This is a genomic window from Pseudomonas sp. 14P5.3.2, from assembly GCF_057799175.1.
The window spans coordinates 1-202,345 of the sequence record NZ_JBYOKU010000008.1; the positions used below are offsets into that span (position 1 = coordinate 1).

At 60.7% G+C, this 202,345-nt stretch carries 171 protein-coding genes, 1 tRNA gene and 1 riboswitch; of the genes, 83 read left to right on the forward strand and 89 right to left on the reverse strand.

Going from position 1 to position 202,345, the window contains the following annotated elements; translation table 11 throughout:
• Positions 1-19: 19 nt before the first annotated feature.
• Positions 20-1,429, reverse strand: a complete 1,410-nt coding sequence (gene ahcY, locus AC27VU_RS08460) for an adenosylhomocysteinase (RefSeq protein WP_003229045.1) — start codon at positions 1,427-1,429, stop codon at positions 20-22.
• A gap of 23 nt (positions 1,430-1,452) precedes the next feature.
• Positions 1,453-1,551, reverse strand: a riboswitch (S-adenosyl-L-homocysteine riboswitch).
• 196 nt (positions 1,552-1,747) lie between these two features.
• Between ahcY and AC27VU_RS08465 the strand changes: the two genes are divergently transcribed.
• Both AC27VU_RS08465 and AC27VU_RS08470 read left to right on the forward strand, forming a co-directional pair.
• Positions 1,748-2,155, forward strand: a complete 408-nt coding sequence (locus AC27VU_RS08465) for an acyl-CoA thioesterase (RefSeq protein ID WP_003229043.1) — start codon at positions 1,748-1,750, stop codon at positions 2,153-2,155.
• A 174-nt stretch (positions 2,156-2,329) separates the two neighbouring features.
• Complete coding sequence (locus tag AC27VU_RS08470) at positions 2,330-3,229, forward strand: formate/nitrite transporter family protein (RefSeq protein ID WP_488723865.1); 900 nt, start codon at positions 2,330-2,332, stop codon at positions 3,227-3,229.
• Here the strand turns inward: AC27VU_RS08470 and AC27VU_RS08475 are convergent, their stop codons facing one another.
• Entirely contained in the window at positions 3,230-4,495 is a 1,266-nt protein-coding gene (locus AC27VU_RS08475) for a cation:proton antiporter (RefSeq protein ID WP_064589608.1), read from the reverse strand. It abuts the gene before it with no gap.
• A 155-nt stretch (positions 4,496-4,650) separates the two neighbouring features.
• Here AC27VU_RS08475 and AC27VU_RS08480 point away from each other — a divergent pair, with 155 nt between their 5' ends.
• On the forward strand, positions 4,651-5,484 hold the full coding sequence (locus AC27VU_RS08480; RefSeq protein ID WP_262142456.1) for an EamA family transporter: 834 nt from the start codon (positions 4,651-4,653) through the stop codon (positions 5,482-5,484).
• A 39-nt stretch (positions 5,485-5,523) separates the two neighbouring features.
• Positions 5,524-5,907 (forward strand): MAPEG family protein, encoded by a 384-nt coding sequence (locus tag AC27VU_RS08485; protein WP_488723866.1) that lies wholly within the window; start codon positions 5,524-5,526, stop codon positions 5,905-5,907.
• Between the two features lie 140 nt (positions 5,908-6,047).
• Here the strand turns inward: AC27VU_RS08485 and mltA are convergent, their stop codons facing one another.
• On the reverse strand, positions 6,048-7,232 hold the full coding sequence (gene mltA / locus AC27VU_RS08490; RefSeq protein WP_003229032.1) for a murein transglycosylase A: 1,185 nt from the start codon (positions 7,230-7,232) through the stop codon (positions 6,048-6,050).
• 128 nt (positions 7,233-7,360) lie between these two features.
• On the opposite strand from mltA, the gene AC27VU_RS08495 reads away from it, so the two are divergent.
• The gene (locus AC27VU_RS08495; protein WP_003229030.1) at positions 7,361-7,810 is read left to right on the forward strand and encodes a c-type cytochrome; all 450 of its coding nucleotides are present in this window, start codon (positions 7,361-7,363) and stop codon (positions 7,808-7,810) included.
• Between the two features lie 181 nt (positions 7,811-7,991).
• Here the strand turns inward: AC27VU_RS08495 and AC27VU_RS08500 are convergent, their stop codons facing one another.
• From AC27VU_RS08500 to AC27VU_RS08515, 4 genes are all read right to left on the reverse strand, one after another.
• Positions 7,992-8,387 (reverse strand): DUF1090 domain-containing protein, encoded by a 396-nt coding sequence (locus tag AC27VU_RS08500; protein WP_003229029.1) that lies wholly within the window; start codon positions 8,385-8,387, stop codon positions 7,992-7,994.
• Positions 8,388-8,482: 95 nt separating this feature from the next.
• Positions 8,483-10,159, reverse strand: coding sequence for an NAD-dependent DNA ligase LigB (ligB, locus tag AC27VU_RS08505; RefSeq protein WP_488723867.1), 1,677 nt, complete (start codon positions 10,157-10,159; stop codon positions 8,483-8,485).
• Between the two features lie 243 nt (positions 10,160-10,402).
• Positions 10,403-11,593, reverse strand: coding sequence for a methionine adenosyltransferase (gene metK / locus AC27VU_RS08510; protein WP_003229025.1), 1,191 nt, complete (start codon positions 11,591-11,593; stop codon positions 10,403-10,405).
• An 18-nt stretch (positions 11,594-11,611) separates the two neighbouring features.
• The gene (locus AC27VU_RS08515) at positions 11,612-12,607 is read right to left on the reverse strand and encodes an ArsR/SmtB family transcription factor (RefSeq protein ID WP_003229023.1); all 996 of its coding nucleotides are present in this window, start codon (positions 12,605-12,607) and stop codon (positions 11,612-11,614) included.
• Between the two features lie 258 nt (positions 12,608-12,865).
• Between AC27VU_RS08515 and tkt the strand changes: the two genes are divergently transcribed.
• The 7 genes from tkt (at position 12,866) to AC27VU_RS08550 (ending at position 20,848) form a co-directional block, all read left to right on the forward strand.
• Complete coding sequence (gene tkt / locus AC27VU_RS08520) at positions 12,866-14,863, forward strand: transketolase (RefSeq protein ID WP_226500925.1); 1,998 nt, start codon at positions 12,866-12,868, stop codon at positions 14,861-14,863.
• Positions 14,864-15,043: 180 nt separating this feature from the next.
• The gene (gene epd, locus AC27VU_RS08525) at positions 15,044-16,102 is read left to right on the forward strand and encodes an erythrose-4-phosphate dehydrogenase (protein WP_103485200.1); all 1,059 of its coding nucleotides are present in this window, start codon (positions 15,044-15,046) and stop codon (positions 16,100-16,102) included.
• Positions 16,103-16,128: 26 nt separating this feature from the next.
• Complete coding sequence (locus tag AC27VU_RS08530; protein ID WP_003229015.1) at positions 16,129-17,292, forward strand: phosphoglycerate kinase; 1,164 nt, start codon at positions 16,129-16,131, stop codon at positions 17,290-17,292.
• Positions 17,293-17,326: 34 nt separating this feature from the next.
• Positions 17,327-17,548, forward strand: coding sequence for a hypothetical protein (locus AC27VU_RS08535; protein ID WP_003229014.1), 222 nt, complete (start codon positions 17,327-17,329; stop codon positions 17,546-17,548).
• A 57-nt stretch (positions 17,549-17,605) separates the two neighbouring features.
• Positions 17,606-17,938, forward strand: a complete 333-nt coding sequence (locus tag AC27VU_RS08540) for an MliC family protein (protein WP_064589596.1) — start codon at positions 17,606-17,608, stop codon at positions 17,936-17,938.
• 252 nt (positions 17,939-18,190) lie between these two features.
• Complete coding sequence (gene fba, locus AC27VU_RS08545; protein ID WP_003229012.1) at positions 18,191-19,255, forward strand: class II fructose-bisphosphate aldolase; 1,065 nt, start codon at positions 18,191-18,193, stop codon at positions 19,253-19,255.
• Positions 19,256-20,401: 1,146 nt separating this feature from the next.
• Positions 20,402-20,848 carry a hypothetical protein gene (locus tag AC27VU_RS08550; protein WP_488723868.1) on the forward strand — a complete coding sequence of 149 codons (447 nt, stop codon included), beginning with the start codon at positions 20,402-20,404 and terminating at the stop codon, positions 20,846-20,848.
• A gap of 219 nt (positions 20,849-21,067) precedes the next feature.
• Here the strand turns inward: AC27VU_RS08550 and AC27VU_RS08555 are convergent, their stop codons facing one another.
• Entirely contained in the window at positions 21,068-21,736 is a 669-nt protein-coding gene (locus tag AC27VU_RS08555) for a polysaccharide lyase family 7 protein (RefSeq protein WP_201136378.1), read from the reverse strand.
• 335 nt (positions 21,737-22,071) lie between these two features.
• On the opposite strand from AC27VU_RS08555, the gene AC27VU_RS08560 reads away from it, so the two are divergent.
• From AC27VU_RS08560 to AC27VU_RS08570, 3 genes are read left to right on the forward strand one after another with little or no spacing between them, the layout of a single operon-like run.
• Entirely contained in the window at positions 22,072-24,195 is a 2,124-nt protein-coding gene (locus tag AC27VU_RS08560) for a putative bifunctional diguanylate cyclase/phosphodiesterase (protein ID WP_488723869.1), read from the forward strand.
• 43 nt (positions 24,196-24,238) lie between these two features.
• The gene (locus AC27VU_RS08565) at positions 24,239-24,730 is read left to right on the forward strand and encodes a M48 metallopeptidase family protein (protein ID WP_003229006.1); all 492 of its coding nucleotides are present in this window, start codon (positions 24,239-24,241) and stop codon (positions 24,728-24,730) included.
• 21 nt (positions 24,731-24,751) lie between these two features.
• The gene (locus AC27VU_RS08570; RefSeq protein WP_003229005.1) at positions 24,752-25,048 is read left to right on the forward strand and encodes a winged helix-turn-helix domain-containing protein; all 297 of its coding nucleotides are present in this window, start codon (positions 24,752-24,754) and stop codon (positions 25,046-25,048) included.
• Positions 25,049-25,164: 116 nt separating this feature from the next.
• Here AC27VU_RS08570 and AC27VU_RS08575 read toward each other — a convergent pair whose 3' ends face one another.
• Positions 25,165-25,617, reverse strand: a complete 453-nt coding sequence (locus AC27VU_RS08575; protein ID WP_003229004.1) for a GNAT family N-acetyltransferase — start codon at positions 25,615-25,617, stop codon at positions 25,165-25,167.
• 256 nt (positions 25,618-25,873) lie between these two features.
• Between AC27VU_RS08575 and AC27VU_RS08580 the strand changes: the two genes are divergently transcribed.
• Complete coding sequence (locus tag AC27VU_RS08580; RefSeq protein WP_103522145.1) at positions 25,874-26,611, forward strand: substrate-binding periplasmic protein; 738 nt, start codon at positions 25,874-25,876, stop codon at positions 26,609-26,611.
• A 127-nt stretch (positions 26,612-26,738) separates the two neighbouring features.
• Here AC27VU_RS08580 and yccS read toward each other — a convergent pair whose 3' ends face one another.
• The 9 genes from yccS to betI form a co-directional block, all read right to left on the reverse strand.
• Positions 26,739-28,922, reverse strand: coding sequence for a YccS family putative transporter (yccS, locus tag AC27VU_RS08585; protein ID WP_103522146.1), 2,184 nt, complete (start codon positions 28,920-28,922; stop codon positions 26,739-26,741).
• A 227-nt stretch (positions 28,923-29,149) separates the two neighbouring features.
• Complete coding sequence (locus AC27VU_RS08590; RefSeq protein ID WP_003229001.1) at positions 29,150-30,328, reverse strand: BaiN/RdsA family NAD(P)/FAD-dependent oxidoreductase; 1,179 nt, start codon at positions 30,326-30,328, stop codon at positions 29,150-29,152.
• A 152-nt stretch (positions 30,329-30,480) separates the two neighbouring features.
• Positions 30,481-31,866 (reverse strand): ATP-dependent RNA helicase DbpA, encoded by a 1,386-nt coding sequence (gene dbpA, locus AC27VU_RS08595; protein WP_103485210.1) that lies wholly within the window; start codon positions 31,864-31,866, stop codon positions 30,481-30,483.
• Between the two features lie 229 nt (positions 31,867-32,095).
• On the reverse strand, positions 32,096-33,535 hold the full coding sequence (gene mdtD / locus AC27VU_RS08600; RefSeq protein ID WP_400508897.1) for a multidrug transporter subunit MdtD: 1,440 nt from the start codon (positions 33,533-33,535) through the stop codon (positions 32,096-32,098).
• Positions 33,536-33,722: 187 nt separating this feature from the next.
• Positions 33,723-35,060 carry a TldD/PmbA family protein gene (locus AC27VU_RS08605; RefSeq protein ID WP_103485212.1) on the reverse strand — a complete coding sequence of 446 codons (1,338 nt, stop codon included), beginning with the start codon at positions 35,058-35,060 and terminating at the stop codon, positions 33,723-33,725.
• A complete protein-coding gene (locus AC27VU_RS08610; protein WP_103521779.1) occupies positions 35,060-36,502 on the reverse strand; it encodes a TldD/PmbA family protein in 1,443 nt (480 codons plus the stop codon). Before AC27VU_RS08610 ends, AC27VU_RS08605 begins: the two co-directional genes overlap by 1 nt.
• A gap of 271 nt (positions 36,503-36,773) precedes the next feature.
• Positions 36,774-38,477: a choline dehydrogenase gene (gene betA, locus AC27VU_RS08615; protein WP_226500932.1), complete on the reverse strand. Its 1,704-nt coding sequence runs from the start codon at positions 38,475-38,477 to the stop codon at positions 36,774-36,776.
• A 180-nt stretch (positions 38,478-38,657) separates the two neighbouring features.
• The gene (betB, locus tag AC27VU_RS08620; RefSeq protein ID WP_003228997.1) at positions 38,658-40,130 is read right to left on the reverse strand and encodes a betaine-aldehyde dehydrogenase; all 1,473 of its coding nucleotides are present in this window, start codon (positions 40,128-40,130) and stop codon (positions 38,658-38,660) included.
• Positions 40,131-40,192: 62 nt separating this feature from the next.
• Positions 40,193-40,813 carry a transcriptional regulator BetI gene (gene betI / locus AC27VU_RS08625; RefSeq protein ID WP_003228996.1) on the reverse strand — a complete coding sequence of 207 codons (621 nt, stop codon included), beginning with the start codon at positions 40,811-40,813 and terminating at the stop codon, positions 40,193-40,195.
• 428 nt (positions 40,814-41,241) lie between these two features.
• Here betI and betT point away from each other — a divergent pair, with 428 nt between their 5' ends.
• Positions 41,242-43,239, forward strand: coding sequence for a choline BCCT transporter BetT (gene betT / locus AC27VU_RS08630; protein ID WP_003228995.1), 1,998 nt, complete (start codon positions 41,242-41,244; stop codon positions 43,237-43,239).
• Positions 43,240-43,440: 201 nt separating this feature from the next.
• On the opposite strand, the gene choV is transcribed toward betT, so the two are convergent.
• The 3 genes from choV to AC27VU_RS08645 all read right to left on the reverse strand — a co-directional run bounded on the left by choV (position 43,441) and on the right by AC27VU_RS08645 (position 46,475).
• The gene (choV, locus tag AC27VU_RS08635) at positions 43,441-44,619 is read right to left on the reverse strand and encodes a choline ABC transporter ATP-binding protein (protein WP_003228994.1); all 1,179 of its coding nucleotides are present in this window, start codon (positions 44,617-44,619) and stop codon (positions 43,441-43,443) included.
• Complete coding sequence (choW, locus tag AC27VU_RS08640) at positions 44,616-45,461, reverse strand: choline ABC transporter permease subunit (protein WP_007962645.1); 846 nt, start codon at positions 45,459-45,461, stop codon at positions 44,616-44,618. The genes choV and choW overlap by 4 nt, the downstream gene beginning before the upstream one ends.
• Before the next feature lie 66 nt (positions 45,462-45,527).
• A complete protein-coding gene (locus AC27VU_RS08645) occupies positions 45,528-46,475 on the reverse strand; it encodes a choline ABC transporter substrate-binding protein (protein WP_003228992.1) in 948 nt (315 codons plus the stop codon).
• Between the two features lie 436 nt (positions 46,476-46,911).
• Here AC27VU_RS08645 and AC27VU_RS08650 point away from each other — a divergent pair, with 436 nt between their 5' ends.
• Together AC27VU_RS08650 and gbdR are read left to right on the forward strand one after the other, a co-directional pair.
• Entirely contained in the window at positions 46,912-48,288 is a 1,377-nt protein-coding gene (locus tag AC27VU_RS08650; RefSeq protein WP_003228991.1) for an L-serine ammonia-lyase, read from the forward strand.
• A gap of 550 nt (positions 48,289-48,838) precedes the next feature.
• A complete protein-coding gene (gene gbdR, locus AC27VU_RS08655) occupies positions 48,839-49,942 on the forward strand; it encodes a choline metabolism transcriptional regulator GbdR (RefSeq protein WP_201136384.1) in 1,104 nt (367 codons plus the stop codon).
• A 153-nt stretch (positions 49,943-50,095) separates the two neighbouring features.
• Here gbdR and AC27VU_RS08660 read toward each other — a convergent pair whose 3' ends face one another.
• The 5 genes from AC27VU_RS08660 to AC27VU_RS08680 all read right to left on the reverse strand — a co-directional run bounded on the left by AC27VU_RS08660 (position 50,096) and on the right by AC27VU_RS08680 (position 54,254).
• Positions 50,096-50,359, reverse strand: a complete 264-nt coding sequence (locus AC27VU_RS08660) for a hypothetical protein (protein ID WP_103304375.1) — start codon at positions 50,357-50,359, stop codon at positions 50,096-50,098.
• A 262-nt stretch (positions 50,360-50,621) separates the two neighbouring features.
• Positions 50,622-51,098 carry a thioesterase family protein gene (locus AC27VU_RS08665; RefSeq protein WP_488723870.1) on the reverse strand — a complete coding sequence of 159 codons (477 nt, stop codon included), beginning with the start codon at positions 51,096-51,098 and terminating at the stop codon, positions 50,622-50,624.
• 127 nt (positions 51,099-51,225) lie between these two features.
• A complete protein-coding gene (locus AC27VU_RS08670) occupies positions 51,226-52,191 on the reverse strand; it encodes an L-carnitine dehydrogenase (protein ID WP_488723871.1) in 966 nt (321 codons plus the stop codon).
• 155 nt (positions 52,192-52,346) lie between these two features.
• Positions 52,347-53,234: a 3-dehydrocarnitine:acetyl-CoA trimethylamine transferase CdhC gene (cdhC, locus tag AC27VU_RS08675; protein WP_103484867.1), complete on the reverse strand. Its 888-nt coding sequence runs from the start codon at positions 53,232-53,234 to the stop codon at positions 52,347-52,349.
• Between the two features lie 75 nt (positions 53,235-53,309).
• Entirely contained in the window at positions 53,310-54,254 is a 945-nt protein-coding gene (locus AC27VU_RS08680) for a choline ABC transporter substrate-binding protein (protein WP_488723872.1), read from the reverse strand.
• A 190-nt stretch (positions 54,255-54,444) separates the two neighbouring features.
• Here AC27VU_RS08680 and AC27VU_RS08685 point away from each other — a divergent pair, with 190 nt between their 5' ends.
• On the forward strand, positions 54,445-55,389 hold the full coding sequence (locus tag AC27VU_RS08685) for a GlxA family transcriptional regulator (protein ID WP_488723873.1): 945 nt from the start codon (positions 54,445-54,447) through the stop codon (positions 55,387-55,389).
• A gap of 137 nt (positions 55,390-55,526) precedes the next feature.
• Here AC27VU_RS08685 and AC27VU_RS08690 read toward each other — a convergent pair whose 3' ends face one another.
• The 3 genes from AC27VU_RS08690 to AC27VU_RS08700 all read right to left on the reverse strand — a co-directional run bounded on the left by AC27VU_RS08690 (position 55,527) and on the right by AC27VU_RS08700 (position 56,800).
• Complete coding sequence (locus AC27VU_RS08690; RefSeq protein ID WP_064589572.1) at positions 55,527-55,943, reverse strand: DUF3010 family protein; 417 nt, start codon at positions 55,941-55,943, stop codon at positions 55,527-55,529.
• A gap of 28 nt (positions 55,944-55,971) precedes the next feature.
• The gene (locus AC27VU_RS08695; protein WP_488723874.1) at positions 55,972-56,295 is read right to left on the reverse strand and encodes a helix-turn-helix domain-containing protein; all 324 of its coding nucleotides are present in this window, start codon (positions 56,293-56,295) and stop codon (positions 55,972-55,974) included.
• Positions 56,296-56,398: 103 nt separating this feature from the next.
• A complete protein-coding gene (locus AC27VU_RS08700; protein WP_003228981.1) occupies positions 56,399-56,800 on the reverse strand; it encodes a lysozyme inhibitor LprI family protein in 402 nt (133 codons plus the stop codon).
• A 234-nt stretch (positions 56,801-57,034) separates the two neighbouring features.
• Between AC27VU_RS08700 and AC27VU_RS08705 the strand changes: the two genes are divergently transcribed.
• The 9 genes from AC27VU_RS08705 (at position 57,035) to AC27VU_RS08745 (ending at position 72,941) form a co-directional block, all read left to right on the forward strand.
• The gene (locus AC27VU_RS08705) at positions 57,035-58,012 is read left to right on the forward strand and encodes a dipeptidase (RefSeq protein WP_338800190.1); all 978 of its coding nucleotides are present in this window, start codon (positions 57,035-57,037) and stop codon (positions 58,010-58,012) included.
• 214 nt (positions 58,013-58,226) lie between these two features.
• Positions 58,227-58,760, forward strand: coding sequence for a DUF5943 domain-containing protein (locus AC27VU_RS08710; RefSeq protein ID WP_065260203.1), 534 nt, complete (start codon positions 58,227-58,229; stop codon positions 58,758-58,760).
• A gap of 152 nt (positions 58,761-58,912) precedes the next feature.
• Entirely contained in the window at positions 58,913-60,973 is a 2,061-nt protein-coding gene (gene dgcA, locus AC27VU_RS08715; RefSeq protein ID WP_003228979.1) for a dimethylglycine demethylation protein DgcA, read from the forward strand.
• Between the two features lie 154 nt (positions 60,974-61,127).
• On the forward strand, positions 61,128-63,077 hold the full coding sequence (gene dgcB, locus AC27VU_RS08720; protein WP_488723875.1) for a dimethylglycine demethylation protein DgcB: 1,950 nt from the start codon (positions 61,128-61,130) through the stop codon (positions 63,075-63,077).
• On the forward strand, positions 63,077-64,297 hold the full coding sequence (etfA, locus tag AC27VU_RS08725) for an electron transfer flavoprotein subunit alpha (RefSeq protein ID WP_400508876.1): 1,221 nt from the start codon (positions 63,077-63,079) through the stop codon (positions 64,295-64,297). The genes dgcB and etfA overlap by 1 nt, the downstream gene beginning before the upstream one ends.
• A 10-nt stretch (positions 64,298-64,307) precedes the next feature.
• Positions 64,308-65,078, forward strand: coding sequence for an electron transfer flavoprotein subunit beta (gene etfB / locus AC27VU_RS08730; protein ID WP_226500938.1), 771 nt, complete (start codon positions 64,308-64,310; stop codon positions 65,076-65,078).
• A 1,073-nt stretch (positions 65,079-66,151) separates the two neighbouring features.
• A complete protein-coding gene (locus AC27VU_RS08735) occupies positions 66,152-69,604 on the forward strand; it encodes a GMC oxidoreductase (RefSeq protein WP_488723876.1) in 3,453 nt (1,150 codons plus the stop codon).
• Between the two features lie 198 nt (positions 69,605-69,802).
• Positions 69,803-71,671, forward strand: coding sequence for a c-type cytochrome (locus AC27VU_RS08740; protein WP_338800183.1), 1,869 nt, complete (start codon positions 69,803-69,805; stop codon positions 71,669-71,671).
• Positions 71,672-71,696: 25 nt separating this feature from the next.
• Positions 71,697-72,941, forward strand: coding sequence for a metallophosphoesterase family protein (locus AC27VU_RS08745; protein ID WP_488723877.1), 1,245 nt, complete (start codon positions 71,697-71,699; stop codon positions 72,939-72,941).
• Positions 72,942-73,044: 103 nt separating this feature from the next.
• Here the strand turns inward: AC27VU_RS08745 and gbcA are convergent, their stop codons facing one another.
• Entirely contained in the window at positions 73,045-74,340 is a 1,296-nt protein-coding gene (gene gbcA / locus AC27VU_RS08750) for a glycine-betaine demethylase subunit GbcA (protein WP_003228971.1), read from the reverse strand.
• 280 nt (positions 74,341-74,620) lie between these two features.
• Here gbcA and gbcB point away from each other — a divergent pair, with 280 nt between their 5' ends.
• Positions 74,621-75,721, forward strand: a complete 1,101-nt coding sequence (gene gbcB, locus AC27VU_RS08755; RefSeq protein ID WP_103484824.1) for a glycine-betaine demethylase subunit GbcB — start codon at positions 74,621-74,623, stop codon at positions 75,719-75,721.
• Positions 75,722-75,842: 121 nt separating this feature from the next.
• Here the strand turns inward: gbcB and AC27VU_RS08760 are convergent, their stop codons facing one another.
• Both AC27VU_RS08760 and AC27VU_RS08765 read right to left on the reverse strand, forming a co-directional pair.
• Positions 75,843-76,667: an SDR family oxidoreductase gene (locus AC27VU_RS08760; protein ID WP_488723878.1), complete on the reverse strand. Its 825-nt coding sequence runs from the start codon at positions 76,665-76,667 to the stop codon at positions 75,843-75,845.
• 278 nt (positions 76,668-76,945) lie between these two features.
• Positions 76,946-77,986, reverse strand: a complete 1,041-nt coding sequence (locus AC27VU_RS08765) for a threonine aldolase family protein (protein WP_488723879.1) — start codon at positions 77,984-77,986, stop codon at positions 76,946-76,948.
• A 126-nt stretch (positions 77,987-78,112) separates the two neighbouring features.
• Here AC27VU_RS08765 and AC27VU_RS08770 point away from each other — a divergent pair, with 126 nt between their 5' ends.
• From AC27VU_RS08770 to fdhA, 8 genes are all read left to right on the forward strand, one after another.
• On the forward strand, positions 78,113-78,823 hold the full coding sequence (locus AC27VU_RS08770; RefSeq protein WP_488723880.1) for a TraX family protein: 711 nt from the start codon (positions 78,113-78,115) through the stop codon (positions 78,821-78,823).
• Between the two features lie 272 nt (positions 78,824-79,095).
• Complete coding sequence (gene glyA, locus AC27VU_RS08775) at positions 79,096-80,349, forward strand: serine hydroxymethyltransferase (RefSeq protein WP_003228965.1); 1,254 nt, start codon at positions 79,096-79,098, stop codon at positions 80,347-80,349.
• A gap of 20 nt (positions 80,350-80,369) precedes the next feature.
• Positions 80,370-81,620 carry a sarcosine oxidase subunit beta gene (locus tag AC27VU_RS08780; protein ID WP_003206307.1) on the forward strand — a complete coding sequence of 417 codons (1,251 nt, stop codon included), beginning with the start codon at positions 80,370-80,372 and terminating at the stop codon, positions 81,618-81,620.
• Positions 81,621-81,634: 14 nt separating this feature from the next.
• The gene (locus AC27VU_RS08785; protein WP_003228964.1) at positions 81,635-81,964 is read left to right on the forward strand and encodes a sarcosine oxidase subunit delta; all 330 of its coding nucleotides are present in this window, start codon (positions 81,635-81,637) and stop codon (positions 81,962-81,964) included.
• Positions 81,961-84,978, forward strand: a complete 3,018-nt coding sequence (locus tag AC27VU_RS08790; RefSeq protein WP_488723881.1) for a sarcosine oxidase subunit alpha — start codon at positions 81,961-81,963, stop codon at positions 84,976-84,978. The genes AC27VU_RS08785 and AC27VU_RS08790 overlap by 4 nt, the downstream gene beginning before the upstream one ends.
• A gap of 194 nt (positions 84,979-85,172) precedes the next feature.
• Positions 85,173-85,805 (forward strand): sarcosine oxidase subunit gamma, encoded by a 633-nt coding sequence (locus AC27VU_RS08795; protein WP_034155013.1) that lies wholly within the window; start codon positions 85,173-85,175, stop codon positions 85,803-85,805.
• A 223-nt stretch (positions 85,806-86,028) separates the two neighbouring features.
• Entirely contained in the window at positions 86,029-86,886 is an 858-nt protein-coding gene (gene purU, locus AC27VU_RS08800) for a formyltetrahydrofolate deformylase (RefSeq protein WP_488723882.1), read from the forward strand.
• Positions 86,887-87,087: 201 nt separating this feature from the next.
• The gene (fdhA, locus tag AC27VU_RS08805; protein ID WP_007962594.1) at positions 87,088-88,287 is read left to right on the forward strand and encodes a formaldehyde dehydrogenase, glutathione-independent; all 1,200 of its coding nucleotides are present in this window, start codon (positions 87,088-87,090) and stop codon (positions 88,285-88,287) included.
• 215 nt (positions 88,288-88,502) lie between these two features.
• Here the strand turns inward: fdhA and AC27VU_RS08810 are convergent, their stop codons facing one another.
• Together AC27VU_RS08810 and AC27VU_RS08815 are read right to left on the reverse strand one after the other, a co-directional pair.
• On the reverse strand, positions 88,503-89,177 hold the full coding sequence (locus AC27VU_RS08810) for an anti-sigma factor (RefSeq protein ID WP_488723883.1): 675 nt from the start codon (positions 89,175-89,177) through the stop codon (positions 88,503-88,505).
• A complete protein-coding gene (locus AC27VU_RS08815) occupies positions 89,174-89,809 on the reverse strand; it encodes an RNA polymerase sigma factor (protein ID WP_488723884.1) in 636 nt (211 codons plus the stop codon). The genes AC27VU_RS08810 and AC27VU_RS08815 overlap by 4 nt, the downstream gene beginning before the upstream one ends.
• Positions 89,810-89,957: 148 nt before the next feature.
• Here AC27VU_RS08815 and AC27VU_RS08820 point away from each other — a divergent pair, with 148 nt between their 5' ends.
• A complete protein-coding gene (locus AC27VU_RS08820) occupies positions 89,958-90,515 on the forward strand; it encodes a DUF2780 domain-containing protein (RefSeq protein WP_003228952.1) in 558 nt (185 codons plus the stop codon).
• A gap of 1 nt (position 90,516) precedes the next feature.
• Here AC27VU_RS08820 and yihG read toward each other — a convergent pair whose 3' ends face one another.
• Complete coding sequence (yihG, locus tag AC27VU_RS08825; RefSeq protein WP_488723885.1) at positions 90,517-91,404, reverse strand: 1-acylglycerol-3-phosphate O-acyltransferase, YihG family; 888 nt, start codon at positions 91,402-91,404, stop codon at positions 90,517-90,519.
• A 310-nt stretch (positions 91,405-91,714) separates the two neighbouring features.
• Here yihG and rloA2 point away from each other — a divergent pair, with 310 nt between their 5' ends.
• The 4 genes from rloA2 (at position 91,715) to creD (ending at position 95,962) form a co-directional block, all read left to right on the forward strand.
• The gene (gene rloA2 / locus AC27VU_RS08830; protein ID WP_103486433.1) at positions 91,715-92,221 is read left to right on the forward strand and encodes a retropepsin-like aspartic peptidase RloA2; all 507 of its coding nucleotides are present in this window, start codon (positions 91,715-91,717) and stop codon (positions 92,219-92,221) included.
• Positions 92,222-92,289: 68 nt separating this feature from the next.
• A complete protein-coding gene (gene creB / locus AC27VU_RS08835) occupies positions 92,290-92,970 on the forward strand; it encodes a two-component system response regulator CreB (RefSeq protein WP_488723886.1) in 681 nt (226 codons plus the stop codon).
• On the forward strand, positions 92,970-94,388 hold the full coding sequence (gene creC, locus AC27VU_RS08840; protein WP_488723887.1) for a two-component system sensor histidine kinase CreC: 1,419 nt from the start codon (positions 92,970-92,972) through the stop codon (positions 94,386-94,388). The genes creB and creC overlap by 1 nt, the downstream gene beginning before the upstream one ends.
• A gap of 203 nt (positions 94,389-94,591) precedes the next feature.
• Entirely contained in the window at positions 94,592-95,962 is a 1,371-nt protein-coding gene (gene creD / locus AC27VU_RS08845; RefSeq protein WP_201136405.1) for a cell envelope integrity protein CreD, read from the forward strand.
• 172 nt (positions 95,963-96,134) lie between these two features.
• Here creD and AC27VU_RS08850 read toward each other — a convergent pair whose 3' ends face one another.
• The 8 genes from AC27VU_RS08850 to AC27VU_RS08885 form a co-directional block, all read right to left on the reverse strand.
• Positions 96,135-96,764: a glutathione S-transferase gene (locus tag AC27VU_RS08850; RefSeq protein WP_400507966.1), complete on the reverse strand. Its 630-nt coding sequence runs from the start codon at positions 96,762-96,764 to the stop codon at positions 96,135-96,137.
• 193 nt (positions 96,765-96,957) lie between these two features.
• Positions 96,958-97,137, reverse strand: a complete 180-nt coding sequence (locus AC27VU_RS08855; RefSeq protein ID WP_003228937.1) for a hypothetical protein — start codon at positions 97,135-97,137, stop codon at positions 96,958-96,960.
• Positions 97,134-98,258 carry a PepSY-associated TM helix domain-containing protein gene (locus AC27VU_RS08860; RefSeq protein ID WP_201136407.1) on the reverse strand — a complete coding sequence of 375 codons (1,125 nt, stop codon included), beginning with the start codon at positions 98,256-98,258 and terminating at the stop codon, positions 97,134-97,136. Before AC27VU_RS08860 ends, AC27VU_RS08855 begins: the two co-directional genes overlap by 4 nt.
• A 75-nt stretch (positions 98,259-98,333) precedes the next feature.
• Entirely contained in the window at positions 98,334-100,760 is a 2,427-nt protein-coding gene (locus AC27VU_RS08865) for a TonB-dependent siderophore receptor (RefSeq protein ID WP_226500953.1), read from the reverse strand.
• Between the two features lie 234 nt (positions 100,761-100,994).
• Positions 100,995-101,966, reverse strand: coding sequence for a FecR domain-containing protein (locus AC27VU_RS08870; RefSeq protein WP_103486439.1), 972 nt, complete (start codon positions 101,964-101,966; stop codon positions 100,995-100,997).
• Positions 101,963-102,481, reverse strand: a complete 519-nt coding sequence (locus tag AC27VU_RS08875; protein ID WP_262143362.1) for an RNA polymerase sigma factor — start codon at positions 102,479-102,481, stop codon at positions 101,963-101,965. The genes AC27VU_RS08870 and AC27VU_RS08875 overlap by 4 nt, the downstream gene beginning before the upstream one ends.
• Positions 102,482-102,688: 207 nt before the next feature.
• The gene (locus AC27VU_RS08880) at positions 102,689-103,396 is read right to left on the reverse strand and encodes a 3'-5' exonuclease (RefSeq protein ID WP_338800166.1); all 708 of its coding nucleotides are present in this window, start codon (positions 103,394-103,396) and stop codon (positions 102,689-102,691) included.
• A complete protein-coding gene (locus AC27VU_RS08885) occupies positions 103,393-105,327 on the reverse strand; it encodes a DUF294 nucleotidyltransferase-like domain-containing protein (RefSeq protein ID WP_315975171.1) in 1,935 nt (644 codons plus the stop codon). Before AC27VU_RS08885 ends, AC27VU_RS08880 begins: the two co-directional genes overlap by 4 nt.
• Positions 105,328-105,586: 259 nt before the next feature.
• Between AC27VU_RS08885 and AC27VU_RS08890 the strand changes: the two genes are divergently transcribed.
• Entirely contained in the window at positions 105,587-106,033 is a 447-nt protein-coding gene (locus AC27VU_RS08890; protein ID WP_226500956.1) for a response regulator, read from the forward strand.
• A gap of 204 nt (positions 106,034-106,237) precedes the next feature.
• Here AC27VU_RS08890 and AC27VU_RS08895 read toward each other — a convergent pair whose 3' ends face one another.
• Entirely contained in the window at positions 106,238-108,415 is a 2,178-nt protein-coding gene (locus AC27VU_RS08895; RefSeq protein ID WP_488723888.1) for a malate synthase G, read from the reverse strand.
• A gap of 606 nt (positions 108,416-109,021) precedes the next feature.
• Here AC27VU_RS08895 and AC27VU_RS08900 point away from each other — a divergent pair.
• Positions 109,022-109,540 carry a glycine cleavage system transcriptional repressor gene (locus tag AC27VU_RS08900; protein WP_003228919.1) on the forward strand — a complete coding sequence of 173 codons (519 nt, stop codon included), beginning with the start codon at positions 109,022-109,024 and terminating at the stop codon, positions 109,538-109,540.
• 222 nt (positions 109,541-109,762) lie between these two features.
• On the opposite strand, the gene rarD is transcribed toward AC27VU_RS08900, so the two are convergent.
• The 5 genes from rarD to AC27VU_RS08925 form a co-directional block, all read right to left on the reverse strand.
• Positions 109,763-110,650 carry an EamA family transporter RarD gene (rarD, locus tag AC27VU_RS08905; RefSeq protein WP_488723889.1) on the reverse strand — a complete coding sequence of 296 codons (888 nt, stop codon included), beginning with the start codon at positions 110,648-110,650 and terminating at the stop codon, positions 109,763-109,765.
• 193 nt (positions 110,651-110,843) lie between these two features.
• The gene (locus AC27VU_RS08910; RefSeq protein ID WP_488723890.1) at positions 110,844-111,818 is read right to left on the reverse strand and encodes a serine/threonine protein kinase; all 975 of its coding nucleotides are present in this window, start codon (positions 111,816-111,818) and stop codon (positions 110,844-110,846) included.
• Between the two features lie 209 nt (positions 111,819-112,027).
• Positions 112,028-113,929, reverse strand: a complete 1,902-nt coding sequence (locus tag AC27VU_RS08915) for a PhoX family protein (protein ID WP_247839882.1) — start codon at positions 113,927-113,929, stop codon at positions 112,028-112,030.
• Positions 113,930-114,000: 71 nt separating this feature from the next.
• Positions 114,001-114,765 carry a TOBE domain-containing protein gene (locus AC27VU_RS08920; RefSeq protein WP_400507950.1) on the reverse strand — a complete coding sequence of 255 codons (765 nt, stop codon included), beginning with the start codon at positions 114,763-114,765 and terminating at the stop codon, positions 114,001-114,003.
• A gap of 189 nt (positions 114,766-114,954) precedes the next feature.
• The gene (locus AC27VU_RS08925; protein ID WP_488723891.1) at positions 114,955-115,689 is read right to left on the reverse strand and encodes a ComFC family protein; all 735 of its coding nucleotides are present in this window, start codon (positions 115,687-115,689) and stop codon (positions 114,955-114,957) included.
• A 91-nt stretch (positions 115,690-115,780) separates the two neighbouring features.
• On the opposite strand from AC27VU_RS08925, the gene bioB reads away from it, so the two are divergent.
• The 9 genes from bioB to AC27VU_RS08970 all read left to right on the forward strand — a co-directional run bounded on the left by bioB (position 115,781) and on the right by AC27VU_RS08970 (position 126,295).
• On the forward strand, positions 115,781-116,836 hold the full coding sequence (gene bioB, locus AC27VU_RS08930; protein WP_103486447.1) for a biotin synthase BioB: 1,056 nt from the start codon (positions 115,781-115,783) through the stop codon (positions 116,834-116,836).
• Between the two features lie 138 nt (positions 116,837-116,974).
• Complete coding sequence (bioF, locus tag AC27VU_RS08935; protein WP_103486458.1) at positions 116,975-118,153, forward strand: 8-amino-7-oxononanoate synthase; 1,179 nt, start codon at positions 116,975-116,977, stop codon at positions 118,151-118,153.
• Positions 118,146-118,877, forward strand: a complete 732-nt coding sequence (locus tag AC27VU_RS08940; RefSeq protein WP_488723892.1) for an alpha/beta fold hydrolase — start codon at positions 118,146-118,148, stop codon at positions 118,875-118,877. The genes bioF and AC27VU_RS08940 overlap by 8 nt, the downstream gene beginning before the upstream one ends.
• Complete coding sequence (gene bioC / locus AC27VU_RS08945) at positions 118,870-119,682, forward strand: malonyl-ACP O-methyltransferase BioC (RefSeq protein ID WP_488723893.1); 813 nt, start codon at positions 118,870-118,872, stop codon at positions 119,680-119,682. Before AC27VU_RS08940 ends, bioC begins: the two co-directional genes overlap by 8 nt.
• Positions 119,679-120,359 carry a dethiobiotin synthase gene (gene bioD, locus AC27VU_RS08950; RefSeq protein ID WP_003228900.1) on the forward strand — a complete coding sequence of 227 codons (681 nt, stop codon included), beginning with the start codon at positions 119,679-119,681 and terminating at the stop codon, positions 120,357-120,359. The genes bioC and bioD overlap by 4 nt, the downstream gene beginning before the upstream one ends.
• Positions 120,360-120,467: 108 nt before the next feature.
• The gene (locus AC27VU_RS08955; RefSeq protein ID WP_003228898.1) at positions 120,468-120,764 is read left to right on the forward strand and encodes a hypothetical protein; all 297 of its coding nucleotides are present in this window, start codon (positions 120,468-120,470) and stop codon (positions 120,762-120,764) included.
• A gap of 276 nt (positions 120,765-121,040) precedes the next feature.
• Positions 121,041-122,846 carry a phenylacyl-CoA dehydrogenase gene (locus tag AC27VU_RS08960; RefSeq protein ID WP_103486450.1) on the forward strand — a complete coding sequence of 602 codons (1,806 nt, stop codon included), beginning with the start codon at positions 121,041-121,043 and terminating at the stop codon, positions 122,844-122,846.
• A gap of 192 nt (positions 122,847-123,038) precedes the next feature.
• Positions 123,039-124,328 (forward strand): GGDEF domain-containing protein, encoded by a 1,290-nt coding sequence (locus tag AC27VU_RS08965; RefSeq protein ID WP_003228895.1) that lies wholly within the window; start codon positions 123,039-123,041, stop codon positions 124,326-124,328.
• Between the two features lie 188 nt (positions 124,329-124,516).
• Positions 124,517-126,295: an acyl-CoA dehydrogenase C-terminal domain-containing protein gene (locus AC27VU_RS08970; protein WP_027610696.1), complete on the forward strand. Its 1,779-nt coding sequence runs from the start codon at positions 124,517-124,519 to the stop codon at positions 126,293-126,295.
• Positions 126,296-126,521: 226 nt separating this feature from the next.
• Here AC27VU_RS08970 and AC27VU_RS08975 read toward each other — a convergent pair whose 3' ends face one another.
• Positions 126,522-127,451: a LysR family transcriptional regulator gene (locus AC27VU_RS08975; RefSeq protein WP_045122656.1), complete on the reverse strand. Its 930-nt coding sequence runs from the start codon at positions 127,449-127,451 to the stop codon at positions 126,522-126,524.
• 169 nt (positions 127,452-127,620) lie between these two features.
• Here AC27VU_RS08975 and AC27VU_RS08980 point away from each other — a divergent pair, with 169 nt between their 5' ends.
• From AC27VU_RS08980 to AC27VU_RS08995, 4 genes are all read left to right on the forward strand, one after another.
• Positions 127,621-128,904 (forward strand): aspartate aminotransferase family protein, encoded by a 1,284-nt coding sequence (locus tag AC27VU_RS08980; RefSeq protein ID WP_488723894.1) that lies wholly within the window; start codon positions 127,621-127,623, stop codon positions 128,902-128,904.
• 266 nt (positions 128,905-129,170) lie between these two features.
• A complete protein-coding gene (locus tag AC27VU_RS08985) occupies positions 129,171-129,302 on the forward strand; it encodes a type II toxin-antitoxin system RelE/ParE family toxin (RefSeq protein WP_488723895.1) in 132 nt (43 codons plus the stop codon).
• Positions 129,295-129,615, forward strand: coding sequence for a helix-turn-helix domain-containing protein (locus tag AC27VU_RS08990; protein WP_003228888.1), 321 nt, complete (start codon positions 129,295-129,297; stop codon positions 129,613-129,615). The genes AC27VU_RS08985 and AC27VU_RS08990 overlap by 8 nt, the downstream gene beginning before the upstream one ends.
• A gap of 109 nt (positions 129,616-129,724) precedes the next feature.
• Entirely contained in the window at positions 129,725-129,883 is a 159-nt protein-coding gene (locus AC27VU_RS08995) for a YqaE/Pmp3 family membrane protein (protein ID WP_003228885.1), read from the forward strand.
• Between the two features lie 136 nt (positions 129,884-130,019).
• Here the strand turns inward: AC27VU_RS08995 and AC27VU_RS09000 are convergent, their stop codons facing one another.
• The 16 genes from AC27VU_RS09000 to rpsU all read right to left on the reverse strand — a co-directional run bounded on the left by AC27VU_RS09000 (position 130,020) and on the right by rpsU (position 150,562).
• Positions 130,020-131,831, reverse strand: a complete 1,812-nt coding sequence (locus AC27VU_RS09000; protein WP_488723896.1) for a S9 family peptidase — start codon at positions 131,829-131,831, stop codon at positions 130,020-130,022.
• The gene (pqqE, locus tag AC27VU_RS09005) at positions 131,797-132,969 is read right to left on the reverse strand and encodes a pyrroloquinoline quinone biosynthesis protein PqqE (RefSeq protein WP_103486455.1); all 1,173 of its coding nucleotides are present in this window, start codon (positions 132,967-132,969) and stop codon (positions 131,797-131,799) included. The genes AC27VU_RS09000 and pqqE overlap by 35 nt, the downstream gene beginning before the upstream one ends.
• The gene (gene pqqD / locus AC27VU_RS09010) at positions 132,941-133,216 is read right to left on the reverse strand and encodes a pyrroloquinoline quinone biosynthesis peptide chaperone PqqD (RefSeq protein ID WP_003228880.1); all 276 of its coding nucleotides are present in this window, start codon (positions 133,214-133,216) and stop codon (positions 132,941-132,943) included. The genes pqqE and pqqD overlap by 29 nt, the downstream gene beginning before the upstream one ends.
• A complete protein-coding gene (gene pqqC / locus AC27VU_RS09015; RefSeq protein ID WP_003228879.1) occupies positions 133,213-133,965 on the reverse strand; it encodes a pyrroloquinoline-quinone synthase PqqC in 753 nt (250 codons plus the stop codon). The genes pqqD and pqqC overlap by 4 nt, the downstream gene beginning before the upstream one ends.
• A gap of 137 nt (positions 133,966-134,102) precedes the next feature.
• On the reverse strand, positions 134,103-135,014 hold the full coding sequence (pqqB, locus tag AC27VU_RS09020) for a pyrroloquinoline quinone biosynthesis protein PqqB (RefSeq protein ID WP_103520389.1): 912 nt from the start codon (positions 135,012-135,014) through the stop codon (positions 134,103-134,105).
• Positions 135,015-135,095: 81 nt separating this feature from the next.
• Positions 135,096-135,170 (reverse strand): pyrroloquinoline quinone precursor peptide PqqA, encoded by a 75-nt coding sequence (gene pqqA, locus AC27VU_RS09025; RefSeq protein WP_003422658.1) that lies wholly within the window; start codon positions 135,168-135,170, stop codon positions 135,096-135,098.
• 158 nt (positions 135,171-135,328) lie between these two features.
• On the reverse strand, positions 135,329-137,746 hold the full coding sequence (gene pqqF / locus AC27VU_RS09030; RefSeq protein WP_488723897.1) for a pyrroloquinoline quinone biosynthesis protein PqqF: 2,418 nt from the start codon (positions 137,744-137,746) through the stop codon (positions 135,329-135,331).
• A 48-nt stretch (positions 137,747-137,794) separates the two neighbouring features.
• Positions 137,795-138,589 carry a carbon-nitrogen hydrolase family protein gene (locus AC27VU_RS09035; RefSeq protein WP_201136422.1) on the reverse strand — a complete coding sequence of 265 codons (795 nt, stop codon included), beginning with the start codon at positions 138,587-138,589 and terminating at the stop codon, positions 137,795-137,797.
• A gap of 12 nt (positions 138,590-138,601) precedes the next feature.
• Positions 138,602-140,284, reverse strand: a complete 1,683-nt coding sequence (locus AC27VU_RS09040; protein ID WP_003228871.1) for a flavin monoamine oxidase family protein — start codon at positions 140,282-140,284, stop codon at positions 138,602-138,604.
• Positions 140,285-140,491: 207 nt separating this feature from the next.
• Entirely contained in the window at positions 140,492-140,953 is a 462-nt protein-coding gene (locus tag AC27VU_RS09045; protein ID WP_458834085.1) for an Lrp/AsnC family transcriptional regulator, read from the reverse strand.
• A 296-nt stretch (positions 140,954-141,249) separates the two neighbouring features.
• Positions 141,250-141,816, reverse strand: coding sequence for a PBECR2 nuclease fold domain-containing protein (locus AC27VU_RS09050; RefSeq protein WP_488723898.1), 567 nt, complete (start codon positions 141,814-141,816; stop codon positions 141,250-141,252).
• A gap of 202 nt (positions 141,817-142,018) precedes the next feature.
• Positions 142,019-142,095: transfer RNA gene (locus AC27VU_RS09055), tRNA-Ile, on the reverse strand.
• 15 nt (positions 142,096-142,110) lie between these two features.
• Positions 142,111-145,857: a bifunctional diguanylate cyclase/phosphodiesterase gene (locus AC27VU_RS09060; RefSeq protein ID WP_488723899.1), complete on the reverse strand. Its 3,747-nt coding sequence runs from the start codon at positions 145,855-145,857 to the stop codon at positions 142,111-142,113.
• Between the two features lie 126 nt (positions 145,858-145,983).
• Positions 145,984-147,831: an RNA polymerase sigma factor RpoD gene (gene rpoD / locus AC27VU_RS09065; RefSeq protein ID WP_003228865.1), complete on the reverse strand. Its 1,848-nt coding sequence runs from the start codon at positions 147,829-147,831 to the stop codon at positions 145,984-145,986.
• A 67-nt stretch (positions 147,832-147,898) separates the two neighbouring features.
• On the reverse strand, positions 147,899-149,863 hold the full coding sequence (dnaG, locus tag AC27VU_RS09070; RefSeq protein ID WP_003228863.1) for a DNA primase: 1,965 nt from the start codon (positions 149,861-149,863) through the stop codon (positions 147,899-147,901).
• 483 nt (positions 149,864-150,346) lie between these two features.
• Positions 150,347-150,562, reverse strand: a complete 216-nt coding sequence (rpsU, locus tag AC27VU_RS09075; RefSeq protein ID WP_002551877.1) for a 30S ribosomal protein S21 — start codon at positions 150,560-150,562, stop codon at positions 150,347-150,349.
• A 199-nt stretch (positions 150,563-150,761) separates the two neighbouring features.
• Here rpsU and tsaD point away from each other — a divergent pair, with 199 nt between their 5' ends.
• A complete protein-coding gene (gene tsaD, locus AC27VU_RS09080) occupies positions 150,762-151,787 on the forward strand; it encodes a tRNA (adenosine(37)-N6)-threonylcarbamoyltransferase complex transferase subunit TsaD (protein WP_003228861.1) in 1,026 nt (341 codons plus the stop codon).
• A 23-nt stretch (positions 151,788-151,810) separates the two neighbouring features.
• On the opposite strand, the gene plsY is transcribed toward tsaD, so the two are convergent.
• Positions 151,811-152,380, reverse strand: a complete 570-nt coding sequence (gene plsY, locus AC27VU_RS09085) for a glycerol-3-phosphate 1-O-acyltransferase PlsY (protein WP_103485902.1) — start codon at positions 152,378-152,380, stop codon at positions 151,811-151,813.
• Positions 152,381-152,454: 74 nt separating this feature from the next.
• Between plsY and folB the strand changes: the two genes are divergently transcribed.
• Both folB and folK read left to right on the forward strand, forming a co-directional pair.
• Positions 152,455-152,811, forward strand: coding sequence for a dihydroneopterin aldolase (gene folB / locus AC27VU_RS09090; protein WP_003228857.1), 357 nt, complete (start codon positions 152,455-152,457; stop codon positions 152,809-152,811).
• A complete protein-coding gene (gene folK / locus AC27VU_RS09095) occupies positions 152,802-153,320 on the forward strand; it encodes a 2-amino-4-hydroxy-6-hydroxymethyldihydropteridine diphosphokinase (RefSeq protein ID WP_003228855.1) in 519 nt (172 codons plus the stop codon). The genes folB and folK overlap by 10 nt, the downstream gene beginning before the upstream one ends.
• An 84-nt stretch (positions 153,321-153,404) precedes the next feature.
• Here folK and AC27VU_RS09100 read toward each other — a convergent pair whose 3' ends face one another.
• The 11 genes from AC27VU_RS09100 to AC27VU_RS09150 all read right to left on the reverse strand — a co-directional run bounded on the left by AC27VU_RS09100 (position 153,405) and on the right by AC27VU_RS09150 (position 167,502).
• A complete protein-coding gene (locus AC27VU_RS09100; RefSeq protein WP_488723900.1) occupies positions 153,405-154,634 on the reverse strand; it encodes a multifunctional CCA addition/repair protein in 1,230 nt (409 codons plus the stop codon).
• A 64-nt stretch (positions 154,635-154,698) separates the two neighbouring features.
• Positions 154,699-156,261, reverse strand: a complete 1,563-nt coding sequence (locus tag AC27VU_RS09105; protein WP_003228850.1) for a SpoVR family protein — start codon at positions 156,259-156,261, stop codon at positions 154,699-154,701.
• Complete coding sequence (locus AC27VU_RS09110; RefSeq protein ID WP_003228849.1) at positions 156,258-157,529, reverse strand: YeaH/YhbH family protein; 1,272 nt, start codon at positions 157,527-157,529, stop codon at positions 156,258-156,260. Before AC27VU_RS09110 ends, AC27VU_RS09105 begins: the two co-directional genes overlap by 4 nt.
• A gap of 119 nt (positions 157,530-157,648) precedes the next feature.
• Entirely contained in the window at positions 157,649-159,571 is a 1,923-nt protein-coding gene (locus tag AC27VU_RS09115; protein WP_003228848.1) for a PrkA family serine protein kinase, read from the reverse strand.
• Between the two features lie 295 nt (positions 159,572-159,866).
• Entirely contained in the window at positions 159,867-160,196 is a 330-nt protein-coding gene (gene glpE / locus AC27VU_RS09120) for a thiosulfate sulfurtransferase GlpE (RefSeq protein WP_488723901.1), read from the reverse strand.
• A gap of 33 nt (positions 160,197-160,229) precedes the next feature.
• Positions 160,230-161,111 carry a symmetrical bis(5'-nucleosyl)-tetraphosphatase gene (locus AC27VU_RS09125; RefSeq protein ID WP_003228845.1) on the reverse strand — a complete coding sequence of 294 codons (882 nt, stop codon included), beginning with the start codon at positions 161,109-161,111 and terminating at the stop codon, positions 160,230-160,232.
• Complete coding sequence (gene apaG / locus AC27VU_RS09130; RefSeq protein WP_003228843.1) at positions 161,111-161,491, reverse strand: Co2+/Mg2+ efflux protein ApaG; 381 nt, start codon at positions 161,489-161,491, stop codon at positions 161,111-161,113. The genes AC27VU_RS09125 and apaG overlap by 1 nt, the downstream gene beginning before the upstream one ends.
• A gap of 114 nt (positions 161,492-161,605) precedes the next feature.
• Positions 161,606-162,424 (reverse strand): 16S rRNA (adenine(1518)-N(6)/adenine(1519)-N(6))-dimethyltransferase RsmA, encoded by an 819-nt coding sequence (rsmA, locus tag AC27VU_RS09135; RefSeq protein WP_003228841.1) that lies wholly within the window; start codon positions 162,422-162,424, stop codon positions 161,606-161,608.
• Entirely contained in the window at positions 162,421-163,410 is a 990-nt protein-coding gene (pdxA, locus tag AC27VU_RS09140) for a 4-hydroxythreonine-4-phosphate dehydrogenase PdxA (RefSeq protein ID WP_103485898.1), read from the reverse strand. Before pdxA ends, rsmA begins: the two co-directional genes overlap by 4 nt.
• Entirely contained in the window at positions 163,407-164,723 is a 1,317-nt protein-coding gene (gene surA, locus AC27VU_RS09145; RefSeq protein ID WP_003228836.1) for a peptidylprolyl isomerase SurA, read from the reverse strand. The genes pdxA and surA overlap by 4 nt, the downstream gene beginning before the upstream one ends.
• The gene (locus AC27VU_RS09150; protein WP_003228834.1) at positions 164,704-167,502 is read right to left on the reverse strand and encodes an LPS-assembly protein LptD; all 2,799 of its coding nucleotides are present in this window, start codon (positions 167,500-167,502) and stop codon (positions 164,704-164,706) included. The genes surA and AC27VU_RS09150 overlap by 20 nt, the downstream gene beginning before the upstream one ends.
• Before the next feature lie 130 nt (positions 167,503-167,632).
• Between AC27VU_RS09150 and AC27VU_RS09155 the strand changes: the two genes are divergently transcribed.
• Genes AC27VU_RS09155 through AC27VU_RS09165 form a run of 3 tightly spaced genes read left to right on the forward strand, consistent with a single transcriptional unit; the run spans position 167,633 to position 170,089 of the window.
• Positions 167,633-168,652 (forward strand): aminoglycoside phosphotransferase family protein, encoded by a 1,020-nt coding sequence (locus tag AC27VU_RS09155; protein WP_262143352.1) that lies wholly within the window; start codon positions 167,633-167,635, stop codon positions 168,650-168,652.
• Positions 168,649-169,320: an N-acetylmuramate alpha-1-phosphate uridylyltransferase MurU gene (murU, locus tag AC27VU_RS09160; RefSeq protein WP_201136429.1), complete on the forward strand. Its 672-nt coding sequence runs from the start codon at positions 168,649-168,651 to the stop codon at positions 169,318-169,320. The genes AC27VU_RS09155 and murU overlap by 4 nt, the downstream gene beginning before the upstream one ends.
• Position 169,321: 1 nt before the next feature.
• On the forward strand, positions 169,322-170,089 hold the full coding sequence (locus AC27VU_RS09165) for a TerB family tellurite resistance protein (RefSeq protein WP_473018311.1): 768 nt from the start codon (positions 169,322-169,324) through the stop codon (positions 170,087-170,089).
• Between the two features lie 129 nt (positions 170,090-170,218).
• On the opposite strand, the gene AC27VU_RS09170 is transcribed toward AC27VU_RS09165, so the two are convergent.
• Positions 170,219-171,208, reverse strand: coding sequence for an alpha/beta hydrolase family protein (locus AC27VU_RS09170; protein ID WP_003228824.1), 990 nt, complete (start codon positions 171,206-171,208; stop codon positions 170,219-170,221).
• 74 nt (positions 171,209-171,282) lie between these two features.
• Here AC27VU_RS09170 and AC27VU_RS09175 point away from each other — a divergent pair, with 74 nt between their 5' ends.
• The 10 genes from AC27VU_RS09175 (at position 171,283) to trpE (ending at position 183,712) form a co-directional block, all read left to right on the forward strand.
• A complete protein-coding gene (locus AC27VU_RS09175; protein WP_488723902.1) occupies positions 171,283-173,679 on the forward strand; it encodes a PAS domain-containing sensor histidine kinase in 2,397 nt (798 codons plus the stop codon).
• Positions 173,680-173,763: 84 nt separating this feature from the next.
• Positions 173,764-174,393 carry a response regulator gene (locus AC27VU_RS09180; protein ID WP_003228820.1) on the forward strand — a complete coding sequence of 210 codons (630 nt, stop codon included), beginning with the start codon at positions 173,764-173,766 and terminating at the stop codon, positions 174,391-174,393.
• A 349-nt stretch (positions 174,394-174,742) separates the two neighbouring features.
• Positions 174,743-175,867: an ABC transporter ATP-binding protein gene (locus AC27VU_RS09185; protein ID WP_488723903.1), complete on the forward strand. Its 1,125-nt coding sequence runs from the start codon at positions 174,743-174,745 to the stop codon at positions 175,865-175,867.
• A gap of 48 nt (positions 175,868-175,915) precedes the next feature.
• Positions 175,916-176,959, forward strand: a complete 1,044-nt coding sequence (locus AC27VU_RS09190; protein WP_488723904.1) for an ABC transporter substrate-binding protein — start codon at positions 175,916-175,918, stop codon at positions 176,957-176,959.
• 175 nt (positions 176,960-177,134) lie between these two features.
• The gene (locus AC27VU_RS09195) at positions 177,135-178,382 is read left to right on the forward strand and encodes an ABC transporter permease (RefSeq protein WP_003228813.1); all 1,248 of its coding nucleotides are present in this window, start codon (positions 177,135-177,137) and stop codon (positions 178,380-178,382) included.
• Positions 178,383-178,394: 12 nt separating this feature from the next.
• Complete coding sequence (locus tag AC27VU_RS09200) at positions 178,395-179,219, forward strand: ABC transporter permease (protein WP_003228811.1); 825 nt, start codon at positions 178,395-178,397, stop codon at positions 179,217-179,219.
• 222 nt (positions 179,220-179,441) lie between these two features.
• Positions 179,442-180,590, forward strand: a complete 1,149-nt coding sequence (locus AC27VU_RS09205) for an iron-containing alcohol dehydrogenase (RefSeq protein ID WP_488723905.1) — start codon at positions 179,442-179,444, stop codon at positions 180,588-180,590.
• 80 nt (positions 180,591-180,670) lie between these two features.
• A complete protein-coding gene (gene rpe, locus AC27VU_RS09210) occupies positions 180,671-181,345 on the forward strand; it encodes a ribulose-phosphate 3-epimerase (protein WP_003228808.1) in 675 nt (224 codons plus the stop codon).
• Positions 181,342-182,160: a phosphoglycolate phosphatase gene (locus AC27VU_RS09215; protein WP_488723906.1), complete on the forward strand. Its 819-nt coding sequence runs from the start codon at positions 181,342-181,344 to the stop codon at positions 182,158-182,160. The genes rpe and AC27VU_RS09215 overlap by 4 nt, the downstream gene beginning before the upstream one ends.
• Before the next feature lie 70 nt (positions 182,161-182,230).
• Positions 182,231-183,712: an anthranilate synthase component I gene (trpE, locus tag AC27VU_RS09220; RefSeq protein WP_003228804.1), complete on the forward strand. Its 1,482-nt coding sequence runs from the start codon at positions 182,231-182,233 to the stop codon at positions 183,710-183,712.
• 175 nt (positions 183,713-183,887) lie between these two features.
• Here trpE and estP read toward each other — a convergent pair whose 3' ends face one another.
• Positions 183,888-185,798 carry an esterase EstP gene (gene estP, locus AC27VU_RS09225; protein ID WP_473018306.1) on the reverse strand — a complete coding sequence of 637 codons (1,911 nt, stop codon included), beginning with the start codon at positions 185,796-185,798 and terminating at the stop codon, positions 183,888-183,890.
• A gap of 406 nt (positions 185,799-186,204) precedes the next feature.
• Between estP and AC27VU_RS09230 the strand changes: the two genes are divergently transcribed.
• The 4 genes from AC27VU_RS09230 (at position 186,205) to AC27VU_RS09245 (ending at position 189,489) form a co-directional block, all read left to right on the forward strand.
• Entirely contained in the window at positions 186,205-186,798 is a 594-nt protein-coding gene (locus AC27VU_RS09230; protein WP_003228801.1) for an aminodeoxychorismate/anthranilate synthase component II, read from the forward strand.
• Positions 186,799-186,806: 8 nt separating this feature from the next.
• Positions 186,807-187,856 (forward strand): anthranilate phosphoribosyltransferase, encoded by a 1,050-nt coding sequence (gene trpD / locus AC27VU_RS09235; protein WP_003228800.1) that lies wholly within the window; start codon positions 186,807-186,809, stop codon positions 187,854-187,856.
• Positions 187,853-188,689: an indole-3-glycerol phosphate synthase TrpC gene (trpC, locus tag AC27VU_RS09240; RefSeq protein ID WP_103484976.1), complete on the forward strand. Its 837-nt coding sequence runs from the start codon at positions 187,853-187,855 to the stop codon at positions 188,687-188,689. The genes trpD and trpC overlap by 4 nt, the downstream gene beginning before the upstream one ends.
• Before the next feature lie 98 nt (positions 188,690-188,787).
• A complete protein-coding gene (locus tag AC27VU_RS09245) occupies positions 188,788-189,489 on the forward strand; it encodes a lipoate--protein ligase family protein (protein WP_103520813.1) in 702 nt (233 codons plus the stop codon).
• A 9-nt stretch (positions 189,490-189,498) separates the two neighbouring features.
• Here the strand turns inward: AC27VU_RS09245 and crp are convergent, their stop codons facing one another.
• Positions 189,499-190,143, reverse strand: coding sequence for a cAMP-activated global transcriptional regulator CRP (crp, locus tag AC27VU_RS09250; protein WP_003228797.1), 645 nt, complete (start codon positions 190,141-190,143; stop codon positions 189,499-189,501).
• Between the two features lie 238 nt (positions 190,144-190,381).
• On the opposite strand from crp, the gene AC27VU_RS09255 reads away from it, so the two are divergent.
• A complete protein-coding gene (locus AC27VU_RS09255; protein ID WP_003228794.1) occupies positions 190,382-190,804 on the forward strand; it encodes an OsmC family protein in 423 nt (140 codons plus the stop codon).
• Between the two features lie 237 nt (positions 190,805-191,041).
• Positions 191,042-191,836 (forward strand): adenosylmethionine decarboxylase, encoded by a 795-nt coding sequence (speD, locus tag AC27VU_RS09260; RefSeq protein WP_027610737.1) that lies wholly within the window; start codon positions 191,042-191,044, stop codon positions 191,834-191,836.
• A gap of 117 nt (positions 191,837-191,953) precedes the next feature.
• On the opposite strand, the gene coq7 is transcribed toward speD, so the two are convergent.
• From coq7 to hemJ, 6 genes are all read right to left on the reverse strand, one after another.
• Entirely contained in the window at positions 191,954-192,601 is a 648-nt protein-coding gene (gene coq7, locus AC27VU_RS09265) for a 2-polyprenyl-3-methyl-6-methoxy-1,4-benzoquinone monooxygenase (protein ID WP_027610738.1), read from the reverse strand.
• A gap of 205 nt (positions 192,602-192,806) precedes the next feature.
• On the reverse strand, positions 192,807-193,145 hold the full coding sequence (locus AC27VU_RS09270) for a histidine triad nucleotide-binding protein (protein WP_127647765.1): 339 nt from the start codon (positions 193,143-193,145) through the stop codon (positions 192,807-192,809).
• An 80-nt stretch (positions 193,146-193,225) separates the two neighbouring features.
• A complete protein-coding gene (locus AC27VU_RS09275) occupies positions 193,226-194,014 on the reverse strand; it encodes an SDR family NAD(P)-dependent oxidoreductase (RefSeq protein ID WP_045122654.1) in 789 nt (262 codons plus the stop codon).
• Positions 194,015-194,075: 61 nt separating this feature from the next.
• Positions 194,076-195,023 (reverse strand): DUF805 domain-containing protein, encoded by a 948-nt coding sequence (locus AC27VU_RS09280; protein ID WP_201136435.1) that lies wholly within the window; start codon positions 195,021-195,023, stop codon positions 194,076-194,078.
• A gap of 61 nt (positions 195,024-195,084) precedes the next feature.
• Complete coding sequence (locus AC27VU_RS09285) at positions 195,085-196,071, reverse strand: NAD(P)H-dependent flavin oxidoreductase (protein ID WP_488723907.1); 987 nt, start codon at positions 196,069-196,071, stop codon at positions 195,085-195,087.
• 35 nt (positions 196,072-196,106) lie between these two features.
• Complete coding sequence (gene hemJ / locus AC27VU_RS09290) at positions 196,107-196,535, reverse strand: protoporphyrinogen oxidase HemJ (RefSeq protein WP_098965883.1); 429 nt, start codon at positions 196,533-196,535, stop codon at positions 196,107-196,109.
• Positions 196,536-196,670: 135 nt separating this feature from the next.
• On the opposite strand from hemJ, the gene argC reads away from it, so the two are divergent.
• Together argC and erpA are read left to right on the forward strand one after the other, a co-directional pair.
• Entirely contained in the window at positions 196,671-197,705 is a 1,035-nt protein-coding gene (gene argC, locus AC27VU_RS09295) for an N-acetyl-gamma-glutamyl-phosphate reductase (protein WP_047296942.1), read from the forward strand.
• Positions 197,706-197,873: 168 nt separating this feature from the next.
• On the forward strand, positions 197,874-198,224 hold the full coding sequence (erpA, locus tag AC27VU_RS09300; RefSeq protein WP_003228776.1) for an iron-sulfur cluster insertion protein ErpA: 351 nt from the start codon (positions 197,874-197,876) through the stop codon (positions 198,222-198,224).
• Between the two features lie 75 nt (positions 198,225-198,299).
• Here erpA and AC27VU_RS09305 read toward each other — a convergent pair whose 3' ends face one another.
• Both AC27VU_RS09305 and AC27VU_RS09310 read right to left on the reverse strand, forming a co-directional pair.
• Positions 198,300-199,391: an anhydro-N-acetylmuramic acid kinase gene (locus AC27VU_RS09305; RefSeq protein ID WP_488723908.1), complete on the reverse strand. Its 1,092-nt coding sequence runs from the start codon at positions 199,389-199,391 to the stop codon at positions 198,300-198,302.
• Positions 199,392-199,394: 3 nt separating this feature from the next.
• Positions 199,395-200,819, reverse strand: coding sequence for a peptidoglycan DD-metalloendopeptidase family protein (locus tag AC27VU_RS09310; protein WP_488723909.1), 1,425 nt, complete (start codon positions 200,817-200,819; stop codon positions 199,395-199,397).
• A 212-nt stretch (positions 200,820-201,031) separates the two neighbouring features.
• On the opposite strand from AC27VU_RS09310, the gene tyrS reads away from it, so the two are divergent.
• Positions 201,032-202,231, forward strand: coding sequence for a tyrosine--tRNA ligase (gene tyrS / locus AC27VU_RS09315; protein WP_201136440.1), 1,200 nt, complete (start codon positions 201,032-201,034; stop codon positions 202,229-202,231).
• Positions 202,232-202,345: the final 114 nt, after the last annotated feature.

Sequence of the window (202,345 nt, forward strand, 5' to 3'; positions counted from 1 at the left end):
GAGCAGGCCGCCGCGTCAATCAGTAGCGGTAAGCGTGCGGCTTGAACGGGCCTTCGACGGTGACGCCGATGTAGTCAGCCTGTTGCTTGGTCAGTTGAGTAACCACGCCGCCGAAGCCGCGAACCATTTCCAGGGCCACTTCTTCGTCGAGTTTCTTCGGCAGTACTTCAACGGTCAGACGCTTGGCTTTCTCGGCTGGCGACAGGTCGGCGTACTTCTGGCCGAACAGGAAGATCTGCGCCAGTACCTGGTTGGCGAACGAACCGTCCATGATGCGGCTCGGGTGGCCGGTGGCGTTGCCCAGGTTCACCAGACGGCCTTCGGCCAGCAGGATCAGGTAGTCGTCGTTCTGTGCGTCGAAAGCGCCCGGGCCGGTACGGTGGATCTTGTGGACCTGTGGCTTCACTTCTTCCCACGCCCAGTTCTTGCGCATGAAAGCGGTGTCGATTTCGTTGTCGAAGTGACCGATGTTGCAGACAACGGCGCGCTTCTTCAGGGCTTTGAGCATGTTCGCGTCGCAAACATTGACGTTACCGGTGGTGGTCACGATCAGGTCGATCTTGCCCAGCAGCGCTTTGTCGATGCTTGCTTCGGTGCCGTCGTTGATACCGTCGATGAACGGCGAAACCAGTTCGAAACCGTCCATGCAGGCCTGCATGGCGCAGATCGGGTCAACTTCGGAAACCTTGACGATCATGCCTTCCTGACGCAGGGACTGGGCCGAACCCTTGCCCACGTCACCGTAACCGATGACCAGCGCTTGCTTGCCGGACAGCAGGTGGTCGGTGCCGCGCTTGATCGCGTCGTTCAGGCTGTGACGGCAGCCGTACTTGTTGTCGTTCTTGGACTTGGTCACCGAGTCGTTGACGTTGATCGCCGGGATCTTCAGCTCGCCCTTGGCCAGCATGTCCAGCAGGCGGTGAACGCCGGTGGTGGTTTCTTCGGTCACGCCGTGAACGCGGTCCAGCACCTGTGGGTACTTGTCGTGCAGCAGTTGAGTCAGGTCGCCGCCGTCGTCGAGGATCATGTTGGCGTCCCATGGCTGGCCATCCTTCAGGATGGTCTGCTCCAGGCACCACTCGTACTCTTCTTCAGTCTCGCCTTTCCAGGCGAAAACCGGGATGCCGGCGGCAGCGATGGACGCAGCGGCCTGATCTTGAGTCGAGAAAATGTTGCAGGACGACCAGCGTACTTCGGCACCCAGGGCAACCAGGGTTTCGATCAGCACGGCAGTCTGAATGGTCATGTGGATGCAGCCGAGGATTTTCGCGCCCTTGAGCGGCTGCTCGGAGGCGTACTTGCGGCGCAGACCCATCAGGGCCGGCATTTCCGATTCGGCGATGATGGTTTCGCGACGGCCCCAGGCGGCCAGGGACATATCGGCAACTTTGTAATCGTTAAAATCTGCAGGCGTGATAACAGCGCTCATGAAGAGCCTCCATTCGTAATGTATGCGAATGGGCGCCGTTGTGCGTTTAGTGTCCGGCCGTGGCCAGTCAACGCCCCATCCGAGCCTGACAGGTTGATCCTGCTGCAGCGCCCCTCGGACAGGTGGCGGGAAAACGGTAGCAGGTGAACGTTACCGTTTTGAAACGGGGGCGATTATAGCCGTCTAGACTGATCTTCCAAAGGGTTTCTGTCGGCCAAATGAAGATCGCTAATAGTGACCATAGTAGAAGGCTCATGGAGCATGACCGTCCGGTCTGCCAAGATGGCGCCATCTTTCGGCAAACGCTCAGGAGTGAACATGAATTTCCACACCCGCAAATGGGTAAAACCCGAAGACCTCAACCCCAATGGCACCCTGTTCGGCGGCAGCCTGCTGCGCTGGATCGACGAAGAAGCGGCGATCTACGCCATCGTCCAGTTGGGCAATCAGCGCGTGGTGACCAAGTACATTTCCGAGATCAACTTCGTCAGCGCCTCGCGCCAGGGCGACATCATCGAGCTGGGCATCACCGCCACCGAGTTCGGCCGCACCTCGATCACCCTGACCTGCGAAGTGCGTAACAAGATCACCCGCAAGAGCATCCTCACGGTCGAGAAGATGGTGTTCGTCAACCTCGGCGAAGATGGTTTGCCAGCCCCGCACGGACGGACCGAGATCAAGTACGTCAAAGACCAGTTCAAGGAAGATGAGCTCGTTACCAAGTGACATTGGCGGTGGCTTCATCGCGAGCAGGCTCGCTCCCACATGGATTGCGTTGTACCTGTGGGAGCGAGCCTGCTCGCGAATGCGGTTGTTCAGTCAGCGAAGAATCATCTGGCCACTGAACAGCCATGAACCGTCGGGGTCGTAGCTAAAAGCCCCCCACCCGGTTCCCACGCCATGACCATGCCTACAGACGGCAAGACCCCCAACCTCTCGACCGATGAACAACACGAAGTCGAGAAAAACCAGCCGCCCCGCGCGGCGGTTCTGCATGAAATCATCCGCACCCAGGGCGACCAGGAACTGGAGCGCAGCATCGCCGCGTTGTGGTGGTCGGCGTTGGCGGCAGGGCTGACCATGGGCCTGTCGCTGATGGGCATGGGCCTGCTCAATTCGCGTCTGCCCGAAGGCGATGAATTCAAGGTGATCGCCAGTTTCGGCTACTGCGCGGGTTTCCTCGCGGTGATCCTCGCCCGCCAGCAACTGTTCACCGAAAACACCCTGACCGCCGTCCTCCCGGTGATGAGCAAACCGACCCTGGCCAATTTCGGCCGGCTGATCCGCCTGTGGGGCGTGGTCCTGTTCGGCAATTTGTGCGGGACGATTCTGGTGGCGTACGTGATGCTCGAGCTGCCGATCTTCGACGCCAAGACCGATCACGCCTTCCTTGAAATCGGCCGCAAGGTCATGGAGAACCACGCCAGTCAGATGTTCGCCAAAGGCATCGTTTCCGGCTGGATGATCGCCACCATGGTCTGGATGATCCCGTCCATGGAGAGCGCGAAGATGTGGATCATCATCCTCATCACCTACCTGATGGCGCTGGGCGACTTCACCCACATCGTGGTCGGTTCGGCGGAAGTGTCGTATCTGGTGTTTGCCGGCGAGCTGCCGTGGAGTGATTTCTGGATGGTGTTTGCCGGGCCGACGCTGGCGGGGAACATCATCGGCGGCAGTTTCATCTTCGCCCTGATCAGCCATGCGCAGATCCGCAGCGAGAGCGGCGCGCCGAAAGAAACAGGCAAAGGGTCTGCGGATCAGGCCGAAAAGCCTGACCCGCAGCAGATCAGAAAATGATCAGTGGTGCGCGGGCTCGGCCGCTGTGGCCGGCTCGTCACGGGTGGCGTGCTTGACCAGTTTGCCGATGGTCAGACCCTGCAACAGGATCGACGACAGCACCACGATGTAGGTGATGCTCAGCAGCAGATCGCGCTCCGGGCCCAGCGGCAGGGCCAGCGCCAGTGCCACCGAGACACCACCGCGCAAACCGCCCCAGGTCAGGATACGGATGGTGCCGCGCGGCACCGTGCGCCAACGGCGCAGCAGAACGATGGCCGGGGCCACGGTAAGCAGGCGCGACAGCAGAATCGCCAACGCCAGCAGACTGGCCGCCGCCACGTGCGCCCAGTTGAACGGCAGCAGCAACAGCTCCATGCCGATCAGCGCGAACAGCAGGGCGTTGAGCATGTCATCGAGCAGCTCCCAGAAGCCGTCGAGGTACTTGCGGGTCATGTCGTTCATCGCCAGGTTGCGCCCCAGGTTACCGATGATCAGACCGGCGACCACCATCGCAATCGGCGCCGAGACGTGCAGCTCGGTGGCCATCGCCGAACCGCCGATCACCAGCGCGAGGGTCAGCATCACGGTGATCTGATGCTGCTGGACGCTCTTGATCATCCGGTACACCCCATAACCGATCAGCCCGCCGAACAGCACGCCGCCAATGGCTTCGTGCACGAACAGCATGGCGGTGGCGCTGATCGTCGGCGTTTCACCCAATTGGGCGATACCCAGCAGCACGGTGAACACCACCACCGCCGTGCCGTCGTTGAACAGCGACTCGCCGACGATGGTGGTTTTCAGCGGCTTCGAAGCGTTGGCGGTGCGCAGTACGCCGAGCACCGCAATCGGATCGGTCGGCGAAATCAGCGCGCCGAACAACAGGCAGTAGAGGAAGCTCACGTGCCAGCCGAACAGGGCAAAAATGTAATAGGCGAGGCTACCGATCACGACGGTCGCAATCAGCACGCCGAACGTGGCCAGCAGGCCGATCGGCCAGCGATAGCTGCGCAGGTCGTTGAGGTTGACGTGCAGGGCGCCGGCGAACAGCAGAAACGACAGCATCCAGTTCATCAGCAGATCGCCGAAGTCGATCTGGCCGATCAGTTGCTGCACGCGTTCTTCGAGGCCGGGATAGCCGAGCAGGCTCAGGCCTTGCAGCAACAGGGAGAACATCAGCGCGGTGACCATCACGCCGATGGTCGGCGGCAGGCCGATGAAGCGGTAGTTGACGAAGGTGAGAAGGGTGGTGAGGCAGATGAATGCGGCTACGAGTTCAAGCATCCGGGCTCCTTTGGATGGGGGTGGAAAGACAGCGCCCCGATTCTTCGGCGCAAAGGTTGGATGGGCTGATTCGGGGTGGGGACACAACTGTGTCCCCTCGGTTGGTCGGCCGCGCACATTGGTGTAGGGTCAACAATAAAATCAAGGAGTGGAACGTGCTGGCGACAGTTCTGGTGTTGATGGCGGCGCTGTTGCATGCGACGTGGAATACCCTGATCAAGTTCAGCGCCGAGCGGCTGCTGGTGGTGGCGTGCATGGACACGGTGGCGCTGCTGTTTGTCGCCCTCGCATTTCCATTCATCAGCCTGCCGCCGGCGGACATCTGGCCGTGGATTCTGGCTTCGGCAGCGTTCGAGTTGCTGTATCGCTATTTGCTGATTCAAGCCTATCGGGTCGGCGACCTTGGGTTGGTCTATCCGCTGATGCGCGGCTTGTCGCCGCTGGTGGTGCTGGCGTTGACCCTGATCTTCGCCGGCGAAGTGCTTACCGCGCAGCAGATCTTCGGGATCATGCTGATTCCGCTGGGCATGGCCTGTCTGCTCTGGCAGGGCGGCGGCGGGAAGCATTTGCCGTGGTCAATGCTGCCGGTGGTGGCGCTGATCGGGCTGTGCATCGGCTGCTACACCTACATCGATGGCCAGGCCTTGCGGCGCTGGTCGCATCCACTGGATTACCTGGTCTGGGTCACGTTGCTCAGCGCCTGGCCGTTTCCGTTGCTGGCGTGGGTGGCGAAACGCCCGGCATTTCTGGTGTTCTGGCGCGAGCAGTGGAAGCTGGGCCTCGCGGTCGGGTTCTGCGTGTTGTTCAGCTACGCTCTGGTGCTGTGGGCGATGCAGTTGGGCTCGATTGCCGAAGCGGCGGCGTTGCGCGAGATCAGCGTGATTCTGGTGGTGCTGTTCGGCATGCGTTACCTGAAAGAACCTTTCGGCAGACCGCGGCTCTTAGCCTGTGGGCTGGTGCTGATCGGCATGCTGGTGATGAAGTTCTGACCGCCCGCAATTCTCTATCACTCGAAGAAGGACGGCTTTATGACGGTGGCTCTGTGGTGCGTATTGATCGCGATTTTCCTGCCGTATGTGTGCACGATCGTGGCCAAGGCCAGCGGCGGTTTCAGGCTTCAGGACAACCATGATCCCCGGGACTTTCTCGAAAGTCTGAACGGCGTGGCCCGACGGGCGCATGCGGCGCAGTTGAACAGTTTCGAGGTGATGCCGGCGTTTGCGGCAGCGGTGATCGTTGCGCATCTGATGGGCACGGCGCAGTTGGTGACGGTGAATGTGCTGGCGGTGATGTTCATCACCAGTCGCCTGCTGTACATCATCTGCTACCTGGCGGACTGGGCGATTCTGCGATCGCTGGTGTGGTTTGTCGGGATGGGGCTGATTGCTGCGTTCTTCTTTGTGTCTGTCTGAATCTCGGGTGTTGCTGCTGGCCTCTTCGCGAGCAAGCCCGCTCCCACAGGTATCAATGGCGAGCACAAATCCTGTGTACACCAAAGAACCCTGTGGGAGCGGGCTTGCCCGCGAAGGCGATAGATCAGGCGCCGAGGCGCTTAAGGTTTGTCCTTCACCGTATCGGCGACTTGCGGCACTTGCGGCAACGCCGCACCTTTAGGCCAGAGCATCCAGATCTGTCCCTGCTGCTTCATGTCCCCGGCTAACTGCCCGGCCGCGTCGCCCGTGCCCCAGAACAGGTCCGCGCGCACCTCGCCGGCAATCGCGCCGCCAGTGTCCTGCGCCGCGACCGGGCGCACCAGCGCCGTGCCATCCGGGCGGGTGGTCGACAGCCACAGCAGGCTGCCCAGCGGAATCACCTTGCGATCCACCGCTGCGCTGTAGCCGGCGGTCAGCGGCACATTGAGCGAACCGCGCGGACCTTCGTTGCTGTCCGGGTTACGGGTGAAGAACACGTAGCTCGGGTTGCTGCCCAGCAGTTCCGGGATGCGCGACGGGTTGGCCTTGGCCCAGTTGCTGATCGCGCTCATGGTCACGTCTTCTTTCTTCAACTCGCCCTGTTCCACCAGCCAGCGGCCGATCGGTCGGTACGGGTGGCCGTTCTGGTCGGCGTAGGCGATGCGCAGTTGCTTGCCATCCGGTGTCTGAATCCGCCCCGAGCCCTGGATCTGCAAAAACTGCAGGTTCATCGGGTCGGTGAGGTACGCCACCACCGGCGCTTTTACGCCTTTGGATTCAATGGTCGCCGCGTCGTCGTAAGGCTTGAGCACCCGACCTTCAAGGCGGCCGCGCAAGCGCTTGCCCTTGAGTTCCGGATAAATACTGTCCAGCGAGACGATGATCATGTCTTCCGGCACGCCATACACCGGCACGTTGGCTACGTCGGTGGGCGTCAGGCTGCCGGGGTAGACCGGTTCGTAGTAACCGGTGATCAGACCGTTGGGGTTGTCATGCTCGGCGCGCAGGCCGAACACATCGAGGTTCTGCTTGAGGAACGCGCGGATCTCGTTGGCGCTCGGCGGCACGTTGGCCGCTGCGGCGCAGGTGCCGCCCCAGACCGGGTCGGCCTTGAGTCGGGTGCAGGCGCTGCGCCACGAGCCGAAACCGGCCACCAGATCGCTGTCGGATACCGCCGGCAGGGCTTCCCAGGTGGTGCTGGAATAAGTGGCCAAGGCGTGGGTTTTCGGTTTGGCATTGTCGCCGCCCGTACAGCCGGCAAGGATTGCCAGCAGCGGCAGGGTTGCGATCAGTGGGTGACGCCAGGCCTTGAAACGGCTGTTCATGGAGTGATTCCTGTGCCGGTTGCCCAAGTGCTCCATGCGCTCGGGCAACCCGTATTTTTAATAGGGCTATTGGTGTTTGTCGGCGACGCGAGGATACTGGCCGCCGAATTCCGTGACTTGAAGCCACCATGACTCTTAAAAGAATTTCTGTTGTATTGCTGGCCTGTCTGACCTTGTCCGCCTGTGGCGGTGTCGATCCGAATTCTCCGCTGGGGCAACGCAAAGCGATCTTCAAGCAGATGCTCAAGACCGGCGAAGACCTGGGCGGCATGTTGCGCGGACGCATTCCGTTCGACGGGCCGAAATTCACCGAGGGTGCAGTGAAGCTCGACGCGCTGTCCCATGAGCCGTGGAAGCATTTCCCGCAGGTGCGTGAAGAAGATCACACCAGCGCCAAGGACGATGTCTGGTCGCGTCAGGCACGCTTTCAGGAACTGGCCCGCAACCTTGAGGCCGCCACCGGTGAGCTGGTGACCGCCAGCAAGGTTCAGCCGTACAAGGCCAGTAACCTCGGGCCGGCAGTGCAGAAGGTTGAAGATGCCTGCAGCGCTTGCCATAAAGAGTTTCGGGATCATTGATTGTCTGAGACTGCTGGAAACCTGTGGCGAGGGAGCTTGCTCCCGCTGGGCCGCGAAGCGGCCCCAACCCCATTCAATCGCGCTGTAACAGACTCAACTCGATTGAATGGGTTTATTACGACGGCTGCGCCGCCGAGCGGGAGCAAGCTCCCTCGCCACAGGACATCGCCTTCAATACGGGTTACTTGTCGATCTGGTCCAGCGCGTCCTGCAGTTCTTTGCGCGACTCGGCGAGCTTGTTCTTGCGCTTGTCGATCTTCTCCGGATCGCCTTTCTTCATGGCCTTGTCGAGATCGGCCTGGCGCTTGCTCACTTCGTGCTTGGCTTCCAGCACCTTGTTCTCGCGTTCTTTCTTCAGGCCGGCGTCGGTGCAGTTCTTGGTCACTTCATCCAGGGCGGTTTGCAGGCCGGCCTGCTGATCGGTGTTGCCCCGGGACTTGGCCTGTTCGAGCTGATTGATGATGCCCTGCTTCTTGGCGGCGCAACCGGTCAGGCCCGGTGCATCTTCGTCGGCCATCACAGGCGCGGCCAGGACGCCACAGAGAGTCAGCAAGGCGAGCGGTGCAAGAAATTTCATAAAAGCTCCATGTGCAAAGGCAATCGGGTCGGGGGCACTGCGCTGTTTGAGCGTCTGACGGCCCTTGGGTTCCCGGCTGCCGGGGGATTGCGTGATCAGAAACCGTCGATTCCGGCGGCGCGTAATGTTTCACTCAGGGCCAGCACCTGCGGGTCGCGGAAGAATGCGCTCAATTGCGCCGCGCGGCCCGGGCCGATTCCGGCTTGTGCCTGCCATTGTTCGGTGTCGCGTTGCGCCAGCGCCTGCCACGAGTCGGCCAGTCGGGCCTGACCTGTCGGCGGCATGCCCAACGCTTTGAGCCACTGGGCGAACGGCCGTTGCCGGGCGCTGTGAAAGCTGTTGATCAGGCGTGCGCTGCTGCGCTCGCCGAAGCCGGCAATGTTAGCAAGCTCTGGCTCATCAAGGGTCAACCAATCCAGCAGGTTGTTCAGGCGGCCTGTTTCCAGAAGTTTCTCCCAGGTGCCGCGACCGACATTCTGCAGCGCCAGTCCTTGTTTGCCACTGAGCCAGGTCAGTCGAGCGAGAAACTGGCTTTTGCATTCCGGCGTCGGTTGCCAGCAGCTCAGGGCATGAAAGTCGCGGGCGTCGGGGATCTCCAGATCGACGCGTTCGACACTGCGCAGCACCACACTGTCGAGTCGCGGAATGGTCAGTCCGGCCAGGCTGATGGCAACCTGATCGCCGGGGCGGATGTCCAGTTCCTGCCAGCGCTTCAGCGAGCTGACGCTGACACGTTTGATCTGACGGTCATCGAGGGCAACGGGCTTCAGTTCCAAAATGGGGGTGATACGCCCGGTGCGACCGACTTTGAAATTGACTTTGCGCACCTGCGCCAAGGCCTGGGCGAACGGATATTTCCAGGCGATGGCCCAATAGGGCGAGCGCGCCTGCCAGCGTTCGGCGGGAGGCCTCTGGCTTTGGCGCAGAACGATCCCGTCCGTGGCGAACGGCAGGGGTGAGCGATACCAGTGTTCGCGCCATGTCTGAGCCTCGGCGAAATGGCTTATCGGCTGGCTGTAAGGTGCGGTCGTGGCGAAGCCCAATGTCGCCAGCATGGAAATTCGATCCGGCAGTTCGATCGGCCCTTGCGGCCAGTCCCAGACGAACAGGCCGACCCCGGCCGCTTGTTCGGTACTCAAGGTTTTGCGCGCCATCAGGCCGGCAACGGTCGCACGGGCGTTGACGCTGCCGGAACTGGCCTGAATATGCTTGTCCAGGCGCCAATAGAGTTCGCCCTGGACCAGCAGATCCACCGGGCGTGTCAAGCGTTGGGGAATGGCGCTGATCTTCTGCGCGGAAGGAGTCCAATCATGACCGTTGACTCCGTCGCCGCGACTGATCGCCTGCCGCAAGACGCCACCGCTATAGATCAGCGTCACGGCAACGCCATCCACTTTGGGTTGTACCCAGACATCCTTTCGATCCCGCAGCCAGGTTTCAATGGCCGATGCCTCGTGAATCTTGTCCAGGCCAGTGTGGGCGACCGGGTGCGCGACGGAGCCTGCTGCTGTGCGCAAAGGGGCGGGCGCCGAGTGCCGCGCGAAGCACTGGCGCCATTCGTTGAGTCGCAAGCGCGATTGATCGTAGAGCTCGTCGGCAATCAGCGAGCGGCCTTCGCGGTGGTAGGCGTCGTCCCATTGATCGATCTGCTTTTGCAGGGCCGAGACTTCAGTTTGCGCCTTGCTGGCTGACCAGTCCGGGCAGGCTGCGTAAGCGATCAGAGGGGTGAAGCTCAGTAGAAGCGTTGAAAGCAGGCGCAGCGTGACAAGCATTTTGAGCGTCCTTGCTCAGGGGCAATGCTTGAAGGCTAGGTGAGGATTGCGGGTCGGGTAGCCTGGGTGTTTTGCGGGGTGTTGCGCAGCATTAAAGTCAAAAGATCGCAGCCTTCGGCAGCTCCTACATGGGAATGCATTCTGTAGGAGCTGCCGAAGGCTGCGATCTTTTGATCTTGGCAAGCATGAAATAGCCCCGCACGGCGCGAACCGTGCGGGGCTTTTTGTGCAGCCGGGGAGGGCTTACAGACCAGCGGCAGAACGCAGAGCGTCGGCGCGGTCGGTTTTTTCCCAGGTGAAGGTGGTGAAGGTGTCTTCGCCAACCGTCTTGGTCTGCGGAGCACGGCCGAAGTGGCCGTAGGCTGCAGTTTCCTGGTACATCGGGTGCAGCAGATCGAGCATGGTGGTGATCGCGTATGGACGCAGGTCGAACACTTCACGCACCAGTTTGATGATCTTGTCATCGCTGATCTTGCCGGTACCGAAGGTGTTCAGCGAGATCGAAGTCGGTTGAGCGACACCGATGGCGTAGGACACCTGGATCTCGCAACGCTCGGCCAGGCCGGCAGCGACGATGTTCTTGGCCACGTAACGGCCAGCGTAGGCAGCCGAACGGTCAACCTTCGATGGATCTTTACCGGAGAACGCGCCACCGCCGTGACGGGCCATGCCGCCGTAGCTGTCGACGATGATCTTGCGACCGGTCAGACCGCAGTCACCTACCGGGCCGCCAATGATGAACTGGCCGGTCGGGTTGATGTGGAACTGGGTGTCCTTGCTCAGCAGTTCGGCAGGCAGTACGTGCTTGACGATCAGCTCCATCACGCCTTCGCGCAGGTCTTTGTACGACACTTCAGGGTTGTGCTGGGTCGACAGTACAACGGCGTCGATACCGACCACCTTGCCGCCTTCGTAACGGCAGGTCACTTGCGACTTGGCGTCCGGACGCAGCCACGGCAGCAGACCCGATTTGCGGGCTTCGGCCTGACGCTGCACCAGTTGGTGCGAGAAGGTGATCGGAGCCGGCATCAAAACGTCGGTCTCGTTGCTGGCGTAGCCGAACATCAGGCCCTGGTCGCCGGCGCCCTGATCTTCAGGCTTGGCACGGTCAACACCCTGGTTGATGTCTGGGGACTGCTTGCCGATGATGTTCATCACGCCGCAGGTCGCGCCGTCGAAGCCGACTTCGGAGCTGGTGTAGCCGATGTCGCAGATCACGTCACGAACGATCTGCTCCAGGTCGACCCAGGCGCTGGTGGTCACTTCACCGGCGACGATGGCTACGCCGGTCTTGACCAGGGTTTCCACGGCAACGCGTGCGTGTTTGTCCTGGGCGATAATGGCGTCCAGCACCGCATCGGAAATCTGGTCGGCGATTTTGTCCGGATGCCCTTCGGACACGGACTCGGAGGTGAAGAGGGAGTATTCGCTCATCTCGATGTTTTCCTGAATTTACCGATGGTGAGTGTCGCCAGCCGGTCGCTGAAAGTGGCGAACCTGGATCTGGAAACCATTACGTAAGCCTACATAGAGGCTGTCCCCGGGAACGAGTCCCGCAGCGGTGGCCCAACGGGCCAAATCGTCCTGTTCAAACCCCAACCACAGATCACCGCAGGCCTCCCTGGCCCAACTCTGGTTGTGGCTACATAACTCTGTCACGAGCAGGCTACCGCCCGGTTGCAGCAGGCCGGCCATGTGCTTGAGCGCTTCGGCCGGCGCGGCGAAATGGTGCAACACCATGTTCAGTACCACGCAATCGGCCTGAAGGCTGGAGCCATTCAATGCATCGGCCAATTGCAGGCTGACGTTAGCCAGCCGTTCACGTTCACATACCTGACGCGCCAGTTCGAGCATCGCCGGGCTGTTGTCCAGCGCGGTTACGGTACCGAAGCGACGGGCCAGTTCCGGCAGAAAAGCACCATCGCCGGGGCCGACTTCAATGGCCGTGGCAGCACCATTGAAGTTCAGTTTATCGAGCAGGGCCAGCACGCTGTCGCGGTACTGCGGCAGGCCTGCGATCAAGTCTTGCTGGGCGCGAAATTTCTCTGCGACCCGAGCGAAAAATTCCTGGCTGGCCGCTTCACGTTGCCCGTGAACCTGGGCGATACGCGCTTGCACGTCCTCTGGCAGCGCCAGGTTGTCGACTTCTTCTAACAACGCTGCGTGCAGTTTACCGCCCAGCAATTCGGTGTGAGGCAGGGCGCGACGATAGAAAATCGCGTTGCCTTCGCGGCGCGTTGCCACCAGATCGGCCTGGGCCAGCACCTTCAGGTGATGGCTCATGCCGGACTGACCGATACCGAAAATCTGCGCCAGCTCCAGTACACCGAACGAATCGTTGGCCAGCGCGCGCAATACATTCAGGCGCAGCGGGTCGCCACCGGCCTTGCACAGGGCCGCCAGCTCGTCGCAGTCGTCATGGCGAATGGAAGGCACGCGTAAGTTCATAGGGCCAGCAGTCTAGTGACGGCGGGAAATCGCCGCAAGGGCAATATCAAAAAGTTTTGATATTGCACGATAGATGGCACTTCTCACTGGCTGGTTAACTCTACAAACGAACAGCGGAAAGGTTTCACCAGGCGAATCCACTGTTAACCATGGGAAAAACGCCTCCGTATGACTATCTGTCATTGCCCCGAGGCGCTCCGGTGAGGGAAAATGCCCTCCTTTTTTCCGTTTCAATTATTCACACCCAGGAGATCAGCGATGCCTAGCCGTCGTGAGCGTGCCAACGCCATTCGTGCCCTCAGCATGGATGCCGTGCAAAAAGCCAACAGCGGCCATCCCGGTGCCCCCATGGGTATGGCAGATATCGCCGAAGTACTTTGGCGCGACTACCTCAAGCACAACCCGAGCAACCCATCGTTCGCCGACCGTGACCGCTTCGTGCTGTCCAACGGCCACGGCTCGATGTTGATCTACTCGCTGCTGCACCTGACCGGTTACGACCTGTCGATCGATGACCTCAAGCAGTTCCGTCAACTGCACAGCCGCACCCCGGGTCACCCGGAATTCGGCTACACCCCGGGCGTCGAGACCACCACCGGCCCGCTGGGTCAGGGTCTGGCCAACGCCGTGGGCTTTGCCCTGGCAGAAAAAGTGCTGGCCGCGCAGTTCAACCGTCCTGGCCACGACATCGTGGATCACCACACCTACGTGTTCCTGGGTGATGGCTGCATGATGGAAGGCATTTCCCACGAAGTCGCTTCCCTGGCCGGTACCCTGGGCCTGGGCAAGCTGATCGCCTTCTACGATGACAACGGCATCTCCATCGACGGCGAAGTCGAGGGCTGGTTCACTGACGACACCCCGAAGCGTTTCGAAGCCTACAACTGGCAGGTGATCCGCAACGTCGACGGCCACGATCCGGAAGAGATCAAGACCGCCATCGAGACCGCGCGCAAGAGCCCGCTGCCGACCCTGATCTGCTGCAAGACCACCATCGGTTTCGGTTCGCCGAACAAGCAGGGCAAGGAAGATTGCCACGGCGCGCCACTGGGCGACGCCGAAATCGCCCTGACCCGCAAGGCGCTGAACTGGAACTACGGCCCGTTCGAAATCCCGGCCGACATCTATGCCGAGTGGGATGCCAAGGAAAAAGGTCGCGCTGCCGAAGCCGAGTGGGATCAGCGTTTCGCTGCTTACTCCGCGGCGTTCCCGACCGAAGCCAACGAGCTGATCCGTCGTTTGAGCGGCGAACTGCCGGCTGACTTCGCTGAAAAAGCCTCGGCTTACATCGCTGAAGTGGCTGCCAAGGGCGAAACCATCGCCAGCCGTAAAGCCAGCCAGAACACCCTGAACGCGTTCGGCCCGCTGCTGCCGGAACTGCTCGGCGGTTCGGCTGACCTGGCCGGTTCCAACCTGACCCTGTGGAAAGGTTGCAAAGGTGTCAGCGCTGAAGACGCCAGCGGCAACTACATGTACTACGGCGTGCGCGAGTTCGGCATGACCGCGATCATGAACGGCGTGTCCCTGCACGGCGGCCTGGTGCCTTACGGCGCGACCTTCCTGATGTTCATGGAATATGCGCGCAACGCAGTGCGCATGTCGGCGCTGATGAAGAAGCGTGTGATTCACGTCTACACCCACGACTCCATCGGTCTGGGCGAAGACGGCCCGACGCACCAGCCGATCGAGCAACTGACCAGCCTGCGCACCACGCCGAACCTCGACACCTGGCGTCCAGCCGACGCCGTTGAATCGGCCGTGGCCTGGAAAAACGCGCTGGAGCGTAAGGACGGCCCTTCGGCGCTGATCTTCTCGCGTCAGAACCTGCAGCACCAGGAACGCGATGCCGGCCAGATCGCCGACATCAGCCGCGGTGGCTACGTGTTGAAGGACTGCGCAGGCGAGCCTGAGCTGATCCTGATTTCCACCGGTTCGGAAGTCGGCCTGGCCGTTCAGGCCTACGACAAACTGACCGAGCAGGGCCGCAAGGTGCGTGTGGTTTCCATGCCTTGCACCAGCGTGTTCGACGCTCAGGACGCTGGCTACAAGCAATCGGTTCTGCCGCTGCAGGTCAGCGCACGTATTGCGATCGAAGCGGCTCACGCCGACTTCTGGTTCAAGTATGTGGGTCTGGAAGGTCGCGTGATCGGCATGACCACCTACGGCGAATCGGCTCCGGCTTCGGCACTGTTCGAAGAGTTCGGCTTCACCCTGGAAAACATCCTGGGTCAGGCTGAAGAACTGCTGGAAGACTGATCCAGAAGTCGCGTCGTCTGGACTGACGCCTTCGCGAGCAAGCCCGCTCCCACAGGGGGATTTGTTGTGTGACACAAGCAGTGTTCACAACCCTGATCCAGTGTGGGAGCGGGCTTGCTCGCGAAATCGGTGGTTCAGACACCACTGCAATAACCGATTCAAACGGTAATCGAGAACCCCATGCCTCAACCGCGTCCCTACAAAGTTGCACTCAACGGCTACGGCCGGATTGGTCGTTGCGTCTTGCGTGCATTGTTTGAGCGAGGGGCGAAGGCAGGGTTTGAAATTGTCGCGATCAACGATCTGGCGGACATGGCCAGCATCGAGTACCTGACACGCTTCGACTCCACCCACGGCCGCTTTCCCGGCGAAGTGCGAGTAGAAGGCGATTGTCTGCATATTAATGGCGACTGCGTGAAGGTCTTGCGCAGTGCCACCCCCGAAGGCATCGATTGGGCCGCTCTTGGCGTCGATCTGGTGCTGGAGTGCTCTGGCGCCTATCACACCCGTGAAGACGGCCAGCGTTTCCTCGACGCCGGCGCGCCACGCGTGCTGTTCTCGCAGCCGATGGCCAGCGAGGCGGATGTCGACGCCACCATCGTCTACGGCGTCAATCAGGATTGCCTGACCGGCGCCGAACTGCTGGTGTCCAACGCCTCCTGCACCACCAACTGCGGCGTGCCGCTGTTGCGTCTGCTGGACAAGGCGATTGGCCTGGATTACGTGTCGATCACCACGATTCACTCGGCAATGAACGATCAGCCGGTGATCGACGCCTATCACCACGAAGACCTGCGCCGCACCCGTTCGGCGTTCCAGTCGGTGATCCCGGTGTCCACTGGTCTGGCGCGTGGCATCGAGCGCCTGCTGCCGGAACTTGCCGGGCGAATTCAGGCCAAAGCCGTACGCGTGCCGACGGTCAACGTGTCCTGCCTCGACATCACGATGCAGACCGCCACCGCGACCGACGCGAACGAGGTCAACCGGATCCTGCGCGAGGCCGCCACCAATGGCCCGCTCAAAGGTCTGCTGGCCTACACCGAGTTGCCGCATGCCAGCTGTGATTTCAACCATGACCCACATTCGGCCATCGTCGATGCCAGTCAGACCCGTGTTTCCGGCCCGAAGCTGGTGAACATCCTGGCCTGGTTCGACAACGAATGGGGTTTTGCCAACCGAATGCTGGACGTTGCAGAACACTATCTGCAAACAGCGATTTCAAAAAAACCTGCTCTCTAAGAACAGCTACTCAGGAAGTGCGACCCATGACCGTGTTGAAGATGTCCGACCTCGATCTGCAAGGTAAGCGCGTATTGATCCGCGAAGACCTCAACGTCCCAGTTAAGGACGGTGTTGTCACCAGCGATGCGCGTATCCTGGCTTCGCTGCCGACCATCAAGCTGGCCCTGGAAAAAGGCGCGGCGGTGATGGTGTGTTCGCACCTGGGCCGTCCGACCGAAGGCGAGTTCTCCGCCGAGAACAGCCTCAAGCCAGTCGCCGACTACCTGAGCAAGGCCCTGGGTCGCGAAGTGCCGCTGGTGGCCGATTACTTGGGCGGCGTTGACGTCAAGGCCGGCGACATCGTGCTGTTCGAAAACGTACGCTTCAACAAGGGCGAGAAAAAGAACGCCGACGACCTGGCCCAGCAATACGCCGCCCTGTGCGACGTGTTCGTGATGGACGCCTTCGGTACCGCGCACCGCGCCGAGGGTTCGACCCACGGCGTGGCCAAGTTCGCCAAAGTCGCCGCTGCCGGCCCGCTGCTGGCCGCTGAGCTGGACGCACTGGGCAAGGCGCTGGGCGCGCCGGCCAAGCCAATGGCTGCGATTGTTGCCGGCTCCAAGGTGTCGACCAAACTTGACGTACTCAACAGTCTGAGCCAGATCTGCGATCAACTGATCGTCGGTGGCGGCATCGCCAACACCTTCCTGGCTGCTGCCGGTCACCCGGTCGGCAAGTCGCTGTACGAGCCGGACCTGCTGGACACCGCACGCGCCATCGCCGCCAAGGTCAGCGTGCCCCTGCCGGTGGACGTGGTCGTCGCCAAGGAATTCGCGGAAAGCGCCGAAGCCACCGTCAAGCTGATCGCTGACGTGGCTGCTGACGACATGATTCTGGACATTGGCCCGCAGACCGCCGCCAACTTCGCCGAACTGCTGAAATCGTCGAAAACCATCCTGTGGAACGGCCCGGTCGGCGTGTTCGAATTCGACCAGTTCGGCAACGGCACCAAAGTGCTGGCCCAGGCCATCGCTGACAGCGCGGCGTTCTCCATTGCCGGCGGTGGCGACACCCTGGCGGCCATCGATAAATATGGCGTGGCTGAGCAAATCTCCTACATTTCCACCGGTGGTGGCGCGTTCCTCGAATTCGTCGAAGGCAAGGTGCTGCCGGCCGTTGAAGTTCTGGAAAGCCGGGCCAAGGCCTGAGGCCGCCCGTTTGGCCAGGCAAAGGAGTGGTTACATGGTCAAGTCGTTAGTGCTGTTGTTGCTGACCGGTACATTGGCGGCCTGCGGGAGTAACCCTAAGGCCGAGGCGACACCTGCGCCGGATGCGGTGCAGAAAGGCTGCTACCAGGCCGACTGGCAGGCCGAAACCAACCCGGTGCTGAACAAGCGCTCGGGGCCGGACGGCCTGGACAAGTACGAGACGCAAACCCCGGCCAAGGAACATGGTTGTCCTTGACCGGTCTGACTCTTTAACTCAGGGCTGGCGGCGTGCGCCGTCAGTCGAGGAACACGGATGAAAGGCTTGATCGCCATTGCGGCGTTGGCATTGTTGGGCGGTTGCGCGCAGATGAATCTGTTTCAGTCGTCCGCCCCTGCTGACAACTGGACGACATGGACCTGCGACAGCCAGGCCAAAGTGCTGTGGCGCTACACCGATGCCAGCCAGAAGGAAGTCGATGTTCGACTGGGCGGCGGCGATCAGGTCTATCGCCTGAAAGAAGAACCGGGCGCCTCGGGCGTGCTGTACAGCGACGGCATGCTGGCGTTTCACGTCAAGGGTGATGAAGGCCTGGTGTACTGGGTCGCCACCAATGACCTGATCGGTCGCGGCTGCAAGGCGCAGTAATTGACACACCGCAGGCCCATTGTAGGAGTGAGCCTGCTCGCGATAGCGGTATGACAGTCGCTGCAGTACTGGCTGCAGGATTGCTATCGCGAGCAGGCTCACTCCTGCAAGGGCTCTGTGTAGTTCTTGAGAATTTGCTTTATCGAATCACCAGACCGGGCTTCGACCCCCGATCTGCAATCACTTGAATAGCCGCCGCCGCTCCGGCAGGCTGGCACGATTAACGACCCTCAACCGGGAGAGACACACACAATGGCACTTATCAGCATGCGCCAGATGCTGGACCACGCAGCCGAGTTCGGCTACGGCGTTCCAGCCTTCAACGTCAACAACCTTGAGCAGATGCGCGCCATCATGGAAGCCGCTGACAAGACTGACTCCCCGGTGATCGTCCAGGCTTCGGCCGGCGCTCGCAAATATGCCGGCGCGCCATTCCTGCGTCACCTGATCCTGGCCGCGATCGAAGAATTCCCGCACATCCCGGTGTGCATGCACCAGGACCACGGCACCAGCCCTGACGTCTGCCAGCGCTCGATTCAACTGGGCTTCAGCTCGGTGATGATGGACGGCTCCCTCGGCGAAGACGGCAAGACCCCGACCGACTACGAGTACAACGTCCGCGTGACCCAGCAGACCGTGGCCATGGCTCACGCCTGCGGCGTTTCGGTTGAAGGCGAGTTGGGCTGCCTGGGTTCGCTGGAAACCGGCATGGCCGGTGAAGAAGACGGCATCGGCGCTGAAGGCGTTCTGGATCACAGCCAGATGCTGACCGACCCGGAAGAAGCCGCTGACTTCGTCAAGAAGACTCAGGTCGATGCCCTGGCCATCGCCATCGGCACCAGCCACGGCGCCTACAAGTTCACCAAGCCACCTACCGGCGACGTGCTGGCGATCGACCGCATCAAGGAAATCCACAAACGCATCCCGAACACCCACCTGGTGATGCACGGTTCCTCTTCGGTTCCGCAAGAGTGGCTGGCGATCATCAACCAGTACGGCGGCGACATCAAAGAAACCTACGGCGTACCGGTTGAAGAAATCGTCGAAGGCATCAAGTACGGCGTGCGCAAGGTCAACATCGACACCGACCTGCGACTGGCATCCACCGGCGCCATGCGTCGCCTGATGGCCACCAACCCGAGCGAATTCGACCCACGCAAATTCTTCGGCGCGACCGTGACGGCGATGCGTGACGTGTGTATCGCTCGTTATGAAGCGTTCGGCACTGCCGGTAATGCTTCGAAGATCAAGCCGATCTCGCTGGAAGCGATGTTCCAGCGTTATCTGAAGGGTGAGTTGAACGCCAAGGTGAACTAAGCCTGAACGTTGAGCTGCGCTGATAAAAAACCCGCCGAGAGGCGGGTTTTTTTATGGGTGGTGATTTCTTCGTGTAGCGACACTGTTCATGAGGAGTGCCTGATAAATTGATCTAACTGAGTTTTGCTTATTTCCAATAGATCTCAATGACTGTCAGATCTGACAGTAGGCAGCCTCAAGCGATACTCACAAGATAAGGCTCCACCTCGTAATGGAGTACACAGCAATGACTATTAAGGACGTTAAACCCAAAGGCCCGGCCCCGGTTACCCTGCCAGTTGAGCCAAAAACGGAAAACTTCAAAAACTCCAAGGGGCCAGCTCCTGTCACACTCCCTAAGCAACCGGAGTAAGCCCTCTGACATTAGAATCCACAGACATGTGAATTCTTTTTACTTCGTGAAGTATTGAGGCAATAGCTGTCCATGTGAGAAACCCGCCGAGAGGCGGGTTTTTATGGTCGATGATTTTTTGCGTAATCCATCTATCCACAGGTCTGGAAAACGGTACTGCTGATTGCTCAATGGCAATAGCCACATGAGCTGCTTGCCCGGGCATAGGCAATCATCCCGACGGAAAGGGGCCTTTTCCTACGGCAATGACTTGCGGCGAGTCAGGCTCGCGGGTTCGGCAAGATGTGCTTGCGTCAGACCGCGGCTCAGGCGGTTTTCGCGAATCTGGGTGCCTAGTCGACTGGTAACCAAGATTTGATCAATGTTCTATTAACGCAACATTTGTCTTTGAATGTAACGTATACGGGATATTTTATACGTGGGTTAACTGCTGCCGGCACCGAGAGGCGGTTTTTTGTGTGGAATTTTCCAATGTAAACAAATTAACGGCTGCCGGTAAAAATGGTCGTTAAAAAGGTTTTTTAGTGTTTCTATCGATTAATCCGATATTTGTGACGTTTTTCCCTGCGCGGGATTTCGCTGAATGTATAAGTCTGTTTGATAGGAAAGTAGCTTCGTTTATTCAAAGCGTGCGTGTCTTATTTCGAAATCGTATAAAGAACTGTCATTTATTACAGGTGATTTAAAATTCATTGCAGCCTATCGTCTCAATGCAATCAGAGAGGAAGTAACGATAAATATATTTATCCCTCCCTTTACTGATTTTGTTCCTTCTATGTAATGGAGAAATTGATATGTCAAGCATTGATGTCCGTGAGAAATTTAAAAAGCATGAGCTCAGTGGCAAGGTCAGCTGTATCTTGTACGGCAAGGATGGCGAAAGTGGCGAAGACAAAGCTGAGTATAAATCTACCCATCTTTATGGAGATTACTCTGACAACATTTATGTGCATACAAGTAGCCATACTGAACATTATTCAGAAGATATTTGGTTTTTATTCTCCAAGAATCTTATTCCAGGTACATATCACTATTATCCCGACTTCCCCAATGTAATCGATTTTGTATGCGACGCGCGATATGCCCCTGCATGGAGGCCTCAATCTGGATTATTTGTACTGGAAAAAAATAGCTCTGGAGTTATTGAAGGAAAGTTTAGTTTTTATAAGGAGCCAGGCAATAAGGGGTTCGCAGTTTCGGATGGAGTTTTTGATGTAAATTTCCCTACTTCTGCTTTGTAGGAAAGGGCGGGAAAGGAGAACAAGGTGTCTAGTCCTGAAATAGGTTTAAACCGTTTCAAGACTAGACACCCCTTTGATCTCATCACGTAGTTGATCCCCTGTGGGAGCGGGCTTGCTCGCGAATGCGGACCGTCATTCAACATTAATGTTGCTGACCCACCGTATTCGCGAGCAAGCCCGCTCCCACAGGGTTTTGCGTAGGTCTTGAGGCCGCCGATATCACTTGTCGTGATCAATATCCAGCTTGGTAAATGTCACCTGCCCACCCTCACTGGTATACCCGGTGTTGTCCTGCACATACACGCCAGCCTTGAAGTACAGCGGCTTATTCCGCCAGGTTGCGCTGATCTGTGAATCCCACTGATAGCCTGCCGCGCTCACGCCGAGCGCGCCGCCGGGACTGAGGTGGATCAGGTAGTTGAATTCGTTGTCCAGTTTGATACCGGTCGCCAGGGTGATGACACGGCTTTCGTCATCGTCCGGGTGCATGCGGACCTTGATCACCAGGTTGCCGGTCTGGGTCTTCTCCTTGTACTGGTATTCGAGTTTGACCATCGGCTTCTGGCTTTCATAGGCGTGGATCTGGCCGATGACGATCTTGCCGGAGCTGGGCACCTTGTTCACTGCGAGGGTCGCGCGCAGGGTGTTGTCGGCGTCCGGGTAGTACCAGTTGCGCAGGGTGCCGTTGCTGAAGGTTTCGCGCAGTTCGGTGCGCGGGTAGATGGCATTTTCGGTTTTTGACCCGGTGACCGGGGACCAGAAAAACAGCGTGCCGCTGTCGGAATGGAAGTACTGATCCTTGAAGCCATTCACCAGTTTGGAGGTTTCGACGGTGTACGGCGGATTGCCGACGGGAACGCTGAGGTTCCAGGTTGCGAGATCGATCATGTCGGTTCTTCCACTCAATTCATCCTGAACGCGAGTGCCAGAAGCTCTAGCCCGCGCCTTTTCGGGCGGCCTTTATAAGCGTAGAGGACTTTTTTGTTAACGCCCGTTTGGCAGATGATTGGCGTCAACATCCTGTCGAAATGCCATCTGTGCCGGTTTCCGCGGGCTGCAGGGGTGACCGTTAGTCGGTAAATCGTCGCTTTGGCTAAATGATGGCGGCGTGACAGCTTCTGCTTTCACAGTTCCGGGACTAGAGTGATGACTCAGTAACTGTACGGTTTTCACAAGAAACCGACCGATATCCCGACAAGAGATGTCCCGACAAGAGAAGCAGCATGGAATGCGCGCAACCCCAGCCAGGTGAAGGCAGCTCTGTCCTTTTGATCGTTGATGATTACCCTGAAAACCTGATCAGCATGCGCGCGTTGCTGCAGCGTCAGGATTGGCACGTCATGACCGCCGCCTCCGGCTTCGAGGCGCTCAATCTGCTGCTCGAACACGACGTCGACCTGGTGCTGCTGGATGTGCAGATGCCGGGCATGGACGGCTTTGAAGTCGCGCGATTGATGCGCGGCAGCCAGCGCACACGCCTCACGCCGATCATTTTCCTCACCGCCAACGAACAGTCCCAGGACGCTGTGATCAAGGGCTACGCCAGTGGTGCGGTGGATTATCTGTTCAAGCCGTTTGATCCGCAGATCCTCAAACCGAAAGTCCAGGCGTTGCTCGAACACCAGCGCAACCGCCGCGCCTTGCAGCGCCTGAGTCATGATCTGGAGGTCGCGCGGGCCTTCAATGCCTCGGTACTGGATAACGCGGCGGAAGGCATTCTGGTACTCGGCGAGGACGGCTTGATCCGCTTCGCCAACCCGGCGATTTCGCGGCTGCTGAATGCACCGGTGAAGGAGCTGGAGGGCGAGGAATTTCTCGATTATCTGCAGAAACCGCACATCCCGCTGTGGGCCGATTCCGAGTTGTTGGCCGGCTATAAACGCGGAGAGACCCTGCGTCTGCACGATGCGTTGTTGCGCACGGCGCCGGGGCAACAGGTGCCGGTGGCGTTGTCCTGCGCGCCGCTGCCCTCCGAGCAGCGGGCGATGGTGGTGACGGTGCTGGACATGTCGGTGGTGCGTCACCTGCATCAGCAGCTGGAATTTCAAGCGGTCACCGATCCGTTGACCGGTCTGCTCAATCGCCGGGGCTTTTATCAGACGGTGGAAAACCTGCTGCTGCGCGGTGAACGCAGCGACAGCAGTTGGGTGCTGTTGTACCTCGACCTCGATGGTTTCAAGCGGGTCAACGATTCCCTCGGCCACGATGCCGGCGACCGGGTGCTGCGCTGGGTCTCCGAGCAGTTGAAAGCCTGCCTGCGACCGTTCGATATTCTCGCGCGTATGGGCGGTGACGAGTTCACCGCATTGCTCGATCTGGAATTCCCCGAGCAAGCGGCGAAGATTGCCGAGAAACTCATCGAACGGGTGTCGATCTGTCAGCAGATCGAAGGGCTGGACATCGCCCTCGGCGCGAGTATCGGCATTGCCACCTACCCGGACTGCGGTTCTAACCTCGACGGCTTGCTGCGCGCCTCGGACATCGCCATGTATGAGGCGAAGCGCGCCGGGCGTCAGCAGTATCGTTTTTATGATCACGAAATGAACGGTCGCGCCCGCTCGCGGCTGATGCTCGAGGAAAGCGTGCGCAACGCCATCGAGAACCGCGATTTCAATCTGGTGTATCAGCCACAGGTCGCGATCGACAGCGGGCAGATCCGCGGTTTCGAGGCGTTGCTGCGCTGGCAGCATCCGAGCGTCGGCGATGTGCCGCCGGGGTTGTTCCTGCCGTTGCTGGAAGAGGCGCGACTGATCAGTCGGCTCGGCAGCTGGATTTATCATCGCGGCGCCGGCCAGCGCAAAGCCTGGGAAACCCTGTTCGCCGAGGATCTGGTGCTTGGCGTGAGTTTGAGCAACACCCAGTTCGGGCTGCCGAACCTGGTCACCGAGTTACGCCAGGTGCTGGAGCGGCACTCGTTGCAGCCGCGGCAACTGGAGGTGGAAATCACCGAAGACGCGCTGATGCACAACCCCGACGAGACCCGCAAACAGCTGCGCCTGCTGCGTAATCTCGGGGTGCGCGTGGCGCTGGATGATTTTGGTTCGGGACCGTGTTCGCTGGCGCATCTGCGTGATCTGGAACTGGACACGCTCAAGCTCGATCGACACCTGATCGCGCGGCTGCCGGATTCGACGCGCGACGCGGCGCTGGTCAGCAACGTGATCAATCTGTGCAAGCAGTACGGTTTGCTGGTGATCGCCGAAGGCGTGGAAACCATCGAACAGTACCAATGGCTGCAAGCGCATGGCTGCGAATATGTGCAGGGTTTCCTGGTGGCGCGCCCGCTGACCTCCGAAGACGCCGCCAGCTTCGCCGAGCCCTTCGACTGGGGCGCGCTGCCGGTTTGAATTCGCTACACTGGCGCTCTTTTCGAACCGTGTTGCCGTGTCCATGACTGCGTTGAAATACCTCCAGGCCTATCCCGCGCAATTGCAGGATCAGGTGCGCCAACTGATCGCCGAACAGCGTCTGGGTGACTACCTGAGCCAACGCTATCCGGGGCGTCACGACGTGCAGAGCGACAAGGCGCTGTACAGCTACGCGCTGGACCTGAAGCAGGAATACCTGCGCAACGCGCCGGCCATCGACAAGGTGCTGTTCGACAACCGCCTCGACCTGACGCACCGCGCGCTGGGCCTGCACACCACGGTTTCAAGAGTGCAGGGCGGCAAGCTCAAGGCCAAGAAAGAGATTCGCATCGCCTCGTTGTTCAAGGAGGCGGCACCCGAGTTCCTGAAGATGATCGTCGTGCATGAACTGGCGCACTTCAAGGAATCGGACCACAACAAGGCCTTCTATAAATTGTGCGAGCACATGCTGCCGGGGTATCACCAGGTCGAGTTCGATCTGCGGGTGTACCTGACGTGGCGGGATCTGCAATAGCCGTTAACAAGGAGCGTGTGGATGGACGTCAGCAAGACCAAAAGCAGTTTTTACCGGCGCCTGTATGTGGCCTACCTGATCGACAGCGGCCTAGCCCCAAGCGTCCCGGCGCTGACCGAAGTGACCGGCATGCCCCGGCGCACGGCGCAGGACACGATCGCCGCGCTGGCGGATCTGGATATCGTCTGTGAATTCGAGCAGGAAGAGGGCGCGCGCAACCATGCCGGGCGCTATCGGATTCGCGAGTGGGGGGCGATTGATCGCGGGTGGATCGAGCGTAATCTGCGGCAGATCAAGGCTGTGCTGGAGTATCCCTGAGTTTCGCAGTGCCTGAGCTGACGCCTTCGCGAGCAGGCCCGCTCCCACCGTAGACCGAGTTCCTTCAGATGGAATGCGATCAAAATGTGGGAGCGGGCTTGCTCGCGAAGGGGCCCTCAAGGACGACGCATGCCTATGTGCGGAATGTCATCCTCCAGATACTCCTCACCCGCCACGACAAACCCGTACCTGCCGTAATACCCCTGCAAATGCGCCTGCGCCGACAGATAGATCGGCACCTGCGGCCAATGCTTCTCGGCCTGTTTCAGTGCGTGTTCCATCATCACATGCCCCAGCCCTTTGCCACGGCCCTGCGGCGCAATGATCACGCGGCCGATCACCACGTCACCGCCCTGGGATTCGGGATCCAGCAGGCGTAGATAGGCCATCAACTGATCATCTTCCCAACCCATGAGGTGATGGGTGTCGCCGTCCAGATCCTGGCCGTCGAGGTCCGGGTAGGCGCATTTCTGTTCGACCACGAACACCTCCGAGCGCAGCTTCAACAGCGCGTACAGCTGCTCTTTGCCCAGATCGCTGTGATGCTTGCAGATCCACTCGATTGTCATCTTCCACCTCCTTGAACTCCGTCGCCCGATACTAAGCGCACAGGCCCTGGATGTCTGTATGGCGGAAGAGTCTGTGACAAAGGTCAAAATGCCATCATTCCTTTCTCGCGGCGGCTGCTGCTTTGTGTAATCTGCTGGAAAGCGCTGTGCACTGGCTTCAATGAGCTAATGTTAGGGCCTGGGTTTCGCCGGTAAGGGGCCTTGGGGTTTTGACTGAAAACACGCCGGGCAACTCGCCCGCTAAGGATTTTCAAGCATGCCGCGACTGCATCGAGCCTTTGCGTTGGTCGGATTGCTCTTGCTGGCCCAAACCGCCGCAGCGGACAAGTTGCGGCTGGTGTTCGATATCTGGCCACCGTTTACCGACGACACGCTGGTCAACGGCGGCCTGGCCACCGACATCGTCAGCACCGCGCTGGCGCGGGCCGGTTATGCCAGCGACTACGAGCAGGTGCCGTGGGCGCGGGCGCTGCTGGGGGTTGGCGAGGGGCGCTACGACGTTCTGGTCAACGCCTGGTACAACGACGAACGCACCAAACTCGGCCAGTTCTCTGGCGAATACCTGCTCAATCGCATCCGCTTTCTCAAGCGCAAAGATACGCCGCTGGACTACAGCAACCTGGAGCAACTGCACACCTATCCGGTGGCGGTGGTGCGCGGCTATGCCTACTCGCAGGCGTTCGATGCGGATACCGCGCTCGAGAAAGTCCCTGTGCATAACTTCGCCATGGCCGTGCGCATGCTCGCGGCGGATCGAGTCAAACTGACCCTGGAAGATGAATACGTCGCGCGTTATTACCTGGCCCGCGAATCACCGAAAGTGCGCAACGCGGTGGAGTTTTTGCCCAAGCCGTTGAGCGAGAACAGCCTGCACATTCTGGTGAGCCTGAAGAACCCTGAGCATGAACAGATTGTGGCCGGGTTTGATAAGGCGATTGCGGCAATGAAGGCGGATGGGAGTTATGACCGGTTGTTGCGTCAGCATGGGATGTAGGGGCTGATCCGGAAATGGCTGTGTGGCTGATGGTCCTTTCGCGAGCAAGCCCGCTCCCACATTTGGAATGCGTTCTCCTGTGGGAGCGGGCTTGCTCGCGAAGAGGCCCTGACAAACACCGCAAAACTCAGGCTTCGCTGGTGTCCTTGATCAGGTGCGCCGCCAACGTCCGCAACGGCCCCAACTGCCGGCAGATCAACGCCAGTTGGGTCTGCACCAGCCGTTGCCCTTCATCGATCTCGTCGGGCATCTGCTCCAGCTCGTTGGCCAGCGCTTCCTCTTCGTCACTCTGAATCGCCACCGGCTGCTTGTTCGCCAGCCCCTGGGCGATGTCGTCGATGCTCGCGGCCAGTTTCACTCCGGCACCGTCGATCAACTGTTCGCGCACGTCCGCCGGTAGCTGCGTTTCGCGATGCGCGCCCAGTCCGGACAAGTAACTGAGCAGAGTGTGTGACAGCACCAGGAAACGGAAGCCGACATCCGCCTCCTTCCGGAAATGCCCCGGCTCCATCAGCATGTTGGCCAAGGTGGTCGACAACGCCGCATCGGCGTTGTGCGCGTTGCGTCGGGCCAGGCGATAGGCGAGGTCGTCGCTCTTGCCGGCGGCGTATTGCTGCATGATCTGGCGCAGATAGATGCTGTTGCAGGTCAGGGTGTTGGCCAGCACTTTATTCAGGCGTCGACCCTGCCAGTCCGGCAGGAACAGGAACACCGTCAGGCCGGCGATCAGGCTGCCGAGCAGGGTATCGAACAGGCGCGGCAGGAACAGCCCGTAGCCATCGCCGATCTGGTTGAAGCAGAACAGCACCATGATCGTGATCGCGGCGGTCGCCACCGTGTAGCGCGTGGTGCGGTTGGTAAAGAACACCACCCCGGCGGCGATCGCGAAACACGACTGCACCAGCGGGCTGGGGAACAGATCGAACAGTGCCCACGCCACGGTCAGGCCGATGGCGGTGCCGAGAATCCGCTGCCCGAGTTTGCGCCGGGTCGCGCCGTAGTTCGGCTGGCAGACGAACAGGGTGGTCAGGATGATCCAGTAGCCCTGCGACGGGTGAATCAAGTGCACCATGCCGTAGCCGATACTCAGCGCCAGCGGCAGGCGCAGGGCATGGCGGAACAGCAGGGAAGTCGGTGTCAGTTGCGTACGCAGGCGAATCCACACGTCCTTGAGGTTGCGCGGCGAGCGGTCGAGCAGGCTGCTGTCGGTGGCGTCCGCCAAGGCATCCGGGTTGCTCGCGTCGCTGAGCAAACGGTCGAGGGTGCCGAGGTTGGCTGCCAGTGCGCGCAGCGAACGCAGGAGGCCGCGCCACGCCGGATTGCTCTGGATGCGCAGGTGTTCAAGGGAGGCATCGAGGTCAGTCAGCGCTTCGGCAAAACTGGCGTCGTAGACGAACGGCTGGCGCATCTGGATCGATTCGGCCAACGCGCGGCAGGCCTTGCCCTGCTGGCGCAACAAACGCTGGCAGCGGAACAGCACGTCGCTGTGAAAGAACGCATCGGCCAGCGCGTTGTACGGATAGTGCGAAGAGCTGGCGCGTTCGTGGATGTCCTGGGCGAGGAAGTACAGCTTCAGATAACGGCTGACTTTCGAGCCCGGACGGCCATTGCCGACCCGGTGCAGGATGATTTCCTTGGCACTGTTCAGCGCTGCCACCACTCGACCGTTCTGCTGCGCCAGTTCCAGCCGCCGCCCCTCGACGTCCAGTTGGCGGATCGGCTCGAACAGCGAGGCTTTCAGCTTCAGGTAGAAACCGAGTTCACGGAACAGCCGCGCCAGACTCTGCTGCACCGGCTGGTTGGAAAACATCGCCTGCCACAGCACCGAGAGCAGGCCGTACCACGCGGCACCCGCCACTAGCAGCATCGGTTCGTGCCAGAAATCGGTGACCGCGCCGCCGCGCTGATCCACGCCGATCATGGTGTAGACCGACAGAATCAACGTCGCCGAGGCAATCGCCCCGTAACGCTCGCCGAGCGCGCCGAGCATGGTCAGGCCGAAGCTGGCCAGTGCCAGAGCAATGGCAAATACGATGGGGTAGGGGAAGAGCAGTTCCACCGACAGCGCGGCGATACTGAAACACACCAGTGTGACCGCCAGTGCGTTGAGGCGGCCCTGCCAACTGTCGTCGGTCTCGGCCAGGGCGCTGGCGATAATCCCCAGGAACAACGGGATCAGCAGGCCCATTTCATCCTGATACCAACACAGCGCCATGCTGCCGGTCAGGGCGATGAACACCCGCACGCTGTAGCTGAATTTATCCAGCGCCCACAGGCGCCGCAAAGACTGACGAAACGAGGTCGAGGACATGAAGTGCGAAGGCCTTCCGAGGCGATGCCGCTAAATTGAGCCAGTAATGACGCCGACGCAATGGCGCCGATCACATCTGACAGCAAAAAGTGTTCCTTACTGCATCACACATAACAACTGTGGGAGGGGGCTTGCTCCCGAAAGCGGTGTGTCATTCAACATGTATGTCGACTGATCCAGCGCATTCGCGAGCAAGCCCGCTCCCACAGTTTTTGATTTGTGTTGGATCAGACGTACTGCGCAGCCGCGTAACCCGAGGCCCAGGCCCACTGGAAGTTGAAACCGCCCAGATGCCCGGTGACGTCGAGCACTTCGCCGACAAAATACAGGCCCGGGCTTTTCAGCGATTCCATGGTCTTGGACGACACCTCGCGGGTGTCGACGCCACCCAGCGTGACTTCGGCGGTGCGGTAGCCTTCGGTGCCGGCCGGGACGACTTTCCAACTGCCGAGCTTGTCGGCGATCTGCGCCAGTTCGGCGTGGGTGTACTGCTTCATCGGTTTGGAAACGAACCAGTTGTCCGCCAGCAGATTGGCCATCTTCTTGGTGAAGATCTCACCAAGCAAAGTTTTCAGCTCGCTGTTCGGGCGCTCGGCCACTTGCTGCTGCAGCCATGCGGCGGTGTCGTGATCCGGCAGCAGATTGATCTCCACGGTGTCGCCCGGCTCCCAGAACGACGAGATCTGCAGAATCGCCGGGCCGCTGAGGCCACGGTGAGTGAACAGAATGTTCTCGCGAAAGCTCTGCTCGTTGCAGCTGACCAGACAATCCACCGAGGTCCCGGACAGTTCGGTGCACAGTTCCTTGAGCTGATCGGTGATGGTGAACGGCACCAGTCCGGCGCGGGTCGGCAGCAGTTCATGGCCGAACTGTTTGGCCACCTGATAACCGAAGCCTGTAGCGCCCAGCGTCGGGATCGACAGCCCGCCGGTGGCAATCACCAGCGACTGGCACTGAACCTGGCCGAGGGTGGTGTCGAGCAGGTAACCGTTCTCGACTTTCTCGATGGTCTGGATCGAGGTGTCCAGGTGCAGCTCGACGCCGACCTGATCGCACTCGTCGAGCAGCATGCCGAGGATGTCGCTGGATTTGTTATCGCAGAACAACTGACCGAGTTTCTTCTCGTGGTACGGCACGCCGTGCTTGGCGACCATGCCGATGAAATCCCACTGGGTGTAGCGCGCCAGTGCCGATTTGCAGAAATGCGGATTGTGCGAGAGGAAATTGCTCGGCTCGGTGTACATGTTGGTGAAATTGCAGCGGCCACCACCGGACATCAGGATTTTCTTGCCGGCCTTGTTCGCGTGGTCGAGCAGCAACACCTGACGCCCACGCCCGGCGGCGGTCAGTGCACACATCAACCCTGCGGCGCCAGCGCCAATGATCACGACTTCGGTAGAGCGCAAAACGGTGTCCTCTTGGTGGGTCGCTACAAAACAAACTGTGGGAGCGGGCTTGCTCGCGAAAGCGGTGTGTCATTCAACATGATGTCGACTGACAGATTGCATTCGCGAGCAAGCCCGCTCCCACAGGAGATCTTCTTTGGGGCGAAGATCGTTTACAAAACCCGCACGCGCAGCGAGCGGCCCTTGATCTTGCCGTTGTTCAAGCGCTGCAGCGCCTGCATGACCACGGTGCGTTCAACGGCCACGTACGACTGGAAGTCGAAGATCGCGATCTTGCCCACCTGCGCGCCCGGGATGCCGGCGTCGCCGGTCAGTGCGCCGAGGATGTCGCCCGGACGCACTTTGTCTTTACGCCCGCCGGCGATGCACAGCGTGCTCATCGGTGGCTGCAGCGGGGCGCCGCCCTGGGACTTGAGGTTGTCGACCTGATCCCAGTTCAGCGGAGCTTTCTGCAGCTGTTCGATGGCTTGCGCGCGATGCGCTTCGGACGGCGCAACGAGGCTGACCGCAATGCCTTTCTCGCCGGCACGACCGGTACGGCCAACGCGGTGAATGTGGATTTCCGAGTCACGGGCCAACTCGACGTTGATCACCATGTCCAGCGCATCGATGTCCAGACCACGGGCGGCCACGTCGGTGGCGACCAGGACCGACGTACTGCGGTTGGCGAACATCGCCAGCACCTGGTCGCGGTCACGCTGTTCCAGATCGCCATGCAGGCCGACGGCGGAGATGCCTTTGGAGGTCAGGTGATCGACGGTTTCCTGCACCTGCTGCTTGGTGAAGCAGAACGCCACGCAGGAGTCCGGGCGGAAGTGGTGCAGGACTTTGGTCACTGCGCTCATGCGCTCTTCCGGAGAAATTTCGTAGAAGCGCTGTTCGATCTGCGTGTCGTCATGGAACGCTTCGGCTTTCACCGTTTGCGGATCACGCATGAATTTCGACGCCAGTTGCTTGATGCCCACCGGATAAGTGGCGGAGAACAGCAGGGTCTGACGGCGTGCCGGAGTCTTTTCGATGATGTCTTCGATGGCGTCGTAGAAGCCCATGTCGAGCATGCGGTCGGCTTCGTCGAGGATCAGCGTGTTCAGACCGTCGAGCACCAGCGAACCCTTGCGCAGGTGCTGCTGGATACGCCCCGGGGTGCCGACGATGATGTGCGCGCCGTGCTCCAGCGAAGCGATCTGCGGGCCGAACGACACGCCGCCGCACAGGGTCAGGACCTTGATGTTGTCTTCGGCACGGGCCAGACGCCGGACTTCCTTGGCGACCTGGTCGGCCAGCTCACGGGTCGGGCAGATCACCAGCGCCTGGCAACCGAAGTAACGCGGGTTGATCGGGTTCAGCAGGCCGATGCCGAACGCGGCGGTCTTGCCGCTGCCGGTCTTGGCCTGGGCGATCAGGTCCATCCCCTTGAGGATCACCGGCAAGCTCTGCGCCTGGATCGGCGTCATCTGGGCATAACCGAGGGATTCGAGGTTAGCCAGCATGGCGGCGGACAGCGGCAGAGTATTAAAAGCGGTGGCGATGGTGGTCACGGGACTGGCCTGCAAAACAAAATGTCGCGCAGTGTAGCAGCCCCGTGCCACTTTCCTCGAAAGTTCTGGACGAACAGTGCCTGAATCTCATGGAAAGAGATCAACTGTGGCGAGGGAGCTTGCTCCCGCTGGGGCGCGAAGCGCCCCGCTCTTCAACTCAAAAAGCGGGGGCCTGCTGCGCAGTCCAGCGGGAGCAAGCTCCCTCGCCACAAAGGCCTTCACTGTTTGGTCAGTGTTCGATGTGTTCATCCGGATGTTCATCCGGGCGTTTGACCCGGCGGCCGTCCTCTTTCGACAGTTGCGAGAAGATCGTCGCCGCCAGCATCGCCATCACTCCGACCGTGACAAACGTCAGCTGGAACGCACCCAGCACGGTTTCGACGCCGTCGTTGCCGATCTCCGCCGTGAAGCCGCCAAGCAGCGCACCGGCGCAGGCCACCCCCAGACTCAGCGACAATTGCGCCACCACCGACAGCAAGCTGTTGCCGCTGCTGGCGCTGGCGTCGTCGAGGTCGATCAGGGTCACGGTGTTCATCGCGGTGAACTGCAGCGAGTTGATCGCGCCGAGAATCGCCAGCAGGCACAGCAACAGCCAATAAGGCGTCTGCTCACTGACCAGGCCCATGCTCGCCAGCATGATCCCCAGCGCCAGGGTGTTGCCGGTGAGCACGATGCGATAGCCAAGACGTTCGATCAGCGGTCGCGCCACCCACTTGGCGATCATTGCCGCCGCCGCCAGTGGCAGCATGCTCATCCCGGCTTGCGCCGGTGAATAACCCAGCGCCACTTGCAGCAGCAACGGCACCAGAAACGGCAGGGCACCGCTGCCCAGACGGGCGAACAGGTTGCCGATGATCCCGACCGCAAAGGTCCGGGTCTTGAACAGCGATGGCGAGAACAGTGGATTTTCGACACGCCCGGCACGCAACCAGTAAGCCGCCAGACAGGCCAGCCCGCCGAACAGCAGCAACATCACCCGCAGGTGCGGCAAGTGCAGTTCGCCCAGGCCTTCCATGGCGATGGTGATCAGAATCATCGCCGCGCCGAACAGCAGGAAACCGAGGCTATCGAAACGCGTGCGCTCGGTGCCGCGCAGGTCGGGAATGAATTTCCACACCGCGTAGCAACCGATGAGGCCGACCGGCAGGTTGATCAGAAAGATCCAGTGCCACGTCAGGTATTGCACCATCCAGCCGCCCATGGTCGGGCCAATCAGCGGGCCGAGCAGACCGGGAATGGTGATGAACCCCATGATCCGCACCAGTTCCGAACGCGGGTAGGCGCGCAGCACCACCAGCCGCCCGACGGGCAACATCAGCGCACCACCGAGGCCCTGAATGACCCGCGCGCCGACCAGCATGGTCAGGCTGCTGGATAACGCGCAGAGCAGTGAGCCGAAACTGAACAGCAGGATCGCGCCGAAGAAGATTTTCTTGGTGCCAAAGCGGTCGGCGATCCAGCCCGAGGCCGGAATCAGCAAGGCGACGGTGAGCATGTAGGCGATGACCACGCCCTGCATGCGCAACGGGTCTTCGGCCAGATCCTTGGCCATGGCCGGCAGGGCGGTGTTGAGGATGGTCCCGTCGAGGGACTGCATGAAGAACGCAATGGCGACGACCCACGGCAACCAGCGGGCGGTAATGGCGTCGAGAGGCGGGCGTGTGGGCATGGAACCTCTTGTGGGTTATTGATCCGAATGCTTGTCCTGGCTTGAAGCTTTTGTGGCGAGGGAGCTTGCTCCCGCTCGGCTGCGCAGCAGCCGTAAATTCAGCCAACCCGGTATTACAGGAACACCGAGTTGACAGGTTTTGGGGGCGCTTCGCACCCCAGCGGGAGCAAGCTCCCTCGCCACAGTGTTATAGCGTTAGCGTGAGTCGGCTCACCAGCGCCCCCGGCAGCAGTGCCGACGAGGTATTGCGCTGGCTGTACGTGCTCGCCGACAGCAGCAACTCGCGCTCGGCGGTCAACGCTTCCAGCTGCGAACCCAGCAGGTTGTAGGCGCTGTCGTCGAAACGCATGGTGCTGACCGGCGCCTGAATCTCGCCGTTTTCGACCCAGAAAGTTGCGAAGCGGGTCATGCCGGTCAGGCGCGCCGCCGGTTGATCCGAGAAGTTCAGGTACCACAGGTTGCTGATGTACAACCCGGTGCCCAACTGCTTGAGAATCTCTGCCTGTGACAGATCACCGGCCGCCATGTTCAGTGCGCTCGGCGATTCGCCGCCGCTGGCACCGTTGGCGGTCAGGCCGTATTCGGCGGCACTGCGTGAACCGACCAGTTGATCACCGGCCTTGCCTTCGACGATCAGCCGCAGATCGCTGCGCGGATAACCCTCGGCGGAAAACGCCGGACTCAACGATTCGCTGACTTTCTCATCCAGCGATACCAGTGGACTGAACGTCTGATCGCCGACATACAGCTTCTGCAGCGGGCTGCTCTTGCTGGCAATCGACTGCGCCGAGAAACCGCCCCAACTGAGCATGCCCATGATTTCTTCCAGCGCGGCCGGCGCCAGATAAGCCCGGTATTGCCCCGGTGCCAGAGTACGTAGCGGGCGACCGAGGAACGCCAGTTGCTCGCGGGCCTGCTGGAAGCGTCGGGCGAAGCCTTCGCTGCTCCAGTCGTGCCCGGCGTAGCTGGCCTTTACCGCTTCGCCATTTTCGTGGAACAGGCTGAAGTCGAAGTTGAAGCTGTTGGCCTGATGCCAGCCGAACGCTCCCGAGGAACTGGCGAAACCACGACTGATCGGGCCGGCAGCATAGAAACCGACCAGATCCAGACCTTCAGCAGCGGTGCAGATTTCCTCGACCACCTGCTCGGTGTCCGGCAACGGGTGTTCCTGCACGTTGTTGCTCTGCCAGCCGTTGTGATTGAGCAGCAGGTACGGATCCTGCGGCAGCAGCGGCAGGGTTTCGCGCAGTTGCTGCAGGCCTTCGGCGAGGCGTTGCAGATCGGCTTCCTGATCACCGGACAGGGTGATGTGCAGGTCAGCGTGGCGGCCGTCGTTGATCAGCTTCAGCCCGACGTCGGCTTGCTGCACCTGGCCGGCCTGACGCACCTTGGCGTGGTTGAAACGGACGAACGCCGACGATTCGGCGGCATAGCTGAGCGTGAACTGTTCCGGCTCGCGCACACTGTCGCGTAGCCAATTGACGATGACCTTGAAGGCGTCGGACTGACTCTTCGAAATGCTCATCAGGCGTCTCCCCCAAACACATCAACGTTGCTGAATACGCAGGCCGGCGAAGCGTGGCCGACGCGGATCACCTGGTTCGGCTCGCCCTTGCCGCAGTTTGGCGTGCCCAGCACCTTACGGGTGCCGGCGTCGCCGACCGCGCGCAGACTCTTCCAGAAGTGCGCGGATATGCCCCGGTAGTTCGGATTTTTCACCACACCTTTAAGTTCACCGTTCTCGATCAACTGACCCCACTCGCAACCGAACTGGAATTTGTTGCGCGCGTCGTCAATCGACCACGAACGGTTGGTGCTCATCAGAATGCCATGCTCGATGCCGCTGATCAGTTGCGTCAGCGACTGATCGCCCGGCTCGATGTTGAGGTTGGCCATGCGGTCGATCGGCGGCCGGTTCCAGCCGCAGGCGCGGCTGTTGGCAACGCCGTCGAGACCGGCGCGGAACTGCGACAGCGCGCCGCCCAGTGGCCGCAGCAGCAAGCCTTCGCGAATCAGGAATTGTTTGCTGGCCTTGGTGCCGTCGTCATCGTGGCCGTAGCTGGCGAGTTCTTCGGGAATGTCTGGATCGAAGGTCACGTTGAGCAGCTTCGAGCCATATTGCAGGCTGCCGAAGTCACTGGTTTTGACGAAGCTGGTGCCGGCGTAGTTGCGCTCGTCACCGAGGATGCGGTCCAGCTCCAGCGGGTGACCGATGGACTCGTGGATCTGCAGCATCATCTGGTCCGGCATCAGCAACAGATCGCGCGGGCCTTGCGGGGTGTTCGGCGCGAGCAGCAGTTGCAGGGCCTGATCGGCCACTTTCGGGCCGGCGCCGACCAGGCCGCAACGGCTGATCACGTCCGCGCCGCCCTGCTGGCCGAAGTTCTCGCGGCCGAGGGAGCGGGTCTGGCTGTCGTTGCCGTCGTAGGCGGTGACATCCAGGCTCGGATAGACGAAGCGCTGGGCCTGGCGCAATTCGGCACCGGCGCTGCTCAGGTAGATCTGTTCGACATGGGTGATGCCGATGCTCGCTTCCCAGTTCACCAGGCGCTCATCCTTTGGCACCGAGGCGGATTCCGCGCCGAGCAGCTCGAAGCATTCGCTCAGGGACGGGAAGGGTTGCTCGAGATTGGGCGAAAAGTAATCGGCGCGGTCACTCGACACTGGCTGGTCGCGCAGGTCGAGCAGGGCGTGGGGCTTCAGTCGCCGGGCCTGCTGTTCGGCGCGCTCAAGGGCGGCTTGCAGGCCTTGCTGCGACAGGTCGTTGGTCGCCGCATAGGCTTCAACGCCGTTGACGCGCACAGTGAGCATCGCCCCTTCGTCGCGGCCCAGGCTTGGTGGCTCGGCGACGTTCTTGCGCACCGACAGGTATTGGCCGGACTCGCGTACATACCGCAGGGAAAAAAACTCGGCGCCCGTGCGCAAGGCAGCGAAGCGCTGCTTGAGCTGGGGGTGGAAATCGAACATTCGGGAACCTCCTTGTTATGGAGTTGCGGGGTGAAGCGATTCGGCGGGGAGGGGTGAAACGGTTGCGCGAGGTCTAGAGTAGGCCTGCGTGGGGGTAGGATCAAGTGAAGAGGGGGTGTAGGAGGATTTACTGTGCAGCAGGGGAATTTGTGTTGAATGTGAGGGCCCCTTCGCGAGCAAGCTCGCTCCCACATTTGAAATGCATTCCAATGTGGGAGCGAGCTTGTCTCCGGGCGGCGTTCCGACGAAGGTAGCGCCTCGGTATTACGTCTTACTGAGCAACAGGCGTGATATCACGCATCGGCTTGCCTTTCACCGGCGCATTGCCAGCGACGTAGTACGCTGCGGTGCTACGCGGCAGTGGCTTGCGGCCACGGATCTTGTCGGCGATTTTCTCCGCCATCATGATCGTCGGCGCGTTCAGGTTGCCGGTGGTGATGATCGGCATGATCGAAGCATCGACCACACGCAGGCTCTGCATGCCGTGCACGCGACCTTCGCCATCCACTACGGCCATTTCGTCGGTGCCCATCTTGCAAGAGCAGGACGGGTGGAACGCGGTTTCGGCGTGCTCGCGGATGAACTTGTCCAACTGCTCATCGGTTTGCACTTCGATGCCCGGGCTGATTTCGCGGCCACGGAAGGCGTCCAGTGCCGGCTGTTGCATGATTTCGCGGGTCAGGCGGATGCCGTCACGGAATTCCTGCCAGTCCTGCTCGGTGGCCATGTAGTTGAACAGGATGCTCGGGTGCTGGCGCGGATCCTTGGATTTGACCTGGATGCGGCCACGGCTCGGCGAACGCATGGAACCCATGTGCGCCTGGAAACCGTGCTCTTTCACACCGTTGCTGCCGTTGTAGTTAATCGCCACCGGCAGGAAGTGGTACTGGATGTTCGGCCATTCGAACTCTTCGCGAGTACGGATGAAACCGCCGGCTTCGAACTGGTTGCTGGCGCCGATGCCGGTGCCGTTGAACAGCCACTCGGCACCGATGGCCGGCTGGTTGTACCAGAGCAGCGACGGGTACAGCGAGACCGGTTGGGTGCAAGCGTATTGCAGGTACAGCTCAAGGTGGTCCTGCAGGTTTTCACCGACGCCTGGCAGGTCATGGACGACTGGGATGTCGAGGCTTTCCAGCAGTTTTGCCGGGCCGACACCGGAGCGCTGCAGAATCTGTGGCGAAGCGATGGCGCCGGAGCACAGCAGGACTTCTTTGCGCGCTTTGGCTTCAACGCGCTCTTCCGCCGAACCGACCAGGTAACGCACGCCGACCGCACGCTTGCCTTCGAACAGAATCTTGTCGGTCAGGGCGTGGGTGACGATGGTCAGGGTCGAACGCTTTTTGGCGACGTCGAGGTAGCCACGGGCGGTGGATGCACGACGGCCGTTCGGCGTCACGGTGCGGTCCATCGGGCCGAAGCCTTCCTGCTGGTAACCGTTCAAGTCTTCGGTGCGCGGGTAACCGGCCTGCACGCCGGCTTCAACCATGGCGTGGAACAGCGGGTTGTTGCCCGCCTTCGGCGTGGTCACGCTGACCGGACCGTCGCCACCGTGGTAGTCGTTCGGGCCGATGTCGCGGGTTTCCGCTTTACGGAAGTACGGCAGGCAGTCGAGGTAGGTCCAGTCTTCCAGACCTGGCAGTTTCGCCCAGTTGTCATAGTCCATCGCGTTGCCACGGATGTAGCACATGCCGTTGATCAGCGAGGAACCGCCGAGGCCTTTGCCGCGACCGCATTCCATCCGGCGACCGTCCATGTGTGGCTCTGGATCGGTTTCGTACGCCCAGTTGTAGCGACGACCCTGCAGCGGGAACGCCAGCGCGGCCGGCATTTGCGTGCGGAAGTCGAAACGGTAGTCCGGGCCGCCGGCTTCGAGCAGCAGAACGGTGACGCCTTCGTCTTCAGTCAGACGGGTCGCCAGGGTGTTACCGGCCGAGCCGGCACCGATGATGATGTAATCGAATTCTTGGGACATTGAATGCACCCTCTTTAGATGTGGTCAGGTAGGACCTCGGCGAGTGCTGCGCACTCGAATCGCTGGCAAGCCAGCTCCCACAAGGATTGGGAGCTGCCACAGATTTGATGGACGACTCCAGACCTGTGGGAGCGGGCTTGCCCGCGAAGAGGCCCTCGCAGGCAATACAAGACTCGGGGCTTAGAACACCGAAACGTAATCGCCCAGCTCGACCTGTACCGATTTGATGCGTGTGTAGTTGGTCAGCGAGCTGATGCCGTTTTCACGACCCACGCCCGACTGCTTGTAACCGCCCACCGGCATTTTTGCGTCGGACTCGCCCCAGGCGTTGATCCAGCAGATACCGGCTTCCAGTTGATGAATCACGCGGTGTGCGCGGTTCAGGTCTTTGGTGACGATACCGGCGGCCAGGCCGAAGTCGGTGTCGTTGGCGCGGCGGATCACTTCTTCTTCGGTCTCGTAGGAGAGGATCGCCATCACCGGGCCAAAGATTTCTTCACGGACGATGGTCATCTCGTCGGTGCAGTCGGTGAACACGGTCGGTGCAACGAAGGCGCCTTTGGCGAATTCGCCGTCGGTCAGACGCTCGCCGCCGCACAGGACGCGGGCACCTTCTTCTTTACCCTTGGCGATGTAACCCAGCACGCTTTCCATGTGGGCGAAGCTGACCAGTGGGCCGAAGTTGGTGTTTTCGTCTTCCGGGTTGCCGATGCGGATGCGCGCTACGCGCTCGACGATCTTGGCTTCGAAAGCGGCTTTCAGGTGGCTCGGTACGAACACGCGAGTACCGTTGGTGCAAACCTGACCGGAGCTGTAGAAGTTGGCCATCATCGCGGTGTCGGCGGCGCGATCGAGGTCGGCGTCGTCGCAGATGATCAGCGGCGACTTGCCGCCCAGTTCCATGGTCACGTCTTTCAGCGACGAGGCCGAAGCGCTGGCCATGACTTTCTTGCCGGTGTCGGTGCCGCCGGTGAAGGAGACTTTTTCGATACGCGGGTGCTCGGTCAGCCAGGTGCCGACTTCACGGCCGCTGCCGGTCAGGACGTTGAACACGCCGTTTGGCAGGCCGGCTTCGGTGTAGATCTCGGCCAGTTTCAGGGTGGTCAGCGAGGTGACTTCGCTTGGCTTGAAGATCATCGCGTTACCGGCCGCCAGGGCCGGTGCAGATTTCCACAGCGCGATCTGGATCGGGTAGTTCCACGCGCCGATACCGGCGACCACGCCCAGCGGTTCGCGACGGGTGTAGACAAAGGAAGTGTCGCGCAGCGGGATCTGCTCGCCTTCGATCGCTGGTACCAGGCCTGCGTAGTATTCCAGCACGTCGGCGCCGGTGACGATGTCGACGTATTTGGTTTCGGAGTAAGCCTTGCCGGTGTCCAGGGTTTCCAGAGCAGCCAGTTCATCGTTGCGCTCGCGCAGGATGTCGACGGCGCGACGCAGGATGCGCGAACGCTCCATGGCGGTCATTGCGGCCCAGATTTTCTGGCCCTTTTCAGCGCTGACCACAGCGCGCTCGACGTCTTCCTTGGTCGCACGTTGCACTTGGGCGAGGACTTCACCGTTCGCCGGGTTGATGGCTTCGAAGGTGGCATCGCTGCCAGCGTCGGAGTACGCGCCATCGATGTAGAGTTTTTGCAGTTCGAAACGGGCCATAGTGTCCTCGCAAGTGCATTAGTGGTTGGCGTCGACCACCGCGCTGAAACTGCGGTGGCGGTTCAGGTGCCGAGCGTTTTCTGTGTGCTCTGGCTCACCTGCTTGGCCAATTGGAAATCCATGTATTCGTAAGCGATCTGTTGCGCCTGCGCCGTGTCGAAAGCGTCTCCCGACAGCGCGCCGCGCAACCACAAGCCGTCGATCAACGCTGCCAGTCCACGCGCTGCGCTGCGCGCCTCTTCGAGCGGCAACACACGGCGGAACTCGCAGCACAGGTTGGAATACAGACGGTGATCGTTGATCCGCTGCAACCTGTGCAAAGACGGCTGGTGCATGCTGGTGGCCCAGAAGGCCAGCCAGGTTTTCATTGCCGGGCCATTGACCTGGCTGGCGTCGAAGTTGCCTTCGATGATCACCTGCAGATGCGCCCGTGGGCTGCTGTCTGCCAGCGCCTGACGGCGCGCGGTGACGTTCTCGCTGAGGACGTTCATCAGATACCGCATCGTGGCGGCAATCAGGCCGTTCTTGTCCTGAAAATAGTGACTGATGATGCCATTCGAGACACCGGCCAAACGGGCGATCAGCGCAATGCTGGCGTCCCCCATTCCGACCTGATCGACCGCTTGCAACGTGGCTTCGATCAGTTGTTGGCGGCGGATGGGTTGCATACCGACCTTGGGCATCTTGCACATCTCCTTAGGCCTTCCGACGGGCGATAAACGCCTATCGGATTGAGGGCCAGTCTATTTTGTTTTGATTGAACGTTCAATCAACAAAGAATAAGATCTGCGACAAATCGTCGCTGCCTACAGATTTTTTCTGCTTGTAAATGGCGATAAAACGACATCCGAAAATGCTTGAAACCTGCGTGGGGCATGGCGCGGTTCGCTATTCGATGGACGTGTTGAAAGGGCAAGACGCTCGGGGCCAGGTTTCGGATGAACGTCCGCACAGCTTTGGCCACGAAAGCGATTCGCAACGCCATTTCGGCAGGTTCGGGCTTTTTTCGGGGTGTCTTTATATCACCCGCCGGTCGGCTGCCAACTAACCGATTGGTCGGGTTCCGTGTTGCCTTGTGTTCTTCTCTCGCACTGCCTGGAGCATTTGTGCCATGAGTTCTGCCTCTCTTATAAAGACCCCGCCCGAGAAGGTGACGGTCAACGGTTGGGTGTTTTACACCTCTACCGCGTTGATTCTGTTGTTGACCGCCATTCTGATCATCGCCCCGCAAGAGGCCGGCAGATTGTTGGGTATCGCTCAGGCCTGGTTGTCGCGCAGCTTCGGCTGGTACTACATGGTGGTGATCGCCGCCTACCTTGTGTTTGTGGTGGGCCTGGCGTTTTCCTCCTACGGCAAACTCAAACTGGGCAGCAAGGACGACACCCCGGATTTCAGCTACGGCGCCTGGGCGGGGATGCTGTTCTCGTCGGGTATCGGTATTTCGCTGCTGTACTTCGGCGCCTCCGAGCCGCTGGATCATTACTTCAATCCGCCGGAAGGCGCATCGGCCACCAACATGGCTGCGCGTCAAGCTGTACAGCTGACCTTCCTGCACTGGGGCCTGCACGGCTGGGCTATCTATGCACTGGTCGGTCTGGCCGTGGCGTACTTCGCTTACCGTCATAACCAGCCATTGGCCCTGCGTTCGGCGCTGTATCCACTGGTCGGCGAGCGTTGGGTCAAGGGCGCGGCCGGTCATGCGGTGGACGGCTTCGGTATGTTCGTAACCCTGCTGGGTCTGGTGACCAACCTGGGGATCGGTTCGCTGCAAGTGTCCTCCGGCCTGGAAAACCTGTTCGGCATGGAACACAGCAACACCAACCTGCTGATCGTGATCATCGTGATGAGCACCGTGGCGACCATCGCTGCGGTGTCCGGTGTGGAAAACGGCATCCGTCGTCTGTCCAACCTGAACATCGTGCTGTTCAGCGGTCTGCTGATTTTCGTCCTGCTGTTCGGCCCGACCCTGCACCTGCTCAACGGCTTCGTGCAGAACATCGGCGACTACCTCAACGGCGTAGTACTGAAGACCTTCGACCTGTACGTCTATGAAGGTGACAGCGCCAAGTCCGACCGCTGGCTGGGCCTGTGGACCCTGTTCTACTGGGCCTGGTGGATTTCCTGGGCGCCATTCGTCGGCATGTTCATCGCGCGTATTTCCCGTGGTCGTACCGTGCGTGAACTGGTGGCCGGCGTGCTGCTGATCCCGCTGGGCTTCACCTTGGCCTGGTTGTCGATCTTCGGTAACTCGGCGCTGGATCTGGTGATGAACCAGGGGGCGGTGGAACTCGGCAAGACGGCGCTGGAACAGCCGTCGATGGCGATCTACCAGTTGCTGGAACACTACCCGGCGTCGAAAGTCGTTATCGGTGTGTCGATCTTCGTCGGTTTCGTGCTGTTCCTGACCCCGGCCGACTCCGGCGCGGTGATGATGGCCAACCTGTCCTGCAAGGGCGGTAACGTTGACGAAGATGCGCCGCACTGGCTGCGGATCTTCTGGTCGGTGGTGATCACGCTGGTGACCATCGGTCTGCTGTTCGCCGGTAACTTCGAAGCCATGCAAACCATGGTGGTGCTGGCCGGTCTGCCGTTCTCGGTGGTGCTGGTGTTCTTCATGTTCGGCCTGCACAAGGCGATGCGTCAGGACGTGCAGATCGAACAGGAGCAGGCGCAACTGGCCGAGCGCGGTCGTCGTGGCTTCAGCGAGCGTCTGACGCAGCTGGACCTGCAACCGAGCCAATCGGTGGTGCAGCGTTTCATGGACAAGCAGGTCAGCCCGGCGCTGGAAGACGCTGCCGCACAAATGCGTGCGCAGGGTCTGGAAGTGCAGACGCTGCTGGGCAAATCCAAGCGCTGCATGGGCGTGCGCGTCGAGATGGAAGAGGGCAACCCTTTCGTCTACGAAGTGAGCCTGGATGGTTATCTGGCGACCCCGACCGAATCGGCCCAGTCCGATGAAGCGCGCCAGCGTTACTATCGCGCCGAGGTGTACCTGCACAACGGCAGCCAGGATTACGACCTGATGGGCTTCACGCAGGATCAGATCACACGCGATGTGCTCGATCAGTTTGAAAGCCATCGGCAGCTCCTTGGCCGGGTGTATAGCTAAGTTGTAGGTGGTGCGGTGTTTCTGTCTGAAGCACCGTGCCGCATTCTTCGCGAGCAAGCCCGCTCCCACATTGGATTGCATTTCAAATGTGGGAGCGGGCTTGCTCGCGAAGGGGCCATCAGCTCCAACGCTGAACGCCCTGTATTCCGATAAACAAAAACGCCGCGATCCTCTCGCGGCGTTTTTGTGTCTGCGGGGTTCTTACCCCAGGTTCTTGCCCAGCAGCGCGTGATACAGCTCGCTGTCGCCAAGAATCCCCACCACATGGTTGTTGTCGTGCAGCACCAGTTTGTTGCCGGTCTGGTAGCGGATCTGCAATGCATCGCGCATGCCGATATTCGAATCCACCAGTGTCGGCTTGCGCTCCAGCGCTTCCACCGCTTGCCCTGGTGCCCAGTTCTGCAGGTTCAGCACCGAACCGTTCTGCCGCGCGCCTTTGATGGTGTTGCCTTCGGCCAGATCCAGCCACGAATCGCCACCCGGGTCGAGGCACACCGAACCGTTGATGCGTTTGCAGTTGTCCAGCGTGCGCATCAGGCTGCGGCCACACAGGACGTTGAGCGGATTGGTGTGGGCCACGAAGGTGCGCACATAGTCGTCCGCAGGATTGAGCACGATCTCTTCCGGCACGCTGTACTGGATGATCCGGCCATCCTTCATGATCGCGATGCGGCTGCCCAGTTTGAGCGCCTCGTCGAGGTCGTGACTGACAAACACGATGGTCTTGCTCAGCTTGCGTTGCAGCTCCAGCAGTTCGTCCTGCAGGCCCTGACGGATCAGCGGGTCGAGTGCCGAGAACGGTTCGTCCATCAGCAGAATATCGGCGTCCATCGCCAGCGCCCGGGCCAGGCCCACACGCTGCTGCATGCCGCCGGAGAGTTCATCGGGCTTCTTGTTGCGCCATTGAGTCAGGCCGACCAGTTCGAGCTTGTCGTCGACCAGCTTGCGCCGTTCCTTCTCCGGGCGACCCTGCATTTCCAGACCGAAGCTGATGTTCTCGCGCACGGTCAGCCACGGCATCAGGGCGAACTTCTGGAACACCATGGCGATGCGTTTGGTGCGCATCATCTTCAGTTCGGCCGGGGTGCAAGAGGCGATGTCGATCTGCTTGCCTTCGTGCTCGACGAACAGCTTGCCGCGACTCACGGTGTTGAGGCCGTTGATGCAGCGCAGCAGGCTCGACTTGCCGGAGCCGGACAGGCCCATCAGCACGCAGATCTCGCCCTTGTTGATATCCAGCGTGGCTTTTTCCACGCCGACGATCTGTCCGGTCTTTTTCAGGATCTCGTTACGCGTCATGCCCTGATCCAGCAGCTTGAGCGCCTCGCGTGGATCCTTGGAGAAGATTACGTCGACGTCTTCGAAGCGAATTATGCTCATGCGTCACCCCCTACTTTGGCGTCGGGTTGTTTGCAGATACGGTCGAGCATGATCGCCAGCAGTACGATCGCCAGGCCTGCTTCGAAGCCCAGGGCGATATCAGCAGTGTTCAGTGCGTTGACCACCGGTTTGCCGAGTCCGTCGGCGCCCACCAGTGCCGCGATCACCACCATCGACAACGACAGCATGATGCACTGGGTGATGCCGGCAGCGATGCTCGGCATGGCGTGAGGCAGTTCGATCCGTGAGAGCAATTGGCGACGCGAGCAGCCGAAGGCTTTGCCGGCGTCCATCAGTTCTTGCGGGACATCGCGGATGCCCAGGTAGGTCAGGCGGATCGGCGCAGCGATGGCGAACACCACCGTGGAGATCAGGCCCGGCACCACACCCAGCCCGAAGAGGGTCAGGGTAGGAATGAGGTAAACGAAGGTCGGTACGGTCTGCATCAGATCGAGTACCGGACGCATTAGTGTGTAGAACATCGGTTTGTGCGCGGCGACGATGCCCAACGGCACGCCGATGACCACGCAGACCAGGGTCGCGAACATGACCTGGGCGAGGGTTTCCATGGTTTCCTGCCAGTACCCCAGGTTGAGGATCAGCAGGAACGAGGCAATCACAAAAACAGTCAGCCCCCATTTGCGCTGGATGAAATGTGCGAGCAGGGCAATGAGGCCGATCAACACAAAAGGATTGAACCAGGTCAGCGCAAACGTCACGCCGTGGATCATCGTTTCCAGTGTCACGGCGATTGCGTCGAAGGTGCTGGCGCCGTGTTGCGTCAACCATTCAACGAAACCCGCGATGTACTGGCCTAAAGGGATTTTCTGATCAATCAGCATGGTAGTGAACGTCCGCATGCAAGGAATAAACAGCCCGGGCGAGCGAACTCGCCCGGCGTAAGGCAATTACTGTGCGAGCTTGGCTTTCACGGCTTCCAGGCCAGGTTTACCGTCAATGGTGGTCACGCCAGCGAGCCAGGTATCGAGCACCTGTGGATTCTTTTTCAGCCAGGCCTTGGCGGCCGCGTCAGGCTTCATCTTGTCGTCGAGGATGTTGCCCATCAGCTCGCTTTCCATGTCGACGGTGAATTCCAGGTTTTTCAGCAGCTGACCGACGTTGCTGCATTCGGTGCTGTAGCCCTTGCGAGTGTTGGTCGCCACGGTGGCAGCACCGAAATCGGGGCCGAAGAAGTCATCGCCGCCGGTCAGGTATTGAATCTTGAAGCGCTTGTTCATCGGGTGCGGCGCCCAGCCGAGGAAGACCACGGCGGTGTCGCGTTTCTGCGCGCGGTCGACCTGCGAGAGCATGCCCGCTTCGGACGACTCGACGACCTTGAAGCCGGCGGTTTTCAAACCGAAGGCGTCTTTGTCGATCATGCTCTGGATCAGGCGGTTGCCGTCGTTGCCAGGCTCGATGCCGTAGATCTTGCCATCGAGCTCTTTCTTGAATTTGGCGATGTCGGCGAAGTCATGCAGCCCTTTGTCATACAGCGCCTGCGGCACGGCGAGGGTGTACTTGGCGCCCTTGAGGTTGGTGCGCACGGTTTCCACGGTGCCGGCGTCACGGTAGGCCTTGATGTCGTTTTCCATGGTCGGCATCCAGTTACCGAGGAACACGTCCATGTTCTTGCCGTCGGCCAGCGACTTGTAGGTTACGGGCACGGAAATCATGGTGGTCTTGGTCTTGTAGCCGAGCGCATCGAGCACCACCGAGGTGGTGGCGGTGGTGGCGGTGATGTCGGTCCAGCCGACATCGGAGAAGTTCACGGTACTGCACTGAGCGGGTTCTGCAGCTTGAGCCAGTAACGGCAGACTCAGCATGGCGGCCAACAACAACGACGGGGAACCTTTCATGGATGGACTCCTTGGTGTTTTTTTTGGCAGTGTTCCGACTGTGGACCACCGCACTTATAGGTTGCGGTTGGATGGCGTTCTGGAGACAGCTCTACCACGGCGCCTTGCAATCGAGTCATAACGATCATGTACCAGTGAAAATCTGACGCCTACAGGGTGGGTCGTATCCAGTACAGGGATGGTCGCATCCAGTGTCAGTGACGTCGTTTACAGCTTTTTTCTGCCCCGTCTGGCCATCTGAACCGCATAAAAACGGCGAAAACACGGGAGAAAACCGGCACGGCGTTGGTGGGCATGAGTGCGTCGGTGTCAGACGCCGAGCGACCCGGCAAAAGCCTGATGATGCGGGCATTCCGGCGGATCGCAGCTTGAGCGTAGCAGCTCCGCCAGCGGGCGCTTAATGCCCGGGAACGGCATCCTCAGGAGCTCTGCAGCAATGGCTATCAGCGTTTTCGACCTGTTCAAGATCGGCATTGGCCCGTCCAGTTCTCACACCGTCGGGCCGATGCGCGCCGCCGCCCTGTTTGTCGAGTCGTTGCGCGACAAATTCCTGCTGGAGCAGGTACGGCGTATAGAAGTGCAACTGTTCGGTTCGCTGTCGGCCACCGGTATCGGGCACGGCAGCGACAATGCGGTGATCATGGGCCTGATGGGCGAGTGGCCGGACGCAATCGACCCGTCGCAGATCGGCCCGCGGATTCAGGCGCTGCGTGAAACTCACACACTTCTGTTGGATGGGCGCTTGTCGGTGCCGTTTGTCTGGGCTCGCGACATGCGTCTGATCGACGAGAACCTGCCGTTCCACCCCAATGCGATGACCCTGATTGCCGAAGGCGATCATGGAGAGATTCATCGCGACACCTACTATTCGGTCGGTGGCGGTTTTGTCGTGGATCAAGCGCAGGCATCCAGCGGCGTGGTCGATCTGGATCGCACCGAATTGCCTTATGACTTTTCCAGCGCGGTGGAGCTGCTGGAGCTGTGCAAACAGAACAATCTGCGCGTCGCCGAATTGATGATGGCGAACGAAAAGGTCTGGCGCAGCGAAGAAGAAATCCGCGCCGGGCTGATGAAACTGTGGCGGGCGATGCAGGATTGCGTCGAGCAGGGCCTCAAGCACGAAGGCATCCTCCCCGGTGGCCTCAATGTGCGGCGCCGTGCTGCCAAACTGCATCGCAGCCTGCAGGAATTGAACAAACCCAACGTGATCGGCTCGACCCTCAGTGCCATGGAGTGGGTCAACCTGTTTGCCCTCGCGGTCAACGAAGAAAACGCGGCGGGTGGGCGCATGGTCACCGCACCGACCAATGGTGCGGCGGGGATCATCCCGGCGGTGTTGCACTACTTCATGAAGTTCAGCGAAGCGGTCACCGACGCCAACGTGGTCGACTACTTCTTGGGCGCGGCGGCGGTGGGCATTCTGTGCAAAAAGAACGCCTCGATCTCCGGTGCCGAAGTCGGCTGCCAGGGCGAGGTCGGTTCGGCCTGCGCGATGGCGGCGGCGGGGCTGGCGGAGATTTTGGGCGCGACGCCGGAGCAACTGTGCAACGCGGCGGAAATCGGCCTGGAACACAACCTCGGCCTGACCTGTGATCCGGTGGGTGGACTGGTGCAGGTGCCGTGCATCGAGCGCAACGCGATTGCCGCAGTGAAGGCGATCAACGCGGCGCAGATGGCCTTGCGTGGTGATGGTCAGCACTTCATCTCGCTGGACCGGGTGATCCGCACCATGCGTGATACCGGCGCGGATATGCATGACAAATATAAAGAGACGTCACGTGGTGGTCTTGCGGTCAGCGCCGTAGAGTGCTGAATCAGCAATACCGAGTGGAATTCTTCGCGAGCAAGCCCGCTCCCACAGTGGATCTACAGTGAACACAGAATTTGTGAACGCCCGGTTCCAATGTGGGAGCGGGCTTGCTCGCGAAGGGGCCAGACCAGTCAAAACTGCTCACCAAGTGCACACGCTAATCAAATCACGCCACCTTTTGGCGCGTCGCAATCAGATAAGAGTGTTTCCCACCCACAGCGCGCCATTCGCACCCCCTACCGTCCGTCACCCGTGCCTGCGGTGACACTCTGAAACAACCCCGCGCAAGCCTGTTCCCACAAGTGCTACCGATCTGCTCACAGGCAGCGGGGCAGGGCTTTCAACGCCGCTGATGGCACTTCGAAATACCTTTCGTCGGACGTCTTGAATAGACACGTCGCGACGTCGTTTTCAGGAGTTATTGAACAGCCATTCAATTTTAGGCATGGCAATTGCTCTGTCATAACAAAGCCCGTCTCCCACGCGAGAACGCCGGCAATAACAAGAGCCTCCGCCTGAGGCCATCACCCGCTTTGTGTGAGGAGATACCGCGATGACGTCGTTCAACTCCGGGGCCCAACCCCAGAACCGTGCGCCTCAATCCATCGGCTTTCTGCTGCTGGACAATTTCACGCTGATTTCTCTGGCCTCTGCGGTTGAACCGCTACGCATGGCCAACCAATTGTCCGGTCGTGAGCTGTATCGCTGGAGCACCCTGACGGTCGATGGCGGCCAGGTGTGGGCCAGTGACGGTCTGCAAATCACCCCCGATGCCTCCATGCACAAAGCCCCGCCCCTGGACACCGTGATCGTCTGCGGCGGCATTGGCATTCAACGTACCGTGACCCGTGAACACGTCTCTTGGCTGCAAAGCCAGGCCCGTCAATCGAAACGTCTCGGCGCCGTCTGCACCGGCAGTTGGGCCCTAGCCTGTGCTGGTCTGCTCGACGGTTTCGATTGCAGCGTGCACTGGGAATGTCTGGCGGCGATGCAGGAAGCTTTCCCCCGCGTGGCGATGAGCACTCGTCTGTTCACCCTCGACCGTAACCGTTTCACCAGCTCCGGCGGCACCGCGCCGCTGGACATGATGCTGCACCTGATCAGCCGCGATCATGGTCGCGAACTGTCTGCCGCGATCTCGGAAATGTTTGTCTACGAGCGTATCCGCAACGAGCAGGATCACCAGCGTGTGCCGCTCAAGCACATGCTCGGCACCAACCAGCCGAAACTGCAGGAAATCGTCGCGCTGATGGAAGCCAATCTGGAAGAGCCGATCGACCTCGACGAACTGGCGGTGTACGTCGCCGTGTCGCGTCGCCAGCTGGAGCGCCTGTTCCAGAAATACCTGCACTGCTCGCCGTCGCGCTACTACCTCAAGCTGCGCCTGATCCGTGCGCGGCAACTGCTGAAGCAGACGCCGATGTCGATCATCGAAGTGGCGTCGGTGTGTGGTTTCGTCTCGACCCCGCACTTCTCCAAGTGCTATCGCGAATACTTCGGCATTCCACCGCGTGACGAACGCGTAGGCTCCAACACCACCCAGCAAGTGGCGATGCTGCCGCTGCCGCAGGCAATCGTGATGTCGCCGCTGTCGGGTCCGCTGTCGGCGTTGAGTCAGGCGCGTAATGAGTCGACGTTTGCCAGCGTAAGGTTGTAGACCGGAAAGTTTTTGTGGCGAGGGAGCTTGCTCCCGCTCGAGCGCGAAGCGCTCGTAAAACCTGCGAATGCGATTTATCTGGAACAGTGCATCTGCCGGTTCGGGGCCGCTTCGCGGCCCAGCGGGAGCAAGCTCCCTCGCCACAGTTGCTCGTCAGGCGCTGTGGGTCTGTTGGTATTGCGCCAATGCCGGCAACAACTGCTTGTCGATCGCCTGACGCACCGCTGGCTGGATACTGGCTCCGCTGGTGTACATGTCCTTGACCATCTTGCGCAGTTCAAACGCGCGAACATTATCCAGACCGCGCACCGCGCACTCACAGGCCTGCTCGGCGGTTGAGCCGCTCGGCACCTGAAACCCCAATGCCTTGAGCTGGCCCAACAGGTCTTCCTGATCGATCAAATCGGCGTACATCATGGCGCGCATCCTTCTTCGGTAACGGAGGTCGTGGCTCGATTCTGGTAGGCACGGGAAGTGACGGCAAGGGCGATTTGTCGCAGTGGCTGCGACGGCTATGAACAGGTCGTTTTCGGCTAACTCACCGCCCAGGGGAGTGGGCACACTGGCCTCAGCTCGCTACACGACGGTTTGGTCACCCTCGACTGGCAGCTCCTCAACAGTACCCTCTGCCCCGATCCTGTCACGGCTTGTATCGGGGCTTTTTTTGCGTGCTGCATGCTTACCGTGCCGGTGGCAAAGCGATGATGCGACCGACATAGGCGGGGGCGGGTAAATCGGACTGCTCGGCGATGATGGCTTGCAGGCGGCTCAGGGTGTCCGTAGTGAAAGGCGCCGAACGCGGGCCGGCGAGGTCGACGTGCAGCAGCATCTGCTCGTTGCCGGCCAGTTCCTTGTCGTCGCCGGGAAGGTGCAGGCTGTGATAGAGGTGCAGGCGTTTGCTGTCGTGACCGATGATCTGCGTGCGCACTTCGACCTCGGCGTCGAGCTTCACTTCGTGCAGATAATTGAGGTGCAGTTCGAGGGTGAACAGCGAATGACAGCTGGCTTCGCGGTTGTTGCTGTCCATGCCGAGACGGTCCATCAGGGCATCGGTGGCGTAGCTGAAAATCAGCAGGTAGAAGGCATCGCGCAGGTGGCCGTTGTAGTCGACCCAGTCGGGGATGATGCGGGTTTGGTAGGTGGTGAGGGTGGGCATGGTGTCAGATCCAACATTGATGGTGGCTGGGCTGCCGTCTTCGCGAGCAAGCCCGCTCCCACATTGGAATGCGCTCACCTGTGGGAGCGGGCTTGCTCGCGAAGGGGCCGGAACTGCTGAGCAAGGATTACTCGCTGAAACTCATTCCATGCTTCTCCTTGGTGGTCTTCACCGCCTCCAGCACCGCCAGCAGGCAATCATCACGATAGCGCTCCAGCGCGGAAATGCTGTGGCGGCCGAGCTGGTCGCTGGTGCCATCGACCACATCGTCAATCAACTTGTCGGTCAGTTCCGGTGCCGGCAGATAGGTCCACGGCAACTGCAACGCCGGGCCGAACTGCGACATGAAGTGACGCATTCCGGCATCGCCACCGGCGAGGGTGTAGGTCAGGAAAGTGCCCATGAATGACCAGCGCAGCCCGGCGCCAAAGCGGATCGCGTCGTCGATCTCGCCAGTCGTCGCTACGCCGTCGTTGACCAGGTGCAGCGCCTCACGCCACAGCGCTTCGAGCAGACGGTCAGCGATGAATCCCGGTACTTCCTTGCGCACATGCAGCGGGCGCATGCCGAGGGATTCGTAGACTTGCATCGCCGCTTGCACCGCTTCTGGTGCGGTGTGCTTGCCACCGACCACTTCCACCAGCGGCAACAGGTAAACCGGGTTGAACGGATGGCCGACCACGCAGCGTTCCGGGTGGGTCGAGCTCTCGTAGAACTCGCTCGGCAACAGGCCCGAGGTGCTGGAGCCGATCAGCGCATTGGGCTTGGCCGCTGCGCTGATTTTGTTGTGCAGTTGCAGTTTCAGTTCAAGGCGCTCCGGAGCGCTTTCCTGAATGAAGTCCGCGTCGCGCACGCACTCCTCGATGGTCGCGACAAAGCGCAAGCGCTCCTGCGAGGCGCCGGGCGCCAGACCGTTTTTCTCCAGCGCGCCCCAGGCATTCGCCACGCGTTTGCGCAGCGCGCCTTCAGCGCCGGGCGCCGGGTCCCAGGCCACCACGTCGAGGCCATGGGCGAGGGCGCGCGCGACCCAGCCGCTGCCGATGACACCGCTGCCGAGGGCGGCGAAGGTTTTGATGTTGGTGATAAAACTCATAGAAACTCCCTGAAAAAGGTGTTTCCTGTAGGAGCTGCCGAAGGCTGCGATCTTTTGATTTTGATTTTTTGAAGCAAGATCAAAAGATCGCAGCCTTCGGCAGCTCCTACAGGTGAAATCGGGGGGCAGTCAGGGCCCCATTTTTTTGCTGGTGGTTAGCCGCGCTGGGTCAGGCCCATCTTTTTGCGGCCCTCAGCCGGGGTCAGCACCCGAGCGCCGAGGCGGCTGAGGATCTCGCTGGCGCGTTCGACCAGTTGGCCATTGGTTGCCAGCACACCCTTGTCCAGCCACAGGTTGTCTTCCAGGCCGACCCGCACGTTGCCGCCGAGCAGCACCGCTTGCGCGGCCATCGGCATCTGCATGCGGCCAATGCCGAACCCGGCCCAGACCGCGTCGGCCGGCAGGTTGTCGACCATGGCTTTCATGGTGGTGGTGTCAGCCGGCGCGCCCCACGGGATGCCCAGGCACAGTTGGAACAACGGGTTGTCGAGCAAACCTTCCTTGATCAGCTGCTTGGCGAACCACAGGTGACCGGTGTCGAAAATCTCCAGCTCGGCCTTCACCCCCAGCTCGGTAATGCGTCTGGCGCCAGCGCGCAGTTGCGCCGGGGTCGAGACGTAAATGGTGTCGCCGTCGCCGAAGTTCAGCGTGCCGCAATCAAGGGTGCAGATTTCCGGCAGCAGCTCTTCGACGTGGGCCAGGCGGGTCAGCGGGCCGACCAGATCAGTGTTCGGGCCGAACTCCATCGGGTGCTCGCCGGCACCGATTTCCAGGTCGCCGCCCATGCCGGCGGTGAGGTTGACGATGATGTCGACGTCGGCTTCGCGGATGCGCTCCATCACTTCGCGGTACAGCGCCACGTCGCGGCTGAACTTGCCGGTCTGCGGGTCGCGCACATGGCAGTGCACAACCGTGGCACCGGCCTTGGCGGCTTCCACGGCGGCAGCTGCGATCTGTTTCGGGGTGACCGGCACATGCGGGCTCTTGGCGGTCGTGTCGCCAGCACCGGTGAGTGCGCAGGTGATGATGACGTCGTGGTTCATGGTGCGATTTCCTTCAGGCGTGATGGGTCTGTTCGCAGCCCTTTTTCAGGCTGCGAAGGGTTGATTCGGGGTGCGTTATTGGCTGGTCAGTTGCAGGTTTTCAGCCGCCGGTTTGCCGTCGAAGGTGGTCACACCGTCGAGCCAGCGCTGCTTGTCTTCGGGGTGGTCCTTGAGCCATTGCCTGGCCGATTCGAAGGCGTCCTTGTGATCGAGCAGCGGCTGCATCATCCGGCTCTCTTCTTCGGCGGTGAACGTCAGGTTGCTCAGCAGACGACCGACGTTCGGGCATTGCTCGGCGTATTTCGGCGCGGTGACGGTCCACACCGTGGCCATGCCTTCGTTCGGGCCGAGGGCGTCGTCGCTGCCGGTGAGGTAAGTCATTTTCACGTTGACGTTCATCGGGTGCGGCGCCCAGCCGAAAAACACCACGGCCTCCTTGCGGCGTACGGCGCGGTCGACGGCGGCGAGCATCCCGGCTTCGCTGGACTCGACCAGCTGGAACTTGCCGAGGCCGAACTGGTTTTTGGCGATCATTGCCTTGATCTGCGTGTTGGCGCCCGAGCCCGGTTCAATGCCGTAGATCTTGCCGCCCAGTTCCTTCTCGAATTTGGCGATGTCGGCGAAGGTTTTCAGGCCCTTGTCGGCCAGATAAGTCGGCACGGCGAGGGTCGCGCGGGCGTCCTTCAGGCTCGGGGCTTCGAGGACTTTGACCTGGTTGGCGTCGACGAACGGGGTGATGGTCTGGGTCATCAGCGGGTTCCAGTAGCCGAGGAACAGGTCCAGCCGCTGATCGCGAATCCCGGCGAAGATGATTTGCTGGGACGCGCTGGTTTGTTTGGTGTTGTAGCCGAGGCCATCGAGCAGCACCTGGGTCATGGCACTGGTGGCGATCACGTCGGTCCAGTTGACCACGCCCATGCGCACGTTCTGGCATGACGCGGGTTCGGCCGCCATGACGCTGGCGCTCAAGAAAGCGGTACCGCTGAGTGCAAGAACGCAGCTGCTGATCAGTCGTTTCATGTCGGGTTCCTCGGCAGGTCATTATTGTGAGTTCCGGCGTCTGCGCGCCGGTGATGCCAAGTTACGCAGCAACGGCCCCGTGAAAGCGCACTGCGGCGACTGGCATTTGCACTGTAGCGACCTGTGCGCTTGAACGCTGACGACAATCGGCGTATCAACGTTCCACGCTACCCGCTAACCGAGTGCGCCCATGTCCCAGGAGTTCTACTTTCTGTTGATGCCGGGGTTTTCCGCCATCGGCTTCATCTCTGCGATCGAACCGCTGCGGGTGGCCAACCGCTTTCGCGGCGAGTTGTACCGCTGGCATGTGCTCAGCGCCGATGGCGGGGCGGTGTTGGCGAGCAATGGCATGTCGGTCAATGCCGACGCGGCGCTGGAGCCGCTGAAGAAGGGCGCGACGCTGCTGGTGGTCGCCGGGTTCGAACCGCTGAAGTTCGCCACGCCAACCCTTGAGCACTGGCTGCGCCGGCTGGACAACGAAGGCGTGACCCTCGGCGCCATCGACACCGGCAGTTTCGTGCTCGCGGAGGCCGGCCTGCTCGACGGTCATCGCCTGACCCTGCACTGGGAAGCCATCGATGCTTTCAAAGAGTCTTATCCACAGCTCAGCGTCACCCAGGAGCTGTTCGAGATCGATCGGCGGCGTATCACCTCGGCGGGTGGCACCGCCTCCATTGATTTGATGCTCGACCTGATCGCCCAGGCCCATGGCCCGCAATTGGCGATTCAGGTCAGCGAGCAGTTTGTATTGGGGCGGATTCGTCCGCGCAAAGACCACCAGCGCATGGAAGTCGCCACGCGCTACGGCATCAGCAACAAGAAACTGGTGCAAGTGATTGGCGAGATGGAACAGCACAGCGAACCGCCGCTGACCACACTGCAACTGGCGGAATCGATCAAGGTGACGCGGCGACAGCTGGAGCGTTTGTTTCGGCTGCACCTGAACGACACGCCGAGCAATTTCTATCTGCGTCTGCGATTGGAGAAAGCCCGGCAGCTGTTGCGCCAGACCGACATGAGCGTGCTCGAAGTCAGCATCGCCTGCGGCTTTGAATCTCCGTCGTATTTCACCCGCAGCTACCGGGCGAAGTTCGCACGCTGCCCCCGCGAAGACCGGCGTACCGTACAGGCTTGATGGGCGCACCAAAACCCAATGTGGGAGCGGGCTTGCTCGCGAATGCGGAGTGTCAGTCGAAACATGAGTTGACTGATCCACCGCATTCGCGAGCAAGCCCGCTCCCACAGTTGGTTTGTGTCGTCTGGAGGATAGGGTTACTTCTTCACCAACGCCGAACACGCCGCCTTGTAAGCCTCATGCTGATACTTGTTCAGCGTCCCCGGCAGCTCAAAGTTGTGCTTCTTGGCCTGCGCATTGATCGTCTGCGGCGACAACAACGTCACCTCACACCCGTCCAGCAACTGAAACACACCCTCGATCTTGAACGTGGTCGGGCCACCGGCAAACTCGCCCTTCTTGCTGCGCTTCTTGATCGCAATCCGGTCAATCGAATGCTCGCGCACAAACGAAGCGACCTGCGCCGCGAAACGTTTGACGTTGGCCGCCTCGTCATCATCGTCGAGGGCGATTTTCTTGGTGTTGAGCGCCACATGGCTCAGCGTTGCCCCGTCAAGGGAGGCCACGGCGATAATCGCTTCGCTGCCTTTGATTTCGATGCCGCAGATGTTCATGGGAATTCCTTTGAATGAAGAGGGCAGCCTACAACTCAAGCTGATTGGCGGTGATGCCGAACGCTGCGGCAATTTTCTCCCGAGTTGCCTTGCGTGGCTTCGCTACCGTTTCCTGTTGAGCGAACGCCGGCTGGGAAATTCCCAGACGTTTCGCCGCTTCTTCCTGAGTCAGCTTCAGGTGTTCGCGCCAGGCACGGATCGGTGTCGCCCCGTCAACCATGCGGCTCACCACCTCATGCGGGATCAGATCGGGCTGCATTTTCTGCGCGACGTATTGAGCGTAGGGTATGACTACGAAGGCCGGGTTGCCCTCGGCATCTTTGATGATCTGGATGTCGGCAGGTGGATTCATGGCGTTGGAAATATAAGTCTTTTATAAGATTTTCGAATCTTTACTTATATTTCCCAGTCGGCCAATCAACAACGTTTGTCGGCATGTTGCCGAACTTCCAGGATCACTCCTGCCCAATCGACTCCAGAAACTCCGACCGTTCGTCACTCATCCGTGCCACGCAGTCATTCTGCGCAATCTTGAACGCCTTGCTGCCTTCGGTGGCGGGGAACGCTTCTACTGCGCAATCGGCGTCGCGGGTTTTCAGCCATTGTTGCTGGGCGGTTTTCAATTTGGCGGTGATGTCGGCCAGTTGCGCGGCGTTTTTGCCGTAGGTGGCCTGCATGCGTTCGTTGAGGCTGGCGTAGTTGTCCTTGAGCAGGTCTTCGGCGGTGGTGCGGCTGTAGGTCGAGCATTCCAGGGTCTGGACGTCGTTTTCCACCGCGTCACACGGGTTGTTGTCGGTGTCTTCGGCGGCGTGTACGCCGGTCGCAATCAGTGCCAAAGCCAGGAAGATCGATTTCATTGATGTCGCCGCTCTAATCCAGTGGTGTATCCAAGATGCGCCAGATTCTGGCTCAAGCTTGCGGGCTTGAACAGGTGGCTGGTCGGGTCGCCTGATGACGCTTTGTCGCGGATTGACGCTTTCGGCAATTCCCCTGTCGTTTTTGCACCCGGTCGCCCCGGCACCGAGGCATATGCTGGCCCCAAAGCGCCGGCAGACGATTCGGCGCATGAATCGCCAATAAGGGGACGCCTGATGAGCCCAGCCGAATTACACGCCGACAGCATCGTTATCGACGGTCTGATCATTGCCAAATGGAACCGCGAGCTGTTCGAAGACATGCGCAAGGGCGGTCTGACGGCGGCCAACTGCACTGTGTCGGTGTGGGAAGGCTTTCAGGCGACCGTGAACAATATCGCCGCCAGCCAGAAGCTGATCCGCGAAAACAGCGACCTGGTGATGCCGGTGCGCACCACCGCCGACATCCGTCGCGCCAAGGAGCAGGGCAAGACCGGCATCCTCTTCGGCTTCCAGAATGCCCACGCGTTCGAAGACCAGATCGGCTATGTCGAGGTGTTCAAGCAGCTCGGCGTCGGCATCGTGCAGATGTGCTACAACACCCAGAACCTGGTGGGCACCGGTTGCTACGAGCGTGATGGCGGCCTGTCCGGCTTCGGTCGCGAAATCGTCGCCGAGATGAACCGCGTCGGCGTGATGTGCGACCTGTCCCACGTCGGCTCCAAGACGTCCGAAGAAGTCATCCTCGAATCGAAAAAACCGGTCTGCTATTCCCACTGCCTGCCGTCGGGTCTGAAAGAGCACCCGCGCAACAAGTCCGATGCTGAACTGAAGTTCATCGCTGACCACGGCGGTTTTGTCGGCGTGACCATGTTCGCGCCGTTCCTCGCCAAGGGCATCGATTCGACCATCGACGATTACGCCGAAGCCATCGAATACACCATGAACATTGTCGGCGAAGACGCCATCGGCATCGGCACCGACTTCACCCAGGGTCACGGCCAGGACTTCTTCGAATACCTGACCCACGACAAGGGCTACGCCCGTCGTCTGACCAGCTTCGGCAAGATCATCAACCCGCTGGGCATCCGCACCGTCGGCGAGTTCCCGAACCTGACCGAAACCCTGCTCAAGCGCGGCCACTCCGAGCGCGTGGTGCGCAAGATCATGGGCGAAAACTGGGTCGATGTCCTAAAGGACGTCTGGGGCGAATGAATAACTCTGGAGCCTACTCCGCTCGCCGATAGCTGCGTCAGGTCCTCGCGCCAAACTCGCCGTACGTCCCGTACTGTCTCGCTTGTCGCTCCGGTCCTTCCTTGCTCTCGACGTGCTCGCTACGGCTCCAAAGTCATTCATACGGCTTTTTTATAAGAGCAAAGCAAAAGCTTTGCTCTGCACCGACCACGAATTTTTCTGGAGTTAAGTTTCCATGGCCAAGATCGCCCCGCAATTGCCAATCGAAGTCGACAGCGAGACCGGTGTCTGGACCTCCGACGCCCTGCCGATGCTCTATGTGCCACGGCATTTCTTCGTCAACAACCACATGGGTATCGAGGAAGTGCTGGGCGCCGAAGCCTATGCCGAAATCCTCTACAAGGCTGGCTACAAGTCCGCCTGGCACTGGTGTGAAAAAGAAGCCGAATGCCACGGCCTGGAAGGCGTCGCGGTGTTCGAACACTACATGAAACGCCTGTCGCAACGCGGCTGGGGCCTGTTCAAGATTCAGGACATCGACCTCGACAAAGGCACCGCCAGCGTCAAGCTCGAACACTCGGCATTCGTCTATGTGTACGGCAAGGTCGGGCGCAAGGTCGACTACATGTTCACCGGCTGGTTTGCCGGGGCCATGGATCAGATCCTCGCTGCACGTGGCAGCAAGATTCGTACGGTGGCCGAGCAAGTCTACGGTGGCTCCGAAGAAGGCCACGACGACGGCCTGTTCACCGTCAAACCTAAACAATAAGCAAATCGTTGAAAAAACGTAGCGAGCGAAGGCCAGGCAAGGCGAAGTCAGGCGAGAAAGCGGAGTTGACTTTAGTCAATGAGCATTTCGAGTCTGACTTCAACGCAGCATGGTCGAGCGCAGTAGTTTTTTAACGATTTGAGGAGACCGCCATGGCTTTCGAAGCTATGTTCCAGCCGATCCAGATCGGCAAACTGACCATCCGCAACCGCGTGCTCAGCACCGCGCACGCCGAGGTCTACGCGACTGACGGCGGCATGACCACCGACCGTTACGTCAAATACTACGAAGAGAAAGCCAAGGGCGGCATCGGCCTGGCGATCTGTGGCGGTTCTTCCAGTGTGGCCATCGACAGCCCGCAAGGCTGGTGGAAATCGGTGAACCTGGCAGACGACCGGATCATCCCGCACTTCCAGAATCTGGCCGACGCGATGCACAAGCATGGCGCCAAGATCATGATCCAGATTACCCACATGGGCCGTCGCTCGCGCTGGGACGGCGAGCACTGGCCGACCCTGCTGTCGCCGTCGGGCATCCGCGAGCCGGTGCACCGTGCGACCTGCAAGACCATCGAGCCGGAAGAAATCTGGCGGGTGATCGGCAACTACGCCACTGCTGCGGCACGGGCCAAGGCCGGTGGCCTGGACGGCGTCGAATTGTCTGCCGTGCACCAGCACATGATTGACCAGTTCTGGAGCCCGCGCGTCAACAAGCGGACTGACGAGTGGGGCGGCAGCTTCGAGAACCGCATGCGTTTCGGCCTCGAAGTGATCAAGGCTGTGCGCAAGGCAGTCGGCGACGATTTTTGCGTCGGCATCCGTATCTGCGGTGACGAATTCCACCCGGACGGCCTGTCCCACGAGGACATGAAACAGATCGCCAAGTATTACGACGACACCGGCATGATCGATTTTATTGGTGTCGTGGGTTCAGGGTGCGACACCCACAACACCCTGGCCAACGTGATCCCCAACATGAGTTATCCACCGGAGCCGTTCCTGCACCTGGCGGCCGGGATCAAGGAAGTGGTGAAAGCGCCGGTGCTGCACGCGCAGAACATCAAGGACCCGAACCAGGCCACGCGCATCCTTGAAGGTGGTTACGTCGACATGGTCGGCATGACCCGCGCGCACATCGCCGACCCGCACCTGATCGCCAAGATCAAGATGGGCCAGGTCGACCAGATCAAACAATGCGTCGGCGCCAACTACTGCATCGACCGCCAGTACCAGGGTCTGGACGTGCTGTGCATCCAGAACGCCGCGACGTCCCGTGAATACATGGGCGTGCCGCACATCATCGAGAAATCCACCGGGCCGAAACGCAAAGTGGTGGTGGTCGGTGCCGGCCCGGCCGGGATGGAAGCCGCGCGCGTGGCGGCCGAACGGGGCCACGACGTGACCCTGTTCGAGAAGAAAGAATTCATCGGTGGGCAGATCACTACCGCGTCGAAAGCGCCGCAGCGTGACCAGATCGCCGGCATCACCCGCTGGTTCCAGCTGGAGTTGGCGCGGCTGAAAGTCGATCTGCGTCTGGGTACAGCGGCCGATGCAGCAACCATCCTCGATCTGCGTCCGGACGTGGTGGTGCTGGCGGTCGGTGGGCATCCGTTCCTCGAGCAGAACGAGCACTGGGGCGCCGCCGAAGGGTTGGTGGTCAGCAGTTGGGACGTGCTCGACGGCAAGGTGGCGCCGGGCAAGAACGTGCTGGTCTACGACACCATTTGCGAGTTCACCGGCATGTCGGTCGCCGACTTCCTCGCCGACAAGGGCAGCCAGGTCGAAATCGTCACCGACGACATCAAACCGGGTGTGGCCATTGGCGGGACATCGTTCCCGACTTACTACCGCAGCATGTACCCGAAAGAAGTGATCATGACCGGCGACATGATGCTGGAGAAGGTCTACCGCGAAGGCGACAAGCTGGTGGCGGTGCTGGAGAACGAATACACCGGCGCCAAAGAGGAGCGGGTGGTTGATCAGGTGGTGGTGGAAAACGGCGTGCGTCCGGATGAAGAGCTGTATTACGGACTCAAGGACGGTTCGCGCAACAAGGGGCAGATCGACATCGATGCCTTGTTCGCGATCAAGCCGCAGCCATCGCTGAGTACCACCGGCGACGGCTACTTGCTGTTCCGTATCGGCGACTGCGTGGCGCAGCGTAATACCCACGCTGCGATCTACGACGCCCTGCGGTTGTGCAAAGACTTCTAAGGACTTGCACATGACCCCTGTGGGAGCGGGCTTGCTCGCGAATGCATTCTGTCAGTTCTGCATGAGTTGACTGATCCAGCGCTTTCGCGAGCAAGCCCGCTCCCACAGTAATGCAGACAGTGTTTCTCCAGGCTGTACTGGTGGGAGCTTCACCATGTTGAACACCCTTCTTCCAATCCTGTTGTTCGCCGCCCTGGGCCTTGGTGTCCTCGGCGCGTTGCGGCGGGTGGCCATGTGGCGTCGGGGCCGGGCCTCGAAGGTCGATCTGCTCGGCGGCCTGTTCGCCATGCCCAAGCGCTACATGGTCGACTTGCACCACGTGGTGGCGCGGGACAAATACATCGCCAACACTCACGTCGCCACGGCCGGTGGTGCGGTGGCGTCGATCGTGCTGGCGATTCTGGTGCACGGTTTCGGACTGCATAACCGTATTCTCGGCTATGCGCTGCTGCTGATGACGGCAGTGATGTTCGTCGGGGCGATCTTCGTCTACCGGCGCCGGCTCAATCCGCCGGCACGGCTGTCGAAAGGCCCGTGGATGCGCCTGCCGAAAAGCCTGCTGGCGTTCTCCGCGTCGTTCTTCCTGGTAACCCTGCCGGTGGCCGGCATCCTCCCGGAGAACTTCGGCGGCTGGTTGCTCGCGGCGATTCTCGGGCTTGGCGTTTTGTGGGGCGTGTCGGAATTGTTCTTCGGCATGACCTGGGGCGGGCCGATGAAGCACGCGTTCGCCGGCGCGCTGCACCTGGCCTGGCACCGCCGCGCCGAACGCTTTGGCGGCGGTCGCTCCACCGGTTTGAAACCGCTGGACCTCAACGATCGATCCGCACCGCTGGGTGTGGAAAAACCCAAGGATTTCACCTGGAACCAGTTGCTCGGTTTTGACGCCTGCGTGCAGTGCGGCAAGTGCGAAGCGGCGTGCCCGGCGTTCGCTGCCGGCCAGCCGCTGAACCCGAAAAAGCTGATTCAGGACATGGTCGTCGGCCTCGCTGGCGGCACCGATGCCAACTTCGCCGGCAGCCCGTATCCGGGCAAGCCAATTGGCGAACACAGCGGCAATCCGCATCAACCGATCGTCAACGGTCTGGTCGATGCCGAGACCCTGTGGTCGTGCACCACCTGCCGCGCCTGCGTCGAGGAGTGCCCGATGATGATCGAGCACGTCGATGCCATCGTCGACATGCGCCGCCACCTGACGCTGGAAAAAGGTGCGACCCCGAACAAGGGCGCCGAAGTTCTCGAGAACCTGATCGCCACCGACAACCCCGGCGGTTTCGCCCCGGGCGGGCGGATGAACTGGGCAGCGGATCTGAATCTCAATCTGCTCAGCGAAAAGAAATCCACCGACGTGTTGTTCTGGGTCGGCGACGGCGCCTTCGACATGCGCAACCAGCGCACCTTGCGCGCGTTCGTCAAAGTGCTGAAAGCCGCGAAAATCGACTTCGCCGTACTCGGCCTGGAAGAGCGCGACAGCGGCGACGTGGCCCGTCGTCTGGGTGACGAAGCGACCTTTCAGTTGCTCGCCAAACGCAATATCCAGACCCTGGCCAAATACAGTTTCAACCGCATCGTCACCTGCGACCCCCACAGCTTCCATGTGCTGAAAAACGAGTACGGCGCGTTCGACGGCAACTACCTCGTCCAGCACCACAGCAGCTATATGGCGGAGATCATCCAGGCCGGTGCGCTGAATCTCGGTCAGCATAAAGGCAACAGCGTGACCTATCACGACCCGTGCTACCTCGGTCGCTACAACGGCGAGTACGAGGCGCCGCGTGAAGTGCTGCGCGCCCTCGGCATCGAGGTCAAAGAGATGCAACGTTCCGGCTTCCGCTCGCGCTGCTGCGGCGGCGGTGGCGGCGCGCCGATCACCGACATTCCGGGCAAGCAGCGGATTCCCGACATGCGCATGGACGACATCCGCGAGACCGGCGCCGAGCTGGTGGCCGTGGGTTGTCCACAGTGCACGGCGATGCTCGAAGGCGTGGTCGAACCGCGTCCGTTGATCAAGGACATCGCCGAGCTGGTGGCCGATGCGCTGCTCGAAGACGCCGCGCCAGGCAAGCCGACTGCACCGGCCAAACGTGAACCTGCGGAGGCCCACTGATGAGCGACATTATCCGCCGCGACCCACGCGCCGAATGGATTGCGCGTAACCGCCTGCACCCGTTGCACGCGGCGATGCAACCGGCGCAACACAGCTGGATGGGGCCTAACGGCGTCATCCGCAAGAACCTGCACGGCATCGGTTTCATCGGTCCCAACGGCATCAAGCGTATCGACCGCAGCGGCGCGCAACAGGGCGGGGCGGTCAAACGCTCGGCCACGGTTGAAGTGCAATTGCCGCTGCATCAGGTACCGGCGCCGGCGTTCTACATCAGTGTGGTGCCGGACATGGTCGGCGGTCGCTTGAGCAGCCACGACCGCGACTTGCTCGGCCTCGCTCATCAACTGGCCGGCAACGACGGCGCGGTGTTGGCGGTGGTGTTTGGCGAACACAAAGAGAACGCCTTCGCCACGGCCGGCGTTGATCGCTTGCTGGTACTGGAGGGCGACCAATTCAGCGGTTATGCACCGGAGCAACGGGTGCAGGGCCTGCGGGCTGTGGATAACCAGTTCAACCCGCGCCACTGGCTGCTGCCGGACAGCCGCAGCGGTGGCGGCGAGCTCGGCCGACGTTTTGCCGCGGCACTGGGCGAACGCCCGGCGACGCGGGTGTGGCAGGTCAAGGATCAGCAATGCATCGGTCGCGCCGGCGCAGGCCTGCAAGACCTGGCGCGGCCGGTCGCACGCTTGATTCTGGCTTCCGCCGAATGCGCAGAGCCGGTCAGCGAAACCCGTCACGAAGCCCTGCCGGTGGAGTTATCCACAACGATTGCGCGCAGCCTGTCGCGGATCGAGGATCTCGGCGCGGTAGCGGTGGATCCGGCGGCGATTCCGATGGCCGAGGCCGAATTCATTTTCTCCGGCGGCAACGGGGTCAAGGACTGGGCGCTGTTCCACCAGACAGCTGCGGCGCTCGGCGCCACCGAAGGCGCCTCGCGGGTGGCGGTGGACGATGGCTTCATGGCGCGTGATCGGCAGGTCGGTGCGTCCGGTACCTGGGTCACCGCACGGGTTTATGTGGCTGTGGGTATCTCCGGGGCGATCCAGCACCTGCAAGGCATTGGTGCCTGCGACAAGGTGGTGGCGATCAATCTCGACCCCGGTTGCGACATGATCAAACGCGCCGATCTTTCGGTGATTGGCGAAAGCGCAGAAATTCTTCAGGCGTTAATCGCGGCGGTAGCGGCTTACCGCAACGAAGCCAAGCGCGATGCGGCTTAAGGAACGGGTTATGAGCACAAAGATCATCAGTCTGGTTTCCATCGGTGCGCACCCGACGTCGGGCCGGCCACGCCGCGCCGAACAGGATGCCCGCGCCGTGGAACTGGGCCTGCAACTCGCTGGGGATAACCTGCAAGTGCTGCATGCCGGGGACGTCGCGGAACCTGCGCTGCGCGCCTATCTGGGCATGGGCCTGGAACAGCTGCATGTGCTGGAGCAACCCGCTGGCGCCGACGCCTTGCCGGCGCTGACCGCGTATCTGCGCGAGGCTGGCGCTCAGGTGGTGCTGACCGGCAGTCAGGCGGAAACCGGTGAGGGCTCGGGCATGTTGCCGTTCCTGCTCGCCGAAGGGCTGGGCTGGCCGTTGGTGGTGGGGCTGGCGCAGGTCGAGTCGATCACCGACGGCTCGGCGCTGGTGCTGCAAGCCTTGCCCCGTGGGCAGCGGCGGCGGTTGAAGGTGCGCTTGCCGTTTCTGGCGACTGTGGATAACGCCGCGCCCAAGCCGCGGCAGAGTGCGTATGGCCCGGCGCAGCGTGGCGTGTTGAACGCCGAAGACGTGGAGGTGCTGGATGATGAATTGCTGGCGGTTGCCACGTTGCAACCGGCCAAGCCAAGGCCGAAACGCCTGAAGGTGATCAAGGCCAAGAGCGGCGCTGACCGGATGAAAGCTGCCACCGCCAAAGCGAGTGGCGGCGGTGGGCAGGTGCTCAAAGGCGTGACCGCGCAGGCCGGGGCGGACGCGATTCTCAAACTCCTGATCGAAGAAGGCGTCGTCCGCTAGCCACAATCCTCCAGACACTGAACACCCCCTGTGGGAGCGGGCTTGCTCGCGAAAGCGTCGTTTCAGCTGCATCAAAGTTGAATGACCCACCGCTTTCGCGAGCAAGCCCGCTCCCACATTGGTTAAGGGGGCAGCAGATCTCAGTGTGTTTACCCACAATCCCTGTTGGCGGATCTGTGGATAACGTGTTCGCCCATCCCCAGACCCCACGCCAATCAAGCCCTGTAGCCGTCCGGTTAAAAAACGACCAACCTAAGTCACGGTTTTTCCGGGCTTTTTCTCCTGAATAACTTTGCAAGTTGCCCCCAATCTCTGTTGGCGCTTCTGTGGACAAGATGTTCGCTGTCCGCTGCAAGCCATATAGAACGTGGCCTGTAGAGATTTGGTCAATAAGTGATCAATTGGGCTTTTCAGGCTGATAATTCCTGCGCAAACCCCGATTTCACACAGCCCCCAGCGCTTTTCCACAGCATCCGCAAAGTTACCCCCGAAGTCTGTTGGCGCTTCTGTGGATAACGTGTTCGCCATCCTCTACAGGCCAAGTGAAACGTGGCTTGCAGGGTGTTGATTAAAAAACAGCCAATCCGGCGCGCAATCCGTCCTTCTGGATAAGTCACGATTTTTCTTCACAAATCAGTCAGTTATTTTTCCACTCATCCACAGTTACCCCCATTTGCTGTAGGTGGCTATGTGGATAAGTTGTTCGCCAAACCCTGCAGGCCCCGCCAGGCATAGTCCAAACAGCAATTGATCAGATTTCATACAGTTCTAAGGCGTTGCCTTGACTTCGATTCCTGCGCTGTCTTCACTGCAATGGCACAAGGACAGCCGTCACTTATCCACATCAGGTTCTGGGAGAACGCATGATGGATAGCCGCCCACACCGCCATCCCCCCTCGCCACGCAAGCGCACGTTACGTCGTGCGGCCAATCAACACGCTCGCCTGTAGCGTCGATTCCTGTTCATACCGCTGTGCTGTCGCCGGGTTTGCCCCGGAGGCCAGGTGCTCGTTCGCCCATTGATTGCAGGCAACCGCAGAGTTGCCCCATCAGCCTGAGAAAGGATCAGTCTCATGACACGCATCGCAACGCCCATCAGCGAGATCAAGGAACACTACGACGTCATTGTCATCGGCTCCGGTTATGGCGGCGGCATTGCTGCGTCGCGCCTGTCCCGGGCGGGTAAGCAGGTGTGCCTGCTGGAGCGGGGCCGGGAGATCCAGCCCGGCGAATACCCCAACACGATGATTGCCGCGACCGAAGAATTGCAGGTGCACGACCCCGACGGCCATATCGGTTCGCGCACCGGACTGTTCGACCTGCACGTGAATGCGCAGCAGAACGTGGTGGTCGGTTGCGGCCTCGGCGGTACGTCGCTGATCAATGCCAACGTCGCGCTTGAACCCGAGCCCGGGGTATTTGATGACCCACGCTGGCCTCAAGCCGTGCGCGAACACCGAGACACCTTGCTCAAGGACGGTTACGCCCGCGCCCGGGAAATGCTCAAGCCCAATCCGTACCCGAACAACGCGCCGAACCTGCCCAAGCTCGACGCCAACAAAAAGTCTGCGGACTACCTCAAGCAGGGCGCGCATTTCTACAAGCCGCCGATCAACGTGACCTTCGACAAACTGCCGAACAACCTCAACCACGTCGGCGTCGAACAGCTGCCGTGCAATCAGTGCGGCGACTGTGTCTCGGGCTGTAACAACAAGGCCAAGAACACCACGCTGATGAACTATCTGCCAGACGCCTGGAACCACGGCGCGGAGATTTTCTGTCAGGCCGAGGTGCGCTATCTGGAGCGCGATGGCGATGGCTGGATCGTGCACTTCCAGTATCTCGACAGCGGTCGCGAGAAATTCGACGCGCCAACGTTGTTTGTGAAGGCCGATATCGTCGTGGTCTCCGCCGGCACCCTCGGCTCCACCGAGATTCTTCTGCGCTCGCGGGACAAGGGCCTGGTGATGTCCGGCCAGCTCGGCGAGAACATGAGCGGCAACGGCGACATCCTCGGCTTCGGCCACAACTGCGAGCAGACCATCAATGGCATCGGTTTCGGCGCGCACTCGGCCAAGGAGCTGCAGCCGGTTGGCCCGTGCATCACCTCGGTCATCGACATGCGCACCGAAGGTGACTGGCGCAGCCGCATGGTCATCGAGGAGGGTTCGATCCCCGGCGCCCTCGGCCGGCCGATGGTGCCGGCGATGGCCGGTTTTGCCGAGATGATCGGTGTGGCCACTGACGACAGTTTCAGCGGCAAGCTCGGCTACAAGGAACGCGAAGCCGAAAGCTTTCTGCGCGGCCCGTATTACGGCGCGCTGCACAACATGCAGACCTACCTGATCATGAGCCACGACAGCGGCCAGGGCCGGATGCTTCTCGACAACAAGGACCAGTTGCGTATCGACTGGCCGGGCGTCGGCGAACAGGAAAACTTCAAACTCGGCAATGAGCGTCTGTACCAGAGCACCAAGGCGTTGGGCGGGGTCTGGGTCGAGAATCCGATCTGGACCCAACTGCTCAAGCACAGCATCGTCTCGGTGCATCCGCTGGGCGGTTGCGTGATGGGCGAGGACGCCGCGCAAGGCGTGGTCAATCACAAGGGTCAGGTGTTCAGCGGCGCCAACGGCACTGACGTCTACGCCAGCCTCTACGTGACCGACGGCGCGGTGATCCCGACCTCGCTGGCGGTCAATCCGCTGCTGACCATCTCCGCCGTGAGTGAACGCAACATGGGCCTGCTGGCCGCCGACCGTGGCTGGAAGATCGACTACACGCTGCCGTCGGCACCGCGCAAACAGGTGGCACCACCCACTCTCGGCGTGCAGTTCACCGAGACCATGAAAGGCTATTTCTCCCGCGCCTTCACCGCCGCGCAAAGCACCGATCTGAAAGTCTACGAAGCGGCGGCCAAACGCGGTGAGGCAGATAATTCGCCGATCGACTTTACCCTGACCATCACCGCCAACGACCTCAACCGGATGATCAAGGAACCGGAGCACGCCGCGACCATTGTCGGTACGGTCAATGCCCCGGCACTGTCGCCACAGCCGCTGACCGCCAGCAATGGCGTGTTCAACCTGTTCGAGCAATTCGAGCAGCAGGTCGACACACGCCACATGAAATACGACATGAAACTGACCGCCGAGGACGGCAACGACTATTTCTTCAGCGCATTCAAGACTGTGCCGGAAGACAATGGCGTGCTGAATATCTGGCACGACACCAGCACCTTGTACGTGACCCTGTATCGCGGGCCGGACAAGAGCGGCGAGGTGATCGGCTCCGGGGTGATGCACATTCATCCGACCGATTTCGCCAAGCAGATGACCACCATGAAAGTGCTCAACGCGCGCAACGAGCGCGAGCGCATCGAAGGCCTGGCGCGCTTCGGCAAGTTCTTCGCCGGAATTCTCTGGGAGAGTTACGGCGGAGTGTTTGCCGGTGATGTCTACTTCAATCCCGACGCGCCGCCACGGTTGAAACGGCCGCTGGATGCGCCGACCCCGGCGGTGCATTTCTTCCCCACCGAGGACGGCGTCGAACTGCGCCTGACCCGCTATCGGGCCGGCAGCAAAGGCCCGGTGATGCTGGTGCATGGCCTGGGCGTTGGTTCAAATATCTTTTCCACCGACACCATCCAGACCAACCTGTTGGAGTACCTGTGCAAGCACGACTATGACGTGTGGCTGCTGGATTTCCGCGTGAGCATTCTGCTGCCGGCGAGCAAGAAAGAATGGAACGGCGACCAGATTGCCCAGTACGACTTCAAGGCTGCCATCGCGCAGATTCAGCGGGAGACCCAGGCCAAAGACGTGCAATGCGTGGTGCATTGCTACGGCGCGACCACGTTCTTCATGTCGTTGCTGGCGGGGCTGCAGGGCGTGCGTTCGGTGGTCTGCTCGCAGATTGCCGCTGACACCGTGGTCGCCACGGCTACCGGGTTGAAGGCCGGTCTGCACCTGCCGGGGATGCTCGATGCGATCGGCATCAAGTCGATGACGGCGTACGCCGACAGCAAGGAAAACTGGTTCAACCGCCTCTACGACAAGGCCCTCAACGGCTACGCGCGGATCGAGGCGCAGGGCTATTGCACCAATCCGGTGTGCCACCGCATCACCTTCATGTACGCCTCGCTGTATCGCCACGACACCCTCAACGAAACCCTGCACGACAACCTGCACGAACTGTTCGGCGAGTCGAACATCGAGACCTTCGAGCACCTGGCGCTGATCGTGCGCAAAGGGCATCTGGTGGATTTCAAAGGCAACGATGTGTACATGCCGCACTTCGACCGGCTGAGCATGCCGATCTGCTTTATCAGCGGTGCGGAGAACCAGTGTTACCTGCCAGAAAGCACGCTGAAGACTTACCAGCGAGTCTGCGAAGTCCACGGGCCGGAGCGCTACAGCCGGCATGTGGTGCCGGGCTACGGCCACATCGACTGCATGTTCGGCAAGAACGCGGTGGTGGATGTGTATCCGATCATCCTTGAACACCTGGAGAAAACGGCCCTCGGTTGATGAAGTTTTTCTGTGGCGAGGGAGCTTGCTCCCGCTGGGCTGCGAAGCGGCCCCAAAATCTGAGCGTGCGGTTTTCCTGAAACACCGCATCTGCCGGGTTTACGACGGCTGCGCCGCCGAGCGGGAGCAAGCTCCCTCGCCACAAAAGCTCATCACACAGAGGGGCTCTCCTAAGGTCTGCACAAGGAAATGGATGACATGGATACCTGTATCCGCTGGTTTCAACGCTTCATCTGGATCGGCATTGCAATGAACATGGTGTTCGCGATTCCGGCGCTGTTTGCGCCGGGATTGCTGACATCGGTGGTCGGCCTGCCGCCGCAACTCTCCGACCCGTGGCTGGAAAACGCCGGGATGCTGCTGGTGGGCATCAGCGTGTTTTACATGCCGTCGGGCTTCAACGCGCCGCGCTACGTGGTGCATTCCTGGTTGTGCGTACTGACGCGGCTGATCGCCGTGGTGTTCTGGATTTACCTGATCAATACGAGCATTCAGGGTTCGGTGTTCGTGCCGATGCTGATGGGCGATCTGAGCTTCTTTCTGATTCTCGGCATTCTGCTGTACCTGGGCACCACGCCCGAGCACCGACCATGGGCGTTGCTCTGCGATGGCTGGCGCGAGTGGCGCGCGGCCTGGGCGCGGCAATGGCAGAGCCACGCCTTCAAGGTCGGCACCTTGATCGTGGTGGCGCTACTGGGTTTCATCGGTTACGAAACCTGGTACCAGATGCTGCGCGTGGTGCCGGAGCAGGAATACGCCTCCGACGAAGACCACTACAAATACGCCGCCATCGGCTTGGGCATCGAAGCGCGGATCCCGTATTACCTGTTCGCCGTGCTGCCGCAGATGTGCCCGGAAAAGATGCCCAAACCCGGCGGCTGGGAAGTGTTCGGCTTCCTCTATGAAAACGGCAAGGACCTGCCGATCGGCATGGCCAAGCGACAAATCGGTTACCCGACCGTAGAGCCGAACTGCGCGCTGTGCCACACCGGCTCCTACCGGGCCAATGCCAGCGACGTCGCGGTCAACGTGCCGAGCGCACCGGCCAACACCCTGCAACTGCAAGCCTTCCAGTGGTACGCCTACGATTGCGCCAGCGATCCGAAATTCACCACCGACGCGGTGATGGCGGCGATCAACAGCAAATTCCAGCTGGGCTTTTTCGAGAAGCTCTACAACCGCTACCTGATCATCCCGATGGCCAAGAGCGCGCTGCTCAAACAGAAACAGGCCTATGCCTGGCAGAAGTTGCGGCCCGCTCAGGGGCCGGGCCGCACCGACACCTTCAACCCGACGAAAATGGTGGTGTTCGGCTTCCCGGATGACTCGACCATCGGCACCGTCGACCTGCCGCAAGTGTGGAACCAGAAGCCGCGGGAGTCGATGTACCTGCACTGGGACGGCAATAACAACAAGATCCACGAGCGCAACTACGCCGCCGCCATGGCCGTGGGCGCGACCCCGGAATCGGTGCTGCCACCGAGCTTCAACCGGGTGACCAACTGGCTGCTCGGGCACAAGCCGCCGGCGTGGCCGTGGGCGCTGGATCAAGCGAAAGTCGCCCAGGGCAAACCGATCTGGGAAGCCAATTGCGCCGGTTGCCATGACTTCGGGCGTGCCGACACCGGGCAGGTCACCACCAACATCGATCAACTCGGCACCGATCCGCATCGGCTGGACTCGTTCACCACCGGTCTGGTGACGGCGTTCCACACCTTCAAGAAACCGCCGTTCGACTTCGGCGCGTATCGCAAGACCCAGAGCTACAGCAACACGCCGACTGACGGCATCTGGCTGCGCGCGCCGTATCTGCACAACGGTTCGGTACCGACCCTGTGGGATCTGTTGCAACCGCCGGAAAAACGTCCGGTGGTGTTCATCACCGGGTCAGACGTCTACGACCCGGTCAACGTCGGTTTCGTCACCAGCGGCGCCCAGGCCAAGGCCTCGGCGGACTTCAAATACGACACGCGGCTGGAGGGCAACCACAACACCGGTCACTTGTATGGCACGCAGCTTTCGGACGACGACAAGCGTGCGTTGATCGAATTCATGAAAACCCTGTGAGCCCTTACGGATAGAGGATTACGCCATGTCACTGGTCAGTCATTGGGAACACGAGTACGACAAGGTCAAACTGCGCCTTCACGGCTTGTTCACGCGTATGGAAATGGCCTGGATGAAGCTCATCAGCGAACTTGAACCGAAGGAGTTCGAGGCCATTATCAAGTTGCTACAGCGTGGTCACGATCAGGCGCAGTACGTGCTGAAAAACGGCGAGTTGCCGGACGACGAACCGGCGGTGCCGTGGGAATTGTCCCATGGCCTGTCGATCCTGCGTATCGGCAACGCGATGCCGCTGCCGCAATCGTCGGATCAACTGCAAACCCGGGTGTTGAAGGACGGCAGCTTGTTGGGTTGTCGCAAGTGGGAACTGCTCGATCTGCTGTGGAGCGAGGCGCTGCTGAAGTGGATCGAAAACCTGCGTCACCACGCGACCTTCGGCACCGATCCGGCGGTGGTGCAGATGGAGCGCGACGTGACCCTGGCGATTGCCGGCGACTGGGGCACCGGCCCCTTTGACAGTCATGCGCCGGCGGTTTCAGTCGCCAACCAGATGCAACTGGCGCAAGCCGATTTCACCATCCATCTGGGTGACGTGTATTACGCCGGCAGCCATTCGCAGGAAGACGTCGACATGGCCGGTTGGCCGATGGGCAGCCACGGCTCGTTCACCCTCAACTCCAACCACGAGATGTACAGCGGCGCCCATGGCTATTTCAAGGAACTGGCCAAGCGCTTTCCGGGGCAGCAGGGCACCAGTTATTTCGCCTTGATCAACGACGACTGGCTGGTGGTCGGCCTCGATTCGGCCTACGCCTCGGATGCGATGAACCTGTACATGGATGGCACGCTGAATGAGCCGCAGATCGTGTGGATGAAAGGCCTGCCGAAACGCAAAAAGATCATGGTGCTGAGCCATCACCAGGGCTTCGATATTTCCGGGCACAACAAGACCGCGCTGTATCAACCGGTGTGCGATGCACTGGGGCGCGAGCCGGATTATTGGTACTGGGGACATCTGCACAACGGCATCGTCTACGCACAACAGGGCGGTTTGCATGCGCGCTGCGCCGGGCATGGGGCGATTCCATACGGCAACGCCAGCGAGCTGGACGGGCATTCGCGGGTGTTGTGGTCGGAGACGCAGGATGCCAACGACCCGGACTATCCGCAGCGGGTGTTGAATGGCTACGCGAAAATCAGGCTGGTGGGGGAGGATATTTTTGAGGAGTTTATTGGCGAGGATGGCAGTGTGAGGTGGTCATCCAAGTGAGGCGGTGACCGGACCGGCCTCTTCGCGAGCAAGCCCGCTCCCACAGGTGGAATGCATTCCAAATGTGGGAGCGGGCTTGCTCGCGAAGCTTTTGCCTTTGATCTTAGCCCTGAACCGGGACGCCCTTGAGGTACGGCGCCGGCTCGGCCCCAAGGTTGTTGAGCATCCGCTCGCTGTACCAATCCACGAAGTTGACCACGCCAAACTCATAGGTCTTCGAGTACGGCCCAGGCTGATAGGCGGTGGAGTTGATCCCGCGCTGGTTCTCTTCGGCCAGACGCCGGTCCTGATCGTTGGTCGCGTCCCACACCTGGCGCATGCGCTCGACGTCGTAATCCACGCCTTCAACCGCGTCCTTGTGCACCAGCCACTTGGTGGTGACCATGGTTTCCTGGGCGCTGATCGGCCACACGGTGAAGACGATGATGTGGTCGCCCATGCAGTGGTTCCACGAGTGCGGCAGGTGCAGGATGCGCATCGAACCGAGGTCGGGGTTCTTGATCCGGCCCATCAGTTTGGCGCAGCCCTGTTTGCCGTCCAGGGTCATCGACACGGTGCCCTTGAGCAGCGGCATGCGCACGATACGGTTGCGCAGGCCGAAACTGGCGTGGGCGTAAGGGATCTTCTCGGCTTCCCACGCCGCGGCGGAGGCGGCGACGTGATCCTTGAACGCCTGATCGGCGCGCGGGTCGGTGACGTCGTCCCATTCCAGCAGGGTCTTCAGCAGTTCCGGGTGCGACGCGTTGCAGTGGTAGCACTCGCGGTTGTTTTCCAGCACCAGTTTCCAGTTGGCCTTTTCCATCAAGGTGGTGGTGATCGCCACCTTGGTGTTCTCCATGTCGTACGGTTCCATGTAGTGGTTCAGTGTCGACAGGAAGTCATCAATGGCCGGCGGATTCTCCGCCAGGCTGATGAAGATGTAGCCGCCGGCAGTCTTCACGTTCACCGGTTTGAGGCCGTACTGTTTCATGTCGAAGTCGGCACCCATCTCGGTGCCGGCGAACAGCAGACGACCGTCCAGCTCATAGGTCCACTGGTGGTAGTGGCAGACCAGTTTGGCAACCTTGCCCTTGTCGCTGGTGCACAGGCGCGAGCCACGGTGGCGGCAGACGTTGTGGAAGGCGTGGACTACGCCGTCAGCGCCACGAATGACGATGATCGGGTTCTTGCCGACCTGCAGGGTCAGGTAGTTGCCCTTGGCCGGGATCTCGCAGGTCATGCCGGCGATCAACCACTCTTTCTGGAAGATCTCCTGCATGTCGATATCGAACAGGCGCTCATCGCTGTAGAACGGTTGCGGCAGGGAAAAGGTGCGCTCGCGCTCTTGCAGCATCTGTGCGGTGGCCTTGCGTGCGGGTTCCAGCGGATCGCCCAGGCTGATTTTTGCGGTGACGTCCATCGATGTATTCCTCAAGGCCATCTGCGTGGCCGCGAAAGTGGCTGATCAGGGTTGCTACGCAAGGTGTAAAGAATCTGTTTGATGTGAGGCGAGTGTGGGGCCGGCGCTGGGCGGAACCTTATCCATGGGCGACATGGTGCAATCTGTTCCCGACGCGCAACCCCCGGTGGTTGGGGGCTGGTCGCGATAAGCATGCCGATGTCGCGGATAGGTAAACGGGCGGTCTGCGCTATACGCAGAATCGCCACATGAAGGCCGACAGTCGGCCGTGGAGAACAGCATGTCCAACAGCTTCCTGAATCCGGTCACCACCCAGACCTGGGCCAATGGCCGACACATCGTCCGTTGCGTCAAAGTCATCCAGGAAACCTGGGACGTGCGCACCTTCTGTTTCATGGCCGACCAGCCGATCCTGTTCTTCTTCAAGCCCGGGCAGTTCGTGACCCTGGAGCTGGAAATCGACGGCCAGCCGATCATGCGCTCGTACACCATTTCCAGTTCGCCGTCGGTGCCGTACAGCTTCTCGGTGACGATCAAACGGGTGCCGGGCGGCAAGGTCTCCAACTGGCTGCACGACACCTTGCATGAAGGCCAGGAGCTGGCGGTGCACGGCCCGGTCGGGCTGTTCAACGCGATCGACTTCCCGAGTCCGAAAGTGCTGTATCTCAGCGGCGGCGTGGGGATCACCCCGTGCATGTCGATGGCGCGCTGGTTCTACGACACCAACGCCAACGTCGACATGACCTTTATCCACAGCGCGCGCTCGCCAAAAGACATCATTTATCACCGTGAGCTGGAGCACATGGCGTCGCGAATCGACAACTTCAGCCTGCACCTGATCTGCGAGAAACACGGGCTGGGCGAGCCGTGGGCCGGCTATCGCGGCTACCTCAATCACAAGATGCTCGAACTGATGGTGCCGGACTTCCTCGAACGCGAAGTGTTCTGCTGCGGCCCGACGCCGTACATGACCGCGGTCAAGCGCTTGCTGGAAGCCGCCGGTTACGACATGTCGCGGTATCACGAGGAATCCTTCGGCGCCACGCCACCCGAGGCCCGCGCTGACGCAGTTGAACAGGCCGAGCAGGCGGCCGAGGCACCGGAAATCGACGCAGCGGATCTGCATCAGGTCGAGTTCACCGCCTCCGGCAAGAGCATTCGCGTGGGCCCGGGCGAAACCGTGCACGCAGCCGCGGCCAAGCTTGGCCTGATGATCCCGAAAGCCTGCGGCATGGGGATTTGCGGCACGTGCAAGGTGCTCAAGCTCGGTGGCGAAGTGGAGATGGAGCACAACGGCGGGATCACCGAGGACGACGAGGCGGAAGGGTTCATCCTGTCGTGCTGCAGCGTGCCGAAGGGCGACGTGCGGATCGAATTCTAAGGATCGATGCAAATCCCCTGTGGGAGCGGGCTTGCTCGCGAAAGCGTCGGATCAGTCGGCAAACGTGTTGAATGACACACCGCTTTCGCGAGCAAGCCCGCTCCCACAGGGGGATGTGTTTTCAATCGATGAACAGGTCGGGCATCAGTGCGGCGTCGCTGTCCGGTTCGAAGCGGTAATGATCGAATTCGGTCACGCCGTTTTCTCGCAAAATCTCCTCATCAATCAACAGCCGACCGCTGATCTGCCGCCCGCTGCTGCTCAGGATCACATGCGCCGCATCCGCCATGATCGCCGGCGTGCGCGCATGCTTGAACGACTCGCGGCTACCCAGCTGAAACTCGATCGCCGCCGTGGCAATCATCGTCTGCGGCCACAGCGAATTGACGCTGATCCCGTAATTGGCGAATTCCTCGCTCATGCCCACCGTCAGCATGCTCATGCCGTATTTGGTCACGGTGTAGGGGCTGTACTGGGCGAACCATTTGCTTGCCAGATTCAGCGGCGGCGACAGGTTGAGGATGTGTCCGGCGGATTTTTTCAGATAGGGCAGGGCGGCCTGGCTGCACAGCAGCACCGCGCGGGTGTTGATCTGGTGCATCAGGTCGAAGCGTTTGAGTTCGATGTGTTGCACGCCTGTCAACTTGATCGCCCCGGCGTTATTGATCAGCGCATCGATGCCGCCGAAATGCTCGTTGGCCTGGGCCAGTGCACTGCGCACCGCGTCTTCATCACGCACGTCCAGTTGCAGCGCCAATGCCTTGCCGCCAGCGGCTTCGACTTCTGCGGCGACGCTGTGGATGGTGCCGGGCAATTTCGGATGAGCTTCGGCGCTCTTGGCCGCAATCACGATATTGGCCCCGTCCTTGGCGGCCCGCAGCGCAATCTCACGGCCGATGCCACGGCTGGCGCCGGTGATGAACAGGGTTTTGCCTTGTAGCGACATGCCGATGCTCCTGCTTGTTGTTATGTGAGCGGGGGCTCGACAGACAATGTAGACCAAGCAGCTGGCGGGGTAGGGGCGGCGAAGTGGACTTGTGGCGAGGGAGCTTGCTCCCGCTCGGCTGCGCAGCAGTCGTAAACCCGGGCAATGCGGTGTGTCTGACGAACCGCACGCTCAGGTTTTGGGGCTGCTACGCAGCCCAGCGGGAGCAAGCTCCCTCGCCACAGGGGATCAACTCATTACCGGAGATCCCCTCATCCAGGCGTTCATTTGCCAAGGAATCAGGCCGACATCACTTCGCGGATGTCAAGGGCCAGTTCGCGTACGCGTTCTTCTTCGGTGTCCCACGAACACATGAAACGTGCGCCGCCCTTGCCGATGAAGGTGTAGAAGCGCCAGTTTTTTGCGGTCAGCGCGGCGATGGCCGGTTCCGAGAGTTGCAGGAATACGCCGTTGGCCTGCACCGGGAACATCAGTTCCACGCCCGGAATGTCGCTGACCAACTCGGCCAGCAGTTGCGCGCAGTGGTTGGCGTGGCGAGCGTATTTGAGCCAGGCGTCGTTTTCGAGGATGCCGACCCACGGTGCCGAGAGGAAGCGCATTTTCGACGCCAGTTGCCCGGCCTGTTTGCAGCGGTAGTCGAAGTCTTCGGCCAGTTTGTGGTTGAAGAACAGAATCGCTTCACCCACGGCCATGCCGTTTTTCGTACCGCCGAAGCACAGCACGTCGACGCCGGCCTTCCAGGTCAGATCGGCCGGCGAGCAGCCGAGGAAGGCGCAGGCGTTGGAGAAACGCGCGCCGTCCATGTGCAGGTGCAGGCCCAGTTCCTTGCAGGTGGCGCTGATGGCGCGGACTTCTTCAGGGGTGTAGACGCTGCCGACTTCAGTGGCCTGAGTCAGGGTCACGACGCGCGGTTTCGGGTAGTGGATGTCCTGGCGCTTGAGCGCGACTTCGCGGATCGACTGCGGGGTGATCTTGCCGTTTTCGGTGCCGGCGATCAGCAGTTTCGAGCCGTTGGAGAAGAATTCCGGTGCGCCGCATTCGTCGGTTTCGACGTGGGCGGTTTCCGAGCAGATCACACTGTGGTAACTCTGGCACAGTGATGACAGCGCCAGCGAGTTGGCGGCGGTGCCGTTGAAGGCGAAGAACACTTCGCAGTCGGTTTCGAACAATTTGCGGAAATAGTCCGAAGCGCGCGCGGTCCATTCATCGTCGCCATAAGCGCGCTGGTGGCCGTGGTTGGCCTGTTCCATGGCAGCCCAGGCTTCAGGGCAGATACCGGAATAGTTGTCGCTGGCGAATTGTTGGCTCTTGTCGGTCATGGCCGGCTTCCGTGGTCGAGACTCTTGTGAAGGCTCGTGGTCAATGATGGTGCGCACTTTACCGAAGATCTTCCGGGGAGCACACGGGATGTCGCTGTCAGAAAATTACCAGTTTGTGGCCCGATTATGCACGTGACTAAACGCGACGGCGCGCTGGATTTGCTCAAGTGGCTGGCGCTGCTGAGCATGCTGCTCGATCACCTGCGATATGTCGGGATCAGCGCCGATTGGCTGTATGTGCCGGGGCGTCTGGCGTTCCCGTGGTTCTGTCTGGCGATGGCGGCGAACCTTGCCCGGGCCGGTGCGCAGAAGACCGAGTGGCGCTATCTGGGCTGGTTGTTGCTGTTCAGCCTGGTCAGCGAGATTCCCTACCGCTTGTACATTCCTGATCCCGACACCATGAACGTGATGCCCACGCTGGCGCTCGGTTTGCTGGTGGCGCGAGGGTGGCAGGATCGAACCTTGCTATCGCGCCTGTTGGGCGTCGGTGCCTTGCTGCTGGCGGCGTTGTTTTCGCAGTGGCTGATGTTCGGCGTGTTTGGCGTGTTGCTGCCGCTGGCGCTGCTGTGGGTGATCCGTCGCCCCTGGTACTTCGGCCTGCTGCCGGGGCTGGTGTGTCTGGCGGGGAATCAGTGGCAGGTGCTGTATGAGGCGGCGGAGTTTGGTAACTACGTGGCGGTGTTCGGCATCGCGGCATGCCTGATTGCGCCAATGCTCGGGCTGTTCTTGTTGCGACACTTCAGATCTATCCATCCGCTGCCCATGCGCCGTTGGGCGTACGCGCTCTATCCCCTGCATTTCCTCTTGCTGCTCGCCATTCGCACGGCCTGCACATAACCCCTGTGGGAGCGGGCTTGCTCGCGAAAGCGGTGAATCAGACGGCATAGATGGCGACTGACACACCGCTTTCGCGAGCAAGCCCGCTCCCACAAGGGATCGGCGTGGATTCAATCGGTCATTTCCCGCCATGTCGTAAACGCACCTTTGCGTGGCGTCCGTAGGCATTTGAGCTGTCTGCGCCGGTCATACCATCGCATCAAAGGGCACCGTCGCAAGCCGCGTGCCTGACCAAGACAAAATGGCGCACTGCCGCCGCTGGGAGAGACGCGATGTTCAGCAAGCAAGACCAGATCCAGGGTTATGACGATGCACTGCTGGCGGCGATGAATGCCGAGGAGCAACGTCAGGAAGATCACATCGAGCTGATCGCGTCGGAAAACTACACCAGCAAACGCGTGATGGAAGCGCAAGGCAGCGGCCTGACCAACAAGTACGCCGAAGGCTATCCGGGCAAGCGCTACTACGGCGGCTGCGAGCATGTGGATAAAGTCGAAGCGCTGGCCATCGAACGCGCCAAGCAGTTGTTCGGCGCCGATTACGCCAACGTCCAGCCGCACTCCGGTTCCTCGGCCAACAGCGCGGTGTACCTGGCGCTGATCCAGCCGGGCGACACCATTCTCGGCATGAGCCTGGCCCACGGCGGCCACCTGACCCACGGCGCGAAAGTGTCGTCCTCGGGCAAGCTGTACAACGCGGTGCAGTACGGGATCAACACCGATACCGGGCTGATCGATTACGACGAAGTCGAGCGTCTGGCCGTCGAGTGCAAGCCGAAGATGATCGTCGCCGGTTTCTCCGCTTATTCGAAGACCCTGGATTTCCCGCGCTTCCGCCAGATCGCTGACAAGGTCGGCGCGCTGCTGTTCGTCGACATGGCCCACGTGGCCGGTCTGGTCGCTGCTGGCCTGTACCCGAACCCGCTGCCGTACGCTGACGTGGTCACCACCACCACGCACAAGACCCTGCGCGGTCCGCGTGGCGGGCTGATCCTGGCCAAGTCCAACGAAGAGATCGAGAAGAAGCTCAACGCCGCGGTATTCCCCGGGGCCCAGGGCGGCCCGCTGATGCACGTCATCGCCGGTAAAGCGGTGTGCTTCAAGGAAGCGCTGGAGCCAGGCTTCAAGGCCTATCAGCAGCAAGTGATCGACAACGCCAAGGCGATGGCCAGCGTGTTTATCAAACGTGGCTACGATGTAGTGTCCGGCGGTACCGACAACCACCTGTTTCTGGTCAGCCTGATCCGTCAGGGCCTGACCGGCAAGGATGCTGACGCCGCCCTCGGCCGTGCGCACATCACCGTCAACAAGAACGCCGTGCCGAACGACCCGCAATCGCCGTTCGTGACCTCGGGCCTGCGCATCGGCACCCCGGCCGTCACCACCCGCGGCTTCAAGGTCGCCCAGTGCGAAGTGCTGGCCGGCTGGATCTGCGACATCCTCGACAACCTCGGTGACGCCGACGTTGAAGCGAATGTGGCCAAGAACGTCGCGGCACTGTGCGCTGACTACCCGGTTTATCGCTGAGCGGTTTGGAGTAAATGACTATGCAACGCTATTCGGGCTTCGGCCTCTTCAAACACTCCCTCAGCCACCACGAGAACTGGCAGCGCATGTGGCGCACGCCGACGCCGAAGAAGGTCTACGACGTGGTCATCGTTGGCGGCGGCGGGCACGGTCTGGCGACCGCCTACTATCTGGCGAAAGAGCACGGCATCACCAACGTGGCCGTGGTCGAGAAGGGCTGGCTGGGCGGCGGTAACACCGCGCGCAACACCACCATCGTGCGTTCCAACTACCTGTGGGACGAGTCGGCGCACCTGTACGAACACGCGATGAAACTGTGGGAAGGCCTGTCGCAGGACCTGAACTACAACGTGATGTTCTCCCAGCGCGGCGTCTACAACCTGTGCCACACCCTGCAGGACATCCGTGATTCCGAGCGTCGGGTCAGCGCCAACCGCCTCAACGGCGTTGACGGCGAACTGCTCAATGCCAAGCAAGTGGCCGACGAGATTCCGTACCTCGACTGCTCGAAAAACACCCGCTACCCGGTGATGGGCGCGACCGTTCAGCGTCGCGGCGGCGTCGCCCGTCACGATGCCGTGGCCTGGGGTTTTGCCCGTGCCGCCGACGCCTTGGGCGTGGACTTGATCCAGCAGACCGAAGTCATCGGTTTCCGCAAGGAAAACGGCGTGTGCATCGGCGTTGAAACCAACAAGGGTTTCATCGGCGCCAAGCGTGTCGGTGTGGTCACCGCCGGTAACTCCGGGCACATGGCCAAGCTCGCCGGTTTCCGTCTGCCGATCGAATCCCACCCGCTGCAAGCGCTGGTGTCCGAGCCGATCAAACCGATTATCGACAGCGTGATCATGTCCAACGCCGTGCACGGTTACATCAGCCAGTCGGACAAGGGCGACCTGGTGATCGGCGCCGGCATCGACGGCTACAACGGCTACGGCCAGCGCGGTTCGTACCCGGTGATCGAGCACACCATTCAGGCCATCGTCGAGATGTTCCCGGTGCTGTCGCGGGTGCGCATGAACCGCCAGTGGGGCGGCATCGTCGACACCACCCCGGACGCTTGCCCGATCATTTCGAAAACCCCGGTGCCGAACATGTTCTTCAACTGCGGTTGGGGCACCGGTGGCTTCAAGGCGACTCCCGGCTCGGGCAACGTGTTTGCCGCCAGCCTCGCCAAGGGTGAAATGCACCCGTTGGCTGCACCGTTTTCCATCGACCGGTTCCACAACGGCGCACTCATCGACGAACACGGCGCTGCTGCCGTCGCCCACTAACAGGAGAAATTCCCATGTTGCATATCTTCTGTCCTCACTGCGGCGAACTGCGCTCCGAAGAGGAATTCCATGCATCCGGTCAGGCGCACATCCCGCGTCCGCTGGATCCGAACGCCTGCACTGATGAAGAGTGGGGCGACTACATGTTCTTCCGCGACAACCCGCGCGGTCTGCACCACGAGTTGTGGGATCACGTCGCCGGTTGCCGCCAGTACTTCAACGTCACCCGCGACACTGTGACCTACGAGATTCTCGAAACCTACAAGATCGGCACCAAGCCGCAATTCACCGACAAGGCTGATACGGCGAAAACAGCCACGACGGCGCTGGGAGAGAAGGTATGAGCCAGACCAATCGCCTGTCCAACGGTGGACGGATCGACCGCAACAAAGTGCTGAGCTTCACCTTCAACGGTCAGAGCTACAAAGGCTTCGAGGGCGACTCGCTGGCCTCGGCACTGATCGCCAACGGCGTCGACATCATCGGTCGCAGCTTTAAGTATTCGCGTCCACGCGGGATCTTCGCCGCCGGTGCCGAAGAGCCGAACGCCGTGCTGCAGATCGGTGCCACCGAAGCCACGCAGATTCCCAACGTGCGCGCCACGCAACAGGCGCTGTACCAAGGCCTGGTCGCCACCAGCACCAACGGCTGGCCAAGCGTTAACAACGACATGATGGGCATTCTCGGCAAGGTCGGCGGCAAGCTGATGCCGCCGGGTTTCTACTACAAAACCTTCATGTACCCGCAATCGTTCTGGATGACTTACGAGAAGTACATTCGCAAGGCTGCCGGTCTGGGCCGTTCGCCGACCGAAGTCGATCCGGACACCTACGACTACATGAACCAGCACTGCGACGTGCTGATCGTCGGCGCCGGCCCTGCCGGTCTCGCCGCTGCCCTGGCGGTTGCGCGCAGCGGTGCGCGGGTGATCCTCGCTGATGAGCAGGAAGAGTTCGGCGGCAGCCTGCTCGATTCCCGCGAAAGCCTCGACGGCAAACCGGCGATCGAGTGGGTGGCCAGCGTTATCGCTGAACTCAAGGACACCCCGGACGTGCTGCTGTTGCCGCGCGCCACGGTCAACGGTTACCACGACCACAACTTCTTGACCATTCACGAACGCCTCACCGATCACCTCGGTGACCGTGCGCCAATCGGTCAGGTGCGTCAGCGCATCCACCGCGTCCGCGCCAAGCGTGTCGTGCTGGCGACCGGCGCGCACGAGCGTCCGCTGGTCTACGGCAACAACGACGTGCCGGGCAACATGCTTGCCGGTGCGGTCTCGACTTACGTGCGCCGTTACGGCGTGGCACCGGGCAAGAAGCTGGTGCTGAGCACCAACAATGATCACGCTTATCGCGTCGCTTTGGACTGGCTCGACGCCAGCCTGCAAGTGGTGGCCATCGCCGATGCACGCAGCAATCCGCGGGGTGCGCTGGTGGAAGAAGCCCGCGCCAAAGGTATCCGCATCCTCACCGGCAGCGCCGTGATCGAGGCCCGTGGCAGCAAGCGCGTGACCGCTGCCCGCGTCGCTGCGATCGACGTCAAGGCGCACAGCGTGACCAGCCCGGGCGAATGGCTCGACTGCGACGTGATCGCCAGTTCCGGCGGTTACAGCCCGGTGGTGCACCTGGCTTCGCACCTCGGTGGCAAGCCGATCTGGCGTGAAGACATCCTCGGTTTCGTACCGGGCGAAGCACCGCAGAAGCGTGTGTGCGTCGGCGGCATCAACGGCGTTTACGGCCTCGGCGATTCGCTGGCCGATGGTTTCGAAGGGGGCGCTCGTGCTGCCAGTGAAGCCGGTTTCGGTGTGGTCGAAGGCACACTGCCAAAAGCGCTGAGCCGTCTCGAAGAAGCGACTTTGGCGCTGTTCCAGGTGCCGCATGAGAAGGGCACCGCGCGGGCGCCGAAGCAATTCGTCGACCTGCAGAACGACGTCACCGCCGCTGCCATCGAACTGGCGACCCGCGAAGGTTTCGAGTCGGTCGAGCACGTCAAACGCTACACCGCGCTGGGCTTCGGCACCGATCAGGGCAAGCTCGGCAACGTCAACGGTCTGGCCATCGCCGCGCGCTCGCTGAACGTGACCATCCCGCAGATGGGCACCACGATGTTTCGCCCCAACTACACGCCGGTGACGTTTGGCGCGGTAGCGGGTCGTCACTGTGGGCACATTTTCGAACCGGTGCGCTACACCTCGCTGCATGCCTGGCATGTGAAGAACGGCGCCGAGTTTGAAGACGTCGGCCAGTGGAAACGTCCGTGGTACTTCCCGAAAAACGGTGAAGACATGCACGCCGCGGTGAAGCGCGAATGCAAAGCCGTGCGCGACAGCGTCGGCCTGCTCGACGCCTCGACCCTCGGCAAGATCGACATTCAAGGCCCGGATGCCCGCGAGTTTCTCAACCGCGTCTACACCAACGCCTGGACCAAGCTCGACGTGGGCAAGGCGCGTTACGGCCTGATGTGCAAAGAAGACGGCATGGTCTTCGACGACGGTGTGACGGCGTGCCTGGCCGACAACCATTTCGTCATGACCACCACTACTGGCGGCGCGGCGCGCGTGCTGCAGTGGCTGGAGCTGTACCACCAGACCGAATGGCCGGAGATGAAGGTGTACTTCACTTCCGTCACCGATCACTGGGCGACCATGACCCTGTCCGGACCGAACAGCCGCAAGCTGCTCAGCGCCGTGACCGACATCGATCTGAGCAACGAAGCCTTCCCGTTCATGACCTGGAAAGAAGGCCTGGTCGGCGGCGTGCCGGCGCGGGTGTTCCGCATCTCGTTCACCGGTGAGCTGTCGTACGAAGTCAACGTCCAGGCCGACTACGCGATGGGCGTGCTGGAGAAAATCGTCGAGGCCGGCAAGCAGTACAACCTGACGCCGTACGGCACTGAGACCATGCACGTTCTGCGCGCCGAGAAAGGTTTCATCATCGTCGGTCAGGACACCGACGGCTCGATGACTCCGGACGACCTGAACATGGGCTGGTGCGTCGGTCGCACCAAACCGTTCTCGTGGATCGGCCAGCGCGGCATGAACCGTGAAGACTGCGTGCGTGATCAGCGCAAACAACTGGTGGGCCTCAAGCCGATCGATCCGAACGTCTGGCTGCCGGAAGGTGCTCAGTTGGTGTTCAACACCAAGCAAGCGATCCCGATGACCATGGTCGGCCACGTGACTTCCAGCTACGCGCACAACTCCCTCGGCTATTCGTTTGCCATGGGCGTGGTCAAGGGCGGTCTCAAGCGTATGGGCGAGCGGGTATTTGCGCCGCTGGCCGACGGCAGCGTGATCGAGGCGGAGATTGTGTCTTCGGTGTTCTTCGATCCGAAGGGTGATCGGCAGAACATCTGATTGCTCGGGGGACGGTGGGGTGTCAGTGGGTGCGAGTCGTCTGATCGATTCGCGAGCAAGCCCGCTCCCACAGGTTCCGGGTCGTTAATGGAATTTGTGTCAGGCATCAGTCCCCTGTGGGAGCGGGCTTGCTCGCGAAGGCGGCAGTACAGCCACCACAAGGACCGGACCAACAGAATTGAGATAGGTGCTTTATGACCACAGCCAACGTGTACCAACAACGCCCGACCACCGGGGCCCGTGCCGAGTCGTCGCTGCACCATGCCGACCTCGCCAGCCTGGTCGGCAAGGGTCGCAAGAACGCCGGCGTCATCGTGCGTGAAAAGAAACTCCTCGGTCACCTGACCATTCGTGGCGATGGCCACGATGCAGCCTTCGCCGCCGGTGTGCACAAGGCCCTCGGCATCGAATTGCCGGGCGCCCTGAGCGTGATCGTCAAAGGCGAAACCAGCCTGCAATGGATGGGCCCGGACGAGTGGCTGCTGATCGTGCCAAGCGGTGAGGAATTCGCCGCCGAGCAGAAGCTGCGCGAAGCGCTGGGCGATCTGCACATCGCGATCGTCAACGTCAGCGGCGGCCAGCAAGTGCTCGAACTGAGCGGGCCGAACGTGCGTCAGGTGCTGATGAAATCCACCAGCTATGACGTGCACCCGAACAACTTCCCGGTCGGCAAAGCGGTAGGCACGGTGTTCGCCAAATCGCAGCTGATGATTCGCCACACCGCCGAAGACACCTGGGAACTGCTGATCCGTCGCAGCTTCTCGGATTACTGGTGGTTGTGGCTGCAGGATGCGTCGGCCGAGTACGGCCTGAGCGTTCAGGCCTGAAAGATCAAGAGCCACCCCCTCACCCCAGCCCTCTCCCCCAAGGGGGAGAGGGGGAAAGGGAGCAGATTTGTGTAGTTTTCGAGCCTGAGTTCGCCGCGATATTTCAGGTCGGCGTAGCTCGAAAGAACACCTCGGTCAGTCCCCTCTACCTCCGGGAGAGGGCTAGGGTGAGGGGCAAAAATCCCCCAGACACCGCGCACAAAAGAACAGGAGTCACCGCACCATGAGCCGCGCCCCAGACACATGGATTCTGACCGCAGACTGCCCCAGCGTGCTCGGCACGGTGGACGCGGTGACGCGTTTTCTGTTCGAGCAGGGTTGCTACGTTACCGAGCACCATTCGTTCGATGACCGGCTCTCGGGCCGTTTCTTCATTCGCGTGGAATTCCGTCAGCCTGACGGTTTCGACGAACAATCCTTCCGCGCCGGCCTTGCCGAGCGCGGTCAGGCGTTCGGCATGGTCTTCGAACTGACCGCGCCGAACTACCGGCCGAAAGTGGTGATCATGGTTTCCAAGGCCGATCACTGCCTCAACGACTTGCTCTACCGCCAGCGCATCGGCCAGTTGTCGATGGACGTCGCGGCGGTGGTGTCCAACCATCCGGATCTCAAGCCTTTGGCCGACTGGCACCAGATTCCCTACTACCATTTTCCCCTCTACCCCAACGACAAACCGGCGCAGGAGCGTCAGGTGTGGCAGGTGATCGAAGAGTCCGGCGCCGAACTGGTGATCCTCGCCCGCTACATGCAGGTGCTGTCGCCGGAACTGTGCCGCAAGCTCGATGGCAAGGCGATCAACATCCATCACTCGCTGCTGCCGGGGTTCAAGGGTGCCAAGCCGTATCACCAGGCCTACAACAAGGGCGTGAAGCTGGTCGGCGCGACGGCGCATTACATCAACAACGACCTCGATGAAGGGCCGATCATTGCCCAGGGCGTCGAGGCGGTGGATCACAGTCATTACCCCGAGGATCTGATTGCCAAGGGGCGCGATATCGAGGGCCTGACCCTGGCCCGGGCGGTGGGTTATCACATCGAAAGAAGGGTGTTTTTGAACGCCAACAGAACTGTCGTTCTTTAGAAGCTTTCGCGAGCAGGCTCGCTCCCACAGGGATTTGTGTTGAAACACAGCTCTCTGTCACACCAAAGATCATGTGGGAGCGGGCTTGCTCGCGAAGGGGCCATAACTGACAACGCAAGACCAACAAGCAATAACCCGAGCACTTAACGCGCTGCCTGCCTGGGCAACGCGGTTCCATAAAAACAACAGCGAGGTGAAAGCATGTCTGGCAATCGTGGTGTGGTGTATCTCGGCGCTGGCAAGGTCGAAGTGCAGAAAATCGACTATCCAAAAATGCAGGACCCGCGCGGCAGGAAGATCGAGCACGGTGTCATCCTGCGTGTGGTGTCCACCAACATTTGTGGCTCCGACCAGCATATGGTGCGCGGCCGGACCACGGCGCAGACCGGTCTGGTGCTGGGCCATGAAATCACCGGCGAAGTGATCGAAAAAGGTTCCGACGTCGAGAACCTGAAAATCGGCGATCTGGTTTCCGTACCGTTCAACGTTGCTTGCGGGCGCTGCCGTTCCTGCAAGGAGCAACACACCGGTGTCTGCCTGACCGTTAACCCGGCCCGTGCCGGCGGTGCCTACGGTTACGTCGACATGGGCGACTGGACTGGCGGCCAGGCCGAGTACGTGCTGGTGCCATACGCCGACTTCAACCTGCTGAAACTGCCGGATCGCGACAAGGCCATGGAGAAAATCCGCGACCTGACCTGCCTCTCCGACATTCTGCCGACCGGCTATCACGGTGCGGTGACGGCAGGCGTTGGCCCGGGCAGCACCGTTTATATCGCGGGCGCCGGCCCGGTCGGTCTGGCCGCGGCTGCCTCGGCGCGTTTGTTGGGGGCGGCGGTGGTGATCATCGGCGACGTCAACACCATCCGCCTGGCGCACGCCAAGGCTCAGGGCTTTGAAGTGGTCGACCTGTCCAAGGACACGCCGCTGCACGAGCAGATCGCCGCGCTGCTGGGCGAACCGGAAGTCGATTGCGCGGTGGACTGCGTGGGCTTCGAAGCCCGTGGTCACGGCCATGACGGGGTGAAATCCGAAGCCCCGGCCACCGTGCTCAACTCGCTGATGGGCGTGGTGCGTGTCGCCGGCAAGATCGGTATTCCGGGCCTCTACGTCACCGAGGATCCGGGTGCCGTGGACGCCGCCGCGAAAATGGGCAGCCTGAGCATCCGCTTCGGTCTGGGCTGGGCCAAATCCCACAGCTTCCACACCGGCCAGACCCCGGTGATGAAGTACAACCGCCAACTGATGCAGGCGATCATGTGGGACCGCATCAACATCGCCGAAGTGGTGGGCGTGCAAGTCATCAGCCTCGATCAGGCGCCGGAAGGTTACGGCGAGTTCGATGCCGGTGTGCCGAAGAAGTTTGTGATCGATCCGCATCGGTTGTTCAGTGCGGCTTAAGCTTCAGGCAGTGCAGAACGGCGACCTCAAGGTCGCCGTTTTTTATTGGGATGAGCATAAAACCTGTGGCGAGGGAGCTTGCTCCCGCTCGGCGGCGAAGCCGTCGTAAAATCCACACATGCGCCGTCTCAGGAAAATTACCCACACAAGATTTGGGCCGCTTCGCAGCCCAGCGGGAGCAAGCTCCCTCGCCACAGAGGTTTGTGGTGCCAGAGTCAGAGAGCCGCTAACGCGCCTTGGTAAAGCACCGGCCCGGTCGGTTGCCCGGTCGGCGAGCCGCCCTTCGGCTCCAGACTCACCGCCAGCGCAATCGGCTGGCCGATCAAGACTTTCTGCGCCGCGCTCAATTCAACCTTGCCCTTGCCCCCCGCCGGAATCACCCCCAGCGAAATCGGCTTGCCATCCGCTGGAATCGCCCACAATTCCAGGCTGCGATCAGGCCCGACTGCCGCCAATGTCAGCGGCTCGACTTGCAGATAATCGGCATGCGCCTCGACCTTCAGTGCCGGCTGCGCGTCGGCGGTCAGCAGGGTGGCGCGGTAGCGGGCGTCGTCGCGGTTGTACAGCGAGCCGAGGAATACCAGGATCACGATCGAACACAGCGCGGCGCTGACCCGTAGCCAGTTCCAGAACGGACGTTTTTCCGGGACGTGCAGCACTTGCGGTTCGATCCGCGCGGTGATGCCTTGCCACACCCGATCCGGCACCGGTTGCTCCGGCAGCGTTTCGGTAAGGCTGGCAAGGCTCTCCTGCCACTGCGCCAACTCGCTTCGCAGTGCTGCGTCATCCAGCAGCAATTGTTCAAAGCGCCTGCGCGCCGCCGCAGACATCAGGCCGATGGCGTAATCGGCAGCGAGGGCGCGGCGCAGGGCGGGGGTCTGGTAGTTCATGATTCAAGGCACCTGCGCAGACGCTCCATGCCGCGGCGAATCCACGACTTCACCGAGCCCAGCGGTGCGGCCAGCTGTTCGGCCAGTTCCGAGCAGGAAAGGCCCTGGAAGTAGGCGACGCTGATCGACTGGCGCTGCATGCCGTCGAGGGTGTCCAGGCAGCGATGCAGCGCGCTGGCTTCGCGGCTGCTGTTCAACAGGTCGTGGGCTGAAGGGCCATCGTCCGGCAGGGTGTCCTGTTCGAAGTCGGTCAGCGGCCGTTCGCGCTGTTTGCGTAATTGGTCGATGGCCTGATTGCGAGTGATGTTGATCATCCAGGTCAGCGGCGCCGACAAGTGGGCTTCGTAGCGCGAGGCGTTGTTCCAGATCCGCACGAAGCTTTCCTGCACCACGTCCTCGGCCAGATCCGCCCGGCCCATGATGCGCAGGGCCACGCCGTGCAGACGCGGGCCAACGCTGCGATAGAGCGTTTCGAACGCAGCACGGTCACCCAGTGAGCACTGGGCCAGCAGCTGGCGCAACTGATCAGGGTCGGCGATGGAAATGACGGCTCTCCAGGCAATGGGCGGGCGACGAGGGCGGTGCTCGGGCTGTTCACAGGCTAGTTCAGGGACAGCGCTTGTGCCATTCATCTCGGGTTATCCGCGGTTTCACGTTTTATATACGTGGCCATGCTGAAAATGGATGCGCCGGCGAGGAACATGCTGGCTGAAACCCGGTCAAATCGGCAGTTTTGCCGCCTATTGAGGGGCGGTCACCACAGCGCAAGAGGATGTCTGAATGAAGATTTCACGCGGTATTGCCTTGGCTTCACTGATGACCCTTGCGGCTGGCCCGGTGTTCGCAGGGTTCAGTCTGGAAGACGTGACCAAAGCGGCTTCGAGCATGCAGGGTGGCAACGCTGCCACCGCCGCCGCGCCGACCTCGGAAACGGCTGGTTTGCTGAAAGCGGTCACCGATCTCGGCGTTACGCCGCAGCAAGCCGTCGGTGGCACCAGCGCCATGCTTGGCCTGGCCAAGAACCAATTGAGCAGCACCGATTATTCGCAGTTGGCCAAAGAAGTGCCGGGCATCGACAAACTGTCGGGCGGTAGCGGCAACCTGGCGGCGTTGAGCGGGTTGCTCGGCTCGTCGGGCAAGTCAGCCGGGCTGGAAAACGCGCTGGGTAACGTCAAGAACACCAGCGACCTGAACAATGCCTTCGGTGCGTTGGGCATGGACAGCGGCATGGTCGGTCAGTTTGCCCCGGTGCTGCTCAAGTACCTGGGTGATCAAGGCGTCGGCGGCCCGCTGCTGCAGAGCCTGGGCAGTATCTGGGGCGCCGGCACCGGTAGCTGATTCAGGTGCGCTCGCCGCGCAGTTGGCTGATGCGCTGATCCTTCTCGGTCCAGAGCTGGTTGACCCAGTTCTGGACCTGTTGGCGAAACAGCGGATCATTTTCGTAATCGCCCTGCGACAGCGCCGGGTCGAGTTCGCGGGTCTGGATGTCTACGATCACCCGCGGCACGCTGCCGCTGATCAAATCCCAGAATCCCGGGATCTTCTGCTGTGGATAGACCACGGTCACGTCGAGCAGCGCGTCCAGCTGTTCGCCCATCGCCGCCAGAACAAATGCCACGCCACCCGCCTTGGGTTTGAGCAGGTGCTTGAACGGTGACTGCTGCTGCGCGCTTTTCGCCGCGGTGTAGCGAGTACCTTCCAGATAATTCACCACCGTTACCGGCTGGCGCTTGAACAGCTCGCAGGCCTGTCGGGTGATTTCCAGATCCTTGCCCGCCAGCTCCGGGTGCCTGGCGAGGAACGCCTTGCTGTAGCGCTTCATGAACGGGTAATCCAGCGCCCACCACGCCAGACCCAGGAACGGCACCCAGATCAGTTCTTTCTTGAGGAAGAACTTGAAGAACGGCGTGCGCCGGTTGAGGGTCTGGATCAGCGCTGGAATGTCGACCCACGACTGGTGGTTGCTGACCACCAGATACGAGGTGTCACCACGCAGGTTGTCACCGCCGCGAATGTCCCATTGAGTGGGGATGCACAGGCGAAAGATCAGCTTGTCGATTTCCGCCCAGGTCTCGGCAATCCACATCACCGCCCACGAGGCGTAATCGCGCCAGCGCCCCGGTGCAATCAATTTGAGCAGGGCAAAGACCAGCAACGGCCCGATCAGAATCAGGGTGTTGAGCAACAGCAGCAGGGTGACGAAACAGCCGGTGAGCAGGCGGCGCATAAGCAACTCTATGAAGGCGGATGGGCGCGCCATGATAAGTGGCTTCGGGCGACAGGCCAAATTGATGGTGACGAATGTTTCACTTTTGGCTGGCTATGCTGGAGCTGATTACCGTGTTGGCAGGGCTGGCCTCTTCGCGAGCAAGCCCGCTCCCACAGTGGATTTTCAGTGTGCATGCCATCTTCAACAGATCCCCGATCCCCTGTGGGAGCGGGCTTGCTCGCGAAGGCGGATTCAGGGCGAACGAATTGCCCAATGGCTGTCTAAAATCTCGCGTCTGACGCCCTCATTTTCCAAGGAAGCCCTCTACGTGAAATCCCTCCTTGCACTGTTTGCCCTCGTCGCCCTGCCGGTCATGGCCGCCGAGCCGACCCTGTACGGGCGTTACGAATACATCGCGCTGCCGGAAATCGGTGGTGAGGTGCTCAAGGCCAAGATGGACACCGGCGCGCTGACCGCTTCGCTGTCGGCCAAGGACATCGAGACCTTCACCCGCGATGGCGAAGACTGGGTGCGTTTTCGCCTCGCTACCAAGGATGCCGATAACAAGGTCTACGAGCACAAGGTCGCGCGGATCAGCAAGATCAAGAGTCGCTCCGACGAGGACGATGAAGATCGCGACGTCACCGAAGTCGCCAAGCGTCCGGTGGTCGATCTGGAGCTGTGCCTGGGCAACGTCAAGCGCACCGTTGAGGTCAACCTGACCGACCGCAGTCACTTCAACTATCCCCTGCTGATCGGCGCCAAGGCCCTGCGCGAGTTCGGCGCGGCAGTGAACCCGGCACGGCGTTTCACCGCCGACAAGCCGGACTGCTAAGTGGTCTCATTGACGTAAGGTCAGGCTTGGGGCACCGTTCGCGCACTTAACCCATGGGCTCGGACGCCATGCCTCATATCCTGATTGTCGAAGACGAAGCGGCGATTGCCGACACGCTGATTTTTGCCCTGCAGGGCGAGGGGTTTGCCACCACGTGGCTGAGCCTCGGCGCGGCAGCGCTGGAGCATCAACGGCAGACCCCGGCTGACTTGATCATTCTCGATATCGGCCTGCCGGACATCAGCGGTTTCGAAACCTGCAAACAGCTGCGGCGCTTCAGTGAAGTGCCGGTGCTGTTCCTCAGCGCCCGGGACGCCGAGATCGACCGGGTGGTGGGGCTGGAAATCGGCGCCGACGATTACGTGGTCAAGCCGTTCAGCCCGCGTGAGGTCGCCGCGCGGGTCCGGGCGATTCTCAAGCGCATGGCGCCGCGTCCCGTGGTTGAAACCTCCTCGGCGCTGTTTCGCATCGATCCCGAGCGCGTGCAGATCGTCTACCGGGGCCAGCCGCTGAATCTGACCCGCCACGAATTCCGCCTGTTGCAATGCCTGCTTGAACAACCGCAGCGGGTGTTCAGCCGCGAGCAATTGCTCGACGCGCTGGGGGTTGCCGCCGACGCCGGCTACGAGCGCAGCATCGACAGCCACATCAAGAGCGTGCGCGCCAAACTGCGTCTGGTGCGGGCCGACGCCGAGCCGATCCAGACCCATCGCGGCCTCGGTTACAGCTACAGCCCGGGGCACAGCTGATGTCGCTGGGGCTGCGGATTTTTCTGGTGTATGTGCTGTTTGTCGGCCTGACCGGTTACTTCGTGCTCAACACGGTGATGGAAGAAATCCGCCCGGGTGTGCGCCAGTCCACCGAAGAAACCCTGGTCGACACCGCCAACCTGATGGCGGAAATTCTCCGTGATGATTTCAAGGCCGGCACGCTCAGCGAGAACCGCTGGCCCGAATTGCTGCGGGCCTTCGGTGAGCGCCAGCCACAGGCGACGATCTGGGGCCTGCCGAAAAACCAGGTCAACCACCGCATCTACGTCACCGACGCCAAAGGCATCGTGGTGCTGGATTCCAGCGGCGTGGCGGTCGGGCAGGATTATTCGCGCTGGAACGACGTCTACCTGACCCTGCGCGGCGAATACGGCGCGCGCTCGACCCGCAGCGATCCGAACGACCCGGCGTCCTCGGTGATGCACGTCGGCGCGCCGATCCGTGATAACGGCGGGATCATCGGTGTGGTCACGGTGGCCAAGCCCAACAGCTCATTGCAGCCTTATGTCGATCGCACCGAGCGGCGCTTGCTGTTTTACGGTGCCGGGCTGATCGGCCTCGGCCTGCTGTTCGGCGCTTTGCTGTCGTGGTGGCTGAGCCGCGCGCTGCACCGTTTGACCGGCTACGCCAAAGCGGTGAGTGAAGGGCGCCGGGTTGAAGTGCCGCATTATCGTGGCGGCGAGCTGGAACAACTGGCCACGGCGCTGGAGCAGATGCGCACCCAGCTCGAAGGCAAGGCTTACGTCGAACGCTACGTGCACACCCTGACCCATGAATTGAAAAGTCCGCTGGCAGCAATTCGTGGTGCGGCGGAATTGCTGCAGGGTGACATGCCAGCGATTCAGCGCCTGCGTTTTGTCGGCAATATCGACAGCGAAAGCGCGCGGATGCAGCAGTTGATCGAGCGCCTGTTGAACCTCGCGCAAGTCGAGCAGCGGCAGGGGCTTGAGGAGCGGGTGGCGGTGCCGCTGGCGGCGTTGGTTGATGAACTATTGCAGGCGCAGGCAGCGCGGATCGAAGGCCGGCGGCTCAAGGTCGAGCAGACGATTGCGTCGGATCTGTTGCTGATCGGCGAGCCGTTTCTGCTGCGTCAGGCGTTGGGCAATCTGCTGGAGAATGCGCTGGATTTCACCCCGATCGGCGGGTTGCTGCGTTTCAGTGCCGAGCGTGTTGGAGAGCAGGTCGAGTTGCGCTTGTTCAACGAAGCGGCGGCGATTCCCGAGTACGCCTTACCGCGCTTGAGTGAACGGTTTTACTCATTGCCGCGTCCGGACAGTGGGCGCAAGAGCACCGGTTTGGGGCTGAACTTCGTTGAGGAGGTGATGAAGTTGCATGGTGGGTTGATGCAGATCCGCAATGTCGAGAATGGCGTGGAACTGACTTTGCGCTTGCCTTGAAACCGCGTCGCTGCCTTCGCGAGCAAGCCCGCTCCCACAGGGGGGGGTGTTGAAACACAGGTCTCTGTCACACCAAAGATCAACTGTGGGAGCGGGCTTGCTCGCGAAGGGGCCGGTGCAGTCTCCACACAATCTCCATATTCCCCCCACATTCTCCTCATACATCAACACCAGACTCTGCCCATCCAAACAGGGAGAGTCCCATGAACAAGAATCTGACCATCAAGCTCGGGGCGATTGCCCTGCTGATCCTGCTGTTGCTGATACCGCTGCTGATGATCGACGGCATCATCGATGACCGCCAGCAACGGCGCGATGGCGTGCTTGAAGACATTGCCCGCAGCTCCAGTAACAGCCAGCAACTGAGCGGGCCGGTGATGGTGGTGCCGTATCGCAAAGTGATTCACAACTGGAAGCTCAACGACAAAACCAACCAGCGCTACGACGAGCCAAGTGAAGAACGCGGTCGTCTGTATTTTTTGCCGGAGCGCTTCGAGCTCGACGGGCAAGTGCAAACCGAACTGCGCAATCGCGGTATTTACGAAGCGCGACTGTTCCACGCCGACAACCGCATCGATGGGCATTTCTCGTTGCCGGCGCAGTTGGGGATTCAGGAAGATTTTGCCGACTACCAGTTCGATGCGCCGTTTCTGGCGGTGGGCATCAGCGATATTCGCGGCATCGAAAACGCGCTGAAACTGGAACTCGATGGTCAACGCCTGGATTTCGTACCCGGCACCCAGGTCGGATGGCTCGGCGAAGGTGTACGGGTCACGCTGCCGGTGCTGGACACTCGCAACGCCACCGAGCTGACCTTCGGTTTCGACCTGCGCCTGCAAGGCACCGGTTCGTTGCAGGTGCTGCCGGTGGGCAAAAGCAGTCACGTCAGCCTTGCCGCCAACTGGCCGCATCCAAGCTTTGTCGGCAACTTCCTGCCGGGCAAACGCGAGATCAGCGATCAGGGCTTCAGCGCCGATTGGCAGACCACGTTCTTCTCCACCAACCTGCAAGAAGCCATGAGCCGTTGCGTGATGGGCAATGACTGCGAGGCGTTCAACGGGCGCAGCTTTGGTGTGAGCTTCATCGATCCGGTGGATCAGTACCTGAAGAGTGATCGGGCGATCAAATATGCGCTGTTGTTCATCGTCCTGACGTTCGCCGGTTTCTTCCTGTTCGAAGTGCTCAAAAGTCTGGCGGTGCACCCGGTGCAATACGCATTGGTCGGGGTGGCGCTGGCGTTCTTTTACCTGTTGCTGTTGTCGTTGTCGGAGCACATCGGCTTTGCTCTGGCGTATCTGCTGTCGGCCAGTGGCTGTGTGTTGTTGATCGGGTTTTATGTCTGCCACGTGCTGCACAGTGTGCGTCATGGCCTGAGTTTTTCCGCGGGGTTGGCGGCGTTGTATGGCCTGCTGTATGGCCTGCTGAGCGCCGAGGATTACGCGCTGCTGATGGGCTCGCTGCTGTTGTTCGGCCTGCTCGGGGTGTTCATGGTGCTGACGCGCAAACTCGACTGGTACGGGATCGGGCAGAAACCGGCCAAGCCGCTGGAGTTTGATGTGGGGGGGATGCAATGAGTGGATTGCGTGAGGAGCAGCGGGAGGCAGAGGTGTTGGTGACGCTGATTGTTGCGTCACTGCCGTCGGAACCGAGGTGGTGCCATCGCGAGCAGGCTCACTCCTACAGGGGAATGCGGTCAACTGTAGGAGTGAGCCTGCTCGCGAAGGGGCCGGATCAGACGCCGCCGACTTAAGGCTTGGGCATGGTGGCGACCATGGACGGTCGCTGGCTCACGTCGAAATACCAGTTGGCCAGTTGCGGATTGGCGCTGCGCCAGTCCAGATCCGGATGACGCAGATCGATGTAACCCAGTGCACAAGCGACGCTGATCGCCGCCACGTCGAAATGGCTGGTCAGCTCGGCAATGGCGTCACTTTCCAGATAGGCCAGGGCGCGACGAATCTTGTCGCGCTGGGCGTCGAGCCATTCATCCCAGTGCTTTTCCGGGGCGCGCAGCACCAGTTCGTAACGCACCATCACTGAGGCGTCCATGATCCCGTCGGCCATCGAGGCCAGGGTCAGACGCCGCCAGCGGGCCGCACCTTCGCGGGGGATCAGCGGATTGCCGACGTGCTGCTGGTCGAGGTATTCGAGAATCACGCGACTGTCATGAATCACGCTGCCGTCGGCCAGACGCAGGGCCGGAATCTTGCCCAGCGGGTTGTCGGCGTTGAGCGCCGAATCCGGGCTGACCGGGCTTAGGACGCAGTCTTGCAGAGCGACGCGATCCTGCTGGCCGGTCTCGTGCAGCAGCACCATCACTTTGCGCACGAACGGGGAAAGCGTGTTGTGGTACAGGGTCATGCTGGGGGCGGACATTGGCAAACCTCGGTGGTCATCGAAGAGCAGGAGGTTAGCCTAGTCAGATACAGAGCGGCTGGCGAGGGATTTGCTGGTGTTCATCAGGCCGCCTTCGCGAGCAAGCCCGCTCCCACACTGGATCTGTTTCGTTCACAAATCCCCTGTGGGAGCGGGCTTGCTCGCGAAGAGGCCCTGTCAGGCAGCACAAAAATCACCCACGCGGCAGCAAGCCTCTTACGGCCAGAAACGCCGGCACACCCAGCCCGACCCAGCTCAACGCATCCCAGATTCCATCCCCCAACAACGCCGCGAACAGCCCCGCCGCACTCAGCAGCGCGATCACCAGCGGGGTGCTGAAGACTTTCCAGAAACTCGACTGACGCGGCTTCATGCAGCAGCCTCCGCCGTCACCGGTTTCGCCGCTTTACGCCGCACCACCCAGAGGTACACGCCGCTGCCGAGCACGATGATGGTCAGCACGTCGAGGGTCGCCCAGAGGATTTTCATCGGCATGCCGCCGTAGTCGCCGAAGTGCAGCGGCTGTGACATGCCCATGGCGTCCATGTACCACGGGCGTTCACCGACGGCGGTGACTTGCAGGGTGCTGGCATCGATCAGTACCGGCGTCAGCAGGTGCGAGGTCAGGTGCGTGCCGCCCTTCATGAAGACTGAATAATGATGCTCGCTGGAAAACCGCGTGCCGGGGAAAGCGATGAAATCCGGGTTCATGCCCGGCGCCACGTCGCGGGCGATGTCCAGCAGGCGGGTGGCCGGGGCCAGTCGGGTCAGCGGCGGGGCATCGCGGTAGGGCGCGACCATGGCGGTCAGCGTGTCATTGCGCCACGCGGCGATGATCAGATCTGCACAGGCACTGATCACTCCGGTGACGCCGACCACCAAGGCCCAGGTCAGGGTGACGATGCCGATCAGGTTGTGCAGATCGAGCCAGCGCAGGCGGGTGGACTTGTCCTGACGCACGGTGCCGAACTGCAAACGGCGCATGAATGGCAGATACAGCACCGTCCCGGAAATGATCGCGACCACAAACAGCAGGCCCATGAATGCCAGCAGCAACTTGCCCGGCAACCCGGCGAACATGTCGACGTGCAGGCGCAGGATGAACAGCATCAGGCCGCCATTGGCCGACGGGGTTTCCAGCGCTTCACCGGTACGCGCATCGAGCATGAAGGTGTGCGAAGAGTTCGGTTCGGTGCCAGCGGTTTTCGCCATGATGGTCAGCACGGCGTTGGGCTCGTCGTCTTCGAAACCGAAGTACTGCACCACTTCGCCGGGACGATGTTTTTCTGCGGCGTCGACCAGTTGCGCCAGATTCAGGCGCGGCGTGTCGGCGGGCATCTCGCGCACTTGCGGGGCATCGCCGAGCAGGTGCTCGATCTCGTGATGGAATATCAGCGGCAGGCCGGTCAATGCCAACAACAGCAGAAACACGGTGCAGATCAGGCTGGTCCAGGTGTGGATGAACGACCAGCGGCGGATGGTTTTACTTTTCATTTCGTGACCTTCAAAAACACCAAAGCCGTCCCCGCAGGGACGGCCTGATGACAGGACCGGTTGGCACTCAGTCGCTTACCACTTGTAGGTGGCGCTGGCGACGACGCTACGCTGGTCGCCGTAGTAGCAGTAGAAGCCGTCGCAGGTGGAGATGTAGTCCTTGTCGAACAGGTTGGTGGCGTTGACGGCCAGCGACGCACCTTTGAGGCTGTTGTCCAGACGCCCGAGGTCGTAATGCACGGAGGCATCGAACACGGTGTAGGCATTGGCCTTGCCCAGCCAGGTGTTGCCCTGATCGCCATAGGTGTTGCCGGTGTAACGCACGCCACCGCCGATACCGAAGCCGTCGAGCACGCCGCTGTGCCAGGTGTAATCAGTCCACAGCGAGGCTTGCTGGTTCGGCATCAGTTGCAGGCGGTTGCCTTTGTAGTCGCCTTTCTGCACTTCGGACTTGGCCAGGGTGTAGGCGGCAATCACTTTGAGGTTATCGGTGACGTCCGAGGTCGCCTCCAGCTCCAGGCCTTTGACTTTCACTTCGCCGGTCTGGCTGGTGATCGGGGTGTTGCCGACGGTGGTGGTGACCGCGACGTTTTTCTGCGTCAGGTCATACACGGCGGCGGTCAGCAGGGTCTTGCTGCCCGGTGGCTGGTACTTGACGCCCATTTCCCACTGCTTGCCTTCGGTCGGTTTCAGCGAACCGCTGGAGGAGGCGTCGGCGCCGGTGGTTGGCTGGAAGGATTCGGCGTAGGAAATGTACGGGACGAAGCCCGAGTCGAACACGTAGCTGAGCGCTGCGTTACCGCTGAAGTTCTTGTCGCGCTGGGTGTTGGTCGCGTCGGCCTTGTTGAAGAACGTGGTGCCGGTGTGGACCCAGTCTTCACGACCGCCCAGCGTCAGGCGCCATTGGTCGAGGGCCATCTGGTCCTGCACGTAAAGGCCGGTCTGGTAGGTCTTCTGGTCGTAGTCGTAATACGCCGTCGAGCGATCCGGACGAACGATCGGCTGGCCGTAGATCGGGTTCAGCACGTTGGTTTTCAGGCCGTCACCGTAGATCGACAGGTAGTTGGTGTTGCTGCGCTGGTGATCCAGCCCCAACAGCACGGTGTGGCGAATATCACCGGTGGCGAAGTCGGCCTGGAAGTTGTTGTCCACCGCGAACTGGCTGATGTCTTCGTCAACGCTGGTGCTGGTGCGCCCGACGTTACCTTGATCGTCCACCATGGTGTACGGGTAAGAACCGACGGTCAGGGCCTGGAACGACAGGTCCGACTTGGTGTAACGCAGGTTCTGCTTGAACTGCCAGACATCGTTCAGCCGGTGTTCGAAGGCATAACCGAGCGCGTAGTAAGTGCGGTCGTAGTATTCCCAATCCGGATCGCCGAGATTTTTGTGGTGCGAGACGCTACCGAACGGCATGTCGATCTTGGTGCCCTGCACCGGCAGGAACTGGCTGGTGATGCCGGTATCGTCGCGAGTGAACTGGCTCAGCAGGGTGAATTTGGTGTCGTCGTCGATGTTCCAGGTCAGGCTCGGCGCGATGTTGTAGCGCTTGTTGTCGATGTGGTCGATCTGGGTGCCGCTGTCACGCACCACGCCGCTGATGCCGTAGAGGAACTGGCCGGCGTCGTCGATCTTGCCGGTGCTGGCGAAGTTGATCTGACGGTGGTTGTCGCTGCCGTACTGCAACTGGATTTCGCTGCTGGCGTCGCTGCTCGGGCGTCGGCTGACCATGTCCAGCAGGCCGCCCGGCGGGGTCTGGCCGTAGACGGAAGAGGCCGGGCCACGCAGCAGGGCGAGACGGTCGAGGTTCCAGGTTTCCTGTTTCGGGTTGGCGTACACGCCTTTTGGCAGGGGCAGGCCGTCGAGGAACTGGGTCGGCTCGAAACCGCGCACGCGCAGCCAGTCGGCGCGCGTGTCGCTGCCGTAGCTGCTGGCGGTGATGCCCGGCATGTAGCGCACGGCGTCATCGAGGCTGTGCACGCTGCGGTCGTCCATCTGCTGACGGGTGGCGACCGAAATCGAGCGCGGTGCTTCGACCAGCGCGGTGTCGGTCTTGGTGCCGGCGGCAGTGCGGGTGGCGGTGTAGCCTTCGACCGGGCCCCAGGCGGTTTCCAGGTTTTCCACGCCGATGACTGCGGTTTCCGGCAGCGCCAGTGTCCCTTCCGGCACCGCCACCAGGGTGTAAGTGCCGGTGCTGCTTTGTTCCAGTTGCAGACCGGTGCCACGCAGGGCAGCGCGTAGCGCACCGGCGGCATCGTATTGGCCGCTGACCGGCGCGGAGGTCTTGCCCGCCGCCAGCGACGGATTCAGTGACAGCGCGAGGCCGCCCTGGCTGGCGATCTGGTTCAGGGTGGTCGACAGCGGCGCCGCCGGCAGGTTGTAGGCGCGGACGCTGGAGGCCTGTTCGGCGGCGAGCAGCGGGCTGCTGATCAGCGGCGCGCTGAGGGCGATGGCGACGGCCAGCAGACTGGGGCGCAGCAAGGTGTCTAGCGAACGGGACATGCGAAGGCTCCTGAATGGAAATATTTCTCAATTGCCTGTGTGCCGGACGAGAATTGAAAAGTGATAGGGCTGGATGAAAATAATTTCGATTAACTGGGAGTGGGGCTGCTGATTCGGAATTTTCGAGTGCTGCGGGTGGCCCTATCGCGAGCAGGCTCACTCCTACAGGGGGAACGCATTCCTACTGTAGGAGTGAGCCTGCTCGCGATAGCTATTTCCCTGACAACGAATTTTTTAAGGCTTGGTATCAGCCTTCGCCACCGTGACCCAATACGGCGTGTGCTGCTCGATCTGCACCGGCAGGGTCGGCAGCAGGGCGCTCAGGGCCTTGTCGGTGTCGTGCAGCGGGAAGCTGCCGGTGATGCGCAGGTCAGCGACTTCCGGCGCCACGCCCAGATATCCGCGGCGATAACGAGCCAGTTCATGCACGAGGTCTGCGAGCCGCGCGTTGTCCACCACCAGCATGCCGCGGGTCCAGGCATCGGCGCCGGGCGTGAGCGCAGCGACTGTGTCGAGGCCGTCGTTGCGAATCAGCACTTGCTGGCCTTCGCGCAGGATCTGCTCTTCGGGGTGACTTTGTGGATGCGCCGCCACCGCCGATTGCAACACGCTCAGGCGCGTGCCTTGTTCCTCGCGCTTGACCAGAAACCGTGTGCCCAATGCGCGCATGCTGCCTTCGCGGGTTTCGACGATGAACGGCCGCGCATCGCCGTGACCGGTCTCGACCATGATCTCGCCTTCCTGCAACACGATCAGCCGCTGCCTGGCATCGAAACGCACATCCACCGCGCTGTGGGTGTTGAGGTTGAGCACGGTGCCATCGGCCAGGCGCACGGTACGCTGCTCGCCGGTGGCGGTGCGTTGATCGGCGAGCCAGTAATCCAGCGGCAAGTAGCGATCACCGGCAAACAACGCCAGACCGACGAGCGCCACCACGCTGGCCAATCCGCTGCCGAGCTTGCGCACGCGCCGCCGAATGCCTTCGCGCGATTGCAGCAGGGCCGCGCGGGCCGGGCCATTGGCGACGCTGAAGCGCTGATCGAGCATGCCCAACTGCCGCCAGGCGCGGGCGTGTTCTTCATTCGCTGCATGCCATTTGGCGAACTCCTCGCGCTCCAGCGGACTGCCGGAATCCAGCGACAACTGCCAGGCAATCGCCGCATCCAGCACCTGCGCGGAGACCGGTTTGGAGCTGGCCGGACTCATGTCGGCTCACCGTACAGGGCGATGTAGCACTGGCGGATGCCCTGCGCGAGGTACTGCCGCACACGGGGCACGGAGACGCCAAGCTTCTCGGCGATTTCAGCATGGCCGAGGCCGTCGAGGCGATTATAAAGGAAGGCGGCGCGGGCCTTGGTCGACAGCTTGCCGAGCAGGCGGTCGATAGCCTTGAGGTCTTCGAGGATCAGTTGCTGCTCTTCGACCGACGGTTGTTCGCCTTCGGGGATCAGCATCAGCTCGGCGAGGTAGGCCTGCTCCAGTGCGGCGCGGCGGAAGTAGTCGAACAGCAGGCCCTTGGCAATCGCCACCAGAAACGCCCGGGGTTCGCGCGGCGTCAGCAACTCATCGCGACTGAGCAGACGGACGAAGGTGTCCTGGCTCAGGTCTTCGGCCCGTTGCGGGCAAGCCACATTGCGCCGCAACCAACTCAGCAGCCAACCGCGATGGTCACGATACAACGCACCGACGAGTTCACTGTGAGGGCTTGGGACTGACGACACCAGACGCACCGATTGGGAAATGTTAACCAACGAGAATTGTTCGCGATTCTCGCAGAGGTGGGAATGGTTAGCAATTGGCCACTGGTCGGGTGGTATCAGCAGGACCGCGTCATCGTTCTTCGCGAGCAAGCCCGCTCCCACAGGGGGAATGCATTCCAGGGTGGGAGCGGGCTTGCTCGCGAAGGGGCCGGAGCAGGCGCCGAAAATCTACAAGGAAGGCGCCTGCTGTCGGCGCTTCCACTGACTCAAGCGTTGCTGCAGATTCAGCGGACTATGAATCTGCTGCTGTCGCGCGCGGCTGAACAGAATCAACGCCAGCTCTGCCGTGGCCAGCGCATCGGCACTCGCGTTGTGCCGCTCGAACACCTCCAGCCTGAACCAGTCGATCCATTCGTCCAGCCCGGCCTCGCGGATATTCGCCTGCGGACACAGCAGCGGCGCCATGTCCGCGACATCCAAAAACACGTTCTGCAGCTTGTAACCCAGGTGTTCCCGCAGCGCGCGCCCAAGCATGTGCTGATCGAAGGGCGCATGAAACGCCAGCACCGGGCTGTCATCGATAAATTCCATAAGCTCCAGCAACGCCTCGGCCGGGTCGCTGCCGGCGGCAATCGCGTTCGGCCCCAAGCCATGGATCAACACGCTCGGGCTGAGCTTCAGCTCCCGACATTGCAGAGTGCGCTCGAACTGCTGACTGAAGTCGATCGCGCCGTCTTCGATGACCACAGCACCGATCGACAGCACGCGATCCTTGTTCAAGTTCAGCCCGGTAGTTTCCAGATCGAGCACCACCCAGCGCTGCTCACGCAGGCTGCATTCTTTCAGTTCGCTGATCGCCGGCAGTTTTGCCAGACGTTGTTGCAGGTCTGCCGACAGCAGAGGGCTGGCCGGCCGCAGCCACGAGAACAGGCTCATAGCTGATACCGCAGGGCCAGGCTGCTTTGCAAGCGCTGCGCCTGGCGCAGGGATTCACGCAGGATGCGCCGGTCCAGATGATTGAGGCTGTCGGGGTCGACCCGGTTCGACCATGGCAGATTCTCACGCGTCTGGATCTGATGCTGCTGCATGCGTGTCTGCTGGATGAAATGGTAGGCCTCTTCATACGCAGCGCCGTCGAGACGTTCGATTACCTCTTTTTCAACCAGTTGGCGCAAGCGTTCGAGGGTGTTGTTGGTTTCGATGCCATTGGCCAGTGCCAACAGGCGTGCGCCGTCGACGAAGGGCGTCAGGCCCTGAACCTTGAGATCAAGGGTGGCTTTCTCGCCGTTTTTGCGCGCCAGCACAAACTCGCGGAAACGCCCCACCGGCGGACGATTGCGCAGGGCGTTCTCGGCCAGCATGCGCTGGAACAAACGGTTGTCGCCGACCTGATCGAGAATCCCCCGGCGCAGTTGCGCGCAGCCTTTTTCGTCACCCCAGACCACTCGCAGGTCGAAGTAAATGCTCGAACCGAGCAGGTTCTCCGGCGTTGCCTCGCGGATGAACGCCGCAAAGCGCCGCGCCCATTCCGCCCGCGACAGACACAGTTCGGGGTTGCCGGCCATGATGTTGCCCTTGCACAGACTGAAGCCGCACTGCGCCAGGCTCTGGTTGATCTGCTGGGCGATTGGCAGCAGCTTGCCGCGAATCTCCGCCGCATGCGCCGCGTCCCGCGCTTCGAACAGAATGCCGTTGTCCTGATCGGTGTGCAGCGTCTGTTCGCGCCGGCCTTCGCTGCCGAAGCACAGCCAACTGAACGGCACGCCGGGGTCGCCTTTTTCGGCGAGGGTCAGTTCGATCACCCGGCACACGGTGTGGTCGTTGAGCAGGGTGATGATATGGGTGATCTGCGTCGAAGACGCACCGTGGGCGAGCATGCGTTCGACCAGTTGGCCGATCTCGCCGCGCAGGCTCACCAGTTGCTCGATGCGCTGGGCACTGCGGATGGTCCGGGCCAGGTGCACCAGGTCGACCCGTTGCAGCGAGAACAGATCACGCTCGGAGACCACGCCACACAGACGCTGATCCTTGACCAGACAAACGTGGGCGATGTGCCGTTCGGTCATGGCAATCGCCGCGTCGAATGCGCTGTGATCCGGCGACAGAAAAAACGGCGAACAGGTCATGTGCCGCTCGATGGTTTCGCTGAAATCACCACTGCCATTGGCGACCACTTCGCGCAGATCGCGCAGGGTGAAGATCCCCAGCGGCGCCTTGTGTTCATCCACCGCGACGATGCTGCCGACCTGTTGCTCGTGCATCAACTTCACCGCTTCGCGCAGCGGCGTGTCCAGGCTGCAGGTCACCGGATGGCGCATCGCCAATTCGCCGAGGCGGGTGTTCAGCGAGTACTGGGTGCCGAGGGTTTCCACGGCTTTCTGCTGGACTTGCTGGTTGACCTGATCGAGCAGGCTGCTGACCCCGCGCAAAGCGAAATCACGGAAGCTGTTGGACAGGGCGAACAGTTTGATGAACGCCGGTTTATTCAGTTGCAGGCAGAAGGTGTCTTCGCTGGCCAGATGCTCGGTGCGGGTCGCCCGCTCGCCAATCAGCGCGGCCAGCGGGAAGCATTCCCCGGTGGTGATCTCGAAGGTGGTTTCGGTGCCGGGCCGGGTGATGTGCTGGCGTTCGCCGACCACGCGACCCTGTTTGACGATGTAGAAATATTCGACCGGCCCGTCGGCGGGTTTGATGATGCTCTCGCCCTGGCCATAGAAACGCAGCTGACATTGTTCCACCAGATAAGCCAGGTGCGCGTGTTCCATCTGATTGAAGGGCGGGAAGCGCTGAAGGAATTGCAGGGTGCCCTGAATGTTCTGCAACACCGCGGTTTTCCCTGCCTGGGTGAAGGCGTCCGCTTTACTCATAACCATTACCGCAGTCTTTTTTGAATTGTTGTTGTCGGATCGTTGCAGCCATGGTCGGCCCCTGCGCGCGGGGTGCCCATTGGACGTAAGTCTAGGTTTGCGCTGCCGTTCGGCACATTTGGGAAGTGCCCTACAAAAACAGTCGGAAATTCTCCCGCCAGCCTCTTGGAAAAAAATCCGACGAAGTGCACATTGAAGCTCTGCTTAGCGATGTCTGACGACTGTGCCAGGTGACTGAATTGAAAACGTAGAGAATCCCATGTCCGACCACGATATTTTGAGCGACGCCGAGCGTGAAGCGCTCAGTGCTGTAATGCTCGAACCCGATCTGCCGCCGCAGCGTGTACTGATCGTCGATGACGACAAGGACGCCCGGGAGCTTTTGTCGGAGATACTCGCGTTGGATGGCATTCATTGCATGACCGCCGCCAGCGGTGAAACCGCGCTGAAGATGCTCGCGGAAAAACCCTCGATTGGCCTGGTGATCACTGATCTGCGCATGGGCCACGTCGGTGGGCTGGATCTGATTCGGCAGGTGCGTGAGTCGGAGCGGGCGGCGTTGCCGATCATCATTGTTTCCGGCGATGCCGATGTGAAGGACGCGATTGCCGCGATGCACCTGAGCGTGGTGGATTTTCTGCTCAAGCCGATTGATACGGCGAAGTTGCTGGGTCTGGTCAAACACGAATTGGGCATCGAACCCTGACTCTCAAGCGACACCGCCCCCCCTGTGGGAGCGGTCTTGCTCGCGAATGCGCAGTAACATTCAACACCTGTGGTGACTGTCCGACCGCCTTCGCGAGCAAGCCCGCTCCCACAATGGATCATCAGTGGTTGTCAGATTTTAGCGGCCAACAAAAAAGCCCTGATCACAAGATCAGGGCTTTTTCATGTCCGGCTTCAGCGCTAGTTACAGGCCGTTGGCCTTCTTGAACTCGCGACGACGACGGTGCAGTACCGGCTCGGTGTAGCCGTTCGGCTGTTTGGTGCCTTCGATCACCAGTTCGACCGCCGCCTGGAAGGCGATGTTGCTGTCGAAGTTCGGTGCCAGCGGACGGTACAGCGGGTCGTTCGCGTTCTGACGGTCGACCACCGGCGCCATGCGCTTGAGGCTTTCCATCACTTGCGCTTCGGTGACGATACCGTGGCGCAGCCAGTTGGCGATGTGCTGGCTGGATATCCGCAGCGTTGCACGGTCTTCCATCAGGCCGACGTCATTGATGTCCGGCACCTTCGAGCAACCCACGCCCTGGTCGATCCAGCGCACCACGTAACCGAGAATGCCCTGGGCGTTGTTGTCCAGTTCGTTCTTGATCTGCTCCGGCGTCCAGCTTGGGTTGACCGCCAGCGGAATGGTCAGGATGTCGTCCACCGAAGCACGGGCACGCTTGGCCAGTTCGGCCTGACGGGCGAACACGTCGACCTTGTGGTAATGCAGCGCGTGCAGCGCAGCCGCGGTCGGCGACGGTACCCAGGCGGTGTTGGCACCGGCCAGCGGGTGAGCGATTTTCTGTTCGAGCATCGCCGCCATCAGGTCGGGCATCGCCCACATGCCTTTACCGATTTGTGCACGACCTTGCAGGCCGGTGCTCAGACCGATATCGACGTTCCAGTTTTCGTAGGCGCCGATCCACTTCTCGGCCTTCATGTCGGCCTTGCGCACCATCGGGCCGGCTTCCATGGAAGTGTGGATTTCGTCGCCGGTACGGTCGAGGAAGCCAGTGTTGATGAACACCACGCGCTCGCTCGCAGCCTTGATGCAGGCCTTGAGGTTGACCGTGGTGCGGCGCTCCTCGTCCATGATCCCGACTTTCAAGGTGTTGCGCTTGAGGCTCAGTACATCTTCGATGCGACCGAACAGCTCGTTGGTGAACGCCGCTTCTTCCGGGCCGTGCATCTTCGGTTTAACGATGTAGACCGAGCCGGTGCGAGTGTTCTTGCGCGAGGTGTTGCCGTTGAGGTTGTGCATCGCCGCCAGGCACGTCACCAGACCGTCGAGGATGCCTTCCGGCACTTCGTTGCCGTCCTTGTCCAGGATCGCGTCGATGGTCATCAGGTGACCGACGTTGCGCACGAACAACAGCGAGCGGCCATGCAGGGTCACTTCGCCGCCATTGGGCGTGGTGTAGCTGCGATCCGGGTTCATGGTGCGGGTGAAGGTCTGGCCGCCCTTGGCGACTTCTTCGGACAGGTCGCCCTTCATCAGGCCGAGCCAGTTGCGGTAGATCACCACTTTGTCGTCGGCATCGACGGCGGCCACGGAGTCTTCGCAGTCCATGATGGTGGTCAGTGCCGCTTCCATCAGGATGTCTTTGACGCCGGCGGCATCGGTCTGGCCGACCGGGGTGCTGGCGTCGATCTGGATTTCGAAATGCAGGCCGTGGTTCTTCAGCAGGATCGCGATCGGGGCATTGGCATCGCCCTGGAAGCCGATCAGCTGTGCATCGTTGCGCAGGCCGGTGTTGCTGCCGCCCTTGAGGGTGACCAGCAGTTTGCCGTCAGCGATCTTGTAAGCCGTCGAATCGACGTGGGAACCGGCGGCCAGGGGCGCTGCTTCGTCGAGGAACGCACGGGCGAAGGCGATGACTTTATCGCCACGCACCTTGTTGTAGCCTTTGCCTTTTTCCGCGCCACCGTCTTCGCTGATCGCGTCGGTGCCATAGAGGGCGTCGTACAGCGAACCCCAGCGGGCGTTCGAGGCGTTGAGGGCAAAGCGGGCGTTCATCACCGGCACCACGAGTTGCGGGCCGGCGGTACGGGCGATTTCATCATCGACATTTTGCGTCGTTGCCTGGAAATCAGCCGCTTCTGGCAGCAGATAACCGATTTCTTGCAGGAAGGCTTTGTAAGCCACGGCGTCGTGCGCCTGGCCGGCATGTTCCTGGTGCCAGGCATCAAGGCGAGCCTGGAAGTCATCGCGTTTGGCGAGTAGGGCTTTGTTCTTCGGCGCCAGGTCATGAATGACCTTGTCGGCACCTTCCCAGAATTTTTCGGCGGTGAGGCCGGTACCGGGAATGGCTTCGTTGTTCACGAAGTCGAACAGGACTTTGGCGACCTGCAGGCCACCGACTTGAACGTGTTCAGTCATTGCTTGCCTCACTCTGCTCAGCTATTTCGCTTTTCAGCTCTTCAATTTGACAATGAAGCCTCTGGCCATTTAAACCACAAACCTTCCGACCAGTACATGCCATTGCTGGCGGCTGGGCTGGGACCAATCAACGGCTTGGGGGCCTTGCTGACGGGGCTTTCAAGGTTGCGAACGTGCCTTGGGCAGACATCGATCCAGCGTTATGTAGTGCGCGCCGAGGCATACTACATGATGCGTTGCGCTTGTGAAAATCAGACTAATTACGTCGTTCTGCGACCTCATGACGCATTGCGGTCACGTCGCGGAACGGGATGTTCTCAAAAAACCATCGGATTGTTCCAGCTAAATATAAAAAGTTGTACACATAAATCCTGTGCGGCTTCCATTCAGCTTCGCTGAGCCTGCATTTGTGGCGAGGGAGCTTGCTCCCGCTCGGGGGCGAAGCACCCGCAAAAGCTATGACTGACTGGAGAGGGCGTCCTGCGGCCGCCAGCGGGAGCAAGCTCCCTCGCCACAGGTGTTGTTCACTTGAGCATGGCGGCTGAATGTCGGTGCTTGCCTATACTTGCCTTTCTATAACAAAAGTCATGACAAGAGGGCGGCGCCATGGACCATCTCGTACTCACTGTGTTTGCCCCGGACAAGCCCGGGCAGGTCGAGCGCATCGCCCAATGCATCGCCGAACATGGCGGTAACTGGCTGGAAAGCCGCATGTCACGGATGGCCGGGCAGTTCGCCGGGATTCTGCGGGTGGGCGTACCGGCGGAGGCTTACGACGAATTAGTCGATGCCTTACAAGCACTGGCGGCACAGGGCATTCGCGTGCTGATCGCCGAGAGTGGCATCGAGCAGTCCTGCACCTGGAAACCGATCGCCATGGAGTTGGTGGGCAATGACCGCCCGGGCATCGTGCGCGACATCACTCGCTTGCTCAGCGAGCAGGGGGTGAACCTCGAACGGCTGGTGACCGAAGTGCGCCCGGCGCCGATGAGCAGCGAGCCGTTGTTTCACGCCGAAGCGATTCTGGCGGTGCCGCTGACCCTGTCGCTGGACGTGCTGCAATCGCGGCTGGAAACCCTGGCCGATGATCTGATGGTCGAACTGGTGTTACGCACAGACCTTTAAGCGCCGCCGGGTTATCCAGTTTTAACGTGCACCTGCCTGTGGATAACCTGTAGAGACCGGGCGCAAACCCGCGTCAGCCGTGGCTTGCCGGGAACTGATCAAAAAACCGCCAGCATTCAGTGACTTGCGCACAAACGGCGGGGATCACGCTGTGGATAACCTTGGGAAGGAACGTTGCAGGCCACGAGAACCGTGGCCTGCGAAGCTTTGTGCGTTTTTTGATCAGCTGCGCCGACGCAAACTGATCACTGCATCGACGCTGTAAACGGCCAGACCGGCCCAGATGAAAATGAACGCGATCAGCGTGCTCGACGACAAATGCTCACCAAACAGCAGCACCGCCTGCAGCAGTACCAGCGTTGGCGCCAGGTATTGCAGGAAGCCGATGGTGGTGTAGGGCAAGTGCCGGGTAGCGGCGTTGAAGCACACCAGCGGCACCAGCGTCACCGGGCCGGCAGCCACCAGCCACCAGGCTTGGGAGGTGGTCCAGAACGCCGGTTGTGCGCTGGTTGCGGTCTGGTTGAACAGCAACCAGGCGAAGGCGATCGGCACCAGCATCCACGTTTCCACCACCAGCCCCGGCAAGGCCTTGACCGGCGCCTGTTTGCGGATCAAGCCGTAAAAACCGAAGGTCAGCGCCAGCACCAGCGACACCCACGGCAGACTGCCGACCTGCCACACCTGCTGCGCCACGCCGATGGCCGCCAGGCCCACCGCGACCCACTGCATGCGCCGCAGACGTTCGCCGAGCAGCAGCATCCCAAGCAGCACGTTGACCAGCGGGTTGATGTAGTAACCAAGGCTCGCTTCGAGCATGCGCCCGTTGTTCACCGACCACACGTATGTCAGCCAGTTGGCCGCAATCAAGGTGCCACTCAAGGCCAGAATCGCCAGACGTTTCGGGTTGTCGAGCAACTCACGCAACCAACCGGGATGCTTCCACACCATCAGCAGCAAGGCGCCGAACAGCGCCGACCACAGCACGCGGTGAATGATGATCTCGACAGCGGGAACTTCGGCGATGGCTTTGAAGTAGATCGGGAACAGGCCCCAGATGATGTAGGCACTCAGGCCCAGAATGTACCCGCGACGCGGGTTGGCGGCTTGCATGCAGAATCCTTGCTTAGGCAGCTGACAAAGCAGGGATTGTAAGGAGATTTGGTGGCGAATGAGTTTTGAATTTGTGAACACTGGCCAAATGTGGGAGCGGGCTTGCTCGCGAATGCGGTGTATCAGCAGCAGAATAATTGCCTGACACACCGCCTTCGGGAGCAAGCCCCCTCCCACAATGGTTTGTGGTGAATCAGAACAGTTTCAGGGGTTCTTCATTCAGCGCCGAAAGCTGTTCGCGCAACGCCAACACCTGATCGCCCCAATAACGTTCGGTGCCGAACCACGGAAAGCTGTGCGGGAACGCCGGGTCGTCCCAGCGCCGCGCCAGCCAGGCGCTGTAGTGCATCAGGCGCAGGGCGCGCAGCGGTTCGATCAGCGCCAGTTCACGCGGATCGAAGTCGTGGAATTCGTTGTAGCCGTCCATCAGCTCCGAGAGCTGGCCCAGGCATTCCTGACGGTCGCCGGCGAGCATCATCCAGATGTCCTGCACGGCCGGGCCCATGCGGCAGTCGTCGAGGTCGACGATGTGGAACATTTCATCGCGGCACATCATGTTGCCGGGGTGGCAGTCGCCGTGCATGCGGATGTTCTGGTGCGGTGTGTTGGCGTAGACGTCTTCGACACGCTTGAGCAAGTCGCGGGCCACGGACTCGTAGGCTGGCAGCAGGCTCTTGGGGATGAAGTTGCCTTCAAGCAACGTCGCCAGCGAGGCATGGCCGAAGTTCTGCACGCCGAGTGCTTCACGGTGTTCGAACGGCTTGGTCGCGCCGACCGCATGAATCCGCCCGAGTAACTGGCCGAGGCGATACAACTGATCGAGATTGCCCGGCTCCGGCGCGCGACCGCCACGACGGGGGAACAGGGTGAAACGGAAACCCGCGTGTTCGTGCAGGGTCTGACCGTTGTGGATCAGCGGCGCCACCACCGGGATTTCGACGTCGGCCAGTTCGAAGGTGAACTGGTGTTCTTCGAGGATGGCTTCGTTGGTCCAGCGCTGCGGACGATAGAACTTGGCGATCAGCGGTTCGGAGTCTTCGATACCGACCTGATAAACGCGGTTCTCATAGCTGTTGAGCGCGAGAATGCGCGCATCACTGAGAAACCCGATGCTTTCGACGGCATCGAGTACAAGGTCGGGGGTAAGGGTTTCAAACGGGTGGGCCATGCTGACTCCTGCGCGCAGCAGGCTGCCGCGTCCGGCCCAGCATGGTAGCGCAGACTGTGGAGGTTGAGGGTTTTGCCTTAAATAGTGGGCTGCCTGGAAGGGCCTCTTCGGGAGCAAGCCCCCTCCCACAGTGGATCTCCGGTGTGCCGACCATCTCATGCACTCAGCCGATCCAATGTGGGAGCGGGCTTGCTCGCGAAAGCGGTTTATCAGGCGCCGACGATCCCGCCATCCTCACGAGTAATCGCCATCACCGAAGACCGTGGCTTGCCATTCGGCAGATGCTCGGGGAAGGTCGAACCGCCGTTTTCGCCCGGGTGCTGAATCCCGACAAACAGGGTTTTCTGGTCCGGCGAGAAGCTGATCCCGGTGACTTCGCAACCAATCGGCCCGACCATGAACCGGCGAATCTCGCCGGTCTTGGGATCGGCACAGAGCATCTGGTTGTTGCCCATCCCGGCAAAGTCCCCGGCGTTGCTCGAATCGCCATCGGTGAGAATCCACAAGCGCCCAGCCTTGTCGAAGCCCAGACCGTCCGGGCTGTTGAACATGTTCTGCGGGGTGATGTTCGACGAGCCGCCCTTCGGCGTGCCGGCATGCACACCCGGATTGCCGGCGACCACAAACAGGTCCCAGGCGAAAGTTTTCGCCGCATGATCGTCGCGGTCGGTGCGCCAGCGCAGGATCTGCCCGTAGACGTTCTTCGCGCGCGGGTTCGGCCCGCCCACTGGCTGCCCGTCTTCGCCGCGCTTGGCGTTGTTGGTCAGGGTGCAATAAACCTGGCCGTCCTTCGGGCTGACCACGATCCACTCCGGGCGGTCCATGCGCGTGGCGCCGACCACACTGGCGGCGAGGCGGGCGTGGATCAGCACTTCGGCCTGATCGGCGAAACCGCTGCTGGCGTCGATGCCGTTCTTGCCGTGGGTCAGTTCGATCCACTGGCCCTGGCCCTTCGGGTGATCCGGGTTGCCGTCACCGGCGTCGAACTTGGCCACGTACAGCGTGCCGTGGTCGAGGAGGTCGCGGTTGGCTTTCGGGTTGCGATGGTTGATGCGGTCGCGGCTGACGAATTTGTAGATGAACTCGCCGCGTTCGTCGTCGCCCATGTACACCACGGCGCGACCGTCATCGGTCTCGGCGAGGGCGGCGTTTTCATGCTTGAAGCGACCCAACGCGGTGCGCTTGACCGGGGTCGATTGCGGATCGAACGGATCGATCTCGACCACCCAGCCGTGACGGTTGAGTTCGTTGGGATTCTTGGCCATGTCGAAACGCGGGTCGAACGGGTGCCAGTTGATTTCGCGGCTGGCGGCCGACACGCCGTAGCGCTTTTGTGCCGGGTCGAACTGCTGCTGCGCGTTGCTGCTGCCGAAGCAGTCGGTGAAGTTTTCTTCGCAGGTCAGGTAGGTGCCCCACGGCGTCTTGCCGTTGGCGCAGTTCTGGAAGGTGCCGAGGACTTTCTTGCCGTGCTTGTCGGCGGCCGTCTTCATCAGCTCATGACCGGCCGCCGGGCCGCTGATGCGCAGCGGCGAGTTGCCGTGGATGCGGCGGTTGTAGCGCGAGCCCTGGACGAACTGCCACTGACCATTTTTGCGCTGCACTTCGATCACCGACACCCCTTCGCAGGCCAGCGCCTTGCGCACGTCTTCGGCCGATTGCGGCATGCCGCCGTGCGGGTAGAGGTAGCGGTAGTTGGTGTATTCGTTGTTGATCGCCATCAACGCACGGTTTCGGTCGTCGGGGAATTCGAACAGGCTCATGCCGTCGTTGTTGTCGCCGAACTGCACTTCCTGGGCGGCGGCGGTGCCATTGCCGCTCGGGTCGAACGCCGGGCCGTTCTTGTGCAATGGTTGACCCCAACTGATCAGCACCGAGGACTTGTAGCCCTTAGGCAGGCTGATGACGTCAGTGGTCGCGGCGGGAATGCTCTCGAAACCGAGCAGGCGGCTGTTGCCGGCGCTGATGCCGGTGGCCAGCGCGCTGCGGCTCAGCAGGTTGCCGCCGAGGAACATGGCGGCGCCGCACAGTGCCCCGGCGCTGATGAAACCGCGACGGCTGAGGCCGACCATTTTTTCCAGATCAGTCGATTGGTTTTCTTCTAATAGGCTCACATCAGGCTCCCTGCTTGGTTTTGGCAGCAACCTTAATGGGGGGCGATGAAGCTTTTGTTGCAGAAAGTCCGTTACAGCGGCGTGCCGATCAGCACATTGGACGGCGAGAATTGCACTTGCACCGGTTGCTCGACACTCAGCTTGCGGGTGCGAAGCTGCAGCGGCTCCGCCAGAGCGCAGAGCGTCTGGCCGTTGGGCAGGGTGATGCGCACTTCGCTGGGGCCGTCCTCGGCATCGAGAATGGCTTCAATGGTGCCCTGCAGAAGATTGTGTCCAGATGTTGCAACTTGCTCCGGGGCCAGCAATTCAAGCCAGCCGGCCTTGATCAGTGCCACCACTTCGGTGCCCGGTTGCAGTTCCAGGTGCACGGTGCTGTCGTGGGTGATCTGCGCGTTGATCCACAGGCCTTCGGCCAGTTCTAGGCGAATCAGGTCGTTGCGGCCCTGACCTTCGATGGCGACGACTTTGCCGTGCAACTGGTTGCGCGCGCTGGTGCGCAGCATCAGGCGCCCGAGCAGGTCCAGATCGCTGGCGTCTTCGGCGGCTTCCAGCACCTGCGCCTGCAAGGCCTGCAGCTTTTGATAAAGGCGCAACACCCGTTCGCCTTCGCTGGACAATCTGGCGCCACCGCCGCCCTTGCCACCGACCGCGCGTTCCACCAGCGGTTTCTGCGCCAGGTTGTTCAACTCGTCGATTGCATCCCAAGCGGCTTTGTAACTGAGCCCGGCGCTTTTCGCGGCGCGGGTGATCGAGCCCTGTTCGGCAATGTGTTGCAGCAGGGCGATGCGCTGCGGACGGCGGACGATGTGCTGGGACAACAGGGTGGGCAGGGACATTGGTGGGGGCTTTTTCACAGTGACGGTGGGAAGTGAAGTTGGCGGCTTGCACCACAAGAGTCAAGCCACACGCTGTCCCCCGGTGGGAGCGGGCTTGCTCGCGAAGGCGGTGTGTCAGTCGCCATAGATGCTGAATGTACAGGCCCCTTCGCGAGCAAGCCCGCTCCCACAATGGGATTGTGCCGATTCTCAAGTCCCCGGTTTTGGCGTGCGCGCCAGGCAATACACGTCAACCCGCGCTGCACCGGCATCTTTTAACAGTCGCGCCAGTGCCTGGGCCGTGGCGCCGGTGGTCAGCACGTCATCGATCAATGCGAAGTGCCGACCTTTCACCTCTGCGTCCGGGGCCAGGGCGAAGGCGTGACGCAAGTTGCGCTTGCGTGCCTTGGCGTCGAGATCCTGTTGGGCGCTGGTGTCGTGAATCCGCCGTAGAGCCTGTTCCTCAAAAGGCAGATCCAGCTGTTGGCTCAACCATCGCCCCAGCATTGCCGCTTGATTGAACCCACGTTGACGCAGACGTTTGCTGGCCAGTGGCACCGGCACCAATAGGTCGGGTCGCGGCAAACCTTCATCGAAGCGATGTTGCAGGTATTGTCCGGCAACGTCGGCGAGCAGGTGACCAAACGGCCATTTCGCGTTGTGTTTAAAACGCGTAATCAAACTGTCCACCGGGAAGTCATAGCGCCATGGCACCACCACCTGTTCGAACGCCGGCGGCTCTAGCAGGCACCCGCCGCAGGTCAGGCCAGTGCTGGGCAGCGGCAAGGCGCAGCTCTGGCAGTGGTCGCCGAGCCAGGGCAGATCGGTTTCGCAGGCGACGCAAATTGGCATTTCTGCTTCTGCGGGCTCATCGCACAGCAAGCAGGTCTGTACGTTTTTTAAACAGATGTAAACCTGTTGTTCGTGTCGTGGTTGACAGCGCATGACTCTTCCTTAAATATGCCGAACATCCGTGTCGCGCCTGTGGGTATTCCGTTCCCGCAGCCGCCAGCCAAGCATAACCAAGGAACTGCCCATGAGCGCCAGCACCTCTGCCACCCTGCGTCACGACTGGTCTTTAGCCGAAGTCAAAGCGCTCTTCGTACAGCCATTCAACGACTTGCTGTTCCAGGCGCAGACGGTGCACCGCGCCCATTTCAACGCCAACCGCGTGCAGGTTTCCACGCTGCTGTCGATCAAGACCGGTGCCTGCCCGGAAGACTGCAAGTACTGCCCGCAGTCCGGTCACTACAACACCGGCCTGGAAAAAGAAAAGCTGATGGAAGTGCAGAAAGTCCTCGAAGAGGCTGCCCGCGCCAAAGCCATCGGCTCGACCCGTTTCTGCATGGGCGCGGCGTGGAAGCACCCGTCGGCCAAAGACATGCCGTATGTGCTGAAGATGGTCGAAGGCGTGAAGGCCATGGGCCTGGAAACCTGCATGACCCTCGGTCGTCTCGATCAGGAACAGACCGAGGCGCTGGCCAAGGCTGGCCTCGATTACTACAACCACAACCTCGACACCTCGCCGGAGTTCTACGGCAGCATCATCACCACCCGCACCTACAGCGAACGCTTGCAGACGCTGGCCTACGTGCGTGAGTCGGGGATGAAGATCTGCTCCGGCGGCATTCTCGGCATGGGCGAGTCGCTGGATGACCGCGCCAACTTGCTGATCCAGTTGGCCAACCTGCCTGAGCATCCAGAGTCGGTGCCGATCAACATGCTGGTGAAGGTCGCCGGCACGCCGCTGGAAAACGCCGATGACGTCGATCCGTTCGACTTCATCCGCATGCTCGCCGTGGCGCGCATCCTCATGCCGCAATCCCACGTGCGCCTGTCCGCCGGCCGTGAGGCGATGAATGAGCAGATGCAAGCGTTGGCATTCCTTGCCGGTGCCAACTCGATTTTCTACGGCGACAAACTGCTGACCACCGCCAACCCGCAGGCCGACAAGGACATGCAACTGTTCGCGCGCCTGGGCATTCAACCGGAAGCGCGCGAAGAGCATTCCGACGAGGTGCATCAGGCCGCGATCGAGCAGGCGTTGGTGGAGCAGAAGAGCAGCGAGCAGTTCTATAACGCTGCGGTCTGATCTTCGCTCGAAACGCAAAACCCCCTGTAGGAGCTGCCGAAGGCTGCGATCTTTTGATCTTGCTGTAAAAAATCAACATCAAAAGATCGCAGCCTGCGGCAGCTCCTACAGAGCTATCACTGACTTTTCGAGGCCTGCATGTCTTTCGATCTCGCCGCACGCCTTGCTGCCCGCCGTGCCGAAAATCTCTATCGTCAGCGCCCGCTGCTCGAGTCCCCGCAGGGGCCTGAAGTGGTGGTCGACGGCCAGCCGTTGCTGGCGTTCTGTAACAACGATTACCTTGGCCTGGCCAATCATCCGCAGGTGATCGAAGCCTGGCGCGCCGGTGCCGAGCGCTGGGGTGTGGGCGGTGGCGCGTCGCATCTGGTGATCGGTCACAGCGGCCCGCATCACGCACTGGAAGAAGCCCTCGCCGATCTCACCGGCCGGCCCCGTGCGTTGCTGTTCACCACCGGCTACATGGCCAACCTCGGTGCGGTCACGGCGCTGGTCGGGCAGGGCGATACGGTGCTGGAAGACCGGCTCAACCACGCGTCGTTGCTGGATGCCGGTCTGTTGTCCGGCGCGCGGTTCAATCGTTACCTGCACAACGACGCCGACAGCCTGGCCAAGCGGCTGGAGAAAGCCACCGGCAATACGCTGGTGGTGACTGACGGAGTGTTCAGCATGGACGGCGATCTCGCCGATCTGCCGGCGCTGGCGCGTGAGGCCAAGGCCAAAGGCGCGTGGTTGATGGTCGACGATGCCCATGGCTTCGGCCCGCTCGGCGCCAATGGCGGCGGGATCGTCGAGCATTTTGGTCTGAGTCAGGAGGATGTGCCGGTGCTGGTCGGCACCCTTGGCAAGGCGTTCGGTACTGCTGGCGCTTTTGTCGCTGGCAGTGAAGAGCTGATCGAAAGCCTGATCCAGTTCGCCCGGCCCTACATCTACACCACCAGCCAGCCGCCAGCGCTGGCCTGTGCGACCCTGAAAAGTCTGGAATTACTGCGCACCGAGCATTGGCGGCGTGAGCACCTTAACCTGCTGATCCGCCAATTTCGTCGAGGGGCCGAGCAGATCGGTCTGCAACTGATGGACAGCTTCACCCCGATCCAGCCGATTCTGATCGGCGATGCCGGTCGCGCCGTGCGCCTGTCGCGGATGCTGCGCGAGCGCGGCTTGATGGTCACGGCCATCCGTCCGCCTACCGTTCCGGCGGGAAGTGCACGCCTGCGCGTGACCCTGACCGCCGCCCACAGCGAGGCGCAGGTGCAGCTATTGTTGGAAGGACTGGCCGATTGCTTTGCCCAACTGTCGTCGGAGCCAAGCCATGCGTGATCGCCTGATTCTGCTGCCCGGCTGGGGCCTCGGCGTTTCGCCGCTGGAGCCTCTGGCCGCGGCATTGCAAGGGCTCGACGAGCACCTGCATGTCGAGATCGAGCCGTTGCCGGAACTCGATTCTTGCGACTTGCAGAATTGGCTCGACGAACTCGATGAACGGATCCCTCAGGACGTGTGGCTGGGCGGTTGGTCGCTCGGCGGCATGCTTGCCGGCGAGTTGGCGGCGAGGCGTGGAGAACATTGCTGCGGGCTGCTGACACTGGCGAGCAATCCTTCATTTGTCGCCCATGAACAATGGCCGAGCGCGATGCCCGGCGAGACGTTCGATGCGTTTCTCGCCGGCTGCCAGACCGACCCGCGAATGACCCTCAAGCGGTTCTCGCTGCTGTGTGCCCAAGGCGCGCAAGATCCGCGCGGCTTGTCGCGGCTGATGCTGGGCGGGGCGCCGAATGCAGCCCCCGAGACCTTGATGGCCGGCCTGGAATTGCTCGCACAACTGGATACCCGTGAAGCGTTGCAGGCCTTTCGCGGCCCGCAGTTGCATCTGTTCGCCGGGCAGGACGGCCTGGTGCCGGCAGAAGCAGCAGGGGCGTTGTTCGCGCTGTTGCCGGATATCGAAATTGGTCTGATCGAACAGGCCAGTCATGCATTTCTTCTGGAAGACCCCCATGGCGTGGCGGGTGCGATCCAGGCTTTTCTACACGAGTGCGGTGATGACTGATTTGTCTCTTGTTGCGCTGCCTGGCGGCTTGCCTGACAAGCGCCAGGTCGCGGCGTCTTTCTCACGTGCGGCGGCCAGCTACGACAGCGTTGCCGAGCTGCAGCGTGATGTCGGTTCGCAGTTGCTCGCACGCTTGCCAGCAGGTTTTGTGCCGGCGCGGTGGCTGGATCTGGGTTGCGGCACCGGGTATTTCACTCGCGCAATGGCCGAGCGATTTGTCGAGGGTCATGGTCTGGCACTGGATATCGCCGAGGGCATGCTCAATCACGCCCGTCCTTTGGGGGGGGCGCAGCATTTCATCGCTGGCGATGCGGAACGTCTGCCGTTGCAGGATTCGACCTGTGAGCTGATCTTTTCCAGCCTTGCAGTGCAGTGGTGTGCGGACTTCGAATCGGTGCTCAGTGAGGCTTTTCGCATACTGAAACCCGGTGGGATTTTTGCGTTTGCTAGTCTTTGTGTAGGGACGTTGTACGAGTTGCGGGACAGCTGGCGGCAGGTCGATGGCTTGGTGCACGTCAACCGCTTCCGCGAGTTCGCCCGGTATGAGCAGTTGTGTGCCGCCAGTGGCTTGCGTACGGTGAGTCTGCAGAATCAGCCGCATGTGCTGCACTACCCGGATGTGCGCAGCCTGACCCACGAACTCAAGGCGCTCGGCGCGCACAATCTGAACCCTGGTCGGCCGGGTGGCTTGACCGGGCGCGCGCGGATCCTCGGTTTGATCGAGGCTTACGAGCAGTTCCGTGAGGCGCAGGGATTGCCGGCGACTTACCAGGTGGCCTACGCCGTTTTGGAGAAACCCTTATGAGCGCAGCCTATTTCATCACCGGGACTGACACCGATGTCGGCAAGACCACCGTGGCTGCCGGGTTGCTGCATGCTGCGCGCTCGGCAGGGCTGAGTACGGCGGCGGGGAAACCGGTTGCCTCGGGCTGCGAGGTCACCCCCAAGGGGTTGCGCAATGCCGATGCGCTGGCGCTGCTGGCCGAGTGTTCGGTGCCGCTGACTTATCAACAGGTCAATCCGGTGGCATTCGAGCCGGCCATCGCGCCGCATCTGGCAGCGCGTGAGGCCGGCGTCGCGCTGACCGTGCAATCGTTGCTGGCGCCGATGCGCGAAATTCTGGCGCTGAATGCCGATTTCACGTTGATCGAAGGGGCGGGTGGCTGGCGGGTGCCGTTGGCCGATCAGGACAATCTGTCGGATCTGGCCATCGCGTTGAAGCTGCCGGTGATTCTGGTGGTGGGTGTGCGCCTGGGCTGCATCAGCCATGCGTTGCTGACGGCCGAGGCAATTGCTCGCGATGGCCTGCAACTGGCGGGTTGGGTGGCGAATATCATCGATCCGAAGACGTCGCGGCTGGAGGAGAACCTGGCGACGTTGGCCGAGCGGCTTCCGGCGCCGTGTCTGGGGCGGGTACCGAAACTGAAATCGCTCAGCGCCGAGGCTGTGGCCGATCATCTGCAACTCGATCTGCTGGATTAATGCTGTTGGCTATGACAAGGCACTGTGCCATCAGTATTTTTGACGGGTGTTTTTCTGGCGCCTCTGCTTCAATGACCACCATTGATCCTTCCCAAGGATGAGAGTGCTATGGAAATCTCCGGTAACACAGCTTTTTATGCAGGTTTGAGCACCATTCAAACCGGGCAGAACCGTGTCGACCAGGCCGCGAGCCAGATCGCCAACAACACCATCGAGCGTTCGGTCACCAGCCAGTCTTCGGAGGCTCAGGTCGATCGTCTGCGTGGTATCGACCGCAGTCAGCAAATGGATCCGGGCAGCGCCATGGCCGAGATGGCCCAGGGCAAGTTTCAGGTAGAGCTGGGCACCAAGGTCGCCAAGGCTTCCGATGAAATGCTCGGTACGATCATCGATACGTTTGCCTGATTTTTCTCGTCTCCCGCCTGCTGAACGCCGCGCCTTGTCGCGGCGTTTTTCGTTGTAAGTCCTTCTCCCTCAACTAATCTTTTTTTATGGCCCGTGGCTCTGTGCAGTCCATGGCGGTTTGCTGTGTCCGGCGTTTGAAAAAAGTGATGACGAACGGCAAAAGATCGACGCTTGACAAGATTTCGGCGTAAACGTATGTTTCAAACAACTGTTTGACCGTCACAACAAATCAACACGGTCGTTCATTCCCGGTTACATCAGCAGAGGTTTATCGCTATGCCTGACTACAAGGCCCCCTTGCGTGATATTCGCTTCGTTCGTGACGAACTGCTCGGCTACGAAGCGCACTATCAGAGCCTTCCGGCTTGCGCCGACGCAACGCCAGACATGGTTGACGCCATTCTCGAAGAAGGCGCCAAGTTTTGTGAGCAGGTACTGGCACCGCTGAACCGCGTGGGCGACCTCGAAGGCTGCACCTGGAGCGAGTCCGGCGTGAAGACCCCGACTGGCTTCAAAGAAGCCTACAAGCAATTCGTCGAAGGCGGCTGGCCTAGCCTGGCGCACGACGTCGAGCACGGCGGTCAAGGCCTGCCGGAGTCGCTGGGTCTGGCCGTCAGCGAAATGGTCGGTGAAGCCAACTGGTCGTGGGGCATGTACCCAGGCCTGTCGCACGGCGCGATGAACACCATCTCCGAGCATGGCACTCCTGAGCAGCAAGAAGCCTATTTGACCAAACTGGTTTCCGGCGAGTGGACCGGCACCATGTGCCTGACCGAACCTCACTGCGGCACCGACCTGGGCATGCTGCGCACCAAGGCCGAGCCTCAGGCTGATGGTTCCTACAAAGTTTCCGGCACCAAGATCTTCATCTCGGCCGGTGAACACGACATGGCCGACAACATCGTCCACATCGTACTGGCCCGCCTGCCGGACGCACCGGCTGGCACCAAAGGCATTTCTCTGTTCATCGTTCCAAAGTTCCTGCCGAACGCCGATGGCACCCTCGGTGCGCGCAACGCAGTGAGCTGCGGTTCGCTGGAACACAAGATGGGCATTCACGGCAACGCCACTTGCGTGATGAACTTCGACGGCGCGACCGGTTTCCTGATCGGCCCGGCGAACAAAGGCCTGAACTGCATGTTCACCTTCATGAACACCGCACGTCTGGGTACCGCGCTGCAAGGTCTGGCCCACGCCGAAATCGGCTTCCAGGGTGGCCTGAAATACGCTCGCGATCGTCTGCAAATGCGCTCCCTGACTGGCCCGAAAGCGCCGGACAAGGCTGCTGACCCGATCATCGTGCACCCTGACGTACGTCGCATGCTGTTGACCATGAAGGCTTTCGCCGAAGGCAACCGCGCGATGGTGTACTTCACTGCCAAGCAGGTCGACATCGTCAAATACGGCGTCGACGAAGAAGAGAAGAAGAAGGCCGACGCACTGCTGGCGTTCATGACGCCGATCGCCAAAGCGTTCATGACCGAAGTCGGTTTCGAAGCCGCCAACCACGGCGTGCAGATCTACGGTGGCCACGGTTTCATCGCCGAGTGGGGCATGGAGCAGAACGTTCGCGACAGCCGTATTTCGATGCTGTACGAAGGCACCACCGGCATCCAGGCACTCGACCTGCTGGGCCGTAAAGTGCTGATGACCCAAGGCGAGGCTCTGAAAGGCTTCACCAAGATCGTCCACAAGTTCTGCCAGAACAACGAAGGCAACGAAGCCGTCAAAGAATTCGTTGCACCGCTGGCTGCACTGAACAAGGAATGGGGCGAGCTGACCATGAAGGTCGGTATGGCAGCCATGAAAGATCGCGAAGAAGTCGGCGCGGCCTCCGTGGACTACCTGATGTACTCCGGTTACGCCTGCCTGGCCTACTTCTGGGCCGACATGGCACGTGTGGCGGCCGAGAAGCTGGCAGAAGGCACCGGCGACGCAGCGTTCTACACCGCCAAGCTGCAAACCGCGCGCTTCTACTTCCAGCGCATCCTGCCACGTACCCGTACTCACGTGGCCACCATGCTGTCGGGCGCCAACAACCTGATGGACATGAAAGAAGAAGACTTCGCACTGGGCTACTAAGCCTCAACGCGGTCTGACGAAAACCGCTGCTCCCATGGGGCAGCGGTTTTTTTTGTTTCTGAATCGCTCAGAAACCCGAGTTTTCTGCCGTTAAAGAGACTGCGTGTGATCTGGATCACATTGTGTGTGCTTAACTGGCCACATTGCAGGCACAATGCCATCTCTTTGATATGACGGGTCGGAGCTTTACCCTTGCCGCGTTCTTCTGCTGTACGTTTCAGCCATTTCCTACCTTCACTGCTGTTGTTACTTGCGGGGTTGGCGGCTGCGTACGTCAAAGACCTCAACGTATTCTTCACTTCGCTGTTCAACGTGTTGCCGACCCTGGTGCTGTTGTTGGGCGGCGCTTACTGTGCGGTTTACCGACGTCAGCGCGAACTGTTTCTGATGCTCACGGTGTACATCGCCTACTTTTTGCTCGACACCCAGACCGACTATTACCGCGACAATGGCAAAGTGCGCGAAGACGCTGCCGTGGTATTCCACCTTGTCTGTCTGTTGTTGCCGCTGCTGTTCGGGCTGTTCGCCGCGTGGCAGGAACGTACCCATCTGTTTCAGGACATGGTGGCGCGGTTCGCCGTGTTGCTGGCCTTCGGCAGCGTCGCCCTCGGCCTTGAGCAGAGTTATCCCCAGGCTCTGCTCATGTGGCTCTCGGAAATCCGCTGGCCGGCGCTGCATGGCGCCTGGATGAGCCTGATCCAGATGTCCTATCCGGTATTCCTCTCGGCGTTCCTGCTGCTGGCCTGGCAGTACTGGCGCAACCCGCGCCCGCTGCATGCGGCGCAACTGGTCGGCTTGCTCGGTTTGTTCTGGATGCTGCCGAAAACCTTCATCCTGCCATTCACCCTGAACATCATGTGCAGTCAGGTGATGCTGATGGTTGCGGCTGCCGTGGCGCATGAGGCCTATCAAATGGCCTTCCGCGATGAACTCACCGGTCTGCCGGGGCGCCGCGCGCTCAATGAACGGATGCAGCGCCTGGGGCGCAACTATGTGCTGGCGATGAGCGACGTCGATCACTTCAAGAAATTCAACGACACTCACGGTCACGATGTTGGTGACCAAGTGCTGCGACTGGTCGCCAGCAAACTGTCGAAAATCAGCGGCGGCGGTAGGGCATATCGCTATGGTGGTGAGGAATTCGCCCTGGTGTTTGCGGGCAAAACCCTCGAGGAATGCATGCCGCACCTGGAAGTGATCCGCGAATCGATTGCCTCCTACAACATCCAGTTGCGCAATCAGGAGAACCGCCCGCAGGACGACCAGCAAGGTCGCCAGCGCCGTAGCGGCAGCGGTGCTTCCAGTGTCTCGGTCACGGTCAGTATCGGCGTTGCCGAACGGGTCGAGCAGCGGACGCCGGAAGAAGTCCTCAAGTCCGCCGACCAGGCGTTGTACAGCGCCAAGGGCGCCGGGCGTAACTGCGTCATGGCGTTCGGACAGAACCGTCGCGGCGCAGTGCGCATGGACAGCGCCGCTGGCTGAATCACGCCACAACCATCACTAAAAAGCCCGCTGATTGCGGGCTTTGTTTTATCGCTGAATGTTGGTGACCAAAAATAACAAATCAGTCACCGGTTGACCCTATGTGTCGCAAAAGTTGTTGAGGTACACTCGGCCTCAACGAAAACACTCTTCCACGAATCACCTGTTTAGATCTTGCGAGGTTTGCCATGGCTGACTACAAAGCGCCGCTGCGCGATATGCGCTTCGTCCTCAATGAAGTATTCGAAGTCGCCAAACTCTGGGCCGAACTGCCGGCCTTGGCCGAGACCGTCGATGCAGAAACCGTAGAAGCCATTCTCGAAGAGGCCGGCAAGGTCACCAGCAAAAGCATTGCACCCCTGAGCCGCGCAGCCGACGAAGAAGGCTGCCACTGGAAGGACGGCGCCGTCAGCACCCCGGCCGGTTTCCCACAGGCCTATCAGACTTATGCAGAGGGCGGTTGGGTCGGCGTCGGTGGCGATCCGGCCTACGGCGGCATGGGCATGCCCAAGGCTGTCTCGGCGCAAGTCGAAGAAATGGTCAACTCCGCCAGCCTGTCGTTCGGCCTGTACCCGATGCTGACCGCCGGCGCTTGCCTGTCGATCAACGCCCACGCCAGCGAGGAGCTGAAGGCCGCGTACCTGCCGAACATGTACGCCGGCATCTGGGCCGGTTCCATGTGCCTGACCGAGCCGCACGCCGGCACCGACCTGGGCATCATTCGCACCAAGGCCGAACCGCAGGCCGACGGTTCCTACAAGGTCAGCGGCACCAAGATCTTCATCACCGGCGGTGAGCACGACCTGACCGAGAACATCATTCACCTGGTGCTGGCGAAACTGCCGGACGCCCCGGCCGGCCCGAAAGGCATTTCGCTGTTCCTGGTACCGAAGTTCATGGTCAATGCCGATGGCAGCCTGGGCGCGCGCAACCCGGCGAACTGCGGTTCGATCGAGCACAAGATGGGCATCCAGGCGTCCGCGACCTGCGTGATGAACTTCGACGAAGCCGTGGGTTATCTGGTCGGCGAGCCGAACAAGGGGCTGGCGGCGATGTTCACCATGATGAACTACGAGCGTCTGGGCGTCGGCATTCAAGGCCTGGCCAGCGGCGAGCGCTCTTATCAGAACGCCGTCGAATATGCGCGTGATCGTCTGCAGAGTCGTTCGCCGACCGGCGCGCAGAACAAGGACAAGGTTGCCGACCCGATCATCGTCCACCCGGACGTGCGTCGCATGCTGCTGACCATGAAAGCCTCGAACGAGGGCGGTCGCGCCTTCTCCACCTACGTGGCGATGCAACTCGACACCGCCAAGTTCAGCGAAGACGCGACCACCCGCAAGCGCGCAGAAGACCTGGTCGCGCTGCTGACCCCGGTGGCCAAGGCATTCCTCACGGACCTGGGCCTGGAAACCACCGTGCACGGCCAGCAGATTTTCGGCGGCCACGGCTACATCCGCGAGTGGGGTCAGGAGCAACTGGTGCGTGACGTGCGTATCACCCAGATCTACGAAGGCACCAACGGCATTCAGGCGCTGGACCTGGTCGGGCGCAAGATCGTCGGCAGCGGCGGCGCGTTCTACAAGCTGTTCGCTGACGAGATCCGCCACTTCACCGCAACGGCCAGCGCTGACCTCGGCGAATTCACCAAGCCGCTGAACGATGCCGTCAGCACCCTCGATGAACTGACTGCATGGCTGCTGGATCGGGCGAAAACCAATCCGAACGAAATCGGCGCGGCCTCGGTCGAATATTTGCAAGCGTTTGGCTACACCGCTTATGCCTACATGTGGGCACTGATGGCGAAAGCCGCGCTGGGCAAAGAAGCCCAGGACGATTTCTACGCCAGCAAGCTGGGCACCGCGCGCTTCTATTTCGCCCGTCTGCTGCCGCGTATCCACTCACTGAGCGCATCGGTGAAGGCTGGCAGCGAGTCGTTGTTCCTGCTGAACGCTGAACAGTTTTGATGATGTAACGTAATGTAAGCATTCTCTTACATGACGTGCTGCTGTTCTCCCATAGGCGTGGATTGGATCCACAGCTAATCTACAACTCATGGACGTCGCGCAGGAAGCGCAAAGCAACAACACGGACACGTAGGATTCTGCCAGGGTGGCGGAGTGAAATGGATGTCAGGGAAACAGTCTGCAAAGCCCCGCTTCGGCGGGGTTTTCTTTTGCCTGCAGAAAAGTATCAGGCCAGCGGATCCAGTGGTGGCGCGGCTTTAAGTGGTTTGTCCTCACGCTGAATCACTTCTTCCAGCAACGTTCGCAGCAACGCCAAAGACGCCTGCTGGCGCTGCACGTCGCGGCATACCAGCCCAACCTTCAGCGGCACCCGTGGTTCGCTCAACGGCTTCCACAGCAGATCCTGTTCGTCGTATTCCCTCTGTGAGCGACCGGGCAACACCGTCGCCAGTTTGGTGTGCGGCAGACTGTCGAGAATCCCCAGCATATTGTTCAGCTCGGCCTGTACTTGCGGGCGCCGCCCCAGGCTGGTCAGTTGCGCCTGCCAGATCTGCCGGATCTGAAATTCTTCGCCCAGCAGCAACATGGGCAATTCCGCAGCCTGGCGCATCGAGACTTTCTTGAATTCACGCAGCGGGTGATCCGCCGGGATGACCAGCGTCAGTTCGTCTTCGTACAGCAGCACGCCATGCAGCCCCGGTTGGCGCGGCGGCAGGTAGCTGATGCCGATGTCCAGCGAGCCGTTGAGCAAACGGCGCTCGATCTCCAGCCCCGTCAGTTCATAGATCTGCACCACAAGATGCGGCTGCGCCTTGCGCACCCGTTCGAGCATTTGCGGCACGAGGCTGGTGTGCACGGTTTGCAGTACGCCGATCGCCAGCGTGCGCAGGGCTTGTCCCTTGAAGTTGCCCAGCGCTTCCCGTGCCCGCTGCAGACCGTCGAGCAGCGGCAGGGCGTGGTTGTACAGCGTGTGTGCGGCGAGTGTCGGCAACAGACGTTTGCTGCTGCGTTCGAACAGGGTGACGTCGAGGTTCTGTTCAAGCTGGCGAATCTGCTGCGACAGTGCCGGTTGCGAGATCGACAGGCGCTCGGCCGCGCGGCCGACATGGCCCTCTTCGTAGACCGCGACGAAATAACGCAGTTGTTTGAAATCCATAAGTAGCGCTTATCGAAAATGCTGGTAAATCGAAATGGCCCGAAGCCGTCAGTGAGCCTAGTCTAACCGCAATCACAAGGCTTACAGGGCCAGAGAGCGCGATGAATAGCGTTTGCTTCGACAGTGTTTGCATAGGCAGTTCAAAAAACCTCAACCGAGGTTTTTTTTAATGAATCTGTTCAGTTTGCGGCGCCAGGCGCCGAGTCTTGATGACCTCGCTTTCGAGGCCGCTTCACCCCAGGCAGGCGACAGCCTGAATGCCCAGCGTCTGATGCCCAGTGTCGAACGGCCGCAGCAGGTGTTCGTTCGCGGTCAGGGCTCATGGCTGTGGGACAGCAATGACCGCGCCTACCTCGACTTTTCCCAGGCCGGCGGTGCCAACAGCCTCGGCCACAGCCCTTCGGCACTGGTCAAAGCCATCGCCGGCCAGGCCCAGGCGCTGATCAACCCCGGTTTCAATCTGCTCAATCGCGGCATGCTCAGCCTTGCCGAGCGCCTGTGCGCCAGCACCTCCAGCGATCAGGCTTACCTGCTCAACAGCGGCAGCGAGGCCTGTGAAGCGGCGATCAAACTGGCGCGCAAATGGGGCCAGCTGCATCGTGGCGGCGCCACGCGGATCATTGTTGCCAGACAAGGCTGTCACGGCCGTAGTTTGGCGACGATTTCCGCGTCGGACAGTTGCAACCTGCACAACCGTTTCGCACCCTTGTTGCCGGGTTTCGATCGGGTGCCCTTCAACGATTTGCCGGCGCTGCATGCCGCCGTCGATGCGCAAACCGTGGCGATCATGCTCGAACCGATCCAGAGCGATGCCGGGGTGATTCCGGCCACCGAGCATTACCTCAAAGGCGTCGAGCGCCTGTGCCGAGAATTGGGCATTTTGCTGATCCTCGACGAAGTGCAGACCGGCATCGGCCGCTGCGGCACTTTGCTCGCGGAAGTGTCCTACGGCGTGCGCGCCGACATCGTCGTACTCGGCAAGGGCCTCGGTGGTGGCGTTCCTCTGGCGGCGTTATTGGCCCGAGGCAAGGCCTGCTGCTTTGATGCGGGGGAACTGGGCGGCACTCATCACGGCAATGCACTCATGACCGCGGCCGGTCTGGTGGTGCTCGACAGCGTGCAGGACCGGGCATTTCTCGAGCAGATCAAAGACCACGGCCAGCACTTGCGCGAGGGACTCGCGCGACTGGCGCACCGTTACGGACATGGCGAGTTGCGCGGGCAAGGCCTGTTCTGGGGACTGAGCCTGTCAGAGGATTCCGCCGATGCCGTAGTCAAAGCCGCCTTGCATGAAGGCCTGCTGCTCAACGCGCCGCAAGCCAACTGCTTGCGTTTCACCCCGGCACTCACCGTCAGCAAGGCCAACATCGACGAAATGCTCCTGCGCCTGACCCGCGCCTTCTCACGAGTGCGCACCGCGCAACTGCAATGCCGCAAAGGGATTGCCGTCTGAGCTGAAGTTTCCTACCCGATTTCAAGAACCGTCTCGCGGTATAACGCACGCCCCACGCCTGATTCTTTTGGCGTGGGGCGTTTTTTTGTGCCCGGGTTTTGCCAAGTGCTTTCTGGCACTTGAGAACTTATCGGACGAATGCTCTTTTAGAAGGTGCCGACAGGGAGTGCGGTGTCACCAAGACTGGCTTTGTAATATGTACCACCAGGTGGTATGTTTTTTGGAAGGGATACCGATGTCATTCAGATTGTTCAAGACCAAAGGCTTTGCGGAGCAATATCAGTACCGCAGAGCTAAAGGATTTACGCAAATTGGCCAAGGCTTATGCGCAACTGTCGCATGAGCAGCTTCAGGGATTGCTGGCGATGAAGGAGTTTGTGGAGATTTCCCATGAGTAAGAAATACAAAAGTGAAGTTTTTCAGTCGGTACATGAGTCGGCCAAGGCTTTGCTCGCGGTCGGAGCCATCAGCAAGGCGACGATGCGTGAGTTTGACGAGTCCTGCCTGGCGACGGTGCCTGACGCGATCCCGGCGGAACAGATCAAGGCGCTGCGCGAGCGTAATAACGTCAGCCAGCCGGTATTTGCACGCTACTTGAATACCAGTGCATCGACAGTCAAGCAATGGGAGTCGGGAGATAAACATCCCAGCGGAATGGCGCTGAAACTGCTGAGCATCGTGCAGAAGCATGGGCTGCAAATTCTTGCCTGAGCCATCAATTTGGCACTGAGACTTTGATTGGCAGTGAACCCTGAAGAACGGCGCAGGTCGATTAGCTTGTATGGCTCATGTGAGCCAACCCCCATTCAGGAGCTGACCCATGGACTTCATTCGTATCATCATCGCTATTCTGTTGCCGCCACTGGGTGTGTTTCTGCAGGTCGGGTTCGGCGGGGCGTTCTGGCTGAACATTCTGCTGACGCTGTGCGGCTACATTCCCGGGATCGTGCATGCGGTGTACATCATCGCCAAGCGCTGAGTTCAGCGGCATCTGATAGATAGCATTCGCGAGCAGGCTCGCTCCCACAGGGGATTTTGTGAACAACACAGATCCAATGTGGGAGCGAGCCTGCTCGCGATAGAGGCACCAATATTTTGAATTGTGAATGCGGGTGTCAGTCAGCCAACCCCATCACCCGCCGATAAAACTTCCATTCCTGCTCCAGCGCATGCGCCTGGTTCACCGCCCGGCGGAAGCCATGGCGTTCCTCGGCGTAGTAATGCGCCTCGACCGGGATGCCGTTGTGCTCCAGCGCCGCGACCATGTCGCGCGTCTGTTGCGGCACCACCACCGCATCCAGCTCACCCTGAAAGAAAATCACTGGCACATGGATGTTGCTCGCGTGCAGTAGCGGCGTGCGGGCGGCGTAGCGCTCGGTGTCCTGCTCAGGATCACCGATCAGCCAGTCGAGATAATCACCTTCGAATTTGTGGGTTGCCCGGGCCAGTGCCACCGGGTCGCTGACGCCATAGAGGCTGGCGCCCGCGCGGAACACTTGCTGAAACGCCAGCGCGCACAGCGTGGTGTAACCCCCGGCGCTGCCACCGCGAATAAATGCCCGCTCGCCATCGATCAGACCTTGTTCGGCCAGATATGCCACCACCGCGCAGGCGTCCTCGACATCCACCTCACCCCAACTCAGATGCAACGCCTGACGGTATTCGCGACCATAACCGCTGCTGCCGCGATAGTTGAGGTCGGCGACGGCGAAACCACGCTGCGTCCAGTACTGAATGCGCGGGTCGAGCATCGGGTAGCAGGCCGAGGTCGGGCCGCCGTGGATGAACACCACCAGTGGCGGTCGCGCTTCGTCGTTCATCGCCGGATAAAAGAAGCCGTGAGCCTCACCGCTGCAACTCGGGTAGCGCAAGGTCTGCGGACAGCTGATGCGCTCCGCCGGCAAAGGCGCCACACCGCCGGCCAGCACATTCACTTCGCGGGTAGCGCGATCAATGGCGATTACCGCCGAAGGGCTGATCGGCGAAGCGGCGATGCAGTAGATGAACTGCTGATCCAGCGCCAGATGCCGGAAGCGGCTGTAGTCGCCAGTAAAGTCCTCGCCGTCGAGCGCCAGACGACCAAAACCGCCTTCGCTCCAGCTCGCCAGAAACGAATCGCCCACCGGCAACCAGGTGCAGCCACCCATCTGCCACGGGGCGGGCGCATGATCGGCTTCGGCACAGGGCAGTCGATGCAAACCGTCGGACGTTTCGCGCCACGGCTGCCAGAAACCGCCGCGATCAGTCAGGCACAACAAGCGTCCTTTCGCGTCGAACCGCGGTTGCTGGATCGACTCTTCAAGGTCAGCCCCCGCCACGCAACGCGGTGCGCCAAAGCCACCCTCAGCCAGACGCTCGGCCACCATCAATCGCGTGGAGGTCCAAGGCTGATGCGGCCGACTCCACTCGATCCACGCCAACCGCGAACCGTCCGGGCTGATCACCGGTGCTGCATAGAAATCTGCACCTTCAGCCAGCAAATGCCGGGTGCCTTCAGCCAGATCAATTGCTACCAGTCGATGCTGGTCGCGCAGCTCCTCAACCGTCAGCACCTGGCCGAAAGCAAAATGCAGATCGCCATAACGACACTCGCCAGACGTCAGCGCTTCAGGCGCGCCATCCAGCGCTTGCCGATACAACTGCTGATCCGCCTCATTGACGAAAGCCACTCCGTCAGGCGTCAGACAAAACGCGCCACCGCCATATTCGTACACCCGGCTACGCACACTGAAACCGTCCGGCGTCAGACATTTCGCCACGCCGTCGCGCCACTGCCAGATCCGGCACGCGGCGTCTTGCGGGCGATATTCATTCCAGAACACACCGTGGACGCCGAGTTGCAGCTCGGCGAAATCCATTCCGGCGGCGACGGCCTGAGCGGCGCTGAAAGGCTCAGCCCTTGGCGATGAGGCGTGAGTTTCGTTCATTACGGAAGGCCAGTTGTTCGATGGTCTGGGTGGCGGTCTCGGCTTCTTCGCGGGCCTTGAGAATCACGCCGTGATGTTCGGACTTGCTGCACACCGGGTCGGCATTGCTCGCGTCCCCCGTGAGCATGAACGCTTGACAGCGGCAGCCGCCGAAATCCTGTTCCTTCTCGTCGCACGAGCGGCACGGCTCGGGCATCCAGTCGTAACCGCGAAAGCGGTTGAAGCCAAACGAGTCGTACCAGATGTGCTGCATGCTGTGGTCGCGCACGTTGGGAAATTGTACCGGCAGCTGTCGGGCGCCATGACAGGGCAGGGCAGTGCCGTCCGGAGTAACCGTCAGAAAGATGCTGCCCCAGCCGTTCATGCAGGCTTTCGGGCGTTCTTCGTAGTAGTCCGGGGTGACGAATATCAACTTGCACGGATGCCCTTCGGCTTCCAGTTTGGCGCGGTATTCGTTGGTGATGCGTTCGGCACGCACCAGTTGTTCCTTGGTCGGCAACAGGCCGACACGGTTGAGCTGTGCCCAGCCGTAAAACTGGCAGGTGGCGAGTTCGACGAAGTCTGCTTCGAGCGCAATACACAGCTCGATGATGCGGTCGATCTTGTCGATGTTGTGCCGGTGGGTGACGAAGTTCAGCACCATCGGATAGCCGTGGGCCTTCACCGCCCGGGCCATTTCCAGCTTCTGCGCGAAGGCCTTTTTCGAGCCGGCGAGCAGGTTGTTTACCTGTTCGTCACTGGCCTGAAAACTGATCTGGATGTGATCGAGACCAGCCCTCTTGAAGTCACTGATCTTCTGCTCGGTCAGACCGATGCCGGAAGTGATCAGATTGGTGTAGAAACCCAACTGCCGCGCTTCACGAATCAGTTCGGCGAGGTCCTGACGCACCAGCGGTTCGCCACCAGAAAAGCCCAGTTGCGCCGCGCCCATCTCCCGCGCTTCGCGGAACACCTTGATCCACTGCTCGGTGCTCAGCTCTTTGCCCTGCTCGGCGAAATCCAGCGGATTGGAGCAGTACGGGCATTGCAGCGGGCAGCGGTAAGTCAGCTCGGCGAGCAGCCACAGCGGCAGGCCGACTTCAGGTTTTGGCGGTACTTGCACCGATGCCTCAGGCAAGTTCGATCCAGTGCTGCGCACGGGCAACCTCCATGAATTGCTCGATGTCTTCACCGAGCTCAGGCACGCCGGGGAACTGCTCGTCGAGTTTGGCGATGATCGCCGCGACATCACGTTCACCGTCGATCAAACCGCCGATCAGCGCGGCGCTGTCGTTGAGCTTGATCATGCCCTCGGGGTAGAGCAGCACGTGACCTTTTTGCGCCGGTTCATATTGAAAACGGTAGCCGGGACGCCAGGTCGGGATCTTGCTGCGATCAAAACTCATAAGGTGATTCCTTTGTGCCAGACCCGCTGCTCGGTGACGCTGTGATACGGCGGGCGGTTCAGTTCGTAAGCCATGCTCATGGCATCGAGCATGCTCCAAAGAATGTCCAGTTTGAACTGGAGAATTTCCAGCATGCGCTCCTGACCCTCGCGGGTCTTGTAGTGCTCAAGCGTGATCGCCAGACCATGCTCGACATCGCGCCGCGCCTGACCGAGGCGGGTGCGGAAATATTCGTAACCGGCCGGGTCGATCCACGGGTAATGCTGCGGCCAGCTGTCGAGGCGCGACTGGTGGATCTGCGGTGCGAACAGTTCGGTCAACGAGCTGCTGGCGGCTTCCTGCCAACTGGCACGGCGGGCGAAGTTGACGTACGCGTCGACGGCGAAACGCACGCCGGGCAGCACCAGTTCCTGGGAGCGCAGTTGATCCGGGTCGAGGCCGACCGCCTGACCGAGACGCAGCCAGGCTTCGATCCCGCCGTCCTCACCCGGGGCACCGTCGTGATCGAGCAGGCGTTGAATCCACTCGCGGCGGATTTCGCGATCCGGGCAGTTGGCGAGGATCGCCGCGTCTTTCAGGGGGATGTTCACCTGATAGTAGAAGCGGTTGGCGACCCAGCCCTGAATCTGCTCGCGGGTGGCACGGCCCTCGTACATCGCCACGTGATACGGGTGATAGATGTGGTAATAGGCGCCTTTGGCGCGCAGGGCCGCTTCGAATTCGGTGGGGGACAGCGGGGTGTCGGTCATTGCGGTTCTCCGGGGGAACAACCGTTGGAATTCTGGGTGTCTGTTCGGACGTCTTCGCGAGCAAGCCCGCTCCCACAGGGTTTGTGAACGCCACAGATCCAATGTGGGAGCGGGCTTGCTCGCGAAGAGGCCATCCGCTACAGCACAATACTCATGCCATCGAACGCCACTTCAACATTACGCCGCGCCAGCTCCGCGCGCTCCGGCGAATCCTCATCGAGAATCGGGTTGGTGTTGTTGATGTGGATAAGCACCTTGCGCTGCTCAGGCAACTGCTCCAGCACTTCGAGCATGCCGCCGGGGCCGTTCTGCGCCAGGTGGCCCATCTCGCGACCGGTGCGGGTGCCGACGCCACGGCGCTGCATTTCATCGTCATCCCACATTGTGCCGTCAACCAACAGGCAATCGCTGCCGGCCATGATCTCCAGCAGCGGCGCGTCGACCTTGCCCAGGCCCGGGGCGTAAAACAGTTTACCGCCGGTGTTGAGGTCTTCGACGATCAAGCCGATGTTGTCGCCCGGGTGCGGGTCGAAACGGTGCGGCGAATACGGTGGCGCGGCGCTGCGCAACGGCAGCGGGGTGAAGCGCAGGTTCGGGCAGGCAGCGACGGTGAAGCTCTGGTCGAGCTCGATGCGGTTCCAGTTCAGTCCGCCGTTCCAGTGGGTGAGCATCTTGAACAGCGGGAAACCGGTGCTCAGATCTTCGTGAACCATGTCCGTGCACCAGACCTGATGCGGGCAGCCTTCGCGCAGGCTGAGCAGGCCGGTGGTGTGGTCGATCTGGCTGTCCATCAGGATGATCGCGCTGATGCCGGTGTCGCGCAGTGCACGGCCCGGTTGCATCGGGGCGAAGCTCTGCAGTTGCGCGCGGATGTCCGGCGAAGCGTTGCACAGCACCCAGTTCACGCCGTCATCGGAAATCGCGATGGACGATTGGGTGCGGGCCTTGGCATTCAGGCTGCCGTCGCGAAAGCCTGCGCAATTGACGCAGTTGCAGTTCCACTGCGGAAATCCGCCACCGGCGGCCGAACCCAGAATCTGGACGAACATGAACGCTCCCATCTTTCAACGCTGAAAATAAAACGCCCCGGCGAGCCGAGGCGTTGCACTGCAAGTCTGCGTAGGCAGAACTCAGCGGCTGGCGAAGTACATGGTGACTTCGAAGCCGATACGCAGGTCGGTGTAAGCCGGTTTTGTCCAGGACATAAGGTGACTCCTCATTGGGTGGGTGGGATAGCGCTATCCATAGGTATAGTCCATGGCCGCGCCGGGATGTTCCAAATAGTTAGGCTGCTATGTTACTCAAAATTTCAGCACGATTGCCCGTGAATCTTTGAGAAAGCTCCTTGCAGCCTTGGTAATGATCATTTTGTCGCTTGCCAAGGTGCGCCGGGTACCGATTCGCTGGCCAGGCACAGCCGGCCGCCCTCGGCGTTGAGCAAGCGCTGCGCTGCCGCCAGCAATGCCGAGCGCTCCAGTTGACCAATGGCTGTGTGCAGTTGCGCCAGATAATCCGACGAGTGGCCGGCGAGCTTGGCCTGCCACAGCAACTCGGCGGCGTCTTTGCCGGACAGATGACTCTCATCGAACTGATCCGCGAGCGACTGGCGTTGCTGTTTGAATCGCTCTTCATCGAGGTTTTCGATCAGCGCAGGAATGCCCTCGAGGAACTGCTGGATATGCCCAAGCAGTTCAACTGGCGCAGTATTTGGCGACTGCACACCAAACAGCAACCCACTCTGGCCATGCATCTGCCGCAGGGCGCTGAACACCGCGTAGCCCAATTGCAATTCGACCCGCAGACGCTGATAGAACAGGGTCTGGCACAGTTGCGCGAGCAGGCGCCAGGCAGCCTCATCGGCAATCTCGTGGCTGGCGGTCGGGCAGAACAGCAGCAAGGCGTGTTCGCTGGACGCGGTGTCGATGTGGCTCCATAGATGTTGCGTGTTGATCGCAGGCGTTGCCGGCAATTGATTGTCCGGTGTGCCAGGGATGCGGCTCAGGGCCAGGCCCATGGACGATTGCGTCTGCGCGTTGAGGCCAAGAGCCAGTCCGTCCCAGCGCGAACTTGTCCACAGCAGTTTGGCGTCGTTCGACTCAACGGCTGATGGCAGACAGCGTTCAGGCAATGCCTTGAGCAACTGGCGGATCGGTATCAGCGGTGCTTCCGGCTCTGCGTTGGTCGAATCGACGTCAATTTGCGTCAGGCATTTCAGCGCGTGTTCGAGGACACTCGGCATCGGCTCCTGCAGGCCGGTCAGTTTCAGTAGCCACTGCGTACCGGTGGCACTGAACGCCAACTCGACGCCGGCCTGCCGTGCATCTTCCTGCGTTTCCCGCAGACTGCGTTGCAGCTTGGCTTGCAGATTTACACTGGCCACCGCTTCGGTTTGCCAGCGCAGGTAAATCGCGCCGAGATCACTGTTGTCCGGCAACGCCTGGCTGAATTGCATCGGCGAACGCTCACGCCGCCCGCGCGAGCGATCCTGAGCGAAAGTCCGCAAACCACGGTGAGCGCTGGTCTGGCCGCGAATCAGTCCGGCGTTGGCCAGCGGTTCGCTGGAGCGCAGGAAAGGGTTGGCGGCAGGAAGGTGCCAATGGTCGCTGAAGTTATCCACAACACCGAGGTCGCGCAGGATCTGTTTGAGCGCAACGACGCCGTTTTCCGACAGACCGCTTTCGCGTTGTTCACTGTCGAGCCGCGCCAGTTGCAGGGCGCCGCTGATTTGCTGCTGACGTTCAAGCAGGCTGGCGTATTCCTCGCGCAACGCCGCCCAGTCCTGTTGCGCGGCGAAGAAGCTCAACCAGTCCAGCAGCTGTTCGCGAATGGCGTTGAGGGATTCGGCGGGGGCGGTGAATTGCAGATGCAGCAGCGCTTGCCCGGCGAACTGATACAGTGGCACGGCTTTCAAACTGTCCGCGAGGCTTTGTTGTTGCAGATGGGCGAGCAGCCCGCCGGGTTTGGCGCTGTTCAGCCAATGGCAGAGAAACGCCAGCGCTTCGGCGGACGAGTCGGGCAGTGCTTCGAAAGCGAACAACAGATTGCTGCTCCGCTCGCCGTCCTGTTGATAACTGTTCACCGTCAATGGCAGCGGCGCAGCCTGCTGGACTTTATCCCCAACCGGCAGCGCCACGGCGAACTGCTGCGCAAGGACGCGCAATTCCTCAACGCTCTGCGGCCCGACCAGGCTCAGCGTCATTTGTCCGGTGCGATAAAACTGCTGATGGAAATCCTTCAGTGCCTGCTGAAACGCTGGTAACTCAACTTTCAGGCTGTCGCGATTCCCCGCATGAAACCCGCGCAACGGATGTGTGGCCCGCAAGCCCTCGTACAGCGCCAGTTCCTGCTGAGCCGTCGGATCTTGCGACCACGCGACGAATTCCGCGTCCAGCACTTCCCGTTCGCGCAACTGATCGTGCGGATTCATACGCGGCTGGGCGAGCATGTCTGACAGACGCTCAAGCCCGGCGCTGAAGGCCGAGGTCGGCAATTCGAAAAAGAAGTCGGTGCTGCGTTCACGGGTACTGGCATTTACTTGCCCACCGTGACTTTGCACGTAGGCCATCAGCGCCTGACTCGCAGGAAAACGCTCAGTGCCGAGAAACAGCAGATGCTCAAGGAAATGCGCCAGCCCCGGCCACTCCAGTGGCACATCATGGCTACCGGCCGCCACCCGCAACGCAGCGGCGCTGCGCTTCAAGCCGGGCACCTGACGCAGGGTCACGCGCAAGCCGTTGGCCAGGGTTTCAGTGTGGGGGCGAGGGGGAGTTGGCGCAGGCATGGGCACTTCCAGAACAGTGAAGTGCCAATGCTAGCGGATTGCGTGGGGTCAGCGCTTGTTCAACGCGTGGTAAAGCTCGGGACGACGGTCGTTGAGGTAGCGATTGGCGGCACGGGAATCGGCCATCAACTGGCGATCCAGCTCACCGACGATCAATGCTTCATCGAGGCCAGCCTGGGCGATACGGCTGCCGTCCGGCGCGGCGATGCTGCTTTGCCCGCAATAGTGGATCTCGCCTTCATGCCCGCAATAGTTGGCGTACGCCACGTAGCACTGGTTTTCGAAGGCGCGGGAGCGCACGGTGACATCAGCGACGAAATCGAAAGGAATCATGTTCGCCGTCGGCACCACAATCAGCTCGGCGCCGGCCAGCGCCAGACGCCGCGCGTTCTCGGGAAACTCCAGGTCGTAGCAGATCAGGAAACCGAGCTTCCAGCCGTTGAGCTCGACCAGCGGAAACGCATCTTCGCCGGGGCTGAACATCGAACGATCCAGGTCGCCGAACAGATGGGTCTTGCGGTAGTTGCACAGGCGCTCGCCGTGCGCGTCGATCAACTGCACGGCGTTGTAGATCTGCCCGTCGGCCGTGCGCTCGGGGTACCCGTAAGCAATTGCCAGCCCGGCGGCTTTGGCGATTCGACCGATCTGTTGCGCCCATTCGCCGTTGTAGACCTCGGCCAAGGTGCTGACCGCTTCCTTGCCGATGTTGTAGCCGGTCAGAAACATTTCCGGCAGCACCAGCAGGTCGGCACCCTTGGCCTCCATCGCCAGTTGCTGCAGGCGATGCAGGTTGGCGGCGGGATCCAAAGGCAGCGGTGGACATTGGTAAAGGGCTACACGCATCGGGGAATCCTCTTACTCGGGCAGGGCGATAGGGCCGATGTCTTTGAACACATCACCCGGGCCCGGGTTCGCTTTATGTGTCGACCCGCCGAAGTGTTTCATGATGCCCCACACCGCGTTGAGCGAGGTCTGCACCGCACCTTCGACCCATGCCGGCGTCCACGATACGTCATCGCCGGCGATGAAAATCCCGCGCTGTTCGGCTGGCATGTCGTCCTGCATGAAGTGCGCGTACATCCGCTGGTTGTAGCGATAGTGGCCGGGCAGGGCGCCTTTGAATGCGCCGAGGAAGTGCGGGTCGGCTTCCCAGGACACGGTGATCGGGTCGCCGATGATCCGCGCGGCGATGTCGACTTTCGGGTAGATCTTCTTCAGCGCGTTCAACGCCAGTTCCACGCGTTTCTCGACCGGGTGCGGCAGCATCTTCAGCGCGTCGCTCATCCACGAGTACGACAGGCAAATCACGCCCGGCTTGTCGTCACCGTTATCGAACAGATAAGTGCCACGGGTCAGGCGATCGGTGAGGGTCATGCTCATCAGGTCGCGACCGGTTTCCGGATCCTTGTCCTTCCAGAATGGCCGGTCGACCATCACGAAGGTCTTCGACGACTGCATGTAGCGCGTGCGGTCCAGCGCCATCCACATCTTCTGCGAGAACAGGGTTTCGTCGCATTCGATCTGGGTGGTCAGCAGCCAGCTCTGGCAGGTGGTCAGCACGGCGGCGTATTCGCGGGTGTCGCCGTTGTTGTCGGTGACGGCGAAACGGCCGTCCGGCGCGTGGGCGATTTTCTTCACCCCGGAACGCGGCGCGCCACGGTGCAGGGATTTCAGGCTGGTACCTTCCGGCCAGTGCACACAGCGCTCCGGCACATGCCGCCAGATGCCTTGCGGCACTTGCTCCACACCGCCGACCACCAGATGCTGGTGATCATCGCAGTTGGTCATCACCACGCGGAAGATTTCCAGCATCGAGTTGGGGAAGTCCGAGTCCCAGCCGCCAGTGCCGAAACCGACCTGACCGAACACTTCGCGGTGATGAAACGAGAGTTTGGCGAAGGCCTTGGAGGTGGCAACGAAGTCGTAGAAGGTGCGGTCGTCCCACAGCGGAACGAGTTTGTTCCACAGTTCTTTGAGGCGTGGTACGTCGCGGTCACGGATCGCTTGCTGGATATCGGCGAACTGCGAGCCAGCCTCCAGTGCATCGGCCCAGGCGTCAGCCACTTCCTGGAACAGTGCAGGAAGATCCTTCAGGCTTTGTGCGTAATGGGTTTTGCCTTCGAGATCGATCACCGTGCTGCCGGAGGCCGGCGTCAGTGGGTTCGGGAAAGGTTTGGTCTCGAGGCCGAGCTTGTCTACATAGTGGTAGAACGCCGTGGAGGATACCGGGAAACGCATGCCGCCCAGTTCCGCGACGATGCCATCGGTGCCGTTGAACGCTTGCGAACGCAGACGGCCACCCAGTTTCGAGGCCTCGTACACCACTGGTTTCAAGCCGAGCTTCATCAGTTCGTAGGCGGCCACCAGGCCAGCGATACCCGCGCCGACAATCGCCACTTCAGCGCCATGGTGCTGTTCAGGAATGCTGCCGAGACCGGCCGGGTGTTCGATCCAGTCGTCGAAGGCGAACGGGAAGTCCGGGCCGAAAATGGTGACTGGTTTCTTACCGTCTGCAGGATGGCGATTGTTCTTGTTCATGGCTGACCTTGCTGGCGACCCGACGCAGGATGCGCGTCTGAGTATAGGAAAAGATGCCAGCCATTCTAGGGAGCGTAGAACACGTTAATAAGACGCAAAGTGTCGTCGTTTTGCTAATTAATTGATCAATATGACGTTTGCTGACTACACACCGACCAAATGTAGGAGTGAGCCTGCTCGCGAAGAGGCCATCAAGCTCACCAGCACTCAAACCGGCTGCCCTCGATCAATCTTGCTACTCAAAATGATCGACGTCGTGGTCTTCTCCACCCCGTCCACACTGCCGATCTGATCCAGCAACTGATCCAGTTGCTCCGGCGAGTCCGTGCGCAGCCACGCCACATAATCAAATTCGCCACTCACCGCACACAACTGTTGCACCTGCGCCATTGCACTCAAGCGACGCAGCACGTCCTTGCCAGAACGCGGCTGTACCTTGATCCCTACATACGCCTGCAACCCGCCATCGACCACGCGCTGCCCCAGGCGCACGCCGTATCCGGTGATTACCTTGGCCTTCTCCAGCCGCGCCAACCGCGATGTGACGGTGGTCCGCGCAATACCCAACTGCCGGGCAAGCATGGCCACGCTTTCGCGGGCGTTGATTTGCAGGGCGGCGATCAGCTGGCGGTCGATTTCGTCGAGTGCGGGGGGGCGGGTGTCGGGCAACGGTGTAGCTCCATGACTGTCGAGGGCGGATGAGTTTGCATGTTACAGGCACTATCAGCGACACGCTGCTGGCGCTGACTGAGCACGTCACTTATGCGTGGAGGCACTCGTTGCGCCAAAACAAACATCAAATATTTGGTTTGACTTGCCTGGCCTATTTATCAAGAATGCCAACAAGAGCGCGAAATCTGCTGCCTTGCAGGGCTTTAGCGGACGTAGGTACCTCAGCGATGCTGCAACATCGGTGTAAGGTGAGACCTCTTCATCCCATTTCCTGAGGATGCAAATATCAGGATTCAAATATCAAGGGCAGCCAACGGGCTGCCCTTTTCTTTGTCTTCAAGAATGTACCGCTTGTACAAAAGATCGCCTTGGCGGTGCTTGTTCATTGCTCTTGACGGAGCGTGCATGAAATTCCAGAGGACGTGCCCGTTTCGCACATCGACCACGACGAGCATGTCGTTTTTTGCCTCATAGGTGTTGATGAATGCCAATCGGAAACCGCCGTTATCGTAGAGGACTTTCCATACTTCGAATGGTCCCGTGAGCGTATCGATGGCATGTCGAACATAGCGTTCTCGGGAGTCTGGACGTTTCTCGACGATATGGGCCAGTTTGTCTCGCATGACTGCAACGTTTCCAATAGGCGTGAGGATAGTAACGGCCAGCACGGAATCGTCGACGAACCCGAAGTGATTCAGAAGGATTTTGAGAGCGTCTTTTGCGTCGTCAGCCCTTTTTATTTCTTCTATTGCGGCTGACCGAAGCTCTCGCGATAACGTTCTCAAATCGGGTAGAGCAAGGTCGATCCAGGTTAGTTGGTCGGCTGCTTCCCTTATCAGTGGCGCAGCATTCACAAGCATAAAAACAATCCTGGACGGGCGGTGGCGTCCGGAGATTACTTGTCTGGAGAAACAGTCAACAAGGCACGGGGAGGGGAGAAAACATCGCTTCGGAACATTCCTACAGCCTTCGGGGAGGTCTTCCGAACATTGCGCTCGCAAAGATTGTCCCCTCAACCGATCGCCCAAGAAAAAGCCGCGCATATAGCGCGGCTTTCAAATGTGGTGGGCCCACACGGACTTGAACCGTGGACCAAAGGATTATGAGTCCTCTGCTCTAACCAACTGAGCTATAGGCCCTCAGTAGGCCGCGGATTATAGCGACGGTTTGGCGGCTGTGCTATCCGAATAATCCGATACGGTTACACGAAGAAACGTTGCGGCGAATTCATCCGGGGGCAGTGGCAGGCTGACGATGTAGCCCTGAATCTGTTCGCAGCCTTCGGCGGCGAGGAATTGTTGCTGGGCCTGGGTTTCCACGCCTTCGGCAATCACGGTGAATTGCATGCTCCGGCCCAAGGCGATGATCGCTCGGACAATCGCTGCATCGTGCGGGTCATCGGGCAGTCCGCGGACAAATGACTGGTCAATCTTGAGGATGTCCAGCGGCAGGCGTTTCAGGTAACTGAGCGAAGAATAACCGGTGCCGAAGTCGTCGATCGCCAGTTGAACGCCCAGATGTTTGAGCTGGTGCAGCACCGCCAGTGCTTCTTCGGCCTGGCTCATGATGAAGTTTTCGGTAATTTCCAGTTGCAGTAAATCCGGCTGCAGGCGGTTGTCCCTGAGCAGTTGTTCGATGCGCCCGAGCAGATTCGGCTGCCGCAGTTGCGCGCCGGCCAGGTTGACCGACAGCGGGCCAAGGCTGTCGTAGATCTGATTCCACTCGAACATCTGCCGGCAGGCGGTCTCGAGCACCCAATCGCCGATCTGCAGGATCATGCCGTTCTCTTCGGCCAACGGGATGAAGTGCTCCGGTGGCACTTCGCCGAAGGTCGGGTGGCGCCAGCGGATCAGCGCTTCGGCACCGACCAGGCGATGGTCGTCGAGGCTGATTTTCGGTTGGTAGTAGAGGAACAATTCTTCGCGCTCGATGGCCCGGCGCAGTTCGTGCTCCAGTGCCACGCGCTCGCTGGCCTGGGCGGTGAGGTCACGGGTGTAGCTTTCGACGCGGTTGCGGCCCTTGGCCTTGGACCGGTACATCGCCGCGTCGGCGTTTTTCACCAGGGTGGCGACATCACAGCCGTCCCGTGGATACAGGCTGGTACCGATGCTGGCGCTGATAAAAAACTCGTGCTCACCAGCCTGAAACGGTGCGCTAAAGCAGTTGAGCAGTTTGATTGCGATGTTGTCGGCATCGCTGACTTGTTGCAGGCCCGGCAGCAGGATGATGAACTCGTCGCCCCCCAGCCGCGCGACGGTGTCGATATCGCGCAGTTGTTCTTTCAGGCGCACGGCAATGCCCTTGAGCAGCAGGTCGCCGACCGGGTGGCCGAGGCTGTCGTTGATGTGTTTGAAACGGTCGAGATCAAGGAACAGCACCGCGCCCTGACCACCGTTTTCCTGCTGGCTGTTCAGCGCGGTCAGCAGGCGGCTTTCGAACAGCGTGCGATTCGGCAGGCCGGTGAGCGGGTCATGGTGTGCTTGATAGTCGAGCTTGGCTTGCGCGTGTTTGAGGCTGGAGATGTCAGCAAATACCGCGACGAAGTGAGTGATGAACTTGTCGCGGTTGCGCACGGCGCTGATGGTCAGCCAGCTCGGGTACAGTTCGCCGTTCTTGCGCCGGTTGGAAATCTCGCCCTGCCAGTGTCCCTCGTCGGTCAACTGGTGCCACATCGCTGCGTAGAACGCGCTGTCGTGCAGGCCGGAGGCGAGCAGGCGCGGGGTGTGGCCGAGGGCTTCACTTTCGCTATAACCGGTGATTTCGCTGAACGCGCGGTTGACCGCGCTGATGTGCTGCTGAGTGTCAGTGATCAGTACGCCTTCGGCAGTGCTCTCGAATACGGTGGCGGCCTGTTGCAGCTTTTCCTGCATCAAATGGCGCTCGGTGATGTCCCGGGCGATGGTCAGCATGCAGTCTTCGTCGCCGATCGGCAGGGGGCGGCTGGACACTTCGCACAGACGGATCTGCCCGTCGCTGCGACGGATATGGCAGGTAAAGTCGCGTACGAAGCCGTCGCGGTGCAGCAGATCGAGCATCTGCTTGCGTTCGTTGAGGTTGACCCAGATCCCCAGGTCCAGCGCCGAGCGATCCACCGACATCGCGCTGTTGAAGCCGGTGATGCGGCTGAAGCCCTCGTTGACCTCCAGTAACAGGCCATCGCTTTGCCGCGACAACAGTAATCCATCCGGCGAGGCGTGGAAGGCCTTGGCGAACTTCTCTTCGGAAGTTTGCAGTTGCTGTTGGGTTTCCTTGAGCTGGGTGATGTCGCGCACTACGACCACCAGCGCCGGAGTGGTGTCGAGATCGAACGGCTCGGCGGAAATCAGGCCGGTGAACACATGGCCATTGTTGCGGCGAAAAGGCATCTCCAGGTTGCGGATGCTACCGGCCTGCAAGCGCTGCAACAGTCCCGGGCCGACCCCGGGAATGCCCCAGATGTTGAGTTCAGTGGCGGTCTGGCCGACGACTTCTTCCGCTTTCAGGCCTATCTGTTCTTCAAAGGCTTCGTTGACTTCCAGCAGGCAGCCATCGGAAAGCCGCGCGATCACCAGAATGTCCGGGCATTGCTGGAACACCGAGGCGAACTTCTGTTCCGACAGGCGCAGCGCTTCTTCGGTCCGTTTGGTTTCGCTGATGTCGATCATCAAGCCGCGCATCACCGGCTCATGGCCATGTTCAATCAGACTGACGATGTCGCGCACCCACAGACAGCGCCCGTCTGCGGTGATCACCCGATAGTCGAGGGTGTGATCGCGTCCTTCACGTACCGCGTCATCACAGATGGCCTCGGCGCGGGTCAGGTCGGCGGGGTGGATGATGTTGCGCCAGAAGCCCGGAATCAGCCAGTGCGCCTGTGGATAACCGAGCAGATCCTCGGCATGGGGCGACACATAGCTGTAGGTGAAGTCGCTTATGCGCGCTTCCCAGGCGATGGCCGACAGGCTTTCCACCAGCCCGCGGTAGTGGTATTCGCTGCTGCGCAATTCCTGTTCGAGGTCGACACGTCGGGCAATTTCCGAACTCAAGCGGCGATTGATGCGAATGACCACCGCCAGAATGATCACCAGCAGCGACAGACCGGGTAGACCATAAATCAGCAGGTCCGACCAGAATGTCCGATGGTCGAGGACGTTGCCGACCCAATGTTCCTGAATGCTGCTGATCTCGTCCGGGGTCATGTCGGCGAGGACTTTGTCCAGAATCTCCACCAGCATTTTGTTGTCACGCGGTACAGCCATCGCCAACTGGTAGCGGTACGGTGTTTCGCCGCTGACGTACAAGCCTTCGAGCTTGAGTTGGCGCAGGCTCCAGACACTGGAAGCGAGATCGCCGACAACCGCGTCGACCTGGCCGGTGGCCAATGCCTGCAAGGTCGAGCTGACATTGGGCATGGCCACCAGATTCAGATCCGGGTGATGTGTACGCAGCAGTTCATGGGGGGCGTAGTTTTCCACGACCGCAATTTTCAAACCGTACAAATCCTCTATCTTGCGGGGCTGGGCGCCGCCGACGTGGGCGAGGATGACAATGGGGAAGTCGAGGTAGGGGCGGGTGAATGACAGATAGTTTTGCCGCTCCGGGGTGGACATGATGCCCGGCAGCAGATCGATTTTGCCGTGTTTGACCTGCTCCAGTACTTCGGTCCAGCTCGACGGTTCGACGGGGGTGAGATTGATCGCCAGTCGCTGGCGGATCAGGCCGATATAGTCGGCGGCCAGGCCCTGATAGCGGTTTTCATCATCGCGGAACTCGAAAGGCGGCCACGAAGCATCGACACCCAGGCGCAAGTCCGGGTGAGCCGCCAGCCAGCTACGTTCTTCATCGGTCAGAGTCAGCGCGTCAGCCGTTGCGGTCCAGATCATCAGTGACAGCAAGAAAAGCAAGGGCGCCAGTCTGGGCATAACCGTCTCGTTATGGCACGGGATTCATTGTTTTCGAGTGTAGACGGGGTATGCAGGGGAGGGGCGGTGAGAGGGATTTAATCTGCCCATAAACAAAACCCCCGGCCTGGGCCGGGGGTTCTGGTATCACTCGTCGAGGAAGGAGCGCAGATGCTCGCTTCGCGTCGGGTGGCGCAGCTTGCGCAGCGCCTTGGCTTCGATCTGACGGATCCGCTCACGCGTTACGTCAAACTGTTTGCCCACTTCTTCGAGTGTGTGGTCGGTGTTCATGTCGATACCGAAGCGCATGCGCAGTACCTTGGCTTCACGGGCAGTGAGGCCGGACAGCACTTCGCGGGTCGCTTCTTTCAGGCTTTCAACGGTTGCAACATCGATTGGCGACTGCATGGTCGAGTCTTCGATGAAGTCACCCAGATGAGAGTCTTCGTCATCACCAATCGGGGTTTCCATGGAGATCGGCTCTTTAGCGATCTTCAATACCTTGCGGATCTTGTCCTCAGGCATTTCCATGCGTTCGCCCAGCTCTTCCGGGGTCGGTTCGCGACCCATTTCCTGCAGCATCTGGCGGGAAATGCGGTTGAGCTTGTTGATCGTCTCGATCATGTGCACCGGAATACGGATGGTGCGGGCCTGGTCGGCGATCGAGCGAGTGATCGCTTGACGGATCCACCAGGTGGCATAAGTCGAGAACTTGTAACCACGACGGTATTCGAACTTGTCCACCGCTTTCATCAGACCGATGTTGCCTTCCTGGATCAGATCGAGGAATTGCAGGCCGCGGTTGGTGTACTTCTTGGCGATCGAGATCACCAGACGCAAGTTGGCTTCAACCATCTCTTTCTTCGCGCGGCGGGCCTTGGCCTCACCGATCGACATGCGACGGTTGATGTCCTTGATTTCAGCGATGGTCAGACCGGTCTCGGTTTCCAGCGCGGTCAGCTTCTGCTGGCAACGAATAATATCCGGCTGTACGCGACCAATGGCTTCGGCGTATTTGCTCTTGCCTTTGGCCAAGGCGTCGGACCAGCTTTCGTCGACTTCATTGCCCGGGAACTGACGCAGGAAATCGGCGCGTGGCATACGTGCATCACGTACGCACAGTTGCATGATCGCGCGCTCTTGCTGACGCAGACGATCCAGGGCACTGCGAACACGCTCGACCAGGGCTTCGAATTGCTTCGGCACCAGTTTGATCGGCATGAACAGCTCGGCCAGGACCAGCAACTCGGCAACCGCTGCCTTGTTGTGACGACCGTGCTTTTTCAGGGCCTTGCGGGTGATTTCCATCTGATCGGCCACAGCGCCGAAACGCTGGGCAGCGATGACCGGATCCGGACCGCTTTCGGCTTCTTCTTCGTCATCCGAAGCTTCGGCGTCATCGTCGTCGGTATCGTCGTCAGCCTTCGCGGCTTTCGCGTCGATCGGCGGTGGCACTTCGGCAGCCGGCGGCGCAATGCCGTCGTCCGGGTCGATGTAACCGCTCAGAACGTCGGACAGGCGACCACCTTCGGTGGTGACGCGAGTGTACTCGGAGAGAATGTGGTCAACCGTGCCAGGGAAGTGCGCGATTGCGCTCATCACTTCACGGATGCCTTCTTCGATACGTTTGGCGATTTCGATTTCGCCTTCACGAGTCAGAAGCTCGACCGTACCCATCTCACGCATATACATGCGCACAGGGTCAGTGGTGCGACCGATATCGGTCTCCACCGCTGCCAACGCGGCGGCTGCTTCTTCCGCAGCGGCCTCGTCGGTATCGGCGTCGGCCAACATAAGGGCGTCCGCATCCGGAGCACTCTCGTGTACGGGGATCCCCATGTCGTTAATCATGCGGATGATGTCTTCCACCTGCTCCGGATCTGAAATATCCTCGGGCAGGTGGTCGTTGACCTCGGCGTAAGTCAGATACTTCTGCTCACGACCCAGTTTGATCAACTCAATAATACGAGACTGCTGTTGCGCTTTTCCGGACATAACACCCTATCCACTGAAGGTCTTGGCGGGCAAAAAACAAGCCGAGGATTATACCTGAGCTATGACCTCACGCGCCAGTTGAGGTCGGGTTTGATGCGGAAACATTGCGACTTAGAAGGTCGCGCAGTTGATTTTTCTCTTCGGCGCTCAGTTCGCTTTGACGCGCTTTCCTGAGCAACTGTTCCAGATTTCGCTCGCGTTGGCGGGCTGACAAGCTAGTAATGGTGTCGAAAAACTGTTGTTCAAGGTTTTCTCCGTCAATCAGCCACTCCTTTTCCGCCAGTGCCTTGAGCAACCGACCTTGTTCAGTGCCGTGCCATCGCGCGATCAACTGAAATGAGTTTAGCTTGGGATTCTTCTGTACGGCCTCGAGCAGCGCCACAAGTAACTGTGCGTTGGTCTGATTTTCGTCCGCAATGTGTCCGGCGTCTTCAACGCGCTTGGCCAGTTGCGGGTGGTGCAGCAATGTACGCAGGGCGGTCAGGGTTGGCGACTCGACGCCAATCGGCGTGCGTGGGCGCTGTTGATCGCGATCACCGCCGCGCTTGCCGTTCTTGTCCCAGGGTTTCTTGTCCCATTTCTTGCCGCCGGCGCCGGGTTTCTTTGGCGTCCACTCCTGCTGCGGCACGTACATATCCTGTGCCTGCGGCTGATGGTAGTCGCTGTAGTCCGGCATTGCGTCGTAATCGATGCCCGGATCGTAGGCGGGCGGCGCTTCCTGTGGTGCGCTTTGGGCCAGCTGACTGACGGTTTCGCTGCTCAGACCGGTGATTTCAGTCAGGCGCTGACGCATCAGGATGCGCAGGTTGGCGCCCGGCACTTTGTCGATCAACGGTGCGGCGAGGGTGGCCATGTGAGCCTTGCCTTCGAGCGAGCGCGGATCGGCTTCCTCGGTCAGTTGCTGGAAGAAATAGTCTGCCAGCGGCTGCGCATGCTGATTGATGCGTGCCTTGAAAGCGTCAGTGCCTTCGGCGCGAACCAGGGTGTCCGGGTCTTCGCCTTCCGGAAGAAACAGGAAGCGCGCGCGGCGTCCATCCTGCAGGCACGGCAGTGTTGCTTCCAGGGCGCGCCATGCAGCGTTGCGGCCGGCCTGGTCGCCGTCGAAACAGAACAGAACGTTCGGCACGACGCGAAACAGGCGCTTGAGGTGTTCTTCGCTGGTGGCTGTGCCCAGGGTCGCGACGGCATTGCGCAAGCCTTGCTGGGCCAGAGCGATGACGTCCATGTAGCCTTCGACGACGATGATTTCATCGAGATTGCGGTTGTTCTTGCGTGCTTCATAGAGGCCGTAGAGTTCCTGGCCTTTATGGAACACCGGAGTTTCCGGCGAGTTCAGGTATTTCGGCTTGTCGTCACCCAGTACCCGGCCGCCGAAAGCGATGATCCGGCCGCGGGTATCACGGATCGGGAACATCACGCGATCGCGAAAGCGGTCATAGCGTTTGCCGGTTTCAGCGTTCTCGATCAGCAGGCCGGCGTCGATCATGGCTTTCTGCTGCAACGTGTCGCTGCTCAAATGCTTGAACAGATTGTCCCAGCCCGGCGGTGCGAAACCCAGGCCGAAGTCCCGGGCGATCTCGCCAGTCAGGCCGCGGCCCTTGAGGTAATCCACGGCGGCTTTGCGTGCGGGATGGCTCTTGAGCGCCTGCCGGTAAAAATCGGCGGCGGCGGTGAGCAGCGGATACAGTGGTGAATCGGTCGGTTGCCGCGGTTTGTGCGGGCGACCGCTTTCCTCGCGGGGGATTTCCATGCCGGCGGCTTTGGCCAGGTCCTCGACGGCCTGGGGGAAATCCAGGTTGTCGTGGTCCATGAGAAAGCCGAGGGCGTTGCCGCCGGCGCCGCAGCCGAAGCAGTAATAGAACTGCTTGTCGGGGCTGACGCTGAACGACGGGGTTTTCTCTTTATGAAACGGGCAGCAGGCGGTGTAGTTCTTGCCGGCCTTTTTCAGTTGCACGCGCGAGCTGACCACGTCGACGATGTCGGTGCGGTTCAGGAGGTCGTCAATAAAGCTCTGGGGAATCAGCCCGGCCATGGCGTTCTCGTCTGTGCTTGTAATGAGTCCGATGCGAAGGGCGGCCGGACGCAGGTCTTGAGTGAGGCGCACAAAATGGGCGGCTCGACCGGTGTCGTTTGCGTGATCGCTGTCGGGAAGTGTATCTGCCGAAAATCCACTGACGTTAGTGCCTATCAGTCTTCGACTATTTGAAAGTGTTGCGCTGAATCCGCTGACGGCCGATAAATGGCCTCGGATAGCTCAATAAAACGGGCACGCATGCAGGTGCCTTGGGCTGATCGTCGTGAGAGGAATCAGTGGGTGTGCTCGTCAGTAGCCTTGAAAGGCTCGTCAGAAAAGACGTGCACCGCTGGCAAAAGAGCCAGGCCTGACGCGGTGAAGCGGTTTTGTCTCGATCGCATGTGCGGCTTCGACGGTGAAGCATCAAGCGTTTTACGCAAATGCCATTAGCCCGGCTGAGGGCCGGGCTTAGGCAAGAAGCTTGCTACGATCGTCTGTGTATTAGTACAGACGAACGGCGCGGCGCTGTTCGCGCTGAACTTTCTTGGCGTGACGCTTAACAGCGGCTGCTGCTTTGCGCTTACGCTCAGAAGTTGGCTTCTCGTAAAATTCGCGGCTACGAACTTCAGCCAGTACACCGGCTTTTTCGCAGGAGCGCTTGAAACGACGCAGAGCTACGTCGAAGGGTTCGTTCTCTTTAACTTTGACGGCTGGCATCCAGAGCTACCTTCATTCATTACCGGGGTCAACATCCTCGCGGCAAAAGAGCACTTGAAGACGTCGGTTTTTAAGGGTTGCGGATGTTAACCCCTCATCGCTCGGAATGCAAAGCCTCTGATCGAAAACCGCTAGTCGGGGCATCGCATGGCGACTATTATGCGCGCCTTCGAATTCAGCCTAAACAAGGCGCAAACCCATGCTAGTACTGGGATTAGAAACTTCCTGCGACGAAACCGGCGTCGCATTATACGACAGCGAACGCGGCCTGCTGGCCGACGCGCTGTTCAGTCAGATCGACCTGCACCGTGTTTATGGCGGTGTGGTGCCGGAGCTGGCCTCGCGTGACCACGTCAAGCGCATGCTGCCCTTGATTCGTCAGGTGTTGGCCGAGGCTGACTGCGTGCCGACCGAGATCGACGCGATCGCCTACACCGCGGGCCCGGGCCTGGTCGGAGCGCTGCTGGTCGGTGCCTCTTGCGCGCAGGCGCTGGCGTTTGCCTGGGGTATTCCGGCACTCGGAGTCCACCACATGGAAGGCCACTTGCTGGCGCCAATGCTGGAGCCAAAACCGCCGGAATTCCCGTTCGTCGCTTTGTTGGTTTCCGGTGGTCATACGCAGCTGGTTCAGGTCGATGGCATTGGCCAATACAGCCTGCTCGGCGAGACACTCGACGATGCTGCCGGCGAAGCGTTCGACAAGACTGCGAAAATGATGGGCCTCAATTATCCGGGCGGGCCGGAAATCGCCAAGCTGGCCGAGAAGGGCGCCGCAGGGCGTTTCACCTTCCCGCGTCCGATGTGTGATCGCCCGGGTCTGGATTTCAGCTTCAGCGGTCTGAAAACCTTTGCCCTCAACACCTGGCAGCAATGCGTCAGCGCCGGGGACGACAGCGAGCAAGCCCGTTGCGACATCGCGCTGGCGTTCCAGCAGGCCGTGGTGGAGACTTTGACCATCAAGTGCAAGCGCGCGCTCAAACACGCGGGCATGAAGCGTCTGGTGATCGCTGGCGGCGTCAGCGCCAACAAGGCGTTGCGCGCCTCGCTGGAAAAGATGCTCGGCGACATGCAGGGCGAGGTGTTCTATGCCCGTCCCGAGTTCTGCACCGACAATGGCGCGATGATCGCGTTTGCCGGTTGCCAGCGTTTGCAGGCCGGTCAGCAGGAAAGTCTGGCGATCAGCGTGCAGGCGCGCTGGCCGATGGAGCAGTTGTCGGCGCTGTGATGGGCGGTGTGGCTGAGCGGTATTTAAAAATGCCGTTCGCGCCCGGCAAACAGGTCGCGTAGATTGCCGCGGTGGCGCCAGACGATCAGCAGCGTCAACGCGCTCATCGGCAGTAGCGCCTCCGGTTCTTGCCACGCAAGCAAGGGCAGGGTCAGGGGCGTGGCAATCAGCGCCGCCAGCGAGCTGGTGCGGGTCAGGTAGAACGTCAGCAGCCAGGCACACACCGCCAGCAGTGCGGCGGGCGGATACAGACCCAGCAACATGCCGGCAGCCGTGGCGACGCCTTTGCCGCCGCGAAAACGGAAATACAGCGGGAACAGGTGACCGATCACGGCGCACACGCCGATCCAGGCCTGATCCTGCAGCGAAAGGCCTATGGCCGCTGCGATCAGCACCGGTACCAGGCCTTTGCACAGATCACCCAGCAGGGTCAGGATCGCCAGTTTGCGACCGGCCAGGCGCAGCATGTTGGTGGCGCCGGCATTACCCGAGCCACTCATTCGCGGATCCGGATTTCCGGTCAGGCGGCTGAGCAAAATGGCGAAGGACAGAGAGCCGAGCAGGTAGGCGAGGATCGCCACTAACCAAAACATGCTAACTATTCCGGGCGAGGACGCCCTGATTCTAACGGCGCATTGCGCCCTTGTCGTGCAGCGGAGAAAAGTGCTTGGACAGAGTGTTTATCGAGGGCCTGGAAGTTGACACCGTGATCGGTGCCTACGACTGGGAGCGCGGCATCCGACAGTGCTTGCGTCTTGATCTGAGCTTCGCCTGGGACAATCGCCCGGCAGCGGCCGGTGACGACCTGACCCTGGCGCTCGATTACGCCAGCGTTTCCACGCGCATCCAGGCCTTTGCCGAGCAATCCCAGTATCAACTGGTCGAGACCTTTGCCGAGCGTCTGGTCGAAGTGCTGATGGCCGAATTCAAGATCACCTGGGTTCGTCTGAAGCTGACCAAGCCTGGCGCCGTGCCGGCCGCCAAGGGTGGCGTGGGTGTGGAGATCGAGCGCGGATGTCGCTGACTCAGGTGTACCTCGGGCTCGGTAGCAATATCGAGCGCGAAACCCATTTGCGCGCCGGACTCGACGCATTGGCGACGTTTCTGGTGGATATCCGCTGTTCGGCGGTGTTCGAGAGTCAGCCGGTGGGGATCAAGAGCGGGCCGTTCTACAACTTCGTGGTCTCGGCGCAGACCGATCTGCCGTTGATGGAACTGGATCGGCGCCTGAAATTCATCGAAGCCGATAACGGTCGCTATGCGCCGGATCGCAAGGGGCTGCCGCTGGATATCGACGTGCTGTTATACGGCGATCTGACCGGTAACTTCGACGGCTTGATTCTGCCGCGTGCCGAAATCCTGAAAAACGCCTTTGTGCTGTGGCCGCTGTCGCTGATTGCGCCGGATCGGGTGCATCCAGGTGTGGGAAAAAGCTTCGCGACGTTGTGGGCCGAGGCGCAGATTGATCAGGTGTTGGCGCCGGTGGCCTTTGAGTGGCGTGGGCAGCAGCTGACGTCTTCGGATTTGCGTTGAATTAACTGCCGCTTTCGCGAGCAAGCCCGCTCCCACATTTGCAATGCATTGCCCTTGTGGGAGCGGGCTTGCTCGCGAAGCTTTTCAGGCTGACGCCTCGTCTTTGTAGGCTTTTAGCGCCTTCAGTCGTTCTCGCTTCAGCGCTTCGCCCAGTTCCGGGCCTTTGAATCCCTTCTCCAGCAACGGCTGCACCGCGACTTCCCGTGCAGCCTTGGCAGCGCCGCGCAGATAATCCGCCTGTGGGTAACTGCGCTGCTCCAGGCCCTTGCGTCCACGGGCATCCATCTCGCAGGCGACGATGAATTCCTCAAAACGCTGCGGGCGGCGATACACGTCAAAGCTCTGCAGCAGCTCCAGCAAGGTCGACGCCTTCAGCTCCAGGGCGCGGTGGCCATGGATGTGGTACTCGCCGACTAGCAACGCCAGTTCCTGGCAGTCCTTCGGTGCCTTGAAGCGTTCGTTGACCGCTTTGATCAGCTTCAACCCGGTGTGTTCATGGGCGATATGTCGTGGCCACTCTTCTTCCGGCGTCAGGCCTTTGCCGAGGTCATGCAGCAGACAAGCCCAGCGTACCGTTAGCGGTTGTTCGTGCAGCGCTGATTGCTCCAGAACGCTGAGAGTGTGCAGGCCGGTGTCGATTTCCGGATGATGAGCCTCCGGTTGCGGCACGCCAAACAGCGCGTCGACTTCCGGCATCAATACTTTCAAGGCGCCACAGTCGCGCAACACCTGGATGAATACCTGCGGCTGATCTTCCATCAGTGCGCGGGAGATTTCTTTCCAACTGCGTTCGGCGGTCAGCGCCTGCAGTTCACCGGACTCGCTGAGCTGGCGCATCAGTTCCAGCGTTTCTGGTGCGACAGTGAAGCCAAGACTGGCATATCGGGCAGCAAAGCGCGCAACGCGCAGCACACGGAGCGGATCTTCGGCGAATGCGGGGGAAACGTGGCGCAGGATGCGCGCTTCGAGATCGCGCTGGCCATGATACGGATCGGTCAGGTTTTGCTGGTCGTCTTCGGCGATCGCGTTGATCGTCAGATCACGGCGGATCAGGTCTTCTTCGAGGGTGACTTCGGGGCTGGCGTGAAAGGTGAAGCCGCCATAACCGCGACCGCTTTTGCGTTCGGTGCGGGCGAGGGCGTATTCCTCGCCGGTCTTGGGGTGAAGGAATACCGGAAAATCCGCTCCAACCGGGCGATAACCCTTGGCGAGCATCTCGTCTGCCGTGGCGCCGACCACCACCCAATCAATATCGGTTACCGGTAAGCCGAGCAAGCGATCGCGCACCGCGCCGCCAACCTTGAAAATCTGCATAAAAAACCTCCGTTAGCCCGACAGGATAACCCCTGCGCCGGACTTTCGGAGGTCAGAGCCGCATCTAAAGATGAATCACGGCCAAGTCGAGCCGACCGTAATCGCCTTCGCTGTGTTCACTTCGCGGCGGTACATGGTGGGTTTTCATGATCTGGTCACCCTGCAGGGTTTCCAGATGAATATCGAAGCCCCACAACCGGTGCAGATGTTTCAGTACCTCGTCGGTGGAGTCGCCCAAGGGTTTGCGGTCATGTTGCTGGTGACGCAGGGTCAGCGAGCGGTCGCCGCGCCGGTCGATGCTGTAGATCTGCACGTTGGGCTCGCGGTTGCCGAGGTTGTACTGCGCAGCCAGGGTTTCGCGGATGATTCGGTAGCCGGTTTCGTCATGGATCGCCGGTACCAGCAAATCGTCCTTCTGATCGTCATCAAGAATGCTGAACAGTTTCAGGTCACGGATCACCTTCGGTGACAGGTATTGCAGGATGAAACTCTCATCCTTGAAGCTGCTCATGGCGAACTTGATGCTCGACAGCCAGTCAGAGCCGGCGATGTCCGGGAACCAGCGCCGGTCTTCCTCGGTGGGGTTTTCGCACATGCGGCGGATGTCGCGATACATCGCGAAACCCAGTGCGTAGGGGTTGATCCCGTTGTAGTAAGGGCTGTCGAAGCCGGGCTGGAACACCACGCTGGTGTGCGAGGTGAGGAATTCCATCATGAACCCGTCGGTCACCAAACCCTCGTCGTACAGGTCGTTCATCAGTGTGTAGTGCCAGAACGTGGCCCAGCCTTCGTTCATCACCTGAGTCTGGCGCTGTGGATAAAAATACTGGGCGATCTTGCGCACGATCCGCACGATCTCCCGTTGCCACGGCTCCAACAGCGGCGCGTGTTTCTCGATGAAGTACAGGATGTTTTCCTGTGGCTCGGCCGGGAAACGGGCGTTGTCCTTGTCGCTGTATTTGTCCGCGCCTTTGGGGATGGTGCGCCACAGATCGTTGATCTGCTTCTGCATGTGTTCTTCGCGATCCTTCTGCCGCCGGCGTTCTTCCTCGGCGGAAATCGGATACGGACGCTTGTAGCGGTCGACCCCGTAGTTCATCAGCGCATGGCAGGAGTCGAGCAGGTCCTCCACCGCGTCGATACCGTGGCGCTCTTCGCATTGCATGATGTACTGCTTGGCGAACACCAGGTAATCGATGATCGAGCTGGCGTCAGTCCAGGTGCGGAACAGGTAGTTGCCCTTGAAGAAACTGTTGTGCCCGTAGCACGCGTGAGCGACCACCAGCGCCTGCATGCAGATGGTGTTTTCCTCCATCAGGTAGGCGATGCACGGGTCCGAGTTGATCACGATTTCGTAGGCCAGCCCCATCTGGCCGCGGCTGTAGGATTTCTCGGTGCTGAGGAAGTGTTTGCCGTAGGACCAGTGGTGATAGCCCAGTGGCATGCCGACCGAGGCATAGGCATCCATCATCTGCTCGGCGGTGATCACTTCGATCTGGTTGGGATAGGTATCCAATGCGTAGCCGGCCGCAATCCGGGCGATTTCGCGGTCGTAGGCCTGGATCAGCTCGAACGTCCATTCGGAGCCGGTGGAGATGGGTTGGCGTTTCTGCTCTTTGGCGGTCATGTCACTAACCTGCGCTGGAAGAGTTCACGGAAGACCGGATAGATATCCCCGGCCGAGACCAGCTGCTGCTGGGCAAACGTGTCGGAAAAGGCTTCGGCAATGCGTTCGTATTCGTACCAGAGGGCCTGGTGCTCGCGCGGGGTGATCTCCACATAAGTGTAGTACTGCACAAACGGCATGATCTGGTTGATCAGGATGTCGCGGCAGATCGGCGAGTCATCGTTCCAGTTGTCGCCGTCGGAAGCCTGCGCGGCATAGATGTTCCATTCGTTGCTCGGGTAGCGCTCGGCCATGATCTCCTGCATCAGCTTCAGCGCGCTGGAGACGATGGTGCCGCCGGTTTCCCGTGAATAGAAAAACTCTTCCTCGTCCACTTCCCGGGCGCTGGTGTGGTGGCGGATGAACACGACGTCGATCTTGTCGTAGTTACGCTTGAGGAACAGGTACAGCAGGATGAAAAAGCGTTTGGCGATGTCTTTGGTCGCCTGGGTCATCGAGCCGGAAACGTCCATCAGGCAGAACATTACCGCTTTCGAGCTGGGGTTGGGTTGCTTGATCAGCAGGTTGTACTTGAGGTCGAAGGTGTCGAGGAACGGCACGCGATGAATGCGCGCGCTGAGTTTTTCGATTTCCGCTTCGAGTTCCTGAATATCGCCGAAGTTATCCGGCTCTTCACGCTTTAATCGCGCCAGTTCCTCTTTGGCCTCGCGCAGTTTGGCACGGCTGCTGCCGGACAGCGCAATGCGCCTGGCGTGAGCCGAGCGCAGGGTGCGGATGATGTTGATCCGCGACGGGTTACCCTCGTTGCTGATCCCGGCGCGCACAGTCTTGAACGTGTCGGTACCACTGAGGTTGCGTTTCACCAGATTCGGCAGTTCGAGGTCTTCGAACATGAATTCGAGGAATTCTTCCTGGGTGATCTGGAAAACGAACTCGTCCATGCCCTCGCCGGAATTGCCGGCCTTGCCCGGACCGCGTCCGCCGCCACCCCCCGGTGGACGGGCGATATGTTCGCCGGCAGTGAATTCCTTGTTGCCGGGATGAACCACGGTCTGCTTGCCGCCGCGACCGTGGTGAAGCACCGGTTCGTCGATGTCGCGACCGGGAATGCTGATCTGTTCGCCGTGTTCCATGTCGGTAATGGAACGCCGGCTGACCGCCTCTTCGACAGCCTTCTTGATGTGATCACGGTAACGCCGCAGGAAGCGCTGGCGGTTCACCGTGCTCTTGTTCTTGCCATTGAGACGTCGGTCGATCACATAACTCATAGGAAGCCCTCCGGGCAGCTTCAAGTTGTGAACTTCAAGCTGCAAGTAAAAGCAGGTTCCCGGGCATCTGGGTTACGCGCTTTGTTCTTGCAGCTGATAGCTAGAAGCTTGCAACTGCTTCACTGCGACTTCCGGACCCGCAGGTACCACTCGGACAGCAGTCGTACCTGTTTGTCGGTGTAGCCGCGTTCGACCATTCGAGTAACGAAGTCGTTGTGTTTCTGTTGATCCTCTTTGCTGGCCTTGGCATTGAAGCTGATGACTGGCAGCAGGTCTTCGGTGTTCGAGAACATTTTCTTCTCGATGACCACCCGCAGTTTTTCGTAGCTGAGCCAGGTCGGGTTCTTGCCGTTGTTGTTGGCTCGGGCGCGCAATACGAAGTTGACGATCTCGTTGCGGAAATCCTTCGGATTGCTGATGCCGGCCGGTTTCTCGATTTTCTCCAGTTCTTCGTTCAGGGCGACACGGTTGAGAATCTCGCCGGTTTCCGGGTCGCGGTATTCCTGATCCTGAATCCAGAAGTCCGCATACAGCACGTAGCGGTCGAAGATGTTTTGCCCGTATTCGCTGTAAGACTCCAGGTACGCGGTCTGGATCTCCTTGCCGATGAATTCGATATAACGCGGCGCCAAATATTCCTTGAGGTAGCGCAGGTAGCGTTCGCGGGTCTCGGCCTGGAACTGTTCCTGTTCGATCTGCTGTTCCAGCACATACAGCAAATGCACCGGGTTGGCGGCGATTTCATGCGGATCGAAGTTGAACACCTTGGACAGGATCTTGAATGCAAACCGGGTCGACAGGCCGTTCATGCCCTCGTCGACGCCGGCCGAGTCGCGGTACTCCTGAATCGACTTGGCCTTTGGATCGGTGTCCTTGAGGTTTTCCCCGTCGTAGACGCGCATCTTCGAATAGATGTTGGAGTTTTCCGGCTCCTTGAGGCGCGACAGCACGGTGAACTGCGCCAGCATCTTCAGGGTGTCGGGTGCGCAGTGGGCCTTCGCCAGCGAACTGTTGAACAGCAACTTGTCGTAGATTTTCACCTCGTCGCTGACCCGCAGGCAGTACGGCACTTTGACGATGTAGATCCGGTCGATGAAGGCTTCGTTGTTCTTGTTGTTGCGGAAGGTGTGCCACTCCGATTCGTTGGAGTGCGCAAGCAGGATCCCGGTGAACGGAATCGCGCCGAGGCCTTCGGTACTGTTGTAGTTGCCTTCCTGGGTGGCGGTCAGCAAAGGGTGCAGCACCTTGATCGGTGCCTTGAACATTTCGACGAATTCCATCAGGCCCTGGTTGGCCCGGCACAGCGCACCGGAGTAGCTGTAGGCGTCGGCGTCGTTCTGTGGGTACTCCTCGAGTTTGCGAATGTCGACCTTACCGACCAGCGCCGAGATGTCCTGGTTGTTCTCGTCGCCCGGTTCGGTCTTGGCCACGGCGATCTGATTGAGGATCGACGGGTACAACTTGACCACGCGGAACTGGCTGATGTCGCCGCCGAATTCGGCCAGGCGTTTGGTCGCCCAGGGCGACATGATGGTGTTCAGGTAGCGCCGTGGAATGCCGAAGTCTTCCTCGAGGATCGCGCCATCTTCGGTGGCGTTGAACAGACCCAGGGGCGATTCGAATACCGGTGAACCCTTGATCGCGTAGAAGGGCACCTTTTCCATCAGCTGTTTCAGCTTCTCGGCCAGGGACGATTTACCGCCACCGACGGGGCCGAGCAGGTAGAGGATCTGTTTCTTCTCTTCCAGGCCTTGGGCGGCATGGCGGAAATACGAGACGATCTGGTCGATGCATTCTTCCATCCCGTGGAAGTCTTCAAAGGCCGGATAGCGACGGATCACCTTGTTGGAGAAGATGCGCGACAGCCTCGAATTGGTCGATGTGTCGAGCAGTTCCGGTTCGCCGATGGCCATCAATAGACGCTCGGCTGCGGAAACGTAGGCGCTCCGGTCTTTCTTGCACAGCTCCAGGTACTCTTGCAGCGAGAGTTCTTCCTGGCGTGTGGACTCGAAGCGTTGTTGGAAGTGGCTAAAGATACTCATGACGTCACCTCGCTCGATACGTGGAGCCGACGCCGGATCACTCAGTCGATGCTGGCAAGCAGCCGCTGTGGCCACTTGTTTACCCCCCAGAACACTTTCGCGGTCGACAACCTTGAAAGTCACTCCCGATGACCCGTGCGCCGGTGTACCGGCTCTCCCCTGTTTTGGATGGCCTGGGCTTAAGGATAGTTGGGAATTCGGGAGGTAAAGGGGAGATACGTAATTAGTTGTGGCAGACCGTTCGTCTGCCCCGCGCAGGCCCACGGCAGCCGGGGCCTGCGCGGGACAAAAAAAATTATTCGGGCGTGCCTTGCGCGGTTTCTGCAGGATAAGTCGTACGCCACAACTCGAAACCGCCGTCCATGCTGTAGACGTCGGAGAAGCCCTGGCTGATCAGGTACGCGGCCGCGTTCTGGCTGGAGTTGCCGTGGTAGCAGACCACTACCAATGGCGCGTCGAGATCGGCGTTGCGGATGAAGTCGGCGATAGAGTGGTTATCCAGATGGGTCGATCCGGCGATGTGCAGCGCGGCATAGGTTTGCGGGTCGCGGATATCGACGACCACGGCGCCTTCCGCGCGCAGAGTGTGGGCCTGTTCCGGGGGGATTCGTTTGAATTCGCTCATGGCGGGTTCCTGTTGCTCGGCAGAATGCGCAGTCTAACGCGGCGCGCTGACTGGCGACGTTTCGGGGATAAGTGGTGCGACTGATGGTGCAAGGCCGCCATGTTCATCGCACTTGCAGGACACGCGCTCGCCGCTGTCGACGTTCATCAGGGTCAGGCTGCCGCCCCAGACACAACCGGTGTCCAGCGCAGAGATACCCGGTTCGTGAACGTCGCCTTCCAGCGCGGCCCAGTGACCGAAGATGATCCGCAGACCTCGGGTCTTGCGCTCCTTGTGCTGGAACCACGGTTTGTAGCCGGGCGGGGCGGTATCGAGGCCTTCCTTGCTTTTGAGGTCGAGCTTGCCCTCGGCGGTGCAGAAGCGCATGCGGGTGAAATAGTTGGTGATGACGCGCAGGCGGGTCACGCCCGTGAGCTCGCTGTCCCATTTCGCCGGCTCATTGCCGTACATGCCATCCAGGTAAAGCGGAAACAGGTTGTCGTCACGCAGTGCCGCTTCGGCCTCGGCCGCGTACTTCAGGGCCTTGCGCAAGGACCACTGCGGAGGGATGCCCGCATGCACCATGGCCACTTCACGTTGCTCGTCGTAGTGCATGAGCTTTTGCTGGCGCAGCCACTCGAGCAGATCGGCCGCGTCGGGGGCTTCAATGATCTCGCGCAGGGTATCGGACTTCTTCAGGCGCTCAATGTTGTTGGCCGCAGCGAGCAGGTGCAGGTCATGGTTACCCAGTACGCAAACCAGCGAGTCGCGCATGCCGTAGAGAAAACGCAGGGTCTCCAGCGATTGCGGGCCGCGGTTGACCAGGTCGCCGACCAGCCACAGCCGATCGAGCTTCGGGTCGAAAGCCACTTGCTTGAGCAGACATTTGAGCGGTTCGAGGCAGCCTTGCAGGTCGCCGACGGCGTACGTCGTCATCAGTGCAAGGCTCCGGGTACGGCGAGGCGGAAAGGCTTGATGATCGCGTCGAAATGCTTGCCGTCGTCGGCGACCATTTCATAAGAGCCCTGCATGGTGCCGACCTTGGTGGTCATCACTGTGCCGCTGCTGTAAGTGTGGCTCTTGCCTGTGTCGATCAGCGGTTGCTGGCCGACGACACCGGCGCCGCGCACTTCTTCGACATGCCCGTCACCGTCGGTGATCACCCAATGCCGCGACAACAGCTTGGCCGGGAGCGCGCCATTGTTTTGCACGGTGATGGTGTAGGCGAAGGCGAAGCGGTTGTGCTCGGGTTGCGATTGGTCTGCCAGATAGTGGGTGACGACACTGACATCGACCTGATAGCGAGAATCGGACATGCAAAAGGGCCTTAAGCAAAGCGGAACGCGAGGCGTAGCTGATGGGGAATCAGTCTAGGCAAGTATCGGGCAGTAAACCAGAGTGGCGTCCTGCCCGATAGCGTTCATCGCCGGTCAGTCGGCGGCGGGGGCTTGCGGGGCTTGTTCGCTGAGCTTGTCGGCCAGGCGCACGAATGCGGCCAGGTCCAGTTGCTCGGGGCGAAGGCTGCCATCGACGCCGGCGGCTTCGATCTCGGCAGCGGTCATCAATTGCTTGAGGGTGTTGCGCAGTGTCTTGCGGCGCTGGTTGAACGCTTCGCGCACCACGCGCTCGAGCAGGCGATGATCCTTGGCCGGGTGCGGCAATACGGCGTGCGGCACCAGACGGACGATGGCCGAGTCGACCTTCGGCGGCGGGTTGAACGCGCCCGGGCCGACGTTGAACAGGTGTTCCACGCGGCAATGGTACTGAACCATGATCGACAGACGACCCCAGTCGCCACCACCGGGGCCCGCGGCTAGACGCTCGACCACTTCCTTCTGCAGCATGAAGTGCATGTCGCGAATGATGCCGGCGTTATTCAGCAGGTGGAAAATCAGCGGCGTGGAGATGTTATACGGCAGGTTGCCGACCACGCGCAGGCTGTTCGGCGCGGCGTTCAGTGTATTGAAGTCGAACTTCAGCGCATCGCCCTGATGCAGGTTGAAGTTGCTCTTGCCGGCGAACTGCTGGTTGAGGATCGGGATCAGGTCCTTGTCCAGTTCCACCACGTCGAGCTGCGCGCCGGAGTTGAGCAGGCCAGCCGTCAGTGCGCCCTGGCCCGGGCCGATTTCCAGCATGCGGTCGCCGGATTTGGCGCTGATGGAGCGCAGGATGCGGTCGATGACGCCGGCATCGTGCAGGAAGTTCTGGCCAAAGCGTTTGCGCGCCTTGTGTTGGTATTGCTCGGTCATAAACGGGTCTCGGCCATCTGGTAGGCGGTTTCCAGGGCGACCTGCAGGCTGCCGGTGTCGATCTTGCCGCTGCCGGCCAGATCCAGAGCGGTGCCATGATCGACCGAGGTGCGGATGATCGGCAGGCCAAGGGTAATGTTGACCGCGGCGCCGAAGCCTTTGTACTTCAGCACGGGCAGGCCCTGGTCGTGGTACATCGCCAGCACTGCATCGCAGTGCTCCAGATATTTGGGGGTAAACAGAGTGTCGGCAGGCAGCGGGCCACGAAGGTCCATGCCCTCGCCGCGCAGGCGCTCTAATGTAGGTTCGATGATGTCGATTTCTTCATGGCCCAGGTGTCCGCCTTCACCGGCGTGCGGGTTGAGTCCGCAGACCAGGATGCGTGGCTGGGCGATGCCGAATTTGTCTTGCAGGTCGGCGTGCAGAATCCGTGTGACCCGCTCCAGCCGATCAGGGGTGATTGCATCGGCAATCTCGCGCAGCGGCAGGTGAGTGGTGACCAGCGCCACGCGCAAACCGCGGGTGGCGAGCATCATCACCACTTGTGCGGTATGGGTCAGGTCGGCGAGGAATTCCGTATGCCCGGAGAACGGGATGCCTGATTCGTTGATCACGCCTTTGTGTACCGGAGCGGTGATCATCCCGGCGAAATCGCCGTTCAGACAGCCGTTGCCGGCGCGGGTCAGGGTTTCCAGAACGAATGCGGCGTTAGCCTTGTCCAGTTGCCCGGCAACCACGGGGGCGCTGAGCGGGGTATCCCAGACGTACAGGCTGCCGGCGGGTGCCGGTACATCCGGCCAGTGATCTGGCGCCACCTCCAGCAAAGTGACGGCCAGCCCCAGCTGCGCGGCCCGCTCGAGGAGCAGGTCGCGGCTGGTGATGGCAATCAGGGGGTGTGGCTGGGCTTGCGAGGCGAGCAGCAGGCACAGGTCGGGACCGATGCCGGCTGGTTCGCCGGGTGTCAGCGCGAAACGCTTGGGTTTCACTGCGCTGCCTGGTCTGCACCAGGGAGTTTGATTTCTACGTAGGCTTCTTCACGAATCTGACGCAGCCAGTTTTGCAGCTCTTCATCGTATTTTTTGTTACGCAGAACGGTCATTGCCTGTTGCTCGCGGGCCTGCTCGGTGCTGTCAGTGGCGCGGCGGCCAAGGACTTCCAGAACGTGCCAGCCGTACTGAGTCTGGAACGGCTTGGACAGCTGACCTTGTGGGGTCTTGGCCATCACTTCGCGGAATTCCGGTACCAGTGCGTTCGGGTCGATCCAGTTCAAGTCGCCGCCGTTGAGCGCCGAACCCGGGTCTTCGGAGTAGTTCTTTGCCAGTTCAGCGAAGTCTTCACCCGCCAGGATGCGTTCGTACAGCGACTGCACCAGCGCTTTGGTCTTGGCTTCGTCGCGGATCGGGCTTGGCTTGACCAGAATGTGGCGCACATGCACCTCATCACGCATCTGGGTTTCACCGCCACGCTTGCCGAGCACTTTCAGGATGATGAAGCCACCTGGTGTGCGTGCCGGTTGGGTGATATCACCCACCGCCATGTTGCTCAGCTCGCGATCGAACGGAGGTGGCAGTTGAGCGGCTTTACGCCAGCCCATGTCGCCGCCTTCCAGAGCGTTGTCGCTGCCGGACTTGGCAACGGCCAGTTGACCGAAGTCAGCGCCTTGCTTGAGTTGCTGGTAAACGTCCATGGCCTGACGATAAGCGCTCTGAATCGCTTCAGAGTTGGCACTTTCCGGCGTTGGAATCAGGATGTTCGCCAGGTGCAGCTCTTCGGACAGTTGCATCTTGCCCAGATCGGAGGCGAGGAAGTTCTTCACTTCCTGTTCCGACACCTGAATACGTTCTGCCACGCGGCGCTGACGCACACGGCTGATGATCATCTCGCGCTTGATCTGGTCACGGGCGTCGTCGTAGGACAAGCCGTCGTGAGCCAGAGCAGCGCGGAATTGATCCACGGTCATGTTGTTGCGCTGAGCGATAGTGCCGACCGCCTGGTTCAGCTCTTCATCGGTAATGCGGATGCCGGAGCGTTCGCCGATCTGCAGTTGCAGGTTTTCGACGATCAGACGCTCGAGCACCTGCTGATCCAGCACGCCGGGAGGCGGCATGCCGCCCCCGCGCTTGGCAATGGTCTGCTGAACTTCGTGGACACGCTGGTCCAGTTGGCTCTGCATGACCACGTCGTTATCAACGATCGCGACCACTTTATCGATGGACTGTACCGCGGCGTTCGCCGCAGTACCCAGGAACAGCGCGCCCAGCAGCAGCGGGCGCAGACAATCAGAAAGCTTGGTCTTCACGTTGACGATAACCTTGGATGCCTTTGTCGAGGAAGGTTTCAGTCTTGGCGCCGGTAAGGCCGCCGAGTCCCTTCAGAACAATTTGGAGGAAGACGCCGTGGTCGCCTTTTTCGTTTTGCGGAGCTTCCTGACTGAATTCGTCGTAGGAAACCCAGTAACGGTTGATCAGGCGAAGTTTCCAGCAGCAGTTGTCGTACTCGAAACCACCGAAGGCTTCCAGCGTACGGTTGCGGTTGTAGTCGTACTGCCAGCGGCTGATCGCGCTCCACTGTGGAACGATCGGCCAGATGACCGAGAAGTCATGCTGCTGGATCTTGTAGTAGTCCTTCACGTAGCCAGGCTGTCCCGGGGTGCCGTAGTCGCCACCGCCCACCGTCCATTTGCCGGTGGTCTGGTCGTAGCGAACCTGGTCGTTACGATAGCGATAGCCGACGTTGACGATCTTGTTCGGGTTGTCCTCAGGCTGGTAATGGAACATCGCACTACCGGAACGCGGGCTGCGGCTGTCCGGGTCCCAGTTGTAGTCGGCAGTGGTGCGCCAGTCGCGGTTCCAGCGGTATTCGTATTCCAGTGCGTATGGCGATACGTCGGACTGGGCATCTTTGCGATCCTTGAACGCGATGCCTGGCAGTTGTACTTCACGATCCTTGAAGTAGTAAGCCTGGCCGACGCTGATGCGCTGACGCTCGAAACCGTTGTCTTCGATCCAGCGGCTGGTCACACCCAACGACAGCTTGTTCTCGTCGCCGACGCGGTCGGAGCCGGAGAAGCGGTTGTCGCGGAACAACGACGCGTAGTTGAAGGTGTATTCACTGGTGTCGAATACTGGAATGTCTTCCTGATCAACCTTGGGTACATAGAGGTAGAACAGACGCGGTTCCAGGGTCTGGCGATAGTTCGTGCCGAAGTACGACGTGTTGCGGTCGAAATACAGGCCGCTGTCGACGCTGGCAATCGGTACGCCACGGTTCTGGTTGCTGTCGAAGGTGCCGTTGAGTTTGTTCTGCTCAGCGGTTTGATTTGCGATCTGGCCTTTGCCAATACTGTCCAGATCCAGCTGGTACTGGGTGTACTGGTATTTGAGCGATGGTTTCAGGAAACCGTAGGTCCAGTTCATCGGCAGGCTGACGCCTGGCTTCAGATTCAGACGGTCGCCGTTAGCGCGCGCCAAGCCTTGGACGTTTGTATCCAGGCGTGGCGAGATGGTGCCATCTTCATCGGTAAAGTTACCGTTTTGCAGGTCACGATCGAACCGAACAATTTCGGTCTCGTAATCGAAATTCAAACCTTCCGGGTGATACGGCAGCTGACCATTGAAGGTGATCTGCGGCAGACGGCCGTAAGGCGTGATGTTCGAAACGGTTGCCAATTGGTACTGCTGCGCATTCAGGCGAGCGGTGTAGCTGTCGCCGCGATAGGTCACCGAACCTTGCTGATTCACGAAGTCCTGGCTCTTCACACCGATCTGATCGGTGGTCAGATCCTGGAAGTAATACGGATCGCTGATCTTGGTGTAGTCAACCTGGGTATACACACGGGAGTCGAGACCACCCTTGTGTTGCCAGTTGTACATGTAGCGATTTTTTTCGTAATCAGACTGTTTGCTGCGATCGGTATCTTCATCGTTCAGATACGCCGCACCGAACTGACCTTCGCTGGACTTGGTCAGGTAGCGGAACTCGCCTTCCATCAACAGGCCACGCTTGCTCATGTAGCGCGGATACAACGTGGCATCGTAGTTCGGTGCCAGGTTGAAGTAGTACGGGGTGACCAGCATGAAGCCGGTGTCGCTGCCGGTGCCGATGGTCGGCGGCAGGAAGCCCGACTGACGACGGTCATCGATCGGGAAGTAGATGTACGGCGTGTACAGGATCGGAATGTCCTTGACCCGCAGCGTCACGTTGGTCGCGGTACCGAAGCCGGTGGCAGGGTTCAGGGTGATGTTGTTGCCCTTGAGCTGCCAGGCGTTGCTGTTCGGTTCGCACGTGGTGTACGTGCCGTCCTTCAAGCGGATGATCGCGTTTTCGGCACGCTTGGCGTACAGCGCGTTACCGCGGATGCGCGATTTGTGCAGCACGTATTCGGCGTTGTCGACCTTGGCTTCACCGGTATCGAGCTGCACATCGGCGTGGTCGCCGACGATCAGTGCACCGTTGTCGCGAATGCGCACGTCGCCGTTGAGTTCGGCGCGGCTCTCGGCCTGGTACAGGCTGGCCTCGTCGGACTCGACCTGCATGCTGCCCTGACGCAGGACCACGTCGCCGGCCAGCGTACCCACCTGATCTTCGGTGTTGTAGCGCGAGGCTTTGGCGCCGATAAAGGTCGGTGCGTCACTTTTATTCGTCTTGTCATTCATGCCAGGACGAATCGGTTCGATATAGGAACCAGAGCAGTAAGGACCGGTCTCGGCCAATTGGGCGGCGGTGAGCTTCTCGCGCGGAACCCAGTCGAGGTGACTGTAGTCTTCGCTACGGGATTTCAGGCCGCGACCTTTGGCTTCGGTGACCAGCACAGGCTTGGCGCCGGTGTCGGAAGTGGAACCGTTCTGGGCCGGGGCTTCGCCAGCGGCGCTGACGGCACTGCCGTCATGCACCGGACGCGGCGGCAATGCAGCTGCCGGCGTCTTGGGCGCACAAGCCCAGCCACCCGTTGCCGAGACGGCGCAGTCATACTGCTCGGCGGCGACAACGAATTGACTGGCCAGAGGTTGCATAGCCAGCAGACTGCCGGTTACCAACAACGGAAATTTTTTACGAAACGCGGGGGATTTCAATGCCATCTTATTAGTCCGGGCTTCCTGCGTGCCATCTGCCCGCGGTGTGGGCCGCACGCCTCTCGATGGTCTGAAAAAGATGCTGGATAATAAAGCATGACCCGCTTGACGGCTAGCGCCGTCGGAGACCCTTGCAATGCCTGACCAAGATGTACGCTTGCAACACCTGAAAGTTTGGCTCGATGAACAGTTGGCAATCCTTTTTGCAGATCAGGGCTGGGGCGCCGTACCCCCGGCCACGTTGACCGCGGCCAGCAGCGACGCGAGTTTCCGGCGGTATTTCCGCTGGGAAGGAGCGGGCCGCAGCTTCGTCGTGATGGATGCTCCGCCACCCCAGGAAAACTGCAAACCGTTCGTGGATATCGCCTTTTTGCTGGCGAAATCCGGAATTAATGTGCCGAAAATTTATGCAGAAGACCTCGAACGCGGATTTCTTTTGCTCAATGACCTGGGCAACAAGACCTATCTCGACGTAATCGACAGCGAAAATGCTGACGTTTTGTTCAGCGATGCGCTGCAATCTCTGCTGGCTTTTCAGCAATTGCCGATGGTCGCACCACTGCCGAGTTACGACGTGGCACTGCTGCGCCGCGAACTGGAACTGTTCCCCGAGTGGTACGTGAAGCGCGAACTCGGCATCGAGTTTGATGCAGCACAGCAGCAACAGTGGCAAGCCGTCAGCGATCTGCTGATCGACAGCGCTCTGGCCCAGCCGAAAGTGTTGGTGCACCGCGACTACATGCCGCGCAATCTGATGCTCAGCGCGCCGAATCCCGGTGTGCTCGACTTTCAGGACGCGGTCTACGGCCCGGTCACCTACGACGTCACCTGCCTGTTCAAGGACGCCTTCCTCAGTTGGCCTGAAGAGCGTGTGCGTGGCTGGCTGGAAAGTTACTGGCAGCAAGCCGCTGCGCTGAACATCCCGGTGCAGGCCGATTTCGAAGACTTCCTGCGCGCCAGCGACCTGATGGGCGTACAGCGTCACCTGAAAGTCATCGGCATCTTCGCCCGCATCTGCCATCGCGATGGCAAGCCGCGCTATCTGGCCGACGTGCCGCGTTTCTTCGCCTATATAGAAGCGGTGATCGCTCGTCGTCCTGAACTGGCGGATCTGCAGGCGTTGCTCGCCAGTCTGCGTGGCGGAGTGACTGCATGAAGGCCATGATCCTGGCGGCAGGCAAGGGCGAGCGCATGCGCCCGCTGACCCTGACCACCCCCAAACCGCTGGTGCGTGCCGGCGGCGTACCGTTGATCGAATATCACCTGCGCGCGCTGGCAGCGGCCGGTTTCAGCGAGATCGTGATCAACCATGCCTGGCTCGGTCAGCAGATCGAGGATTATCTGGGCGACGGTTCGCAGTTCGGCGTGAGCATCCAGTACTCACCGGAAGGTGAGCCGCTGGAAACCGGCGGCGGGATTTTCCGCGCCTTGCCGTTGCTCGGTGACGACGCGTTCCTGGTGGTGAACGGTGACATCTGGACCGATTACGACTTCAGCGTGCTGCATCAACCGATCAACGGTCTGGCGCATCTCGTACTGGCGGACAACCCGGCTCATCATCCGACGGGCGATTTCACCCTGACTGACGGTCGGGTGAGCGATGGCCAGGCGGGTGCGCAAACCCTGACCTACAGCGGCATCGCCGTGCTCCATCCGCAGTTGTTCGATGGCTGCGCCGACGGCGCATTCAAGCTCGCACCATTGCTGCGCAAAGCCATGGCCGATGGACAGGTCACGGGCGAGCGTCTGAAAGGCCATTGGGTGGATGTCGGTACGCATGAGCGTCTGGCCGAAGCTGAAGCATTGATAGAAGCGAGTCGTTGATATGTTGTGGCCAGGGACTCTGATTGGAGCCGGAGCAGGTTTTGCGATTGCCAGCATTCCGGGGGCCATGCTTGGGGCATTGTTGGGACAGGCGCTGGATCGGCGTCTGCACTTGCAGAGCTGGGGGCACTTGCGGGAAAAACTCGGCGGCCGGCCGATGTTGCGCAACGACGAATTGCTGTTCGTGTTGCTCGGGCGTCTGGCCAAGAGTGACGGGCGGGTGACGGACGGTCATATCCAGCAGGCGCGCAATGAAATGAACGCCCTGGAAATGAGCGAACCGGCGCGGCGGCGGGCGATTGCCGCGTTCAATCGCGGCAAGTCCGGCGGCGACCGCCTGCGCGGTTATCTGCGACGCCTGAGTGCTCAGCCGCATGCCGCCGAAGGCGTGTTGCGCGCCTGCTGGCGGATGGTCTGGGCCGACGGTCGCGCGGGCGTCAGTGAGCGTGAATTATTGGCGCAGTGGGGCAAGTGGCTGGGTTGGACAACCCACCAGATTCAGGCGCTGGCCAATGATTACGAGCCGAACAAACGGCCGATTGTCAGTGCGGCGATGAGTTATCAGGAAGCGATGCGCCTGCTCGGCGTGTCGGCGACCAGCGAGCCGGCGCAGATCAAGCGCGCCTATCGACGACTGCTCAGCCGTCATCACCCGGACAAGATCGCCGGCAGCGGCGCAACGTCGGAGCAGGTGCGTGACGCGACCGAGAAAACCCGCGAGCTGCACAACGCGTTTACGTTGATTCGGGCGCGACGGGATTTTCGCTGATCGTTAGAAGTTAGTTGTTGATGAGGGCCTCTTCGCGAGCAAGCCCGCTCCCACTTTGATCGCATTTCAGCTGAAGGAACGCGATCAGGGTGGGAGCGGGCTTGCTCGCGAATGGGGCGACTCGGTCTATCAGTCAGTCTTCTGCGGATTCAACCAGCCACGCACCCGCCGGAACAACTGTTCCTGCTCAGCCTTTTTATCCGGCAACGCCTTGAGCGCCACCTGGCTGAACGCTGAAGTCTTCAAGCGCTTGCTGGCCTGCATGCGTTCCAGCGCCGCGGTGCGATCCAGCGCCTTGTCCATGTAGAAAATATCCGCCGTCGGCAACTTCAGGGTCGGCGTCAGCTCGGCCAGTGGCGGCTTGGCCTTGCTTGGCGTTTGCGCATCGACCATCACCAGCTTCTCGACCTGCGAACTCTGCCGCTCGCTGAGGAAACGCGCCGCCCAGTAGGCGCCCGTGCCGTGACCGAGGACGACGACCCGGCGTGCGCTTTGTTGCTCAGCGTAGGCAATCGCCGCGTCGATCCGCGCGAAGATGCGCTCGGCATCCGCCTTGGACTGTTCTTCAGTCGTTTCGGCAACCACCTGATCCGCCACTTCCGCTTCACCGCCCGCCGCCTGTTCGATCGGTTGCGCGGTGGTGGAATCCTTGCTGCCACTTTCCGGGGCTTTCGGCGCGGCGGCGGGCGCAATCACGCGCGGGGCGATGACATCGCTTTGCAGATCCGGCAGGGTGATGCTCAGGCTGCTCCACTCGACGTCGGGCAATTTGTTGCGCAGCGGGCCGATCACTTGCGGCCAGTCAGCGGTTTCGCCGGCGCCCGGGACGATAATCACCGCACCTTTCGGGTCGGCGGTGTTGGCCGGTTTCCACAGGGCGAGGAAAGTGTCGGCGCCGGCCTGCAGTTGCTGCTGTTCTTGCGCCGGGACTTTGCGTTCGAGTGCCGCGGCTTCTTCCTGACTACGCTCAAGCAGTGGCTGGCGTTCGGCCGGTTTTTCGGTAGCCGGTTGCTCGGCGGTGGAGGCGGGCGCCGGATCGGCAGCCTCGACGGAAAACGCACAAGGCAGGATCAGCGACAGGCACAATGCTGGCATTGCCAGGCGGTAGACAGAGGGCATCGGTTATTCCAGGCCAGAAAAGTATCCCGGCAGCCTAATGGGTTGGTCAGAATTTGTCAGTGTACGAGACTTCAATGATGCGTTTTTGCTGCCTGTGGGTTATCGGCTGGTTGTGTTTTCCCTTGATGGGCTGGGCGGCGTCTGCGCCGGCGGCGCACGCGGCGCTGTTGACGCCCGGCGAGCAGCAATGGCTGGCGCAGCACCGAGAGCTGCGCGTCGGTCTGGTGTTGCAGGCACCGTACGCGCAGTACGACCGGCGTCTGCAGCGCTTGTCCGGGGCCAATGTCGAGTTGATGAAGTCACTGGCCAAAACCCTGAATGTCGATCTGAGCTGGCGCAATTTTCAGGATCTGACACAACTGGAGGAGGCCGCTCGCGAAGGTGAAATCGACATCGCCCCGGGCTTGACCCAGACCCCGGAGGCACTGCGCCTGTGGCTGTTTTCCGATCCTTACATGCGTGTGCCGCAACTGGTGGTCAGCGACCAGAAGAGCGGCGGCGTGGTCGAGCTGGAAAAGCTCGACAGCCTGTCCCGCGTCGCCGTGCGCATGCCCAGCGTCACCGCCGATTATTTGCGCAGCAATTATCCGCACCTGAATCTGCAAGGCGTGCCGCTGGAGCGTCAGGCGTTGCAACTGTTATTGACTCAGCAAGCGTCCTACGCCGTGGTGGACGAAGCGCAACTCGGGCGATTGTCCGCCGAGCCGGAGTTCGCCGGGCTGGTGGTGGTCGGCGATATCGGCTTGCCGCAGCTGTTGCGAGTCGCCACGCGGCGGGACTGGCCACAGTTGGCCGGGATTATCGAAAGCGCCTTGCGGGCGATCCCGGCCAAGGATCTGGAGCGCCTGCACAACCAATGGCTGCAACCCAAGTACCCGCGCCTCACCGAATCGCCGGGGTTCTGGCAGAACCTCAGTCTGCTGTTTGCCGTGTTGCTGCTCAGTTGTGTGGCCATCGTGGTCTGGCAGCGACGCCAGCAACATAGCCTCGAACAGCGCCTGCTGGCGGCCCGGGAAGATATTGCCCTGCGCGCGGCCAGCGAAGAAGCCTTGCGCCTGACCCAGTTTTCCATCGATCAAAGCACCGTCGGCATTCTCTGGGTCAACTGGGACAGCCATGTGCGCTACGCGAACCGCGCGGCGGAACACATGCTCGGTTATCCACAGGGCGCGCTGATCGAGCGGCCGCTGATCGACTTTGAACCCGGCCTGCACATGGACCGCTGGCTCAACCTGTGGAAACGCGCGCGGGCCAGTGAAGAAGGGCCGCTGAGCTTTGAAACCAGTTGCGTGCGCGCTGATGGCAGCATCCTCCCGGCGGACGTCTCGCTGAGTTTTCTGCGCTTTCGCGACAGTGAGTATCTGGTGGTTTATCTCACCGACGTCACCGAACGGCGTCGCGCCCTGGCCGCCCTGCAGGAAAGTGAAGCGCGCTTGCAAGGCATCGCCGCCAACGTACCGGGACTGGTGTTCCGTCTGGAGCGGGCGGCGGTGACCGGGCAGATCGATTTCGCCTACATCAGTGAGGGCAGTGAGAGTCTGGTCGGTTACGCGCCGGCCGCCATCGCGCACCGTGACATGGGCTTGCGCAGTCTGGTGCATCCCGACGACAGGGCCAGTTACCACCAGACTCAGGATCAGGCGCTGGACACCGACAGTGACTGGTCGTGGCAGGGCCGCATCCTCACTCGCCAGGGCGAACAGCGCTGGGCCGAGATCAAGGCGATCACCCGCCAACTGGAGGATGGCGCCTATGTCTGGGACGGCATTGTCTGGGACATTAGCGAAAGCAAGCGCATTGAACTGGAGCTGGCCGCGTCCCGCGAGCAACTGCGCGAATTGTCGGCGCACCTGGAAAGCGTGCGCGAAGAAGAGAAGGCGCGAATCGCCCGGGAAGTGCACGATGAGCTGGGGCAGATGCTCACGGTGCTGAAACTGGAAACCTCGATGTGCGAGCTGGCCTATGCGCAGCTCGACCCGGGGCTGAACGAGCGCTTGAACAGCATGAAACGCCTGATCGCCCAGTTGTTCCAGTTGGTGCGCGATGTAGCGACGGCGCTGCGCCCGCCGATCCTCGATGCCGGGATCGCCTCGGCGATCGAGTGGCAGGCGCGGCGCTTCGAGGCGCGTACGCAGATTCCGTGCCTGGTGCAGGTGCCGGACAATCTGCCGGCGCTCAGCGATGCCAAGGCGATCGGCCTGTTCCGTATCCTGCAGGAGGCGCTGACCAACGTCATGCGCCATGCCCAGGCGCATACTGTGGAGCTGACACTGGTGCTGGAAGGCGATGAGTTGTGTCTGACGGTCAGCGATGATGGCGTAGGTTTTGTCGCCACTGCGGATCGGCCGACGTCCTTTGGTTTGGTCGGTATGCGCGAGCGGGTGTTGATCATGGGCGGGCGCTTGCTGCTTGAGAGTGAACCGGGGGAGGGCACCAGTCTGCATGTGTGGGTGCCGGTGAGTGAGGTTTGAAGGTTTGTGGTGTTTGAGCTGACGCTATCGCGAGCAGGCTCGCTCCCACAGGGTTTGGTGTGTACCTGAAATCTGGAGAAAAACGTGATCCGTGTATTGGTAGCCGAAGACCACACCATCGTCCGTGAAGGCATCAAGCAATTGATCGGTCTGGCCAAGGATCTGCAAGTGGTGGGGGAGGCGAGTAATGGCGAACAACTCCTTGAAACCCTGCGCAGCGTGCCATGTGAAGTGGTGTTGCTGGACATCTCGATGCCGGGCGTCAATGGGTTGGAGGCGATTCCGCGGATTCGCGCGCTGAACAATCCGCCGGCGATTCTGGTGTTGTCGATGCACGACGAAGCACAAATGGCTGCCCGTGCGCTGAAGGTCGGCGCCGCTGGCTATGCGACCAAGGACAGCGATCCGGCGCTGTTGCTGACGGCGATTCGCAAGGTCGCGGCCGGCGGGCGTTACATCGACCCGGAGCTGGCCGACCGGATGGTCTTCGAGGTCGGCCTGACTGACACGCGTCCGTTGCATTCGCTGTTGTCCGAACGCGAGTTCTCGGTGTTCGAGCGCCTGGCCCAGGGCGCCAACGTCAACGACATCGCCCAGCAACTGGCCCTGAGCAGCAAGACCATCAGCACTCATAAGGCGCGGCTGATGCAGAAGCTCAACATCACCTCGCTGGCCGAGCTGGTGAAATACGCGATGGAACATAAACTCCTCTAAGCACACCGTATTTCTACTGTGGGAGCGGGCTTGCTCGCGAATGCGGTGTGTCATCCAATCATTCAGTGACTGACACACCGCGTTCGCGAGCAAGCCCGCTCCCACAGGGAATCTCCATCTGGCCTGCAATTGCGGGCATATCCATTAGCGACAGCCGCTTTTGCCTGTTCTTGCGGCTCGCCGCTCGTAGCTACCGCTGCGTTTGCCAAAACGCGCCATCCTTGTAGGGCAATCCCTACCCCCAACCTTCCATCCGGCTGAGGCGATTCTCTCCTGCGCCCCGATTTGCGTGACTGGCGCCAGCCACTAGGCTTGATCCACAGCAGTTACCAATAACAAAGGTGTGGGTATGAGCCAGGTCGATTCAAACGCAGGGGCCAGTGACGTGCTGGTCAGCTTTCGTGGAGTGCAGAAGAGCTACGACGGCGAGAACCTGATCGTCAAAGACCTCAACCTGGACATTCGCAAGGGCGAGTTTCTGACCCTGCTCGGGCCGTCCGGCTCGGGCAAGACCACCAGCCTGATGATGCTCGCCGGCTTCGAAACACCGACCGCCGGCGAAATCCTCCTGGCCGGCCGTGCGATCAACAACGTGCCGCCGCACAAGCGCGACATCGGCATGGTGTTCCAGAACTACGCGCTGTTCCCGCACATGACCGTGGCCGAGAACCTGGCCTTCCCGCTGACCGTCCGTGGTCTGAACAAGAGCGACGTCAGCGACAAGGTCAAGAAAGTCCTGAGCATGGTCCAGCTCGACGCGTTCGCTTCGCGCTATCCGGCGCAACTCTCCGGCGGTCAGCAGCAGCGTGTGGCGCTGGCCCGGGCACTGGTGTTCGAACCGCAACTGGTGCTGATGGACGAACCGCTGGGCGCACTCGACAAGCAATTGCGCGAACACATGCAGATGGAGATCAAGCACCTGCACCAGCGCCTCGGCGTGACTGTGGTCTACGTGACCCACGACCAGGGTGAAGCCCTGACCATGTCCGACCGCGTCGCCGTGTTTCATCAAGGCGAAATCCAGCAGATCGCCCCGCCGCGCACCCTTTACGAAGAACCGAAAAACACCTTCGTCGCCAACTTCATCGGCGAGAACAACCGCCTCAACGGCCGTCTGCTCAGTCAGAGCGGCGAGCGCTGCGTGGTCGAGCTGAGCCGTGGCGAGAAGGTCGAGGCGCTGGCGGTCAACGTCGGCCAGACCGGCGAACCCGTGACCCTGTCGATTCGCCCGGAGCGCGTGAGCCTCAACGGTTCGAGCGACCAATGCGTCAACCGCTTCTCAGGGAGGGTGGCGGAATTCATCTATCTGGGCGACCACGTCCGGGTGCGCCTGGAAGTCTGCGGCAAGACCGACTTCTTCGTGAAACAACCGATTGCCGAGCTCGATCCAGCGCTCGCGGTCGGGGACGTGGTTCCGCTTGGCTGGCAGGTCGAGCACGTTCGCGCGCTTGATCCGCTGTTAGAGGCGCATTGATCGCCCCGGCAATACCAACACCAACCCTGCACGTGGAGAGAACAATAAATGTTGAGATCCCTGAAGTTGACAGCCCTGACCCTGGGCCTGATGGGTGCGGCACACGCGATGGCCGCCGGCCCTGATCTGACTGTGGTGTCGTTTGGCGGGGCGAACAAGGCCGCCCAGGAAAAAGCGTTCTACGCACCGTGGCAGGCGGCGGGCAACGGCAAGATCGTTGCTGGCGAGTACAACGGCGAAATGGCCAAGGTCAAAGCCATGGTCGATACCAAGAGTGTGTCTTGGGATCTGGTGGAAGTTGAATCCCCGGAGCTGGCCCGTGGCTGTGATGAAGACATGTTCGAACAACTCGACCCGGCGCTGTTCGGCAAGGCCGAAGACTATGTAAAAGGCGCGATCCAGCCGTGCGGCGTGGGCTTCTTCGTCTGGTCGACCGTGCTGGCATACAACGCCGACAAGCTCAAAGCGCCACCCGCCAGTTGGGCAGATTTCTGGGACACCAAGAAATTCCCGGGCAAGCGCGGCCTGCGTAAAGGCGCCAAGTACACTCTGGAATTCGCGTTGATGGCTGACGGTGTTGCACCAAAAGACGTTTACAAAGTATTGGCCGGCAAGGACGGTCAGGATCGCGCCTTCAAGAAACTCGACGAACTCAAGCCTTACATCCAGTGGTGGGAGGCGGGCGCCCAACCGCCGCAATACCTCGCTTCCGGTGACGTGGTCATGAGCTCGGCCTACAACGGTCGCATCGCGGCCGTGCAGAAAGAATCCAACCTCAAGGTCGTCTGGAACGGCGGCATCTACGACTTCGACGCGTGGGCCATCCCGAAAGGTCTGGACAAGACCCGCGCCGATGCTGCGAAGAAGTTCATTGCCTACTCGGTTCAGCCGCAGCAACAGAAGACCTACTCGGAAAACATCGCCTACGGCCCGGCCAACACGCAAGCGGTACCGCTGCTGAGCAAGGACGTACTGAAAGACATGCCGACCACCCCGGAGAACATCGCCAACCAGGTGCAGATCGACGTCAGCTTCTGGGCTGACAACGGCGAGCAACTGGAGCAGCGCTTCAATTCCTGGGCTGCGAAGTAACCGCACGGCCCTGTGGGAGCGGGCTTGCTCGCGAAAGCACCAGCACATTCAGCACTGATGTCGACTGATACGCCGCCTTCGCGAGCAAGCCCGCTCCCACTTTTGAATTTGTGTGCATCAATCGATCGAGGTGGTTCGCCACCTCTGTAACGATCAAAGATTTGCGGAGTACGTCATGGCCATCGCCGTTCCCCTGAACGAGGGCACCAGCCCCACCTTGAAGCAGAAGCTCAAGCGCGCCGAGCGGGTCAACCGCTGGAAGGCCCAGGCGTTGATTGCGCCGCTGGTGCTGTTTCTGTTGCTGGTGTTCCTGGTGCCGATTGTGGCGCTGCTCTATAAAAGCGTCGGCAACCCGGAAGTGGTCGGCGGCATGCCGCGCACCGTGGCGGCCATCGCCAGTTGGGACGGCCGCGGCCTGCCCGCCGAACCGGTTTATAAAGCCGCCGGCGAAGACCTCGCCGAAGCCCGCAAAAACCAGACCTTGGGCGATCTGTCCAAGCGCTTGAACATGGAGTTGGCCGGCTATCGCAGCCTGCTGACCAAAACCGCCCGCGCGCTGCCTTTCGCCAGCGAGCCGGCCTCCTATAAAGAAGCCCTCGAAGCGCTCGACGAGCGTTGGGGCGATCCGGCCTACTGGCAAGCGGTGCGCCGCAACACCAGCAACATCACGCCTTACTACCTGCTGGCGGCAGTCGATCACCGCATCGACGACCTTGGTGAAGTGGCGCCGGCCACCCCGGATCAGGCGATCTACCTCGACATTTTTGCCCGGACTTTCTGGATGGGGCTGGTCATCACCGTGATCTGCCTGTTCCTCGCCTATCCACTGGCCTACCTGTTGGCAAACCTGCCATCGCGGCAGAGCAACCTGCTGATGATTCTGGTGCTGCTGCCGTTCTGGACTTCGATTCTGGTGCGGGTCGCGGCGTGGATCGTGTTGCTGCAATCGGGCGGGCTGATCAACAGCGCGCTGATGGCCATGGGCATCATCGATAAGCCGCTGGAACTAGTGTTCAACCGCACCGGGGTCTACATCTCGATGGTGCACATTCTGCTGCCGTTCATGATTCTGCCGATTTACAGCGTGATGAAAGGCATCTCGCCGACCTACATGCGCGCCGCGATCTCGCTGGGCTGCCATCCGTTCGCCAGTTTCTGGCGGGTGTATTTCCCGCAGACTTATGCCGGCGTCGGTGCCGGTTGCCTGTTGGTGTTCATTCTCGCCATCGGCTACTACATCACCCCGGCGCTGCTCGGCAGCCCGAACGATCAGATGGTCAGTTACTTCGTCGCGTTCTACACCAACACCAGCATCAACTGGGGCATGGCCACTGCACTGGGCGGCTTGTTGCTGCTGGCGACCGTGGTGCTGTATCTGATCTACAGCTGGCTGGTGGGCGCCAGTCGCCTGCGCCTGAGCTAAGGGGAATTTGAAATGCTGAGTCCTTACATGTCGCCCATCGAACGGGTGTGGTTCTACAGCTTGCGGATTCTCTGCGGCCTGATCCTGCTGTTCCTGATTCTGCCGGTGCTGGTGATCGTGCCGCTGTCGTTCAACTCCGGCAGTTTTCTGGTGTACCCACTGCAGGGCTTCTCCCTGCACTGGTATCAGGACTTCTTCGCCTCAGCGGAATGGATGCGTTCGCTGAAGAACAGCATCATCGTCGCCCCCGCGGCCACGGTGCTGGCGATGGTCTTCGGAACCCTGGCCGCGATCGGCCTGACCCGTGGCGACTTCCCCGGCAAGGCGCTGGTGATGGCGCTGGTGATTTCGCCGATGGTGGTGCCGGTGGTGATCATTGGTGTGGCGAGTTATCTGTTCTTCGCGCCGCTGGGTCTGGGCAACAGCTTCTTCTCGCTGATCGTGGTGCACGCGGTGCTGGGTGTGCCGTTCGTGATCATCACCGTGTCGGCGACGTTGCAGGGTTTCAATCAGAATCTGGTGCGGGCGGCGGCCAGCCTCGGCGCATCGCCGTTGACCACGTTCCGCCGGGTGACCCTGCCGCTGATTGCGCCGGGAGTGATTTCCGGGGCGTTGTTTGCTTTCGCCACATCGTTCGATGAAGTGGTGGTGACGCTGTTCCTCGCCGGCCCCGAGCAGGCGACGCTGCCACGGCAGATGTTCAGCGGGATTCGCGAGAACCTCAGTCCGACGATTGCTGCTGCGGCAACTTTGTTGATTGCCTTCTCCGTCATCCTGCTGTTAACCCTCGAATGGCTGCGCGGTCGTAGCGAGAAACTTCGCACTGCCCAAGTCTGAAGCCGTACTCGGTAAAAACTGTGGGAGGGGGCTTGCTCCCGAATGCGGTGGATCAGTTGAAGTAGATGTCGACTGACCCCCCGCTTTCGGGAGCAAGCCCCTCCCACAAGGGATTTGTGTTGTATGCGAAGTTTTGTCTCATTCATGGGGTGAATGGCAGACAACCCGAAACCCTCAACTACGCTTGTGCTCAGCTCCCACATCTATAAGAGGCTGCGCACGATGAGTCTGTCCCAGTTCAAAATCGCTCACAAACTGATCACCGGCGCCGGGGCCATCGAGCAACTGGCGGCGGAACTCACGCGGCTGGATATCGACAACCCGCTGATCGTCACCGACGCCGCGCTGGTCAAGTCCGGCACCGTGGAGCTGGCGCTGTGCCAATTGGGCGGGCGCGGGTACGAGATTTTCGATCGGGTGCTGCCGGATCCGGAAATCGCCATCGTCGAAGATTGCATGCGCGTCTATCGCGAGGGCGGGCATGACGGCTTGATCGGCCTGGGCGGCGGCAGTGCCATCGACATCGCCAAGAGCGTTGCCGCGTACGCCGGCTATCACGGCGCGCTGGAAGACCTGTTCGGCGTCGATCAGGTGCCGCGCAAAGGTCCGCCGCTGATCGCCATCCCGACCACCGCCGGCACCGGCTCGGAAGTGACCAACATCGCCATCCTCTCCGACAAGGTTGCACAACTGAAGAAAGGCATCGTCAGCGATTATCTGCTGCCGGACGTGGCGCTGGTCAGTCCACAAATGACCCTGACCTGTCCGCGCAGCGTCACCGCCGCCAGTGGCGTCGATGCGCTGGTGCATGCCATCGAATCCTATCTGTCGGTCAACGCTTCGCCGATCACCGACTCGCTGGCGCTCGGCGCAATCAAGTTGATCGCCAGGGCGCTGCCCAAGGCCTACGCCAATGGCGGCAATCTGCAAGCCCGGGAAGACATGGCCACCGCCAGCCTGATGGCCGGCATGGCGTTCGGCAATGCCGGGGTCGGCGCGGTGCATGCGTTGGCCTATCCGTTGGGCGGGCGTTTCAACATTGCCCATGGCGTCAGTAACGCCTTGTTGCTGCCGTATGTCATGACCTGGAACAAGATGGCCTGCGTCGAGCGCATGCAGGATATCGCCGAAGCCATGGGGGTGAAGACCGCTCATCTGAGCGCCGCTGAGGCGGCGGACAAAGCCGTGCAGGCGATGACCGAACTGTGTGCGGCGGTGGAAATTCCTGCCGGGCTGCGCACTTTCGGTGTGCCGCAAGAGGCGATCCCGGCCATGGCTGTGGAGGCCGCGGGAATCGAGCGTTTGATGCGCAACAACCCGCGCAAGCTCAGCGCTGCGGATATCGAGAAGATCTACCGAGCGGCGTACTGATCATCGCGGTCACGGTGCGCGCACGGAAACTTGAGGTATACAATGCGCGCCATCGTGATTTAGCTCAGAAAAGGTGCGTCATGCAGCCCTTCGTAATTGCTCCGTCGATTCTCTCCGCCGACTTCGCCCGCCTCGGCGAGGAAGTGGACAACGTTCTGGCCGCCGGTGCCGACTTCGTCCACTTCGATGTCATGGACAACCACTACGTGCCGAACCTGACCATTGGCCCGATGGTTTGCGCGGCATTGCGCAAGTACGGCATCACCGCGCCGATCGACGCGCACCTGATGGTCAGCCCGGTGGATCGCATCGTTGGCGACTTCATCGAGGCCGGCGCGACCTACATCACCTTCCACCCGGAAGCCACGCTGCACGTCGATCGTTCGCTGCAACTGATCCGTGAAGGCGGCTGCAAATCCGGGCTGGTGTTCAACCCGGCGACCCCGCTGGACGTGCTCAAGTACGTGATCGACAAGGTCGACATGGTCTTGCTGATGAGCGTCAACCCGGGCTTCGGCGGGCAGAAGTTCATCCCCGGCACCCTCGATAAACTGCGCGAAGCGCGGGCGATCATCGATGCCTCGGGCCGCGACATCCGTCTGGAAATCGACGGCGGCGTCAACGTCAACAATATCCGTGAAATCGCCGCGGCCGGTGCGGACACCTTCGTCGCCGGTTCGGCGATCTTCAATGCGCCGAACTATCAGGAAGTCATCGACAAGATGCGTTCCGAACTGGCGCTGGCGCGCCCATGAGCGGTTTTGAGCAGCTGTTCCCGGGGCAACTGCCACGGTTGGTGATGTTCGATCTGGATGGCACGTTGATCGACTCGGTTCCCGACCTGGCGGCCGCGGTGGACACCATGCTGCTCTCCCTCGGCCGCAAGCCTGCCGGCATCGAGGCGGTGCGCGAGTGGGTCGGCAACGGCGCACCGGTGCTGGTGCGCCGGGCGCTGGCCGGTGGCATCGATCATTCGGCGGTGGACGACGTCGAGGCCGAGCACGCGCTGGAAGTGTTTATGGAAGCCTACGGCGCGAGTCATGAGCTGACCGTGGTCTATCCCGGCGTGCGCGACACCCTCAAGTGGTTGCACAAGCAGGGCGTGGCCATGGCGCTGATCACCAACAAGCCGGAGCGTTTCGTCGCACCGCTGCTGGATCAGATGAAGATCGGCCGCTACTTCAAATGGATCATCGGCGGCGACACCCTGCCGCAGAAGAAGCCTGATCCGGCCGCGCTGTTCTTCGTGATGAAAATGGCCAACATTCCTGCCTCGCAATCGCTGTTCGTCGGCGACTCGCGCAGTGACGTGCAGGCGGCGAAAGCGGCGGGGGTCAAGTGTGTGGCGCTGAGCTACGGCTATAACCACGGTCGACCGATTGCCGAGGAATCCCCGGCACTGGTGATCGACGATCTGCGCAAGCTAATTCCCGGTTGCCTCGGTACTGCCGCTGAGATAACGTTGCCCGACGCTTCTCAATCCCATTCTGGAAACGCCATCGTGGTGGTCACCCGCAAACTCTGGATGAAAGTCATCAAGGCCCTGGCCCGCTGGCGTTGGCGCGCCTGACTGGTTCCTGGCCGGCTTGCCGGCGCGTTTGCATACCTGACTGTTAGCACCTCACACCACGAGGCACCTCATGATCCGCGAAGAATTCCTGCGCTTGGCCGCTGACGGCTACAACCGCATTCCGTTGGCCTGCGAAACCCTGGCCGACTTCGACACGCCGCTGTCGATCTACCTGAAACTGGCCGACCAGCCCAACTCCTATCTGCTCGAATCGGTGCAGGGTGGCGAGAAATGGGGCCGTTACTCGATCATCGGCCTGCCGTGCCGCACCGTGTTGCGGGTGCACGACCATCACGTGAGCATCACCGTCGATGGCGTCGAGACCGAAAGCCATGACGTCGAAGACCCGCTGGCCTTCGTCGAAACCTTCAAGGCCCGCTACAACGTGCCGACCATCGCCGGTCTGCCGCGTTTCAACGGTGGTCTGGTCGGCTACTTCGGTTACGACTGCGTGCGCTATGTCGAGAAACGTCTGGGCAAATGCCCGAACCCGGATCCACTGGGCGTGCCGGACATTCTGCTGATGGTCTCTGATGCGGTGGTGGTGTTCGACAACCTCGCCGGCAAGATGCACGCGATTGTCCTCGCTGACCCGGCGCAAGCCGATGCTTACGAGCAGGGGCAGGCGCAATTGCAGGAACTGCTGGAGAAACTGCGCCAGCCGATCACCCCGCGCCGTGGCCTGGATTTCAGCAAGCAACAAGCGGCTGATCCGGTGTTTCGCTCCAGTTTCACCCAGAGCGACTACGAAAAAGCCGTCGACACCATCAAGGAATACATCCTCGCGGGCGACTGCATGCAGGTCGTGCCGTCGCAACGCATGTCGATCGACTTCAAGGCGGCGCCGATCGATCTGTATCGTGCCCTGCGTTGCTTCAACCCGACGCCGTACATGTACTTCTTCAACTTCGGCGACTTCCACGTCGTCGGCAGCTCGCCGGAAGTGCTGGTGCGGGTCGAAGACAACCTGATCACCGTGCGCCCGATTGCCGGCACCCGCCCGCGTGGCGCCACCGAAGAAGCGGATCTGGCGCTGGAAGAAGACCTGCTGTCGGACGACAAAGAGATCGCCGAGCACTTGATGCTGATCGACCTGGGTCGTAACGACACTGGCCGGGTTTCGGAAATCGGTTCGGTGAAGCTCACCGAGAAAATGGTCATCGAGCGTTATTCCAACGTGATGCATATCGTCTCCAACGTCACCGGCCAGTTGAAGGCCGGGCTGACCGCGATGGACGCGCTGCGGGCGATTCTGCCGGCGGGCACCTTGTCCGGCGCACCGAAGATCCGTGCGATGGAAATCATCGACGAACTGGAGCCGGTCAAGCGTGGCGTGTATGGCGGTGCGGTCGGTTACTTTGCCTGGAACGGCAACATGGACACCGCGATTGCGATTCGTACCGCGGTGATCAAGAACGGCGAACTGCACGTGCAGGCCGGTGGCGGCATCGTTGCCGACTCGGTGCCGGCGCTGGAATGGGAAGAAACCCTGAACAAGCGCCGCGCGATGTTCCGTGCCGTGGCATTGGCCGAGCAGACCCCGGAAAGCTGAGTTCGCACAATTCCCCCGTGTGGGAGCGGGCTTGCTCGCGAATGCGGCCTGACATTCAACAATGATGTCGACTGATACACCGCTTTCGCGAGCAAGCCCGCTCCCACATTGTGTTGTGATCAGCCATAAAAAAACGCGGCGCCTGTGAGGGCGCCGCGTTTTTTATGCCAGCAGATCAGAAATCGAGGCTGACCCCGACGTTCACCCCCTGCTGGGTAAAGTCATCATCCTTGCGCACGTTGTAGCTGGCGCGCAACGCCAGGTCCTGCGTGAGCTTGTGGCTCACGCCCAGGTTCAGGCGATTGAGGTTGGTCTGCGGCTCGTAGCCTTCGAGGGTAAAGCGATTACCTGGCAGGCTGTTGAGGTTGATTGTCAGATCCTGGCGGTCGTCGTTGTACTCACGCTCGTGAGCGAATTCGCCGAACACTTCGGTCTGCGCGGTGATCTGGTACTTGCCTTGAATACCCAGGCCCAGACGCCGCGAGTTGCGTGACTGGTCATCGAAGGTCAGCGCTGTGGCGTCCGCGCCTTTTTCCGAATAACCATCGACTTCAGTCTTGCCGAAGTCGGCGCTGACAAACGGCGACAGGTGCCACGGACTGCTGGCCTGCTGCGCAATGTCGTAGCCGATGCGGCCGCTGATCGCCAGTACATAGCCGTCGGTGTCGCCTTTCTCCCCGCGCTCGTTGACCCCGAGCTGGAATTTACGCTTGAGGCTGTCGTAGTCGAGTTTCCCGGCGGTCATCGCCAGGTCGCCCCACCAGCGATCTTGCTGGTACTGGGCGAACGCGGTGCCCATGTAGGAGTTGAGTTTGTATTCGGAGTCAGCGTCGCCGGCTTCGAGTTTCTGGTGGTAGAGACCCGCGGCCAGACCGACCCGCCAGGCTTCGTTGACGCGATAGCTGCCGCCGATGTTCAGGTTATAGCCATTGCCATCGGCACTGGCTGCGCTGTGCTGGCTGTCGAAATCCTGATGTTGGCCGCCACCGGCGACAATCGCCCGCCATTGGCCGATGCCCTGCCAGTTTTCCCAGTCGGCCAGCCATTGATTGCGCAATTCGTCCTGGTGCGCGCGCAAGGCGCCTTGAGCCATTTCCGGCAGCAGGGTCAGTTCCCACGGGGCGGCCAGCAGCGAGTAGGCGTAATCGGCGATCAGGCGCTGGCCGGCTTCGGTCGGGTGCACCGAGTCGTTGTAGATCAATTTGTACGGATCCGGCGTGGCGCTGTTGATGCCGTATCGGGCGTTCTCGGTGCAGCTGTTGCCGCTGAAGCAGGTGGCGGTCAGGTTCTGGTCGGTGGCGAGACCGAACTGCGCCGGGTTGGCGAACACTTCCTTGAGCAGCACTGGAATGTTCAGCGGGATGATTTCAGCGTTGATGCCCTGCAACTGGCTGACCAGTTCGGTGTTGAACTGCGCGCTGAGCTGGGAGGTGAAACCCTGCAGCGGCGAGCCGTTGATCGCCGGGGTCAGGCCGATGTCCGGCAGTAGCCAGACCATGATGTATTTGGCTCCGGCGCCTTGCAGTGTGCGTACGCTGTCGGCCAGGCGATCGGCTGCCGAGCTGGCCTGATCGAGGCTGAGCACGCGACCTTGCAGGAAGTCGTTGCCGCCACCGGACAGGTAATACAGCGCGTTCGGATCGGCACGGAAGCCGTTCGACGGCAGGTAACCGGCGCGGGTGCGTTCACCGGTGGCCGACTCCGTGGTGATCGAGTCGAGAATCTGGTCAGTGCGATAGCCGCCGACCGCCCAGTTGTTGCCATCGGGCAGACCTTCGCTGGCGCGTACCGCCGAGGATGAAGAGGCGGTCTGGTTCGGATTGAAACCCAGCTTGCCGCCAATGATCTGGGTGGCATTAAGATCTCGGTTTTCCCCGGTTCCATCCTTGTACAGCGGGCCGGTGCGGTTGGTGTAGCGCTGGGTGGCGCCGGCAGGGCCGCCCGGGTCGCTGAAGGTCCCGGCATCGTTCAGACTGTCGCCGAACACGATGAAGTTGGAATAGGGCGCGGGTGCTGCGTAAGCCTGGGCGCAAGCCATGGCGAGCAGGCATCCGGCAAGCGGTACGAACAACGTCTGTTTGATCATGAGCAAGTCCGTTTATTTATTGTTGTAGTGAACAAAACGACAGTACCAAAAACTTCCGGCCTTTTGCCATCGGTCGCGAACACCCCTGTTGTTTTGCCCCCCGTCAGCCCCGCCATATTGCACGCTCTGCCCAGCTAAGTTACTGTGCCGGAACGTATGAACGAGACCTTCCCCGTGTTGATCGTCAGCAAACTTCTGGATCAAGTCATCAAGGCACACGCCCGTTGGCGTTGGCGCGCCTGAATCTTTTCTGCCGGCCCGGCCGGATCTGTATCGCTTTGCCTTCCTTGCCCGTTTGAAATACCGCTGTGCCGACGCCACCTGTGCGTCCGACATCGTGCAGCGCCCTGCGGGCAAGTCATTCGAAGGCTGTCTCCAAGTCAGAATTCAAGAGGTTCGAAACGCCATGTTGCTGATGATCGACAACTACGACTCCTTTACTTACAACGTTGTGCAATACCTCGGCGAGCTGGGTGCCGAGGTCAAGGTCGTGCGCAACGACGAACTGACCATCGCTGAAATCGAAGCGCTCAACCCGGAGCGCATCGTGGTCTCGCCAGGCCCATGCACGCCGACTGAAGCCGGCATTTCCATCGAAGCCATCAAACATTTCGCCGGCAAACTGCCGATCCTTGGCGTCTGCCTGGGCCATCAGTCCATCGGTCAGGCCTTCGGCGGCGATGTCGTGCGTGCCCGTCAGGTAATGCACGGTAAGACTAGCCCGGTATTCCACGAGGACAAGGGCGTTTTTGCCGGCCTGAATCATCCGCTGACGGTTACCCGCTACCACTCGCTGATCGTCAAACACGATACTTTGCCCGAGTGCCTGGAGCTGACCGCGTGGACGCAGCACGACGACGGCTCGGTCGATGAAATCATGGGCCTGCGTCACAAGACCCTGAACATTGAGGGCGTACAGTTCCACCCTGAATCGATCCTGACTGAACAGGGCCATGAACTGTTTGCCAACTTCCTCAAACAAACCGGCGGCACGCGCTAAGGACTTCCATGAACATCAAGACAGCCCTGAGCCGTATCGTCGAACACCTCGACCTCAGCACCGAAGAAATGCGCGACGTGATGCGCGAAATCATGACCGGTCAATGCACCGAGGCGCAGATTGGCGCGTTCATGATGGCGATGCGCATGAAGAGCGAGAGCATCGACGAAATCGTCGGCGCGGTTTCCGTGATGCGTGAGCTGGCCGATCAGGTCGAACTCAAGACCCTCGACGGCGTGGTCGATGTGGTCGGCACCGGCGGTGACGGTGCGAACATTTTCAACGTATCGACGGCGTCCGCGTTCGTCGTCGCGGCGGCGGGTTGCACCGTGGCCAAGCACGGTAACCGTGCAGTGTCGGGCAAAAGCGGCAGCGCCGACCTGCTGGAAGCAGCCGGCATCTACCTGAACCTGACGCCGGTACAGGTCGCCCGCTGCATCGATAACGTCGGCATCGGTTTCATGTTTGCCCAAACCCACCACAAAGCCATGAAGTACGCCGCCGGCCCGCGCCGCGATCTCGGCCTGCGTACGCTGTTCAACATGCTCGGCCCGCTTACGAATCCGGCCGGTGTCAAACATCAGGTGGTGGGCGTGTTTACCCCTGCGCTGTGTCGGCCATTGGCCGAAGTCTTGCAGCGCCTGGGCAGCAAGCACGTACTGGTGGTGCATTCGAAGGACGGTCTGGACGAGTTCAGTCTCGCCGCGCCGACCTTCGTCGCTGAACTGAAGAACAACGAAATCACCGAATATTGGGTCGAGCCGGAAGATCTGGGCATGAAGAGCCAGAGCCTGCACGGTCTGTCGGTCGAAGGCCCGGAAGCTTCGCTGGCGCTGATCCGCGATGCGTTGGGCAAGCGCAAGACCGAAAACGGCCAGAAGGCTGCCGAAATGATTGTGCTCAATGCCGGTGCGGCGCTGTACGCGGCTGACCTGGCGACCAGTCTCAAAGAAGGCGTGGCACTTGCGCACGATGCTCTGCACACCGGTCTTGCTCGGGAAAAACTCGAGGAGTTGGGTGCCTTTACCGCGGTATTCAAAGTGGAGAATGAGGGATGAGTGTACCGACGGTTCTGGAAAACATTCTGGCGCGCAAAGTCCAGGAAGTCGCCGAGCGCAGCGCTCGCGTCAGCCTGAGCGAGCTGGAAAGTCTGGCCAAGGCGGCCGATGCACCCCGTGGTTTTGCCCAGGCCCTGCTGGCGCAGGCCAAGACGAAGCAACCGGCGGTGATCGCCGAAATCAAAAAGGCTTCGCCGAGCAAAGGCGTGATCCGCGAAAACTTCGTGCCTGCCGATATCGCCAAGAGCTACGAGAAGGGCGGGGCGACCTGTCTTTCCGTGCTGACCGATATCGACTACTTCCAGGGCGCTGATCTCTACCTGCAACAGGCCCGCGCCGCGTGCAAATTGCCGGTGATCCGCAAGGACTTCATGATCGATCCGTACCAGATCGTCGAAGCCCGTGCGCTGGGCGCCGACTGCGTGCTGCTAATCGTCTCCGCACTGGACGACGTGAAAATGGCCGAGCTGGCCTCGGTTGCCAAAGGCGTCGGTCTCGATGTGCTGGTGGAAGTACATGATGGCGATGAGCTGGAACGCGCATTGAAAACCCTCGACACGCCGCTGGTCGGGGTCAACAACCGTAACCTGCACACCTTCGACGTCAGCCTGGAAACCACCCTCGACCTGCTGCCGCGCATCCCGCGTGATCGCCTGGTGATCACCGAGAGCGGCATTCTCAACCGTGCCGATGTCGAGCTGATGGAAATCAGCGACGTCTACGCATTCCTGGTCGGAGAAGCGTTCATGCGCGCGGAAAGCCCGGGTGTTGAATTGCAGCGCCTGTTCTTCCCGGAGCGTGGTGTGCCGGTCAGTGGTTCGACCCTCGACTGATCATGTCTTTGCAGGCGCCCGCGTCCCCTGTGGGAGCGGGCTTGCCCGCGAAGAGGCCAGTCAATTCCCTACAGATTCCAGATCTGCCGGAGTTCGTCATGTCGCTGCCAGTCCCTCTCCCCATCGAAGCCGGCCTGCAAGCCGAACAAGACCTGTTGGCCTCGATCTGTGCCGGCGATGCCGAATTCGGCCTGCTGTTCTGGCAACCCAGTGATCGCGCCTTGGTCATGCCGCGTCGCCTCAATCGTCTGCCCGGTTTCGAGCATGCCTGCGAAGTCTCCGCTGCTGCCGGTTGGCCGGTATTGCTGCGGGAAACCGGTGGCGAACCGGTCCCGCAATCCGCTTCAACCATTAACATCGCGTTGGTCTACGCCCCGCCCCGCAGCGAGGGTGATTTGAACCGCATCGAAACCGGCTACCGGCGTCTGTGCGATCCGATCTGCGAGTTGCTGGATGAGTTGGGCGGCACGTCGTCGTTGGGCGAAATCGCCGGCGCGTTCTGCGACGGTCGCTTCAACGTCAATCTCGATGGCCGCAAGATGGTCGGCACCGCTCAGCGCTGGCGCCAGAGTCAGGGTGGTCAGCGTCCGGTAGGGTTGGTGCATGGGGCGATGCTGATGGATAACGAGCGCGAGTCGATGGTCGCGGCGGTCAATCGCTTCAACGAGGCTTGCGGTCTGGAGCAGCGGGTACGGGCCGAAAGCCACATCGCCCTGCATGAGAAGTTCGTCGCGCCAACGGCTTTGGCGCGTCTTGATGAGCTGTTTCGACTGATGCTGGCGCAGGTCTACAGCGCCTGAGTAGCGCGCTTAGCGCGTGCCGAAGACCACCATGGTCTTGCCTTTCACATCGACCAGGTTGCGTTCTTCAAGATCCTTGAGCACGCGACCGACCATCTCCCGCGAACAACCGACAATCCGCCCGATTTCCTGACGCGTCACCTTGATCTGCATGCCGTCCGGGTGGGTCATCGCGTCAGGTTGCTTGCACAACTCCAGCAGGCAACGGGCCACGCGACCGGTGACATCGAAGAACGCCAGGTCGCCGACCTTGCGCGTGGTATTGCGCAGGCGTTGTGCGATTTGTCCGCTGAGAACGTAAAGAATGTCTGGATCCTGCTGCGACAATTCGCGGAACTTCACGTAGCTGATTTCGGCGATTTCACATTCAACCTTGGCCCGCACCCAGGCACTGCGCTCCTGCTCCTGACCCGCTTGTTCGAACAGGCCCAGCTCGCCGAAGAAATCCCCGGCGTTGAGGTAGGCGATGATCATTTCGCGACCGTCGTCATCTTCGATGAGGATCGTCACCGAACCCTTGATGATGAAGTACAGCGTGTCCGAGCGATCGCCGGCGCAGATGATGTTGCTCTTGGCCGCATGGCGACGGCGCTGACAATGCATCAACAGCTTGTCGAGGTTCTTGATTTTGGGTGTGGGGGTAATAGCAACCATGGTTGTATCCCGAAAAGACTGCACGGTGATGTTTGATTTTTTATGAGGCGCTGAAGGCGGTCGCTACACAGGCTGACAATTGGCGCCAGCGAATTGGCGCCAGCTTACCAGACACTTCGTCGAAAATTCGAGAAATTACCTACACCGCAGAGGCATCCGTCCTAGGAACGCCAGGCGCTGTCAGAGCAAGGGCCTGTGCTAAGCTGGCGACCCTTTTTTCTACAGTGGAGTCTTGGCGATGAAGGCACGCATCCAATGGGCTGGCGAAGCCATGTTCCTCGGCGAATCCGGTAGCGGTCATGTCGTGGTCATGGACGGTCCGCCGGACGCCGGTGGTCGTAATCTGGGTGTTCGCCCGATGGAAATGCTCCTGCTGGGCGTTGGCGGTTGCAGCAACTTCGACGTGGTCAGCATCCTGAAGAAGTCGCGTCAGGCGGTTGAAAGCTGCGAAGCGTTCCTCGAAGCCGAGCGCGCGACCGAAGATCCGAAGGTGTTCACCAAGATCCACATGCACTTCGTGGTCAAGGGCCGGGGCCTGAAAGAAGCCCAGGTCAAGCGCGCCATCGAACTGTCTGCCGAGAAGTATTGCTCGGCCTCGATCATGCTCGGCGCGGCCGGCGTGGCGATCACTCACGATTATGAAATCGTCGAACTCGGCTGAGCCGACATTCAACTATCATAAAAGCAGTGCAGACTCTGGCGATCCCTCGCTGACGTCTGCATAATGCGCCACTTTTTTCAGGGCAGTGATCGGTCAGCCGACGGGTCATCCGCCTGAACAGATAACCAAAATCGCCATCGCGAAGAGGTGTTAACCGTCCTACGCAGGTGCGTTGTTCGCACTTGACGGGCATGCTTGATCACGCGGCCGGGCCGCATACATAGAGAGTTTTTAACGGTGAAAAGCAAACTCAAGCTCCACGGGTTCAATAACCTGACAAAGACCTTGAGCTTCAACATCTATGACATCTGCTACGCGGAAACCCCGCAAGACCAGCAGGCTTACGTCGAGTACATCAATCAAGAGTACAACGCCGAACGCCTGACGCAGATCCTCACGGAAGTTGTCGAAATCATTGGTGCCAACATTCTGAACATTGCCAGTCAGAATTATGAGCCTCAGGGTGCCAGCGTCACGATTCTGATCTCGGAAGAGCCGGTGACCCCGACTGACAGCCAGATCGAAGAGTCCCCGGGTCCATTGCCCGAAATCATCCTTGCCCACCTCGACAAGAGTCACATCACGGTGCATACCTATCCGGAAATCCATCCGGACGCCGGTATCGCGACGTTCCGTGTGGACATCGACGTGTCGACCTGTGGTGTCATTTCACCGCTTAAAGCGCTCAACTTCCTCATTCACCAGTTCGATTCGGACATCGTGACCGTGGATTACCGTGTGCGCGGCTTCACCCGTGACGTTGAAGGCAACAAGCACTTCATCGACCACGAGATCAACTCGATCCAGAACTACCTTTCCGAAGACACTCGCGACGCGTACCAGATGACCGACGTGAACGTGTACCAGGAAAACCTGTTCCACACGAAAATGCTGCTGAAGAACTTCGAACTGGACAACTACCTGTTCGGCGACGCCACCAGCAATCTGTCGTCCGAGCAGCGCGCTCAGGTGACCGAGCGTGTGAAACACGAAATGCTGGAAATCTTCTACGCGCGCAACATGCCGGCGTAAGATTCCCGGGCACAAAAAAGGCGACTACCGTGCGGTAGTCGCCTTTTTTATTGCCGAAAACAGAACCCTGTGGGAGCGAGCTTGCTCGCGAAGAGGCCCTTTGTAGCAATACAGATCTCAAATCCGATAAGTACTCTTGGTCATCACCTTCGCCAGCAGGCTCATTCCGAACTTCACCGGCGCCGGAAAGCGGAAACCACCCGCATCCAGTGCACTCTCCGCATGATGTTCTTCATCAATGCGCATCTGCTCCAGAATCGCCCGGGACTTCTCGTCCTCGGCCGGTAATTGCTCCAGGTGTTCGTTCAAGTGCTTGCACACCTGATGCTCAGTGGCCGCGACGAAACCGAGGCTGACCTTGTCACTGATCAGGCCGGCCACAGCGCCGATGCCGAACGACATCCCGTAGAACAACGGATTGAGCACGCTGGTATGGCTGCCCAGTTGATGGATGCGCTGTTCGCACCACACCAGATGGTCGATTTCTTCTTCGGCGGCGTGTTCCATGGCGGCACGTACCTGCGGCAACTTGGCGGTCAGCGCCTGCCCCTGATACAGCGCCTGGGCGCAGACTTCACCGGTGTGGTTGATGCGCATCAGGCCAGCGACGTGGCGGGTGTCTTCGTCGCTCATCTGCACATCCGGCTGCACGATGGCGGGTGACGGGCGGTACGGCTGGCCACTGAAGGGCAGCAGGGTGCGCATCGCGGCATCGGCTTGCAGCAGAAGACGGTCAATCGGCGAGTAGTGACGTTGGGTAGTCATGCTGACCTCCGGGAAAAATCTCGACGGCCAGTTTAACCGAATCGGCCGGGGAAGGTTTGCGCTGGGTCATTTGCCATGCGGAGAGCACGGTGGTGTTTTTGTGGGAGCGGGCTTGCTCGCGAAGACGTCAGCACATTCAAAGTATCAGTGCCAGACAATCCGCTTTCGCGAGCAAGCCCGCTCCCACAGGGGCTGATGCAGTGAATCAGCCCGGTGGCCAGTTCATCTGACGCTGACCGAGTACGTGCATATGAATGTGATAGACGGTCTGCCCACCTTGTTCATTGCAGTTCATCACGACCCGGAAGCCTTCCTCGCAGCCCAGCTCCAGTGCCAGACGCTGGGCAGTGAACAGGATGTGCCCGGCCAGTGCCTTGTCGTCTTCGGTCAGGTCATTGAGGGTACGCACCGGTTTCTTCGGGATCACCAGAAAATGCACCGGTGCCTGAGGAGCGATGTCGTGGAACGCCAGAACCTGGTCGTCCTCGTAAATGATCTTGGCCGGGATCTCCCGGTTGATGATCTTGGTGAACAGAGTATCCACTGCTGTTTTCTCCGTTGTGTGGGCTGGCCTGAGTGTACGCATGGGGAATGCCCCCGCCCAGTGTTTTGCCGTAGGACAGTTCAGCGCGGGCAGTAAGCCTTGTTGACCATGCCGACGAGGGTGCGATTGAGCCAGCGCGAGCCGAGGCGTGGCAGGAAGGCGAACCAGCGATTGCGCCTCCCGGGAATGATGATGGCGCGGTTTTTCTCCAGCGCCCGTACGGTGTACAGCGCGACTTCCTCGGGACTCATCAGCAGTTTGCTGTCCTTGAGTTTGTCGCTGTTGAGCTGCGCCGTGCGGAAAAATGCAGTGCGGGTCGGGCCGGGGCAAAGCACCGAAACCTTGACCGCGCTCTGTTTGAGCTCCACTCGCAGGGCTTCGGAGAAGTGCAATACGTAGGCTTTGCTGGCGTAATAAGTGCTCATCCACGGACCGGGATTGAACGCCGCCACCGAGGCGACGTTGAGAATCTGCCCGCCGCCCTGCAGCGCCATGCTGTTGCCGATGGCGTGGCACAGGCGGGTGAGGGCGAGGATGTTGACTTCGATCAGGTCCTGCTCGGTCATCCAGTCCTGGGCGAGGAATGGGCCGCAGGTGCCGATGCCAGCGCAATTGACCAGCAGATCGATCTGCCGGTCGCCTTCTTCCAGTTCCAGCAGGAACCCGGACAAGCGCAATGGCTCGCCGAGGTCGCAGGCGCGGAACAACACCTCCACGCCAAAGCGCTGGGTCAGTTCGATCGCGATACTTTCCAGCTGATCACGCTGGCGAGCCACCAGAATCAGGCTGCGGCCGCGCCGGGCCAGAGCTTCAGCCAGGGCCAGGCCGATGCCGCTGGAGGCGCCAGTGATCAGTGCGTAACGGGTCATGCAATTCTCCATCGCAACAGCTCCGCGCCAGCGACGCAGGTGTCACGGCGGGGAGCGCTGTTCATTCTTTCGCAGAGTCTACAGGGGCCGGGGCCGCTTCGGCTGCATCGTCCACGGAATTCGCCGGTTCAGTCTCGACCTCGACTTCATCGGTGGTGACCGAGCCGCTCTCGTAGCTGCTCTCAAGGTTGCTTTCGTATTCCTGCTGAATGGCCGAGATGCCGCCGAGCATGCCGCCGGCAAATACCAGAGCGAAGAACACGATCCACAACGAGCACAACACTTTGACCGCGGTACTGTTGGGCGGCGGCGGCGGGCCGTAGCGGTTGGCGCCAGTGTTGCCCGGTACGACCATGATCACCAGCGGGAAGAAGCTGCCCACGAACGGCACCAGGTTCAGCAGCCACAGCCAGCCGGACCAGCCGATGTCGTGCAGGCGCTGCACGCTGAACAGGATGCTGACAATGATGAAACCGAGGAACAGAAAGAACGCGAATATCCCGCCGATGATCAGACCGGTGGTGGAGTCGCCACTGACCAGTCCGAGCGCGAGCAGAGCGAATATGCCAACGATCGGCAGGGTTACCAGGCTCAGTACCATCGTCCAGGCCAAAAACCGCAGGCGACCGATCCGGCCTTCAACGCTGAAAGGCTTGAGCACAGCGAAGGCCGGCAGGTTCTCGCCAACGTCGGCGCGTGGTGGTGCGTAGGGGGAGGCTGGTTCTGCAATGACGGGCTGATGTTCGTGCACGTCCGCCAGATTCAGCTCGATTGCCGTTTCCGCCTCGATCCGCGCGTCGATCCCGGTTTTGCTCAGTGCTTGCAGATACGTCTGCGCATCACTGTGAGTCAGGTCGCGCTTGAGGGCGACGGTGCTGCCGTTGAACAGGCGCTCGATGGCAGCGACATCGCTTTTGAACAGGGCCGCCAGATTGAGCTTGGCGGTGGTGAGATCGACGCCGGGCTGCAGAGCACCGTCGAAAACGATCTTGTAACGAGGTTCGCTCATGGTCGGGGCATCCTTGTCGCGAATCAATTGAAAGGCAGCAAGTGTAAGGCCAGTCGGTCGATCACTGGCCTGATTTTTCTCGGCGCGGCCAGTGTTTGGGCAATTGCGCCGCGCGTTCCAGCGCCTGACGATATTCCGCGTCGAGCCGGGCGATCAACTGATCCACACTCGGCAAGTCGTCAATCTGGCCCACGCCCTGGCCGGCGGACCATACGGTCTTCCAGGCCTTGGCTTCGTCGTTGATCGGTTTGAGCTTGTCGCCGAAATTGACCTCGCCCTTGCCTTGCAGCGCGGCCATGTCAAAACCTGCCGCCTCCAGGCTTTGGCGCATGAAGCTGGCCGGTACGCCAGAGACGGCAGGAGTATGAATGATGTCCGCCGCTTTGGCCGTCAGCAGCATGTCCTTGTAGGCGTCAGGCGCATGACTTTCGGTGGTGCCGATAAATCGCGTACCGAAGTAGGCCAGATCCGCGCCGAGCAGTTGTGCGGCCAGGATCTCATGGCCGTGGTTCAGACATCCTGCAAGCAGCAGGGTTTTATCGAAGAACTCGCGGATCTCGGCGATCAGCGCAAACGGGCTCCAGGTCCCGGCATGGCCCCCGGCGCCCGCCGCAACGGCGATCAATCCGTCGACTCCGGCTTCGGCGGCCTTCTCGGCATGCCGGCGCGTGGTCACATCGTGGAACACCAGACCGCCGTAGCTGTGCACGGCATCGACCAGTTCCTTCACCGCACCGAGGCTGGTGATGACAATCGGCACCTTATGTTCGACGCAGATGTCCAGGTCCGCCTGCAGGCGCGGATTGCTGTTGTGAACGATCAGGTTCACGGCATACGGCGCCGGGTTGTCCAGCGTCGCCAGTCCCGCTTCGATCTCCTCCAGCCAGGCCTTGAAACCGCTGCTTTCACGTTGGTTCAGCGCCGGGAAACTGCCGACCACGCCGTTACGGCAGCAGGCGAGCACCAGCTCCGGGTTGGAGATCAGGAACATCGGCGCTGCCACTACCGGCAGGCGCAGACGTTGTTCGAGCAGAGCGGGCAGCGACATTGGAAATCCCCCGAGGTGTTATGCCTGTATAGAAGTTAGAACGGCTTGACCACGACCAGAATTACGATAGCCAGCAATATCAGAACCGGCACTTCATTGAACCAGCGATAAAAGACATGGCTGCGGGTGTTCTCGCCACGGGCGAAGCGTTTTACCTGCGCACCGCACATGTGGTGGTAACCGATCAGCAAGACCACCAGGGTCAGCTTGGCGTGAATCCAGCCGCCCATGCTGAAGATGCCCGGATTGAGGTAGATCAGCCAGCCGCCGAAGATCAGCGTGGCGATCATCGCCGGGCCCATGATGCCGCGATACAGCTTGCGCTCCATGACGCTGAAGCGTTCCTTGCTGATCGCGTCTTCACTTTGCGCGTGATAAACGAACAGCCGGGGGAGATAGAACAGCCCGGCAAACCAGCACACGACACTGACGATGTGAAACGCTTTGATCCACAGATAGAGCATTTTTAGTTATTCCCAGGTTCACGGTAGCCGGGATAGTAGAGGCTTGAGCGTCCGCACGTCACCTTGATGGTTGTCGCAGGGGCGCGCGGCCCCTATTATCGACGGCTTTCCAGTGGGTTCGTTGAGGGCAGGTTTATGGTCAAGGTCGGTATCGTCGGCGGCACGGGTTACACCGGTGTCGAACTGCTGCGTCTGTTGGCACAGCATCCGCAGGCAGAAGTGGTGGTGATCACTTCCCGATCCGAGGCCGGTCTGGCCGTGGCTGACATGTACCCGAACCTGCGTGGCCACTATGACGGTCTGGCGTTCAGCGTTCCCGATATCAAGACCCTTGGCGCTTGTGATGTGGTGTTCTTCGCCACCCCGCACGGCGTTGCCCATGCCTTGGCCGGTGAACTGCTGGCGGCGGGCACCAAGGTCATCGACCTGTCAGCGGACTTCCGTCTGCAGGACGCTGAAGAATGGGCCAAGTGGTACGGCCAGCCACACGGTGCGCCGGAATTGCTGGACGAGGCGGTCTACGGTCTGCCGGAAGTCAATCGCGAGCAGATCAAGAAGGCTCGTCTGATCGCCGTTCCCGGCTGCTATCCAACCGCTACGCAGTTGGGTTTCCTGCCGCTGCTTGAGGCGGGTCTGGCTGACACTTCACGTCTGATCGCTGACTGCAAATCCGGCGTCAGCGGTGCCGGTCGCGGCGCGTCTGTAGGCTCGCTGTACTCCGAGACGTCGGAAAGCATGAAGGCTTACGCGGTGAAAGGTCACCGTCATCTGCCGGAAATTCGCCAGGGTCTGCGTCGCGCTGCCGGTAAGGACGTTGGTCTGACCTTTGTGCCGCACCTGACGCCGATGATCCGTGGTATTCACTCCACGCTCTATGCGACCGTGGTCGATCGCTCGGTGGATCTGCAGGCGCTGTTTGAAAAGCGTTATGCCAACGAGCCGTTTGTCGATGTGATGCCGGCTGGCAGCCATCCGGAAACCCGCAGCGTGCGCGGCGCAAACGTCTGCCGCATTGCAGTGCATCGTCCGCAGGATGGTGATCTGGTGGTGGTGCTGTCGGTGATCGACAATCTGGTCAAAGGCGCGTCGGGTCAGGCGGTGCAGAACATGAATATCCTGTTTGGCCTGGATGAGCGCTTCGGCCTGTCCCACGCCGGCATGCTGCCGTAACACTTTCGGCAACACAGCAAAAAGGCCCGTCAAACGGGCCTTTTTGCATTCTGGGAAGTTGGTCGGGTTTATTGATATACCGTAACAATAGTTGACCGATTTTCTAGGACAAGCGGATAATGCGCGTCATCACGCATTATGGCGGCGTAACGCCGGGAGATAGTCAGCATGAGCGTCGAATCCTTCACCCCCACGGCTTTGCAATTCACCCAAGGTGCTGCGCACAAGGTGAAGAGCCTGGTCGATGAAGAGGGGAATGATCGCTTGAAGCTGCGCGTATTCGTTACGGGCGGCGGTTGTTCGGGGTTTCAGTACGGCTTCACCTTCGATGAGGATGTGGCCGAGGACGACACCATCGTCGAGCGCGAAGGCGTGAGTCTGGTGGTCGATCCGATGAGTTTCCAGTACCTGGCGGGTGCCGAAGTGGACTACCAGGAAGGTCTGGAAGGTTCGCGCTTTGTGATCAAGAACCCGAACGCCACCACGACCTGTGGTTGCGGCTCTTCGTTCTCGATCTGATCGCACCTCGCTACACACAACAAAACGCCGCAGAGTCTTACGGTTCTGCGGCGTTTTTTGTTGCCGGCGTTTTGTTCAGTTGGGGTAGATGGCGCCGAGTACCCGCAGGCCTTTGGCCCCAGTGACGCTCGGGCGATTGGCGGCAATGCCTTCGAGGCAGCAATGGGCCAGCCAGGCGAAGGCCATTGCCTCGACCCAGTCCGGATCGACGCCATGCGTGGCGGTGCTGGCAACGGTAGCGTTTGGCAGCAGTTCGGCAAGACGTTTCATCAGCGTAGCGTTGTGAGCGCCGCCGCCGCAGACCAGCATTTCCCGGGTATCGGATTGAGCGGTTTGCAGCGACTCGACAATGGTCAGCGCCGTCAGTTCGAGCAGCGTTGCCTGGACGTTTTCAGGGGCGAAGCTCGGTAACTCTGAGAGATGGTGTTCCAGCCAAGGCAGGTTGAACACTTCCCGGCCAGTACTCTTTGGACCTTTGGTCACGAAGAACGGATCGCTGAGCAGCGCTTTCAGCAAGACTGGCTCGACAGTGCCGGTGGCTGCCCACTGACCGTTGCGATCATAGTTCTCGCCGCGTTGCTGATGAATCCAGGCATCCATCAGCACATTCCCGGGGCCGCAGTCGAAACCGGCTACAGGCCTGGTCGGCTCAATCAGACTCAGATTGCTGAAACCGCCGACATTCAAGACTGCACGGTTACCGCTACGCTCCTCGAACAAAGCTTCATGGAAAGCAGGCACCAGCGGTGCACCCTGGCCGCCAGCAGCCACATCACGGCTGCGGAAGTCACTGATCACGGTGATGCCGGTCAGTTCGGTCAGTAGTGCGGGATTGCCGATCTGCACGGTGAAGCCGCGAGCGGGCTCATGGCGAATGGTCTGACCGTGGCTGCCGATTGCGCGAATGGCTTCAGGTTTGAGTTGCTGCTGATCGAGGAGGGTGTTGATGCCCTGTGCGGCGAGTTTTACCCAGTGCTGCTGGGCGAGCGCCGAGCGGGCGATCTCGTCAGGGCCGCTGGCGCACAGGCCAAGCAGCTCGGTGCGCAGGGATTCGGGCATGGGGATGTAGTGCGTGGCGATCAGTCTGATCGCCGAGGTCTGCTCGATCAGGGCGATGTCCAGCCCGTCGAGACTGGTGCCGGACATCACGCCGATATAAAGAGCCATGGTTTAGCGCTTGCTCGAAGCCAACATGGTGGCCTTCTCTTGGTCCATACGGGCCATCAATGGCTGGCTCTGTGCAAGGAAGCGTGCACGCTCGGATTTGGCGATCGGATCAGCCATCGGCAACTTCTGGCCCAGTGGGTCGACGTGAACGCCGTTGACCTGGAACTCATAGTGCAAGTGCGGTCCGGTGGACAGGCCGGTGGTACCGATATAGCCGATTACCTGGCCCTGCTTGACGGTGCCGCCGGTTTTCACGCCTTTGGCAAAGCCTTGCATGTGGCCGTAGAGCGTACGGTAGGTGTTGCCGTGCTGAATGATCACCGTGTTGCCGTAGCCACCGCGGCGACCAGCCAGCAGCACTTTACCGTCGCCGGCAGCCTTGATTGGCGTACCGCGTGGAGCTGCGTAATCGACGCCTTTGTGGGCGCGGATCTTGTTGAGGATCGGGTGTTTGCGGCCCATGGAGAATTTAGAACTGATGCGGGCGAAGTCCACCGGGGTACGGATGAACGCCTTGCGCATGCTGTTGCCATCGGCGGTGTAATAGCTGCTGTTGCCTTGTTTATTGGTGTAACGCACGGCGGTGTAGGTCTTGCCGCGGTTGGTGAAGCGCGCAGACAGGATCGGGCCGGTGCCCACTGCCTTGCCGTTGACCACTTTCTGCTCGTAGATCACGTCGAATTCGTCACCCTGGCGGATGTCCTGCGCAAAGTCGACGTCGTAGCCGAATACGCTGGCCATATCCATGGTCAGGCTATGGGACAGGCCTGCGCGGGCAGCGGATTGTGACAGTGAGCTATTGATCACGCCGTGCACGTAAGCCGTGCGAACGGTAGGTTTAGCGGTGACGCGGTTGAACGCATAGCCCTTGTCGTTCTTGGTCAGGGTGATGGTTTCAACGTCGCTGACCTTGCTGTGCAGGCTGGTCAGTTGGCCTTGCGGGTTCAGTTCGAACTCGAGCTTCTGGCCGTGCTTGAGCTGGCTGAACTGTTTGGCTTGTTTGTCACTGGCCAGGACTTCATGCACGGCGGCGGCTGGCAGGCCGACTTTCTCGAATAATGTAGAGAGCGTATCGCCCTTTGAGACGATGACTTCGCGATGTCCCGGGGCTTTCGGTTTTTCCCCAGCCGGAGCAGGCGCAGGTGCGGCCTCAGCGGTTTTCGGGGTGTCTTCGGTGCTGTTTTCGATTTGGGCGAAAGGTGAGGCTACTGGCTCATTTGTGGCTTGAACCGCGTCAGCAGCGTCTTGATCTTGTGTCAGTTGTTCAGCAGGACTTTCCAGTTCAAGGCTCAGGGTCGTCTTTTTGGCTTCAACATCACTGGAAGGGAATACCAGGAGCGCCAGGCTGAGAAGGGCGGCGATTCCACTTGCGGCAAGCAGGTGGGTCTTCGGGTAAAGCGGTGGCGCTTTAGACGGTTCAGTGGTCATAAGTAATTTTGACTTTGAAAAAAGATGAATTGGAAAAGATGAATGACATGATGAAGATGAAATAACTGTATAAAATATAACCAAATCATCCCCGAAGCAAGTCTACAGACAGCCTGTCTGCAGATTGGTGTCCGTGCGCCGGGCAAAACTTGTAATTGGTGCACGATCTTGTATGGTTGGTTCCCTTTGAATCTGAGCCTTGCGGGTCTGTTATGAAGTCGGTTGAAGAGCAGCTAGCGCTGATTAAACGTGGTGCGGAAGAACTATTGGTCGAGTCCGAGCTGATCGAGAAGCTCAAGCGCGGCCAGCCGCTGCGTATCAAGGCTGGTTTCGATCCAACCGCCCCGGATCTGCACTTGGGTCACACCGTGCTTATTAATAAGCTGCGCCAGTTCCAGGAATTGGGGCATCAGGTGATCTTCCTGATTGGTGACTTCACCGGGATGATCGGTGATCCAAGCGGCAAGAGCGCTACTCGTCCTCCTTTGACTCGCGAGCAGGTTTTGGAAAATGCCGAGACCTACAAGTCTCAGGTGTTCAAGATTCTGGATCCGGCGAAAACCGAAGTTGCGTTCAACTCCACCTGGATGGATCAGATGGGGCCGGCGGACTTCATTCGTCTGACTTCGCAATACACCGTCGCGCGTATGCTTGAGCGTGATGACTTCGATAAGCGTTACACCACCAACCAACCGATCGCCATTCACGAGTTTCTCTATCCTCTGGTTCAGGGTTATGACTCGGTTGCTCTGCGCGCGGATGTCGAGTTGGGCGGTACTGATCAGAAGTTCAACTTGCTGATGGGGCGTGAGCTGCAGCGTGGGTATGGCCAGGAAGCTCAGTGCATTCTGACCATGCCGCTGCTAGAAGGTCTGGATGGCGTGAAGAAGATGTCCAAGTCGTTGGGCAACTACGTCGGTATCCAGGAAGCGCCAGGTGTGATGTACGGCAAGCTGGTCTCGATCCCGGATGCGTTGATGTGGCGTTACTTTGAGCTGCTCAGTTTCCGTTCGATGGATGAGATCGAAGCCTTCCGTGCGGATGTAGAGGCTGGGGCTAACCCGCGCGATATCAAGATCAAGCTGGCAGAAGAGATTGTCGCTCGCTTCCACGGTGAGGAGGCTGCCGCCAATGCGCATCGCGCTGCTGGTAACCGTATGAAGGATGGTGAACTGCCGGATGATCTGCCGGAGATTGAGCTGGCTTCTGCTGAAGATATGCCGATTGCGGCCGTCCTTAATAAGGCAGGCCTGGTGAAGAACTCGGCGGCTGCGCGTGATCTGTTGGCTTCCGGTGGTGTGCGTGTGGATGGTGAGGTGGTTGATCGCTCCTTTATATATGTACTGGGTGCGACCCACGTTTGTCAGGCGGGCAAGAAGGCATTTGCACGCATTACGCTGAAATCTGAATAAAGTTGGATCTAGGGGTTGACGGCGAATTTTAGAAGTCTATAATTCGCCCCACTTCCGGCGCAGTCGAAACGGAAAACTCCTTGAGATTCAATGAGTTACGCAGTTTTCGACAGC

Excerpts from the sequence above, each read along its gene's own strand:
- AC27VU_RS09060 (WP_488723899.1), bottom strand. The coding sequence starts at position 145,857 with ATGCCCAGACTGGCGCCCTTGCTTTTCTTGCTGTCACTGATGATCTGG.
- AC27VU_RS08500 (WP_003229029.1), bottom strand. The coding sequence starts at position 8,387 with ATGAAATTTCTTGCACCGCTCGCCTTGCTGACTCTCTGTGGCGTCCTG.
- AC27VU_RS08865 (WP_226500953.1), bottom strand. The coding sequence starts at position 100,760 with ATGTCCCGTTCGCTAGACACCTTGCTGCGCCCCAGTCTGCTGGCCGTC.
- creC (WP_488723887.1), top strand. The coding sequence starts at position 92,970 with ATGTCGCTGGGGCTGCGGATTTTTCTGGTGTATGTGCTGTTTGTCGGC.
- dgcB (WP_488723875.1), top strand. The coding sequence starts at position 61,128 with ATGTTGAACACCCTTCTTCCAATCCTGTTGTTCGCCGCCCTGGGCCTT.
- epd (WP_103485200.1), top strand. The coding sequence starts at position 15,044 with ATGCCTCAACCGCGTCCCTACAAAGTTGCACTCAACGGCTACGGCCGG.
- murU (WP_201136429.1), top strand. The coding sequence starts at position 168,649 with ATGAAGGCCATGATCCTGGCGGCAGGCAAGGGCGAGCGCATGCGCCCG.
- AC27VU_RS09230 (WP_003228801.1), top strand. The coding sequence starts at position 186,205 with ATGTTGCTGATGATCGACAACTACGACTCCTTTACTTACAACGTTGTG.
- AC27VU_RS08795 (WP_034155013.1), top strand. The coding sequence starts at position 85,173 with ATGACCACAGCCAACGTGTACCAACAACGCCCGACCACCGGGGCCCGT.
- AC27VU_RS08540 (WP_064589596.1), top strand. The coding sequence starts at position 17,606 with ATGAAAGGCTTGATCGCCATTGCGGCGTTGGCATTGTTGGGCGGTTGC.
- trpC (WP_103484976.1), top strand. The coding sequence starts at position 187,853 with ATGAGTGTACCGACGGTTCTGGAAAACATTCTGGCGCGCAAAGTCCAG.
- apaG (WP_003228843.1), bottom strand. The coding sequence starts at position 161,491 with ATGTCCGATTCTCGCTATCAGGTCGATGTCAGTGTCGTCACCCACTAT.
- AC27VU_RS09035 (WP_201136422.1), bottom strand. The coding sequence starts at position 138,589 with ATGCGTGTAGCCCTTTACCAATGTCCACCGCTGCCTTTGGATCCCGCC.
- tsaD (WP_003228861.1), top strand. The coding sequence starts at position 150,762 with ATGCTAGTACTGGGATTAGAAACTTCCTGCGACGAAACCGGCGTCGCA.
- rpsU (WP_002551877.1), bottom strand. The coding sequence starts at position 150,562 with ATGCCAGCCGTCAAAGTTAAAGAGAACGAACCCTTCGACGTAGCTCTG.
- AC27VU_RS08680 (WP_488723872.1), bottom strand. The coding sequence starts at position 54,254 with ATGAAACGACTGATCAGCAGCTGCGTTCTTGCACTCAGCGGTACCGCT.
- AC27VU_RS08920 (WP_400507950.1), bottom strand. The coding sequence starts at position 114,765 with ATGTCCCTGCCCACCCTGTTGTCCCAGCACATCGTCCGCCGTCCGCAG.
- plsY (WP_103485902.1), bottom strand. The coding sequence starts at position 152,380 with ATGTTTTGGTTAGTGGCGATCCTCGCCTACCTGCTCGGCTCTCTGTCC.
- AC27VU_RS09285 (WP_488723907.1), bottom strand. The coding sequence starts at position 196,071 with ATGTCGCTGCCCGCTCTGCTCGAACAACGTCTGCGCCTGCCGGTAGTG.
- rpe (WP_003228808.1), top strand. The coding sequence starts at position 180,671 with ATGCAGCCCTTCGTAATTGCTCCGTCGATTCTCTCCGCCGACTTCGCC.
- AC27VU_RS09050 (WP_488723898.1), bottom strand. The coding sequence starts at position 141,816 with ATGCTTGTGAATGCTGCGCCACTGATAAGGGAAGCAGCCGACCAACTA.
- AC27VU_RS09150 (WP_003228834.1), bottom strand. The coding sequence starts at position 167,502 with ATGGCATTGAAATCCCCCGCGTTTCGTAAAAAATTTCCGTTGTTGGTA.
- AC27VU_RS09200 (WP_003228811.1), top strand. The coding sequence starts at position 178,395 with ATGCTGAGTCCTTACATGTCGCCCATCGAACGGGTGTGGTTCTACAGC.
- cdhC (WP_103484867.1), bottom strand. The coding sequence starts at position 53,234 with ATGAACCACGACGTCATCATCACCTGCGCACTCACCGGTGCTGGCGAC.
- AC27VU_RS08690 (WP_064589572.1), bottom strand. The coding sequence starts at position 55,943 with ATGAACATCTGCGGCATCGAAATCAAAGGCAGCGAAGCGATTATCGCC.
- AC27VU_RS08745 (WP_488723877.1), top strand. The coding sequence starts at position 71,697 with ATGTCACTGGTCAGTCATTGGGAACACGAGTACGACAAGGTCAAACTG.
- ligB (WP_488723867.1), bottom strand. The coding sequence starts at position 10,159 with ATGCTTGTCACGCTGCGCCTGCTTTCAACGCTTCTACTGAGCTTCACC.
- AC27VU_RS08860 (WP_201136407.1), bottom strand. The coding sequence starts at position 98,258 with ATGAAAAGTAAAACCATCCGCCGCTGGTCGTTCATCCACACCTGGACC.
- AC27VU_RS08555 (WP_201136378.1), bottom strand. The coding sequence starts at position 21,736 with ATGATCGATCTCGCAACCTGGAACCTCAGCGTTCCCGTCGGCAATCCG.
- fba (WP_003229012.1), top strand. The coding sequence starts at position 18,191 with ATGGCACTTATCAGCATGCGCCAGATGCTGGACCACGCAGCCGAGTTC.
- gbcB (WP_103484824.1), top strand. The coding sequence starts at position 74,621 with ATGTCCAACAGCTTCCTGAATCCGGTCACCACCCAGACCTGGGCCAAT.
- dgcA (WP_003228979.1), top strand. The coding sequence starts at position 58,913 with ATGGCTTTCGAAGCTATGTTCCAGCCGATCCAGATCGGCAAACTGACC.
- glyA (WP_003228965.1), top strand. The coding sequence starts at position 79,096 with ATGTTCAGCAAGCAAGACCAGATCCAGGGTTATGACGATGCACTGCTG.
- pqqD (WP_003228880.1), bottom strand. The coding sequence starts at position 133,216 with ATGAGTTTTGATCGCAGCAAGATCCCGACCTGGCGTCCCGGCTACCGT.
- tyrS (WP_201136440.1), top strand. The coding sequence starts at position 201,032 with ATGAAGTCGGTTGAAGAGCAGCTAGCGCTGATTAAACGTGGTGCGGAA.
- AC27VU_RS09280 (WP_201136435.1), bottom strand. The coding sequence starts at position 195,023 with ATGAGCGAACCTCGTTACAAGATCGTTTTCGACGGTGCTCTGCAGCCC.
- AC27VU_RS08475 (WP_064589608.1), bottom strand. The coding sequence starts at position 4,495 with ATGCTTGAACTCGTAGCCGCATTCATCTGCCTCACCACCCTTCTCACC.
- AC27VU_RS08560 (WP_488723869.1), top strand. The coding sequence starts at position 22,072 with ATGGAATGCGCGCAACCCCAGCCAGGTGAAGGCAGCTCTGTCCTTTTG.
- etfB (WP_226500938.1), top strand. The coding sequence starts at position 64,308 with ATGAGCACAAAGATCATCAGTCTGGTTTCCATCGGTGCGCACCCGACG.
- AC27VU_RS08665 (WP_488723870.1), bottom strand. The coding sequence starts at position 51,098 with ATGCCCACCCTCACCACCTACCAAACCCGCATCATCCCCGACTGGGTC.
- folK (WP_003228855.1), top strand. The coding sequence starts at position 152,802 with ATGTCGCTGACTCAGGTGTACCTCGGGCTCGGTAGCAATATCGAGCGC.
- AC27VU_RS09305 (WP_488723908.1), bottom strand. The coding sequence starts at position 199,391 with ATGGCTCTTTATATCGGCGTGATGTCCGGCACCAGTCTCGACGGGCTG.
- trpE (WP_003228804.1), top strand. The coding sequence starts at position 182,231 with ATGATCCGCGAAGAATTCCTGCGCTTGGCCGCTGACGGCTACAACCGC.
- erpA (WP_003228776.1), top strand. The coding sequence starts at position 197,874 with ATGAGCGTCGAATCCTTCACCCCCACGGCTTTGCAATTCACCCAAGGT.
- creB (WP_488723886.1), top strand. The coding sequence starts at position 92,290 with ATGCCTCATATCCTGATTGTCGAAGACGAAGCGGCGATTGCCGACACG.
- glpE (WP_488723901.1), bottom strand. The coding sequence starts at position 160,196 with ATGAGCGAATTCAAACGAATCCCCCCGGAACAGGCCCACACTCTGCGC.
- hemJ (WP_098965883.1), bottom strand. The coding sequence starts at position 196,535 with ATGCTCTATCTGTGGATCAAAGCGTTTCACATCGTCAGTGTCGTGTGC.
- betA (WP_226500932.1), bottom strand. The coding sequence starts at position 38,477 with ATGTCCCAAGAATTCGATTACATCATCATCGGTGCCGGCTCGGCCGGT.
- bioB (WP_103486447.1), top strand. The coding sequence starts at position 115,781 with ATGAGCGCCAGCACCTCTGCCACCCTGCGTCACGACTGGTCTTTAGCC.
- AC27VU_RS08650 (WP_003228991.1), top strand. The coding sequence starts at position 46,912 with ATGGCTATCAGCGTTTTCGACCTGTTCAAGATCGGCATTGGCCCGTCC.
- AC27VU_RS09110 (WP_003228849.1), bottom strand. The coding sequence starts at position 157,529 with ATGAGTTATGTGATCGACCGACGTCTCAATGGCAAGAACAAGAGCACG.
- AC27VU_RS09310 (WP_488723909.1), bottom strand. The coding sequence starts at position 200,819 with ATGACCACTGAACCGTCTAAAGCGCCACCGCTTTACCCGAAGACCCAC.
- AC27VU_RS08465 (WP_003229043.1), top strand. The coding sequence starts at position 1,748 with ATGAATTTCCACACCCGCAAATGGGTAAAACCCGAAGACCTCAACCCC.
- AC27VU_RS08740 (WP_338800183.1), top strand. The coding sequence starts at position 69,803 with ATGGATACCTGTATCCGCTGGTTTCAACGCTTCATCTGGATCGGCATT.
- AC27VU_RS08605 (WP_103485212.1), bottom strand. The coding sequence starts at position 35,060 with ATGAGCATTTCGAAGAGTCAGTCCGACGCCTTCAAGGTCATCGTCAAT.
- AC27VU_RS08815 (WP_488723884.1), bottom strand. The coding sequence starts at position 89,809 with ATGAATGGCACAAGCGCTGTCCCTGAACTAGCCTGTGAACAGCCCGAG.
- rsmA (WP_003228841.1), bottom strand. The coding sequence starts at position 162,424 with ATGACCGAGCAATACCAACACAAGGCGCGCAAACGCTTTGGCCAGAAC.
- AC27VU_RS08790 (WP_488723881.1), top strand. The coding sequence starts at position 81,961 with ATGAGCCAGACCAATCGCCTGTCCAACGGTGGACGGATCGACCGCAAC.
- fdhA (WP_007962594.1), top strand. The coding sequence starts at position 87,088 with ATGTCTGGCAATCGTGGTGTGGTGTATCTCGGCGCTGGCAAGGTCGAA.
- rpoD (WP_003228865.1), bottom strand. The coding sequence starts at position 147,831 with ATGTCCGGAAAAGCGCAACAGCAGTCTCGTATTATTGAGTTGATCAAA.
- ahcY (WP_003229045.1), bottom strand. The coding sequence starts at position 1,429 with ATGAGCGCTGTTATCACGCCTGCAGATTTTAACGATTACAAAGTTGCC.
- AC27VU_RS08895 (WP_488723888.1), bottom strand. The coding sequence starts at position 108,415 with ATGACTGAACACGTTCAAGTCGGTGGCCTGCAGGTCGCCAAAGTCCTG.
- AC27VU_RS08810 (WP_488723883.1), bottom strand. The coding sequence starts at position 89,177 with ATGAACTACCAGACCCCCGCCCTGCGCCGCGCCCTCGCTGCCGATTAC.
- trpD (WP_003228800.1), top strand. The coding sequence starts at position 186,807 with ATGAACATCAAGACAGCCCTGAGCCGTATCGTCGAACACCTCGACCTC.
- AC27VU_RS08980 (WP_488723894.1), top strand. The coding sequence starts at position 127,621 with ATGAATCTGTTCAGTTTGCGGCGCCAGGCGCCGAGTCTTGATGACCTC.
- AC27VU_RS09275 (WP_045122654.1), bottom strand. The coding sequence starts at position 194,014 with ATGACCCGTTACGCACTGATCACTGGCGCCTCCAGCGGCATCGGCCTG.
- AC27VU_RS08470 (WP_488723865.1), top strand. The coding sequence starts at position 2,330 with ATGACCATGCCTACAGACGGCAAGACCCCCAACCTCTCGACCGATGAA.
- AC27VU_RS08990 (WP_003228888.1), top strand. The coding sequence starts at position 129,295 with ATGAGTAAGAAATACAAAAGTGAAGTTTTTCAGTCGGTACATGAGTCG.
- AC27VU_RS09215 (WP_488723906.1), top strand. The coding sequence starts at position 181,342 with ATGAGCGGTTTTGAGCAGCTGTTCCCGGGGCAACTGCCACGGTTGGTG.
- creD (WP_201136405.1), top strand. The coding sequence starts at position 94,592 with ATGAACAAGAATCTGACCATCAAGCTCGGGGCGATTGCCCTGCTGATC.
- etfA (WP_400508876.1), top strand. The coding sequence starts at position 63,077 with ATGAGCGACATTATCCGCCGCGACCCACGCGCCGAATGGATTGCGCGT.
- tkt (WP_226500925.1), top strand. The coding sequence starts at position 12,866 with ATGCCTAGCCGTCGTGAGCGTGCCAACGCCATTCGTGCCCTCAGCATG.
- bioC (WP_488723893.1), top strand. The coding sequence starts at position 118,870 with ATGACTGATTTGTCTCTTGTTGCGCTGCCTGGCGGCTTGCCTGACAAG.
- AC27VU_RS08570 (WP_003229005.1), top strand. The coding sequence starts at position 24,752 with ATGGACGTCAGCAAGACCAAAAGCAGTTTTTACCGGCGCCTGTATGTG.
- AC27VU_RS08970 (WP_027610696.1), top strand. The coding sequence starts at position 124,517 with ATGGCTGACTACAAAGCGCCGCTGCGCGATATGCGCTTCGTCCTCAAT.
- AC27VU_RS08760 (WP_488723878.1), bottom strand. The coding sequence starts at position 76,667 with ATGTCGCTACAAGGCAAAACCCTGTTCATCACCGGCGCCAGCCGTGGC.
- AC27VU_RS08700 (WP_003228981.1), bottom strand. The coding sequence starts at position 56,800 with ATGAAATCGATCTTCCTGGCTTTGGCACTGATTGCGACCGGCGTACAC.
- yihG (WP_488723885.1), bottom strand. The coding sequence starts at position 91,404 with ATGCGCCGCCTGCTCACCGGCTGTTTCGTCACCCTGCTGCTGTTGCTC.
- AC27VU_RS09205 (WP_488723905.1), top strand. The coding sequence starts at position 179,442 with ATGAGTCTGTCCCAGTTCAAAATCGCTCACAAACTGATCACCGGCGCC.
- AC27VU_RS08960 (WP_103486450.1), top strand. The coding sequence starts at position 121,041 with ATGCCTGACTACAAGGCCCCCTTGCGTGATATTCGCTTCGTTCGTGAC.
- AC27VU_RS09000 (WP_488723896.1), bottom strand. The coding sequence starts at position 131,831 with ATGAACGAAACTCACGCCTCATCGCCAAGGGCTGAGCCTTTCAGCGCC.
- AC27VU_RS08535 (WP_003229014.1), top strand. The coding sequence starts at position 17,327 with ATGGTCAAGTCGTTAGTGCTGTTGTTGCTGACCGGTACATTGGCGGCC.
- pqqB (WP_103520389.1), bottom strand. The coding sequence starts at position 135,014 with ATGTTCGTCCAGATTCTGGGTTCGGCCGCCGGTGGCGGATTTCCGCAG.
- gbcA (WP_003228971.1), bottom strand. The coding sequence starts at position 74,340 with ATGGACGTCACCGCAAAAATCAGCCTGGGCGATCCGCTGGAACCCGCA.
- AC27VU_RS08890 (WP_226500956.1), top strand. The coding sequence starts at position 105,587 with ATGTCCGACCACGATATTTTGAGCGACGCCGAGCGTGAAGCGCTCAGT.
- betB (WP_003228997.1), bottom strand. The coding sequence starts at position 40,130 with ATGGCCCGTTTCGAACTGCAAAAACTCTACATCGATGGCGCGTACTCC.
- pqqF (WP_488723897.1), bottom strand. The coding sequence starts at position 137,746 with ATGCCTGCGCCAACTCCCCCTCGCCCCCACACTGAAACCCTGGCCAAC.
- AC27VU_RS09170 (WP_003228824.1), bottom strand. The coding sequence starts at position 171,208 with ATGCCCTCTGTCTACCGCCTGGCAATGCCAGCATTGTGCCTGTCGCTG.
- AC27VU_RS08850 (WP_400507966.1), bottom strand. The coding sequence starts at position 96,764 with ATGTCCGCCCCCAGCATGACCCTGTACCACAACACGCTTTCCCCGTTC.
- AC27VU_RS09040 (WP_003228871.1), bottom strand. The coding sequence starts at position 140,284 with ATGAACAAGAACAATCGCCATCCTGCAGACGGTAAGAAACCAGTCACC.
- AC27VU_RS08820 (WP_003228952.1), top strand. The coding sequence starts at position 89,958 with ATGAAGATTTCACGCGGTATTGCCTTGGCTTCACTGATGACCCTTGCG.
- AC27VU_RS08515 (WP_003229023.1), bottom strand. The coding sequence starts at position 12,607 with ATGAACTTACGCGTGCCTTCCATTCGCCATGACGACTGCGACGAGCTG.
- AC27VU_RS08900 (WP_003228919.1), top strand. The coding sequence starts at position 109,022 with ATGGACCATCTCGTACTCACTGTGTTTGCCCCGGACAAGCCCGGGCAG.
- AC27VU_RS08695 (WP_488723874.1), bottom strand. The coding sequence starts at position 56,295 with ATGAATCCACCTGCCGACATCCAGATCATCAAAGATGCCGAGGGCAAC.
- estP (WP_473018306.1), bottom strand. The coding sequence starts at position 185,798 with ATGATCAAACAGACGTTGTTCGTACCGCTTGCCGGATGCCTGCTCGCC.
- AC27VU_RS09175 (WP_488723902.1), top strand. The coding sequence starts at position 171,283 with ATGATGCGTTTTTGCTGCCTGTGGGTTATCGGCTGGTTGTGTTTTCCC.
- purU (WP_488723882.1), top strand. The coding sequence starts at position 86,029 with ATGAGCCGCGCCCCAGACACATGGATTCTGACCGCAGACTGCCCCAGC.
- AC27VU_RS08780 (WP_003206307.1), top strand. The coding sequence starts at position 80,370 with ATGCAACGCTATTCGGGCTTCGGCCTCTTCAAACACTCCCTCAGCCAC.
- AC27VU_RS08975 (WP_045122656.1), bottom strand. The coding sequence starts at position 127,451 with ATGGATTTCAAACAACTGCGTTATTTCGTCGCGGTCTACGAAGAGGGC.
- rarD (WP_488723889.1), bottom strand. The coding sequence starts at position 110,650 with ATGCAAGCCGCCAACCCGCGTCGCGGGTACATTCTGGGCCTGAGTGCC.
- AC27VU_RS09115 (WP_003228848.1), bottom strand. The coding sequence starts at position 159,571 with ATGAGTATCTTTAGCCACTTCCAACAACGCTTCGAGTCCACACGCCAG.
- AC27VU_RS08645 (WP_003228992.1), bottom strand. The coding sequence starts at position 46,475 with ATGAAAGGTTCCCCGTCGTTGTTGTTGGCCGCCATGCTGAGTCTGCCG.
- AC27VU_RS08710 (WP_065260203.1), top strand. The coding sequence starts at position 58,227 with ATGGCCAAGATCGCCCCGCAATTGCCAATCGAAGTCGACAGCGAGACC.
- AC27VU_RS08575 (WP_003229004.1), bottom strand. The coding sequence starts at position 25,617 with ATGACAATCGAGTGGATCTGCAAGCATCACAGCGATCTGGGCAAAGAG.
- AC27VU_RS09100 (WP_488723900.1), bottom strand. The coding sequence starts at position 154,634 with ATGCAGATTTTCAAGGTTGGCGGCGCGGTGCGCGATCGCTTGCTCGGC.
- gbdR (WP_201136384.1), top strand. The coding sequence starts at position 48,839 with ATGACGTCGTTCAACTCCGGGGCCCAACCCCAGAACCGTGCGCCTCAA.
- AC27VU_RS08495 (WP_003229030.1), top strand. The coding sequence starts at position 7,361 with ATGACTCTTAAAAGAATTTCTGTTGTATTGCTGGCCTGTCTGACCTTG.
- AC27VU_RS08910 (WP_488723890.1), bottom strand. The coding sequence starts at position 111,818 with ATGGCCCACCCGTTTGAAACCCTTACCCCCGACCTTGTACTCGATGCC.
- dnaG (WP_003228863.1), bottom strand. The coding sequence starts at position 149,863 with ATGGCCGGGCTGATTCCCCAGAGCTTTATTGACGACCTCCTGAACCGC.
- mdtD (WP_400508897.1), bottom strand. The coding sequence starts at position 33,535 with ATGCCCACACGCCCGCCTCTCGACGCCATTACCGCCCGCTGGTTGCCG.
- AC27VU_RS08765 (WP_488723879.1), bottom strand. The coding sequence starts at position 77,986 with ATGACCGACAAGAGCCAACAATTCGCCAGCGACAACTATTCCGGTATC.
- AC27VU_RS09255 (WP_003228794.1), top strand. The coding sequence starts at position 190,382 with ATGAAGGCACGCATCCAATGGGCTGGCGAAGCCATGTTCCTCGGCGAA.
- bioF (WP_103486458.1), top strand. The coding sequence starts at position 116,975 with ATGTCTTTCGATCTCGCCGCACGCCTTGCTGCCCGCCGTGCCGAAAAT.
- AC27VU_RS09190 (WP_488723904.1), top strand. The coding sequence starts at position 175,916 with ATGTTGAGATCCCTGAAGTTGACAGCCCTGACCCTGGGCCTGATGGGT.
- yccS (WP_103522146.1), bottom strand. The coding sequence starts at position 28,922 with ATGTCCTCGACCTCGTTTCGTCAGTCTTTGCGGCGCCTGTGGGCGCTG.
- AC27VU_RS08925 (WP_488723891.1), bottom strand. The coding sequence starts at position 115,689 with ATGCGCTGTCAACCACGACACGAACAACAGGTTTACATCTGTTTAAAA.
- AC27VU_RS08550 (WP_488723868.1), top strand. The coding sequence starts at position 20,402 with ATGTCAAGCATTGATGTCCGTGAGAAATTTAAAAAGCATGAGCTCAGT.
- metK (WP_003229025.1), bottom strand. The coding sequence starts at position 11,593 with ATGAGCGAATACTCCCTCTTCACCTCCGAGTCCGTGTCCGAAGGGCAT.
- argC (WP_047296942.1), top strand. The coding sequence starts at position 196,671 with ATGGTCAAGGTCGGTATCGTCGGCGGCACGGGTTACACCGGTGTCGAA.
- AC27VU_RS08705 (WP_338800190.1), top strand. The coding sequence starts at position 57,035 with ATGAGCCCAGCCGAATTACACGCCGACAGCATCGTTATCGACGGTCTG.
- AC27VU_RS08870 (WP_103486439.1), bottom strand. The coding sequence starts at position 101,966 with ATGAGTCCGGCCAGCTCCAAACCGGTCTCCGCGCAGGTGCTGGATGCG.
- AC27VU_RS08995 (WP_003228885.1), top strand. The coding sequence starts at position 129,725 with ATGGACTTCATTCGTATCATCATCGCTATTCTGTTGCCGCCACTGGGT.
- AC27VU_RS09245 (WP_103520813.1), top strand. The coding sequence starts at position 188,788 with ATGTCGCTGCCAGTCCCTCTCCCCATCGAAGCCGGCCTGCAAGCCGAA.
- AC27VU_RS09105 (WP_003228850.1), bottom strand. The coding sequence starts at position 156,261 with ATGACCGCCAAAGAGCAGAAACGCCAACCCATCTCCACCGGCTCCGAA.
- crp (WP_003228797.1), bottom strand. The coding sequence starts at position 190,143 with ATGGTTGCTATTACCCCCACACCCAAAATCAAGAACCTCGACAAGCTG.
- AC27VU_RS09165 (WP_473018311.1), top strand. The coding sequence starts at position 169,322 with ATGTTGTGGCCAGGGACTCTGATTGGAGCCGGAGCAGGTTTTGCGATT.
- AC27VU_RS08530 (WP_003229015.1), top strand. The coding sequence starts at position 16,129 with ATGACCGTGTTGAAGATGTCCGACCTCGATCTGCAAGGTAAGCGCGTA.
- choW (WP_007962645.1), bottom strand. The coding sequence starts at position 45,461 with ATGCTGATTGATCAGAAAATCCCTTTAGGCCAGTACATCGCGGGTTTC.
- AC27VU_RS08565 (WP_003229006.1), top strand. The coding sequence starts at position 24,239 with ATGACTGCGTTGAAATACCTCCAGGCCTATCCCGCGCAATTGCAGGAT.
- AC27VU_RS08685 (WP_488723873.1), top strand. The coding sequence starts at position 54,445 with ATGTCCCAGGAGTTCTACTTTCTGTTGATGCCGGGGTTTTCCGCCATC.
- bioD (WP_003228900.1), top strand. The coding sequence starts at position 119,679 with ATGAGCGCAGCCTATTTCATCACCGGGACTGACACCGATGTCGGCAAG.
- AC27VU_RS08785 (WP_003228964.1), top strand. The coding sequence starts at position 81,635 with ATGTTGCATATCTTCTGTCCTCACTGCGGCGAACTGCGCTCCGAAGAG.
- choV (WP_003228994.1), bottom strand. The coding sequence starts at position 44,619 with ATGAGCATAATTCGCTTCGAAGACGTCGACGTAATCTTCTCCAAGGAT.
- AC27VU_RS08885 (WP_315975171.1), bottom strand. The coding sequence starts at position 105,327 with ATGAGTAAAGCGGACGCCTTCACCCAGGCAGGGAAAACCGCGGTGTTG.
- AC27VU_RS08735 (WP_488723876.1), top strand. The coding sequence starts at position 66,152 with ATGACACGCATCGCAACGCCCATCAGCGAGATCAAGGAACACTACGAC.
- betT (WP_003228995.1), top strand. The coding sequence starts at position 41,242 with ATGAGTTCTGCCTCTCTTATAAAGACCCCGCCCGAGAAGGTGACGGTC.
- AC27VU_RS08880 (WP_338800166.1), bottom strand. The coding sequence starts at position 103,396 with ATGAGCCTGTTCTCGTGGCTGCGGCCGGCCAGCCCTCTGCTGTCGGCA.
- AC27VU_RS08955 (WP_003228898.1), top strand. The coding sequence starts at position 120,468 with ATGGAAATCTCCGGTAACACAGCTTTTTATGCAGGTTTGAGCACCATT.
- pqqC (WP_003228879.1), bottom strand. The coding sequence starts at position 133,965 with ATGACCGACACCCCGCTGTCCCCCACCGAATTCGAAGCGGCCCTGCGC.
- AC27VU_RS09125 (WP_003228845.1), bottom strand. The coding sequence starts at position 161,111 with ATGACGACGTACGCCGTCGGCGACCTGCAAGGCTGCCTCGAACCGCTC.
- betI (WP_003228996.1), bottom strand. The coding sequence starts at position 40,813 with ATGCCCAAGGTCGGTATGCAACCCATCCGCCGCCAACAACTGATCGAA.
- AC27VU_RS08580 (WP_103522145.1), top strand. The coding sequence starts at position 25,874 with ATGCCGCGACTGCATCGAGCCTTTGCGTTGGTCGGATTGCTCTTGCTG.
- AC27VU_RS09185 (WP_488723903.1), top strand. The coding sequence starts at position 174,743 with ATGAGCCAGGTCGATTCAAACGCAGGGGCCAGTGACGTGCTGGTCAGC.
- AC27VU_RS08940 (WP_488723892.1), top strand. The coding sequence starts at position 118,146 with ATGCGTGATCGCCTGATTCTGCTGCCCGGCTGGGGCCTCGGCGTTTCG.
- AC27VU_RS08485 (WP_488723866.1), top strand. The coding sequence starts at position 5,524 with ATGACGGTGGCTCTGTGGTGCGTATTGATCGCGATTTTCCTGCCGTAT.
- AC27VU_RS08670 (WP_488723871.1), bottom strand. The coding sequence starts at position 52,191 with ATGAGTTTTATCACCAACATCAAAACCTTCGCCGCCCTCGGCAGCGGT.
- AC27VU_RS08855 (WP_003228937.1), bottom strand. The coding sequence starts at position 97,137 with ATGAAGCCGCGTCAGTCGAGTTTCTGGAAAGTCTTCAGCACCCCGCTG.
- mltA (WP_003229032.1), bottom strand. The coding sequence starts at position 7,232 with ATGAACAGCCGTTTCAAGGCCTGGCGTCACCCACTGATCGCAACCCTG.
- coq7 (WP_027610738.1), bottom strand. The coding sequence starts at position 192,601 with ATGACTACCCAACGTCACTACTCGCCGATTGACCGTCTTCTGCTGCAA.
- AC27VU_RS08660 (WP_103304375.1), bottom strand. The coding sequence starts at position 50,359 with ATGATGTACGCCGATTTGATCGATCAGGAAGACCTGTTGGGCCAGCTC.
- AC27VU_RS09195 (WP_003228813.1), top strand. The coding sequence starts at position 177,135 with ATGGCCATCGCCGTTCCCCTGAACGAGGGCACCAGCCCCACCTTGAAG.
- AC27VU_RS09155 (WP_262143352.1), top strand. The coding sequence starts at position 167,633 with ATGCCTGACCAAGATGTACGCTTGCAACACCTGAAAGTTTGGCTCGAT.
- AC27VU_RS08610 (WP_103521779.1), bottom strand. The coding sequence starts at position 36,502 with ATGTTCGATTTCCACCCCCAGCTCAAGCAGCGCTTCGCTGCCTTGCGC.
- AC27VU_RS08770 (WP_488723880.1), top strand. The coding sequence starts at position 78,113 with ATGCACGTGACTAAACGCGACGGCGCGCTGGATTTGCTCAAGTGGCTG.